The following is a 227,803-nucleotide window of genomic DNA, read 5'->3' as shown; positions in this document are numbered from 1 at the left end:
TGCGCCCAATGCGCTCGCCAATGGCATCATCACGCTGGATTCGCGCGCCGCGAGCGCTTCGGCGGCGACGCGCTGGCGCTCTGCCTCGGCTTCCTGCGCCGCGCGCGCGGCTTCCGCATCGACGTCCTCGGGCGCCAATCCCAGCTCGCGCTGCCGGTCTAGAATCGGCTTCCCAAGGTCGCCAGGAAGCGGCGGCCCCAGTTGCGGCACGTCGGCATAGTCAGCCGGAAGATCGGCCAGCGTATCGGGCGGTGGCGAGAGCACTACGTCTTCTTTTGCATCGAACACGCTCAGCGAAGCCGGTTGCAACGCCATCCAGGCGACGCCGATAATTGCGATCGATCCAAAGGCGGCGATGGCGATTATCGCGCCGCGACGGAACCGCACGATCCGACCGGGACTTGCGCGCAGCACAAGCGTTTCGGGATCGGCCTTGGGCGGCGCGGTCGGTTCGGCGCGATCAGCCAGCGTTTCATCTGCAAGCGGTTTGGCAGGATCGCTCATCGCCGCCTCCGCCGCGCGTCGCGCTTGACGATCCGCACCACCTTCTGATCGCGCCCTCCAAGCCTGAGTTCGGCGGCGGCAAACAGTCGGTCGACGATATAGAAGCGCCCGCGCACGCGGTAATTGACGAGCTCAGCATCGCCTTCGGTCCCGAGCACGAAGAGCGGCGGCGCTTCGCCTGTCGCAATGCTGGCCGGGAATTCGACAAACACTCGCCGCCCATCATCGAAGGCGCGCAGGGGTCGCCAAGAGGGATCATCGCCTTCGATCGTGTAGTCGAAATCGAGCTGATCGATCGCCAGCCCGCTTGCTATCGGAGCGACGCGCTCGGCCTCGGCGGCGGCACGCCGCAAGGTTATCAGCTCATCCTGCGGATAGGTCCAGCGGATGGCCGCCATTGCGGTCGTCTCGGTGCTTTGCAATTGCAGATGATAGGCTCGGCGATCGGTGGTGATGACGAGATTGGTAGCAAGGCCCGGCGCAAACGGCTTGACCAGGATATGGACGCGGCGCGTCTCGCCCGATCCGCTCGCGGTATCGCCGACCGTCCAGCGCACCGTGTCGCCGGCGGCAACCGAGGTGACACGTTCGCCGGGCTGAAGCATGATATCGGTAACGCGCTCGGGGGCGGCGTAGAGCCGATAGAGCGCGCCCTCGGCATAGGGATAGATCTGGACGGAACGGCGATAGCCGTCGCCGGTCGGCTCGCGCAGCGCGTCGCGATTGGCGGCCTCGACCTGAGCACGCGGCGGACCATCAACGGGGCGGGACAGGTCTTCGCGCGGCGGTTCGATCATCGCAACCGGCGTGGGAACCGGAGTTTCGACGAGCTGGATCGGCGATGGTGGTTCAGTTTCACGTATAGCTAGGCGAAACTCTTCCGGCGGTGCGGACACTATGGCGGGTGGCTCAACCTGTCCGGCGCAAGCGCCGAGCGCGAGCGGGCAAAGCGAAGGGAGCATGCGGATCATGGCTGAATCTCCTCGGGCGGATTGTCGGTGGCGAGATTGGGATCGATCGGCGAGCCGCGCGGGATATTGGCGAGCGGCATGGCCTCGCTTGCTGAAGGCAATGAGACTGGCGTCTGCGACGCCGTGGCCGCAGTCTCGAGTTCGCGGCTCCAGTCGATCGCTTCGACATAGAGGCCGAGCGGATTTTTGCGGAGCATCTCTGCATCGCGCGGCGGCTGACGGCGCACGGTCAGTATCGCGGTCCAACGCGATGTGTCGGCGAGGCTACCGCGCTCATAGACTTGCTCGGTCCACTTAACCTGAAAACTCTCGTCGGAAGCCCGCACAACGCTCGTGACCTGGACCGCGACGGTCCGCTCACCGACCTCAGCAAAAGGATCGGCGCGGCGGGCATATTCATCCAGAAAGGTCGATGCGCGCCGCGTCGCAAAATCATAGGCTTCGAGCCAGGCCGCGCGCATCAGCACTGGATCGAGCGAGACCGAGCGGACATTCTTGATGAAATTCGCCAGATGCCAGGCGATCTGCGGATCGGTCGGTTCATATTCGGTTTCGGCGGAAACAACCGCCCTCGCTTCGCCCAGACGATCGACCTCGACCACATAGGGCGTGACGCGGCTTTGCAGCGATAGCCAGACCAGCGTGCTTGCCAGCCCGGCGGTTAGGAACAGCCCGCCAAACGCCATCAGCCGCCAGTTGCGCGCCTGAACACGCGCCGATCCGATACGTTCGTCCCACAGCTGACCGGCCTTCTGATAGGGCGTCTCGGGTTTGGGGGTCTGGCCATAGCGCTGGAGCGCGCGCTTGAATCGCATATTTCAATCCTTCTCGCTGATATCGGGAGCGGCGGAAGCACCACCACGATCGCCGTCGCGCATGGCTTGCACGGCAACCTGCCGGCGATGGCGCGAGGTCTGTTCGGAGCGTAGCTGACGCGCCCAGGCAGGGGGAGCGTTACCCCCGCTCGCACTTGAGGCCGCCGCCGATCCGGCACCTGGTGTGCCGGCGGCCCAAGCCGCATGCCGCCCGCGCGAGGCGGCAGCCTTCAGACCAAGTCTGTTCTCGATCCCCTGCGCCATAGCGCCCTTGGCAACCGTCGCCATGCCGCCGAGGCTCGATCCGCCGGTCTCGCGCCCGAGCTTGGCGGCAGTCGACGCCGCCGAGCCCATCGCGGTCCCAGCGCGCATTGCGCCAAGACCGGCACCCGCCGCCATTCGGGTCGCTGCGACGGCTGCACCACCGCCGACCGCCAAGGCCGCGCCTGCGCCGATCGCGGTGCCAATAGCCGCGCCCGCACCCAGCTGGGGCGCTCCTGCGACAAGGCCGGACGCGATGCCGGGACCGAAGATGCCGAGACCGAAAAGCGCAAGCGAAGCGAGCACCAGCGACATGGCCTGACCGATATCGGGCTCCTGACCCTGGAGCGCTGAGATGAACTCGGCGAAAAAGCCCGAACCGATCCCGACGATCACCGCAAGCACCATGACCTTGATGCCTGAGGCAACGACATTGCCGAGCACGCGCTCGGCGAGAAAGCTGGTGCGGTTCCACAGCGCGAAGGGCACCAGCACGAAGCCGGCGAGCGTCGTGAGCTTGAACTCGATGATCGTGATGAAGAGCTGAACCGCAAGGATGAAGAAAGCGAGGATCACGACCACCCAGGCGATCAGCAGCACCATGATGGTGAGGAAATTGTCGAAGAAGGTGGCAAAGCCGAGCATTTCGCTCGTCTGATCGAGCAAGGGCCAGGCGGCCTCGAAGCCGGTGCCGGCAAGCCGACCGGGCTTGAGCAGATCGCCTGCCGAGAGCGTGCCGCCGCCGGCGACCAGGCCAAGCCCGGCGAAAGAACGGAATATGATATCGGCGAGCGTGCTGAAATTGTTGAGGATCAGCGCGAAGGCGCCGACATAGAGGATTTTCTTGAGGAACCGGCCGAGCACATCCTGCTCGCCGCCCATCGCCCAGAACAGCCCGGCAAGCGTGATATCGATCCCGATCAGGATGGTGGTGAGAAAAGCGACATCGCCGCCCAGCAGCCCGAACCCGCTGTCGATATAGCGAATAAAGGCTTCCATGAAGCGGTCGATGATATTGAGATCGTTCAATGGAATGATCCTTTGCTCTAACCAGAGAAAATGGTGCCGCGAGGCCCGACCGGTTGGGGGCGCGGGGGGACTGCCGAGCCCCGCGGCGAGACTGCGCGCACCTATGGAGAGTGAGGCGCGCGCCACCTCAAAGACGCGGCAGCATCAGTTGCGCGGCGTGTAGGCTCTGCCCTCGCCAAGGAACCTCTTGGTTGCGGCGCGCGCTTCCTGGCTTTCCTGAACGCGCCGCGCGGATTCGACCGCTTCGCTGCGGAACTGCGCGGCCATCAATTGCTGGAGCTGGAATTGCTGTTTGGCGGTCAGCGCCAAGAGCTGGTTGGTGGCCTGTTGCGCCTGCAGACTGCCCTCGGCACCCTGGCTCCTTCGGATGATTGCATCCAAAGCCTGCGCGTCTTCCTGGACATTGGCGACAATCTGCGACTGCACGCCCATTGCCTGGCGGAACCCGTCCATAGACGCATCGAGCCGCTCGCGTGCTTCGACGACTTGTTGATCCTGCGTCATCGCGTTGAATTGCGCGGGAAAGAGCTGGCGGAAGCGCTGGTCGAGCGTATCGAGCCGGAAATCGATGCCCTGGGCCTGGCCCATGAGCCGGTCGATCTCCTGCAGTTTTGCGCGCAGTCTGTCGAGCTCGGGAAAATCGATTTGCGTCAGATTGCGCGCCTGGTTGGCGAGCATCTGAGCTTCGTTCTGCAATTGCTCGATCTGCTGGTTGATCTGCTGAAGTGTGCGCGCTGCGGTGAGAAGGTTCTGCGCGTAATTCTTGGCGTCGAACACCGGGATTGCCCGCGCCGGTGCAGCGGGCAGCAAGAGCGCTGCGCTTCCCGAGCCGAGGACGGCAATGCCGACAAGCGAGGCGATAAGTAGTTTCTTCATGGGGAGGTTCCTTTGTCAGGCGGTGGGGGAACAGAAAAATCGGAGAGCAGATCGGCGGCCCAGTCGAGGCCGGTGGACGCGAGGAAATGGGCTGCGAAATCATCCGCGCCATGCTCGGCGAGGATTGCATCGATCCGCTTCTGGCTTTCGGGATCGGACGCACCGCATAGCGCCAGCGCGACTGGGCCAAGCCCGAGCTCGAACAGCCGATTGCCGCGCGCGGATTGAAGATAGTAATGTTGTTTGGGTGTCGCCTGAGCGACCAAGGCCACCTGCGCCTCATTGAGACCGAAGCGCTCATAGGCGGCGCGCGCCTGTGGCTCGATCGCCCGGTCATTGGGAAGCAGGATCCGCTGCGGGCAGCTTTCGATGATCGCAGGTGCAATCGCGCTCTCGGAGATATCAGCGAGACTCTGCGTCGCGAACACCACCGCGACATTCTTTTTGCGCAGCACTTTGAGCCATTCGCGGATGCGCGCGGCGAACAGCGGATGGTCAAGGAAGATCCAGGCCTCGTCGAGGATCAGCAAGGTCGGCCGTCCAGTGAAGCGCTCTTCCAGCCGGTGGAAGAGATAGGTCAGCACCGGCGCGACGACGCCCGCCTGGCCCATCAAAGCCTCGGTCTCGAAACATTGGACATCAGCAAAGCCAAGATCGTCCTCGGCCGCATCGAGCAGACGGCCATACGGCCCTTCGAGTGTATAGGGCTGGAGCGCTTGCCTTAGCGCGAAGAATTGCAGCAGCAGTGAAAGGCCTGTCAGCGTGCGCTCTTCGATCGGCGCGGTGGCAAGGCTGGAAAGCGCCGACCACAGCGTGTCCTTCACCTCGGGGGTTACAGGCACGTTTTCGTGGGCGAGCAGCGCGCCGACCCATTCGGCGGCCCAGGCGCGGATCTCGGCGCTTTCGATGTCGCGCAAAGGCTGGAAAGCGATTTGAGAGTTTTCGCCCTCGCCGCCCAGGCCGAGCGCATGATGCGCGCCGCCCGTCGCCAAGACCGCCGCGCGTGCCGAAAATCCCTTGTCGAACAGGATGACCTGCGAATTCGTGTAACGCCTGAACTGCAATGCGAGCAGCGCCAGCAGCACCGATTTGCCCGCACCGGTCGGGCCGACCACCAGCATATGGCCGACATCGCCGACATGGGTTGAGAGGCGAAACGGCGTCGAGCCCGAGGTGAGCGCATGAAGCAGCGGCGGAGCTTCGAGGTGTTTGTTCTTGGTAGGCCCAGCCCAGACCGAGGAAAGCGGCATCAGATGCGCAAGGTTCAGCGTATGGACGAGCGGCTGACGGATATTGGCGTAGAGATGGCCGGGGAGCGAGGAGAGCCAGGCTTCGACCGCATTCACGCCTTCACGCAGGCAAGTGAAGCCCAAGCCATTGACGATCCGCTCGACCGCGCGGAGCTTTTCCTCGACCTGCGACCGGTCCTTGTCGGCGACGGTGATCGTGGTGGTGAGGTAGCCGAACCCGACCATGTCGGCACCGAGTTCTTGCAGCGCGAGATCGACATCTTCGGTCTTGTTGTCGGCATCGCTGTCATGCAGCATCACCGGCTGATTGGTGACGACCTCGCGCAGCAGCGCAGTCACCGACTTGCGCTTGTTGAACCATTGACGGCGCAGCTTGGTGAGCGCCTTGTTCGCGTCGGCGCGGTCGAGCGCAATAAAGCGCGTCATCCAGCGATAGGCGAAGCCTTGCGCATTGAGCGCATCCAAGATCGCCGGTCGGCTGACATTGGGAAATCCCAGTATGGTGAGCGTGCGCAAGTGCTCATCGCCGAGCTTGGGTTCGAGCCCGCCGGTCACGGGCGTATCGGCCAGCAGCCCATCGAGATACATCGGGATTTCGGGCACCGCGACGCGGTGGCGCGCGGTCGAAACACAGCCGTGCAGATAGGTCAGCACCTCTTCATCATCGAGTACGGCGAGTTCGGGCATAAAGCCGGCGAAGAGATCGAAGGCGCGGGTCGTCTCGGCCTCGAAGCTTGCAAGCGCCTGCCGCCAATCGCGGCCTTTGGTATCGTCGCTGCGCTCGATCAGCGCGCGGCCCGCGCGGTCCGCCTGGTCGGCGGGCGGCATATAGACGAGCGTCAGATAATAGCGGCTCTCGAAATGCGCATCGGCGGCTTCGAACTCGGCGCGCCGTTCCTCGTCGACCAGCCAGGACGCAGCTTCGGGAAAGCTGGTTTGCGGATAGCCCAGCGCCTCGCGCCGTTCGGCTTCGATAAAGAGCGCCCAACCTGATCCGAAACGCTTCAGGACATTGTTGGCGCGCGCGCAGGTGGCGACAAGTTCGGCCTCGGTCGCGCTTTCCAGATCGGGTCCGCGAAAGCGCGCGCTGCGCTGGAAGCTCCCATCCTTGTTGAGCACCACACCGGGCGCGACCAGCGCCGCCCAGGGCAGGTGATCGGCGAGCCGGTCGGCGCGGCGGCGATATTCGTGGAGTGCTAGCACGACCAGTACCCCTTTTGACGCAGATGGCGCGCGAGGACGGAAGCGAAATCGGGATCGCGCTTGGCCGCGAACACGGCGAGCGTATGACCCACGGCCCAGACCACCAGCCCTGCGATCCATTGCTGCAAGCCAAGCCCCAGCGCGGCAGCGAGCGTGCCATTGAGGATCGCGATCGCGCGCGGCGCGCCGCCCAAGAGGATCGGCTCGACCAGCGCGCGATGGAGCGGCGCTTCGAAGCCTTCGATGTGGGAGCTCGACATCAGACCAGCGCCCCGCCGCCAAAGCTGAAGAAGGACAAGAAAAAGCTCGACGCGGCAAAAGCGATCGACAGGCCGAAGATGATCTGGATCAGTCGGCGAAAGCCGCCTGCGGTCTCGCCGAATGCCAGGGTCAGCCCAGTGACGATGATGATGATCACCGCGACGATCTTGGCGACCGGACCTTGGACGGATTCGAGCACTGCCTGGAGCGGCGCTTCCCACGGCATGCCCGAGCCGGCGGCCTGGGCACTCGCGGCCGCGGTAGTGAGCGCCAGCCCGATCGCGATGGCAGCGAGGGTGGGCTTGTGGTGGGAAAGCGCGCGTGCATGCATGGTCAGTCTCCTTGGGGCTGGGTTTTGTTTTCAGTGATGTCGGTGAGCGCGTAGCTGCCGTCGGGCTGGACGCTCGCGACGCGCGCGATGGTCTCGATCCGGCGCGCGAGGCCGCGTCCCGCGATAAAGACGACCACATCGATCGCTTCGGCGATGAGCCGTTTGGGCACGCTCGCCACCGCTTCTTCGACCAATTGTTCGAGCCGGTAGAGCGCCGAGAGCGCACTGTTGGCGTGGACCGTGGCGATGCCGCCCGGATGGCCGGTGTTCCAAGCCTTGAGCATATCGAGCGCTTCGCGCCCCCGGACTTCGCCGACGATAATCCGGTCCGGCCGCAAGCGCAGCGTCGAGCGGACGAGATCGGCGATGGATACCGCGCCCGGACGGGTGCGCAGCGCTACGGTATCGGGCGCCGCGCATTGGAGCTCGCGCGTATCCTCGATCAGGATCACACGTTCGTCGCGTGTTCCCATTTCGGCGAGCAGCGCGTTAGCAAGCGTCGTCTTGCCCGAGGAAGTGCCGCCCGCGACCAGAATATTCCACCGGTTATGGACGCCCGCGCGCAAGGCTGCAGCGGCAAGCTCGTCCATGATACCCGCCTCGACGTAATCATCGAGCGTATAGATCCTCGCCGCAGGCTTGCGGATCGCGAAACACGGGCCTTCACTCACCGGCGGTAGCACGCCTTCGAACCGCTCGCCCGCTCCCTCGCCATGCGGCGGCAGTTCAGCCGAAACGATTGGCGCTCCAGCATGGACTTCGCCATGCGCGTGAGATGCGACAATCCGGATGATGCGTTCGGTTTGGCCGGAATCGTAGATCGTATCGGTTTCGATCCGACCTTCGCCCAATATGTCGAGCCTGAGCGCGCCGTCGGGATTGACCATGATCTCGATCACCGCCGGATCGGCCAGCGCGCCAGCGATGGTCGGGCCCATTGCGGTGCGGAGCATCGCGCGCCTGCGTGCGTCGGAGAGCTTTTCTTCGGCGCTCACGAGGCGTCTCCGGCATTGCACAGGGTTGGCGGCGCCAGATGACGTTCGCCGCTCGCCAGCGCCTCGCCGACACGCGCGACAAAAGCTTCGAACCGCGCCCGCGCCTGGGCGCGCCCGGCTTTGTCGTTCTCCGCAAGCGGTGGCGTGACCGCGAGTTCGTAGCGAATGAACAGCGCGAGGGATTCCAAGAGCACATGACCATCGCGCTCGATCCGCCCGAGCGCCAGCGTCATGCGGTCGAGCCGGTGTGCGAATTTGGCCTCCAATTCGCTTGCCGCCTGCCGATTGAGCCAAGCGGTCAACGCATCGGCGAGGATCGAGGATTTGGACGCGCCGGGCTTGGCGGCGAGCTTCTCGAGCCGTTCGGAAAGATCGGCGGGCAAAAAGAGTTGATGGCGGACTTTGTTGGTCATGTCCGGCCTCAAAAATTCGGCAGCGGATCGCGCGCCGCCGCCTCGTTGATCGTATGGGCGCGGATGACCGTGCGAGCATGGTTCATGGCGCCCGCATCACTCGCCGGATCGGATTCCTCGTCGAGCCCGAGCGGATCGACCTCTACCGGTTCAACCTCGGGCGCTTTGGTCTCTTCGCCAATGCCAGGATGGCGCTGTTGCTGGAGCCCGCCTTCGTCGGCTTCGCCATCGACATCGCCATCGCGTTTGCCAGCCAGCCGCATATCGGGTGCGGCGCTTATGCCGTCCCACTCGTTCGGTCGCGGGGCGGGCCGATCGAGGTACTCTGCTGGAGTTGTCCTGGAGCAGTCCTGGAGCAGGTCTGGAGGGGAGACGGTTCGGCTCTGGAAGTTATGATCTTCATAATAGCGCAGCTTTTGCGCACGGATCGGCGGCGTCCCGGCGACCATCACCAGCTCCTCATCTGCCGGAAGCTGCATCACTTCGCCCGTGGTCAGCAACTGCCGTGCGGTTTCCTGGCGGCTGACCATGACATGGGCGAGCCAGGGCGCGAGCCGGTGCCCGGCATAATTGCGCATCGCGCGCTGCTCGGTCGCCGTGCCGAGCGCATCCGATATGCGCTTGGCAGTGCGCTCGTCATTGGTCGCGAAAGCCACGCGCACATGACAATTGTCGAGGATGGCGTTGTGCTCGCCGTAAGCCTTCTCGATCTGGTTGAGGCTCTGGGCGATCAGGAATGCGCGGATGCCGTAGCCCGCCATGAAGGCCAGCGCAGTCTCGAAGAAGTCTAGGCGGCCAAGCGCTGGGAATTCATCGAGCATCAACAGCAATTGCTGTTTGCGCCGTTCGTCCTCGAGCTTTTCGGTGAGCCGGCGACCAATTTGATTGAGCACCAGACGTACGAGCGGCTTGGTGCGGCTGATGTCCGAGGGCGGGATCACCAGATAGAGAGAGACCGGAGTTTCGCTTTCGACCAGATCGGCAATCCGCCAATCGCACGCACTTGTGACTGCGGCGACGGTGGGATCGCGATAGAGTGCGAGGAACGACATCGCGGTCGAGAGCACACCCGAGCGCTCGTTCTCCGACTTGTTCAAGAGCTCGCGCGCGGCCGAGGCGACCACCGTATGGGGTGTTGGCGCTTCTTCGCTACCCAGATGGTTGGTGGCTATCATTCGCCTGAGCGTCGCAGCGAAACTGCGCTGCGGATCGGAGAGGATGGTGGCGACGCGCGCAAGCGTCTTTTCTTCCTCGGCATAGAGGACATGCAGGATTGCGCCGACCAGCAGCGCGTGTGCAGTCTTCTCCCAATGGTTTCGCCGTTCAAGAGCGCCTTCGGGATCGACCAGGATATCGGCAATGTTCTGGACGTCGCGCACTTCTTGCGGCCCCCGGCGCACTTCGAGGAGGGGATTGTATTTTGCCGAGCGCGGATCGGTGGGGTTGAACAGCAGGCAATGCGAAAAACGCGCGCGCCAACCGGCGGTCAGCTCCCAGTTTTCGCCTTTGATATCGTGAATGACAGCCGAGCCGGTCCAGCCGAGCAGCGTCGGGACTACCAGCCCGACCCCCTTGCCGCTACGGGTCGGCGCGAACGCCATGACATGTTCGGGGCCATCATGGCACAGATAGCGGCCGTCATGGCGGCCCAGGAACACGCCGGTATCATTGAGCAGGCCCGCTCGGGCAATTTCTCGGTTCGTAGCCCAGCGCGCCGAACCATAGGTGGTGACATTGCTCGATTGACGCGCGCGCCAGATCGACCCGGCAACAGCCGCCGCGCATCCGAGAAAGCCGCTGGCGCCGGCCAGCAGGCCGGCTGTGTTGAATACGGGCCGCGCGTAGGCTTCGTAGTGATACCACCACGGAAAGATGGCCCAAGGCTCATAGAACGGCACATCGAAGGCGATGAACCACGGGCTTCCCAGCTGCGGCTGATAGCCGAGCTGAGCTGCGGCCCATTGGGTCGCTGCCCACACGCCCGCGATCACGATCGCGAAAACGATCAGAATCTGACCGATCAGCAGCTTTGTGGGGGTCATGTCTCGCTCCCGGGAATCCCAGTACCGAGAGGATCGCCGTTGAAGGTGCTCGCGCGTAGCGCGCGTTCACCGAACGCAGCCGCCTAACTGCCGCGGGTCGCGCAGGGAATGCTGACGGTGCCCTTCGAATGCACCATCTATCGGCCATGCCCTACGGTAAACTTGTCTCGAATATGCCAGATATTGCCATTTGGCATGAGATATCCTATATGATGCCATATAGGAGCAAAGAAATGACCGCCATTCAGCCCGTCGACACCGCCGTCCGCGACTTTCGCCCGGTACCAATTACCGATGAGGAGGCGGCTGCTATGTTCCGCGCCGTAGTGAACCTGTTCGGCAAATGGGGCGTGAGCGATGAACAGGCCTCGATCCTGCTCGATGTACCGGTGCGATCCTACCGTCGCTGGAAGGCCGATGGCGAACCGGGACGGATCGATCGCGATACGAAAGCGCGGCTCTCCAATCTCATGGGTATTCATAAGGCGCTGCGCTACATGTTCCGCGAGACCCAGCGCAGCTATGCCTGGGTCCAGGCTCCCAACGACGCGTTTCAGGGACGCCCCGCCCTCGACATCATGCTCGGCGGCGAGCTCACCGATCTTATGCGCGTGCGGCGCTATCTCGATGCCGAGCGTGGTGGGTGGTGACCGATATCGCAGACATCCCTAAATCGTATATCGAATGGCCTGGGGCAGTCCGGATCATTCGCTCGATTCATCCCCCAATCGATCTGTTCGAAGATATCGCCGATCCGGCCGATTGGCCGCTGCTGATCTCGGCTGAGCAGAAAACCAACCCGCGCCTTGTTGAGAACATCGGCAATCTCGATCTTGTGCCGCCGGAGCGGAGGGTCGGTGGCCAGGGCGCGACCTATCTCATGGCGCCCTTCACCCATGTCAGCCTCGATCGCCCGACCCGGTTCAGCGATGGTAGCTTCGGGGTGCTCTATGCTGGGCGTGAATTCGAGACCGCGCTTCTCGAAACCATCCATCACCATGCACGCTTTATGGCGCGCACCGCCGAGGCTCCCGGTTGGACTTCGCAGTTTCGCGAGATCCTGCTCGATATCGATGCGAATGTGCGTGATTTAATGGCAGGCGGTGAAGCCTATGCCGCATTGCTTGCGCCCGACGATTATTCGGCGAGCCAGACCCTGGGACTAGAGCTGCGTGCATCGGGCTCGGAGGGGATCGTCTACCCAAGCGTTCGCCATGATGGTGGAGAGTGCGTGGGCCTGTTCTATCCTGACCTTGCCATGAATGCCCGACAAGGCCGACATCTCGACTACCACTGGAATGGCGAACGCGTCGATCTCTACCGCGATAGCGGGAGTGGAGACGTGTTTCGGATTGTATGAATGTGTGAGGGTCAAAAAACAAACAATGCGCTGCCTTTTGTGGGCCGAAAGTGGACTGTCTGCTTTCCATATAACAGGAGACGAAGCGGACCTTGATCCTGATCGCATTCGCGCTGATCGGCGCATAATGCCCGGTCCGAGCTCAGTATTGGGCGAAGCGAACGTCTCGAACTATCGCACACACATAACCCTCTCGCGCCTCGACAACCATAAACATGGCTGTCGACTATTCCGCAAAACCATATTTCTGCCGCCAAATGTGACTGATCGAAGTGGCCTCAGTCGCAAATCCTGGAGGGTCAGAATGTATTCAAAACACGAACTAGTAATCGTGATTCCATTTCTGGTTTCTGCCTGCGGCGGTGCGGAAAGTGATGCAAACCCGACCGTGCAAGCGCATGCCAGTGTTGCTTGGCCCGGGTGACTACGGCAAGTGGACTGATGGCGACCCTGAGGAAGCCTTGGCGCTGTGCAAGCCTTGGGCAGCAGAGCTGTCGATCGAGCGAACCTCGACGCCTTGGTTCAAGCGCAGGTGATCATAATCGGATGGGGCGCGGTCATCGCCCGCCATCGAGCGAAAACAGTCATGGTTAACTGACTTGCCGCAACAATTTCCATCTTTATACGACTCCTCGCGACCCGAAGGGCTGATGCATCGGCCCTTAACCTAGAGGCTCTGTCTTCGGACAGGGCTTTTTTTTGGCTGCTCACGAGCACTTCCGATCAACAATCTCTTCGATTTAGGGCTGCATTATTTCGTTAGGTCCGGATCGCTCCTGCAATCACGACCAGACCAATGCGCGACCAAATGCAGCAAGCAAAGATGTCTGCTCTAATCTAACGAGGTTAGATGGAGTTAGTCGAAAAGTTAGGAAAAGTACGTAAAATCAGAGTGTTGACTCTGATAGAATTTGAAATATCCATACCGTCTCTTGAGCATGAGCTTATTGAGGGGGTGAGGCTTTGCGGCGACTATTGATCAACTCGGCGTCACGAGAAGAGATCGCGAACTTTCTCAGAATAAGCGACGAGCAGGCAGAGCGGGTCGTCTTTCATCGCGAAACAGTTGGTCCGATCGTTGAGCTCGATATGGTCAATCGTATCGTTCCTGAGGTGCAGGTAGACGACGTGGTCGACCTGATAGACTTGGCAGACGGGGACCCAATGGTGCCACCCTCTGCCCCTATAGGCCATGCCCGACCGGCTCGGGCTGAACTCGATGTCTCCGATGTTGCCGTCACTGAGATGACGATTTCCGCCGAGGGGTTTGGCGAGCTTTACCCTGCATTCGCGACGGTCGTTGCTGCGCGAGACGAGTTGCCGATCTCGATCCCTGCAGCCTTTCGGGACGGCGAATACGTTGTTCCGTTTCCTGAGATTTATTTCGACCGCGACGTCAAGCTCGTCGTCCGCGAACCAGATGGAAAGGTGGCTGTCGAGAAGTCTGCGAAAGGCCGCAATCTCGGTCGGCTAACGGTCAAGCTCCCCAAGCTTCCGAAGCCGCCGGCAACAATCAACGCGGTGATCCGCAACCCAGCCGTGCGGTTTCCGGCTACTTGCATCGGGCAGTTAATCAACGCCACAGGAAGTAAGCTCGATTTATCCGCGCATGAGCTTGTCTTTTTCGGCCTACCTAACGAAGCTGGCGCGGACCACATCGGGATGCGGCCAATTGCGGTCGTTCGTCCAAAGCGCGATGGCCGGTTCGATTTTCCTTTCCCAAAGCAGCTATTCGTGCGCGCCAAGGCGCGCCTCGCCCATCCTGAAGCGGACGAGATGATCGTGGCTCTCGAGAAGGACGGCCGCTTTCCAGAACGTCTAAATCTCGTGCTGACGGTAGCTCCGCCACCTAAGGTCGAAAGCGGCACAGATGTAACTGGCTCGACCCCTTCGACCGACATCCCCTCAGGTGCCACCAAGGAAAAGGACTGCGGGTGCGACGAAGAGACGGACAGTAGCGGGTTTGCCGCAGCAGCCCGCGAGAGCGAAGGCGGCGCGGGCGATAGTCTGGCTGGAACCGACTGCCCGAAATTCCGCGCCAATAACGTCGTTGTAAATGAGCAGGAATACACGCTTGCTGTACGCCTGGATCAGCCTGTCGTGGAGCCACTGATCCTGCGCCAACCTGAGGATCTTGCAGACGAGTTCATTGCTAACATCCGCGAAACGATCGCGCCGCAACAGCAAATGATGATGATGCGGATGATCTCGGAGGAGGGTGGCAGCGAACCCGCTGGCCGCGCATCTATACTTTCAGTCGATCACGAGAAGCTGATAGCCAGCGTCGCAATGGTCGAGAAAAAGGCGATCGCCGCCGTCTACAAGAAGGGTCATTTCTGGTCATACTACGGCAAGAAGGCAGAGAAACAGGGCGACCTTTCCACAAAGGATAAACTCCGGCGCGATCTGTCGATTGCCAGCCGTCCGCCGCTTAGCAAAGACTTCCAGCTCGACTGGGACGATGAGCCGACAACTGCCCAAGCCGTGACAGCAGCACGCGGGCACCTTCTACGCATCAAACAGGAATGGGTAACCGACGGCTACTCGCTTGGCGCTCTCCTGCACACGACTCCGCTTGCACCGGGCCAAGCGAAACGGATTGCAATCGTAGACTGGACCAGATCAGAGGCCGGAGAACGCGACGAGGACGTCGCACAATCCGAACGTCTGTCAGCAGAGTTGGAGCGAAATCGCTCGGTTAGCGAAGCCATCAATGGTGTGGTGACCCAGTTCAATGCAGGAGCATCTGCTGCAGGCACAGCCGGGAAAGGGGTGGCAGGAGGCCTCGCGGGCCCGGTCGGACCGGCTCTCGGCTTCATAGGGGCGGTTTCCGGAATCGGGGTGTCCGGTGCCGGATCAGTTCAATACGGCAATCGAAAGATCGGAGCGAACACACTTCAAAACGTCTCAGACGCTACTCGTCAGTCAGCAGGCTCGGTGCGTCAGCGCAATGCCTCGACCGTCGTCGTTACTGATCAAGACGAAGTCGCCGGCGCGACCACGGAGGTCATTGCCAATTACAATCATTGTCACAGCCTAAATATCCATCATTTCGAGGTGCTGCGCCACTTCCTCGTGCGGACCAGGCTGGCAGATGTGCAGGAATGCGTTTTCGTCCCTTTGAAAATGTCCGACTTCACTCCCGACAAAATCCTGCGCTGGCGCGAGGAAATTCGGCAGATACTGCCGTTCCGCGAACGTCGCGGGCTGGACGCACTGGAGCGGCTCGATGAGTATTGGCCTGACGTCGAGCCGGAAGAGCTGGGTAGGTCGCGAGCCGATGCAGAAGTCGACCGGATCGAGCTGACCCTTTCTATCGAGGCTCGACTTGTTCGACCGCGGACAACGCAAGAGCTGATCCGAACAGCGCTTGAGACAGAACCTCGGCGTGAGAATGAGGACAACGACAACTTCGTCGAGCGCGTTTCTAACGGAGTGAAATCCCTCGGTAAGGCGGCTTGGGACTTTCTGACAGCCGCCCCCGTTCCAAACAAGATCAAGAACACGCTGCTGAACGACGATCTCAATAGTAGGGACGCAGACCGCGCATTCGCGGAAGCTTTTCCATATCTCATCCGTGATGTTCTCAACAATAAATTGGCCGTCACAGCGATGAATGAGGCTGGTCGCCGTGTGGCTTTGGGTACGCCCGACGTCACAATCTTGGGCACACCGCGGAACAATCGCAGCTTCCGCATCAAGGTACGCATCCGCCCGTCCGGCATAACCCGAAGGTCTCTCGCATCTCTCAAGATCGAATGCCCAGATTCCGCGCGATTCTTCCCCGAATATAGTAATCTTCTCTTGCGTTCCGCGACCGTCATGGTCCGCGCCGACGATCGGCGCCGACGCTTGTTCAGCGGCCGGGTCGACGATGACATTTCGGATGCGGGAGGTAATGCCGATTTTGCTCTTATTGATCTGCCGCTCTCACGCTGGGAACTCGAGAATCTGTTCGAACGTGATCTCAAACGGGCGCGTCGGCTGTTCGTTTACCTCAACAGAGAACTTGAACAGTTCCATCGCCAGATCTGGCTACGCATGGATAAGGCCCGGCGCTATATGCTGCTTGATGGCGTTCGAGCGCCCAAGAGCGAAAAGTCTATCGCCCAGGTTACCGACAATGAGTTGATCGGTGTGGTCGGCAATATGCTGGTCCTTCCGGTCGGTCGCGGGAGCAGCCTGTTCCCTGAACTGGAAGGTGAAGACACGAGCGGCGTCGCAGAACCGATCGACCTCCTTGCAGCATACGCTCCGACGACCCCGGTCGATCCCATACGCGTCTCCCTACCGACGGGCGGCGTGCATGCGGAAGCGGTCATGGGTGACTGCAATTCCTGTGAAAAGATCGACAATTCCCGCTACTGGAAGTGGGAACAGCATCCAATTCCACTGATGCCCGACGCGATTTCGGGAGACATGCTTGCGTCTCGTAGCCAGTCTCTCGACTTAAATGCGAGCGGTTTCGATCCGGCTCTAATCGGAATGCAGACGCCAGAGGGCTTGCCCGATCCTACGGGGCTCGGCCCGATGCTCGAGGCCATCGTGAAGAGCGACAGCTTCCGCGATGCGGCAGGCCTTTCACAGACTCAGCAAGCCGCACTGGCCGCTTACACGCAAGGCGTTCAGGGCGCCCAGGCCATGGCCAATAAGGCGCAGGAGCTTCTGCTTCCGGGTGCAGACGGAATCTCACCGGTTCAGCAGCGCTACGTTTCGACGAACATGCAGGCAATTGCCGATCAGATCGATCGCCTCGATCTTCCTGATGACATCAAAAACTCGCTCAAAAAGCGCATGGTCGAGACTGTCGTTGGGAAGGCAGATACGCCTGAGAAAAAGGAAAAGGAGGAAAAGAAGCCCGATCCGACACCCGAGCCGGATCCAAAGAAGAAGGAAGAGCCTTCGCCAAAGAAACCGAAAAAGCGGTCCCCTGATCCCGATGCTGGCATCTACTTTATTGAGCTCGATCCCAGGACATTCCTCTTTCTGAATTTCGCAGTCGGCTCTGATGATCTGCATCCGGACCATATGAGCGGGCTACGGTTCATCGCACAGCGCATGAGCGACCACACGACCCTTGAGAGTATGACTGGGCACGCTAGCCGCAGTGGCACGGATAACGACAATCTCGCCCTGTCCAAGCGCCGTGCAAATGAATTGTTTGATGCGATGACCAAGGTTGGTCCAAAACGACTGGTACGACCGCAGATTGTCGATGCGGTCGGCGAAGGCAAGCCGACGGTGCGCAGCCAATTCGGCGATGATGGCCGAGTGAGCCGCATCACGGGCGAAACCCACCGAAACGACCCGGTCGAACGATCAGTGGTAGTCCGCCTGAAGGACGATTTGCCTCCAAAGCCGCTGCCCGAGAAGATCGATAATGATGGCGATACACTCTGGTATTTCGGACCGTTCCTGTGGCTCGGCGACATGTTCAGTAATAACCGCTTCTTCATTGACGGCGGCGATGTGTTCTACGGCGACGAGAAGATTGAAGGCGACCGGCACATTACCCGGAACGACGGAACGAAGGTTGAAATCAACATAGATGGGCCGCTTTTCGAAATCGGCGACATCACCTTCAACATCTCTGGCGATACCTTCACAGACCCGAAGAAAAAGGACGAAGACGAGGGCCCTTCTGGAGGTTCGGCGGCTAAGACCGGCAATCAATGGGTCATGAAGTTCAGTACACCAGACATCTCGAAAGCCACTTCGGTTTTCGATGTGATCGACAAGATCATTGAGGTTGTCGGTAAGGCGGCGGGCAGCAACGCCGTCTCGAATGTCCTGTTCGAAGAGTTTAAGGAGCTCTTGCAGGATACGGTGCTTCCCGCCATCCGGCAGGTCGGAGACGCGGCGATGGGCGTTATCGAGGTGCCGGCAAAAGTCTGGCTACGCGATCACCCCTCAGACGAAATTTCGGGCCGTTTCTCGGGCCGCGGCTTTGCTATCGTCAGTGGCCAGAACCAGCCCGGCGCCCCAATCCCTGTACTTTCCGCAAGTGGCGGCTTCTCCGTCGATAGTATGGGTCGCCTCGTGTACACGACAGCCGGCGACCCATTCGGAATCGCGGAATGGGAGCGCTTCAGCCAGGTTGAAACGCTAGACCTAGTCGGCTTTTCGGCCATCGATGATTTACAGAACCTGCTGTCGGCCCTCGAGCGCTTGGCATCTCTACTTCCAACGTCATTCGCAACTACGCCAGCAGTGCAGGCGCTGAGCAAAATGATCGATGAGATTCGCAAAGTGATAGGGCTGAGAGATGGCGAGCTGCGCTTCGATGCTCGGGTTTCGCCTGATGATGCGCTTGGCAAGGCGCAGGTTAAATCCGCTGATATTCTCAGTGTGTTTGTTCTCACGAATAAAGGGATCAGCTTCAAGAAATCCTAAGCTTCCGAAAAGCGTGCCGTCATAAACGGTTGGATGCGGTGCTTCATATGCTAGTTGAATTGATGCCTGCAAAGTCCGTGGCTAGCGATCCCTTCAGGAGACCTGACTATCCGCAACCAAGTGGTTTTATGGCGGGCGCAATTTGTCTGTTATAAGTTGAGCAAGCGGGCACTCGCGCAGAGCGACGAGTTTTGGGCCGAAAGCGGTCCGTCCGGTTTTGGGCTCCAGTGTCCGAAAACTGACTATCCTGAACCGAAGGCGACAGCCAACTTGCGAACCAGATACGGACAAGGTCTAGCCGGTTAGTAAGGCAGCCCATGTCAAAATCTTGCGATCGTTGATCGTGACAACAAACGGGGTGGAGCGGCAATGCAACTCCACCCTTTAGTCGTCCAGTTCCTTTGCACGATCTCTTCAAACATCGCTTATTCGGCGGGATCGGAAATCGTCGCTCCCGGTGGCGGAATACTGCGTTTGCGACGCTTGCGCAGTTTTCGGCTTTTCCAGTCCATCTGAAGTCCAAAAATCGCCATGAACACAATGAGCGCGAAGACAAAACCGCCGACAATCAGATTGAGATTTAGCCGACCGACCGGGAACAAGAAGTTCCACTTGTGTATCATGCTGAAGACAAGTCTTTCCGGCTTCTCCCAGTCTGCGACGCGATCCACCAATACACCGGAGGCTGTATCCACAAACACCGTGGCGGCAACCGGGTCCGCGTAATCGACGCGCCAAACGGGCAAGCGTTTGTTGCGAAAATCGTATTCGTGACTAAACCGGGTCACGAGCTCCACGCTAGTAACCGTCCCTTCGCCTGCGCCGATGAAGCGGCCGGCAATGGCCAGCGCGATGTCGCGGTCCCCTTCAGGCATCACATCGCCCGTTTTGGCATCGAGATAGATCGCGGGACCATCGGGTTGGAGTCCCACGAAGCGCGCTTCGCGGATCTCTGCGCCAGTTTGGGGCACAGTAACAGGTTGTGGATCGGCGCTGACTGCGTCCGCTGTATGATCGTCGGTTTTAGCGTCCTCGCCGTCGGAATGGTCGTGCATGCCGCCACCCGTGGCGCCATTGGGTGGGGCCAGACCGACGCGATAAAGCGCTCGGCCATCTGCGCCCTCGACAAGGGAAACCGAGGTAATGTCACGCCCAGCGCTAAGATCGGTCCAGTCTTCTTCGATAGGCCATGCGCCGGTCGCCAAATTGATGGGGGCACCCATTCGCAATTGGCTTTCTGGCGGGACGAGCGCGGACTGCACGAGGTGATAGATGCCGCTCAGAGAGAACATCATGAGCGGAAGCGCAAGAACGTAGCTCATGATCCGGTGCCATCCCTTCGTGCCGGGAACGCGCTTTTTCCGCCGCACCGTAATAAGCATCATGACGCCGGTGGCGGCCAGCGCAAAGAGGCTTCCGACCATAAGCACAATCACTATTACACGAAGCCACTCCATGCCCTCGGGCACCCATTCCCAGGTGTGCAGGACCTGGAATACGGCCTGGAAGGTTGCCTTGGTCGAATTGTTGACGGCTGCGAGAGCTGAGGTTTCGGTATGAACGTAAGCGGTGAGTTCATCATCGCCCTCAAAGTCAAGCTTCCACACGGGAAGGAGACGATTGACCCACGGGTACTCCTCGTCAAACTCGGTCTGCAACGTAGCCGCCGTAATCGCGCGATCAGTTGCGAGAAAGTGCCGCGCCAAAAACTCTGCCTGTGCGCGGTCCCCGCCGGGAACTTCGGTTCCATCGGCAGGTGAGAAGTATCGGCGCGGGGTCATCGCCTCCTCGGTTACTTGCCACAGCGCCTTGCCATCCGGCGCTGCGACCGACTTGACAGCGATTGTCTCGCCAATTCCGGCTTGCGCCAGAGTTTCGGCAATAGGTTTGGCTCCGGATAGCTCTATTTGCGCGGCGGGTGGTCGGAATTGCGCCTGCTGCGGACCGAACAAGACCAGCCCGATATGTGTGAGGCCCGAAAGGCCCCACACAAGAAGGCTGATCCCGCCAATCAACGCCAGCCAGCGGTGTTTTGAATTGGACCAGCGCGCGGTTGCGTTCTTGATGGACATCTTTTGCTCCTGTCTCAGAACCGCGTCCGAAGACCGCCAAAGAAGGCGTGTCCTTGCCCGGGCGTGAAGATCGCCGAGTTGCTGATCGATTGATCAGCGACGGTCGTCAGATTTGAAATGAATACTGTGTCGAACAGGTTCTCGACCGAACCGAAGAGCTGGAAGCGATCGAATATCGTTACGCCGGCAGTGATTTGCACCGTCTCATAGCCAGGCGCTCGCTGTGTGTTGGCAAAATCCGCGAACGGGCCATCGGGAATGAACCGCAGGGTTGTTGAAACGTACCAGTCTTCGATTTGATCGAAGCGCGCCTCCGCAATCAGGACATGGCGCGGCACTCCGGCCAGATCGTTATTCCCGTAGAGTGGATCGTCGACAAAACGGAAATCGTTGAACGTGTAAGCCGCCGAGAGACGAAGCGATTGCCCACGAGATTCAAGCAGCTCTCTTGCAGGGCGTAAGTCAATGCCGGCTTCGATGCCTTGATGAATTGTTCGGTCCCCGTTACCCGTCACCGTTATGAGGCCGAATGCGCCTGGGACGGCGAAATCGAGGAATTCGTTTTCAATCTCGGCCCGGTAGGCGGCAATGTCCCACGAAAACACGCCGGATTGGCCGCGCGTGCCGATCTCGAACACAGTTCCGCGCTGCTCTTCCAAAGGCGCGAAGGGAAACGCGCCGCCCGCTGTCAAATCGGTAAGGCTGGGCGGTTCGAAGGTGCGGTTGATATTGCCGAACAGCTGGACCTCGTCGGTCGCGTCATAAAGAATTCCCACGCGGGGATTGATCTGATCGTATTCGCCCCGGCCTGTCACAGTGTTAAGGATCGCTTCGGCATCGCGGGTGGCGCGGGCGTATTGCCCGCCGGTGACAAGGGTCAGCCGATCGGTGAGGCCCAGATCGAGCTGAGCGTAGGTCATCAAAAGCGATGAGTCCTGATCCGACCTCGACGTCAGCAGCCCGCGCTCACCGGAAATATTCTCGAACACTTCAGCGTCGTTGCTGCCAAAGGCATACATAGCCCCGACCTGCCAGCGGCTTTGCGGCGCCAGGAATGGGATTTCTCCTGTCAGCCGGACCGAGGCGCCGACTTCATCTTCGCCTTGCACAATGATGCCCGCGAAGCGCGTGATCGCGTGGTCCAGCTCGCGCCGGGAATACCACACCCCAACCTCAAGATCGGTGCCAGCACCCAATTCGACCACGATCAGATTGGAGAACCGCAGGACATCGAGGTTGCGATCCCAATCGTCAGCGACGGGCCCCGGATCGAGGACCGTCACAGGTCCGCCGGGAAAGAAGGGGCCAACGGTCACCGGACGTCCCGCTGCGCGCGGATTTTCAAGGGCATCATCGAGCTGGAGCGCTCCGGCAAGCTCAAAGTTATCCGTTAGCGCGGTGACGTAAAAACGCGTTTCGATGTTGTCGGCGACCTGCCACCCCAGATTGGCATGCCCGTAAAGGCTTCGTACGTCGCTATGTTCGCGGAACCCGTCCGTCGTCAGCTCCGTAACGCCAACCCAGAAATCGGTGTCTTCGTTTTTGCCGCTCACAGTTGCGTTGCCTCGAAACGTGCTGAAACTCCCTCCTTCAGCTCGCAACGTGACTGGAGATCGTGCCGTGCGACCGGTGGGGCTAACGACGTTGATGGCACCGCCAAGCGAAGCGGCGCCATATTCGAGACCATTGGCCCCTTTGAAGACCTCCAGATAGCGGAAGGAAAGAGGATCGATTTCCTGAAACTCGGTGGAACCAGCGGCGCGACTGATCGGCACACCGTCGCGCAGAACTGTTAGACCGCGACGCTCGAAGCTCGAGTTGAGACCAGATCCCCGAATTGAAATCCGGCTTTCACGCAAAGCGCTCATATCCGCGAAAACGCCGGGCGTTAGTTCGAGTGTATCCCCGATGCTGAGCGCGAAGATATCGGCAAAGCCTTCGTCCTCGACAACACCAATTGCGCCGGGAATACGTTCAAGTTCGGCGCGCGCCTCCTCGACCGATTTGGATGTGGGCGAGCCGTCAAGGCTCGCGGTGACGATGATCTCATCCTGGCGTTGGCCGATACCTTGCGCATAAAGCGCGTTGAATGGGAATATGAGGCAGGAGGTCGCGACCAGCGACCGGGTAAAAGAGAGTATGTGCATGGATTTGCATTCCTGAGGTGTCGCGCGAGGTCAGCAGCGCTTAAGCGCACTCACGAGCGACGAGCCGACGACGCGTGGCTCGACTGACGAATGTTGCCTGCGCCTTTCATTGGTTTAAGGCGCAAGGCAGCGGTCTTCAGGCAATCAGGAATGGAGGGCCAGTTGAGGGCGGCGGCGGAGCGGCAAGGCCTTGCCCCGGTATGATTTGACTGACCTTCGAGTGTCCTTGATTAATACTCGGAGGTTGGTCCGCAATCTCTAAAACCCTCGGTGGGATCATCGCGGTGCCAAGCGCGGCCTGATCGCACAGCGCTTCAGCCATGCCCGGCGCGCCTTCGTCGTGCGTGTGTCCTAGGGCTTTTTGGTTTGCCTCTTGATCGGCGTTCGCCAAATCATGCTGCTGTGAATGGTGCGCGTGCTGAGCGGCGGTCCCGGCGATTTCGGCCAGCTCGGCGAGCGCTCTAGATGTGCTTGGGCAAGGCGTCAGGAGCAGTGCGCCGCTGGCGTCACGCGACAGCATCCATCCTTGCGGTACAGACCACTGCACCATCGCCGCAAATGCGGCGAGCGTTATAAACAGGCGCGCAATAATCGAGTATCGGTTAGCCATCGCATTCTCTCCCTAGGAGAATAGTGAATGGGCACAAGGGAAATCACGCAATGCAAGGCCGCGCCCCCGCGTGAGTATCTCTGACTCGCTAGAAGCATGTACGCCTCACACCCCAATAATGGTCGAAAGTGCGCATCTCGAATTTCGGCCAAAAACGGTCCGCCCGCTCGTGAGTTGATGAAGCCGCTAAAAGCGGACATTCGAATGGTGAGCGAGCAGTGCGCCCTTTGCTTCTAGAGGTCTTGCCCGAAAAGTGGATAGAAAGGTCAGATGAGCCAAGAACGATAGTTTTTAGCTCACCCGGAAAGGACACATACATGATGCAACTTCTTCGCGTCCTCACTCAGGCGGTTTTCCTTTGGCTGATTTTTGCACCTTCAGCGCAAGCCGGAGAACATTTGTCATGGCCGCAATACGGTCCGAATGAAGGCCTTCTGCGCATCGATAAAGGGATTGATCGAGGCGATGGACTGACAAACAGCGTGCCCGACATCGTCGGGCCGATGGACGGGAGCGCCAAGCTCACCATTTTCACCGAAGGAAACCACTATCCCGTTCTTCTGCCGCTGCTGCTTGAAGCTTTCCCAACGTATTGCGCTGAGACCAACCGCTGCTCGATCACCGCAGCAGACATTTTGGTCGTGACATTGCCGCAAGTGATGATCGTGGATGCACTCGAAGCCGGTGGCTTTCGGATGGGCAATGCTAAGCTTCCGGTGAATTCAGGTGGCCCGGTCTATCCGGATCTCGTGATGCTTGGCGAAGGACCAATGAAGCGCCTGGAGGAGAGGGGAGTGCTTGCGGAACAACCGCGCGTTTTCGCAAAGCATCGCGGAATGGGCCTGCTGATCGAGCGAAGTCGGGCCGAAGAAATTACCGATCTGAAGTCTTTTTCGCGCTCAGGTCTGCCATTCGTCGTAGCGACTACGCGTGAAATGGGGGCGCGGCAGCAATATGTTCGCACACTGGGCGAGCTGCTCGGGCATGATGAGGCAAAAGCTCTTCTCAAGCGCGAGGTGATCGACTTTCCGGGCCGCCTCGCTATCCAGCACCGCGATATTCCCTATGCGGTAATGAGCGATATTGCTCCGGCGGGCCTTGTCTTCGGTCATCTTGCGAAATTCTATGCGGACCATTGGCCGGAACACCTCGCCTATGTTGCCATTCCCGAGACACAAGCGTTCGGCTCAGAGATCGCGGTCGCGAGAATGAAAAAGGCTGACACGGAGCCTACAACTTCGGCTGCTTTTCTCGAATTCTTTTTCACAGCGGCGCCTGAAGCATATCTGGTAGGTGGTTTCATGCCCGCCGATGCTTTCGAGTTTGGAAGAGTGCTTGATGATTAGAGTCTAAACGTTTTCACGCCAGACCGAGCGTCACCGAGCCGTAGCTACGACGGCTGCACACCAAGCGCTGCTCTCATTAGATTTCGATCAACGCACCGCCGAGAGCCAGGCTCGCTCCAAGCCCGATACCCATCCGCTTGAGCGTTTCCGCATTGCTTTGTGTTTTGGACTGCCGAACTTGGGCTTCGGCTTCTCGTTTCTCCATTACTCGAAGCAGCTCCAGCATTTGATGATGCTCAATGTCATCGACAAGCTGCGTGATGTCATTGGCCAACAGCTCGGCGTCTTCGATTAGCATGGAAGCAAGTTCATCGTCGCCATTCTCAACGGCTATGGAAGCGCGCTGCCCGAGTGATACTGCATGCTCCATCAGCTCATCGAAATGACTTTTTGCCGGAAGTCCCTCTGTTCCTCTCATGCGCGTGACATAACAGATGGTGAGCATCTGGCCTATAATGATTTTCGTTCGCAATTATGACGCGTGGCTTAGTTAAGGCTGACGATGTCCGTGGGAAGCGTGGTTGAAGCATAGTCCATTCGCGGCTGTGCCTCGGTCTATGCTATCATGCGGCGATGAACCAGCCCACACCAAGCCCCGCATCGACCGATGCACCGGACGCCAACAGCTCCGATGAGGGCGACCACGCGTCAAAGCTCTTCAAGCTGGTTGAGAGGTTTCTGCTCGTCATAACAATGATCATGACGCTAGCGGCAGTTGGCGTCGAAGTCTGGACGGTTATTGATCGCGGGACAATCGAACTTGCAGACCTGCTGCTCATGTTTCTCTACACAGAAGTGGTCGGGATGATTGCGGTGTTCTACACGGGCAAGGGGCTCTTCTTCGTCTTCCCGATCTTTATCGCAATCACCGCAATCGCTCGCCTGATCGTGTTGCAAGGCAAGGACATGGCCCCCGAGAATGTCCTCTATGAAGCTGCAGCAATCCTGCTCCTTACGATCGCTGCCTTGGTAATGGGGCGTTTTGGTTCTAAATGAACAATGCGCAGAGATTACTCTGGAAGGCTTGCAACGCGACGCCTTCAAGAAGCGAGTATTCTATTGCTTTGTACGCAGACTGGCGGACTTATGAACGACCTCACAGGTCTTCCGCGACCGTGGCACGCTACGGATTGGGCCGATTGCTGACTGTCGGCTTTTGACGAATGCAACAAAGGAGGCTGCCTTTGCTTTTCGATCCGTAAGCGGATGGACGACCATATGAAGCGAGTGACGATTAATGACCATTTATCAGGCGGCCTTTGGCTCTCGTATCCAACTTAGTGTCCGCTGATCGATTGGCTCGAGCCTGAGCCAAAGCATCGCTCAGATTCGAATACCGGTCGGTGCCGACAGCATAACTTGCGACGAGGGTGAGAATGACTCCCAGCTCTTTGAGGTCGGCCATATCTGCGGCCAATTCCTCGCATCTGGCGAGATCGACGTGCCCGTCTTCGCCAAGCATATGTGGATGGCAGCGCGGAAGAAATATATCTTGCGGCATGATCTTTTGTCCTCGTCTCGTAAGCGGGAGCACAAGGTCTCTCAGTCGCAAAAGCCTACCGGTGTTTAGATGCGATATTCTTTATGTGGGACTGAATGGTCAGAATTACGAGAGGCCCTGAATTAGCAAGCGCTCGGATCACGCCCGGTTCACCCGGGCCGGAAATCCCGCCGTCCTCTCGCGATGAAATCCACCAGGTACGGCTTGCCGACGATACGAATAGAGGCGGCCGCATGGCGAATGATCATGGCAATGCTCATCGGCGCTTCCCATATCCTTGGGCAGCGAGGTGTCACATTGCCATACTATAGATTCCTTGAAGCAGACGGCTCGGCCGCGGTCATCACGGATGACATCACCGGCGGCAAGCTTCCGCCATCTACGTCTGGATGAAAAGCCGACCGACTGACTGAGGTCGTCGCAGGTGGGCGACCCAGATTTGGCGTTGAGCCAGTTGAAATAATCGCCGGCATAAAGCGAGATGGATACTTTCATGCGCCACTCTCTCCGCCCGTTCGACGTTGAACAGGATGACTAACTGGTCGAGCATAAATGGCACCCGATGCTTGCTTCGCCTGGCTGATCGAATCGCGCTTATCATGCTTGACAAGAGCGTCCGGCGCATTCAGCTTTCGAATGGGATAAATCGAAAGACGGCATCAAGAGCTTGGCTTGCAGCACTCACGGCCATTCGGATAAATCTTGGCTCGCAAGATCGAGAATGTCTGACCGCAAGGGGTGAGTTCCTGCGAGTGTGGCATCTTGGCATTGCCTGATTTCTGCGGCTAGCGACGCAGCTTATGCATCCCGAACATATAAGGGGAAGCATTTCATGACGCTCCAGCTTGACGACGCCACCATAAAGCCGAGCGACTGGACAACCAGCATAACCTATCAGAGCAAGGTCACGTTCCGGCCGACTGAGGCCGACTTGCGCGAACTCGCTTGGAAGGCAAGAGAACGCAATCATACGCTCGGCCTTACCGGCATGTTGCTTTACGACCGGGGGCGATTTTTCCAGACGCTTGAAGGTTCGCCCGTAGGCCTGAAGACCTTGTGGGATTCGATCAGCAAGGACCCGCGCCATTGCGATATCGAGATCCTGAGTGAGCATATTATCCCTGCCCGGCTCTTCGGCGCCTGGGATATGTTGAGCGTTCACGGAGATGTGGCACGAGATTCAGACATTCGGCGGGCCGAGGCCGGACACGAACTCACCCGGCTCGTACCGGCTCTGATCGATCTGGTCCTCCACGGCGATGACATCGGTATGAACCAGACCATCGCTTCGCTTGCCGAAAAGGGATGGGACGGAGACGCAATCCTCACACATCTGATCGAGCCGACGGCTCGCGCGCTGGGCGATGCGTGGTTGTCAGACGACTGCTCTGAATTTGACCTCACTATCGGGCTCAGCATGTTGCAGCTGGCAGGCCACGCGGTCCGCAGCACTCCTGTGCCTGGGAAGTTGCGACAGAGCCGGTACAGCATTCTCCTGGCCACCGCACCGGGCGAACCCCACACGCTTGGGACCTCGCTGTTGGCCGATCTGTTCACCGATGCGGGCTGGCAGGTCGACATGGTCTTTCCCGACAGCAATCAGGCGCTGGCCAACCAGTTAGCAGCACAACAACCCGACGCAGTGGACATCGGCTTGTCCGAAGCGCTCCCTCGCGAACACACCCTCGCCAAATTGCGCCAGACGGTTGAGCGGAGCCGGTTCGCGGCTCCTGATCATCTGACGGTTGTTTCGGTCGGCGGGAGGCTTTTTGCCGACGCCGCCGCGACAGCGGAGAACGTCGGGGCAGACCACGCCCGCAAGACAGTGGCGGGCACGAGTATTCAACTGGCTGAACTGATAAAGCTGAAGCGGCAGCAGCACGGACCGGGCTAGGCCGCGCGGATCGCGGTAAGAACCGCCCGGTCATTGCAACGCTATTGCGCAGACCCTATTTCATGGATGCTACCAGTCGCAACAGACGGTCCGAGGCATCACAAATCCAGATGCCGTTCCCCTCCTTTTCGCCTCTTAGCCAAAGCAGCGATCATCCAGCTGCGCTGCGCAGAACGCTAATGCATTTTCAATCTGCCAAGATCGACCGTTGATCGCGGCCCCTTGTTTCAGGCGCTGTCATCCCCATGTTAGGGCTAGCTACCAGTCGCAATCGACGGTCTTAGGCTTCCAGTTTCGAGAAGCCCCTTCCTTCAGTTCCGCCTTTTAGTCGCAGCCGGTCCAATTCTGGCGCGCTGCATTCATACTGAAGGACGTGACATGACACATTTTGGCAAGATCAAGAGCTACGACAGTGGCAGGGGTGCGGGCACGATCAGTCCGGAAAAGGGTGGCAACGTGCTCCCATTCGGCAAGGCGGATCTGCAACATGAATCCCAAGTACCCAAGGTTGGAGATCGCTATGGCTACGAGACCAACCAGGTCGACGGCCAGGACATACGCGCTGTGAACCTCCAGCAACAGCAGGGTGACCCGCAGCGTGAGCAGGCACGCGCCCAGCAGGGTTAGAGCCTTAACGATGGTCGGCGTTCGATTGACGCCGACCCTCTCGCTCTCCAGACCCAGAGGAGCCGCCCTGTCATGACCCTCGAGCAGTTAATCCGCAACCACGAGCTGGCGAAGGCTAATGCCGCACGCTCGACCTCGGCGGAAGAGCGCGAAACCTATTTCGATCTTGTCGCCTATTACGCGAAGCGGATCAGGGAGGCGCAGGACGGGGATGGCAGATATGTGGCCGATTGGTCGCCCGACGAATCCTCTTAAGGAAATAACCAATACCATGGACCAGAGCAATGCAAAGCCCCACCCTGAAACACCCGCAACACGACAATGGGAAAATGAAGGCGGCTCCATGAATTCACGTGGAGTATCACTGCCGGAGGGAATCTCGGCTGTAAGCGTGACCCATTACCGGGTCGGCTCGTACACATACACGAGCCTGGACGATGCGCTTGCGGAGCACAAACGTCAGAACAAGAACCACTGATCGAACAAAGGTTGCGGCACGACCTCTCTGCATAAAGCAAGTTCTATAGTTTCCGACCGCACCCATTGTAATTTTTTTGCACGCTGCTATATAGATATTGCCTAACGTCGTTTGCGACGGATTATGATTGCCGCAAAGAGCGCCCAAGCGCGAGATCGGCACCACTTCCATTTCATCCTACATGGCTCCGCAGCGGAATTCGTCCGCGCGGATGATTTTTGTACGCGAGGATGATGTATTGGCGAAGGAAGAGCTCATTACGATGGAGGGCGAGATCAACGAGATCCTGCCCGATGGGCGCTTCGGTGTCACACTCGATAATGAGCATCGTCTGATCTGCTACACCGCAGGAAAGATGCGTCGCTATCGTATCAAATCGGTCGTTGGAGACCGCGTACATGTCGAATTAACGCCCTACGATCTGACCAAAGGCCGGATCGTCTTTCGCGAACGAACGCCCGGGCTCGGACCCGCTGGTGCTCGCAAACGCGGATACAGGCGCTGAGACTTTCAAGAAGGCGGCGGGAAGAACCTGCCGAACATCAGAATAATGAATGCAATGAACCTGCGCGATCCGTCGCGCCCCAGACTTTCGCCGCGCTATGGTGCCATCCATGCACGGCGGACCGACCGGGACCGGACAAATCCCAGTCACATGCCGACCGCGGAGCTGCGACGTCTTGTCGCAACGATGATCGACTAGGCGACAATCATTACCCGTGGCCATGCATCAGCATTCCCGCCAAAGCCGGAGAACTGACATGGATCTGAACCTTCAATATGCCGAGCACCAGCGAGCGCTTATGGGCGCCGACGGTGCCTCAAACGATGACGACCGCTTGGCCCAACTTGCGAAGGCTTCACACATCGCTGGTCGTATCAGCGACTTTCAGCACGGACTCGGCGCCGCCGCAGCCTGTGCCTGGAGCAAGGCCCAGTTTGCCAACTCAGTTCTGACGCAAGCGGGCTCCGGAGCGACCGTCTAGTTCGCAAGAAGACCGCCCGACCAAATCTGCTCACGTTGAATTTCGACGGATATCGACGCGTGGTTATGGAACCGGAAAATTCTGGTTCTCGCGCCTTGAATATGACGAACTCCTTTCAATTGACGACATGACGCACGACCCCGGCCCGCAGTCTCGCGCGCCGGACACGACCGTTTCTTGAAAGGAAGCGAATATGACTACCGGTACAGTAAAATTCTTCAATGGCGACAAGGGCTATGGCTTCATCCAGCCCGATGACGGTTCTGCCGACAGCTTCGTCCACATTTCGGCTGTTCAGGCCGCCGGAATGCAAGCGCTCGATAAGGACCAGCGCCTCAATTACGAGGTCGAAACTGGCCGCAACGGCAAGGCAAGCGCGGTCAACCTGTCTGCTGCCGATTGATTTTCCAACTGGGCGCGACAGCTCGTTCGTCGCGTCCAATTACCTACATACAGAATTGGAGCCCTGAATGGCCGAATCATCCGAAATCTGCTGCGAGCGCGCGGACGCGGCCGCTGCGGCAGCGAAGAGTGCAACGCTTGACTACGTAAGAAAACGCGAAACTACGTAAGAAAACGCGAATTTCGGGCGGAAAAGACTTGGCGCGGTCTTGCCGAACAGGCGCGCAAGGTGAAGCTCGATCAAGAGAAGGCCCAACGGGAGAAGGAAGAGCGAAGGGATCAACAATTCAGTTCAGAATGAAGAGCACTCAGTTGATGACCAAGTCCGTACGGCTCAGGATTTTGTCCTGAACCACAAGAGACGAGGCGCTGATGGTCTGTATTGGGACCGCAACCTTCTAGGACAGTCTCTTTGTGATGGGGGAGGACATGTTTCGAACGCCTTCGCGCATGTTCCCGGTCCACAACTCCCAAATCTTCCCAACGTGTGCCATTTCGGATGTCGCTAGAAAAACGGGATACAAGGCCCAAGGAGTGTGATAGTGGCTGCCCCATCGCAGGGATTTCATTTGAGCAACTGCGACTGAGAGACAGGTGCGTGCTCCCGCTTTAGACGAGGAGTGAATCTTGTTTCTTCCATCTACGTTCACGACCATATTGTTTGCAGGGCACGCATCGTGAGGCGTCCTAAGCCCTGCGCGCGCCTCACCCCGGCAGCTTCGCGACGCCAAGGCGAGACCACACGATTGGCTATCCTGATTCTTGGCCGTGAGACCGCGATTGAGTTCATGAATACCCATGACGTCGGGCTGGGCGGAAGACCCATCGATTTGGCCATTGCGTGCGATGAGGGACGTTCGCGGGTCGAGCTCGCGCTATCTGATCGGTGCGATCCGTCAGGCGAACGTGAATTGCCTCACGATTTATCCAGTTAGCAGCAGCGCTGCACCTAGGCGACCCGAAGGGCGGCATTGCGGGCATTCGCAATGCCAACCTCAACTCAAGGCCTCCGCTCCACTTTAGGGGCGGAGGCCTTCTTTATGGTGGACCAAGGTCCACAGCACGGTCATTAGTCAAATCTCAGTCTTCTCAGCCAGTGTCAGGGCGTCTTCTATATCGACGCCAAGATAACGCACCGTATTTTCGATCTTGGAGTGACCAAGCAAAATCTGGATTGCACGGATGTTGCCTGTGGCTTTGTAGATGATCGAAGCCTTGGTTCGGCGCAGTGAGTGGGTCCCGTACTCCTCGGGCCGCAAGCCGATAGCCGCAACCCACTCATCAACAAGCCGAGCGTATTGTCTTGTGCTCAAGTGACGATCGGGATCAACTCGGCTTGGAAAGACGAAGTCGTCGACGTTACCACCTCTGAGCTCTAGCCAAGCGAACAGACTTGCACGCGCGTCTGCCGCAATTTCGAATTGTACGGGGCGCCCTGTCTTGCGTTGCGTAATCGTTGCCCGCGTCCTGATTTCCGGGCCACTAACCAGATCACCGATCTTCAACTCTACAAGATCACAGCCCCGCAGCTTACTATCGATCGCCAGATCAAACAGCGCACGATCTCGAACGCGCTCTTCTCGATCTAGAAAGAAACGGATCGCCCAGATCTGCTTCTGATTAAATGGACGCTTCGGACCGATCTTAGCGCCGAAGTTCCAAGGCACTCGGTTTTGCGCAGCTGGATCAAAATGTGAGTAGGTCATTGTCATTCTCCGTGGCCGGAATGGCCTCGAAGAATGTCCGCTTTCCGGGGCTAAGATTTTGGATCGCTACGTCTTGGATTGGGGCGCTTAGCGGACCTATGAAATCGTTGGCTCACTGCGCCCGCGTCCAAGTTTCCAACTAGTCCTATCACCTCGCGCAATACCCGAAACCGTCTTGCCGACATGACGGCCAAGCACTGACTTCCAAGGCGCGAGCGTAAACTCCTTTGACTTCGCGACCAGCGCATACCGGCCGCTGGTCATATCGACGCGCTTGTGAAACGTTCCTTCGATCCGTTCGCCTGCTTTCGCCTCAACGAAGCGAAGCTCGAGCTCGTCGGATAGCTTGCTGGCCACACGCATCAGCTCGCGGCGCCGCAGTGTCTCGACCATTCCCTTCCGGTAAATGACTTGATCGTCGCGCTCCTCTGCCAATCCCTGTTCGACGAGCCACTGTGTCCTTGCTGTTGCCGCGGCTTTGACCTCGCGCCCGAACCCCGCGTCGCGAACCGGCACAGGTTTGTCGGCAATCAACTCACGATCGAGCCAGGTTGCGGCGTCAGCTTGTGGCAGATCGCGCAGCGGGACCGGCGACAGCATGTCGACTGCCACCGGCCTGTCGCGCATGCGCCGCGCTTCGTAGGCTGCCGCCTTGTCGAGATGGTTCTCGTCGATTTGCCAGCTCCCGTCAGCCTCCCTCTCAACGCTCCCCATCATCCTTCGCATCGCTTCGAGCCGACGGACATGCGTCTGCGCAAATTCCTCACTGGCAGACGGATCGTGCTTGAGATGCGCATCCACGCTGTATCGTCCGCCATTGGCCGCAGCGACTTCGGCAATGGTGCGGTCAGACTTTCGAACCTTCGCAGCGCGAGCCTCGATCTGCACAATCGATCCTTCGGCTAGCGGCTCAACCGCATCACCCTTCCCGATCCCGACATAGTGCGTGCGGCCATCCACCCCATCGATGATCAGAAAATGCCGGTCATGCAGTTCATCAGCCAGGCCGCGCGTAACGACCCGACCGATGATAGGCCGAGGGTCTTTCGCGGTCGGATCGAAGATCGCCTGATCGCTCGCCGAGCGATCCAATTTCGCGGCTGTCAATTCACGTTGCATGGTGCGAGTGATATCGCCGCGCTCGCCCATCCGGCGCAGCGTCTCGTCAAAACCGTCGGCGAGTTGCCAGTGCCCGCCGCCCACATCCGCGGCCAGCCCAAGCTTGCCGAGCTTTTGCAACCGGCCTGCGCGCAGACTTTGCTGAAACGGATCGCGATCGCTCGCCGAGACGATCCGCTGCTCATTCATCTGCCGGTTCAAGCGGCGGTCGATCGCGGTCAACCGCTCTTCGCCGATATCGTGGCGCAACCGTTCCTCGATTTCGAGGTCGGTGCGCGGTCCTAGATCGAGCGTCGCAATCTCCATCGCGCGTTCACGCATCCCGTGCGCAATGTATTCGCGCGCGATAACGAGGTTTTCGCCACGATCGTCGACACCGCGCAGCATGATGTGGCTGTGCGGATGGCCAGTGTTGAAATGGTCGACCGCCACCCAGTCGAGCTTGGTGCCGAGATCTTCCTCCATTTGCGCCATCCTAAGTTCGCCCGGCCTAACAAATAGGTGCGGCGACAGGCGGAGCGCAAACTGAGTGGTCGCATGGCCCGAATAGCCTTCAATTGCTCGCAGCAGGGTGCCAGCTTCTTCTGCGGTCGTGATCGCAGCAAGATGCTTGACCTGCGGTGTAATGAGTGCGCCGCGAAGGTCAGCTGCAATGTCGCGCTCGGCGCGAGCGGTGGCGATGCCATAACGAAAGACGCGGCTTATCACGCTGCGCATTCGGCGAGCGCTTTCGTAATGGCCCTTCGCTTCAACTTTGCGCAAGACGAGCAAAACCTCTTGCGCCCCGATCTTCGCGATCGGTCTGTGACCAAGCGTTGGGTAAGCCTTGTCGAGAAGCCAGCGGATCTTGCGCAGCGTAACCGATGCCTTGCCTTCCCTTTCGTTCTTGGTGAACCACTCCTCTGCCACAGCCTTGAACGTGTTTTCGGATTGCTCGATAGCGCGCAACCTAGCGAGCCTTGCTTCCTCTGCTGGGTCTAAACCTGCGGCAATGAGATTGCGCGCCTCATCGCGTTTTACGCGCGCCTGTGCCAGGCTGACCTCGGGCCAGACACCAAACGCCAAAGTTTTGTGCTTCGTCAGATAGACGTAATTCATGCGCCACAGCTTCGCCCCGTTGGGTTTCACGAGGAGATAGAGTGCGGCGGCGTCCGCGATTTTGTATGGCTTGGCTCTAGGCTTCGCGTTTTTGATACTGATTGCAGTGAGCGGCATGGCGCTATCGTCCTTTCCCGCAGGCGGATCGATACCCCGTTCGATACCCTGAAATGCGGGGTATCATAGGCAAATCCGCTTGGACAGTTGCGGACACCATATCAAAAATAGTGCTTAAAAACCAGTCACTTGATGGGCGTATATGGACGTCCTCGGACGGGTAAATGGTGCCCAGAAGAGGACTCGAACCTCCACGCCCTTGCGAGCGCCAGCACCTGAAGCTGGTGCGTCTACCAATTCCGCCATCTGGGCACCGGAGAGCAAACCGGTCCGGTATGACCGCTTGCTGGTAGGGGCGCGTCAATAGCGAGCGGGACGGCTTACTGTCAACGATTTGTGTGCGCCGCCCCTCGGAACGCTTGCCCCGGGGCACGCATTGACGCATTGGCAGCCCAGTTTTCGATTCACGACCACGCGGGATCTTTCGATCATGTCCAGACCATCTCCGCTTTCCGAGAAGCTCGTCACCGTCTTCGGGGGCAGCGGCTATATCGGCAATTACGTCGCGCAGAGCCTGCTTGAGCGGGGCGCGCGCCTTCGCATCGCCAGCCGCAATCCCGAACGGGGCTTTTCGCTGCAGCCGCTTGCCGATTTGGGCCAGCTTCAGTTCGCCCGCTGCGACATCACCAAGGAGGAGAGCGTCAAAGCCGCCCTCCACGGCGCGGATTACGTCGTGAACCTCGTCGGCGCGTTCAGCGGCAATCTCGACAAGCTCATGGGCGAAGCGCCCGGCACCATTGCGCGGCTCGCAAGCGAAGCGGGCGCGGCGGCCATGGTCCATGTCAGCGCGATCGGAGCGGACGCGGACTCCAGCACCGCTTATGCGCGCGGTAAGGCGAAGGGCGAGGCGAACGTGCTCGAAGCCTTCCCAAGCGCCTCGATCATGCGGCCCTCGATCGTGTTCGGGAAGGACGACGATTTCCTCAACATGTTCGGCGGCATGATCGAGATGATGCCCGTCCTGCCTGTCTTCGGCCCCGATGCGCGGATGCAGCTGGTGTTCGCCGATGATGTGGCCGAGGCCATTGCGGTCGCGCTTGAAGACCCGGCGACACACGGCGGACACATTTACGAGCTTGGCGGGCCAGAGCGGCTTACAATGATGGAGATCAACGAACGGATCGCCGCGGCGCAGGGGCGCAAGCGGCGCTTCATCGCGATGCCCGATGGCATTTCCGGCCTCTTCGCAAGCCTGCCCGGCACGCCGATGAGCAAGGATCAGTGGACACTGCTGAAGGCGGAAAGCGTCGTATCCGGCGAGCATCGCACCTTCGCCGATCTCGGCATCGAACCGCGCCCGCTCGGCCTGTTCCTCGACAAATGGATGACCCGCTATCGCAAATTCGGCCGCTTTGGCCGGAGCAACGAGCGCAACAAGGAGCGTGAGGCGCGCGGCGTTGACGCCCCCGGTACAGGAGCGGGCGCAGAGGTCTGATTGCGCGAAGCGGCCCGAGACATGGACCGCGCAAACGGGCGCTTCCGAAAAATGCCATTTGCGCGCAACCTTCTGAATTAAAGGGAAAAACCTCCATTCGGCCTGCCTGCCAGTGTCAGCTTTCGGTCTGTGCCTTCGTAGCACCTTATAGACGCCTTGTCCGTTTCTGCGGGCCGCGCACAAAATGCGGCGACCAACTCGGCACTTTACCGAGGCGCTACAAGGTAGGAAAACGTAAGATGCGGGCGAGACGGGGAGCGTTCCCGCGAGGGAGTGCCTACAAGCTCTCTGAATACAGCGTCAGCAGGTTGGCATACGCTTTCTCTGCCGCCGCTTCGTCGTAAGCGGGGCTGTCCGGCACGGTCCAGCCGTGATCCCCTGCATAGACATCGATATTGGCAGGGCGCGCCGCACGTCCAGCGGCCTTTGCGAAAAGGATCTTGTCGTCCGGCGCTTCGGCGTGATCGTCCTGCGCGATCGCTATCAGGAAATTCGCCTCGGTCTGATCGAGCACATTGTGCGGGCTCATGGGGTCGTCTTCGCGCACCAGTCCGCCGCCATGGAAACTGGCCGCCGCCTTGATCCGCTCCGGCACAGCCGCCGCGCTCCAGATCGTGAACGGCCCGCCCATGCAATATCCCTGCGTGCCGATCCCGCGCGACGTATCGACCTGTTGCTGGTCATCCATCCACGCAGTGATCGACGCGGCATCACGCATGATCGCCTCTGCGTTAAGCTTCTCACGCCATGGCCGCACCTTCTGGAAGCCATCGGCCTCGATGAAACTCGCAAAATCGGCGAACTGCTCACCCGCGACATCACGGTAGTAGGGATTGACGACCAGGACGGAATAGCCCTCGCTCGCGAGGCGTGTAGCAATCTCCATTTTGGACTGGCGGATGCCGGCAATGTCGGGCCACAGAATGACCCCGGGATACTGCTCGCCCTGCTCTGGGTAGACAAGAAAGCCATCCATCGTCCCGTCTTCGGTCGCGAAGGAAACAGCATTGCTGAAGACACTCAGCCCGGCGCCGCCCGCAGATTCCTCACCTTCGCTTGTCACCGCTTCCGGAGCGCAAGCCACAACGGCGGCGGCCCCTGTCAGCGCGCCAAACTGCCTCCGGCTGATTGCGCTTTTCGCCCAGTTTTTCAGCTTCGCCTCATCGCACATTTCGCACCGCTCCTTGTGGCAGATCACCCATCTCCGTTTCACCTAGGAGGACGCTCGGATATGGACAAGCGTTCCCGCCCGCGGCAACATGCCGCGCAAGAGGGAGAGGGACTCGCATGACAATCAAGAACTGGGCGCTCGCCGTAACCGCGTGGGGCGCACTGTCGCTCGCATCGTGCGATGCGTTGACCGATGTGATGGGCGATGATGGCATCACGGGAGCGATGCTGGTCGGCGCGGAAGCCGACGACGCGAACTGGATGACGCATGGCCGGACCTATTCGGAGCAGCGCTATTCCCCTCTCGATCAGATCAACGCCGAAAATGTCGGCTCTCTCGGGCTCGCATGGTTCGCCGACATGGACACAGCACGCGGGCAGGAAGCGACGCCGCTGGTCATCGACGGCAAGCTTTACCTCACAACCGCGTGGAGCAAGGTGAAGGCATTCGATGCGGCAACAGGCGAGGCCTTGTGGGATTTCGATCCGCAAGTGCCCGGCGAAACCGCGGTCAAGGCGTGCTGCGATACGGTCAATCGCGGGCTCGCCGCGTGGGGCGACAGCCTGTTTCTCGGCACGCTCGACGGGCGGCTGGTGGCGCTCGACCGCGATACCGGCGAAGTGCAGTGGGAAACGGTCACCGTCGACCAGTCGCAGAGCTATACAGTCACCGGAGCTCCGCGTGTGATCGATGGCAAGGTCATCATCGGCAATGGCGGCGCGGAGTTCGGCGTTCGCGGCTATGTCGCCGCCTACGATGCGGAGAGTGGCGAAGAACTTTGGCGGTTCTACACCGTGCCCGAAGGAACGGAAGACGACCAATCGCCCGAATACCTGCAGGTCGCAGCCGAAACCTGGAACACAGAAGTGTTGGCAGGATCAGACGCGATTGGCGGGGGCGGCACCGTGTGGGATTCGATGGCCTACGATCCCGATCTCGATATGCTCTATATCGGCGTGGGCAACGGCTCCCCGTGGAACCGGGCCTATCGCTCGCCGGGTGAAGACGGGACGGGCGATGGGGATAATCTCTACTTGTCCAGCATCGTCGCGATCCGGCCCGATACCGGCGAGTATGTCTGGCACTACCAGACAACCCCCGGCGAGACGTGGGATTACACCGCCACTCAGCACATCGTTCTCGCCGACATGGAAATCGATGGCGAAGAGCGGCAGGTGCTGATGCAGGCGCCAAAGAACGGCTTCTTCTACGTCATCGACCGGGCAACGGGAGAGTTCATCAGCGGAGAACCCTATACTGGGCTAAACTGGGCGACCGGTATCGATGAGAGCGGAAGGCCGATCGAGAATCCCGAAACGCGCATCGACAAGACCGGGGAGCCCGCGCTGGTGCTGCCCGGCCCGCTCGGCGGGCACAACTGGCATCCGATGGCTTACCATCCTGGCGAAAACCTCGTCTATATCCCGGCTTTCGAAGCGGGGTGGATCTACTCGCCGCAGGCCAATTGGAAGCCGGACACCGCGCGCGGATTCAATATCGGCATGGATATGGCCGCGAACGATCTTCCGCCCGATCTCGGCATTCGCCGTCAGGTCGAAGGAACGATCAAGGGAATGCTGGTCGCGTGGGATCCCATCGCGCAGGAGGCCCGCTGGAGTGTGGACCACTCGGGTCCTTGGAACGGCGGCTTGCTCGCCACCGGTGGCGATCTGGTGTTCCAAGGCAACCAGTCGAGCACGTTCAAGGCGTATAATGCTGCAAGCGGCGAGGAATTGTGGAGCTTCGGCGCGCAAACAGGAATCGTCGCGCCTCCGATCACATATAAAGTGGACGGAGAGCAATATGTTGCGGTTCTGGCAGGATGGGGCGGCGCCTTCTCGACCTCTACCGATGGCGGCCTGATCAACAAGGATGGCGCCGTGCGCAATATCAGCCGCTTGCTGGTCTTCAAGCTGGGCGGAGAAGCAGCGCTCCCCGCAATGCCGGAGCTCGCAGCCATGCCGCTCGATCCGCCAGTGAGCCGTGCCAGCGCCGAGACGATTGCCGCAGGCGGCACCGACTATGCGCGCTATTGCGCGGTGTGCCACGGCCCCGCCGCCGTGGGCGCGACCTACCTGCCCGATCTCAGGCGCTCGGGCGCGCTCGGCAATCGCGGGACATGGGCCTCGATCGTGCATGAGGGCGCACTGAGCGCGAACGGCATGGCGTCGTTCTCGGATTCGCTCAGCACGGAAGAGATCGAAGCGCTCCGCGCCTACGTGATCCACCGCGCAAACGAAGACAAGGCGCTCGAAGGCGCGAGCGATACGGAGCAAGTGGCGCGGCGGTGACGCCGTTCACCGCTTTAGCGGTAGCCGGCAATCTGCCAACCGACCGTGAGCGTCCCGGCGGCGAGCACGAGGATCGCCGCCACTGCGGCCCATTGCCGCCATGGCGAAGCGATTTCGGCTCGCATGGGTTTGGCAGGGTCATAACGAACTGTCACAGCTTCGCCGAGTCGTCCGGGAGCGCTACGAAACTCGTTCTGCGACTGGACCTCGATTTCGTTTCCGCCACCGCGCGGGGTGAAACGGAAAATCGCTCCGTAACTATCGTTCGCTTCATCGTCTCGGATGACGCGGTAACCGATGATGCGCCCGCTAGCTGTTTCTCCGTAGGCCAGCCGGACATTGCGATGCGCCAGCACGGTCGCCAACCCAAGCATCGCAATCGCCGCGATGCCGAAAATGGCCTCGGGCAAACCGCCGAATATGTGTGGGAGAGCGTCTGAGACATCCATTCCGAATTTCTACCAGATGTTCGGTCAATTATTGGTTACCGCATTCATGGTGCTTTCCTCGCCATCCGCGGCGCAAATTCGCTATCGCAGCTCAAAATCTGATTTCTTGAAGTCAAGGCCTGTAACCAATCCAATTAACGCCGCGAACTGGCCAGTGTCGAGCGGGCATACCCTTACCCCTCCCCTGTAATGCCCGCTTGGCCCAGTTTAAACAAACCCCGTATGAATTCGAAAAAGGAAATTATCATGTTCAATCGTAAAGTATTCGCTGCTGTCGCAATTGGTATCGCCGCTCTTAATGCAGTACCTGCTGCAGCAGAAACCAGTATTGAGGTAAACGTCGTTCAATTCGACCTCGCAACTGCAGAAGGTCAGCGCGCACTCGACGCCGAGCTGAACTCGGCAGTCGACAAGATTTGCGGCATCCGCCCCTCGAGCCTCACGCTTCGCGCAGTCAACGCACACCAGAATTGCGTCACCGTCACCAAAGCGAGCTTCATGGAACAGCGAACCGTCGCCATCGCCCGTGCACAGGATGAACGCCGCGTCGCTGTCGGCGCAGAGCGTCCGTCGAACACAGCTGGCTAATCCGGCGCATTTCGAGCCGGAGCTTAATCGTAGTATCGGATCCGTATAGCTCCGGCCGCTTCACCGGCGAGGTCGCGCGCCTCGTCGGTGTTGTCTGCGCTGGCCAAGGCGACGCCCATCCGGCGAAACGGTCGGGTCGACGGTTTGCCGAACAGGCGAATATCGACATCGCCTTCCACCGATAGCGCTTCGGTAAGACCTTGGAACGCGAAACTATCGCTATCCCGGTCCGCCAGTATCACGGCTGAGGCCGCAGGGCAGGTCGCGATCTGATCCGGGACGGGCAGGCCCAATATCGCCCGCGCATGCAGATCAAACTCGCTGAGATCCTGCGAGATCAGGGTAACCATGCCTGTGTCGTGTGGGCGGGGCGACAGCTCGGAGAAGATCACCTCCTCGCGGCCTTCGCCCGAACGCACGAAGAACTCCACTCCATAAAGACCCCAGCCGCGGCCATTCCCGCGCAGCGCCTCGACCACGCTCGCGGCCATGTCCTGCGCTTTTGCGAGCGTTTCGGCAGACATCACGGCGGGCTGCCAGCTTTCCTGATAATCGCCGCGCTCCTGCCGGTGACCGATCGGCGGACAGAAGGTGATGCCGCCACGATGCCGCACGGTCAGCAGCGTGATCTCGTAATCGAAGTCGATGAATTCCTCGACAATCACCCGCGCCCGGTCCCCGCGCATATTGGCGACCGCGTAATCCCATGCGGATGCCAGCTCCGCTTCGGTTTCAACCTTGCTCTGGCCCTTGCCCGAAGACGACATGACCGGCTTTATCACGCAAGGGAGGCCGGTAAATTCCGCTCCTGCACGGACCTCATCGAGCGTCTCGGCGTAGCGATAGCGTGAGGTTACGATGCCCAGTTCATCGGCCGCCAGATCGCGTATCGCGTCGCGGTTCATGGTCAGCTGCGCTGCCTGCGCCGAAGGTACGACGTTGGAGCCTTCCTGTTCCAGTTCGGCCAGAACCTCTGTCCTGATGGCTTCGATCTCGGGAACGATGAAATCGGGGCGGTGTCTGGCGACCGCTGAGCGGAGCGCATCGCCATCGAGCATGGAGAACACCTCGCGCTCATCGGCGAGCTGCATCGCCGGCGCATCATCATAGGCGTCGCAGGCAATCACGCGCGCGCCCAGCCGCTTGGCCGAAATGACAAATTCGCGGCCCAGTTCACCGGAGCCGAGGAGGAGAATCGTTGCGATATGCGCCATAGGCCAAGGCCTAACGCGCGGAGGCAGCAACTCCAACAGTGCTTGCGCCATACAAGGCGTTTACGCCCGCCATGTCATAACCGCAGTTTCCGACCTGCATGCCGCCGCCTGCCCGCGCCATCACCAGCGACAATTCCGCCTGTCGCAGCGTCCAGTCTACAGTGCATTCGACAGTCGCCACTCCCGCGCTCGCCGAAAGCTGCGGTCCGCGCGGCGAAGATGGAAGCGCGAGCGCCGAGAATGTCTTGAGCACATCGCCCGCCCATTCGCGCACCGCGCTGATCGACATGTTCGGCAGGATCACCGCAAACCGCTCGTTGTCGAGCTGTGCGATTTCGTGTCCGGGCAGCGCCATGGTTTCGAGGAATTTGGCAAAGCCCCACATGATCTCGTCGGCAGTGCGCTGGCCATATTGCATGAACATGGCGCGCATTGAATCGACCGCGAGCACCGCGATATGCTGGCCGCCGCCCGCTGCAAGATGCCGCCGAAGGCTCGCGCAGAATGCCTGGCGATTGGCGAGACCGGTCAGCGGATCGGTAACCGCGCGGCTGTGCAATTCCCCTTCGAGCACGCGTTTGTGCTGGACGGACCGCAGGAGACCGAGTGCGCCCTGGGCAACGCCGCTTTCGTCTCTAACAGGGCGCAGGCTGAGCGCGTACCAGCGCCGATAATCCGCAGGATTGAAAACTGCATCCGGGGCGTTCGCAATCACCGGGAATTCGCACCACTCGCTTTCGCTGTCGCCGTTCATCGTTTTCTCCACGAAGGCACTAACGGCATCGCCGTGTTCGCCCTCGGCCAGATCCGAGACGTGCGGCATGACGAGCATGCCGGAAATGTCGTAGCCAAGATCGGAGATGTTATCCGATGCGTGGACCATGAAGCCTTGGGCATCGAGCCTGACGACGATGTCGCCCGATGCCTCTTCGATCAGACCGTGCAGCGCACGGCCTTCCAAATCACTCAAACCCATTTTCATGCCGAATGCCCCCGGCGTTAGCGACGAACCCCTGTCTCCTCGCTTGTCAGTCAAGATGATCCGTAAACTAACAACTCATCGTTATAGAATAAAAATTCCCCAGTTATTCCATAAACGATGAAGTGATTTGTTAGTTTCGTGAACTTACAAGACTAAAAAACGAATCAACGCTGGAATTTGTTTACCATAAGTCAGAGAATTAGGGCGTGCCGAATAAGTCACAGTGACATAAACTCGTCCTAGATCTCGATCATGATACGTATGCTATGGGGGTCAGTTCCAAAAGCAGTGGCAATACGTAGTCGGCATTCCTGAGCTATTGCGTTTCCTTCACTTGTCGGCATCGTGTCGCCCAGTTCTTCGACGGAAACGCCCAGCGCCGCTGCAATTGCATCGATCCTTTCGGGAAGCGGGCGGGCCTTGCCTTTCTCCCAAGCCCATACGGTCGGCTTGCTGACTTCAAGTGCGTCGGCGACCTGCGCGAGCGTGAGGCCGCGTTCGCGGCGCAAGCGGTTCAGCCTGACGCCGAAAGGCTCGGTAAAGCCCGAAGCGGTGCGGGTCGCACTCCCTGCCTCGTCGCTCCCGGCGCCTGAGCGTCCGAGCATGTCCTGTGTTTGCGCAGCGGCAAGCGCGCTGTCGCTGATCGACGTCTTGAATTCGCACCCGAAGAGCTGCCCGCTCTGCCACACGACGCTCGCATCGGTCGGCCCGGCCTCGGGCAATTCAACCGCGATCACCTCGCCCTGCGCTAACGGTAGCTCGGTTTCCAGGAGCAAACCCGATGCGGACAGGTTGTGAACAGTGACGTTAGCGGTGATGCCGCCGGGCAGCGCGCCAAGGGTTGCGAGCTGCATAGTGCGGCGCGCTTCGCGGCGGTCGTCGACGACGCCGGGTGATGGATCAAGGTGAGCTCTGAGGACCATGTATTGCGACTCCCGTGTGGAGAGCAATAAGTCCGGTTAGCACCGTTAAACGCGAGTTACCGAGTATGGTTAACAGCGGCCAAATGCCCGCCCGACACTGCAAGCCGAGTGGCGTTAATCCTCTGCGTCGAGACCGTAGGCTGTATGAAGCACACGAACCGCCAATTCGGTCTCGTCCTCGTCGATCATGACGCTCACCTTGATCTCGGATGTGGAGATCGCCTGAATGTTGATGCCCCGATCCGAAAGCGAACGGAACATGGTGCTGGCAACGCCTGCATGGCTTTTCATGCCCACGCCGACCACGCTGATCTTGGCGATCTGGCTGTCAGTGATGATGCGGTTGAACCCGATGATGTCGCGCTTGTCCTCCAGCATGGCCTGCGCGCGCGCAAGGTCGGCTTGCGGCACGGTAAAAGTCACGTCGGTTTCGCCCTTGTCGCGGCCGACGTTCTGAATGATCATGTCGACATTGATGCTGGCATCGGCAAGCGGTTCGAATATATGCGCCACCGCCCCGGGCTTGTCCGGTACGCGGGTGAGGATGATCTTCGCTTCGTTCTTGTCGTGGGCGATGCCCGTCACATGCCGGCGTTCCATCAGGCCCTTCTCCACCAATTCGTCCATTTCCTCATCGGACACAATCATCGTGCCCGGCAGTTCGTCTGCCGATATCGCATCGTCGCCAACGAAGCTGGAGAGGACCTGCAGTCGCACGCCCTCCTTCATCGCGAGCCCGACCGAGCGGGTCTGGAGCACCTTCGCCCCGACGCTCGCCAGTTCCAGCATTTCCTCGTAGGTCACCGCCTTCAGCTTGCGCGCCTTGGCAACAATCCGCGGATCGGTCGTGTAGACCCCGTCGACGTCCGTGTAGATATCGCAGCGATCCGCGCCGACCGCCGCGGCGACGGCAACCGCCGATGTATCGGAGCCCCCACGCCCGAGCGTCGCCACGCGGCCCTCGTGCGAAAGGCCCTGAAACCCCGGCACCACCGCGATCTCGCCCGCTTCCATGCTCGCAATCATGTCGGGCGCGTCGATGCTCTCGATCCGCGCCTTGGCGTGGGCTTCGACCGTCTTCACCGGAATTTGCCAGCCGAGCCAGCTGCGCGCCTTGCAGCCCAATGATTGCAGCGTCAGCGCCAACAGCCCGCTCGTCACCTGCTCTCCGCTCGATACGACGACATCATATTCGGCCGGATCGTAAAGCGCATTCGCCTCCCGGCAGAAGTTCACCAGCCGATCGGTCTCGCCAGCCATGGCGCTCACGACGACGGCCACCTCATTGCGTTCCCCGTCCTTGGCAGCTGCCTGCGCGCGCACGATATTGGCGACGCGGCGAATCCGTTCAGTCCCGGCCATCGATGTGCCGCCGAATTTCATCACGATCCGTTGCCGTGGGCGTTGTTTGCTCGTTGCCAAAGTGCGTAAGCCCCGCTGGTTAGTGCGTTCGCGCGCTGTTAAGGAGCCTCAATGGGAAACGCAAACGTATCAAATGTAACCATCCGTCCAGAGGAGGCCGCGTTCTTCTCCGATCTTGCGCGCGATTGGTGGAACCCGCAGGGCAAAATGGCATCGCTCCATCAGGTCAATCCGGTGCGGATGGAGTTTATCCGCGACGCGATCGATGCGCATTGGGATGGCGATCCCCGGTCGGTCAAACCGCTCACCGGTAAGACCGCGCTCGATATCGGCTGCGGCGCGGGCCTCGTATGCGAACCGCTGGCGCGGCTAGGGGCGGAAGTGACGGGGGTCGATGCATCCGCCGAAAACGTGTCGGTCGCCGCCACCCATGCCGAGGCAGGAGGGCTCGATATCCGCTACATGGCTGGAGAGGTTGCGGGACTCGATATCGGCACGTTCGATCTGGTGACGAGCGTCGAGGTCATCGAACATGTCGCAGACAAGCGCGCATTTCTTGCCGATGTGGCCGCGCGGCTCGCACCGGGCGGGCTGCTGGTCATGTCGACGCCCAACCGCACGGTCCAATCGCGCCTGCTGCTGGTCGGCGCCGCAGAGGCGGTCGGCTATATGCCCAAGGGCACCCACCACTGGAGCGACTTCATCACTCCGGAAGAATTCGAGGAGCTATTGGGCGAGGTCGGGCTTGAGGTGATCGACCGCCGCGGCATCGCCTATTCCATCGGCAAGGGTCTGCACCTGTCCGATAGCGAGGCGCTCAACTACATCTTGAGCGCGCGGCACAAGGATTAGTCCCCCGCCGCGTCCTTTGCTTGCGCCACTTCGATAAATTCCTTCACGTTGTCAGTGAAGAATCCATCCGCTCCACTCGCAATCGCTGCCGACCATAGCTGGCGATAGGCACCATCGGCGGCAGGCCCGCCAGAGTTTTGCAGCGGCGCGGGTAGGAAACCATTCTCTTTCCGCAGCGTCCATGGATGGACCTGCAGTCCGAGCGCCCGCGCCTCGGCGACCAGGTTCGTCGGTGCCATCGTCGCGGAATCGAGCACATAGCCGAGCCAAGGACCGATCCCGTCGGCATAGGCCGCGATCTCCGCAAGGCCGCTTGGCGTGACCATCTCGGCATACCGCATGTCGGGCTCATCGACCGGGCCGCCCTCCGGGTGGATCAGCTGGACCAGCTTGTAATCGCTGCGCTGGTTGAGGCGCTGCAGCGTGCCGACTTCGAAGCTTTGAATGAAGATCGGATCCTCGGGCCCGATATCGAGGTCGCGCAATTCGCGCAGCAGCAGGTCGACCATGTCGATGCCCGCATCCTCCAGCAGGAATGTCGGGTGCTTCAGCTCCGGATAGAGCCCGATGCTTTTGCCCGTTTCAGCTTCTTTCGCGCGCAGCAGCTGGACGATCTCGGCCAGCGTCGGGACCTGATAGAGACCGTTGTAACGGATGTTGCCGGGCCGTGCGCTCGGCACACGCTCTTTCGCGCGAAGGGTGCGCAGTTCAGCAAGAGTGAAATCCTCCGCGAACCAGCCCGCCACGCGCTGCCCATCGATCGTCTTGTCGCGGCGGCGATTCTCGAATTCCTCGCGGCTGGCGACGTCGGTCGTCCCGGACAATTCATTTTCATGGCGCGAGACCAGCTCCAGATCCTTGGTCACGACCAGATCGGGCTCGATGTAGTCGGCTCCCTGGTCGATCGCGAGTTCATATGCGGCGAGCGTATGTTCGGGCCGGTCTCCGCTAGCACCGCGATGGGCGATGATGAGCGGATCGCTCTGCGCAAAGGCAGGCGCAGCGAGGGAAATCGCGAACCCGAGCGCCAGCGCTCCCGAGACGCTTTTCAGCAAAAGGTTGCGGACCATTCGTCTTCCTTGAAACCGACCAGCGTTCCGCCAGCATGAACCGCCACTGGCCGCTTGATCATGGAGGGGTGCTGAACGAGCAGCGCTACAGCTTTTCGGCTGTCCGCGGCATCTTCCTTCTCGGCATCGGAGAGCTTGCGGTAGGTCGTGCCGCGCTTATTCAGCACAACATCGACGCCGTGCTCGGCAATCCACGCCTCGACCTTGGCCGGATCGGCGCCTTCCTTCTTGTAGTCGTGGAAGGTGTAATCAACGCCGTTCGCATCCAGCCATTTGCGCGCCTTCTTCACAGTGTCGCAATTGGGGATGCCGTATATGTCGATTGCCATTGAGTTGTTGCCGCTCATTGTCGTTGCCGGGATGATGAGCACCTAGCCGCCGGGTGCGCGCGCCTGCAAGACCGCGTTTCTTCGAGCCTAGGAAAAAGGCCGCCGATTGTCTCTCGGCGGCCTCTCGAAAAGCTTACGGCAGAGTTATTGCGCGTACCACGATCCTGTGCCGCGCGCCCCGCTGTCGGAATACCATTCCATCGTCACGCTGCCATTGCGACCGGCCATATCGCCTTCCTTGCCTTGTAGCGCGCCAACGCAGCCAAGCGGCGTTTCCGGCCCTCGCTCACCGATGAAATTGCAACCATAGGCAATGGCGCCAACGCCGCTTTCCTCTCTGGTCGTGCAGGCGAGGTGAATGGCGAAGATGCCGCCATCGGGTTGATCGGTGCCGACGCATTTGACGGTTCCATTGTTCACTGTGCCGTCGTCATAGGTCGCCGTGTACGTCCCCTCGACAACCCCTCCTTGATATTGCGTACCGTCAGGGCCGGCTATGCCGCCGATCTGTTCGACCGGTTGCCAGACCACCTCGTAGGTAAAGCTTTGTGCGTGGGCTGCGCTGCTGGCGAGCAATGCTCCGCCAAGTATTGCAGGAAGTGCAACTTTCTTCATCGGATTCCTCCCGAATCGTTGTTGCGACCACGCTTTAGGTTAACATTTTTGCAAGTTTCAGTCGATCAGGCGGCTTTCAGGTGCGCGGCCGCAATCGCAACCGCCAGCGCATCGCCCGCATCGGCCCCGGCTATGCTGGCCCCCGGAAGCAGCACTTTGAGCATCGCCTGGACCTGCGTCTTGTCCGCGCCGCCTGTCCCGACGACGGCTTTTTTCACGAGCCGCGCCGCCAGTTCCTGAACCGGAAGCCCGTCCGCCCCGCACGCGGCCAGCACACATCCGCGCGCCTGTGCCAGCTTGAGCGTCGATTGCGGGTTCTTGTTCACGAAGACCTCTTCGCACGCGGCACGGTCGGGGCGGTAATCGGCGATGACCTGCCGCACCGCGCGGTGCAGCTGATCGAGGCGCTGCGCCATGGGAGCCTTCGCATCGGTCTTCACCTGACCGTTCGCGATATGCGCAATCCGTGATCCCTCGGCGCGGACCACGCCCCAACCGGTGCAACTGAGCGAAGGGTCGAGACCGAGGACGATCATCGGCCTAGAGCCCGATCCGCAGCCCGAGCCGCCATGCTGCGGCGAGCAGGAAGGCAGCGCCGAGCGCTATCGCAAAAGCCCACTCCTTCCAGCTCACGCTCCGCTTCCTCAGGCGTCGAGCTTCTCCATCACGTCGTCGCTGATTTCGTAATTGCCCCAGACAGTCTGTACATCGTCATCATCATCGAGCGCGTCGATCAGCTTGAGCAGGGTGCCTGCGGCTTTCTCATCCATGTCGACCGTGATGTTCGGCTTCCAGGCAAGCTTTACTTCCTTCGCTTCGCCGAGAGCCTTTTCGAGCGAGGATGCGACCTCGTGCAGATCCTCCGCAGCGGTCCAGATCTCGTGCCCATCATCGCTCGAGGCGATGTCTTCGGCGCCGGCTTCCATCGCCGCCTCGAGAACCTTGTCCTCGCTGCCTGCATCGGCGGGATATTCGATATAACCGAGCCGTTCGAAGCCATGTGCAACCGATCCTTCGGTGCCGAGATTGCCGCCATTCTTGCTGAAGGCGGTGCGCACGGCTGTGGCGGTGCGGTTGCGATTGTCGGTCAGCGCCTCGACGATGATCGCGCTGCCGCCGGGGCCATACCCTTCGTAGCGGACCTCTTCGTAATTCTCATCATCGCCCGCGCTTGCCTTGTCGATGGCGCGCTGGATGTTGTCCTTGGGCATGGACTGGGCCTTCGCCGTGTTCACGGCCAGCCGCAGGCGCGGGTTCATGTCAGGATCCGGGGTGCCCATCTTTGCCGCCACCGTGATTTCGCGGCTGAGCTTGGAAAACAGGTTGGAGCGTTTCTTGTCCTGCGCACCCTTGCGGTGCATGATGTTCTTGAATTTGGAATGGCCTGCCATGAGAACTCTTTTTGCTTGTCTTAAGCGAATAAATAGAGCCATCGCATTAGCCCGATGAGCGATACGACCACAAGCCCCGTAACACCCTCCGAAATCGAGAACGTCTTTGGCGACGGACGCGATGCGCGCGCGATGCTGCCTGCGCCGACGGCGCGCGCCGAATGGAGCAGATATCTGGCCTTTCTCCAACGACCGGTGTTGCCGGAAGTGGTGGGAGCAGGGGCTCAGCCGCTAAAGGTAACCGCGCGGATATTGGGGCTCGATCTGCTCATCATGACCGCGTTCATCAGCGTCCTCATGCTGATCGTGGCGATCGGGTTCGAACTTCCGGACAATCTCAACAGCACGCTTGAGATGAACCTGACCACGGTCGCGCTGGTCGTTGTCGTCGCGCCGATCATGGAGGAGCTGGTTTTTAGAAGCTGGCTTTCGGGCAGACCGGGCTATTTGCTGGCCTTCGCGGTGCTGATCGCAAGCGGGTTGGTCGCGGCGATGATGGGGGCGTCCAACACCGGCGAGGAAGCGCAGCTCGCGGTCGGCATTTCGATGCTGGTCGGCCTGGTGCTCGCCGCGGCAAGCCTGTTCGCGCTGCGCCGCCGCCCGCCGATGCGCTGGTTTCGCAAGCTGTTTCCCGTGTTGTTCTGGCTGAGCACGCTCAGCTTCGCGCTCGTTCACCTGTTCAATTATACGGAGGGCGCGCTGGCGATCCTGCTGCCTCTGGTGCTTCCGCAATTCGTGCTCGGTTCGATGGCGGCCTATCTTAGGGTGCACTACGGCCTCATCTGGGCGATTGTGCTGCACGCGGCGCATAACGGTTTCGCCATCGGTGTAGCCGCGCTCGCGATGACGGCTGAGGGGGGGCAGCGCGGTCTAAGGTTCAATATCGAAATGGTGCGCGACCTCTTCTGACACCGACAGTTTTCTGTAGAGCGCAAGCGGCGGTTCGTCTCCGGCTTCGGCCTGGATGAACATTATCCAGACGCCGCGCTCCCGCGCCAACCGACCTGCTGCGCGGATCAGCTGCGTTGCAATACCCTGCCGCCGAAAATTCTCGGCCACAGCAAGATCATAGATGAACAGCTCGGAGCGGTTCTGCTCGAATTTCGGCAGGACATAGGCTGTGAGCGCGCCGACGGGCCGCTTGCCGTCGAAAGCGACGAGCAAAATCGCATCGTCATTGCCGAGCAGCTCGTTGGCGCGCGCTTCGGTCGGCGGGTCCGCGGCGTATTCGTCGACTTCGGCGAATGCCTCTCCGTACAGGCGGTTAACTTCGGGCAGCAGGCCGGCGTCGGCAACTCCGAGCCGCCGGATCTCGACTATTTCAGACCCTGACCGCGGTCCCGCTCGCAGAGACCATCAGCATCGAACCGGTGTCGCCGATCACCTCGTAATCGAGATCGATCCCGACAACGGCGTTCCCCCCGCGGCTGGCCGCCTCGGCCTGCAATTCCTCGATTGCCTGGTTGCGCGCATCGGAGAGAATGCGCTCATAACTGCCCGAACGCCCGCCGACGATGTCGCGAATGTTGGCGAACAGATCGCGGAACAGGTTCGCGCCGACGATCACCTCGCCAACGACGATGCCGCAGTACTCCTGGATCGGCTGCCCCTCGATGGTGGGCGTGGTGGTCACGATTACACCGCGCGCGTCTTTCCATTCTCTTGCCAATGAATATCTCCCTCTTTCAGTGTGTTAATAAGGTAAGACACGTCGGCGGAAATTCAAGGGTGCGCATCGGCGCCTCAGCCCATGCCGAGCGCCGCCTTGTACGTGTCGAGGATCATTTCCTGTTCGCTGCGATCGTCCGGCTTCATCTTACGCAAGCGGACAATCTGGCGCATGATCTTGGCATCGTAACCTACGGCCTTCGCCTCGGCGTAGACATCGCGAATATCGTCGGCGATGCCTTTCTTTTCTTCTTCGAGGCGTTCGATGCGCTCGATCAGCAGGCGCAGGCGGTCGTCGGTGGCTTCAGCCATGTATCGGTAACTCCAGTGATATGAGAATCGGTCGGCGCTCTGAATAGGCAGGAGCGTGCGCCGGCAAAAGTCCGCTTTCCACAAGACGAGGCTTTTGCGCTGGAAAAGTCAGCGCAGGTCCGGCTTGTTCTTCCTCAGGCTGGCTTCCATCGCCGCAATTTGAGCGTCGGTAGTCGGGATTTGCTTTTCCGCTTTCCATTGTTCCATCGGCATTCCGTGGATCAGCTCGCGCGCAGCTGCCTTGTCGCCTTCGTATCCGGCATCGCGGATCCAGTCGGCGAGGCAATTGCGGCAAAAGCCGGCGAGCCCCATCAGTTCGATGTTCTGGGCATCGTGACGGTTGCGCAGGTGCCGGACGAGGCGGCGAAACGCCGCGGCGGCCACAGCATCGTCAAGCGCATCGAGCGGCTCGGGCGAATTCGTATCTGCGGGGCCTGTAACCATGAGACTATTCCTTGAGTTGAAAAACTTCCGTGCCATAGCTGTCCCTCGCACAAGGATTTTTCAAAGCTATGGCAAAACGCGATCAATCGAGGATCGACCCGCGCGGCCGCAAGGTCAAGATTTTGGCGACGATCGGCCCGGCAAGCCGCTCGCCCGAAATGCTGCGCCGCCTGTTCAAGGCTGGAGCGGATGCGTTTCGCGTGAACATGAGCCACGGCTCACAAAAGGATCATGCCGAAGCGATCACGGCGATCCGCGCGCTCGAAAAGGAGTTTCGCCGCCCGATAGCCATCCTTGCTGACCTGCAAGGTCCGAAATTGCGCGTGGGCACGTTCAAGGACGGACAGGCGGTCATCAAGCATTCGGCCCATTTCACGCTCGACCGCGATGAGACGCCAGGCGACGAGAACCGGGTGTGCCTGCCCCATCCGGAACTCTTCGGCATCATGAAGCGCGGGCAGCGGCTGCTGATCAATGACGGCAAAATCCGGCTCAAGGTCAAAGAAGCCGACGATGAGCGGATATTCTGCACGGCGGAAGTCGGCGGGGTGATTTCAGACCGCAAAGGCGTGAACGTGCCCGACGCCGAGGTCCCCATCCCTGCCCTGACCGAAAAAGACCGCAGCGATCTCGCCTTCGCCGTGCAGCACGGGGCCGACTGGATCGCGTTATCGTTTGTCCAGCGACCAGACGACATGGCCGAAGCGCGCAAGCTCGTGGCCTCGCATGGCGGCAAAGCGGTCGCACTGTGCGCCAAGATCGAGAAACCCCAAGCGGTCAACCGGCTCGGCGAAATCATCGACATGTCCGACGGCATCATGGTTGCGCGCGGAGATCTGGGCGTCGAGCTGGAGCCGCACGAAGTCCCGCCGCTGCAAAAGAAGATCGTCAACGCGGCGCGCCATGCGGGCAAACCGGTGATCGTGGCGACGCAGATGCTCGAATCGATGATCGAAAGCCCGACCCCGACCCGCGCCGAAGTGTCCGATGTCGCCAATGCGGTGTATGACGGCGCCGATGCGGTGATGCTGTCTGCCGAAAGCGCCGCGGGCGACTGGCCGCAGGAATCGGTCGCGATGATGCACTCCATCGCGCACGAAGTGGAACGCGATGAGGACTATATCGAGCGCGTCCGTTTCCTTGAGACACCGCCCGATGCGACGACGTCCGATGCCCTTGCGCATAGCTGCATGACGATTGCCGATACCGTTTCGATCAGCGCGATTACGGTTTTTACCGCAAGCGGATCGACTGCCCGGCGCGTCGCCCGCGAACGCCCCGATACGCCGGTCCTGGTACTCACCCCTTCCATGCGCACCGCCCGCCGCGTGCAATTGCTATGGGGAACCCATGCGGTTGCAACCAAGGATATCGGCAGCTTCGAAGAGATGATTGCCAAGGGCAAGCGGATGGCGCTGCGCCACGGTTTCGGTGAGGCAGGATCTAAGCAGATCGTCCTCGCCGGGGTGCCGTTCGGGACACCGGGATCGACCAATCTGCTCCATATCGTCACGCTGAACGGCGATGAGCTGGAGAAACACGAAGGCTGAACCTCAGGTCGGGGCGATGTCGTTCCGGTAATCCACCCCATAGGCATCGAGCGCCTCGTTCACGGTACGATGAAAACTGCAATGCTGCGAATTGAGGGAACCGAGGCTGTCAGCGACCGGCTGATGGGCGGCAGCGAAGCGGACGTCGATGCCCTTTTCATGGAGGCGCTGCACCAGTCGTTTCAGCATCGCCACACCGCTTGCATCGACCGTATTGATAGCGCGCATATCGAGGACGAGGCACTCGATACCCTCATGCTGGCCGATCCGCGCGAACACTTCGTCCTCGATAAAGGCCGCGTTGGCAAAGAAGATCGATCGGTCGATGCGGACGACCAATGCGGGATCCTCGCTCAGCTCGATTGAATCGCGCTGGACAGAGCGAAAGGATTCGCCGTCATCATTCGTCCCTACCCGGGTCACGCGCGGCAGCGAAGAGAACCACAGGTGATGCGCCGCGGCCGCCAGCGCGCCGACTAGTAGGCCGAGTTCCACACCAAGCGCGAGCGTCGCCGCAAAAGCTATGGCGATGATCGCGCCTTCGTATCGGTCATGCCGCCAGACGTCCCGCATCTCGCGTAGTTTGACGAGGCCGAAGACAGCGCTGATCACCAGCGCAGCGAGCGCGGTTTTCGGGAGGTATCCGAGCAAGGGTGCCAGGAAGAAAATCGCCGCGAGAACAAGCAGTGCGGCGACAACCGAAGCGAGCGGCGATTGTGCCCCACTATCCTCGGCCAGGGCCGAGCGGCTGAGGCTGGCTCCCACCGCATAGCCTCCCGACATCGCCGCACCCACATTGCCGAGGCCGAGCGCCAGCGCCTCCCGGCTGGTGTCGAGTGCACTGCGATCGCTCCCCGCGAGCGACTTGGCGACGGCCGCTGCGGTGACAAAGGTAACGACGGCTACCGCCAATCCGCTCGGCAGCAATTGGAGCCACAGCGCGGGGTCGAGAGGTGGAAGAGCCACCGAAGGGAGACCGCCTGAGGGCGCTTCCACCCGCGCGACGGTATCGCCAAAATTCCCGGCAATCAGAGCGGCACCTGCAATGACCATCAGGGGCAAGGATTTTGCAATCGCCTGACGCCACGGCGGCCTGATGCCGACTTTCCAGGCAGCCGGCGCAGCGTAGCGGTCCAGCGCGAACAAAAGTACGGCCGCGCCGATGCCGATAGCAGCAGTCACCGGCTGCCAATCGGGCAGGACCTTCATGAATTCGCTGATTGCTGCAGGGAGGTTTCCAGCCCGTTCGGGGTCGGTCCCGACCAGCGTCGGCACCTGGCTCGAAACGATCAGGATGGCGACCGCTGCCGTGAAGCCCAGGAGCACTGGCTCGCTTACGAAATTCACGAGACGCCCCAGACCAAACGCCCCCAGCACGGCCAGGATCGTACCGGACTGGATCGCGATAATGGCGGCTGCAACCTGCGGCTCGGCACCCGATCCCGATGCGGCCTCGGCGATGACAAGCGAGATCAGCGCAACCGGCCCGACCGAAACGAAAGGGCTCGTTCCGAAAAGGAGATAGAGCACCGGAGGCAGCAGAGCGGCGTAGAGTCCGGTCTCGGGCGGAAGTCCGGCGAGCTGTGCGTAGGCCATCACTTGGGGAATAAGCAAAATTGCGAGGATGGTGCCCGCAATCCAATCGGCAAGCCCCGCGCGCATCTCGTAATCGCGGGCCCAGCTGAAATCGGGCACGAGACCGCGCAGCTTCATCGAGCTGCACCCTCAGAGGTTCGTGATGTGCGTGCTTGTCGATCGATCACACGCTTACAACGCTAAGCGGCGGCGGCTCGTTCCAATCTCGCCCGCGCCTCGCCCTCGCCGATGAGCGGCAGCAGCTCGCCCATGTCGGGCCCGTGGTTCATGCCTGTGAGCGCCAGGCGCAGCGGCAGGAACAGGGTCTTGCCTTTTCGCCCGGTGCTTTCCTTGAGCGAGGATGTCAGCGTAGCCCACGGATCATCGGTCCATTGGAGGGCGCTCGCTGCCTCGCCAAGATAAGCCCGATCTTCCTCGGAGAATTGAACTTTTTCGATCGGACCGGTGACAAGGCGCCACCATTCCGCCGCTTCGCCAACGGTCAGGATATTCGGCTGGACCGCGTGCCAGCCCGCTTCGTCCATGCCGTCAGGCAGGCGCTCCTTGACCGCATGATAAGGCATCGCGTGAACCAGCGCGGTGTTGATCCGCTCAAGATCGGCATCGTCGAACTTGGCGGGTGCGCGGCCGAATGTCGATAGATCGAACGTTTCGAGCAGCGCCGCGCGATCACCGATCGGCTCCACCGGCAGCGACGTGCCGAGCCGCGCGAGCACGGCAATAATGGCTTCGGGTTCGATACCGCGCTCGCGGAAGCTGTCGCAGCCAAGCGAGCCCAACCGTTTGGACAATTTTCCTTCTTTGCCGACCAGCAGCGCCTCGTGGGCGAAGGCGGGCACCGCTGCATCCATGGCGGTGAACATCTGAATCTGCACCGCGGTGTTCGAAACATGATCCTCGCCGCGCAGCACCTGCGTCACGCCCATGTCGATATCGTCGACAGTGCTCGGCAGCATGTAAAGCCACGATCCGTCCGCGCGGCGGATGACCGGATCGGAGACCAGTTTCGCATCGAACTTCACCGCGCCGCGCACGCCATCTTCCCAGACGATAGGTTCATCGTGATCGAGCTTGAAGCGCCAGTGCGGGGCGATGCCCTCCGCTTCCTTCGCGGCGCGCGCCGCCTCGGTGAGTTCCAGCGCTCCGCGGTCGTAGATCGGCGGAAGGCCCCGGCCGAGCAGGACCTTGCGCTTGAGCTCAAGCTCCTGCTGCGTTTCATAGGCCGGGTAGATGCGCCCGGCCTCGCGCAGGGCTTCGAACGCGGTTTCGTATTTGCCGAGCCGCTCCGACTGGCGCTCTTCGCGATCCGCCTCCAGGCCTAGCCACGCCAGATCGGTGCGGATCGCCTCGACATATTCCTCTTTCGATCGCGCCGCGTCGGTATCGTCGATGCGCAGGATGAAGTCGCCGCCAGCCTTGCGGGTAAGCATCCAGTTGTGGAGCGCGGTGCGGATATTGCCGACATGCAATCGGCCCGTGGGCGACGGTGCGAAACGGGTGGTCGTCATGCGGTGTCCGGTAGACAGCGCAGCGCCCTGCGGCAAGTTCTAGGATGACGGCGCGGCGTTCGCCTCGGCCGCAACAAGGCCAAGCACCGCCTCCCACATACGGTGCACCCGGTCCGGCCTGACAAGCCCTGCGATCGCTCCTTCGAAGCCCGGGCGATCGCACCGCACCGCGCAATCGATCAGCGAGCCGATCGTCATCTCGTCGTGCGATAGCAACTGGCAGCAAAAGCGCGAGACATGCACCGCTTCGGGCCAGCAGGAAGAGATCGCCTGAGACAGCGCGAGCGCCCGCGCGGCCACCTCAACGCTCCCGAGCCTCACCGCCAGTTCCGGCACGGGGTCACGCCACGCACGGTCATGCAGGGCAATCAGCCGCAGCGAGTAGACAAACCGGGCAGCTTGCGGGGAAAGGCCACTGATCTGCGGCGGCTCCGCAAGACGGGCGATCGTGGATCGGCGAGCGGCGGAGGGCGTGGTTTTGTGAGGCATGGGGCTCCATCAAGGTTGCGTTGGGCACCCGGTGCTACTCTTTATGCGAATAGTTCGCAATAGCAATGAGCAATTGTCTCCCAATTTTTAACTCCTCTCAGATTAGACGGCACGCAAAGGGAGTTCATGAATGTTCCGACTGGATACCCAAACCAATTCTATACAACCGATCGAGAAGCGGACGTTCGGAAGTCTGTCTTACGGAGAGCGCACCCACCTTCAGGAGTGGGTTGCAAATAGTCCTGAATGCCTCGGCGAAGAGCTCCTGATCATTCAAAAGGAATTCGCTGGTTTCGATGAAACCAAGGAACGCTTGGACTTGCTCGCGCTCGACAAGTCGGGGCACCTTGTAATCATCGAAAACAAGCTCGATGACAGCGGCCGCGACGTGGTCTGGCAGGCGCTGAAGTATGCCTCGTACTGCTCAACGTTAACACGTGCTCGGGTGGTCGATATATACCGCAGCTACCTGCAGGATTGCGGTATCGAAGAAGACCCCGAAGCCTTGCTGGCAGATTTTCTAGAGGTGGACGATATCTCCGAAACGCCGCTGAACCGCGGCTCGGACCAGCGCATTATTCTAATATCCGCAAATTTCCGACGCGAAGTCACCGCTACGGTCCTGTGGTTGTTACAACGTCAGCTCGATGTAAAATGCATCCGCGCTACTCCATACAAGCTCGGTGACGAAGTGCTTCTCAATTTTGAGCAGATAATTCCCGTGCCAGAAGCCGAGGACTTTATGGTGCACAGCTCTGAAAAGGAAGCCGAGCAAACTGCGACAAGCGATGCTGACTCCGCTCGATACCGCATCCGGCGCGCATTTTGGACTGATTGTCTCGCTGCTCTGCATCGCTCCGACATTTCCCTTTACGACAACATCAGCCCGAGCCGCGACCATTGGCTTAGCGCAGCTACAGGAGTGCGAGCCTGCGCTTACGCACTGATCTTCGCAAAAAAAGAGGTGCGCGTAGAAATTAATCTAGGCCGCGCCGAGCGGGCTGAGAACAAAGCAGTTTTTGATGGTCTTCACGCACGCAAACTGCAGATAGAAGAATCGTTCGGTCAACCATTAGACTGGAAAAGGCTCGATCATCGGAAGTCCTCGCGGATCGAGTTCGCCAAAGAGTTCGACAGCTACAATCGTGACAATTGGCCAAACATCATCGATTGGATGGTGGAAACGCTTGGTCAGTTCCACCAAGCAATAAGCGAGGCCCTGCACGGCGTTGCGGGTGAGGTTCTGGATTAAAAAACCCCGCCGGAGCAGAAACTCCGGCGGGGTTGTTTCGTTTGGCAGTGCGCCACGCGGCTTATTCGGCTGCGGGAGCGTCTCCGCCCTCCGCAGAACCGCCCATGGCCGCTTTCATCGCCTCTTCGCTCGACACCGGATCGGCTTCAGGCTCAGGCTCGGCTGCGTTTTCTGCTGCCAGCTTTTCCTGCTGCTTCTTCCACTGCGCCTTGAGCGCTGCGTCGCGGCTCGATGCCGTTACGCGCATGCGGTTCATGCCGGCACCCGTACCAGCCGGGATCAGACGGCCCACGATCACGTTCTCCTTGAGCCCGATCAGCGTGTCCTTCTTGCCCTCGACCGATGCCTGCGTCAGCACGCGGGTCGTTTCCTGGAAGGAAGCGGCCGAGATGAAGCTGCGGGTTTGCAGCGACGCCTTGGTGATGCCCAGCAGGATCGGAGTGCCTTCCGCAGGCTCCTTACCCTTGCCAAGCTTCGCATTGGCTTCGTCCATCTCCTCGCGATCGACCTGCTCACCCGGAAGCAGCACGGTGTCGCCGCCCTTGGTGATCTCGACCTTCTGCAGCATCTGGCGAACGATCACCTCGATGTGCTTGTCGTTGATCTTCACGCCCTGCAGTCGGTAGACTTCCTGGATCTCGTTCACGAGATATTCGGCCAGCGCCTCGACGCCCATGACTTCGAGGATGTCGTGCGGGTTCGGAGCGCCGGAAATCAGGGTGTCACCCTTCTTCACGAAGTCGCCTTCCTGCACGTCGATCACCTTGGTCTTGGGGATCAGGTATTCGACTGCATCACCTTCTTCCGGGACGATCGCGATCTTCCGCTTCGCCTTATATTCGCGAACGAATTCGATCTTGCCCGAAATCTTGGCGATGACCGACATGTCCTTCGGCAAGCGTGCCTCGAACAATTCGGCCACACGCGGAAGACCACCGGTGATGTCGCGGGTTTTCGCAGCTTCGCGGCTGGCACGGGCAAGGATGTCACCCGCTTCAACCGTCTGGCCGTCTTCGACCGAAAGCGTGGTGCCCGGAGCGAGCATGTAACGCTGCGCTTCGGTTTCATCGGAATCGGCCTGACCTTCACCCTGAAGAATCATGCGCGGACGCAGTTCCTCTTTCTTCTTGCGTCCGGTTGCCCGGTTTTCGGTCACGACACGCTGGGCGATACCGGTGGCATCGTCGGTCTGCTCTTCAAGGGTCGTACCCTCGACGAGGTCCTGATACTTCACGACGCCCGATTGCTCGGTGATGATCGGCAGAGTGAACGGATCCCATTCCGCCAGCCGGTCGCCTTCCTTCACCTTGTCGCCATCCTTGAACATTAGGACAGTTCCGTAAGGCACCTTGTGCATCTCACGCTCACGCCCTTCGGCATCGATCACGGCGATTTCGCCGTTGCGAGCGAGCGAGAGGATGCGGCCCTTCTTGTCGGTGATGGTCGGCATGTCGCGGAGCTCGATCTTACCGTCCGAGATGGATTCGAGATGCGAGGTTTCGTTGAGCTGCGCCGCACCGCCGATGTGGAAGGTACGCATGGTCAGCTGGGTGCCCGGCTCACCGATCGACTGCGCGGCGATCACGCCGACAGCTTCACCGATATTCACCGGCGTACCGCGGGCAAGATCACGGCCATAGCAGGTCGCGCAAACGCCCTGATCGGCTTCGCAAACCAGCGGCGAGCGGATCTTGGCGGACTGCACTTCAGCCGCTTCGATTTCCTTCACCATCGGCTCGTCGATCAGCGTGCCCGCCTTCACGATGACCTCATCGGTTGCCGCGTTGACGATGTCCTCGGCCACGGTGCGGCCAAGGATACGCTCACCGAGCGAAGCGATGACGCTGCCGCCCTGGACGATCGCACGCATTTCCAGCGCGTTCTCGGTCTTGCAGTCCTCGACCACAATCGTGCAGTCCTGCGACACATCGACGAGACGGCGGGTCAGGTAACCCGAGTTTGCCGTCTTGAGCGCGGTATCGGCGAGGCCCTTACGAGCGCCGTGGGTCGAGTTGAAGTATTCAAGAACGGTCAGACCTTCCTTGAAGTTGGAGATGATCGGCGTTTCGATGATCTCGCCCGACGGCTTGGCCATGAGGCCGCGCATACCGGCAAGCTGCTTCATCTGCGCAGGCGAACCACGCGCACCGGAATGGCTCATCATGTAGATGGAGTTGATCTCTGCTTCGCGGCCATCCTTGTCGATCGGCTGCGACTTGATCTCTTCCATCATGGCGTCCGCCACCTGGTCGCCGCAACGGCTCCAGGCATCGATCACCTTGTTGTACTTTTCCTGCTGGGTGATGAGACCGTCCTGATACTGCTGCTCGTAATCGGCAACCAGCTTCTTCGTCTCTTCGACCATGCCTTCCTTGGCGTCGGGGATGATCATGTCATCCTTGCCGAAGGAGATGCCGGCCTTGAACGCGTGGCGGAAGCCGAGCACCATGATGGCGTCGGCGAACAGCACGGTGTCCTTCTGACCAGTGTGACGGTACACTTCGTCGATCACGTCACCGATATCCTTCTTGGTGAGAAGGCGGTTGATGATGTCGTAAGGCACCTTGTGATTGGTCGGCAGACACTCACCGATCAGCATGCGGCCCGGCGTCGTCTCGAAACGCTTCATCACGATGTTGCCATCTTCATCGGCCTGCGGAACGCGAGCGAGAATCTTGGTGTGCAGCGTGACGGCTTTGGTTTCGAGAGCCTGGTGCACTTCGGCCATGTCGGCAAAACGCGGCAGCTTCTCGGTCTTGGTGCCATCTTCGTTTTCGAGGAATTCAGGCGTCTTTTCCTGACGCTCCATCGAAAGGTAGTAGAGACCCAGCACCATGTCCTGCGAAGGCACGATGATCGGCTTGCCGTTGGCGGGCGAGAGGATGTTGTTGGTGGACATCATCAGCACGCGCGCTTCGAGCTGGGCTTCGAGCGAAAGCGGCACGTGGACCGCCATCTGGTCACCGTCGAAGTCGGCGTTGAACGCTGAGCAGACCAGCGGGTGCAGCTGGATAGCCTTACCTTCGATGAGAACCGGCTCGAATGCCTGAATGCCGAGACGGTGAAGCGTCGGTGCGCGGTTCAGCAGAACCGGGTGCTCACGGATCACTTCGTCAAGGATGTCCCAGACTTCCTTGCGCTCCTTCTCGACCCACTTCTTCGCCTGCTTAAGGGTCATCGAGAGACCCTTGGCATCGAGGCGGGCGTAGATGAACGGCTTGAACAGTTCGAGCGCCATCTTCTTCGGCAGGCCGCACTGGTGCAGCTTGAGTTCCGGACCGGTCACGATGACCGAACGGCCCGAATAGTCGACGCGCTTACCAAGGAGGTTCTGACGGAAGCGGCCCTGCTTGCCCTTGAGCATGTCGCTGAGCGATTTCAGCGGACGCTTGTTCGCACCCGTGATGACACGGCCGCGGCGACCATTGTCGAACAGTGCATCGACGGCTTCCTGAAGCATGCGCTTTTCGTTGCGAACGATGATGTCCGGCGCACGCAGCTCGATCAGACGCTTCAGGCGGTTGTTACGGTTGATCACGCGGCGATAGAGATCGTTGAGATCGGACGTCGCGAAACGGCCACCATCGAGCGGCACCAGCGGGCGCAGCTCTGGCGGGATCACCGGAATCACTTCGAGGATCATCCATTCCGGACGGTTGCCAGATTCGATGAAGCTTTCGACAACCTTCAGACGCTTGATGATCTTCTTCGGCTTGAGCGTCGACTTGGTGGTCGCCAGCTCTTCCATCAGGTCATCGCGTTCCTGCTCGAGGTCGAGGTCCATCAGCATGACCTTGACCGCTTCCGCACCGATATCGGCGGAGAAGGCGTCTTCGCCATACTCGTCTTGCGCTTCGAGCAGCTCGTCCTCGGTGAGCAGCTGGAATTTCTCGAGCGGAGTGAGGCCCGGCTCGATAACCACATAGCTTTCGAAGTAGAGAATGCGCTCAAGCTGCTTCAGCTGGATGTCGAGCAGCAGGCCGATACGCGAAGGCAGCGACTTGAGATACCAGATGTGCGCGACCGGAGCGGCCAGTTCGATGTGGCCCATGCGCTCGCGGCGCACCTTGGTGACGGTGACTTCAACGCCGCACTTTTCGCACACGACGCCCTTATACTTCATGCGCTTGTACTTGCCGCACAGGCATTCGTAGTCCTTCACCGGACCGAAAATACGCGCGCAGAACAGGCCGTCACGCTCGGGCTTGAACGTGCGGTAGTTGATGGTTTCCGGCTTCTTGATCTCGCCGAACGACCATGAACGGATGCGTTCTGGCGAGGCGATGCCGATCTGAATCTGGTCGAAGGTTTCCGGCTTGGCCAGCTGGTTCGTGAATTTGGTCAGTTCGTTCATTTTTCAAATTCCCTTACGGGTGAATTTTTGAGGGCGGTGGGAGTGGTGGGGGACGCCTGGTCCCTCACCCCTATTCCGCTGCCTCCGGCCATTCGTCTTCGTCTCCGTCAGAGATCGACTTCAATTCGACGTTCATGCCCAGCGAGCGCATTTCCTTCACGAGAACGTTGAAGCTCTCCGGAATGCCCGCTTCGAAGGTGTCGTCGCCCTTGACGATCGCTTCGTAGACCTTGGTCCGGCCGACGACGTCGTCCGACTTGACGGTGAGCATTTCCTGCAAGGTGTAGGCGGCGCCGTATGCCTGCAGGGCCCAGACCTCCATCTCACCGAAGCGCTGGCCACCGAACTGCGCCTTACCGCCCAGCGGCTGCTGGGTGACGAGCGAGTACGGGCCGATCGAACGGGCGTGGATCTTGTCGTCGACGAGGTGGTGCAGCTTGAGCATGTAGATGATGCCCACGGTCACCTTGCGGTCGAAGGCTTCACCAGTGCGGCCATCGAACAGGGTCGATTGCCCGGAGGAATCGATACCGGCCTTGACCAGCATGTCCGACACGTCCGGCTCGCGCGCACCGTCGAAGACCGGCGTACCCATCGGAACGCCCGCAGCGAGGTTTTGCGCAAGCTCGACGATCTGCGGGGTCGAGCGGCTTTCGAGATCCTCGAAATACTGCTCGCCGTAAACGTCTTTCAGGCGCTCCACGACCGCTTCGGGCGGCTTCGCATCGGCATAGTCTTCGGCTGCGTTCGGGTTGGCCGCTTTCCACTCTTCGAGCTTTTCGGCGATATCCATACCCAGGCCGCGAGCCGCGAAACCGAGGTGGGTTTCGAAGATCTGACCGACATTCATGCGCGAAGGCACGCCGAGTGGGTTCAGCACGAGGTCGACCGCGGTCCCGTCTTCGAGGAACGGCATGTCCTCGACCGGCAGGATGCGCGAAATCACACCCTTGTTACCGTGGCGTCCGGCCATCTTGTCGCCCGGCTGCAGCTTGCGCTTAACCGCGACGAAGACCTTGACCATCTTGAGCACGCCCGGCGCGAGTTCGTCACCACGCTCGAGCTTTTCCTTGCGGTCCTCGAACTTGGCATCGATGCCGGCGACGGCTTCGTCGTACTGTGCCTTGATCGCTTCGATCTGTGCCTGACGGCCGTCTTCGGCGACAGCGAACTTGAACCATTCGTGCCGGTCGACGCCCTCGAGCACCTCCTCGGTGATCTCGGTGCCCTTTTTCACACCCTTCGGAGCAGCCGACGCGGTCTGGCCGAGCAGCATGTCCTTGAGACGGTTGTAAGTCGCACGGTTGAGGATGGCGCGTTCGTCTGCGGCATCCTTGCCCAGACGCTCGATTTCCTCGTTCTGGATCGCACGGGTACGGTCATCGATCTCGATACCGTGACGGTTGAAGACGCGGACTTCGACCACCGTTCCGGCAACGCCGGGCGGCAGGCGCAGCGAGGTGTCGCGAACGTCCGATGCCTTTTCACCGAAGATGGCGCGCAGAAGCTTTTCTTCCGGCGTCATCGGGCTTTCGCCCTTCGGCGTGATCTTGCCGACCAGGATATCGCCCGGATGCACTTCGGCGCCAATATAGACGATGCCCGCCTCGTCCAGGTTGCGCAGCGCTTCCTCGCCGACATTCGGGATGTCGCGGGTGATGTCTTCCGGCCCGAGCTTGGTGTCGCGGGCCATCACTTCGAATTCGTCGATATGGATCGAGGTGAACACGTCGTCTTTCACGATGCGTTCGGAAATCAGGATCGAGTCTTCGTAGTTATAGCCATTCCACGGCATGAACGCGACGAGGCTGTTCTTGCCGAGCGCCAGCTCACCGATATCGGTCGAAGGACCATCGGCGATGATGTCGCCGGCCTCGATCGTCTCACCGACTTTCACCAGCGGACGCTGGTTGATGCAGGTGTTCTGGTTGGAGCGCTGGAATTTCTGCAGCGTGTAGATATCGACGCCGGACTGGCCTTCTTCGACATCGCCGATTGCGCGGATCACGATACGGGTCGCGTCCACCTGGTCGACGATACCGCCGCGCTTGGCAGCAATGGCAGCACCAGAATCGCGCGCCACCGTTTCTTCCATGCCGGTCCCGACCCACGGTGCCTCGGCTTTCACGAGCGGCACCGCCTGGCGCTGCATGTTCGAGCCCATGAGAGCGCGGTTGGCGTCATCGTTCTCCAGGAACGGGATCAGCGAGGCGGCGACCGAAACGAGCTGCTTCGGCGACACGTCCATCAGCGTGACCTGATCGTTCGGAGCCATCAGGTTGTCGCCTGCCTGGCGCGCGCTGATCAGCTCTTCGACGAACGATCCGTCTTCGTTGAGTTCGGCGGATGCCTGCGCAACTGTGTGTTTTTGCTCTTCCATCGCGGAGAGATACACAACGTCGCCGGTGACCTTGTTGTCCTCAACCTGGCGATACGGCGTTTCGATGAAGCCGTACTTGTTCACGCGGCTAAAGGACGCCAGCGAGTTGATCAGGCCGATGTTCGGGCCTTCCGGCGTTTCAATCGGGCAGATGCGACCGTAGTGCGTCGGGTGAACGTCGCGGACTTCGAATCCGGCGCGCTCACGCGTGAGACCGCCCGGGCCAAGCGCCGAGACGCGGCGCTTATGAGTGACTTCGGACAGCGGGTTGGTCTGGTCCATGAACTGCGAGAGCTGCGACGAGCCGAAGAATTCGCGAACCGCAGCGACAGCTGGCTTCGCGTTGATCAGATCGTTCGGCATGACGGTCGAGACATCGACGCTCGACATGCGCTCCTTAACGGCGCGCTCCATGCGGAGCAGGCCGACACGGTACTGGTTTTCGAGCAGTTCGCCGACCGAACGCACACGGCGGTTGCCGAGGTTGTCGATGTCGTCGACATCGCCCTTGCCGTCCTTCAGGCCGACGAGTTCCTTGACCACAGCAAGGATGTCTTCCTTGCGCAAAGTCGTCACGGTGTCTTCGGCGTCGAGTTCAAGGCGCATATTGAGCTTCACGCGGCCCACCGCGGACAGGTCATAGCGCTCCCCATCGAAGAACAAGCCTTCGAACAGAGCCTCGGCGGTTTCCTTGGTCGGCGGTTCGCCCGGACGCATCACCTTGTAGATCGCCTCGAGACCTTCATCGCGGTTTTCAGCCTTGTCGACCTTCAATGTGTTGCGGATCCAGGGGCCGGTGTTGATCTCGTCGATGTCGAGCAACTCGATGCTGTCGATCCCGGCATTGTCGAGCGTTTCGACATGCTCGAGGGTCAGTTCGTCGCCCGCTTCGACATAGATGCGGCCGGTGCTTTCATCGATCATGTCGCGCGCGGCGTAGCGGCTGACGATCTCTTCGGTCGGCAGAAGCAGATCGGTGAGACCGTCCTTGGCAGCCTTGTTCGCAGCGCGCGGGCTGATCTTCTGGTTGGCGGCGAACACTTCTTCGCCGGTCTTGGCGTCGACCAGGGCAAAGGAAGGCTTCTGACCACGCCAGTTTTCGGCGACGAACGGGATCTTCCACCCGTCTTTCGCGCGCTCCCAGACCACGGTGTCGTAGAAGTGGTGCAGGATGCCTTCGCTGTCGAGGCCAAGCGCATAGAGCAGTGCGGTGACCGGCAGCTTCCGCTTACGGTCGATACGGACGTTGACAATGTCCTTGGCGTCGAATTCGAAATCGAGCCACGAACCGCGATACGGGATCACGCGCGCAGCAAAAAGCAGTTTGCCCGACGAGTGGGTTTTGCCGCGGTCATGATCGAACAAGACACCTGGCGAACGGTGCATCTGGCTGACGATGACACGCTCGGTGCCGTTGATGATGAAGGTGCCGTTCTCGGTCATGAGCGGCATATCGCCCATGTAAACGTCCTGCTCCTTGATATCGAGGACGGAGCGGGTTTCGGTTTCCTGGTCGACTTCGAACACGATCAGGCGCAGCGTCACCTTCATCGGGGCTGCGTAGGTGATGCCGCGCTGGCGGCATTCGGTCGTGTCGTATTTCGGCGGCTCAAGTTCGTAATTCACGAAATCGAGTTCGGCAGTTCCGGCGAAATCGCGGATCGGGAAGACGCTGCGCAGTGTCTTTTCGAGCCCCGAAACATAATCGATCGAAGGATCGGAACGCAGGAACTGTTCGTAGCTTTCGCGCTGAACCTCGATCAGGTTCGGCATGTCGATAACTTCGTGAATGTCGCCGAAAATCTTGCGGATGCGCTTTTTCGCGGTGCCCTGCGCCTTGCGGCTGCGGAGCTTGTTCGAGGTTGCTGGAGCTTTCGCCTTGGTCGCCATGGAGGTGATTCGCCTCTTGATATGATGCGCGCGGGAAGGAGACCCGATCGCCTGAGATTGTGTTCACGTCACGCGAAGGAGTGGCCATAACCGACGCAAAAGAGCCGCACTCCTCGGCGCAGACCCTTTCGGGCTGCTGGGGTGCAGCTGATCAATTCGTCGCGAATATGGCTTGCGCCGCCTCTATTCTGGACCGGTTCCCGCGCATGAACCGGACTGTCTCGAAGCTGGCGTGTGAGGACTATCTAAGAAGCCTGTTGGATTTGTAAAGGGGGGGTTTCGTGGTGTGCGCGCCATCCGGCGTGCGACATCCTAGCGCCTCTGGCGCTGCGGGCTTGCGGGTCGCTGCCCGCCCCGTGCTCCGCGACCAAGCCATCGAGCTCACGCAAAACGACGCCACAGGCGTCGCAAGGGCAAGCGGCCGCCCCGCAGCGGGTGCGGCTTACTGCACGCATAGCGAGGACGTGAAGCCGGATGACTTCGCGCAAAACAACAACACTCATATTGTTTTTCAATATTATTGATTGACAATAAATCGAGTCGCTTCTAGATCGAGATTATTGAAAGACGATATCATGCATCAAGGAGTTCAATATGTCACGTATCGCAAATCAATCACTCGCTGTCTGCGCCGCGCTTTTCCTTACGCTCAGCTCGATCGGCACCATCGTCACTGTCCCGCCCGCTCAGGCGCAGGTCTCGCAAAGCTTTCCGGCGATGGTGGAACTTGCCTGAACCCGCACAACCAAGGGGAAATCTTATGAAAGCCGAATTCAACGACCCGCTGCTTCTCGCAGGCAAGGTCCTTACCATCGTGCTGCAGGGCTTGATGGCCCTGGCAGGCGTGGTGGTCACCATCATGATTCCGGTCGTCCTGCTGTTCCGGGATGAAATCAACGCCGAGATCGCCGAAGAGCACGCGGAACTGGTCACTTCGATCCCGACCATGCCACTGGTCGGATTGTTCGTGATCATCGTCGCCGTGGTCGCCCTCACGTTCCTGTTCTTCGGGAAGCTGCGCGCTATCATCGGCACCGTCGGAGAGCGTGATCCATTCGTGCCGGAAAACGCCTCGCGCCTGAATGCTATGGCCTGGCTACTGCTCGCCGTGCAGGTGCTGCTGATCCCTGCGGCTGCGCTCGGATTGTTTATCGCGGAGTGGGCCGATCAGATCGAAGACGCGGAGATTTCCGTCGATGCGGGAGTCGACCTCACCGGCATTCTGATGATCATCACGCTCTTCATCCTCGCCCGCGTGTTCAAACATGGCGCTGAGATGCGCGAAGACCTCGAAGGGACCGTGTGATGCCTGCAGACGATGAAGGAGCAATGATCATGGTCAAACTCGACGACCTGCTGCACGAACGCCGCATGACGCTAACCGAGCTGGCCGAGCGGGTGGGCCTTACCCTCGCCAACCTCTCGATCCTGAAAACCGGCAAGGCGAAGGCAATCCGCTTTTCCACCCTCGCAGCAATCTGCCGCGAACTGGATTGCCAGCCGGGCGATCTGCTCGAATACGAACACAAGCCTCAATAAGGCGCAAGGTCGCCAGTGGAACCATAGCGGGGGCGCTCCGTTTTGAAGGCAACGGAGCGCTTTCGCTCATCAAATCAGAAGGTTTTATGAAATACGCAATCGCAATTGCAGCCCCGCTCGCTCTCTCGCTCGCGGCGTGCAACAATGACGCAGAAGAAGTGAACGAGGCTGCCGATGAGGTCGTCGATGAGCGGGCGGAAATGATGGAAGCACACGCGGACCTCGCAGAGGAACGCGCCGATGCAGCGGTAGATCCGGTGGAGGAGGCCGCTCTCGAACAGCATTCGGATGAACTCAAAGAACGCGCGGATGAAATCGAGGACAGCGCAGACTCGATGTAAGAGCGCAAACGGCGCTTGACAGCGCAAATTGAACGTCTAGAGGTCCGCCGCTGATTGGCGGACCTTTTTTCGTCGATCAACCGTCCGAGACAGTTGCTGAGCGGGATACGCCCGCTCTTAATTTGCAGCCTAGGCGGGGACAGAGATTTTCGCAGTCGCTCTTAAAGGGTCTGCAATTGTGCCGAATGGCACACCCTCCTTCCCCATCGTTGGACTCTGCGGTGTCGACGAACGGCATCGTTAGACATGAGCCGGTCGTGCGCGATGCAAATCTCGCGGGACCATAAGTGAAGGAGTAAGGCATGGATCGTTCGCAAAAAGCCGACGCGGTTGCTCAGCTCAATGCAGTCTTCAACGAGGTTGGCGTGGTCGTTGTTACCCGCAATCTCGGCCTGACGGTGGATCAGTCCACCGAATTGCGCTCGAAGATGCGTGAAGCAGGAGCTTCCTACAAGGTTGCGAAGAACCGTCTCGCCAAGCTCGCCCTGAAAGACACCGATTACACGGGTATCGAAGAGTTTCTCTCCGGCCCGACCGCGCTGGCATGGTCCGAAGACCCTGTCGCAGCCGCCAAGGCTGCTGTCGATTTCGCGAAAGCGAACGACAAGCTGGAAATCGTCGGCGGATCGATGGGTACGCAGGTGCTCGATGAAGCCGGGGTCAAGGCACTCGCCTCGATGCCGAGCCTCGATGAGCTGCGCGGCAAGCTCGTAGGATTGGTCAACGCACCGGCAACGAAGGTTGCCCAGTTGATGAACGCTCCTGCGAACAAGCTTGCCCGCGTGTTCGGCGCATACGGCGCCAAGGACGCTGCATAAGAGCTTTACGAAGAGACGATTTCGCACACGCGATTTTTACATGTGTTTGGGGTGTGACCTCGTGAGGCCGCCCCGATTGAATTGGAGTGAACATCATGGCTGATATTGCCAAGCTTGTTGAAGAACTTTCGAAGCTGACCGTCCTCGAGGCGGCTGAACTGGCTACCGCTCTCGAAGAAGAGTGGGGCGTGAGCGCCGCTGCTGCTGTTGCAGTCGCTGGCCCGGCTGGCGGCGGCGACGCCGGTGCAGCTGCTGAAGAGAAGGACGAATTCGACGTCATTCTCACCGGCGACGGCGGCAAGAAGATCCAGGTCATCAAGGAAGTCCGTGCCATCACCGGCTTGGGCCTCACCGAAGCCAAGGGTCTCGTCGAAGGCGCGCCGAAGCCGCTCAAGGAAGGCGTTGCCAAGGCAGAAGCCGAAGAGATCAAAGGCAAGATCGAAGCAGCCGGCGGTACCGTCGAACTCAAGTAAGCTTACAGCTTACGCTTCGTTCGGATTAACCGACCAGAGAAAGGGCGGTGCCAGCGATGGCGCCGCCCTTTTCTATCAGAAACTAGAGTTTGGGCGGGCAACCTTCCGCAGGTGATACCTCGGGAACCGGCGAGAGGTCGGGTGACGGCCCATCGGTATTGTCCTGTCGCGGATCAACCAGCCGCCCCATGAATAGGATCGCGCCCGACCTCTTGTCGCGCAGCAGGAACATGAAGGGATGGTCGGCGCGGAAGACAAAGGGCGGCGGCGGAGGCGGCCCGCGGCGGCCTGACGTTACAATAGCCGACATCACCACAGCCGTTGCCGCAGCGGCTTCGGAGCCTTTCTCGTCGACGTCGATATTGGCCTGATGGATGACGTTGGAAATCGTCAGACCGCACCAATCGGGCAGCCTAGGCTGCGGCAACCGGGCCATGCGGTCAAAATTCGCGTTCCTCGAAAACGCCAGCGGCGCGCCCATTTCCTCAATCGCCTCGCCGAGATCGGCGCTCCAGTCGAGGCTCATTTTCGGGATGGCGAGGATCGTATCATAGGGCTCTGCCTCGTCGAGATCGCTCAGCCAGCGTTCGAGCCGGCTGGCGGTCAGGCTGCCCTCGAGCCGCGCGAAGCCATCCGGATCGTCGGGCAGGATCGCGACCATGCTCACCTCCTCGCCTGCATAAGGCAATTCGATGAGCTTGACTGAACCGCGCTCGATCCCACGAAAATCGTTGCGCGCGTTCATCAGATTAGCTGTGATCTCGCTGCCATCGGCCATGAAGAACGGCTCTTCCGTTGTCGCCTCCGCCTTGAAGGGTTTGAGCCAATCCGCCTTCCAGTAGATTGCGTTGACAAGGACGGCAGCGGTCTTGGGCCTGATGACTCCCTTGGCGATCAGCTCCTCAATCCGATCCTCTGTCTTGCCCGACACCCAGCGGTTGATAGTGTTGCGCGCCGCTTCGGGATCGGTCGTAAAGTCCACCCGCCTGAATGCACCGGATGCCTTCTGCTCCAGATCGGCCATGTAATCTGGCTCAAGCTCCAAATCCTCGTGAACCCAGAATGCGTTGGCGCTACGTAATTCGCGGCCCTCGCCCGAGAGGTTCATGGACCGGTCCAACTCACCAGCACTTGAGAGGTATGCCTCGGGTCCAGCCGGAAAGCGCATCACCTCGCGCATTTCCTCCGCAGTCTGCCCGTCCGCTCCGCGATAGGCGAACCCCATGGCGAGTGAGATGCTGGCTGGAGAGAAAAACAGGTTGTCGCCTTCATTGGCGACTTCTCGGTAGAGGTCGAGGGCAAAGGCATTCGATCCCTCGGCGGCCTCTTGCACGGTGACATCGCTGGCCTCTGGTGTGGTTGAAGACCACGATGAAACACATGCGGCCAAGACCGGAGCAACAATCACCATCGGCAATAGGCGGCGAATTCTGCGCGATCTGACCATCTTCATAACGTCCTTCCACAATTCGGTGCGGCTTTACTGTGGCACGTTAGCTGCGCGAATCTTAATTTTTCAGCGAACCTGACTCTTGCGCTTTTCCCAAATCGCCATCGCATATATCCGGGCTGGCTCGCTTTGCTGCGGGCAAAGTGAGTCATGCAGGAACAGGAACTTCTCGAAACGCCCGGCTGGGGACAGGAATTGCGCGCGACGACATTGCTCGCCGCGCCGCTTGCGCTCGCCAATTTGCTGCAGGCCTCCATTTACATCATCGACGTGATCTTCATCGCGAGGCTTGGGGAAGAACCGCTCGCCGCATCGGGTCTTGCCGCTGGATTGTTCGGATTGATCGTCTGGACGATGGCGTCGCTGGTGGGCGCGGTTGCGCCGCTGATTGCCGAGGCGATCGGGTCGCGCTCCCCGTCTTTCAGGCCCGTGAGGCGCGCCACCCGCATGGCGTTGTGGCTGGCGGTCATGTCCGGTGTCTGTGGTATGGGCGCGGCATTGCTGCTCGGTCCGGCGATGCGGCTCACTGGGCAGCAGCCCGAGATCATAACGCTCGCGAGCGAATACAATTTCGTGATCATATACTCGCTCATCCCGATGCTGCTTGCGGCGGTGCTGCGCAATTACGTATCGGCGCTCGGTCGGCCGGTCGTCGCAACGGCCATCACCGCCTTGGGCATCCCGGTAAACGCAATCGCCAATTACGCCTTTATCTTCGGCAATTTCGGCGCGCCGGAGCTTGGTTTGACCGGCGCCGCAGTCGCGACGATCATAACCGCGATCATCACGCTGAGCGCGTATATCGCGGTGATCCTTCTCAACCCCGCGCTCGCCCGGTACCGGATATTCTACCGGTTCTGGCGACCGGACTGGCAGCGTTTCTGGACTATCGCGCGAATCGGCGCACCCATTGCCCTGACGGTGACGGCCGAGGCCGGTGTGTTCAGCGCCGCGGCGTTCCTGATGGGACGTATAGGCGCAGCGCAGCTCGCCGGACACATCGTCGCGCTCAACATCGCTGCTCTCGCGTTCCAGGTGCCGTTCGGCGTCGGACAGGCGGCGACAATCCGGGTCGGATATTTCTACGGTGCGCAGGACAACGAAGGCATAAAGCTCGCAGGATGGGTTGCGCTGGCGATTGGCGCGGGCTTCATGGCGTTCACGGCTATGGCCATGATCCTGGTTCCCGAACAACTGCTACGCATCTTCGTCGATATCGGCGATCCAGAGAATGCTGCCCTGGTCGGCTTCGCGCTGCAGTTCCTCGTACTCGCAGCCGCATTTCAACTCGTGGACGGCGTACAAGCGGTCGCGGCGGGGGCTTTGCGAGGACTACAAGACACCCGCGTACCAATGTGGATCGCCATATTCAGCTATTGGGTTCCCGGTTTCGGGCTCGCTTTCGGCCTTGGTTTCTTCACGCCTCTAGAAGGAACGGGTGTCTGGATTGGCCTCGCTACGGGGCTGGCCTTTGCAGCGGCGCTTCTTACATGGCGATGGATGCTGCGCGAACGTTTGCAACTGACTTTGCGGTGCATCTGATGGCGCTTGGAAGCGACCGAAAAAATTTGCTGAACATGTGTTGACTCGGCGCGGACGCGCTCCCATTTGCGCTGCGCTGGCACTCTCGGGAGGAGAGTGCCAATCTTGTTATCAACCTTAATTGAAAGGTCATCCATTATGGCATTTCGTCCGCTGCACGACCGCGTACTGGTCCGTCGCATCGAAGCCGACACGAAAACCGCTGGCGGCATCATCATCCCAGACAGCGCTCAGGAAAAGCCCAGCGAAGGTGAAATCGTTGCCGTCGGTGATGGCGCTCGCGACGATTCCGGCAACCGCGTCGCTCTCGACGTGAAAGCCGGCGACCGCGTCCTGTTCGGCAAATGGGGCGGCACCGAAGTCAAGATCGACGGCGAAGACCTGCTGATCATGAAGGAAAGCGACATCATGGGGATCATCGGCTGATCGGCTGACCCCAACGCTTTTTTCAAACTCAATATTTTCCAGGAGAAACACCAATGGCTGCCAAGGACGTAAAGTTCAGCCGCGATGCCCGCGAAGGCATCCTCAAGGGCGTCGATACGCTCGCAAACGCTGTCAAAGTGACGCTCGGCCCGAAAGGCCGCAACGTCGTTATCGATAAGAGCTTCGGCGCGCCGCGCATCACCAAGGACGGCGTCACCGTCGCCAAGGAAATCGAGCTTAAGGACAAGTTCGAAAACATGGGCGCACAGATGCTGAAAGAAGTGGCATCGAAGACCAACGACCTCGCCGGTGACGGCACCACCACCGCGACCGTTCTGGGCCAGGCCATCATCCGCGAAGGCATGACCGCCGTTGCCGCCGGTATGAACCCGATGGATCTGAAGCGCGGCATCGACGCGGCTACCGCCAAGGTCGTCGAAAACCTCGCCGGTCGTTCGAAGGAAGTTGCCGGTTCGGCTGAAGTCGCACAGGTCGGCGTGATCTCCGCCAACGGCGACAAGGAAGTCGGCGAGAAGATCGCCGAAGCCATGGAAAAGGTCGGCAAGGAAGGCGTCATTACCGTCGAGGAAGCCAAGGGTCTCGAATTCGAGCTCGACGTCGTCGAAGGCATGCAGTTCGACCGCGGCTACCTCTCGCCGTACTTCATCACCAACCCGGACAAGATGACTGTCGAACTCGACAATCCGTACATCCTGATCCACGAAAAGAAGCTTTCGAACCTCCAGCCAATGCTGCCGGTCCTCGAAGCGGCTGTGCAGTCGGGCCGTCCGCTGCTCATCATCGCGGAAGACATCGAAGGCGAAGCGCTCGCGACCCTCGTGGTCAACAAGCTGCGCGGCGGCCTGAAGGTTGCAGCGGTGAAGGCACCGGGCTTCGGCGATCGCCGCAAGGCCATGCTGCAGGACATCTCGATCCTCACCAAGGGCGAAATGGTCAGCGAAGATCTCGGCATCAAGCTCGAGAACGTCACGCTCGGCATGCTGGGTGAAGCGAAGCGCGTCACCATCGACAAGGACAACACGACCATCGTCGATGGCGCAGGTTCGCAGGAAGACATCCAGGCCCGTGTCGGCGAAATCAAGACGCAGATGGAAGCGACCACCAGCGACTACGATCGCGAAAAGCTGCAAGAGCGCCTCGCGAAACTTGCTGGCGGCGTTGCCGTGATCAAGGTCGGCGGTGCTTCGGAAGTCGAAGTGAAGGAACGCAAGGACCGCGTCGACGACGCGCTCCACGCAACCCGCGCCGCTGTCGAAGAAGGCATCGTCCCGGGTGGCGGCACCGCGCTGCTCTACGCCTCGAAGGTTCTCGAAGGCATGAAGGGCGACAATGACGACCAGACCCGCGGCATCGACATCGTCCGCCGCGCGATCCTGGCGCCTGTCCGTCAGATCGCGCAGAACGCGGGCCACGATGGCGCAGTTGTCTCCGGCAACCTCCTGCGTGAAGGCGACGAAACGCAGGGCTTCAATGCGGCAACCGACACGTACGAAAACCTTGTCGAAGCCGGCGTTATCGACCCGACCAAGGTCGTTCGCACCGCGCTGCAGGACGCAGCGTCCGTTGCGGGCCTGCTGATCACGACCGAAGCGGCGATCACCGACGCTCCGGAAGATGACAAGGCTGCTCCTGCAATGCCCGATATGGGCGGCATGGGCGGTATGGGCGGCGGTATGGGCTTCTAAGCCAGCCCGTCAGCTTCAACGCTTACCAAACCAAAGGGCCCCGGGGGACGTTCGTCCCTCGGGGTTTTTTGTTCGTCGAATTCCCGGCTTCCCAAGTGTGCGCCCTTCCCCCATGATCCCCGCATTCTGGACACGAAGGGGACTCACCGTGAAAACCAAATTTGCAGCCCTGTTGCTGGCATCCGTCGCGCTTGCCGGTTGCGAACAGCTCACCGCGTCGACCGTCGCGACCGTCAATTGCGAAACCACTCAGACAGAGTGCCTCAACGAATGGTTCGAGACCAAGTTCGAGGAAGAGCTAAAGTTCAGCCCGATCCGGCAAACCGCTTTGGGCCGGAAGACCGATAACGACAAGATCGATGACCTCTCGCTCGAAGCTCAGCAGGAGCAAATCCAGTGGTGGCAGGGTGCGGTGGCCGAAATGGAGGCCAACTTCGATTACGACGAGCTTTCGGACGAAGCGAAGCTGTCGTGGGACATGTTCCAGTTCCGCGCCGATCAGGCCGCCCGCGCAGCGGAATTCACCGATCAGGAATACATCCTCCACCAGATGAACGGCACGCACACCGCCTTGCCGAGTTTCATCCTTACCCAGCACCGGGTCGAGGACGAGAGCGATATGGAGGCGTTCATCGCGCGCATCGCGGGTATCGGCACTGCCATGGACCAGCTGCTCGAACGCGCCAAAAACAACGCAGAGGCCGGAACGCGCCCTCCCCGATTCTCCTATGACGCAGTGATCGAGGAATCGACCAAGCTGACGAGCGGCGCGCCGTTTGACGACGGCGAGCCATCGGCAATGTGGAATGCCAGCGAAGCGCACCTCGCAAAGCTGGTCGAAGACGGCACCATTACCGAGGAGCGCGCAGCAGAATTGCGCGAAGAAGTGCGCACAGCGCTGACCGAAGAGTTCGCACCAGCCTATCGCCGCGTCATCGACTGGTACACCGAGGACCGTCCGAATTCGGACGAGACAGCGCAAGGCGTCAGCGCCCTCGCAGGAGGCGATGATTTCTACAATTACCGCCTCAACCTGATGACCACCACCGATCTGACAGCCGACGAAATCCACCAGACCGGCCTCGATGAGGTCGCGCGCATCCGCGCCGAAATGGAAGCGATCAAGGATCAGGTCAGCTTCGAAGGCGATCTGCAGGAGTTCTTCACCTTCGTGCGCGAAGACGATCAGTTCTTCTATCCGAACACCGATGCCGGCGCGCAGCAATATATCGATCAGGCCGAAGAGCATCTTGCCTTCATCAATGAGCGCCTGCCTGAATTCTTCGGCACGCTGCCCAAAGCGGATTTGGTAGTGAAGCGCGTCGAGCCATTCCGAGAACAGGATGGCGCGGCGCAGCATTACCGCCCGGGCACGCCGGACGGCTCGCGGCCAGGCGTCTATTATGCGCACCTTTCCGACATGCGCGCGATGCCGATCCCTTCACTCGAAGTGATCGCCTACCATGAAGGCAATCCGGGTCACCACATGCAGTCATCGATCGCGCAGGAATTGACGGGCATCCCGCAGTTCCGTGCACAGGGCGGCTATATTCCCGCCTTCGGCGAGGGGTGGGCGCTGTATTCCGAGAAGCTCGCGAAAGAGATGGGCGCGTACGAAGACCCATATTCGGATTTCGGTCGCCTGACGACCGAGATGTGGCGGGCCATCCGCCTGGTCGTCGATACCGGTATCCACTCGAAAGGGTGGGGCGAGGAGCAGGCGGTGGATTATTTCCTGGAAAACTCACCGATACCGGAAACCGCGGTCCGTTCCGAAGTCCGCCGATATATCGTGCTGCCGGGCCAGGCGACCGCTTACAAGATCGGCATGATCCGTATTCAGGAGCTGCGCGCCAAGGCGGAAGAGGAGCTGGGTGAGGACTTCGATATTCGCGGATTCCACGACACCGTTCTTGGCGGTGGTTCGGTCCCGCTATCAATCCTCGAGAAGCGCGTAGACCAATGGATTGCGAGCGTAAAAGCCGCCTGACGTGCTGGGACGCTCACACAAAAGGGCGGGATGGCACCGAGCCACCCCGCCCTTTTTCGTATCCGGCGAAGAGCTTAGCCGCCGTTACGGCTCGCTGCGGCGGCTTCGATGGTCGCCTCGTCCCAAGTAACCTGGGTCTGGGTTTGCGGATTGAAACGCGTGTTGGCGTAGGACGCTGCTTCTGCAGCAGCGATCTCTTCCTCAGTAAGGTACTCGCTCGGCTCCAGCGCGAACACGTCGATCCCGCGCGTGATCTCGGTGCCGTAGATGCGGCCATTGTACCAGTAGGATGACCAGAACCCGCCGACGACGAGCTGCTCCTTGTCGATGGCGCCGCGATCGAAAAATGCGATCTCTTTCGGATTGGCGCTGTCGGTGAAATCCATCACGCTGATGCCGCCCTGATACCAGGACTGCACGAACAGGTCGCGCCCCGGCACCGGAACTATCGAGCCATTATGCGCGACGCAGTTTTCCTTGTCGCTTTGCGGCCCCGGCATTTTGTAATGGCTGCGGAATTCAAGCTTGCCATCGACGATGTCGTAGATCGCATTCGCGCCCCAGGTCATCGGGTCCGATGCGCGGCAGCGCGGGCGCCCGCCCCCACCCCATTCGTCGGTGAAAATGACCTTCGTGCCATCATTGTTGAAGGTCGCCGAATGCCAATAGGCAAACCCCTTGTCGAACACCGCATCGATCCGCACCGGGTTCATAGGATCGGAAATGTCCATCAGGATGCCGTTGCCGGAACATGCACCCGCAGCGAGGTTCTTCGACGGGAACACCGTGATGTCATGGCACTGATCGGTCCGGCGCGTGTCCTGCGCACCTTCTTCGCTTTCGCCGCCTTTCCACAGGCCAGCGATCTCACCGGTTTCGGTGTCCGCGAAAACGCGGGGGCTGCTGATGATCCTCGCCGCACCTGGATTGGCGACCGGTATCTCGATCACGTCGATACTGAACAGCGCCGTGCGGCTATCAGCGGGATTGTCGATGCAACGCGCCAGTTCTTCCTGCTCGCGAACGCTGGACGTGCCAGAATTGTAAACGATGATCTTTTCATCATCCGCGCTTACGATCGAATGGGTGTGACTGCCCCGGCATGTCTGGACCTGACCGACCTGCCGGACTGCGCTGAGATTGGATATGTCGAAGATGCGCAGCCCGCGGAAACGCTCATCGCTGACGTCTTCTTCCACGCCTTGCAGACCGCAATCGACACGTCCGCGGGTTTGCTCGACGCTCATGACGAGGATGTCGCCGACGACCGAGACATCGCCCTGTCCGCCTGGGCACACGACCGAGCTGAGCAGTGTTGGCACGCCATCATCGCCCAGGCGGTAGATGTTGAAGCCGTGATAATTTCCTGTGACCATGATGTCGTCGAAGAACGCCATGTCGGTGTTGGCGAAATCGAGCAGCGGCGTGCGCTCTGCGAATTCGGTGAGGCTTTCCTCGTCCTCACGCTGAGGCGTGGCGTCGTCATCCGCGGCAGCGGAAGCGTCTGCCAGCGCATCGTCTGTCGCTTCCGCAAGCTCCTCGGCCGGCGCGTTTTTCTTGTCTTCTTCGCGCGGCGGGACCGGAGCTCTCAGATCGGCCGGGTTATCGGGATCGAAAAAGCCGGCCGGCTTTGACAGGCTCACAACTTTGCGCAGGTTCAGGATCGCCTCACCCGCCGTGTCGAAACCCGACGCCAACGTCGCTCGCGGATCGGTGGAAAGCCCGGCGAGGATCGCGTCCATTCGGTCGATCTCGCTCGTCTGATCGTTTTCGATATCTCCAGCGAACCGGAACAGGATCGGATCGGCGGCGCTTCCAGGCTGATCCAGCAGCGCATCAACCATGTCGATAGCCCCTTCGTGATGCGCGATCATCAATGTAAGAAACTGGCGATCGAATTCAGTCGCTTGCGCTGCTGCAAGGGCCGCCAACTGGTCAGGGCTGGCCATACCTGCCATCCCCATATGCGCATGGTGCTCATGCCCGGGCATTCCAGCCATCGCGAGCTCAGTCGGCTCACCGCGCGCCGCCAGCCACTCCTGCATGAACTGGATTTCGTCAGCCTGGCTCGACATGATGCGGCCTGCGATGGTGACCACGTCCTCGTTGTTCGTGCGGTCGGCGACCAGCTCCGACATCACCACGGCCTGCTGATGATGAACGATCATCTGCTGCATGAATTTGACGTCGGCGTCAGTGTATTTGGAGCTCGCGAGCTGGGTCGCTTCCAACGCGCTCAGTGTCTTGCTGTCCTGACCCGGCGCACCAGGCTGCAGGATGGGAGCATTCTGCGCGACGGCCACAGTCGACGTGCCAAGCAGCAATGCCGTTGCAAATGCGCGGCAACCAAATGCGGAGTTATTTTTCGAGGTCATGAGCAATCCTGTTGTCGATATATCGTCGCATCAAAAGAGGTGCATCGCCTCGCAGTCAAGACCAATCGCGGGGACCAATCCTAAAAGCTGAGGGAACCGCAGCCCAAATCACGCTTTGACTTGAAGAGTGCGCGCGGCCGATCCGAACAAAATGACGGAGTTCGCCCCTTCACAGGCGACGAAGCGAAGGTCTGTAGCGACGGATTGATTTACTCGTGATAAGATCGTTAAGTCAGCAGAAACTATATAACAGGTAGCATTCGGTATGAACTCAGCGCCACGTTTCTCTTTCACTGCTGCGATCGCAGCCGGATTAGCACTCCTTGCGGCCCCCACCGCCGCGTCCGCCCAAGCGCAGCAAAACAACGAGCTTCAAGCGAGCTTCGACAGCGCATTCGGCACCGATCTGCGCAATCCCGACACCTTCGAGGCTATCTATGAAACCGGTTTCGAACGCCGGATCGCCGAGCTTGCCGATGGCAGCAAGGGCCGCATCGGCGTTGCGGCCATGGACCTTTCGACCGGCGAAACGCTGACTGTTCTTGGCGATCAGCTGTTCCCGATGGCCTCGACGAGCAAGATCGCGGTTGCGGCGAAATATCTGGAGATGGTCGAGCAGGGTAAATATTCGCTCACTTCCGAATTTCCTCTCCTGATCCCGGTCCGTTCAGCCAAGTTCTCCTCGCGCGCTGCCCCGGTCCGCAAGGGTAAATACATGCAGGCGATCGATCTCATCGAGATCATGATCACCCGCTCGAGCAATCCCGCGACCGATGCTTTACTCAAGGCGGTCGGCGGTCCGGGCGAAGTCAACGACTGGATGATCCGTCAGGGCATCACCGAATTCAGCATCGACCGCGACATCGCTACTCTGGTCCGTGACGACGGCGAATACGATCCGGCCACCTGGATCGATGAGCGCGATGCGGCAACGCCCCGCGCGATGGTGCGGTTGCTTCAGGGACTTTACCGCGGCGATTTCCTGTCCGACCAGAGCCGCCGCGTGCTGCTTGGCGCGATGAGCCGAACAGTTACGGGCAAGCGCCGGATTGTTGCGCACATGCCCGGTGAGGCCCGCGTCAGCCACAAGACCGGTTCGCTCAACAACACTTCGAGCGATATTGGCATCATCGAATATCCCGACGGACGCGCCATCGCCGTTGCAATCTACGTCACGGGTCAAGGCGCGCGACGCGCTCGCGAAGCCCGGATCGCATCAATCGCACGCGCTCTTTACGATGGCTTCGATGCGAAGGCGCGCGCGCAAGAGCGTCGCCAGAACTGGACAAACGCCCCAAACAACGGGGGCTGAGGACACCATTAGAGCTGATAAAGAAAAAGGCGGCTCCAAGCGGAGCCGCCTTTCTTTTATCAGGCAACCTTCGCTGATCGAAGGTCGGCTGAAACCGTCTGCGAATTACTCAGCAGCAGCTTCAGCTTCGCTTTCGCCTTCGACGGCGGCTTCAGCTTCGATCGCAGCTTCTTCAGCAGCGGCGCCAGCAGCGTCTGCACCGGCTTCGACTTCAGCAGCAGCTTCGCCAGCAGCAGCTTCGACAGCTTCAGCGTTTGCTTCGGCGTCTGCAGCCATCGCGTCGCCGACTTCGCCAGCCTGTTCAGCGGTTTCGCCGCATGCAGCGAGACCAAGGGCAGAAACGGCAACAGCGGTTGCGAGTACGAATTTACGCATAATAACAATTCCTTATTCAACTCGTGAATGAGCATGGCCAGCTTTGTCAGCCATGCCGAAACCGGTATCTGACCCCCGGGTTCTGGTGCCCAAATAGTGGCGACAATGTGGCAATGCAAGCCAATTGAGGCGAATTTGCCGTAATTTGGCCCTGCAATCGCCACAATTCAGATGGGTCGTGCTCAATTCGCGGCGGCCATCAAAGCAGCTTACGCAAGCCATTTACCGATGCTAGCAGGTGCGAATGGCCGATCAGAAACAGCACCTCTACCTTGTCGATGGTTCATCCTACATTTTCAGAGCCTATCACCGGCTCCCTCCGCTAACCGATCCGGAGGGGACACCGGTCGGCGCGGTCTACGGCTACACGACCATGCTGTGGAAGCTCGCCGATGATCTCGACGCAGCACACGGGCCGACTCATCTTGCCGTCATCCTCGACAAGGATTCGAAGAGTTTTCGCAACGATATTTACCCGGAATACAAGGCGAATAGGCCCGAACCGCCGGAGGATCTGCGCCCGCAATTCCCGCTGATTCGCGATGCCACACGCGCATTCAGCCTACCCTGTATCGAAGAGGCGGGGCTGGAAGCGGATGACCTTATCGCCTCCTATGCACGCGAAGCGCAGCGGCAGGGCTGGAACGTGACAATCGTGTCCTCCGACAAGGATCTGATGCAGCTGATCGGCGAAGTGGACGGCGCACGGATCGACATGCTCGACACAATGAAGAGCGCGCGCATCTACATTCCCGAAGTGGAGGAGAAATTCGGGGTGGCCCCGGAACTGGTCGGCGACGTGCTGGCGCTGATGGGCGACAGCGTCGACAATATTCCCGGCATCTATGGGGTGGGCCCGAAGACCGCCAGCAAGCTGATCGCGGAGCATGGATCGCTCACAGCAGCGCTCGATTCTGCTGAGGATATGAAGAAATCGAAACTCAAGGAGCGTCTGCTCGAACACCGGGACGATGCCGAAATGAGCCGGGTTCTGGTGACACTGAAGGAAGATTGCGACCTGCCGCAGCCGTTGGAAGAGATGCAGATCGAGAAGATACCCGAAGAGCCACTTGCCGCCTTCCTCGAAAAGCACGGCTTCACTTCGCTACTGAAACGGCTCGGTACGGGATCGGGCAGTCCCGAGCGCGCTAACAATCTGCATCCCGCTGCCGCCGAAAAGGCCGGCGATGCTGGAGATGTCGAAGGCAACAGCCAGCCGCTGCCGGACATGCCCAAGATTGATCGCAGCGCGTATGAAACGGTCCAGACCGAGGACCGGCTTAAGCACTGGGCAGAGCGCGCAATCTCGGCGCGGCTCGTCGCTGTCGACACCGAAACGTCGGCGCTGGATGCGATGCGTGCCGAACTCGTCGGGATCAGTCTTGCATTGGGTCCGAACGATGCCTGCTACATCCCACTCGCTCACGGCGGCAGCGATATGTTCGATGAAAAGCCGGAGCAGGTCGAGCTTGAAAAGGCGCTCGAAATACTCTCCCCGATGCTGTCCGATGCAAGCGTCACGAAGGTTTTCCAGAACGGCAAGTACGATCTCAATGTGCTCGCCCGCTACGGCGTCGAGGTTGCGCCCATCGAAGACACCATGATCCTGAGCTTCGACCTTGATGCGGGGCGCGGGCAGGACGGGATTGGCGGCGGTCACGGAATGGATGAGCTTTCCGAGCGGCATCTCGGGCACCAGCCGCTCGCGTTCAAAGATGTGTGCGGGACCGGAAAGAAAGCGATCCCCTTCGGCCAGGTACCGCTCGACCGCGCGACCGAATATGCAGCCGAGGACGCCGATGTCACGTGGCGGCTGTACCAGCATTTGAAACCACGCCTTGCCATCGAAGGCGGAACGAAGGTCTATGAGAGGGTCGATCGCCCGCTCATCCCTGTCGTCGCCCAAATGGAGCGCGAAGGCATCAAGGTCGACCGCGCACGCCTGGCCAAATTGTCAGAGGAGTTCGCGACGGAAACAGCCAGCCTCGAGAAGGATATTCACGAAATCGCCGGACAGGAATTTGCCGTCGGCAGCCCCAAGCAATTGGGCGAAGTCCTTTTCAACGAGATGGGGTTCAAAGGAGGCAAGAAAGGCAAGAGCGGCCAGTATTCGACCGACCAGTCCGTGCTCGAAAACCTCGCCAAGGACGAAGAGGGCGCACCGATCGCGAAAAAGGTGCTCGAATGGCGGCATCTCTCCAAGCTGAAATCGACCTACACCGATGCCCTCCAGGCGCAGATCAATCCCGATACCGGTCGGGTGCATACGAGCTACAGCCTGGTCGGCGCGCAGACCGGGCGTCTATCTTCGACCGATCCCAACCTGCAGAACATCCCGATCCGCACCGCCATCGGCCGCCAGATCCGCGAAGCCTTCGTGCCGGAAAGCGGCAACGTCCTGCTCGCAGCCGACTATTCGCAGATCGAGCTGCGGCTCGCTGCCCACATGGCAGATGTCGATACGCTCAAGGAAGCGTTCGCCAACGGCGAAGACATTCACTCCCGCACGGCAACCGAGATGTTCGGCGAGGTGACACGCGACACGCGGGCCCGCGCCAAGACGATCAACTTCGCCATTCTTTACGGCATCTCCCGCTGGGGGCTCGCCGGGCGACTGGAGGTTGAGCCGGACGAGGCGCAGGACATGATCGATACGTACTTCAAGCGCTTCCCCGGCATCCAGCGCTACATCATGGAAACGCTCGAAACCGTCCGCGAGCAGGGGTATTCCGAGACGCTGTTCGGTCGCAAAACCTGGTTCCCGCGCATCAAGTCCAAGAACCAGGCCGAACGCCAGGGGTCCGAGCGTGCCGCGATCAATGCGCCGATCCAGGGCACGAGTGCAGACATCATCAAACGGGCCATGGCGCGCATGCTTCCGGCTTTGGAGGATGCGGGCCTGTCCGATGTCCGCATGTTGCTTCAGGTGCACGACGAACTGGTGTTCGAGCTACCCGAAGGCGACGTCGCCGCCGCATCGCCGATCATCGAGCGCGTAATGGCAGAGGCGGCACTACCCGCGGTCGAGCTCGACGTGCCGCTCGCCATCGATATCGGCACGGGAGCTTCTTGGGACGCTGCGCATTGATCCGAAAAATCCACTGCGCATTCGCGCGGAATCTAGACCATTTCGCCTGCAAAAATTAGAGCCACATCTATGCACGACCTGTCTCAACTGACCCTCGCCGCGAGCTTTCGCTTTGCCGAACCGGGCACATGGACATTCGACTGGAATGCGATCGGGGTCGCCGCCCTGTTTGTGGTGGTCGGCGTAACGCTCGCCTACCTTGCTTATCGGATCGTGTTCGCTCTGGTGAATAAGCTCACCAGCATTTCCGAAGCGCCTTCGAACAATATCCTGATCGATCGCATTCGCAGACCGATCAAATGGTCCTTCATCGCAATTGGTGTGACCCTGGCCGCGCAGGCGGACGAGACCCTTCGCACTGTATGGGAACCGCTCGGGCAATTTCTTCGCCCTGCACTGCTCGGATGGATCGCGTACAACATCGTCCGCGGCCTAACCGCAGCGCTCGAGCTGCGGATGGAAGCCCATGAAGACCCGATTTCCATACGCAGCCGAAAGACGCGGATAGCGGTTTTGTCCCGCATCGCGGTCGCTGCGATTGTCATGATCACCATTGGATTGATGTTGTTCGCGATACCATCCGTGCGATCGATCGGTACGACGATGCTTGCCTCGGCCGGTCTCGCCGCACTAGCCATCGGTGCCGCTGCGCAGCCAGCGCTGAAATCGCTGATCGCCGGGCTTCAGGTTGCACTTACCGAACCGATGCGGCTGGGCGATTTGGTGGAAGTCGATGGCGATGTCGGGCGGATCGAGGAGATGCACCTCAGCTTCGTCACCGTGCGAACCTGGGATGAGCGACTGGTGATCATCCCGACCTCACGCTTCCTGGACGAAAGTTTCGAAAATTGGTCGCGCACCGACGAGCAGCTTACCGGCCCCGTTTTTCTTCATCTTGATCCGGCAACTGTAGTCCAGCCGATCCGCGAAGAATTCGAACGCTTCGTCACCGCGCATGAACTGTTCGACGGGCGCAATATCGCGTTCCTCATGACCGAGGCCTATCCGGAAAGCATCGAGTTGCGCCTGTCGATGAGCGCCAAGACGATCAGCGAACTTTTCGTCCTGCGGTGCGAGACGCGCGAACACATGCTCGGCTGGATCCGCGACAATCAGGAAAACGCTCTGATCCGCCACCGGCTCGAAGTGCCCGGCGGGCATCCGAAAGCTGGGGAACCCGCCGGCCCCTGAAAATTCTAGTCGTGTTTCTTCGCGTTTGCCGGCTCGAGGGTGTCCGGCGCGAAGAAACCAATCGGATTGGCTTCCGCCGCACGCTTTTTAAGCTCGCCGCGCATCTTGCGATACTCCGCTTCCATCCGTGATGTGACGGTGGCACGCGAGTCTTCCAATGCTGATGCGAAATCCTCAGCGGCGACCATGTCCACTTCGCCTCCGAGACGACGAAGCGCAGCAAGCCCTGCCCTTCGCACCACATCTTCGAGATCGGCTCCGGTGAATCGCTCGGTTTTCGACGCGACATCTGAAAGGTCGACGTCGCCTGCCAACGGCATATCGGATGTGTGGATCTTCAGGATGTGTTCGCGGCCTTCGGTGTCCGGCGTCCCGACATAGACCAGCTCGTCAAACCGGCCCGGACGCAGCAGCGCGGGATCGACCAGCGTCGGCCTGTTGGTGGCACCAACAACGACGACCGATTGCAATTCTTCAAGGCCGTCCATTTCAGCGAGGATCGTGTTGACCACTCGTCCTGTCACCTGCGGCTCGCCCTGTCCCGATCCGCGCGCCGGCACCAGACTGTCGATCTCATCGATGAAGATAACACACGGTGCCACGGCCCGCGCCCGCGCGAACAGTTTCGCGATCTGTTGTTCGCTTTCGCCATACCATTTCGACAAGAGGTCGGAGCTTTTCATCGAAATGAAATTGGCTTCCGCCTCCTTGGCCGTCGCTTTCGCAAGCAGGGTTTTACCGGTCCCAGGCGGACCGTAAAGCAGGAAGCCTTTGGCGGGTCGGATGCCCAGCCGGCGAAACGCATCAGGATTCTTGAGCGGCAGCTCGATCCCTTCTTTCAGCTTGTCGATCGCGTCGCCGACGCCACCGATATCGTCCCAGCTGGTTTTCGGAACCTGCACCATGACTTCGCGCATGGCGGAGGGTTGAATACGTTTCAGTGCAGAAAAGAAATCGTCACGCGTGACGCAGAGGTCCTCAAGGACATCCTGCGGGATGGTGCGTTCATCGAGATCGAGGCGCGGCATTATCCGACGGACGGCATCGATCGCCGCCTCTCGGGCAAGCGCCGCGATGTCCGCACCGACAAAGCCATGCGTGACGCGGGCCAGCTCATCCAGCTTTACCGCTGCCTCCAGCGGCATGCCGCGGGTGTGGATGGCCAGGATTTCGCGGCGGCCACTCTGGTCAGGAACGCCGATGATAATTTCGCGGTCGAAGCGGCCGGGACGGCGCAGCGCTTCGTCGATTGCGTCCGGCCGATTGGTCGCAGCGATCACGACAAGGTTTGCGCGCGCCTCCAGCCCGTCCATGAGAGTCAGAAGCTGTGCGACAAGCCGCTTTTCGGCCTCGCCAGGGACCTGTGTCCGCTTGGGCGCGATCGAATCGATCTCGTCTATGAACACGATCGCAGGGGCTGCGCGGGTTGCCTCTTCGAACACTTCGCGCAGCCGCTTTTCACTTTCGCCATAGCCTGAGCCCATGATTTCGGGCCCGTTGATCGTGAAGAAGTCGGCGTCGCTTTCGTTCGCGACTGCTTGCGCGAGGCGGGTCTTGCCTGTGCCGGGAGGTCCATGGAGAAGCACTCCCTTGGGCGGGTCGACACCCAGCCGGGTGAACAGCTCGGGATAACGCAGCGGCAGCTCGACCATTTCGCGCAGTTGGCGGATAGTGTCTTCCATGCCGCCGACATCGTCATAATTGACCGCGGCGCGGGCGTCGCGTGGCTCTTCGAATTCGGTCCGTAACTCGACTTCGGTGTTTTCGTCGATGTGGACGATGCCTTTGGGGCTTGTCGAAGCGACCGAAAGGCGGATTTGCGTCAGGGCATAGGCGGGCGCTCGCAGCAATTGCCGCACATCGGATGGCATGTTTTGCACCGGCTGCTGTCCGGTCGTCGCCACCAGGTCACCTGCCACAATCGGCTTTCCGAAAAAGTTGCGTTTGAGCGCCTGCGTCGGTCCTTGCAGGCGCATTTCGCGCTGAGCCGGCGCGAACACCACGCGCGTCGCCGGGCGCGATTCGGCGGCTTTGATTTCAACGTGCTCGCCCGAACCAGCTTCCGCATTTCCGCGTTGCAAGCCATCCAGCCGGACCACGTCGAGCGTTTCGTCTTCAGCATAGGCTGCTGTCGCGATGGCTGCGGTCATCCGCTTACCGGTAATCTCGACCACCTCGCCTTCGGTTATACCTAGTTCCTGGAAAGCCGAGCGCGGCATGCGCGCGATGCCCTGTCCTGATTCCTCCTGCCGTGCTGCAGCGACTTGCAGTCGCGCTGTGCGGGCGGGAGTGGCGGCTTCGGCTTCGGCCATGGGCAAATCCTCTCGATCATTCGATTCGTCGGTCGGGCTGCCTGATAGCTAGGCAGCGGCGCCGCCCTTTGCAAACGGCCATGCTCGTGAACCGTTTCGAAGAATTTTCAGGAATTGTTACAGTCGCAGAGGGCACAGGATGACCGCCTGACACGGTCCTGCAGGCAGAAAAAAGCCCGGCGCGAAGGCCGGGCTGGAAAAGTTTGGGAGAGGATGCCTGAAAGGCATGCCCCGGTATGCTTGACCCGAAGTTATTTCGCAAGTGCGAAAGGCGCATTTTATGTTGCGTTTCGTGCATTATCTATCGTCATATCGCTGACACAATTCCATTTGACGCATATTAATTGATCAAATTTTAGGCAGCCGCGCTCTTTTCGAGCAAAAATGCGGTTTCTTGCGTTGTGCGTCGCAACATGCACGATCTCGTTCCTAGGGCAGAATCAGGAGCGTGACACAGGAACCTGCAGCCACTAATCAGGGGGCAGGCGAAGGCTTAAGCCAAGCCTTTCATCCAACCCAAACGGGCAGGTGTATTCAATGAGTAAGCTTTTCCCAGATGCAGCCAGCGCGCTCGATGGTGTGCTGCGAGACGACATGCTGGTTGCTGCTGGCGGTTTTGGTCTCTGCGGAATTCCCGAGCGATTGCTTGACGCCATTCGAGATAGCGGCGTCAAAGGCCTCACATTTGCGAGCAACAATGCGGGCATCGACAATGAAGGCATCGGCAAACTGCTCCGCACGCGCCAGGTGAAGAAGATGATCTCTTCCTATGTCGGCGAAAACAAGGAGTTCGAGCGGCAGTTTCTCGCAGGCGAGCTTGAGGTCGAATTCTGTCCGCAAGGAACGCTAGCGGAAAGAATGCGCGCTGGCGGTGCAGGGATCCCCGGCTTCTATACCAAGACAGGTGTCGGCACGCAGGTTGCGGAAGGCAAGGAGCACAAGGATTTCGAAGATCCCGATGGCATCATGTCGACCTACATTCTCGAACGCGGTATTTTCGCCGATCTGTCGATCGTGAAAGCATGGAAAGCCGACGAGACCGGCAATCTCATCTTCCGCAAGACCGCGCGCAATTTCAATCAGCCCGCCGCGACCTGCGGCAAGGTATGCGTTGTCGAGGTCGAAGAAGTGGTGCCGGCTGGCGCTCTAGACCCGGATGAAATTCACCTGCCAGGCGTCTTCGTAAATCGCATGATTGTTGGCGCGCCCTATGACAAGAAAATCGAATTCCGCACCACGCGAGAGCGCGAGACGGCGTGACCTGCCATAGCGGCATCGCACTCGCCTCGCCGAGCAACACCAACGAAGAGCATTTTCAATGACACAGGAAACGCCGGGCTGGACCCGCGATCAGATGGCGGCCCGCGCCGCCCAAGAGCTTGAAGATGGCTATTACGTCAATCTCGGCATTGGCATTCCCACGCTCGTCGCCAACCATATTCGCGAAGGCATGCTGGTGACGCTCCAGAGCGAAAACGGCATGCTCGGCATCGGGCCATTCCCTTACGACGACGAGGTCGATCCCGATCTCATCAACGCAGGCAAGCAAACGATCAGCGAATTGCCTCACAGCGCCTATTTCGACAGCGCGACGAGCTTTTCGATGATCCGGGGCGGTCATATCGACCTTACCGTTCTGGGTGCGATGGAAGTGGCCGAAAATGGCGACATCGCGAACTGGATGATCCCCGGCAAGATGATCAAGGGGATGGGCGGCGCGATGGACCTTGTCGCGGGCGTAAAGAAAATCATCGTGGTGATGGATCACAACGCGAAGGATGGCAGCCCGAAATTCATCCCCGAATGCACGCTGCCGCTGACCGGCGCTGGAGTGGTCGACATGATCATCACCAATCTTGGCGTGTTCCACCGACCGGACAAGGATTCGAATTTCAAACTTATCGAACTGGCTCCCGGTGTTACTGCCGAGGAGGTCGCAGAGAAGACGACAGCTCAATACGAAGTGGCCGTGTAATCTTGGGACGCCTGCTTCTGATGATCGGCGGTCTAGCGAGCCTGCTCGCCTCGCTCGCACACCTCGCCTGCATAGCCATGGGCGCAAGCTGGTTTCGTTTTTTCGGAGCGCCCGAACCGCTGGTCGTTGAGTATGAGAATGGTGCGATGGGATTGGTCTGGATGACCATCGGGATCGCAATCGTTCTCGCGATCTGGGCCGCCTATGCTTTCTCCGGCGCGCGCAAGTTGCCTCGCCTTCCGCTTTTGCGAAGCGGGCTGCCCGTGATCGCGTCGATCTATCTTCTGCGCGGGTTGGTGCTCTTCCCGGCTCTGGCAAGCGCGCCCTATCCCGGCCAACCTTTTGACATCTGGTCGTCGGCAATCGTGCTGGCCATCGGCCTTGCCTATGCGATCGGAACCGCGCTCGTCTGGCCGCAAGTTCACCCAACCCGCGCAGCTGCCGCCTGACACCCTATGTGGCTCGATCATCCCCGCAATCCCAAAGCGCCGCTCGCCGGGATAAAGATGCTTGAGCTCGCCCGCGTGCTCGCCGGACCATGGGCGGGGCAGATCCTGGCCGATCTTGGTGCGGACGTGATCAAGGTCGAGAGCCCGGAAGGCGACGGCACGCGCCAATGGGGTCCGCCATGGGTCGAGCGCACCGACAAAACCGGCAAGGTGCACCGCGAGGCCGCTTACTACCACGCTTGCAATCGCGGAAAACGATCGATCATCGCCGATTTCCGCGATGATGCCGATCTTGAGCGGGTGCGGGAACTTGCCGTTTCAGCAGATGTGCTGATCGAGAATTTCAAGACCGGCAGCCTCGACAAGTTCGGCCTTGATTACGCTTCGCTGAAAGCAAGCAATCCTGCACTGGTCTATTGTTCGATCACCGGCTTCGGCCAGACCGGCCCGCGTGCGCATGAGGCCGGCTATGATTTCGTTATCCAGGGGATGAGCGGCTTCATGTCGGTCACCGGAGAGCCGGAGGGTGATCCGGTAAAGATGGGCGTTTCCATCTCGGACCTGTCCACCGGGGTTTACGCGGCCAATGGGATACAGGCAGCCTTGATCCAGCGCGCGCGAACAGGCGCCGGACAGCTGGTCGATATGAGCCTGCTCGATTGCTCGGTTGCGCTGCTCGCCAATCAGGCAACGTATTTCTTGACCACGGGTGAAAACCCGCCGCGCATGGGCAACGCGCACGCGCAGGTCGCGCCGTATGGCGTCTTTCCGGTGCGTGGCGGGCATGTGATCCTCGCGCCTGCCAATGATAGGCTTTTCAGGAAGCTTGCCGAGTTACTCGGATTGCCTGAGCTGGCGGAGGACGTGCGGTTCGTTACCAACGGCGATCGCACCGCCAACGCTGCGGCGCTCGATACCGAAATCGCGAACGCAACGAGGACTTGGTCAAAGGCAGAGCTTCTCGCCGAATGCAAAGCGAAGGGCGTGCCCGCCGGACCAATCAACCGATTGGACGAGGTCTTCGCAGACCCGCAAGTGATCGCGCGGCAGCTCCGGGTGGACCTAGGCGGGATGCCGGGCGTGCGCTCGCCTTTCACCTTCTCCGATGCCGAACTGGCGCTCGACCGACCCTCGCCAATGCAGGGTGAGGACGATTAGGAAAGAAGTCTGACCCCAAGGCGCCAAAACCGCTCGAACGGGCCGTTTCCAAGGTGCTTGAACCAGATTGGCGACCACAGGCAAATCGCGATGATCGGAATAAGACCGAGCGCGAACGCCTGAGAGCGCGAGACTTCGCCGAACAATCCCAGTCCCCAACTCGCAAAGATCGCGGCTAACATGACGCTGCTCATAAGGTAATTGGTAAGAGCCAAGCGGCCTACTGCGGCGAGATGCTTCGTTAGCTTTCCGGGCGCGTTGAAAAAAGCCATCGCCAATGCCGCGTATGATAGAGCCAAAAGCGTGTCGAATGGCGCGGAAAATATGAGCGAGGACGCACCCACAAGTGCGCCCGGAAAGCCGTTATCGGCCACCCACCATGCGAGCAGTAGTAGCATGGGAAGCGAAATAGCGGCGCTGATTGCGGCCAGCCGCTGCATTCGAAAGATACGCCATTCACGCGCGAACATGCGGTCCTTCCAGAGCGCCATGCCCAGTGTCATAGCCGCGAGATTGATCGGAACAGAGCCCGCAACCACCCGCAACTGGCTCGGGATATCCGCCCACCTGCGGGCGATGCGTTCGCCAAAGCCCTCATTTCCCAGTTGCAGCGCATACCGAAGGGCCGGCTCATCGGTCCCGAAATTTCGCTCAACGAAGAGCGAGGCGTCGGTTCCCATTCGCCCAGCATAAAGATCGAGAATGCTGCCACCGAAAAGAACGATGCCGCCGCCGACATGGACCCAGACAAACCCGATGGCGACGGCATAAAGAGCCCGGTGCGAAAGCTGCATTAGGAATGGCAAGACCAGGCCGGCAAACGCATAGCCGCGCAGCACATCGTTATTTGCAAGAAGTATCGAATGCCCAAGACCTATCGCGAAGAGCACCGCCATCCGCGCATAGTGCGTCCTCAGAGGGCGATCCGTTTCCCGCTCCCACAGAATCAGGCATCCCGCACCGAACAGCATCGCAAAAAGCGTACGGAACTTGTCCTCGATAAAGACGAAGCTGACAGCCCAGATCACCCGGTCGGCCGCGCTTTCCGCTCCATACGCGGCGGGTTTGTAATACGCCTGCAAAGGCAGCGCGAACGCATAGACGTTCATCAACACGATCCCGACCACGGCGAGACCGCGCAGCGCATCGAGCTCGACTAGGCGCCTTGTGCTGGGTGTTGGCACTACCATCGGCAGTGCCCCTATCAGATCAGGCGAGAGCTGCCTTCAGATCTTCGACCAAATCCGTTTTCTCCCAGGGGAAGAAATCGCCATCGGCGGTGCGGCCAAAGTGTCCATAGGCTGCGCTCTTGCGATAGATCGGCTTGTTCAGGCCGAGATGCGTGCGGATCGCGCGCGGTGTCAGGCCGCCAAGCTTGGTGATCGATTTGATCGCTTCTTCGATGGCTGCATCGTCGGCGCCTCCGCCGCAGGTGCCGTGAGTATCGACATAAAGCGACAGAGGCTCCGAAACGCCTATGGCATAGGCGATCTGGATCGTGCAGCGGCTCGCAAGTCCGGCCGCCACCACATTCTTGGCGAGGTAGCGAGTGATGTAGGCTGCGCTGCGATCGACCTTCGTCGGGTCCTTCCCGCTGAAGGCGCCGCCACCGTGCGGGCTGGCGCCGCCATAGGTGTCGACGATGATCTTGCGCCCGGTAAGGCCGGCATCTCCGTCTGGACCGCCAATCACGAAGCTGCCGGTAGGGTTGATGTGCCACTGGGTTTCGCCGGAGATGAAACCGTCGGGCAAGACATCGGTCACCACGCCTTTGACGTAGGATTTGAGCTCGGCTTCCTTATCACCCTCATCATAACCTTCGGCATGCTGGGTGCTCACGACAATCGCGGTACAGGCGACAGGCTTTCCATCCTTGTAGCGCAGCGTCACTTGGCTCTTGGCATCGGGCTCGAGAAACGGTGCCGCGCCCGAATGGCGGTCGGCAGCGAGTTTTTCGAGGATCTTGTGGCTGTAATCGATCGGGGCAGGCATGAGGTCGGGCGTTTCGTCGCAGGCGAACCCGAACATGATACCCTGATCGCCCGCGCCCTCATCCTTGTTCGAGCCGTCACCGCCAGCATCCACACCCTGAGCGATGTGGGCAGACTGTCCATGCAAGTGGTTTTCGAAGATCAGTGTCTTCCAGTGAAAGCCATCCTGCTCATAACCGATATCACGAACGGTTCTGCGAACCGCCTGCTCGATCTCTTCCTTCGCGCCGGGAGCCCAGCCGCCATTGACGGCCCAGTCTTCGTTATCCTCGTCATACATAGGCGCACAGCGAATTTCGCCTGACAAGATCACGCGCTGGGTCGTCGTCATCGTTTCACAGGCAACGCGGGATTCCGGGTCCTTCGACAGCATCAGATCGACGATTGCGTCCGAGATTTGGTCGGAAACCTTGTCCGGGTGGCCTTCTGAAACGCTTTCGGAGGTGAAAAGAAAATCGCTGCGCATGGGTACTCCCGGTAAATCTCGATCTCGGTTCGCGGCTCCTTATGCAGATATAAGGAAACCTTTATGTCTCGAGTGATCCCTAGCCTCGCCGCCAGCGCAGCGCAAGCACTCTCGGGCCTGCCAATCCGAGGAAAAGCAGGAAGGCGGCCCATCCAAGCGGAAGCACGTTGCCAAAGCGCGAAAAGAGCGTTGGACTTTTGGCGGCAGGGATCACGCCGCTGACAGCCTCGGCCTCGCCCATCGGGATCGACTGGCGCACGATACCGGTGGCGTCGATTACCGCGCTGATCCCGGTCGTAGTCGAGCGCAGCACCGGGAGGCCTTCTTCGATCGCCCGAAGCCGCGCATGCGCGAGATGCTGCGGTGGCCCCCAGTATCCGAACCAGCCATCATTCGAAGGGTTGAAGATGTAATCTGGCCGGTCCGCCTGATCGACAACCTCTCCTGAGAACACAATCTCATAACAGATCTGGATGCCCGCTTTCCCATGCTCGCCCAGATCGAGCGTTCCGGGCCCGGGACCGGGATCATAATCGATCGACCCCGCCACCAATCGCGAGAAGCCAAGCGGTTCGAGTATCGGGCGCAGCGGCAGATATTCGCCGTAAGGGACGAGATGGGCCTTGGCGTAATGACCGGTTATCTCGCCCTCGGCATCGATCGCGAGCACCGAATTGCGTGCCGTTTCGACGCGCTTGATCCCAAACTCCTCTTTAAAATCGAGATTGACCGCACCGGTAAGCAATGTTGCATCTGCACCTGCGACCGCCGCCATGCGCCTCCGGGCCAGCACCGGATCGCCGCCCGCGGTCATCCGGTCGTAATAGCGCTGCGGATACCCTTCTTCGAGGTAATCGGGGACTGCGCTTTCCGGCCAGAGGACGAGGCGTGATTGCTCGCGACCCGGCAATGTCAGGCGCGTGATCCGCTCGAACTGCTCTTCGAATTTTCTCGGATCGTTGATCTCGTCCTGCAAGAGCAGTGGCTGGACCAGCGTATAATTGACGTCGCTGTCACCCGGATCGCCGATCCCGCCCGGCAGCAGCATGGCCGTCGCAACGATCAGACTGACAGCAGCGCCAATCAGCCAGCGACGGGCAGAGAACGCCCATGCCAAAAGCGCTGCGACTAGTATTGCGAGCCCGGACAGCGCGTATGTGCCCAGCCACGGCAGAACCGCTGCGATCCCCGCGCTCTCCCAATCGCCAAGCAGCACAAGGCCGAGCGGCGGCCACGGATAGCCGGTGAAGACCCAAGCCCGCAACCATTCGGTCACGATCCAAGCGCCAGCGAACACCACTCCGAACGCGCTGGCACTTAGCTTTCGTGTGAGGAGGTGAGTAAAGAGCGCAGCAAGCGCAGGATAGACGGCGAGGTACACGCAAAGGAGCGGCACGGCGATCCAGCCGAGAAACTCGGGCATCTTCGCCTGGTAGGTAAAAGCCGTCGCGATCCAGTTGTTCGCGAGCGTCAGGTGAGCCCAGCCGAACAACCAGCCTAGCCAAGCAGCCGATTTCCAGCTTTTTGCCTCGCGCAGCAGGACTAGGAACGCGGCGAGCGCGGGCAGCGCGATCCACCAAGCGTGCAGCGGCGGATACCCGCAGGCCGCAATCAGTCCGAGCACAATCGAGCTGATGCCGGGTCGCGCTCTCGCGAGCATCGCCAGTTCTTGAAGCCGCGAGCTCATACGAAGCTATCCGCGCCTGCTAGATGCCGCCCCTCAGATTCCGATCAGCCGACCGCCTCTAGGCTATCGTCGCTGTCCTTATCGGGCGCAGAACCCGCGCTGATCGCAGGGGGGAGGACCGAGGAGTCGATCTCGCCCGCGTCCGAACCGTCGCCAGCATCCGCCGTGCGGGGCTTGCGCCGTTTCGGCTTGTCTCCGCCCTCGGCTGCATCGCTCTTCGGCTTGCGCGCACGCCGCTTGGGCTTTTCATCATCCGATGTATCCTCAGAAGCACTGCTTTCGCTGTCCTGATCGGCGTCACTGCCGCGCTGTTCGTTCGCATCGTCGCGGCGGCCGCGCGTTCTGCGGTTCCCGCCACGTCGATTGTCGTTCCGGCGATTGTCGCCGTCATCATCGTCGCTGTCGTCGTTCGCCTGACCGCGCTCTTCATTACGCTTGGCACGGGCTTCTTCCTGACGTGCCTTGTTGTCGGCTATCACACGGAAATAATGATCGGCGAATTGCAGGTAATACTCGGCCTGAACCCGATCGCCATTATGCTGTGCGTCCTGCGCCAGCTTCTTGTACTTGTCGAGCAATTGCGGCGCGTTGCCACGCGCCCGGCTGTCGATCCGGTTAAGCTGATTGCCTCCGCCGCCGCCCTGGTTGCGATTGCCGCGACCGCGGCGACGATTGTTACGATTGTTATTCAAGGAAATTCTTCCCCTTAGCGACCTTGCGCAGCCATGGGCTGCACTCTTGGCCAACAAACTGCTCTTCTGTGCGCGAAAAATGGATGACGCGCGCTCCCTGCTGCCATGACCGCGGGCTTGCCCTGACGGCCTTCTGACATCGAATTTGGAGCTTGGCCGGTGATTTTGCGCAGTTCACAAATCAGTGGCCTGATTCGGAGGTAGCCATCCAAAGCACGTTTGCCAAGCCCTGGGGGTGTTTTCATGTGCGGAAGACCAAAGCCCGTGGCCGATTTGCAAGATCACGTCGCATCTCTACCGAAAAACCGGCAGTTTCGGCAATTTTCGTGACAGTTTCAGCCTGAGTCGCCCCAATCTCGAAGATTGCAGCACCATCCTCATTTAGATGGTTGGCAATTTGCGGGATGAGGAGGCGATAGTCGTCAAGTCCCTCGGGCCCTGCAAATAGAGCGCGACCGGGCTCGAACTCGCGAACATCGCGTTCAAGTTCGGCATCGTCTTCGACGTAGGGCGGATTGCACAGGATCAAGTCGAATTCGCCAAGGTCGCGATGCCAACCATCTCTGCGCCAATCCCGCTTCAGTATTCGAGCTTGCGCGCCGATCAGGCCAAGGCTCTGGGCGTTTTCCCGCGCCGTTTGCACAGCGACTTCCGACGCATCGATCCCGATGCCGCTTGCTCCTTCGAATTCAAGCAATACCGTGATCAATAGCGCGCCCGAACCGGTCCCCAAGTCGAGAACGCGCTTCGCGTTCGGAACGGTCTCCAGCGCCGCGTCGATCAGCGTTTCGCTATCCCCGCGCGGGATCAGAACGCCGGGTCCAACCGCAAAAGAGCGGCCATAAAACTCCTGGGTACCCGTGATGTAGGCGACGGGTTCGTGCGATGCGCGGCGCTTTATCAAGGCTTCGAACCCTGCAGGCGCCTCATTCTGCATTGCCCGCAGGAGCAGGTCCGACCGGTTTATCCCTTTCGCATGCGCCATCAGCAATTCTGCATCCAGGCGCGCCGTATCACTTGTTTTCGACAGAGTTTCAGCCGCAGCGCGGATCGCTTCGGCGATGGTCATTCGGAAAGCGCGGCCAGCCGCTTGCCCTCATCCTCGGAAATCAGCGCATCGACGAGCTCGCTCAAACCTGTCCCGGCGAGCACTTCCTCAAGCTTGTGCAGGGTCAGCCCGATGCGGTGGTCCGTCACGCGGCCTTGCGGGAAATTATAGGTGCGGATGCGTTCGGAGCGGTCGCCGCTGCCCACCATCGCCTTGCGCGCCTCTGCCTCGGCCCCTTGGGCCTCATCGCGCGATTTTTCGAATAATCGCGCGCGCAGCACCTGCATCGCCTTTTCGCGGTTCTTGTGTTGGCTGCGCCCGTCCTGGCAGGTGACGACGATGCCGGTCGGCTCGTGCGTGATCCGAATCGCGCTGTCGGTGGTGTTGACGTGCTGACCGCCCGCTCCGCTCGCGCGGTACGTGTCGATCTTCAGATCACCGGGATCGATATCGATATCCACGTCATCCGGTTCAGGCAAAACCGCGACGGTTGCCGCGCTGGTGTGAATGCGCCCGCCACTTTCGGTGACCGGCACACGCTGGACACGGTGGACGCCGCTTTCGAACTTGAGCTTCGCGAACACTCCGGAGCCAGTCACATTGGCGACGATTTCCTTGAAGCCGCCCACCTCGCTCGCATTCATGCTGACCGGTTCGACCTTCCAGCCCTGCTCGGCAGCGAAGCGTTCATACATGCGATAAAGATCGCCGGCGAACAGCGCGGCTTCATCGCCGCCAGTGCCGGCGCGAATTTCAAGCATGGCTGGCTTGCTGTCAGCAGCATCGCGCGGAAGCAACGCGATTGCGAGTGCGCGCTCTTTTTTAGGCAGCGCTTCGCGAAGCTGTTCTAGCTCCTCCTGCGCCATCGCCTTCATTTCCGGGTCGGCCAACATCTCTTCGAGCCCGGCGAGCTCCGCCCGCATGGCGGTAACGTCAGCAGCGATCTTCGCCACCGGCTCAAGCTCGGCATAGTCACGCGATGCCTGGACGAACTCGTCGCCCTCAAGCGTTCCGCTCGCCATGCGCGCTTCGAGTTCGGCGAAGCGATTGGCGATCTGATCAAGGCGTGCTGCGGGGATTTGCATGGCTCAGCGAAGCAGCGCCTCCAGGCGTGCCGCGTCAGCATCTTCGGCTTTGATGCGGCTAGTGGGTTCGTCACCGCGCATATCGAAAGCCACAATCGAGCGTGCGCCGGATTTGACCGCTTTATCGAACCGCTTGCGCGCGCTCCCAGTCGCAAAAAGATCGGCAGAAAGGCCCGACGCCCGAAGTTTGCCGAGAGCGGAAATCGCATCGCTCATCCGTTCGTCATTCTCGACCACGACGATCACATCGGCAAGTGGCTCGCCCTTCTCGCCCACCAGCATAGCCAGCCGCTCGATCCCCGCGGCCCAGCCGACCGCGGGCGTTGCCGCGCCGCCGAGCGATTCCATCAATCCGTCATAGCGCCCACCGCCGAGGACGGTGCTCTGCGCGCCCAGGGCGTCCGCAGCGGCGGAGCCTTCGTCCGGGATGAATTCGAACGCCGTGTGACGGTAGTAATCGAGCCCGCGCACGAGGCTTTCGGCGCGTTTCCATTTGACGCCAGCTGCATCGAGCCCGCTGGTAACGCTATCGAAAAATGCGAGCGCCTCATCTGTCAGGAAGTCATCGATCTTAGGCGCATCGGCGACAAATTGACGGTCGCGGCGATCCTTGCTGTCGAGAATCCGGAGCGGGTTTTTCTCCAGCCGCTCCTGAGAGTCTTCGGACAATTCACCTTCGACCGCCTTGAAATACTCGATGAGCGCGGCGCGCCAATTCTCGCGGCTGTCCGCATCGCCCAGCGTATTGAGGTGCAGCGTCACCCCTTCGATGCCGAGCTCTTTCAGCAACTGGTCCGCCATGGCGAGCAGCTCGACATCCGCCTGGGGCTCTGCCGCACCGATGATCTCCGCATCGATCTGGTGGAACTGGCGATATCGGCCCTTTTGCGGTCGCTCGTACCGAAACAGTGGGCCGTGTGTCGCAAGCTTGAGCGGCGCGTGCTGCTGCCAGCCATTGAAGAGGTAAGCGCGCGCAATCCCGGCGGTGAATTCCGGGCGAAGCGTGAGCGAATCTCCTCCGCGATCCTCGAACGAATACATCTCTTTCGAGACCACATCGGTTGTCTCACCAATGGCGCGGCTGAAAACTTCGGTCTTTTCGAAAACCGGCATTTCCGCGCGGCGAAATCGATAAAGGCGCCGCACGCGCTCGAACGTCTCGATCACGAAAGCGAACGCTTCCGCTTCGGGGCCGAAAATATCCTGTGTGCCGCGAATGGCCTTAGGTGTGTTCTTGGACATTGTTTCCTACTCTTGAGCGCCGCGCTTAAGACCAAGGGAGGTCTTTCGCAATGGCGCGGCAGCCGCTAGAGGCGCGCTCAGCAAATTCCCTCCCTCTACAAATTCGAGAATACAATGCGCATCGACAAGATCCCGACCGGCAACAATGTCCCCGACGACCTCAACGTCATTATCGAAGTCCCGACCGGAGGCGAACCGGTGAAATACGAATTCGATAAAGAAAGCGGCGCGCTGTTCGTGGACCGGATTCTGCATACACCCATGCGCTATCCGGCGAATTACGGCTTCATCCCGCACACGCTTTCACCCGATGGCGATCCGCTGGATGCGCTTGTGATTGCCCGGTCGCCATTCATGGCCGGCTGTGTCGTGCGCGCCCGCCCTATCGGCGTGCTGCATCTTGAAGACGAACATGGCGGCGACGAGAAGCTGATATGCGTGCCGGTCGATACGACCTTTCCGTATTATTCGGACGTTGGCGAGACCAAGGACCTCCCCTCGATCATCTTCCAGCAGATCGAGCATTTCTTCACCCACTACAAGGATCTCGAAGCTGAAAAGTGGGTGCGCGTCGGCAAGTGGGGCGACCGTGCCGAAGCGCGGCAAATCGTGCTGGAAGCTATCGAGCGCGCGGGCAATTGAACCTATTCGACCGGGCGTGAGGGGTCCAGCAGGTCCTTCGCCTGTTCGGGATCGGACTGGCGTTCATTCTCGACCATTTCGCTGATCTCGCTTTCCGGTCGGACATCCGTCTCACCCGATGTCGCCGATGCGCGCTTTTTCCCGGGAGAAGGCGTTTTGGGACTGTCCTTCGCTGACCGTCCAATAGGCAGCGGATCGGTGCGCCCATCGAAGCGCAGGCGATATATCGGCTCCGGCAACGCGAAGCCTGCCTCTTCCAGCGCTTCCTTGACGGCGGCGATGGCAAGACTGCGCGACTTGAACCAATCGGCCTCGCGCTGGTCGATCCAGCCAAGAAACAGGATGACGATGTTGGAATCGCCGACCTGATTGATACGTGCGGCCGGTTCCGGTTCGCCAAGGACGAAGGGCAGGCCCTGCAAAACTTCGCCGCCAAGCTGCATCGCAGCGCGCGGATCATCGTCAGCATCGATGCCAAGCTCGAAACTGAAGCGGCGTTGCGGATTGCGCGTGAAGTTGACGATTACTGCCTTGAAGACTTGCGAGTTGGGCACGCGCAGATGGTTTCCCTCCAGCGTCATCAGCACCGTCGCGCGGCTGGTCAAGCGAATGACCTTGCCCTCCAGATCGTCGATCAGCACATGATCGTTGGGCCGGAAGGGCTGGCGCAGGCTGAGCATCACCGACGCTACGTAATTTTCGATTGTATCGCGCATCGCAAATCCCAGCGCGATGCCGATAACCCCTGCCCCGCCCAGGACCGCACCCAGCAACGCGCCCGCACCCAGCATGTCCAGCGCGATAACGATGCCGCCAACGACAAATGCAAACCGGATCGCACTGCGGATCAGCTCGCTGAGAAAGGCGTTGGGGGCAATCCGGTCCCATATAAAACCCAGCCCAGCAATCAGATAACCGAGGGCGCCAATCACCAGCGCGACGAGCACCGCGACAGCAAACAGGGGAAGCCCTGATACAAAGCTGTCGAATAGCCCCGTCATTTCGCCAAGAACCGACAGGTTTTGTTCGACAGACAGATCGCGCTCGATAGCGTTTTCGACCGTAACGACGCCCGCAACGCGCGAGGCGATCCCTTCCGCGCGGGCGATAGCTTCGGCATCGGCTAGTGTTCCGGTCAGGCTGACGACGCCTTCACTGGTTTCGACTTCGACTGTGCCGAAATCTGGCAACTCCGCGAATATGCCCTCGATCCGCTCGGTTATTCGCGCATCATCACCTTCACCCTGCCCCTGCGAGATAGTCTGCTCGACGGGCTGCGCGGCTTCGGCCTCGTCCGCACTGGGTTCGAGTGCCGGTAAAACCGCAAGGGAGGGCACGGCCATGAAGGCAGCGAGAAGAACAAAAAGGACTTTGAAAGCTTTCACGCGGCAAACCCCATCAGCGTCCGAAACGGCGTATGCGGGATCAACCGGGGTGTGAAAGGGACGTTCCCGTCCAGCGGCGGTAATGTCTCAAACCAGAGCGAAAATCGCCTTGAAGAATGCGGTCAGCGCGATCGGCAAACCTATTGCGAGAAACCACAGCGCGATGATGTCACGGCGAAAGGCATCGGCGTAGGCAGGGTCTACTGCCTGATCATCGGAAAGGTCAGTCCAGCGGCGTTCGAACCACCGGCAGGCCGGGATGATGGCGGCGACGAGAACGACGAGAGCAAAGTATGGGAGCAGCGATGGGAAGCCCTCCGCCATCGCTTTCACGGTCACGAAAATGTGTAAGCCGGTATAGACGAGCAAAGCGTAAGCAACGTGGTCGCTCATCGATTTGCGCCAATCCTTCGCGCGCGTTTGCGCGGCCGAACCAACTTTTCCATCACTTTCGTGCTGCGAATACTCGCCCATCAGACCGCTCCCCAACGGAATCTCTCTCTCACATCGTCACTATTCCAAACCGAGAGCCAAGTTGCAAGCACGGTAACCAAAATGAAATGATGTTGCGCGCGGCGCATCGAAAACCTCGTAGAGCTTCACGGTTGGATTGTCGGGGAAAGCAAAAATCCTGCCAAAAGCGCCCGCTGGCTCTTTCCTGTTAAGGCAAGGCTGCTAAAGCTGCCTCCATGGATGAGTCTTCAGCTTTAGAACAACTGATTGAATCCGCGCCGGAGACAGCTGACGCAACTGCGCCCATGCCGGAAGGCGGGCTGGAAGTTGTGTCGATCGCGAAGAGCTATGACAAGCGCGCGGTGCTGACAGACATTTCGCTCAGCGTAGCCAAGGGCGAAGTCCTTGGCCTTTTGGGGCCAAACGGCGCGGGCAAGACGACCTGTTTCTATTCGATCATGGGTCTGGTGAAGCCGGATTCGGGCCGGATTCTGATGGACGGCGAAGACGTGACCAAGCTGCCGATGTATCGCCGCGCGATCCTCGGCCTTGGCTATCTGCCTCAGGAAACCAGCATTTTTCGCGGCATGACCGTGGAGCAGAATATCGCCTGCGTGCTCGAAATGGTGGAGCCCGATGTCGAGACGCGCGGCGCTGAATTGGAGCGGCTGCTCAATGAATTCGGGCTCACTCACCTTCGCGAAAGCCCGGCCATGGCGCTTTCCGGCGGTGAAAGACGGCGCTGCGAGATTGCACGTGCGCTTGCGGCCAAACCGTCAATCATGCTGCTTGATGAGCCTTTCGCCGGGATCGACCCGCTGTCGATCAGCGACATTCGCGATCTCGTCGCCGATCTGAAAACACGCGGTATCGGCGTCCTCATAACCGATCATAACGTTCGCGAGACACTCGAGATCGTCGACCGCGCCTGCATTATATATGGGGGACAGGTCCTTTTCGCCGGCACGCCGCAGGAACTGGTCGCCGATGAAAATGTGCGCCGGCTCTACCTTGGAGAGAGCTTCACGTTGTGATTGTCCGGCGAGAAGAAATGTGATGTTTTGTGGTGGGTCCTGGTTCGCCGGGTGCCTTGCCAGCCCACTCCTCCGCCCTTCCGCCCTTGAGGATTGGCTTCCGGGTGGAAGAGCGGGGCAGCGGGCAGGCACAGTGCGCGGTAAGGCCACCGCCGAACGGATCGACGCATAATGGCGCTCGGCCCCAGACTGGACCTTCGCCAATCGCAACAATTGGTGATGACGCCGCAGCTGCAGCAGGCAATCAAGCTGCTGGCGGCCTCCAATCTCGAAATCGAAACCTTCATCGGCGAAGCGCTCGAAAGCAATCCGCTGCTCGAAACGGGCGGCGTCAGGAGCGAGGAACGTGGTTCCTCCGGCGAACCCGACGATATTCCGCGTGAGGAGTTCACGTCCGACCAGTTGATGTCGCAGGCGCAGGGCGAGCGCGAGGCGCCTCTGGATCTGGACGCCGGCGCACTCGACCGGGAACGCGACACTGGCGACGGGGCTGGCGGGTACGGAGCCCAAGGCGACGGCGAATGGGGCTCGAGCGGCGCAACCTATAGCGGCGAGGACAGCGATTTCCCCGGCATCGACGCCAACCGCGCGGATGACATCTCACTCGGCGAGCATTTGAATGAACAGGTCGGAGCGATTGCGGTCAATCCCAAGGAGGCCTTCATCGCGCGCCACCTTATCGGGTTGCTCGATGATGCCGGCTACCTGACCAGCGATCTTCGCACGATTGCCGGCGATCTTGGCGTCAGCAAAGACGAGGTGGAGGATGCACTCACGGTCGTGCAGATGCTCGATCCGACCGGCGTCGGCGCGCGCAGCCTTTCCGAATGTCTTGCCATCCAGGCCCGCGAAGCGGACCGCTACGATCCATGCATGCGCAAGCTGATCGACAATCTCGAACTCGTCGCGCGAGGTGAAGTCGATCGCCTCAAGCGCCTTTGCGAAGTCGATGACGAAGATTTCGCCGATATGCTCAGCGAACTGCGGAGCTACGATCCAAAGCCAGGCCTCGCCTTCTCAGCGAGCGCCGACGGCGCCATCACTCCCGACATATTATTGAGCGCGAACAAACAGGGCGGCTGGGACATCGCTCTCAACGAAGAGACCCTTCCGCGTTTGGTCGTGAACCGAAACTACTATGTCGAGCTCAACGAAGGCTCACCCGATCCGCAGGCGCAATCGTGGCTCAAAGAGAAGCTCGCCGATGCGCACTGGCTGATCCGGGCGCTCGACCAGCGGCAAAAGACGATCCTTAAAACGACCACCGAAATCGTGAAACAACAGGACGGATTTTTCCGCCGCGGCGTGTCGGAGCTGCGTCCACTAACCTTGCGCGAAGTGGCCGAGCAGATCGACATGCATGAAAGCACCGTAAGCCGGGTTACGAGTAACAAGTATCTGCACTGTGATCGCGGCTGCTTCGAGCTGAAATACTTCTTCTCCAGCGGGGTCGCATCAAGCGATGGCGAAGGTGCTTCGTCGGAGGCAATCAAGGCGCGGATCAAGACGCTCACCGATGCAGAGGACCCCAAAAAAGTGCTGTCGGACCAGAAACTGGCCGATATGCTTGGCGAAGAAGGCTTCGATTTAGCACGGCGCACGGTCGCCAAATACCGGGAAGCAATCGGGATCGGATCGAGTGCGCAGAGGCGGCGGGCAAAGAAGCTGGCTAATCTGTAAGCGCAGCTTCGTACGCGTTTGGCGAGCCAAGATGTGCCGGACAGCGCCCGTAATAAACGTGTTACCTCAAAGACTCACAAATTTTTAACGGACCCGTTTACGACGCGTTAACCTTTTCCGTTCAGATCTTGTGTGGTTAATACATGGCAACACCTCTTGACGAGGCGTTACCGACACAGCTTGCCAAAAGGTAAGCCGCCAGGTTCTGGGGCAAATAGGGGACCAGATATGCGAGTGCTGTTGATTGAGGACGAGCCGACAACCGCGAAAGCGATTGAGCTCATGCTCACTACTGAAGGCTTCAATGTCTATTCAACCGATCTGGGCGAGGAAGGCCTCGATCTGGGCAAGCTGTATGATTACGACATCATCCTGCTCGACCTGAACCTTCCGGACATGCACGGCTATGACGTGCTCAAGAAGCTGCGCGTTGCAAAGGTGCAGACGCCGGTCCTGATCCTTTCGGGTATCGCAGAAATGGACAGCAAGATTCGCTCGTTCGGCTTTGGCGCGGACGATTACGTGACCAAGCCGTTCCACCGCGAAGAGCTGGTCGCCCGCATCCACGCCGTTGTGCGCCGTTCGAAGGGCCACAGCCAGTCGATCATCCGCACCGGCAAGCTAGCCGTGAACCTCGATGCAAAAACCGTCGAAGTCGACGGTGCCCGCGTCCACCTGACCGGCAAGGAATATGCGATGCTCGAGCTGCTTTCACTGCGCAAGGGCACCACGCTGACCAAGGAAATGTTCCTCAACCACCTTTACGGCGGAATGGACGAGCCGGAACTCAAGATCATCGACGTCTTCATCTGCAAATTGCGCAAGAAATTGAGCCATGCTTGCGGCGGTGAAAACTACATCGAAACCGTATGGGGCCGTGGCTATGTCCTGCGCGACCCGAACGAAGAAGCCGAAGCCGCTTAAATCGATCGATAACCCAACAATGGACACCCGGTGCGCTTAACGGCGCGCCGGGTGTTTTTATGTCAGGTCGCTGTCGAAGCCAGGGACGCAAAATCGCGCCCACTAGGCTCCTGGAACACGCGCAGGTCGAACTCGTGGACGATTGAAAGCAGGTGATCGAAGATATCCGCCTGGATCGCTTCGTATTCGCCCCATGTCGTCGTATCGGCAAAGCAGTAGATTTCTATCGGAAGACCCTGCGGTCCGGGATCGAGCTGGCGCACCAGCATCGTGAAGCCTTCACCGATACGCGGATGCCAGTCGATATAGGCGGCGATATAGGCGCGAAACGTACCCACATTGGTAAGACGGCGCGCATTGACGGGCTGATCATCGCCAGCAAGCTCCGCTTCGTTCCACTCCGCAATCTCATCACGTTTCGCCGCGAGATAGGATTTCAAAATCCGAAACTTCTTGAGCCCAACGACTTCGTCATCGCTTAGAAAGCGGATGGAATTTTGGTCGAGCACAATCGATCGCTTGATCCGCCGCCCGCCACTTTCGCTCATTCCGCGCCAGTTGCGATAGGCATCCGACACGAGCCTATGGGTCGGGATCGTCGTTATGGTCTTGTCGAAGTTCTGGACCTTCACTGTGTGGAGCGAAATATCGATGACGTCGCCATCGGCCTGCATGCTCGGCATCTCGATCCAGTCGCCGACGCGGAGCATGTCGTTCGACGTCAATTGAACGCTCGCGACCAAAGACAGGATCGTGTCCTTGAAGACCAGCAGCAGCACGGCAGTCACCGCACCTAGACCCGACAAGAGCAGCAGCGGCGATTCGTCGATCAAAACCGAAATCATGATGATCACCGCACCGCACAGCACGATGATCTTCACGACCTGTACGAAACCCTTGATCGGGCGGTTCTTGGAGCGCGGAAGTCGCTCGTAGACTTCGTTGCCATATGCCAGCGCTCTGACAATACTCATCGCGACCGACACCACGATCAGCGCCTGTGCGACGTTGGTGATCACGGTGTAGACATCTTTCGGCAGGTGCGGGACGAGCCGGATGCCGCGCGAAATGATAAGCAGCGGCGCGACTGTCGCCAGCCATGCGGCGGACTTGTCGATCGTCTTAGTCTGGCGATCCAGATACGGGGCCAAAACGCGCAGGATCACGTGCTTTAGCACGTAATTGACCACCAGTGACGCGGCGAAAAGGGCGACCAGCCCGATCAGCGATTGCACCCAGAGCGGCTGTTCTCCGAAGAGATTGATCACATAATCCATGCCCGGCGAGTTAGGGCGAGTGCCCGTGAGGCTCAAGCCCGCTCTGGACAATTGCGCCATGAAGGCCTTAGCGGACCCACCATGACTGCGTTCAAAGAAGGCGACCCCACCACCCTCAACAGGCTGTATGGCCGCAGCATCGGCAAACCGCTGCGCGGCCGCCAGCAGGGTCTGGTCGATAATCTCCTGCCGAAGATCGCGGTGCCCGAAGATGGCGAAGTCACCGCCGAAAAACTCTTTGGAGAAGATTGCCCGCTCCACTTCGAAATCGGGTTCGGCAGCGGCGAGCATCTGGCCTACCGCGCCGACCTGCTGCCCAATCACGGCTTCATTGGCGCCGAACCTTTTCTGAACGGCGTCGCCGCGACTCTTGGTCATGTGGACGACCAGCGCCTCGCCAATGTGAGGCTCCATCACGGCGACGCGATCGAAGTGCTTCAGCGTATTCCCGACGGAGCGTTGACGATGGCTTACCTGCTGCACCCGGATCCCTGGCCGAAGAACAAGCATGCCAAGCGGCGGATGATGAACGATGGCCCGGTTGGTCTGCTTGCCGACAAGCTGAAAGTCGGGGGTGAATTCCGGTTCGGTACGGATCATGCGATCTATCTGCGCCACGCGCTGATGGTGATGCAGCGCTTTACCGACAAATTCGAATGGGTCGCAGAAGGCCCATCGAGCTGGCAGAACCGGCCGAGCGGATGGAGCGAGACGCGCTACGAGCACAAAGCTCGAACGGTCTTCGGTCACGAAGTCTGGTACTTCCGCTTCCGGCGCATCTAGCCCGCTCAGCACACCAATCGGAAACTGCGCGTCACCTCGACCGGGACCAAGCACGGTCGATGAACCGCGCTCGCTGACGCTCGCCAACGCCTCATCTCTCGTCGTTAACGCCTTATCGTATGTTACGGAAATATAACGAGTTTTTTGGAACGAAAGCCCTGCACGTCCATTGGTTAGGTGAAAAGCAAATCAAACGAAGGGACATCATCCAATGACCATCACCACTCTCAAAGACCTCTATATCGACCAGCTGCAGGATATTTACAGCGCGAACAAGCAATCGCTTGAAGCGACCAAGCAGCTGCACGCGAAGGCGACCTCCGATGAACTCCGCAGCGCGCTCGAAGACGGCGTGAAGGGCATTTCGGAAGGCATGGTGCAGGTACGCAACCTGATCGAAAGCCACGACGCAAACCCGAACGGCGAATTCTGCAAGGGCATGGAAGGCCTCGTAAAGGAAGCCAAGGCACACGCCATCAATGCCGACATTGATGACAAGGACGTGCTCGATGCATCGATTATTACGCAGTATCAGCGCATGACCCATTACGGGCTGGCAGGATACGGAACCGCAGTCGCATTCGCGAACCGTCTGGGACTGACAGGCGATGCGGAAACGCTGCAGAACTGTCTGGACAACACCTATGATGGCGATCGCCGGATGACCGATATCGCAACCGGAAAAGTCAACAAGGAAGCGCTCGCCGCGTGAACCCCAAGACTAGTCGTCAATAACTGACACATCGAAGAGGCTCGGCATCTGCCGGGCCTTTTTTCGTCTGCGGCATCCGTTTCTATCAGCCGACGACGCCTGCCCCGGCAAGCACCGCCAAAGTCAGTACGTCGGGCGCAAGCGCTGTCATCGGAACGATCTGCACGGGCTTTTCCATTCCGATCAGCATCGGGCCGATGGTCGCATTTCCGCCAAGCTCGCGCAGAATCTTTGCGGACAGATTCGCCGATTGCAGGCCAGGCATGACGAGAACGTTCGCCGGCGCCGACAATCTGCAGAACGGATAAAGCTCCATGACCTTCGGATTGAGCGCCGCATCGGGTGCCATTTCGCCTTCATATTCGAAGCCCGGATCCTCACTGTCGAGGATCGCCACCGCATCGCGAATATTGTTGAGCCACTGACCCGAAGGATTGCCGAAAGTCGAATAGGACAGGAACGCAACGCGCGGCTCATGACCCATGCGGCGCGCCACCGCCGCGGTTTCGCGGGCGATATGCGCGAGCTCGGCAGCGCTCGGTCGCTCGTTGATCGTCGTGTCGGCGAGGAACGTCGTGTGGTTCTTGCCGATCATCATGTGGATGCCGAACGGGATCGCGCCGGGTTTCGGCTCGAGCACGCGGTTAATCTCCTTGGCCGTTTGGGCAAAGGTTCGCGTGAGGCCCGAGATCACCCCGTCGCCGTGGCCCAACGCAACGAGCAGCGCTGCGAACACGTTACGCTCCTGGTTGACCATGCGGCGCACGTCCCGTTCGGTATAACCGCGGCGCTGCAGACGTTTGTAGAGATAGTCGACCATTGCGGGCACATGCTCGCTATCGGCCGAGTTCTGGATTTCGAAGCTGCCTGGATCAGACACCGAAAGCTGGTGCAGTTTGTTGAGCACCGCCTTGGTCCGGCCAACGAGGATCGGCGTACCGTATCCGAAGTCGCGGAACTGGATCGCGGCGCGCAGGACCACCTCCTCCTCCGCTTCGGCAAAGACCATCCGTTTGGGATTGGACTTCGCTTCATCGTACACGCGCGTGAGAACCGAAGTGGTCGGGTTTAGGCGCGATTTCAGCTCATGGCGGTATTGCTCGAAATCCTCGATCCGTGCCTGCGCAACACCTGAATCCATTGCCGCTTTTGCAACCGCAGACGAAACCACTTCGATCAGCCGGGGATCGAACGGAGCCGGGATGATGTAGTCGGTCCCGAACTTCTGGTTCTTGCCATAGGCGCTCGCCACTTCTTCGGGCACGCGCTCACGGGCGAGTTCGGCGATAGCCTGCGCGGCGGCCACCTTCATTTCTTCATTGATCGTCGTCGCCTGCACATCGAGCGCGCCGCGAAAGATAAAAGGGAAACCTAGGACGTTATTCACCTGGTTTGGAAAATCGCTGCGCCCCGTTGCGATGATCGCATCCGGGCGAACCGCCTTGGCATCGTCGGGCATGATCTCGGGTACCGGGTTGGCCATGGCAAAGATGATCGGCTTGTCAGCCATCTTCTTCACCCATTCTGGCTTCAAGGCCCCGGCCGCCGATAGACCGAGGAAAATATCCGCACCTTCCAGCGCGCTTTCAAGATCGGTCGCGTCGGTTTCGACCGCATGCGCGCTCTTCCACTGGTCGACATTGTCGCGTCCCGGAGTAATCGGGCCGGAGCGATCGCACATGATCACATTTTCGTGCGGAACGCCCATAGCCTTGACCAGAGCGGTGCACGCGATCGCCGCCGCGCCCGCGCCGTTCACGACGACCTTCACATCCTTGATATCCCGGTCCGTTAGATGACAGGCATTGAGCAATCCAGCAGCCGTGATTATCGCCGTACCGTGCTGGTCATCATGCATGATCGGAATGTTCATCCGCTCACGCAGCGCCGCTTCGATAATGAAGCATTCAGGCGCCTTGATATCCTCCAGATTGATCCCGCCGAAGGTCGGCTCCATCAGCGCGACGGCGTTGATGAATGCCTCGGGGTCTTCAGTGGCAAGTTCGATGTCGATCGAGTCCACATCGGCAAAGCGTTTGAAGAGCACTGCCTTGCCCTCCATCACCGGCTTCGAAGCAAGCGCACCGAGATTTCCAAGACCAAGGATTGCCGAACCGTTGGAGATCACCGCGACCAGGTTCGCCTTTGCGGTGTAGCGCGCTGCAAGTGCGGGATCGTCGGCGATAGCTTCAACGGGAGCGGCGACACCGGGCGAATAAGCGAGGCTTAGATCGCGCTGCGATGTCATCGGCTTGGTCGCGACGACTTCAAGCTTACCCGGCCGGATCGTCTCGTGGTAGAAAAGCGCCTCTCGCGTGGTGAAACCGCCTTTACGACCAGCCTGTTGTTCGTCCGACATAAAACCCTTTTCCGTTACGGCAATTATCGCTTTGCAAACCGCGCTTAGCCCGCTCGGCTCGCAAACGATAGGGGAAACACGGGGCATACCCGTTCCGAATCGCTCGCTTGCTGGCTAGGCCAGAGACATGGCGCCGCCCAAACCCTCTCAGCCCACGCCAATGATGCAGCAATACCTTGCCTTGAAGGAGCAGGCCGGTGGGTCGCTGCTGTTTTACCGGATGGGAGATTTCTTCGAACTGTTCTTCGACGACGCGCGCGAAGCCGCCAATATTCTCGATATTGCGCTGACCACGCGCGGAGAACACAGCGGGGAGCCCGTGCCCATGTGCGGCGTCCCGGTCCATTCTGCGGAAGGCTATCTCGCTCGGCTGATCAAGGCCGGTCAGCGGGTTGCGATTGCGGAACAGGTCGAAACGCCGGACGAGGCCAAGGCGCGCGCCAAGGCCGAAGGCAAGCCTTCGTCGAAGGTGCTGGTGCAGCGCGACATCGTACGGTTCGTCACGGCAGGCACGCTGACGGAGGAAGCGCTTCTCAATCCACGCCGAGCGAACCTGCTTGCCTCGCTCGCCGAAGTGCGCGGGCAGGTCGGCGTTGCAAGCTGCGATATTTCGACCGGAGCGATGGTTCTCGAGGAGTGCGCACCCGATATGCTCGGCGCAGCGCTCGCGCGGATTGGAGCGACTGAAATCGTCGTGCCGGAAGACTGGCCTCACGGTCCCGACGAGGTGACATTCCACACCCGCGGTGACTTCGCGAGTGATGCGGGCAGCGACCGGCTGAAGGCCATCCATGGCGTTGCGACACTGGATGGCTTCGGCGACTTTTCCCGCACGATGATGGCCGCAGCAGGCGGATTGATCGCCTATCTCGATCATGTCGGGCGAGGCAGCCTTCCGCTGTTGCTTCCTCCGGTTGTACGGGCGAGCGCATCGGGGATGGAAATGGACGAGGCGACGCGGGCGAGCCTCGAAATCCTCGAAACGCAGCGGGGTGGTCGCTCAGGCAGTCTCATCGCCACGCTTGATCGCTGCACAACCGGTGCAGGTTCCAGGCTGCTGGCCGAAGACCTTGCCGCGCCGCTTCTCCAAGAGAGCGCCATCAACGACCGGCTCGATCTAGTCGAATTCTGGCGCGCCCGCCCGATAGAGCGATCCGATCTGCGTGAAACACTCCGCGCGCTGCCGGATATCGGCAGAGCGCTCGGCCGCATCGTCGCGGGCCGCGGCAGCCCGCGGGACCTTGGTCAGATACGCGATGGACTGGCCGAGGCCGTTCGCATCCATGAGAGCATTTTGTGCGAGACTGATCGGCCCCGTCTGCTCGATGCCTTGCTACCTGCCCTCACCGGCCATGGCGCGCTGATCGATCACCTGGACCGCGCCCTGGTCGAAGCGCCGCCGACTGAACGCGCGAATGGCGGCTTCATCGCCGACGGATACGATGCAAGTCTGGATGAGCTGCGTGAAATCTCCGGCAATGCCCGCCGCGCCATTGCTGCAATGGAAGCAAAGTACCGCGATCAGACCGGCATCGCCTCGCTCAAGATAAAGCACAACGGCGTGCTAGGCTATTTCATAGAAGTACCGAGCAGGCATGCCGATGCGCTGATGGAGGCGGAGAGCGGCTTCACCCATCGGCAGACCATGAAAGGCGCGGTTCGGTTCAACTCGCTCAGTCTGCACGAGGAAGCATCGCGCATTTCTGAAGCCGGTGGCCGCGCTGTGGCGGCAGAGGAAGCGCATTTCGAAGAGCTGATCGGTGAAGTCGCCGCCGTACGCGAAGCCATCGCTCGCACCGCGTCAGCGCTCGCGCGGATCGACGTTGCCACAGGCAATGCCGAGCGAGCAGCAGAGGGCGATTGGACGCGGCCGGAGATCACCGGAGATTCCGCTATTGCGATCAAGGGCGGACGCCATCCGGTGGTCGAGGCAGCCTTGGCCAAGGAAGGCGATCGTTTCGTGGCCAATGACTGCTCGCTAAGCAGCGATGACCGCCTTTGGCTGATCGGTGGTCCGAATATGGGCGGCAAATCGACCTTCCTGCGGCAGAACGCATTGATCGTGCTGATGGCGCAGTCCGGCTGCTTCGTGCCAGCCGATAGCGCGACGATCGGGATCGTGGACCGGCTCTTCAGCCGCGTGGGCGCATCGGACAACCTTGCCCGCGGTCGCTCGACCTTCATGGTCGAAATGGTCGAGACCGCCGCTATCCTCGCGCAAGCTAGCGAGCGCAGCTTTGTCATCCTGGACGAGGTCGGACGCGGCACATCGACCTATGACGGGCTCGCACTGGCGTGGGCCGTGGTCGAGGCGGTCCATTCGCGCATTGCCTGCCGATGCCTCTTCGCAACGCATTATCACGAGCTAGCGCGGCTTGCGGAAAGCTGCGAGGCTCTTTCCCTGCACCATGTGCGCGCCCGCGAGTGGAAAGGCGATCTGGTGCTCCTGCACGAACTCGCGCAGGGCCCCGCCGATCGTTCATATGGTCTCGCGGTCGCGAAGCTGGCCGGTGTTCCGGATGCGGTGGTGAAGCGCGCCTCTCAGGTTCTTGCGAAGCTCGAAGAAGCGCGAACCGAGACAGGCGGAATTGCGGCTGGCCTCGGCGAATTGCCTTTGTTTGCCGCATCCATGCAGCAATCGGACCCGGAAGCAACGCCGGAGCGCAAACTGGCAGACCGCCTATCGCAAACCGATATCGATGCGTTATCGCCGCGCGAAGCGCTTGAGCTGCTGTATGATCTCAAGCGCGAAATAGGTTCCACAGATCATTAACTCTTGGCGCGTATATCGCGCTTTTATGTTCGCCACTTTGTTCAAGAACCCGAAGGCCGCACTTGCTTATGTCGGCATCACGCTGGGCAGCGTATTGCTCTTCGTTGGCACCGAAGACGATCCTGGATCGCTCGGTCAAGTCATGAAGATCGTGGACGGAGAAGGCACTGAAGAAGACGAATTGCGGACCCGGCGCCAGGTAATTGATGGACAATCGGGAAGGAACCGATTGCGCCCCGAAACCGGCTTCCCGGTGGAATTCTCTTCGGACGAGGATTTGATCGATGCCGCGGAAGGCTTCGATCCCGCGCCTTCGGACGATACTTCTGGTTTCGATCCCAACCCCGAACTGCCCCAGCTATCTGCAGATCGAAATAGGCATCCGGAACGAGAGGGCAGTAGGGAGTGGTCGCTATCAGCTTCTGACGACTGAGGCTTCGTCGGTATCCGGCTCGTTTCTAGCCCTTTTCGCTACCTTCATATTTCGATGTGTTGTCGTCATGATTGGGCTCACCGGCAAATGCCCCGTTATCGATGCGGCCGCTGTCTTCCATGTCGCGCATCTGGTCGATCATGTCGGTTTCGGAACCGGCAACACCATCGACGGCGTCGGATGCGACTTTTAGGCTTTCGGTAGCTCTGGCTGTCTGTGTTTGCCCTTGCGCCTGTGACGCGACTTCCTGCGCTTGGCTGCGGTGATCGTCCTGCTCGTCATTGTGCATTTCGGGAGCAAGATCGGCTTGGCGTTCTTCTTGGCTTTTCACGGGTGTGTTGCTGTCGGTCATGCTTATAACTCCTTTGCATAACCAACGGCAGGACGCTGCCAGTGTTCCGAGTTTTACCGCGTGGGAACAGGCGCTTCGCCTGAATAATCGTAAAAGCCGCGGCCGGTCTTGCGCCCAAGCCAACCGGCTTCGACATATTTCACCAGAAGCGGCGCAGGGCGGTATTTCGTATCCCGCGTAGTCCTGTAGAGGACGTTGATGATATCGAGACAGGTGTCGAGACCCACAAAGTCTGCGAGCTGCAATGGGCCCATCGGGTGATTCAGGCCGAGACGGCAGCCCTTGTCGATATCCTCGATACCGGCGGTCGATTGGCCCAGGACGAAGACCGCTTCGTTTATCATCGGCAGCAAGATGCGGTTGACCACGAAGCCCGGTTCATCCTGACTGAGGACCACTTGCTTGCCCAGGCTTTCTGCGAATGCCGTCACGCGCTCGGTCGTATCCTGTGCTGTTGCCAGACCAGGAATGACCTCGATCAATCCCATGACCGGTACCGGGTTGAAGAAGTGCAATCCGATAAACCGTTCGGGATCGGGCGAATGGTTGGCCATACGCGTGATCGGAATCGAACTGGTGTTCGATGCCATGACAGCGCTTTCCGAAAGAACCTTGCCCGCCGCCTCGAAAATGGCCTGCTTGATCTCTTCCCGTTCGGTTGCCGCTTCGATAATCAGTTCGGCTTCGCCCATTGGCTCATAGTCCGCGACCGGCGTGATCTTGGCGAGAAGCGCCTCGGCGGCATCGGCTTCGATCTTTCCGCGGCCAACAAGTTTGGTGACGGCTTTTTCGATCGAGTCCTTACCTGCTTGCGCACGGGCCAAGTCGACGTCGGACAGAAACACTTGCATACCGTGTTGGGCAACCGTCTGCGCGATACCGGTCCCCATTTGCCCGGCCCCTATGACACCAATCTTCCGCATGACAGACTTCCTTCGCAAGTGCAGCATTAACTCTGCCGCGCCTGTTAGCGGCGGGCGAGGTCAATGGCCAGAGGAACCGATCAGCGATTTGCTCCGGGCACCCATTTGACGTCGGACTTGCCATCATCGTTCAGCACACGTGCGAGGACGAACAGCAAATCGGAAAGCCGGTTGATGTAGGCGGCAGCTGCAGGATTTACGGGCGTTTCCGCCGCCATGGCCGTCACCGCACGTTCTGCCGAACGCGTCGCTGCGCGGGCGATGTGAACGCGCGCGGACGCCTCACTCCCGCCCGGCAAGACGAAGCTGGTCAGTGGTTCCAGCCTTTCATTCAGAGCGTCGATCTGCCCTTCGATCCATTCCGACTGCGATGGGACCACCCGAAGGACCATTTCCGATGGCTCGAAATCGCCATCGTCAGCCGGTGTCGCGAGGTCTGCGCCGAGATCGAACAGATCGTTTTGGACCCGCGTGAGCGCCGCGCTCAGTGCGTCATCGGAAATAGCGCAGATCGCATGGCCGATCGCGCAGTTCGCTTCATCGACTTCGCCGATTGCTGCGATGCGCGCGGAATGCTTCGGGCAGCGCGAGCCATCGACGAGTCCAGTGGTGCCATCGTCGCCGGTGCGAGTGTAAATCTTGTTGAGCTTGACCATGCCCCGCGCCTTAGCGCGCTCAGCAAGGCCGCGTCTAGCGCGAGACTGCAAGCATGATGGCGACGACCGCGATAGCCAGCGCCTGGTACTTTATACGAGCGAACATCGCCTTGTTCTGCATCAATTGCATGTCGGTAGCGGTCTCGCCTTCGCCCGTTTCGAGATCGATCTTCGTCGTCTGCAAAAACGCGATTACCCCGCGAATGAGCGATACGACAACCATGACGCAAAGGACAACGAGGATGGCTATGAGGATATAATTCATGGTGATTAAATGGGGGCTGTCTCGCTAAGTTCCAGATAGAGATTGTTGCAACCGCAATTGTTCCGCGAGCATGAGACCGTCCTCCCCGCTTTCCCGCCGCGAAGCCAGGGCAGGCGATCCACGCCTTTTGGCGAGCTTCTGGCCATCGTTGTCCAGCAAGAGATCGTGATGGTGGTAGTGCGGCGTTGGCAGTTCGAACAATTCCTGCAGGATCCGGTGGACGTGGGTGGCAGCAAACAGGTCCGCTCCTCTCGTAACGACCGTCACGCCATCTGCTGCATCGTCAAGGGTCGCTGCAAGGTGATAGCTGGCCGGCAAATCCTTACGCACGATCACGACATCGCCGAATTCACGGGGGTCAGCGATGACAGATCCGGCCTCTTCATCGATCCAGATGAGTTCGCCCAGATCATTCATCGCCTTGTCGACGTCCAGCCTGGTCGCCGCCGGCTCATCGCTCTTTGCACAGCGCCCTTTGCACGTGCCCGGATAGATCACGCCATCGTCGCCTTTGCGAGCGTCGAGCGCTTCGATATCCTTACGGGTGCAGGCGCACTTGTAAGCCAATCCCGTAGCCAGCAGCCTGCCAGCCGCATCTTGATAGCTTTCCAAGCGGTCCGATTGCGGCGCAACCTCTTCCCACTCGAGACCCAGCCATTCGAGATCGCGGCGGAACTCATCCGCATATTCAGGCCGAGAGCGGGGTCCGTCGATGTCTTCGATGCGCAGGAGGAACTGGCCACCCGCCGATTTCGCCAGATCATGGGCGTAAATCGCCGAGAAAGCGTGCCCCATATGCAAGTGCCCATTCGGGCTCGGCGCAAACCGCGTCACGAGTGCGGGTGTCGTGTTCATGCGCGGACAATGGCACAGCCATTATCCAGAGGCTATCCACATGCCATCAACGCGTTGTCGCTGTGGATATGAACGATGTCATGGCTTTGACTCTTTTTGTTGTCACGGCATGTTCCATTCAATCAGGGAGGGACGCTAAGCGTGTTCAAAAGCGAACTGATCGAAACCGCGGCCAAGTTCCGCAGCGCACAGGAAGACCCAACGCGCAACCTGTCGTCCTGCCCCGCTTTGGTGCTGAACGCGGATTACACGCCGCTTTCCTATTATCCGCTCAGTCTCTGGCCGTGGCAGACAGCAATCAAGGCGGTGTTCCTCGACCGGGTCGACATCGTCGCGAGCTACGATCGGGAGGTCCATTCCCCCAGTCTCGACATGAAAATCCCGAGCGTCATTGCGCTGAGGCAATACGTCAAGCAAAGCGAATTTCCGGCTTTCACCCGGTTCAACGTGTTTCTGCGCGACAAGTTTACCTGCCAGTACTGCGGCAATCCCGATCATCTGACGTTCGATCATGTCATCCCCCGTAGGCTTGGCGGCAAAACGACCTGGGAGAACATCATTACCGCCTGTGCGCCGTGCAATATGAAAAAGGGCGGACGCACTCCGAAGCAGGCGAGCATGCCGGTGCAGATGAAACCGATCCGCCCGACAAGCTGGCAGCTGCAGCAATACGGCAAACAATTCCCGCCGAATTACCTGCACGAAACCTGGTGCGACTGGCTGTACTGGGACATCGAACTCGAAGCCTGAGAGCCCATGAGAGCGGTTCCTCGGAAGCCTCGCCAACCCTCCCGGTTTTCATTTAGACAAGATTGCGCTCTCTCGATATAGCCTCGCGATCGATGCGTGATCGCGAGGGGGACCAAGAGTGCAGAATCTGCTTGCGAAATACGGCAAGGTCACGCCGCTGCGGGCCGAAGAAGAGGACGCTTTCAAAGGGCTCGCCAGCGCAAAACGGAGTTATGAGGCTGGCACCAATCTCGTCGCAAGCGAGATCGACGAGCCCGATCAACTTTTTATCGTGGAAGAGGGCCGTCTTTTCGCTTCGCTAGATTTGCCGAGCGGCGAGCGGGCAATAACCCGGCTGTATTTCTCGGGCGATATTGTCGGGACCGCGAACATCCCGTTCGAACATGCCACCCAAACCATTACTGTGAATGCACCGTCGGTGATTTACATATTCCCGCGAGCCAATCTGATTGATGCGTTCACTCGAATGCCTCGCGTTGCAGCGATCTTCTACACTTTCGCCGCCATGGAAAATGCGATCCTGAACGATCGGCTGGTTTCCATTGGTCGCACGCGTGGCCGAGCTCGATTGGCAGCCCTCATCCTTGAAATCGAAACGCGCCGAAATCTCTTGGCCGACACAGCAGACGACCATTTCAGATTGGGGCTCACTCAAGGCCAGATCGGAGACGCTATCGGACTGACGGAGGTGCAGGTCAGCAGATTGTTTCGCCAGTTTATCGGCGAAGGCATCGTCGAGCGAAAAAGCGGAACGGTGAAGATCCTCCAACGGGACCGCTTGGTCGAGCTGGGGCAGTTCACCGATCGGTACAAAGACCTGGATCTCGACTGGTTCGAGGATGACCGCTGATCGAGGAGCATGGAGCATTGGATTGGCCGCCCGATTGGTTTGCCCCGCCGGGCTGTCAGGAACCCGGCGGGGCGAGGAATCGGCCATATCGCTGCGCCGAACGGCGGACCCCTCATCTCGATGCTCACTTATGATTTGGCGAGAGAGCTTTACGCGTCTTCCAAGCTACCCTTGCGCACGGCTTTGCGATGGTTCGACCAGCCACACGCCGGTCTCCTCGACCAGCCGCATTCGGCATACCAATGCGTCCCCCTGATAGAGCTCAGCCCAGTCGCCATCCGCGGAATTCTTGGCGATCTCCAACGCGCCAGCGGTCGAATGCGCATAGAACGATACGGTCTGCTCTCCTGCAGAATTATCGGCCGCAAACTTGAGCGAGTACTGGATCATTCGTTACCCCTCGGTGAGGGCACGGCAATAACGACTGCAGACTTCGCCGCATTAACAAATGTTGGTGCCAGTCTACCTGGGACGCGAATTCTACGGTGGCTCTCGCTTGACCGGTCCACAACAATGAGAGCAATGCCAGATGTATGACCGCCATAGCCTTCGCCGCTCTGTTGATCGCTGCGACGATCCTTATTCACTACGAAATCTTGCGCTTCACATCACGCGGAGCGACCGACCTTCACGTCCACCCCAGAATGCGTCTGTGGATGATGCTGACCGCAGCAGTGATTTCGCACGTTCTGCATGTGGCGCTTTATGCATGCACTTATATCCTGCTTGAAGATGTCTTCGAGGTCGGCGCGATAGCCGGGCCAAAAGCAGGGAAGTTCGATGACGCATTCTACTTTTCGATCACCAGTTACACGACGCTGGGTATCGGCGATCTCTACCCCACCGGTCAGATACGCCTGCTAAGCGGCGTCGAAGCGCTCAACGGGCTGGTCATGGTTACGTGGACGGCCTCAATGACGTATCTGCATATGGAGCGGTTCTGGACAATTCATCTAACCGACAACCGGGGCAGCGACGAGTAACGAGGCGTGATCAGGTTACCGCGGCGCGGCGCCCATATTCCTCGCGCTTCCATTCCTCACTCGAGATAACCTCGGCAAGGTGTCTCGCTGCCTCGAACATGTCTTCGAAGCGCAAATAGGCAGGTGCAAAACCAAGCCTTAGGATATCGGGTGCGCGGAAATCGCCGATGACCCCGCGGGCGATCAGCGCCTGGCAGATAGGGTAGGCATGCGGATGGCGGAAACTCAGCTGGCTGCCACGAGCGGCCGCATCGGCTGGACTCACAAGTTCTACATCCAGACCATGATGGGCCACGCATTCAAGGAAGAATTCCGACAGCGCCTGCGATTTCTGATGCAGGCGGGCGACCCCAATCTCGGCGATCAGATCGACGCCGACTTCGAGCGCGGCAAGGCCAAGCACGGGCGATGTACCGCATTGCAATTGCTCGATACCCGGCGCCTTTTCGTATTCGTCCGAGAAGGCAAAGGGTCGCGCGTGTCCGAACCAGCCGGTCAGGGGCTGCTTGAGATCGCCGTGATGACGCTCAGCAACGAATGCGAAGGCGGGAGCGCCGGGGCCGCCGCACAGATATTTGTAGCCGCAGCCAACAGCGAAATCGGCGTCCATACCGTTCAGATCAACGGGGAGCGCTCCGGTACTGTGCGACAAGTCCCAGAACACCAGCGCGCCTGAGTTATGCGCGGCTTGAGTCAACGCGGCCATGTCGAACACCTCGCCGGTCTTGTAATGCGCATGGGTCAGCATCAGGAGCGCGACATCTTCGTCAAGCGCGGCCATGATCTGCTCACGCGGTGCGAGACGCTGCGCGGCCAGGCCCTGCCTCTCAAGCCCCTCGATCATATAGATGTCGGTCGGGAAATTGCCCGGCTCGGACAGCACAACCTTTCGTCCGGGCCGCATTTCAAGCGCTGCCGCGATTAACTTGAAGATGTTCACGCTAACAGTGTCGCAGGCGATCACTTCATCGGGCCGTGCGCCAATCAGCGGTGCGATCTTACCGCCAATGCGCGCAGCCATGCCGAACCAATCGGCATCGTTCCAGCTGCGGATCAGGCCCTCGCCCCATTCGCTTTTGATCACCCGCTGCATTGCCTCGGGCGCATCCTTCGGAAGCGCGCCGAGCGAATTGCCATCGAGATAGATCACCCCATCTGGCAAAGTGAAACGCGAGCGGTATTCTCCCAGCGGGTCCGCCGCGTCGAGTTCGCGCGCGCGTCCGATCATGGCAGCTCTCTCAATATTGCTCGGACCGGCGAAGCATCGCCGCCGATGATCGGAAGTGGGAGCGCGATCAGTTCGTATCGGCCTTCGGGCACCTCATCGAGCACTAAGCCTTCCAGCACCCGGATATCGTGCTTGAGCACGGCCTTGTGCGCGAGCATGTCTTTCGAATCCTGAGGGTCGATCGATGGCCCGTCTATTCCGATGAGCTTGACGCCTTGGACCGCCAACCATTCGACAGTTTCGGGCGCAATGGCTGTTGTGTCTGAAGCCCAGTCATCGTGTGGGAATGCGTCGAAAGTCCGGAACAGCACCCGGTCCGCGCTATTCAGGTGAGGAAGATCCCCGACCTCGATCTCCTTCTTCGCTGCTCGGGCATCGATCACAAGGCATTCGCCGAGATAGGGATGCAAATCGACCGAAGCGATATCGGCAGCAGTCTCACTGTAATGCAGCGGCGCGTCGGCATGTGCGCCCGAATGGGTGGACATTGTCAGCGCCGATACGTTGACGGGCGACCCCTCGCTCATCTGCCAGGTCTCAGATTGCGCAAAAGCTGTATCGCCCGGCCACACTGGAAGGCCGGGGTGTAGCTTTTGCGAGATGTCCCATATCCGTTGTGCCATCAAATCGCCGTCCGGACGCTGAGGAGTTCTGGGAAGAAAGCCTGCTTAAGGACGCCTGCGAGATACGGAACACCCGGAGTGCCGCCCGTGCCGCGCTTGAAGCCGATGATCCGCTCGACAGTCTTGAGATGCCCAAACCTCCAGCGCTGAAAGTGGTATTCGAGATCGACAAGCTTTTCTGCGAGCTCATAAAGGTCCCAGTGTTTTTCAGGGGCGCGGTATATCTCCGCCCAAGCCCGTTCAACGCTGGCATTATGAACGTAGGGAGCATCGAGATCCCGCTCCAAAACCTCGTCATCGATCGCGAAACCGCGTCTCGCGAGCAGGTGAAGGGCCGCATCGTAAAGACTGTCGCGCGTCACTTCATGACGCAGCCTTTCAGACCAGTTCCCGGTTTTCTCATGCAAGCGAACATGTTTGAGATCACGTCCGCCCAGCATGAATTCCATCATCCGGTATTGCGGCGACTGGAATCCTGAGGACGCGCCCAAGTGCGGCCTGATGCGCGAATAATCGTGCGGGGTCATCGTGCTCAGCACGTCCCAGCTCTGGATCAGTTGCTGCTGCGCGCGGGCGACGCGGGCCAGCATTTTGAAGGCCGGGCGCAGGTCGTCACGCTCGATATGCTCACGCGCGGCAGTAAGCTCGTGCAAGCACAGCTTGAGCCAAAGCTCGCTGGCCTGGTGCACCACAATAAAGAGCATCTCATCATGTGCGCCGGATGCGGGGTGTTGCGCCTCCAACACCTTTGGAAGGTCGAGATAGCTGGAATAAGTGACGTTTTCGGCCATGCCCAAAGCCCTAGCGCGCCCGCTGGTGAAAGGGAATTACCCGTCGATTATCCGTGTCTCGGGATGGTGCTTGTCGAGATGCTTCTTGATAATCCTGAGATTGCGCGAATTCGAACGAAACAGGAAGTCGGCCGCGTCGCCCACGAACGGGACAAGGCCTATCGCAGTATCGAACGCGACATTTGCTCCCATGCGGCTGAGCTGCCATTTCGACATGCCGAGATTGCGGCCTTCCCACACGATATATGCGCCCATCGCAGTGGTGATAAAATCGCCGACGACGGGGATGAGGCCGATTATCGCGTCGAGGCCGACTGACATGTTGACCCCTGGCACTCGGAAACTTCGCTCAAGCAGTTTTTCCATAATCTCCACACGCATCCGGACGGATGCGGGGTCGGTACCGCTCGGCAGTTTCAGGCTGAGAGTTTGCGGGCGATCGGGGCCGTCCATACCGTCTCCTTACCTGCTTTATGTGGTGGGCTGGGAAAGGGGGAACAAGGGGTGAAGACCCCATTGGTTGGCCTGATAGGCGGTGATTGCCCCGCGTACGAGCGACCAGCGCACCGGCGCACCAAGCGGAATGAAGACTTCCTCTTCGACGAGCGCGGTATGCGCTTCTGCCAACAGCCGCTGTTTTGCCGCAAAGTTCCTGACGGTCAGCGACTGAAGCACAAGTTCGTCCGCTTCGGGAGAACAAAGCCCGATTTCGAGCTCACAGTTGAATTGGTTCAAGAACCACCGCGGGGATGAATACCGTGCGAGCCGATCGCGCAATTCGAGTTCGGCGCCCTCCCCCGGCGCGACCCTCTGCAAACTGATCCCTATATCGCCCCAGGTCTCCCGCAGTTGCTCGAAAAGCAAGTCGCTGCCCGGACCATCCGGCAGGGCGATGCGCAGTTCGGTTGTTTCGCCCCCCTCAGGTGACCAAGCGGCAATCCGCTGCCGCGCGATGCTGCGCCGTTCCTCTGTGGAAAGACTGTCCCATCGCGTGTCGGGATAGGCCTGCACTCCGAACAGGTCGGGCGGTACGATCCACGTTTGAGGCTGCCAGCCGCCAAGGCCGAAAGCCTGGATCAACGCATCGCGATCGAGCGCCATAGAGAGGGCCTCCCTGCGCTCTGGTGACCCGAGCACGCCCGTCTCGCTGCGTATGACGAGCCCAAGGATGCCCAATGCCGGATCGACCTGGATCGTACCACGCGAGAGCGGCCCTACTTGCGCAAGCGGAAAACTGGAGAGTCGGCCATTCAACACCAGGTCGACCTCGCCCTCGGTAAATGCGTCAACTGCGTCTGCCGCCGGCAGCGCTCTCACAGTAATGGCGCGCGCGAGGTCTTCCCAATCCTCTCTGGCGGCGAAGCCCCTCGCCTCGGGCGGAAGCGCGCTCAGCCTTGCTATTGGCGCATCCTCGTCGCGCGATGCGATCATCGGACCAACGCCGCCGCCGCTCTTTACAAATCCAAGCTCCGGCTGAGCTAGCAAACGTAGAAATTCGGGCATGGGGCTAGACAGGCGCAATTCGATCACCCGTCCTGTCATCGCTCGCACGTCTGTGATTTTTGCCAGGTCGAGCCCGAGCGAGCTCCCCTCCAGCCGATTGAGTGTGTCTCTGAGCAGCAGGCGGACATCGTCGGCGGTGATCGGTTCGCCATCGGGCCACGCTGTATTGCGGAGCCTGAAAATATAGCTGAGCCCGTCGTCGGTGACGATCCACCGCTCGGCAATTGCCGGCACGATCTGCCCTGCTGGATCAAGCGCAACGAGCCCTTCGAACGAGGCCGCGCGCAAATGCTGAGCGCCCGGCGACAACCGCACACTCTGCTGGAAAAGGCTCTGCGGCTCGCCAATGATCGCGACGTTCACAGGACCGGTGTCGGCCGCCGGTCCGCATCCGGTGAGCGCAAGCAATCCAAACAAAATGGGCCAAAGTCTGTTCACGCTGCGCGGCTTAGCAGCTTGTGCGAGCTTGGTCAGCGCAAAGACTTCGATAGGCCAAGAGAAAGTGGATGAGGGCGGTCGCGCCGCCCATTCAAGCTTCACTCTGGGAAAAGTCCCTCCCGTCGCAGATGTGCAGACAGTTATCCGGACCGTGGCCGTTGACTAGGCCCCGCGAGCTAAATGCGAATCGACTTCCCGATGAAATGATATGCCGAAGCGGTCATCCTGGACCCAGGCGACGCTGCCATCCACCTTGCCGATATTGCGCATCTCGATCTCAAGCCGATTGCCGCGTTTCACGTGGAGGTTGCCTTCGCCCATCATACCGCCATCGGACAGGTTATGAACCCGCACTTCGTGACGTTGATGATCCTGCTCGACCCGAATGCTCGCAAGCAAATGAGAGTCCGTGCGGGGTGTATTCCGGTTGTCCAAACCTGACATAATCGAAACGCCTCCTTTAGGCTTTTCAATGCGACCTCGTTTCCTGCCCGACGCGCTGCCGTTAGAGACAATCGTCCGGAAGGATATGTCGGCGCTAGGAATTCAATGTTTATGAATTGTGAAATTCAGCCTGCGAGAAAGGCCGGATCGAGCCGCCGTCCCAAACTGATACGGGGAGGGCTTGCCGCCTGTTTTGTGACTGTTTGATCGAGGCGCGAAGGACCTGATCAATCGTCGCGCGAGATTTTTTCCCGGCGCTCATGCGCCTCCTGCGCTTCGACAGTCATCGTCGCGACCGGCCGCGCGATCAGGCGCCTGAGGCCAATCGGATCGCCGGTTTTCTCGCAGTAACCGTACTCGCCTTCATCGATGCGCCGAAGCGCCGCGTCGATCTTCGAGACCAGCTTGCGTTGCCGGTCACGGGTGCGAAGCTCAATGCCCCAATCGGTCTCGCTCGATGCGCGATCGTTCAAATCGGCTTCTCGAATGGGGCCGTCTTGTAGGGATTGCAGTGTCTGGTCGGCGGCGTCGCGGATGGAGCGTTTCCATTCGATCAGAAGCATCCGGAAATACGCCTGGTGCTTCTCGTTCATATACTCTTCGCTATCGTTCGGAACGTAATCCGGCGCGAGCATATCTTTCGCGGTTTTCAGAATCTCTGTTTCTTTAGTCGCCGCTGTGGCCATGTGCTTCTCTCGTCCCAACACTTCCCGCGAGACTGTCCCATCATCGCGCCTGAATGAGATTTCAAGACGCGATTCACCCCAGCAAGTCACTGCTTGGTCGGGCCTATAGGGAAGCGTCAAGTCAGGCACAAGCCGTTTGAAGCGGACACCCGGATCATTCCGATGGATTGTCCCAAAAGCGGGCGACATTTTTGCATGTGCGGGCTTAAGCGAAATCAAAAAGGTCGAGGCACGTTAACCAATTGTTGACCATGATCCGCAAGTTCTGTGGCTAACGCGGCTCGCAAGGGGGCTTTGCCGCGGAAAACGGGGAACACAAAATGAAACTTACACCGCTTAATGGGGGCGAGTACGAAACGGCTCATAATCCGGAAGTCGATCTTGTCGTGGCTCAGTGTCTTGCGGCTGCATCCGGCGGAGATACCTCCGCTCTATTCGATCTCGGCGTGGCATTTTCGACCGGGTCGGGCGGCGTTATCAGCGATCTGATCGAGGCGCACAAATGGTTCAACATTGCCGCCTCGCGTGGTCACGACGAAGCCACTTTTTGCCGTGCCGATATTTCCGACGAGATGACAGCTCGCGAAATCGCCGAAGCTCAGCGCCGTGCGCGCCAATGGCTGGCTGAAAACCGCGCCAAGGTTGCCTAACTTTTCTTGAACGGCGTTCGTTCACCGAGAAACAGCTTGTCCGTCGCGACGCCATCGCGTTCGCGCACGAGAAAATCGGCGACGGCCTCGCGGAAGCCGGGATCGGCCAGCCAATGCGCCGAATGGGTCGGCACTGGTTCATATCCGCGGGCAAGTTTATGACCGCCCTGCGCGCCCGCCTCGACCCGCGGCAGACCAAGCTCGATTGCGATATCGATCGCCTGATAATAGCACAGCTCGAAATGGAGAAAGCGCACGTCCTGTGTGCAGCCCCAATACCGCCCATAGAGCGCTTCGGCGCCGACGAAATTGAGTGCGCCGGCAATCGGCAATTCGTCATCGTAAGCGAGAATGAGCACGATCCGCTCACCCATCCGCTCACCCAATAAAGTGAAAGCTTCCCGGGTGAGATACGGCGTTCCCCATTTGCGTGCACCCGTATCTTGATAAAAAACCCAGAATGCATCCCAGTGTTCGGGCTTGATATCGTCACCTGACAAGTGGACGATCTTCAAGCCATCCTGCGCAGCCGCGCGCTCCTTGCGTAGATTCTTGCGTTTGCGTGAAGCTAAAGCATCGAGGAACCCGTCGAAGCTCGTATAGTCGCGGTTAATCCAATGGAACTGAATGTCGTCCCGGATCAGCCAATCGCCAGCCTCGAACAGCGGCACTTGGTCCGCTTCGACAAACGTTGCATGGGCTGAGGAAAGCCCGTTCTGAAGACAAACCGCTTCCGCTCCCTTCAGCAGGTGCGGAGCGAGGCTTTCGTCCGAAAACAGCAACCTCGGCCCGCTGGCCGGAGTGAAGGGCGCAGCAATTTGTAGCTTCGGATAATAATTCCGCCCGGCCCTTTGCAGCGCATCGGCCCACGAATGGTCGAAGACATATTCGCCTTGGCTGTGGCCCTTGGCATAGCTCGGCATGGCAGCCAGCAGGTTATCATGCGCGTCGGTTATGACGACGGGAACGGGGTCCCACCCGGTTCCTTCGCCGACGCTGCCCGAATCTTCCATGGCCGTGAGGAATTCGTGGCTGACGAAAGGATTGCGATGTCCGCCCAGCGCATTCCACGCATCGGCCTCGAATTGTCCGACCGAAGGAGCAAGACGAACGGTAAGTTCGTTGGGCGCAGGATCGCTTTCGCTCACGGGAGGCCTTCGCCCTCCGAAATGAGCGCATCGACGTTCTTCAGGGCTTTTTCGCGGCGATCTGCCGTGCTGATAGTCCAGCTGAGCAACGGGCGGTCTTCGCCGCGCCATTCGCTTGCGAGATTATTGGGAAGGTCGCGAATGTCCACCGCCAGAAAGTCAGGGTCAGCCCGCGCAATCGCACCCTCCGTGCGCCACGCGCTCAGCCAGCCATGGTCGAGGGTGTCTGTGCATACCAATCCGCGTATCCGGTCCGGGTCATGCGCTGCGAACCATTCGCCACAGCGCGGATCGAAGCTCATGACCGCAACATTGCCATCATATCCGCCGAGTGCATTGGAAACAGCGGCGCAAGCCTCTTCGATGGTGAAATCCGGCATGGACTTGATCTCGACGAGCAGCGGCACGCGCTCGTCGATCTGCGCGAGCAAATCCTCCAGGCTCTCCATTCGGTCGCCCGTTTCGGTGAGGTGCATGTGCCGTAGTGCCGCAGCATCGTGAGCAGCGACAAACCCGCTGCCATCAGTTAGCCGTTCCAAAACCCAGTCATGAAAAACCATCGCGACTTTGTCGCGGCTCAATTGGACGTCGCACTCGATGCCCATTCCTGCCTCGATGGCCGCAGCAAATGCGGAGCGGGAGTTTTCGATCCTGAGGCCGTAAGAGGACGTGTCATGCAGCCCGCGATGGGCGTATTCCCATTTCGTCAGCCAGTCGAAGACGCGCCGCTCGCTCATCCGGCCAAAGCGATGATGGCGTCCACTTCGACCGCCGCGCCCAGCGGCAGAGCGGGCACGCCCACAGCAGCGCGTGCGTGGCGGCCGTTTTCGCCGAAAACATCAAACATGAGATCGGACGCGCCGTTGGCGACCTTTGGTTGGTCGGTGAAATCGGGTGTCGAGTTCACAAACGCACCGAGCTTCACGATCCGCTCCACACGGTCGAGCGGGATCAATGCGGCTTTCAACTGTGCGAGGATCATCAAACCGCAAGCGCGTGCCGCGGCCATCCCGTCGTCGAGGCTGACATCTTCGCCCAGCCGACCGGTGACCAGGTTGCCATCCACGAATGGCAGCTGTCCGGAGACGTGGGCGAAACCGCCCTGCACCACCACCGGCACATAGCTTGCGACCGGCGCGGCCGCTTCGGGAAGGACGATGCCCAGTTTTTCGAGGCGTGCTTCAACAGTCATGCGGGTTCTCCGTCCAGTCTTTCCATCAACCAAGGTAACGCTTCAGCCCAGCGGTCGATCCTTGCATCTGCGTGCCCAGCCTTGTGCGCGCAATCGATCGAGCCAGCGATCATCGGTTCGCCGCACATATGCAGGCGCACCACATGAGGCGTAGTTTCAAGAACGGAAAGGTGGTGCTGAGGCAGGTCGTCGATGAAGACCGCTCGGGTGGGCGCGTGCTCCTCTATAATCCGCCGTAATGCAGGTCCTTTCGGCCCTTGGTTCGTGTAAACAGGCGCGTCGATGCCATGCGATGCGAGCTGCTCTGCCCGCATGTCGCGGCGTTTGTCGACCAGGTTGGTTAGGATCACGACATCGGCATGCTCGCCAAGCGCATTGATGGACTCGACTGCCCCTGCGATTGGCAGCTGACGCTCCATCTCGGTGTCGAAAAAGCCGCCAAGCATACGCCATACTTCGTTTGCCTCCAGCAACTCGCCGCTCTTTTGCCAGCGCAAAGCTTCGCCAAAATTCGCGCCATCGAGATTGAAATCGACCCCTTGGCTCTCCTCAAGCCAATCCTTGAAATGCGACACCATGTGGAGCAGCACCTCGTCGCAATCGCTGATGATTAAGGGACGGCTCATTGGGAAAGCTCCTGACGGGCGGCGACAAGCTCTTCGGGTGTGACGGCCAGCGCTTCAGCCGCGCGGATCAAATCCGGTTCGTGATTGGCAAGAAAATCGAGCGGCGCAGCTAGAATGGACGGATCATCCAATCCTGCCCGCAAAGCATCGGGATCGAGCCCGGTCAAACTCAGGAAGCGCTCGGCCCGCTCACCGTCCTCCAGCACCCAGCCGAGCGCGCCGAGCGCAAGCGTAAGCGCCGAAAGCCTGTCGGTCGGTGCGGTATTTGCCATATGGTCATTTGCGTGCGGGATTGTGGCGGCCTCTTGGTCGGGTTAGTTAGTCGGGAGCAACGGATCGGGGCGTGCAGTGGCAAAGCGAATAATGGTTGTCGAGGACAACGATCTCAACCGGAAATTGTTCTGCGACGTGCTCAAGGCAAACGGTTTCGAGGTTGAACCCGTGGCCGATGGGGAAAGCGTGCTGGAAACTGCGCGTGCGACCGTGCCTGACCTGATCATCATGGATATTCAGTTGCCTGGCATTTCAGGCGTCGATCTGATTCAGGCGGCGCAGCGCGATACAGCACTTCGCAACATCCCCGTGCTTGCTGTTACCGCCTTCGCGGCGAAGGGCGACGAAGAGCGTATCCGCTCGGCAGGGGCGTCAGGCTATTTATCGAAGCCCGTCTCGATCATGCCCTTTATGTCGGCCGTGAAGCAATTGCTGCCGGCTTCGAGCGACCACCCGGCAAAGTCGTAACAGCCGTCTCACCGCGTTGCATTGTTCCTTGAGAAGAGCTTCAAACGCGCTGCACCGAAAGCCTCAAAACTTGACAATCGGCGTCCGCAGCCGCTTTGCACCCGTAAGTGAACAGGCAAATTCCAACAGCCCCCCGCGAAGAGAGTAGTTCCGCCCTATGACCGAAGCCGAAGTCGACACGCGCATCCGCGCTTTGATCGAACCCTTCAACAAGAAGGGTGTCGAGATCACGGACAGCACGACATTCCAGAACGATCTGGAATTCGACAGCCTGACCGTGATGGATTTCGTCGCCGAAATCGAAGACGAATTCGACATCATCATCAGCATGAACCAGCAGGCCGAAATCGAGAATTACGGTCAGTTGGTCAGCGCGGTGCACAAATTGCAGGCGGCCTCATGAGCGAAGGCATCGCGCAGCAGGACCAGCTGGTCGAACACGAAGGCGGCACGAAAGACCTCTTTTCCAAGTTCGACGATATCATCCAGACCCGTGAGACCTTGCTCGCCAGCGGGGTTGAAGACCCATACAATTTGGTGATGGAGAAGGTCCTGTCGCCGACCCGCGCGATCTGCAACGGGCGCGACACGATCCTGCTGGGCACCTACAACTACATGGGCATGACCTTCGATCCGGACGTGCTCGATGCCGGCAAGCAAGCTTTGGCCGATTACGGGTCGGGCACAACCGGCAGCCGCGTTCTCAATGGGACCTATCAAGGTCACAAGGAGTGTGAGGACGCGCTCAAGGAATTTTACGGCATGGATAGCGCCATGGTCTTTTCGACCGGGTACCAGGCTAATCTTGGCATCATCTCGACAATCGCGGGCAAGGGCGATTACGTCGTGCTCGACATCGACAGCCATGCCTCCATCTACGATGGGTGCGCGATGGGGAACGCAGAGATCGTGCCGTTCCGCCACAACGATATCGAGGCGATGGAAAAACGCCTGAAGCGCATTCCAGAAGACGCCGGGAAGCTGGTCATCCTGGAAGGCGTCTATTCCATGTTGGGCGATGTCGCGCCGCTGAAGGAGATGGTCGCCATCGCCAAAAAGTACGGTGCGATGGTTCTGGTCGATGAAGCGCATTCCATGGGATTCATCGGCGAAAACGGCCGCGGCGTCTGCGAGGAGCAAGGCGTAATCGACGATGTCGATTTCATCATTGGAACCTTTTCGAAGAGCGTCGGCACGGTCGGCGGATTCTGCGTTTCCAACCATCCGAAATTCGACATCATGCGGCTGGTGTGCCGCCCATACGTCTTCACGGCCAGCCTTCCGCCAAGCGTGGTTGCCACCGCTGCGACATCCATTCGGAAGCTGATGCACGGTTCCAACAAGCGCGCGCATTTGTGGGAAAATTCCAAGACCCTGCACAAGGGGCTCGTCGATCTCGGCTTCGAGATCGGCACAGACGAGCCGCAAAGCGCGATCATCGCGGTGATCATGCCGGATCTGCAGCGCGGCGCGATAATGTGGGAAGCGCTCCTGAAAGAGGGGCTCTACGTCAATCTCGCCCGCCCCCCGGCGACACCTGCGAACATGACCTTGCTCCGCTGCTCGCTTTGCGCAGAGCATTCGGCGGAAGAGGTCCAGACGATCCTGCAGATGTTCGAACGAGCCGGTAAGGCTGTCGGGATCTTGGAAAGCTGATGCAGCCAGCAAGCCGGAGTTGTGAGCTTGTTTAGAGCTCTTCCATGCTCGTTACGCTGTCGCAGGGATTGTCCGAACCCGCGTCATCACCGCCGCCCAACTGGGTGATCGCTACGAAACCGGCGACCACAAGGACGACGAAGATCGTCGTAACCGTCCCGAGATACTGATCGATGATGCGCTTGATCGGGGCGCCGAAGATCTGGAACAGCACGCCAACGACCATGAAGATCAGGGCCCGCCCGGCGATCGCCGCGCCCAGAAAGGTCAGCAGGTCCATTTCGATGAAGCCTGCCGTAATGGTCATCAGCTTGAACGGTATGGGAGTGCCAGCGGCCAGAAAAACCGCCGCTGCGCCCTGCTCGCGAATATAACAAGCGGCGACGGGGAAGCTCTCCGTTAGGCCAAGGATGCCCAGCATCCATTCGCCGAGTGTTTCGTAAAGAAAGAAACCGATGGCATATCCCAGCAACCCGCCCAGCACCGATGCGACCGTAGCGATGGTGGCAAACTTCAGAGCTTTGCGAGGCTCCGCGAGGCACATCAGTCCCAGCAACGGATGAGGCGGGATCGGAAAGAAGCTCGATTCGATGAAGCAGAAAAAGCCCAGCCAGTACGGCGCTTGCCTGTGCGCCGCCTTGTCCATCGTCCAATTGTACAGCGATTGCAGCCAAGCCAAGATTGTGTGGGCCTTGTTTCCAGTTCGAGCGGGGGGCTTAAGTGACCTACCTGCCCCGCGCAAGCTGCAATTAACGAACCTATTTGGTTTTTTATATTGACATCGTGACGCTCTTTGGTTAGTAAGGGGCATAGTCGAAAAATAGCGATTCGCCGCTGGGCAGCCATCGAAGCCGATGCGCTGCCTTTTTTATTGGGACGGGAGATCACGATAATGACTGCTCACGACCGCCAGACGTCCCAGCCTCAAAACCGACCGCATTGGCGCAGGGCCTTCCTCGCCAATCTCGCTGAAAGCTCGAACGTTTCGGAATCCGCACGCAAGGCCAAAGCCGGAATAAGCGCCGTCTACAAATTGCGGCGAGACAATCCGGAGTTTGCCCGCGAATGGCTTGCTGCCTTGTGGGAAGGTTACGTCCATCTCGAAATGGAGGTGCTCCGGCGCCTGCGCGAAGGAGATCAACAGACGTCCGCTGCCGACAAATACGATTTCGCCAATGCTATTCGCCTGCTCAATGCCCACCGTGAGAACGCAGCCCGCGCGCAGGCCGAGCAGCGCAACGTCAGCGCTGCAGAGGTCCGCGCTTCAATTGATCGCAAGGTCGAAGATATTCGGATCAGAGTTCGCGAGGAGGCTCGCCGCGAGAAATCCAGTTCGTGAGGGAAAAGCTCGATTGGCTTGCGAAGGCTTCTCCCGAAGCACATGCAAGTCTTGCCCGATCCTTTGACGATGATGAACGCGCGGAGTTCAAATATCACTGGGAATTCTTCGCCAGGGAGGCGCAATTACCCCCCGAAGGAGCGTGGCGGGTATGGCTGATCATGGCGGGCCGCGGCTTCGGCAAGACCAGGGCAGGAGCAGAGTGGGTCCGCCGAGTCGCGGAAAGTAGCCCTTTTGCCCGGATCGCGCTCGTGTCTGCTTCTCTGGCTGAGGCCCGCGCGGTGATGGTGGAAGGGGAGAGCGGCATTCTAGCCTGCTCGCCGCCGGACAGAATGCCGGTGTTCGAAGCGTCCCTGCGGCGCATTGTTTTTCCGAACGGAGCGCTCGCGCAGCTGTTCTCCGCCGCGGACCCCGAATCGCTTCGGGGTCCGCAGCATAGCCACGCGTGCCGGCCAAGCCCAAAAGGAGTTCTTTCTTAATCAATCGATGTCGCTGATCGACTGCACGACGCAAACCGTGGTCGAGGGGGCGATCAATGAACCACCCGCCGAACCGGCAGACGGACAATGCTTCCTCGTCACCGACTTGGCGAGCGGCGACTGGACCGGGAAGGAGGGGAAGATCGCAATCAGGATTGCCGGCGCCTGGCATTATATCGAGCCTTTCAATGGCATGGCGATCTATGACCGAGTCTCAGACCGTTCCATATTCTACAACTCAGGTTGGGCTTCTGCTGCGGAACCGGCCCAGCCATCCGGAGGAAATATAGTGGATCTAGAGGCCCGCCAAGCAATCAGCGCGCTAATTCAAGCGCTTCGAATAGCAGGGATTTTTCCTCGTCCAGAGCAATGATTCGATCCATTCGAGGCGAAGAGTGCTCATAAGTCTTATTCGAGCCTCTCTTTTTTTTGCGCCAGACGCAAGATAGCGGCATTCTTGCAACACTTTAGAGTGATTGATCGCTTGCCACTTTTTTGTCGAGAAGTTAGAGACGCGATGTGCCTCAATCCGATAAAAAGGGGATTATTAATATGCGCAAATTCGTCATTGGTATGGCGATGGCTTCGACAGCGCTCACTGCACCTGCCACTGCCCGCGACGGTCAGTGGTACATCCAGGTTGATGGTGGCGCGATGCTCGTCGAAGACATTGAATTTGATGTTAACGGCGCCGAAGATGATTCGCGCGCTGACTACGATGTCGGCTATGATTTCGGCGGTCTTGTCGGTTATGACTTCGGTCCATTCCGCCTTGAAGCGGAAGCTAGTTATCGCGCGGCGGACCTTGATGAGATAGAGCTCGGGCTCATTGGCCTTCAGGCCGGTCCGATCGGCATTCCAGGCGGCGGCGTCCCGACTAGTCTGCTCGCCCCAGCCACAGGTGATTTCGATGCTCTGAGCTTCATGCTTAATGGCCTTTTAGATTTTGGTCCAGATGACGGGGTGCAGGGCTTCGTCGGTGGCGGTGTTGGCATTGCACGCGTGGATTTTGACGCGACTTTGGATGCATCTGGCCCCGGCGCGTTTGACGATTCCGACACCGGTCTTGCGTGGCAGGCTCTTGCCGGCATTCGCGCTCCGATCAGCGACAATTGGGATATTGGTCTGAAGTACCGTTACTTCAACGCAACCAACGTCGACATCATCGACACCCGGGGTCTTGCGCTCGAAACCGACGTGAGCACTCACTCGCTGCTGGGTTCGATCACCTATAACTTCGGTGGTGAGGCACCGCCTCCACCGCCGCCACCGCCACCGCCGCCACCACCGCCACCGCCACCACCGCCACCGCCACCGCCGCCGCCGCCGCCGCCACCGTGCAACACGGGCCCATACATCGTCTTCTTTGATTTCGATGAATCGGCGATCACGGCTGAGGCTGCGACGATCCTTAACAACGCTGTCACCGCCTATGCGAATTGTGGAACTGCGAATGTTATGCTGGCCGGTCACACCGACCGTTCGGGTAGCGTGACCTACAACATGGGTCTGGCAGAACGTCGGAACGCATCGGTGCGTGATTATCTCACCGGCCGCGGGATCCCCGACGGACGTATCAGCAGCGAAGCATTCGGCGAATCCCAGCCGCGTGTTCCGACCGCAGATGGCGTACGCGAGCTGCAGAACCGTCGTGTTGAAGTGACTTATGGCCCAGGTTCGGGCAACTAAGTCAGAATTCGACTTAAAAGAGAAGGGGCCGGAGCAATCCGGCCCCTTTTTTGTGGACTGTTAAGCTCGAGCAAAGCGGCGAACTATACGACCGCGAATTGAGAGATGGGAGCACTCAATCTTTGGTTTCTGGAAACGAGCGGTAAGCCTCCCACCTCACCTCAGCAGGCGTCAGTTGAACCCTCAAGGCTGGAACGCACGGCGAGCTGTGCGAAGGAGACAAACTCTCGGTAGACTTCGATAGGGATTGCTCGGCCCGCACAGGGTAAACCCGTGGCGATGGCTGTCTGAGCTGGTCTCAGTCACCTTTGAAAGCCGACCGCCGCCATGGCTGGTCGACCCTTGCGATCATTTCTTAGTCACTGCCGGACCAACCGAGCTGCGCGTTGCCGGCAATGATCTACCCTTGGTCACCCCCACGGGGACGCGCACCTCGATCAAGTCTGCTCACCAGCGGCCTTTGCACGGTCAACCACCGTAGCATTCGCCTGAGGAACCAGCCGAAGTGCGCCTATCAACAAGACCAGACCTATCGGCGTGATCCAAAGGGTCGACAAAACACCAGCACTCAAATCGCCATCGTTTTGCGCCGATACATATCCCGCCATATAAGGCCCAAGTGCCAAGCCGACCAAAGTGGTTGCGAGAAAGAAGGTCGCCGTCGCAGTCCCCCTCATCCGTGGGAGCACAAGAGCCTGACTGCTTGCCGCCGCTGCGCCCAGAGCGGAAGCCGCGAGCGCGCCCACAACTACATTGAGCGCCAAGAACAATGGCCAAATGTCAGTCGTATATTGAACTATCGCGAACGGTATCGGGCTAAGCAGTCCGAAAAGCACCACCCAAATGCGACCGCTTGGCGTCCGCGTGAACAGGAAATCGGCCATGCGTCCGCCAAGGATGACCCCCAAGAAACCGCCCGCAGCTCCTCCACCGCCCAGCCAGAAACCGAGTTCAGCTTTCGATACGTCAAAGACACGTTCGGCGTACGGTGCGCCCCAATACGATGCAGAGTAGGCCATGAACGCCACTGTGCCATACCCCAAGATGGTGCACAGGAATGCCGGCGAGCCCCACGTCAAGGCAAAAGTCGGATAATCGCGTTGCCGAAGAGCACTGGCCCAGCAGAACACGGCATAATATCCGATTGCGAGAAGTAACCACTGATCCGTAATCGCCGGCAGCTCAACGCCAAGCACGCTTCCAAGGGCTCCCCAGATGAGACCCTCGCCGGATTGGAGAACGGTGGTAACCAAATGAGCGGCCACCAATGCACCCAAGAACACTGCTACATTGATAGCGAACGCGCTGGCACCACGCGCAGCCGCTCCAACGAATGTGAATGGCGGGATGACAGTATAGAGCTCACGCATAAATCCACGGAATGGGTGCGGGTCTTCTGGCGTCGGCAGACCATCGATCGCGCCCCGGACGGGCTCACGCAGTGTGAATACCCAAATTGCTAGCAACAATCCGGGTACGCCGACCGCAATAAAGGCTGCCTGCCACCCCGCCAGGCCAAGGTAAGGATCGCCTTGCGGGAATGCTCTGTTCCAATTGTCGACGATGACCCCGCCGATGGCTAGCGAAACGCCGCCACCGATATACAAGCCCGACGAATAGATCGCGAGTGCGGTGGCGCGTAGGCGAGCAGGAAACCAATCTGAAATAAGCGAATATGCCGAAGGGCTCGCAGTCGCTTCACCGACGCCGACGCCAATCCTGGCGACGGTAAGCGTGGCTGCGTCTCGCGCGAAACCGGAAACCGCCGTCATGGCTGACCATAAGGTCAAGCCAATCGTCATCAGCCGCACGCGTTTCCAGCTATCCGCCAGCTTACCTAACGGAATGCCGAAGAGCGCGTAGAAAATCGCGAAAGCGGTTCCATAGAGAAAGCCGAGATAGGCGTCATCGACGCCCAGATCTGCCTTGATGTCATTGGCCAGGATCGAAAGGATTTGCCGATCGATGAAATTGAGGACGTAAATTAGAACCAGAACGCTCAGCGCGTACCAACTATAGGCAGGGACCGGCTGGTCTGCTTGGCCAGCCTGGTCTTTTGTGTCGTCGCTCAAAGATCGATCCCCCAAGGCACATTCAGTTGAATTGCTATGCGTCGCCGTGGCCGTGCTAAGCCGCGTACACTGTGCTATCGGTAATTCCAGCTTCGGCAAATCCCTTTTTGCGCAGACGGCAAGAATCGCATAGCCCGCACGCGATGTCCCCCGGGACGGGATCGTAACATGACCAACTCCATGCGGGGTCCAAACCCAGCCGGTCGCATTCTCTCGCAATATCGGCCTTAGTCATATGCTGCAGCGGCGTATGAACCACAAACGCGCTGCCTTCGACCCCAGCTTTCGTGCCCAGCCTCGCTGTTTCCGTAAAGCTCGCGATAAATTCAGGTCGGCAATCAGGGTAGCCGGAATAATCGAGTGCATTCACGCCGATGAAGACATCCGAGGCGCCAGCTGCTTCCGCGCATGCTGTAGTAAGAGCGAGAAAGACGAGATTGCGTGCGGGGACATAAGTTACTGGTATCGTATCATCGACACCGGACTTCGGAACCGCAATCGAATCTGTCAGCGCGGAACCGCCAAACGCGCGCAAATCCAATTCGATCTCGACATGATCCGCCAGATCCAGCTTCTCCGCGATACGTTTGGCAGAAGCGAGCTCGAGGCGATGCCGCTGCCCATAGTCGATCGACAGGGCACGAACATTGAATCCCCGCTCCTTCGCAATTGCCGCGGTGACCATCGAGTCGAGCCCGCCGGACAGCAAAACGACTGCAGCATGTTTTGGAGTCATCATTTCGGCTTCGCTCATTAAGGGACGATTACCCTCAATGGAGAGATACGCAATCCCGGATCGATTGCCCGTCTAGCAGGTCCCCGTCCGACGAGCCTCACCCGCGAGCTGAAAAGGCAATCCATTCGAAATGCCCTGGCTTTCGATCTGTACCAGCGTCTCCGTTTCTCGACGGATATAAGTGCGCCCGTATCCATTACCGGGGCAAGTGTACTGCACCGTTACTTTGAAGGGCGCGTCCTCAACAACAAAGCGGCTGCAACCGCGCTCACTATGCTGGAGCTGAATCAGTTCCTGCCCTGTTCGCACACATATCTTGCGCTCCGGCGCGCCATCTCTCGGCTTCACCGTCCATTCGCCTTTCGTAAGTTTTCCCAGCATGGACAAACCATCCGACTGTGCGAGTACCGGAACGGCGAACGCAATCACGGCTGCGGCGAAAGCCGTGCGGGTTGCAATCTTGCTATTCGAAAATCGTTGCATCATCGGATCATCATCGCCTGTTTGCCGGAAATCTCGCGGTCGAAGTGCATTATGCACGATGAGTCGTTTCTGAACAGCGACAAATTGTTAAATCGCGAGTTCGAATTCTTTCGCGCAAAACGCGCAATCAACGACGATCTGACCATTTTCGTTCCGCATGTCAGCGCGTTCGTCATCAGGGAAGCGCGCAATGACCGCCTCGTAATACTCCGCGCTGCACCGGCACCCTCGGGACAGTTTGGGCCCTGGCTGGACCCGGACCTCATCTTCCTCATGAAACAAGCGCCATGCGATCGCTTCCATCGATAGGTCGGGGTCGACCAGTTCTTCATGGCTGATTGTCGATCCCAAGGTCGCCACGTGTTCCCAATCGGGATGGTCGAGACGCACGTGAAGCCGCTCGCGCCCTTCTTCGCCGTCGGCGAGATGTTGGATAAGCAACCCCGCGGCAACGCGATCCCCCGCTCCCGCGCGACTGGCAATCCGGATCATAGTCGGGATTTGCTCGGACTGGCTGAAATACATCTCGCAGGCTTCCGCCAGCGTCTCACCTTCGAGCGGCACGATACCTTGATACCGTTCCCCGCCGCCTGTCTCGAAGGTGATTGCAAGATACCCTTCATCGAAAAGCGCTGACAGAGAAGGGTTGGCGCCTAGCGCCTCCAGACGCTCAGCGTCGAAATCGACATAGCCCCGCATTTCGCCCGCGCGAAAGTCGCACACAAGCAGGGAGACTACGCCGCCTTGCGTCTGCGCCTGCATTGTCAGCTGGGCGTTCTCACCCTTTAGCAATCCTCCCATAAGCGCGCTGAGCACGAGCGCTTCACCAAGAAGGTGCGTGATCGGCGGCGGATAGTCGTGCGCGGAGAGCACGTCATTGACCACGCGGTCCAAGCGGACGGCGCGTGCGCGGGCATTGCGAGCCGGCAAAGTGAAGCCCAAAAGCTTGTCGGCGAAGGTCTCGGCCTGATTTTCCATCGCAGCGATATGGTGCCTCAGGTCGCCTGCGTTAACCCCAGCAGGCGCAATTCGGCAAATCAGCCCAGCAGCCCAAGCGACCAGAGCAACACCGACTTCTGAGCATGGATGCGGTTTTCCGCCTCATCGAAGACAACGGATTGCGGACCTTCGAAAACGTCTTCGCTGACCTCTTCGCCGACGTGAGCGGGGAGGCAGTGAAGAAAAAGCGCGTCTTCCTTAGCCTCCGCCATGATGTCGGCGTTGATCTGAAATGGCTCCATCGCCGCGCGCTTTTCCTCCGCGTCGGCCTGGCCCATGGAAATCCAGGTATCGGTGACCAGCACATCGGCATTGCGTGCCGCCTCGTGCGCATTCTGCGTCAACATCACAGTACAGCCGGCACTCTGCGCCATATCGATGAATTCACCTTCAGGCTCGAAGCCGGCGGGCGTGGCTATACGCATATTGAACTTCATCAGGCTCGCCGCTTCGAGGAACGAGTGCAGCACATTATTACCATCGCCGAACCATGCCACTTCCAGGCCAGGTAGCGCTTTGCCATGCTCGATCACTGTCAGCAGATCAGCAACGATCTGGCAGGGATGCGAGCGATCGGTCAGGCCGTTGATGACCGGCACGCTGGCATAGCGGGCCATTTCTTCGATCTTGGCGTGATCGTCGGTGCGCAGCATGATGGCATCGACCATTCTGCTGAGCACACGCGCCGTATCGGCTATGCTTTCGCCGCGGCCGAGCTGACTTGATCCCGCATCCAATATCAGGACGCTGCCGCCAAGCTGGCGCATCGCAATATCGAAACTCACGCGCGTGCGGGTGGAGTTTTTCTCGAACACCAGCGCGAGCACGCGCCCGGCGAGCGGCGCATCTGCGTCAGGCTTTCCCTTGGGCCAGCCTTGGCGCGCCTGCTTGCGGTCGATCGCATCCCCGATCATCGCCGCAATCGCATTGGCACCGGCATCGCTCAGATCGAGGAAATGCTGATTGGCGTTCGAGCCCGGCATCACGCTGCTTCCGTAACCTGAAAACTTGCGGCACCAGCCGAAAGCTTCTCGAAGAACTCGTCGATCTCCTCGTCACCAATCACGAGCGGTGGGATTACACGTAATGTCTGATCACCCGCGGCTACGGTCAGCAATTGGTGATTATCGCGCAGGTGTACGAAGAAAGGCCTGCTCTCGACCTTCATCTTGATCCCGAGCATCAAGCCCTTGCCGCGAACGAGTTCAAACAGTTCTGGGTAATTCCCGATGAATTGTTCGAGACGGGTGCGGATGCGTTCGCCCTTTTCGCGTACGGACGCGAGGAATTCCTCGTTAGCCACTGCGTCCATGACCGCGCTTCCCGCCGCCATCGCGAGCGGATTGCCGCCATAGGTTGAGCCGTGCGTGCCGAAAGTCATGCCGCGGGCGGCATCTTCGGTGGCGAGGCATGCGCCAAGCGGAAATCCTCCACCAAGCCCTTTTGCTGTCGCCACGATGTCGGGCGTGATGCCGTATTGTTCGTAAGCGTAAAGCGTGCCGGTCCGAGCGACGCCGCACTGCACCTCGTCGAGCGCCAGCATAAGACCGTGCTCATCGGCCAGTGCGCGAAGACCTCGCATGAACTCCATAGAGGCCGGACGGATACCGCCTTCACCCTGAATAGGCTCGACTAGGAAACCCGCGGTCTTGGGACCGATCAGGGATTTGGCCGCTTCGAGATCATCGAACTCCGCGTATTTGAAACCATCAAGAAGCGGAGAGAAGCCGTGATGCATTTTCGTCTGGTTGGATGCGCTGATCGTGGCCATCGTTCGACCGTGAAACGCATTGGCGAAAGTGATGATCTCGAAACGATCGGCGTCACCAGCATCGCCCGCGTTCTGGTAATACGCGCGCACGCATTTGATCGCGGTTTCGACTGCCTCAGCGCCTGAATTCGTGAAGAAGACTGTATCAGCGAAGGTGTTGTCGACCAGCTGCTGCGCCAGCTTTTCGCCTTGCGGACTGCCATACAGGTTGGAGACATGCATCAGCGTCTCGGCCTGCTTCTGGATCGCCTCGATCAAGCCCGGATGCGAATGGCCGAGCAGGTTCACCGCGATACCACTCGCAAAATCCAGGTAGCGCGTGCCATCCTCGTCGATCAGGTGGCAATGCTCGCCGCGGACAGGCCGGACACCGCAGCGGGGGTATACGGGCATGAGCGGAGTAATCGACATAATCGGAATCCTAGCTTTGGAATCGAGTTGAAAAGCAAATGGCGGCTCAATTACGAGCCGCCATTCGAAGTGAGATAGGGCCGCTCGCTTGGTTGGTCAAACGGCCGGATAGGTTTGGAAAGACTACTCCTGAACCGGCACGAGGTTGACCGCAGAATACTTTCCGCGTCGGTCAACTTCGAGATCGAATTCGAAGCGTTCGCCTTCGTTGATTGCATTGAGGCCGGAGCGCTCCACGGCGCTGATATGGACGAACGCATCGGGCTGACCGTCGTCGCGCACCAGGAATCCGAAGCCCTTCATGGAATTGAAGAACTTCACCGTGCCTGTGGCCTTGTCGCCTGTCAGCTCGCGCTTCGGGGGACCATCGTTCTTTTCGACGGCAATCACGTCACCGACCACCTGAAGGTCCTGAGCGGAAATCTTCCCGCCGCGATCGACCAGGTTAAACTCGAGTTCCTGGCCTTCTGCCAATCCTTCAAGCCCGGCGCGTTCCACTGCGCTGATATGCACGAAGACGTCTTCTCCGCCAGTTTCCTGCTGGATGAAGCCGAAGCCCTTTTGTCCATTAAAGAATTTGACGGTGCCTTTTCCGGTGCCGACCACCTGAGCGGGCATGCGGTTGAAACCGCCACCTCCGCCGCCGCCGCGCGGACCACCACCGCCACGAGGGCCTCCGCCACCGCCGCCAAACCGGTCGCCGCCGCGGTCACCACCACCGCCGCCGAACCTGTCATTGCCGCCGCGGTCGTTGCCATAGTCGCTGGGCGGGGGAAATCCGTCCATACCGCCGCCAAAAGGATCGAAACTGTCCTCGCCGAAACCGTCGCGCTTATCCCGGCCGCGCCGACGTCCCCTATCGTAACCCATAACTCTTCACGTACCTTGTCACACTGCCCACCTCCAATGCGTCGGTAGCGGGGCAGCAGTCCGTACCGAACGCAAGCGAACCTTCGACGGATCGAATATCGCTCTCTATCGCGGGTCATAGCGCACAAAGAACTGCTTTGCGAATGATTTAACCCGTAACCGGACTATCGCGCAAAATTATGACAAATTCGCACCGACCAAGAGCGCCGCGAGACTTGGCCGCTGCGATTGAATAACACACCGGACGATCCTAGGACCGGAGAACACTTGGAGGATAGGAGCATCGTGAGCGAATTTCGACAATTGACCGATTCGGTATTGGCCAGCCCGCAAATCAGCGTCGAGGATGTGGGAGCAGCAAAGGATGCAGGCGTGACTCTCATCGTCAACAATCGCCCCGATGGCGAGGAGCCCTCGGCGCCGCAAAGCGACGAAATAGAGGCTGCAGCGCGCGCAGCGGGCATCGATTATGCGGCGATCCCGATCGGACATGCCGGTTTCAGCGAACCGCAAATCGATCAAATGATCGACGCGCTGTCCAATGGTGACGGCAAAGTGCTCGCCTATTGCCGCTCGGGTACCCGGTCGACGCTACTGTGGGCGCTCGCTCAGGCGAAGTCGGGCGGCGAACCGGACGAGATCGCAGAAACGGCCATGGCGGCCGGTTATGACGTTACCCCGATTCGCCCGATGATCGACATGCTGGCCGCCCGATAGAGCTATTTACGGTAATCGAGCGGCGGCTCGCGGTCGCCCAATAGCGAGCGATACTCATAATCGGCACCGCGCGAGCTTTCGAATTCGGCGCGCGCCGCTTCGCGGAGCTCGGGATTCGTGAACAGCTCGGCAGCCATCAGAGAAATGACTTCGGCCGCTTTCTGAGTGCCCTTGAACCCGATTGAATGGCCGCTTGCCGCGACTGCCTGCCAGCTATGCGCGCTGGTGCCCGGCACCCAGGTCGCAGTTCGCAATCCGACAGTCGGCGTCGCCCAGGACACATCCCCGACATCGGTCGAACCATACCCCAGCGTGACTTCGTAAGGCTGGACCCTACCCGCCTCGGACAGCGGTTCGGCTGCATCCCCCAGCGAAGCCTGCAGTTGCTCCGCCCACTCGGTCTCCTCGGCCGAATATTCGATGCCGCCTGCGCTGCGCAGCTTCTCATCCATTACCTTGGCGAGGGTTTCATTCACCAGCAGCGGGTTGTTGCCATGGATCACTTCCCAATCGACTTCGGTCCCCGTGCCTAACGCCGCACCGCGCGCAGCGTTCTCGAGTCGGGTCCAGATTTCTTCGACGCCGTCAGGATCGGGGTGGCGGACATAGTAGAACACCTCGGCAAAATCGGGAACGACGTTCGGCGCGTTGCCTCCGCTGGTGATGACGTAATGCATACGGGCATCCTGCGGCATGTGTTCGTGCAGCATGTTCGCCATCATGTTCATCGCCTCTGCACCGTCGAGCGCGGACCGGCCGCGTTCCGGAGCACCTGCGGCATGAGCCGAAATTCCTGTAAAACGGAACTTGGCCGAGCGGTTCGCCAGACTTGTCCGGGCAGCCGCGCTGTTTTCGTCACCCGGATGCCAGTGGATTGCGACATCGACATCGTCGAACATTCCTGCGCGGGTCATGTAGACCTTGCCGGATCCGCCCTCTTCTGCTGGCGTGCCGTAAAAGCGAATGCGGCCGGACGTGCCGGTTTCTTCAAGCCATTTCTTGACCGCGATTGCCGCCGTAAGCGAACCTGCGCCGAAAAGGTTGTGACCGCAGGCGTGGCCCGCATGCTTGCCCGCGACTTGGTCGCGAAGCGCCGACGCCGACTGGTTGATGCCAGGCAGAGCATCCATTTCAGCAAAGATTGCGATCACCGGGCCGCCTTCGCCCCACTCGGCGACGAAAGCTGTCGGGATGTCAGCGATCCCGCTCTCGATCTCAAACCCCTCGGCCGAAAGCTCGCTTTGCAGCAGGTTCGTCGACTGCGTTTCAAGATAACCGAGCTCGGCATAGTCCCACAGCTGCTTCGCGACGCGCGCGGTCCTTTCGGAATCGGCAGCCACAAATGCGGCTGGGTCGACGCTGAGCTGGGTGTGGTTATCGGCGGTCAGAGGTGCTGAGGCGAAAGCCAGCGTCACAAATGCAGCGGCTGCGAGCGGCGTTGTCGGCAATTTCATCGTATTCTCCCTTGGCTCCTGCTTGCCGCAAAGCGGGCCGCATGCCAATCCGTCTTGGCATGGAAATTCACCCGCAAATCCTCATTTTCGCTGTCTCGCTCGCTGCGATCGTGGCGCTGAGCGGGCTGGCCGTGCTCCTGAGATTGGGCGGTGAAGCCAGCCTCGCAGATGAGGGCGACGCCATACAGGCCGCAAGCGAGGTTCAGGACGGATTCGACGCCGTCGATCTTGCGATCAGCGAAGATGGGGCCGGCGCGGTGCTGAGCGATGCACAAGGTCAGATCATGATCATAAAACGCCATGGCAACCGTTTCGCTGGCAGGCTCCTTGGTCCAGGTGCCGATGCGGTGGCCGAGGGTACGCTTTTGACGGTCAATTCGGGTGAAAGGCGTTTTGGCAGCATCACCCTTCATCACCCGAACGCAGCATCTTGGGCTGATGCGATCAATCGGCTAAAGAACCGCGGCAATGCCTGATTTCTCGCCCACCGAATATGCCGTACCGCTGTTTGTCGTGGCGGTCCTGGCCGAGATGATCTGGGCCAGATTTCGCGCGCCCGAAGCGTATGAGCCCAAGGACACTCTTGTCAGCCTCGCCTTCGGCCTCGGTTCCACCGTCGCTGGCGGATTGCTTGGCGGTTTCGCGCTTTACGTGTTCATTGCTGCCTACGAATACCGCCTCTTCGATTTTGGGGAGCAATGGTGGGCAGTCTGGTGGGCATGGCCGCTTTGCTTCGTGCTCGATGATCTCAAATATTACTGGGTTCACCGCGCCGGGCACCGCATTCGCTGGATGTGGGCGAGCCATGTGAACCACCATTCGAGCCAGCATTACAACCTGTCGACGGCACTCAGGCAAAGCTGGACCGGTGCATTTACCTTTGGCTTCCTGTTCGCGGTCCCACTCGTGCTGCTCGGTTTCCATCCGATCATGATCGCGATCTGCGGCGGGTTCAATCTGATCTACCAGTTCTGGATCCACACCGAAGCGATCGGGCGTATGCCGCGCTGGTTCGAGGCGGTGATGAACACGCCAAGCCACCACCGTGTCCATCACGCGACCAACCCCCGCTACCTCGATCGCAATTACGCAGGCGTCTTTATCGTGTGGGACAAGATGTTCGGCACTTTCGAGCCTGAGCGGGATGACGAACCGATCCGCTATGGCATTATCAAGCAGTTGGGCAGCTTCAATCTGCTGTGGGCGGTGTTCCATGAATGGATTGGAATGCTGAGCGATATCTGGCGCGCGCCCTGGAGGCACAAGCTGTCCTATCTGCTGCGCGAGCCGGGCTGGAGCCATGACGGCAGCCGCGATACGTCCGACATGATCCGCGATCGCTGGCGAATGCGGACCGGCCAGCAGCCGCCGACAAAATCGGTTGCTGTGCGAAACCCGATTGAAAGGCCTGGCGAAGCCGCTTAACCCTGTCTCTCAAGAGGAGAGAGCATGGAAAGCTTCGATTATATCGTGATTGGCGGTGGTAGCGGAGGCAGCGCCGCCGCAGGGCGTCTGGCTGTCGATGGAACGCGCCGGGTGTGTCTGATCGAGGCGGGCGGACGCAACAACGATATCTTCATCAAGACGCCGGGCTTCATGCCCTTCATCCGCAATTCGTCGAACTACAAATACGATACGGTTCCGCAAAAAGGGCTGAACGGTCGCATTGGCTACCAACCGCGCGGCAAGGGGCTTGGCGGCTCGTCGGCCATCAACGCCATGGTCTATATCCGCGGCAACAGGTGGGATTACGACAATTGGGCGGAAATGGGCTGCACCGGCTGGTCGTACGACGATGTGCTCCCATACTTCCGGAAGGCCGAAGCGAATGAACGCGGGGCCGACGATTATCACGGCGAAGGCGGCCCACTGTTCGTTTCCGACCAGGTCGAACCCAACCCAACGAGCCATGCTTTCATCGAAAGCGCTGCCGCGCTGCAATTGCGCACCAATGATGATTTTAACGGCGAGCGCCAGGACGGTTTTGGCCTTTACCAGGTCACCCAGCGCAAGGGTGAGCGTTGGTCGGCATCTCGCGCTTATGTCGAGCCGATCCGCGAACAAGGCAATTTCGCGGTGCGCACCAAGACACTCGTCGAAAAGCTGGTAATCGAAGGCGGCCGCGTGACCGGCGTACGCGTGCGGCGGGGTAAGCGCAGCGAAATGATCTACGCACGGCGCGGCGTGATCTTGTCCGCGGGCGCTTTCAATTCTCCGCAAATCCTCATGCTCTCAGGCATCGGCCCGGCCGAACATCTCAAGGAGCATGGGATCGACGTTTTTATCGATAAGCCCGCGGTCGGATCCAATTTGCAGGACCATATCGATTACGTATCTGGCTGGTCGACGGAATCCGACGTACCGATCGGTGGAACGATCAAGGGCACGCTGAAGATGGCGGGCGCAATCGTGCAGCACCGCCGCAGCCGAACCGGTGCTATGACGACACCTTATGCCGAAGCTGGCGGTTTTTGGACGGTGATGGACGATGCATCCGCGCCCGATGTTCAGTGGCATTTCGTACCCGCCGTGCTCGAGGACCATGGACGCGAGAATGTGAAAGGCTACGGCTTCTCGCTGCATGCCTGCGTCCTGCGTCCGGAAAGCCGCGGTACCGTTCGCCTGGGATCGGGCAATGCAGAGGCACCCCCGGTAATCGATCCCAATTTCCTGGACGATGACCGCGATATCGCCGTGCTTCGGGCGGGTGTGCGCCTATCGCACCGCATCGCCGATGCACCGCCGCTTCAAGCCTACGGCCCTACGGATCGCCATCCGGTCGATCTGCATGACGATGCCGCGCTCGACAGTCTCATCCGCGAACGCGCGGACACCGTTTACCACCCGGTCGGTACGTGCCACATGGGCGCAGACGATGACGCGGTGGTCGATCCGACGCTGAAAGTGAACGGCGTCGACGGATTGTGGGTCGCCGATGCGAGCATCATGCCGAAGATCGTGAGCGGAAACACCAATGCTCCAAGCATCATGATCGGTGAACGCTGCGCCGACTTCATCAAAGCTGCTGAGTGACGATCGGCGGGCAAGTCGCGGCGAACAATAAAGGGGCCGCAGTGTACGCTGCGGCCCTTTTCCGTTTCTAGCTTCGTCTGCGCGTTGACGCCGGCCGTTCAGAACCCTTTGCGCAGCGTCACACCTAGCGTTCGCGGTTGACCGACCCGGAAGCCTGTCCGTGCCCTGCCCCCGCGTTCGCGGTCGAAAGACAGCAGCGGATTCACATCGAAGACATTGCGCAGGTAGACCGTGATGCTGAGCTCGTTTTCCAGATCGATCCCCGCGCTCAGGTTCACCAATTCATAGGAATCGAGCGCCGGATCGGTGTTCAGCGGCTCAAGCCCGGTTGCACCGGCAAAAGGCAATCCGGACGTCGCAGGCAGTGTCAATTCGGGGAATTGGTCGCCCGGCTGCGTGATGCGATCGCCGACATGCTGGAACGTCCCGTTTAGGAACGCTTCGCCGAACGCGACATCCCACCGATAGGTTGCATCGGCTGAAACCTGGAATTCGGGCACCGAAGGCAGGCGATCGCCCGGCTGCAGGCCTGGAAACGGCGTGCCCGCCCCGTCGAGCACTGCCGAGTCGATTTCTGCTTCGAGTACAGACCCCGAAATTCCGATATCGAGACCGGGCGCAACCTGTCCCGCAAACTCCCATTCAAAACCGAGAGTATGCGCTTCCGGGACGTTAAACGATATGCGCGAGGAACAGCTTCCCGCGTCCAGAGTCACCTGCAGATCGTCGATCTCGGTGTAGAAACCGGCCGCGTTGAAGGTGAACGCCCCGAATTGCGATTTCAGACCGAGTTCGTAGTTCCACAGCGTTTCATCATCGAAATCCTGGAACCCTCCGAAGATTGCGAAATCGGCAGCATCGCACAAGCCGGTGTTGAGCGGATCGTTAACCCCGCCCAATCGAAAGCCCTGCGCGGCTTGCGCGTTGATCGTCACATTCTCCGAAACATCAAAACTCGCAAGGAAACGCGGCGTGAAACCGTCCGACGCGGTGACATCTTCCTGAAGCGGACCGCCAGCGGCGAACAGGCCGCCCGTAATGATCGTACGATCCTCTTCGAAGTCGTAATAGCGTCCGCCTGCTGTCAGAGTCAGGCGATCGGTGACTTCGTAGCTTGCCTCGCCAAACACGGCATATTGCTCGATGTTGAAGTCGAGGTCCGAGTTGAAGGGCGAGTCCGCCGGAAAGCCATTCGCAACGGCAGCGGCAGTGCCCGCACCGAGAACTGCATCAGTGAATCCATCGTATCCAGGTGTCGGAAGGCGCTGCGTGTAATCGCGCTCGATATCGGAATAGAACCCGCCGAACACCCACTGGAAGCGGCTGTCATTGTTCGAGGCAAGCCGCAATTCCTGCGTGAATGTGCTGAGGTCTGTCGTGTCCTGCAAATTCGATGGCAGCAGCACGCCTGCATCCGGAAAACCGAGATCGACCGAGACAGAGCCGGTGAGCGCGCTCGCATCGCGGCTTACCAGGATCTCGCGATCGCTGTAGCTCGTGACAGACGTCAGGATCGTTCCGCCGAGCTCCACATCCACTACCAGATCTGCAATCAGCGTTTCGTCGCGAAATTCTTCGCGCAGGCGCAGGAATTGCTCGCGCTCGCCCAGCTGGATGGGTGGGCGTGTCGTGGTGAAGGGATTGGCGAAGAGATTGAACGTCTCCTGCCTGTTGAAACCGTCGGATATGATTTCCTGATAGACGATACGCGGGGTGATGGTGACGGTCTCGACAGGCTTGACGGTAAGCGCCAACCGCCCGCCATACCGCTCACCCGAATTGACATCCTCAATGATGCCGTCATCGGTCAGCGCATTGATGAACCCGCCAAACTGCGTGTAATATCCAACCGCCCGAATGGCGGCGACATCCTCGACCAGCGGGACATTGACGGCTCCTTTCAGACTGTAACCGATGTCGTCCACATCTACTAGGTTGAGGTCCGCCTCGATCATGCCTTCGACGGTGTCGAGATTAGGCTGGTTCGTAATATAGCGGATGGTACCGCCGATCGAGCCGGAACCGAACAGCGTCCCCTGCGGGCCTCTCAGGGTCTCGACACGGTTCAGGTCGAACAGGTCGAGGTCGGGCGTAAATAGCGAGAGCGAAATCACCGATTCATCAAGGTAGACGCCGACCTGCTCCTTGACGCCGGGCTGGTCGCGGACGATTTGGCCCGCGGAAACGCCGCGGATCGCGACCTGGCTTTGACCCGGTCCGAGATTTTGAATGCTAAGACCAGCTACGAGGCGCGATACGTCTTCGAGATTGACCGCGCCGCTGCGCTGGATGTCTTCGGCGGTCTGCGCGTTGATCGAAAAAGGGATGTCCTGAAGATCTTCATCGCGCTTTGTAGCAGTAACAATGATGACATTGCCGCTGACCTCGGCTTCCGCAACGCTCTCGGAATCTTGCGCCGCAACCGGTGCGGCGCTGAGGACCGCGGCGCAACCGGCCAGGAGACCCGCCCGGCGTAACATTTTGTTTTTTTGGATGATGCTTGGGGATTTCATCGATTCTCTCCTCCAGATCGGGAAAGGCGCAGCCTTCCCGCGCAAGCAAATGACTGCAGTGTGTAATTTTGCGCAATAGAGGGCCTGTCGAGGTCATGATTTTTCTTACAATTGTGTTACACGCCAGCCACAGCGTCTTCCCAACAAAAAGTGGCCGAAGCGGGTTTGCCGCTCCGGCCATCGTCAGTCTGTTCGTTCGCAGGAGGAACGTGTTGAGGCGGGGGAAGAGGGAGAGGAGAGAGTTCTTCCCCCGCCAAACTGGTGTCGCTCAGGTCGTCCGAGCGAATTCGGGATAGGCTTCGACGCCGATCTCCGCGTGGTCGAGACCGCCGACCTCTGCCTCTTCGGATGGGCGGACCCCGATGGTGAGTTTGAGGGCGTACCAGACCACTGCCGATGCAAGGCTGACCCAGACGGCCGTCAGCGCAACGCCGACGAACTGGCCGCCATAGGAGGCATCGCTATTGGTCAGCGGAACGATCATCGTGCCCCAGATACCTGCGAACAGGTGAACCGGGATCGCGCCGACGACGTCATCGATCTTGAACTTGTCGAGCATCGGGACCGCAAAGACCACGATCGCACCGCCAATGCCGCCGATTAGGATGGACTGGCCCACTGTGGGTGCAAGCGGCTCTGCGGTGATCGACACGAGGCCTGCCAGCGCGCCGTTCAGCGCCATGGTGACGTCGACTTTCCTGTAGAGGATCTGCGTCAGGATGATCGCAACCACCACACCGCCGGCAGCAGCCATGTTGGTGTTCACGAAGATCTTGGACACATCCGATACGTCGCCGACAGTGCCCATCGCCAGCTGCGAAGCGCCGTTGAAACCGAACCAGCCAAGCCAGAGGATGAACGTTCCGAGCGTAGCGAGCGGGATGTTTGCACCCGGGAAGACGTTGACCTTGCCGTCTGCGCCATAGCGACCGGCGCGCGGTCCGATTATGATCGCGCCCATGAGGGCCGCCCAGCCGCCGGTCGAATGAACCAGAGTAGACCCGGCAAAGTCGCTGAAGCCGTGCACACTATCGAGATAGCCTGCACCCCATTCCCAGCTGACAACCACTGGATAGATGATACCGGTGAGCACCGTCACGAAGATGAAGAACGGTACGATCTTCACGCGCTCGGCCACGGTGCCCGAAACGATTGACGCAGTGGTGGCGCAGAACACCATCTGGAAGAACCAATCCGACGCGACCGAATAGCCGGTGTCGAGGTCAGCCTCGCCCACGCCCTGCATCGCATAGGGAAAACCGGCAATGCCGAACAGGCCGAGCGACCCCTCGGCAAACCCGGGATAAGCGATCGAATAACCGATCACCCAGAACATCAGACCGGCGATCGAATAGAGGCCGATATTCTTGAGGCACTGGGTCGATGTGTTTTTCGACCGGACCAGTCCAGCCTCCAGCATGGCAAAGCCCGCCGCCATCCACATGACCAGGAAACCGCCGATCAGGAAAAGCAGCGTGTTGAGAATGTAGGCGGTTCCGCCGCCGACTGCGTCGGCAGCTGCGGCGGGTGCGGCCGCAAGCGCGGGCTGCGCGAACAGTGCAGTGCCGGTGGCAAGGGCGGAAAGTTTCAGGAAAGTACGCTTCATGATGCTTGTCCCCCTATTAAAGTGCGGTTTCGCCGGCTTCGCCGGTGCGGATGCGCGTCGCCGATGCGAGATCGAGGACGAAAATCTTTCCGTCGCCAATGGCTTCGGTGTTCGCGGTCTGCTGGATGGTCTCGACTACTTGCGCGGCGATATCGTCGCTTGCCGCGATTTCGAGTTTAACCTTGGGCAGCATGTTGGTGGAGTATTCCGCACCGCGGTAGATTTCGGTCTGACCTTTCTGGCGGCCAAATCCTTTGACCTCCGAAACGGTCATTCCGGCAACGCCAATGGCTCCCAGCGCTTCGCGGACTTCATCGAGCTTGAATGGTTTAATAATGGCGATGATGAATTTCATGCCTGGCCCCCTTTGGCTCACCGGAACCGTTCCGGCAGCCAAGTAGTCAGCAAGAGGCGTGCCATTTTTCAGTGAGAAGGGTTACGTTGCGGAATCAGCAGCTTTCTTCGCAGCTGCACAATTCGTGCTGCCCAAATTTTAATCTTTTGGTCATAATTTAGGCAGTGCGCACAGAATTGATGCGCATTGAGGGCTGCTTGCGCACGTTTGCTGCGTTATTGCTCGCCGGAGATATAACGATCGGTTGCGCGGGTCGGCAGGCCGTCAATGCTGCTGGTCCGCTTGGCCATCTTCGATTCCCACTCTACCGGATCGCTCTGGCGGTGGGCTTTCTTAAGCGTCTCCCGCTCGCTCTCAAGGCTCATGAACGGCACGCCCCAGCCACAGGAGGTTTGCACGCTTTCGACCGCAATATCGAATATCTGCCGCGTGCCCGGCATCAGGGTGAAGTGTTCGGCCAAGCCTTCCCAGCCCTCGTCCTGCGGGAGAACCGGTTTACCGGTGCCATATAGGCGCAAGATCAGCGCGGGCCGGTCGAAATTGCAGAACATCAGGGTGATCCGTCCATCCGCTGCGAGGTGGGCATGGGTTTCGTTGCCCGACCCTCCGAGATCGAGATAGGCGACCCGCGTGGGCGACAGGACGCGGAAGGCGTCATATCCCTTCGGGCTGAGATTGATGCGCGCATCTGGGGCGGCAGTGGCGACGAAAAAGATCGGCTGCTTTTCGATCATCGCGATGTGCTTCGGATCAAGCGCGTCGAAAAAGTCAGCCATATCGTATCTCCGGCCGCGTCAGAGGAAGTCGCGCAGCACCCTGATGAACCTATCAAATTGGTCGTGGTGGAGCCAGTGCCCCGCTTTTTCGAATTCGATGACCCGCGCTGTGCTGAAATGCTCGATGCGCCCATCCTTTTCGGGATTGGAAGCCCAGCTGTCCTGACCGTATAGCAGCAGCGTAGGGCAGGAGATCGCGCCCCAGGTCGCTTCCATGAATTCGTCGGCGACATCCTCGACGCCCCAGACATTGAGGTGCGGATCGAACTTCCAGCTATAGGTCCCGTCTTCATTGCGGTTGACGCCGTGGACGGTGAGGTGCCGCGCTTGATCCTCGGTGAGGTAGGAGTTCTCCTCGATCATCCGGGCGAAAGCGGCCTCGATGCTTTCATATTTGCGCGGTGTTCGCCCGGCGGCCTTGCGCTTTTTCTCAATCCATTCGGCCATTCGCTGCGGATAGGGGGTCTTGCGTTGCTCCTCCTTCCATTCGGGAGACGGACCCAGCCCCTCGATCGCAACGAGTTTCGTTACCATGTCGGGGAACATCCCGGCATAGCGCAGCGCCACATTTCCGCCCATCGAATGCGCCACCATGCGCACCGGCCCTGCGCCGAGCTGGTGGATCAGCTGCGCAAGGTCGTAGACCATATCGCCGGCGGAATAATTGCCGTCCGACACCCAATCACTGTCTCCATGGCCGCGGTGATCCATGGCAATCACGTGATATTCATCGCGAAGGGCCTCGGCCGTCCAGTCCCAGCTGCGCGCATGATCGCGCCCGCCATGGACGAGGATGAGCGGCGGCTTCCCCCGTCCGCCCCAATCTTCGTAATTGAGGCGCAGACGCTGCGAAATGAATGTCTGCGAAGTGGGGCCGAAGCGCGAGGGTTGATAGCCGTTCATGCGCGCTCACATGCCGCGATGCGGCGCCATCGGCAAGCCTAGCGTTCCTTCGTCGCGGAGAAGGTCAGTTCGGGGTTCTTCTCGATCTGGTAGTTCACGTCCCAGGGACTCTTCGCCATGAACACTAGGTCGCCATCGCGGTCGCGGGCGAGGTTGGCGCGGTTGAAGCTTTCGAATTCGTCTAGCGCCTTGCGCTCGCCTTTGAGCCAGCGCGCCGTCGCAAACGGAGACGCCTCGAGCACAGCCTCCACCTTGTATTCGGCAGAAAGCCGCGAAATCAGCACGTCGAGCTGAAGCTGGCCGACGACGCCGACAATGTGCTGCGCGCCGATCTCAGGATAGAAAACCTGGATCACGCCCTCTTCCGAAAGATCATCCAGAGCCTTGCGCAGCTGCTTGGTCTTGGTCGGGTCTTTCAGCTGTACCCGGCGCAGGATTTCGGGTGCGAAGTTCGGAAGGCCGGTGAAGCGCACCGCGTCCTTTTCAGAAAGCGTGTCACCGACCCGCAGAGTGCCGTGGTTCGGGATGCCGATAATGTCGCCCGCCTCGGCAGTGTCGGCGATCTCGCGGTCCTGCGCGAAAAAAAGGATCGGCGAATGGATCGCAATCGGTTTGCCAAGACCGCTGGGCGTCAGCTTCATACCGCGTTTGAACGTGCCCGAAACCTGCCGCATAAAGGCGATCCGGTCGCGGTGGTTCGGGTCCATATTGGCCTGCACCTTGAAGATGAAGCCGGTCACCTCGTCATGCCCCGGTGCAATCTGCTCATCGCCGGCCGGCTGGGGGCGCGGAGGAGGGGCGTGTTTGGCAATCGCATCGATCAGTTCGGTCACGCCGAAACTCTTGAGCGCGGACCCGAAATAGACCGGCGTCAGGTCGCCGCTGCGGTAGGCGTCGAGATCGAATTCGGGATAGCCGACCTTGGCAAGCTCGGCTTCCTCCGCCCATTCCTCCGGGATTTCAGGATCGCTGTCGCGCTTTCCCAAAAACTCCTTCGACGGGCCTTCAGGGCGGCTGACTTCGCCGCTTTCGAAATCCAGCAGCCCTTCGAACTGACCGCCCATTCCGATAGGCCACATCTGCGGCGACACGTCCAGCGCGAGCATATCGGCCACTTCGTCCAGCGTTTCGAAAGGGTCACGCCCCTCGCGGTCGACCTTGTTCACGAAGGTGATGATGGGCACGTTGCGCAGGCGGCACACCTCGAACAGCTTACGCGTCTGCGGCTCGATGCCCTTGGCCGCGTCGATCACCATAACTGCGCTGTCGACCGCTGTCAGCGTGCGGTAAGTGTCCTCAGAGAAATCCTCGTGCCCCGGCGTGTCGAGCAGGTTGAAAGTGATTGTCTCACCGTCATAATCCTTTTCGAACGTCATGACGCTGGATGTGACCGAGATGCCGCGCTGCTGCTCGATCTTCATCCAGTCCGAGCGGGCGCGGCGCGCTTGGCCGCGGGCTTTCACCTCGCCGGCAAGATGGATCGCGCCGCCCTGCAGCAGCAGCTTCTCTGTCAGCGTCGTCTTACCCGCATCGGGGTGTGAAATGATCGCAAAGGTGCGTCTGTTCGACATGGAGCTTCGGCACGCGCTTTAACCGCGCAGTTCCGCCCCCTGCTTGGCCGCCGCAGCGACAATCGCGTCCGAAATCGCTTTCAGATCGGCGTCCTTGTACGATTTCTCAGCGGGTTGAAGTGTCACCTCCACGGCGACCGACTTGCGACCCTCGGGCACGCCTTGCCCTGCGAAAACATCGAACACGCCCACATCGGTGATATTCGCCTTGTCCGCGCCCTTGACTGCGCGCACCAGCTCGGCGGCAGGGAGAGCTTCGGGCACCAGAAAGGCGAAATCGCGCGTCACCGATTGCAGCGCGGGCGGCGTGAAGCTTGGCCGGGCGAAGCTCTTCGCGCCCTTCCATGCTTTCTTTTGCGGAATGGCATCTAGGAAGATTTCGACCGCGGCAATTGGGCCATCGACATCGAGCGCCTTCAGCGTCGCCGGATGGACCATGCCGAAGCGTGCCAGCACCTTTTTCGGCCCCAATCGCAAAGTGCCGGATTGACCGGGATGAAACTGCGAGCCCGCCTCGCCCATGACCATGAGATTGCCGGCCGGAGCACCCGCCGCTTCGAGCAGCTGGGTAGCAGCCGCCTTCGCATCATAGGCATCGAACATCTGCGCTTTTCCAGTGGCCCAGCTGCGCGCAGTCTTTTCGCCTGCAAGCACCACGCCAAGTGTCGAGCGCTCATCGCTGAGCCCGTCGGAGCCGCGGAAATACCGGCGCCCGATTTCGAACAGACGAGTGGAGGCGCTTCCGCGTGTTGCTGCCCGCTTGGCCGCGTTGAGGAGGCCCGGAAGGAGCGAGGGCCGCATGACCTTCATGTCCTCGCTGATAGGGTTGGCAAGCGCCCAAAGAGCGGCGCTATCGGCGAAATGCGCAGCTTCATCCTCTGGCAGGAATGACCACGTGATCGCCTCGTTCAAGCCGCTGGCCGCAGCGGCGCGGCGCAGTTTGCGCTCGACAACCTGATCCGCCGTCGCTGTCGGACGGGCGACGCCCTCGACCCGCGGCAGGGCGACGCTTTCGACCTTGTCTAGGCCGTGAATGCGTACAACTTCCTCGACCAGATCGGCTGGCCCTTCGATATCGTGCCGACGCAGCGGACAGGTCACCTGCCAGTCGTCGCCAACCGCGAAATCAAGGCTCTCGAGGATGCGGCGCTGCTCGTCTGCCGAAACCTCGACCCCGCCTAGCCTGACTGTGCGAGCGGTGTCGAAGCTGAGCACTTTCGGCTCGCTCGGCGGCGATCCAGCCTGAACGGCTTCGCTCGCTTGCCCGCCAGCGAGCTCGACGATCAGTCCTGTCAAAAGGTCGAGTCCTTCCTGCAGAAACGCCGGGTCAACTCCTCGTTCGAACCGCGTGCGCGCATCAGAGGCGAGGCCCAGCTTGCGCCCGGTCACGCCGATGCGCGGCGGATCGAAATAGGCGATTTCGAGCAACACGTCGGTCGTGTCGTCCTGCACGCCCGAATTCTCACCGCCCATGATTCCGGCAATGTCGTGCACTTCCTTGTCGTCGGCGATCACCACCATGCTCTCATCGAGCGTGTAGGTCTTTTCGTTTAGCGCCAGGACCTGCTCGCCTTTCGTCGCGCGCCGGGCGACCACGGCTCCGTGAAGCTTGGCGACGTCGTAGGCATGCGCTGGGCGACCAAAGGCCAGCATCAGGTAATTGGTGAGGTCGACCAGCAGCGAAATCGGTCGCTGGCCCGCGCTCTTCAATCGCTGCACAAGCCAATCAGGCGACGGGCCGTTCTTCACGCCCTTGATCACGCGGCCATAGAATGCAGGACAGCCTTCCGGATCGTCTGTGCGGATTTCGACCGGGCACGCGCCCTCGGCAGTGAATTCCGGGAAAGCAATCGGCTTGAGCGTGCCTAGACCCGCTGCCGCCAAATCGCGCGCTATGCCGTACACGCCCATGCAATCGGGGCGGTTGGGGGTGATCGCAACGTCGATGATCGGCGAGGAGCCATGATAATCGGCAAAGCTGTACCCGACCGGCGCATCCTCGGGCAGTTCGATGATCCCGTCATGATCTTCGCCCAGCTCAAGTTCACGCACCGAGCACATCATACCGTTGGATTCGACTCCGCGGATCGCGCTCTTGCGCAGTTCCATGCCATTCGACGGGACGACCGCGCCGGGCTGACCGAGCACGCCCATCATGCCCGCACGCGCATTGGGCGCGCCGCAAACGACCTGCAATGGATCGCCCTCACCGGTGTCGACTGTCAGCACCTGCAGCTTGTCGGCATCCGGGTGCTTCTTTGCGGTCAAAACCTTGGCCACGGTGAAGCCCGCGAGCTTCTCTGCCGGGTCCTCAACACCTTCGACTTCAAGCCCAATCGCGTTCAGCGTATCGACGATTTCCTGAAGCGACGCATCGGTTTCGAGATGGTCTTTCAGCCATGTGGTCGAGAATTTCATGCGCCCGCTCCCACACCAGCCGAAAGCGTCGGCTGATCGAACGGGGAGAACCCGTAATGCGACAGCCAGCGCGGATCGCCATCGAAGAAAGCGCGCAGATCGTTCATGCCGTATTTGAGCATCGCGAGCCGGTCGACGCCGAGTCCCCAGGCAAAGCCCTGCCAGACCTGAGGATCGAACCCGCCCATTTCGAGCACGCGCGCATTGACCATGCCGCTGCCGAGAAGTTCCATCCAGTCATGTCCGGCATCGTCGCCCGATCCGCCGACAACGCGGCGGCCGCCTTCGTGAGAATAGCCGACATCGACTTCCACGCTCGGCTCGGTGAAAGGGAAGTAAGAGGGGCGGAGGCGAAGAACGATGTCGTCGCGCTCGAAGAAAGCTTTCAAGAAGGTTTCCAGCGTCCATTTGAGGTGGCCGAGATGGATATTCCGGTCGATCACCAGCCCTTCGACCTGATGAAACATCGGCGTATGAGTTGCGTCGCTATCGGAGCGATAGACGCGCCCCGGCGCGATCAGGCGCATTGGCGCGCCGCCAGAATTCTCCTTGGCGACCTGCTGCATCGAGCGGATCTGCACCGGAGAAGTGTGGGTGCGCAGGAGGATCTCGCCGCCATCGGCGGTCTTGTCCGGGAAATAGAACGTGTCGTGCATCGCGCGCGCAGGATGACTCTCATCCATGTTCAGCGCGGTGAAGTTGTGCCAATCGTCCTCGATCTCCGGCCCGGTCGCAACTTCGAAGCCGAGATCGGCGAAGATCTCCGCCAGCTCGTCCATGACCTGACTAACCGGATGGACCGAACCCTTCGCCTGCGCGGGCGCCGGCAGAGTAAGGTCGATTGTTTCGCTCGCGAGCTTTGCTTCGAGCTCGGCCGTTTCCAATTGCGCTTTCTTCAGCTCGATCGCCTCGGCTATCTCGGCGCGCACAGCCTGGATCGCGGGTGCGGCCTGCTGCCGCTCTTCCGGGCTCATGCCGCCAAGCGTCTTCAGCGCTAGGCTTACCCAGCCCTTTTTCCCGAGCGCCGCCACGCGCTCTTCATCGAGAGCGTCGAGCGAGGCTGCCCCGGCAATCGCTGTCAGCGCCTCATTTTTCTGTTGTGTCAAATCGGTCATGTCATGGCTCATTCAAATGAGCGCGTCCGCTAGCGAGAAATGGCGGACAAGGCAAAGATGCAATGCGCGCTGAGGCAGGTTTTTCGAGCGAACAACCGGGCCGAACCGGCGCTCAGTTGGTCGGAACGTCGAGAGCCTGCGCTGCGCTCCCCCACACCCGCGCCCGGGCCTCCATGAAGGATGAGAGGATCGGATGATCGAGCGCTGCGTATTCACTCGGGTTCATCGTCATGAATTCGTGGAACTCACGGGTAAACTGCGCCTGGTCGTGATATTCGGCATCCATCGCCTCGGTCCAGCGCGTGCCGTGGTGCAACATGAATGTCGTGAGGCTGCGAATGAACCTCTGGCGGCGCATCAGCCGTTTCGGAGTGAAGCCGAAGTAACGTCGGCAGACTCGCTCTAAAGTGCGAATGCTCATCCCGCATGCATCGGCCAGATCCTTGACCGCGAGATAGGCCCCGTCGACCAGAGCCTTGTGAACGCGCAGGATTTTCGGTTCATCACGATTGTGTCGCATCAATTGGTTCATGGTCTCGACGATGTGTGCGACCTGTTCCTCAGGCGTCGCCTCGACATCGCACAGCACCTTCGAAAGGCTGTCGAACTTCGCGAATGCGGAATGCTGCGATCCGTCCCACAGCGTGTTTGCCAGACCGTGCGCATCGGCGTCGATAAAGCGTGACCAACCGAGCGGGAGAAGACCAATGCCCCACATCTCAGACGTGCCAAGCTCAAAACGACATGGCAACGAACTTGGTCCCGTCGCATTGAAACAAGCCCCGGTAACGCGCGATCCGGCTATTTCCGCTCTGGGCTGATCGCCGCTAAAGAACCGGATGTTGCTCCATTCCGGCTGGAGGTAGTCTTGTACCGTTTTGCCGTCTTCGACCTGCAACGTCATATGATAGAAGGTCGTGAAGCAGCCGTCGAACTCGCTTGGCGGGGTGTAGAAGTGGCTGCGGACCTTGTAGTCCGGCTCATCGACCCCTCCCTTTCGGTTCCCAGCCACCATAGCAGTTGCATGTGCAGCAATTGGCGAGTCTGTACAAGGAAATTGGCAGATTCTTACAAATCGACTTCGCCTGCTTGGTAAGCAAGAAAAGGGGCAGTCGCCGACGCGCCGCCCCTTTATCTCATTAGCCGCTCATGCCCTTCGGCAATGGCGGTTATAGCCGTTCAGTTCGGCAGAGCACTCTTCGCTTGTGCGATGATCGTCTTGAATGCCGCTTCTTCGTTCATCGCGAGATCGGCCATCACCTTACGGTCGAGCTCGATACCGGCGAGCTTCACGCCGTGCATGAACTGCGAATAGGTCAGGCCTTCGGCGCGAACGGCTGCGTTGATACGCTGAATCCAGAGAGCGCGGAAGTTGCGCTTCTTGATGCGGCGATCGCGATAGGCGTACTGGCCGGCTTTCTCGACGGCCTGACGCGCGACGCGGATGGTGTTCTTGCGGCGACCACGATAGCCCTTGGCCTGTTCGAGGAGACGCTTGTGCTTCTGGCGGGTGGTAACGCCGCGTTTGATGCGAGGCATATCTGTATATCCTTGTGTCTAAGTGAGGGAGCAGGCGTCCGCCCGCTCAGCCATCAATCGAGCCCGTAGGGCGCCCATTTCTTGATCGTCTTGGCATCGGCATCCGAGATGACGGTGGTGCCGCGATTCTGGCGGATATACTTCGCATTGTGGTGGGTCAGACGGTGACGCTTACCAGCGACGCCATGCTTGACCTTACCCGAAGCGGTGATCTTGAAGCGCTTCTTCACGCCGCTTTTGGTCTTAAGCTTGGGCATTTCTATCTCCTTAAGTCAGAGACACATTGGACCAGCCCTGGCAGCCCTTGTCGCCAGGCCGGACTCGCAATCTGTGTCGTTGAAGGACGCGCACATAGCGGTTTTGCGCCGCGATGCAAGCGATTCGCGCATGTCGCACGCCGCTCCGAGGCCACCACGCGGCTGAGACATGGACCGCATGTTACACGGTCCTGAGGCGAAAAGCTGTCCGCACGTGCGGTGCCGTTGGTCATGCACAAGGCAGCATCGGGTCCGAGGTCAAGATGGGTCGCAATCATCCCCCGACAATGCCTCTTCGGCGTATCTGTAGGAAAGCGTCTAAACCTCGAAGCTTTCTCCCACCAATTCCTCGCTGACCTCCCACAGACGCCGCGCCACGTCTTCATCCAGGGCGCGCGGCTCAACATCGGCATCGCCGACCGGCCCACGCGCGTCGAAGAACCCGGTGGGGCCGTAATACCCGCCGCTCACCGCATCGGGATCCGCAGCAGCGAGCACGGTCGGGTACGCCCCGAGCTTTGCCGGCTGGGCGATGATAGAATTGGTGATCTTGTAAATCGCCTTGAGCACCGCCGTCGGACCGCTGAACTGCAATTCGGTGTCCGAATAGCCCGGATGGCAGGCGATCGACTTGATGCGCGAGTCTGCTTTATCCAGGCGCCGGTGCAGCTCCATCGCGAACAGCAGGTTGGCTAGCTTCGATCGAAAGTAAGCGCGGCTGGCGTCATATCCGCGCTCCATCATCAGATTGTCGAAGTCGATGCGGCCGAACTTGTGCGCAATGCTCGACACCGTAACGACCCGGCCGCCGCGCCCATCGACCTGATCAAACATCAGCGCGCACCACAAGAAATGCCCGAGATGGTTGGTACCCAGCTGCATCTCATACCCATCGGCAGTTTTCTGCTTGGGAGTCTGCATTACGCCCGCATTGTTGATCAGCGCGGCAATCGCTCCGAAACGGTCCTGGGCTTCTTTCGCGGCATCCCGGATCGATGAGGAATCGGCGAGATCGATTTTAAGCAGCTCGCACCGGCCCTCTCCCAGATTGACGATCTTGGCGAGCGCCTGTTTGCCTTTCATCTCGTTTCGTGCGGCAATCACCACATCAGCATTCTGGCGCGCGAGGAGCTTTGCCGCCTCGAAACCGATGCCCGAGTTTCCCCCGGTAATGATGCACAGTTTGCCGGAGAGATCCGGCAGGTTTTCAGGCGTCCAATTCTCTATTCCGCTTGTTTCCATATGAGGCATGAAAAGTCCTTTTCTTGCGTCGGGGTATCATCCCATCGCTTCAAGAACGTCTTCAAGTCGCGCTGGGTCCCCTAGAGCGATGACGCGGCCATCGCTTTGCGCATCGATTGGGTTGCCCTGCCAGTCGCTCATCATCCCGCCTGCTCCTTCGACCACGGGAACAAGCGCCGCATAATCATGCAGTTTCAGGCCGGCTTCGACCACGAGATCGACATGACCGCTGGCGACGAGACCGTAATTGTAGCAATCGCCTCCGTAGATGATCTTGCGCTCGGCCACCGACTTCGCGACGCCCATAAAAGCATCGACATCGTCGCCGGTGAATTGATGCGGGGTCGTGGTGCCGAGCACCGCTTCAGACAATTCCTTGCACGGGCTCACTCGCGCAGGCTTGCCGTTGAAAGTGGTGCCCTCGCCAAGGCGCCCAATCCAGCGTTCACCCGCAATCGGTTGATCGATCACACCAAGAACGGGCCAGCCGTCCTGCATAAGCGCGATCAGCGTGCCGAAAATGGGACGGCCCGCGATGAAACTGGTCGTGCCATCGATCGGATCGAGCACCCATTGGCGACCGGCGCTTTCGTTTGTCGCACCGTATTCTTCACCGATAATGCCATCCTCGGGGCACTGGTCTTCGACGAGCTTGCGCATCGCTGCTTCGGCAGCCCGATCCGCCTCGGTCACATAGGATCGATCGGCCTTACGCTTCTCGCTCCACTTACCGCGGAACAGCGGGCGGATCGCTGCACGCGCGGCATCGGCTAGGGCATTAGCAAGATCAAGATCGGAACGGGTCATGCAAGGTATTCCAGTCAAGGCACTGTGGGCAGCGATGCCTAAGCACTGGAAATATCGCTTGGTCAAATATTTGTAGTCGAACTTAACATACGAGTTTGCCGCCTTCGCCGAAGACCTGTAAAAGCACTCCAATTGAAAAATCCGAACTTAGTTTTTCTCTCGGGGTCGCATCCAAGGCAAAAAAGAAGTCAGGGTCGAAAATGGGCTCCATGGGGGCGAACAATTCAGGGCAACCGACGCCCGTCGAACACCATTTCAGTGGAGCAGGTCCCGAACTACGCTCTGCCCACGGCTATTCGAAGGCCGGCGAGCCGCTTTCGATCAACCGCGCACCGGCTAAGGAAATTGCCCCGTGGGCCGCGCGGGTTTACTCGACAAGGGTCGATCTCGATCCGGGCGTGGAAATCAAATGCGGCCTGATCTCCGATGCACCAGTTCTGCGAGTCTTGTTCAGCGGTTCATGGACGGCGCAGACCCGCGATGGTGTGGGACGGTATGGCCCCAGCGCCCTGCTTTTCGGTCCCAATACGAAGCGCATGGCCGTAACCGTTCGCGATTCCTTCGCCACTATGGGCGTCTGGTTAAAGCCAGGCGCTATGGCCGCGCTGCAGGGCCCGGAGGTTTCGAGCACGCTCGACCGGATCATCCTCTACGACCACATTTACGGCGACACCGAATGGGGCACCAGCGCGCAATTGCTGGAATGGTTCGATCCCGCAGCATCTCCTGAACGGTGGATGCGCGTTGCCGAAAAACTGATCGAAAGCCTGATCGAGCGCACCGGGCGGGTCAAACCCGATCCGATCATCGAGGAATTCGATAAAGAGGTTTTTCGGGATCCCAATATGCAGATCTCGGACTTTGCCGATGAGCATGCAATCGAGCGACGGCGGCTGGAGCGCATGATCAAGGCGGCCTACGGACAGACCGCGACGCAAGTGCTGCGCCGGGCCCGCGCACTCGATATCGCCGCCCATCTGCGCGGTGTTGCCGATGACCGCGAGGCCGAAGAGGCTGCGCTCAGGTTCTTCGACCAGTCGCATATGATCCGCGAGTTCAAGGCGTTCTTCGGGATCACTCCGCGCAAATTTGCGACGACGCCGCAGCCATTCATGACGATAACGTTAGAAGCGCGTCAGGCGCGGCGGCTGGAAGCGCTGGGCCGCATCGATCCGGACACCCCGCCGCCTTGGCGAGATCCGTCGATCGCGAGTTTCAAATAGGCGAGGCCGCGTCAGTCGAAGAGTGAGCTGACGCTGCTTTCATCGGCGATGCGGCGGATTGCCTCTCCAACCAGCGGGGCGATCGTCATGATTCGGATACGATCGGACTTCTCTGCCGCTTCGGTCGGGCGGATCGAATCCGAGATGACCAGTTCTTTGAGCTGCGAACCGTCGATCCGCGCCACCGCTCCGCCTGACAAAACGCCGTGCGTGATATAGGCAGCGACCGACTTCGCACCGTTTTCCAGCAGGGCATCGGCCGCATTGCAGAGCGTGCCGCCCGAGTCGACTATGTCGTCGATCAGGATGCAGTGGCGCCCTTCGACCTCACCGATGATGTTCATCACTTCGCTTTCGCCGGGGCGATCGCGGCGCTTATCGACGATGGCGAGAGGCGCGTTGTCGAGCCGCTTTGCCAATGCGCGGGCGCGCACCACACCGCCGACATCGGGCGAGACCACCATCAGATCCTGATCGCCGTAGCGTGCCTGGATATCCGCGGCCATCACCGGTGCGGCGTACAAATTGTCGGTCGGAATGTCGAAGAAGCCCTGGATCTGGCCGGCGTGAAGATCGACCGCGAGGACACGGTCCGCCCCTGCTTCGGTCACGAGATTGGCCACCAGCTTCGCCGAAATAGGCGTGCGGGGGCCGGGTTTGCGATCCTGCCGGGCATAACCGAAATACGGGATCACCGCCGTGATACGGCGCGCCGAGGCCCGCCGCAGCGCGTCGATCCCGATGAGCAGTTCCATCAGGTTGTCGTTTGCGGGATAGCTGGTCGACTGGACGATGAAGACGTCCTCGCCGCGCACGTTCTCGTGAATTTCGACGAACACTTCCTCATCGGCAAACCGCCGGACACTCGCATCGGTGAGCGGCATTTCGAGATAGCCTGCGATGGCACGGGCGAGCGGCAGGTTCGAATTGCCGGACATGATCTTCATGGGTCGCGAATCCCCGAGGTGCTGAACTGGTACGTCTCGCCTAACGATGAGTCATGGGATTGCAACAGATGCGCCGCGCTTGTCGTCAGCTGGGTGGCTCGCGCTGGCCGGTATGCAGCACTTATTCCTCGTAAACGAAAATGACCTGATCGGCATCGGTCACGCGGACCCAGGTCTGGTAGTATCCGAGCTCATTCTCGCCGCGCTTGTTGGCGACCGGGCTGGGCCTGCCGGTGCGCGCATCGATCCATTGCAGCTGCACTTCGCCATCGACCACCACCCGCCGATTGCCCAGCCGCTGCATCATCGTGAACATATTGAGGTCGAAATTCGCATCCGCGTGGCAGCCGCGCACTTCGATCACGCCGTTCTCAAGGCTGCCCGCGCACGTACGCGCCCGCCTCAACAGAGCCCAGAGCGCATCGGGCTCGAACGCGATGGTGAGCGTGCCGAGCTGCGCATATCCAGCCTGCGAGTTGACGAAGAAGAGGTCGGTCAGCTCTCCGGTAAGACTGCGCCCGCCGCCGCGAATGTCGAGCAGGAAGCGCCCTGGGCGCGGGGCGTTTTCGCCTGCCGCATAGGCGAGCGCGACGGCTTCGTGCGGGGTCAGGCATCCGGCGGCGCATTCAGGCAGTGTCGGGCGGACAGACCGCAAGGCCGCATCAGCCGCCCGGTCCAAGGTGATCTGCTGCGGCGCATCTTGCTCCGTCTCCCCGCCCTGCGCGGCAAGCGCAGCGGTGGAGCATAACAGCAGGAGTGCCGAGATCGGGCGGAGCACGCGGGGTTCCCTTACATGAGCGCAAAGCACAGCGGAAACTGCACATCACACTCAATATGATGAACCGGCGCTGATCGGCAATATTGCAGCGCGTGGCTGCGCTACGAAGCTATACGGTGCTCCCCGCGAACCCAGCGCACCGTGCCGCTTGATGCGCGCATCACGACGCTGTCGGTGCTCATGATCGTTTCGCCGGTATGCTTGCGGCGCTTTTTTACACCATCGAGCAGCGATCCCGCCGTAACGCCGGTCGCGGCGAAGATACAGTCGCCCTTGGCGAGATCTTCTAGTTTGTAGATGCGGTCGAGATCGTCGATGCCCCACTTGCCCGCCCGCGCGCGCTCATCGTCGTTGCGGAACACCAGCCGGCCATTGAATTGACCGCCGACGCAGCGCAGGGCAGCCGCGGCAAGCACGCCTTCGGGTGCGCCGCCCTGCCCCATATACATGTCGATCGTGGTGTCCTCGTCCGTCACGGCGATCACGCCCGCCACATCGCCATCGCCGATCAGCACGACGCCGCATCCGAGGGAGCGCAGCTCGGCGATCAGATCGGCATGGCGCGGCCGGTCGAGCACGCACACGATGATCTGCGAGGGCTCCACACCCTTTGCCGCTGCGACCGATTTCACATTCTCGCTCGGGCTTTTGGCAAGGTCGATAACGCCTTCGGGATAACCGGGCCCGACGGCCAGCTTGTCCATGTAAACGTCGGGCGCGTTGAGCAGGCAGCCTTCTTCGGCTGCGGCCAGAACGGCAAGCGCGTTTGGCCCGGCCTTGGCCGTGATCGTCGTGCCTTCCAGCGGATCAAGCGCGATGTCGATCTTCGGTCCCTTGCCCGGCGCGCCGCCGACCTTCTCCCCTATATAAAGCATCGGCGCTTCGTCGCGCTCACCCTCTCCGATGACCACGGTGCCATCCATGTAGAGCGTATCAAAAGCGCGGCGCATTGCCTCGACAGCAGCAGCATCGGCTGCCTTCTCATCTCCGCGGCCCACCAGCTGCGCTGCAGCCACCGCGGCCGCCTCCGTCACGCGCACCATTTCGAGCACCAGCACACGGTCCAGCGCGCTCCCGGATTTTGGTTCTTTATCAGCGAGAACGTCTGTCTTATCGGGGGTGTTCATGACAAATTCAGTCCCTGTCCTCTTTCCATCGCGCAGCCGAACGTGCACGGTGACCTACCAATCGCTTAAGCCGAAGGAGACGGGCTTGTCGAGCAATGCTGAGCCCGTTTTGCGCTTTTCTGCACTGCCTGTGATCCTCGCCGCATCGCTTGCTATGCCCGCTGCGCTATCGGCCCAGGATGACGGCGGCGTGACGCCCGCGGCAGAAGAATCCACAGAAGCCGACGAAGCGCAGGTCGCACCGCGGCGTCGCCCTCAGCGGCTGGACCTTTCGGTCACCGTTCCGCGCGAGGAATCGGACCAGCTACTCGAAGAAGACTGCGAAGAAGAGGCCGATGCCGGGCGCATTGCGGGCGAAATCGTCGTCTGCCGTCAGCTCGGCGAAGCAAGCGATGGTTCGTGGAACAAGGAAGATTGGGAGCGCCGCTATGCCGAGCGGACACAGGGTATCAGCACGCCCAACACGTTCGGCATCGCCAATCACGGCAATGCCATCGGATTTGGATCGGTGCCGCCGCCGGCGCTTCTGATCGATGTCGAAGCCTTGCCCGAAGCGCCCGAGGGATCGGATGCTGACAGGATTGCGCGCGGATTGCCGCCGCTTGGCGAAGATCCCGAACCGACGCCCGAGGAAATAGCCGAACGTCGGCGCAAGCTCGGACTCGAGGCACCGCCGACAGACAGCCAGCCCGAATGATCCGCGCAAGACGCCTTCGGTTCGCTGGCGTTTTGCTGGCCGGGCTCACCGGGCTCAACGCCGCCGGAGCGCTCGCGCAGGAGGATGACGAGCCCGAGAACGAGGCGCGGGACACTGTTCGGATCGATATCCTAGCGCCTCCACCGGAAGCGCGCCCGCCGAGCGAGGCCGATATCCGTGAGTGCGAAGAGGATGTGGATGCCGCGACGGTTACCGGCGAAATTATCGTTTGCCGGCAGATCGGCGATGATCCGGGCAATTACTACAGCGGGAGCCGCGCCGAAGCGCAGCGGCGCTACGCCGAGGAGACGGCCTTTGCAGGAGACATCCTCGCCCCCGACGTGGCGGGCGCAGGCATATTTCGCGGCGCGCCGACGGTTGGCGGCCTCTGCCTGATCCCGTCATGCCCGAAAGACCCCGCTCTCATCATAGATGTTGAAGCACTGCCCGATGCCCCGGAAGGCTCGGATGCGGACCGGATCGCGCGGGGCCTCCCGCCTCTGGAAGATGCCGACGGGCTGAACGAGGATGATGTGAACCGGGCGCGCAAGGCACTTGGCCTTCCGCCGGCTCGCAGCCGGACGGAAGACGAATAGGTCAGTTCGGCAAGATCGGCATGACGAGCGGATCGCCGGTCAGGCTGTCGGATCCTTCGAGCAGGTCGAGCGCCTTGCGAACGCACCGTTCGGGCCCTTCATGCGTCACCATCGCCACGAGCACTTCCTCGCCATAATTCGCGCGGCCCTGCTGGATCAGGCTTTCGATAGATACGTCCGCATCGCGCATGGCAGCGGTGATTTCCGCAAGCACGCCCGGCCGGTCATTGACGGTGAAACGGATATAGGTCCGCTCCATCCGGTGCCCCGGCTCGGCTGGCGGCAGCGCGGCAAGCTGGCCGACCGGCATCGAGAACGGTGCGCCGATTTCGCTGCGGCAGATATCGATCAGATCCGCGACCACAGCGCTCGCGGTCGGGCCGTCGCCCGCTCCTGCGCCCTGGAACAGCAGTCTGCCCGAGAAATTCCCTTCGGCGACGACCGCGTTGGTCGGGCCATCGACCGGGGCCAGCGGGTGCTCTTTCGTGACGAGGCACGGGCGGACGCGCTGAAGCAGCCGGGCATTGTCGCCGTCCCCCTCGACGTCGGCCTGTGCGATCAGTCGAATGACGAAGCCGAGCGCGTCGGCCTGCGCAATGTCGGCAGCGCGCACCTGCACGATGCCGGTGGTGTGGACGGCAGCGAAATCGACCCGCGCGCCGAACCCGATGGCGGCGAGGATGGCCAGCTTGTGCGCTGCATCCACGCCTTCGATGTCGAAGGTCGGATCGGCCTCGGCATATCCCAGCTTCTGTGCTTCGGCGAGCGTTTCGGCGAAGTCCGCCCCAGTCTCTTCCATCTCGGACAGGATGTAATTGCAGGTGCCGTTTAGGATACCGTAGACATTGGTGAGCGCATTGGCCGATGTGCCCTCGCGCAGCCCTTTGACCACCGGAATGCCGCCTGCGACGGCAGCTTCGAATTTCAGCGGGACGTTGGCGGTTTCGGCAAGCTCTGCCAGATCGAGTCCATGATGCGCGATCATCGCCTTGTTGGCGGTGACAAGACCTTTGCCCGCTTTGAGCGCGGAGCGCGATGCCGCAAGCGCCGGCCCGTCGGAGCCTCCGACCAGCTCCACCAGTACGTCGACATCTTCACGCTCGGCGAGCGCGGTCATGTCGTCTTCCCAGGCATATCCAGAGATGTCGACGCCGCGATCGAGCGTGCGATCGCGCGCGCTCACCGCCACAACCTCGATCTCGCGCCCGGCGCGCGCCGCGATGAGATCGCGGTTTGTGCCCAGCAGCCGGATGACCCCTGCACCGACCGTGCCGAGACCGGCGATCGCTATGCGTAATGGCGATGAGGAGTTCGTGTCAGACAAGAAAGCGCTCCGATGCTGCAATGCAATAGATCGCGCTTAAACCAAGTGGGCATACGGTCAAGCCGGAGCGCCCAATCCGGGCACCGCCTGCTCAGGCGGTCATCCGGTGATCGCGCGATCGCACTTGCCGAGTTCGTCAATCACGAAAGCATAATCCTCCGCCGCCAGTCTGCGCGCTGCGGGATCGCGGGCGAGGTTAGCGCTGCTCGGAAGCTCCGCTGGAAGCGAGCAGGCGAGGCGATACCAGCGCAGCGTCTGCGGATCAGGCGAACGCGCGGCGGAATCGATGATCTCGCCCCATGACACGCCCCAAACCGGGTTCTGTCCCGGACGGCGCAGCACCGTCAGCGAAACCGGCGAATTGTCCTGCGTATCGAGGAAAATCTGCGTCTCCGATTCTCCCGACAACGTGCCCTGCACCGCCAACGCATCTGCGATACCCTCGATCCGGGGAGGCTTGCCCGCCCGGGCCAAGGAAGCAAGGACGGGCCTCAGCTTCGCTTCGAAGGCGGGCGAATAATCAAGCTGCGCATTCTCGGCGGTGAGCTGGATTTCGCGGCCACGCTTGGTCGCCGGGCGGCCCGGCAGCGCGTCGGCAAAGAGGATGACTTCCCGTTTCTTGAGCTTGGGCGCCTTGCCCCTTTCGTTGAGCGGGACATCGACGAGGTAGACCAGCGATTCGCCGATGGCGGTGTCGCCAGCGATCAGCGCGAGTGTTTCCGCCTCTATATACAAGCGCGTATATCCAGGCTCCAGGCCCGGTGCGCGTTCGCGGCTGACTTCGCTCTGCCGGCGAATCTCTGCGCGGATTACAAGGTCGCTGCGTTCGGCCAGATCGACCAGGTCGGCATAGGTCGCCATTTCGGCAAGGCTGGCCGCCGAGGCCGCTCGATCTTGCGCGGCAACCGTGCCGCCGCCGCCCAACGCAAACAGCGCGGCGGCGGCAAGCGCGCCTAGCCCCTTGAATTCAGTCCTTAAATTTCGGTTAATGATGGTCATGGTCCAGAAATCCTACGCGAGCCCAGCGGCATTATTCGCACACTTTGGCATCGGAGGGGAAGCGCCGTGAATCGGCCCTCAACCGATAAAGCGTTTGATTGCCTAGGGGTTGACCGTTAAAGCCTTCCCCGCTCGCACGGCAATCGGGGACATCGTCCATGCGAGCAGATACGCCGTTCATATGCTATATGTGGGCGTCTCGCAGGGCGGAGACTGGCCAATGATTGGGAACCAGCGACGTTCCGGTGAGGTTAAATATTCTGGGATTCGCGTCTTCGCGGTCCGATTCGGAAGCATCTGATTCGGGCCTGACGTGAGAATTGCGCCGGTATGTCTGCCGGCCTGAGTGATGGAGAGAAAGCGACTGGATGGCCTACGCTGACCAACAAATGAGTGGGAACAAGGTTGTTTCCATTGTCATCGTGGCGGTGATCCATGTGCTGATCGGGTATCTGCTCATTTCCGGCCTGGCCATTTCGGCCGTTAAAGAGGTCGTAGAGCGCGTTACCACGGTCGACATTGAGGAGCCCCCACCCCCTGAAGAGCCGGACGAACCGCCACCCCCGCCTGAGGAAGTGACGGCACCACCGCCACCTGTGGCACCTCCGCCTCCGATTAGCATCGCACCGGCTCCGCCGCAGATTCAGACCCAGTCTGAAATTCCGCCGCCCGCACCGCCTGCCCTGCTTATTCCGCCGCCCGCACCGGTTGCGCCTCCGGCGCCGCCGCCGCCGTCTCTGGCGCGTGGTCCCACGACCCGCGGAGAGCGTCGCTGGGCAGCCCGTATTCAGGAAAACTATCCCTCGCGTGCACTGCGCGAAGAGATCGAAGGCACGGTTGGCGTTCGCGTCACCGTGACCGCTGATGGGCGTGCGACCGGCTGTTCTGTAACCTCTTCCAGCGGCTCGAGCATCCTTGACGATGCAGCCTGCCGCGGGATGGAACGTTATGCCCGGTTCAATCCAGCTCTCAACGACGCTGGCGATCCTACGACCGGCAGCTATTCGACGCGGATTACTTATCGTTTGAACTGATGACGCTTTTCGGGTGTGCCCAAATCAAGAAGGCACATGGAATGAGACGAAATTTTCAAGAGGAATACTCGCAATGAACCTTTACACTCTTACGGCCGCAGCCACCGATGCGCCGGTAAACGAATTCGGTTTCTGGAAGGCCATGGAAGAAGGCGGCCCTGTCGCCTGGTCGATCCTCGGCGTGATGGTCATCATGTCGGTCGGATCGTTCTACATCCTGTTCACCAAGCTGTTCGAACAGAACAAGGTGATGAAGCAGTACAAGGCCGTCAAAAGCTCGTACTGGCGCGCTCCTTCGCTGAAAGAAGGCGCAACCAAGCTCGAAAAGAACAGCGCATGGCGTCAGCTCGCCGATGACGCGGTTACCGCTCAGGAGCACCACTCCAAGATGGAAGGTGCCGGCAACGAGATCCACTTCGTCGAAGAAGAACTCGCGCACTCGCAGGACACCATCAACCAGTCGCTTTCGGGCGGTCTGTCGTTCCTCGCATCGGTCGGCGCTACCGCGCCGTTCATCGGTCTGCTCGGTACGGTGATCGGTATTTACCGCGCTCTGATCAACATCGGCATTGAAGGTTCGGCGTCTATCGACAAGGTCGCAGGGCCTGTTGGTGAAGCACTCATCATGACCGCAATCGGTCTGCTCGTGGCTGTGCCTGCCGTGCTTGCCTTTAACTGGCTGCAGTCGCGCAATCGCCGCATCAACGCGCTGATGACCGACTTCTCGAACGACATCGTCGCTTACATCGGTTCGAACGGCGCGGTTAAGCCGACCGTCGCTGCCAGCGCTGCAAGCAAGCCGAAAGTGGCTCCGAAGCCTGCAACCACCTCGGGCGGTGTCCGCACCCCGCCGACCAAGTCGTAAATTCCGGATGAGCGGCGGGAGCGAGGCGAACCTTCGCTTCCGCCCGGTCCACACGACGACTGAAATTTTAAGGGATAGGAAATAGGCAATGGCGATTTCGATGGGAGGCGGGGAGACCCCGATGTCCGACATCAACACCACCCCATTGGTGGATGTGATGCTCGTGCTTCTGATCATCTTCCTTATCGCGGTCCCGGTCGCGATTCAGACGATCGAGAAACTCGAAATTCCGGTCTTCGAATCGGTGGAATCGAAGAACAAGGTCGAAAACCTCCTGCTTACGGTCAGCACGACCGACGCCGCTGGCCGCAGCGCTGGTGAGCCGGGCTTCGAAGGCGCATCGCGCGGCGGTGAATGCCGGGTCTACTTCAACAACATCACTCCGGTGACATCTGAAGAATTGTACGACCGCGCGTTCACGCGTCTCGATAACATTGTGCAGGCTGCGGGCGGACCCGAGGCGATCATGGAAGACCCTGAGCGTATCCCGCAGGTTCATATCCGCGGTGATACCAACGCACCGTGGCGCTGCGTGGCAGGCGCGATCTACAACGTGCAGGCTGCCGGATATCCGATCGTCGGCTTCATTTCGAACCCGGTCGAACCTGGCATCTGATTGCAAAATTCATCCGGCGAGAGCGGGATAGAGAGTTAAGGAGTAACAACCATGGGTATGTCAGGAGGCCAGCTCGACGGTGAGCCGATGCTCGACATGAACATGACGCCGCTGATCGACGTCTTGCTCGTGCTGCTCATCATGTTCATCATCACCATTCCGGTCGCGACGCACTCGGTCGATATCGATTTGCCGCAGGACAATGCGAACAATCCGCCACCGGATATCGATCCCATCAAGAACAAGCTGGTTCTTTCGGCGAACGACCAGATCCTGTGGAATGGCGAAACCATCACACAGGGCACGCTCGTGACCTTGCTGCGGGATACGACAACGATGGCGACCGAGCCTGAGCTGCAGTTCGAACCGGAAGCGCTCGCCAGCTACGATCTGTCGGCCAAGGTGCTGCAGATCATCAAGGCATCCGGCGTTACCAAGTTCGGCTTCGTCGGCAACGAGAAGTACCGGAGCTTCGGAACCGGCGGCCCGGGAGCTGGCGGCCAGCAGTAAGCGCTGACAGGCTTGCAAGAATATGTGGCGGCCCGGCTGGGACCGCCCCTTTTCTTTGCGCTCCCGGTTTCTGGGAAAGGTAATTCCTGCCCTCGCACTCTAAACGCGCAGCATAATTCCCAAGTCAGCCAGCTTCTTCTGCGGGCATGTCTTCTGGCCCGATGCGCATTGCTTCTCCGACAAGGGTCTCTGCCTCGATCAGCAATTCGTCATCGACTGCACCTTGAGGGACGGCTTCGCGGCCGATCATCGTCATCACCGGCACCGCAAGCGGAGAAACGCGCTCGAGTTCGACGTGGACCAGTTCGTGCTGCGACCTCTCGAGCAGATTGGCGAGCCTGCCGACATCGGTCATCCGCGCCCGTGCATCGGCCCAGGCTGCTTCGAGCAGGATGTGGTCGGGCTCGTATTTCTTCAGAACGTCATAGATCAGGTCGGTTGAGAAGGTGACCTGCTTGCCCGTCTTGCGCTTACCCGGATGTTGCCGCTCGATCAGCCCGCTGATTACGGCAACCTCGCGGAAGGCGCGGCGCAGCAAGTGGCTTTCGGTGACCCAGTCGGTGAATTCGTGGGTGAGGATGTCGGGCGACAGCAGCGGCTTCGGGTCTTCGACCGGTTTCAATCCCCACACGGCGAGGCAATAATCGTTCGCGACGAAGCCGCCCGGCATCAAGCCGCGATCATCCATCCGCCGAGTGATCAGCATGCCAAGGCTCTGGTTCGCGTTCCAGCCTTCAAACGTGTAATATACGGTGTAATGCTTGCCGCCGTGGAGGAAGCTTTCGACCAGCAGCTCGCCCGGTGCCGGTAGCTGGCTGCGATAGTCCTGCACCTCCAGCCATTCGCGCACGTCGTCGGGGAAGCGGCCCCAGCCCGCGCGGTCGTTCAGCATTTCCTGCACCCGCGTCGCGAGATGCGTGGTGAGCGGCAGGCGAAGGCCGCCATAGGAGGGGATCGCCGCAGATTTCTTCGCCGCGCGCACGATTACATCCATGTCCTTCACGCTTTCGACCTCAAGACTCATGCCTGAAAAGAAGAAGGTGTCGCCCGCCGAAAGCTGGGCCGCGAAGCGCTCCTCGACCTTGCCCAGCTTGCGCCCGTTCTTGAACCGCACGGTCAGCATCTCGCTGTCGACGATGATCCCGGCATTCATGCGGTGGCGCTGGGCCTGGTTGGGATGGGCGAGCCGCCAGACGCCGTCTTTCGATCGCACGATCCGCTTGAACTTGTCATAGGCCCGCAGCGCGTAGCCGCCATTTTCGACGAAGCCGAGGACGCGTTGAAAGACCTCCTTATCCAGCCACACATAGGCAACCGACGACCTGATCTCGGCCAGCAAGTCGTCTTCGTGAAAGGGCGCCGCGCAGGCGCATGCCATCACGTGCTGCGCGAGGACATCGAGCCCGCCTGCGCGAAAATCCTCGCCGTCGCGCTGGCCTTCATCGACCGCGTCTTTCGCCGCCATCGCTTCGAGAAATTCGAAACGGTTGCCGGGCACCAGCACCGCGCGGCTGCGAGTGTCGAGCCGGTGGCCCGCCCGCCCGATCCGCTGCAACAACCGCGAAGAACCCTTGGGCGCGCCCATCTGCACGACGAGATCAATATCGCCCCAATCGACGCCAAGGTCGAGGCTGGCAGTGCACACGAGCGCACGCAATTCACCTGCCGCCATGGCGTCTTCGACCTTGCGCCGCGCCTCCTTGGAAAGGCTGCCGTGATGAACGCCGATCGGCAGGTGGTCTTCGTTCTCCTCCCACAGGCATTGGAAGATGAATTCAGCAAGAAAGCGCGTGTTGGTGAAGACCAATGTCGTCCGGTTCGCCTTGATCGCTTCGTACAGCTGGCCAACCGCCCATCGCCCGGCATGGCCGCCCCACGGTACGCGCTCTTCGATCGGCAGGAGGATCTCGACATCCGGCTCCGCGCCTGGTTCGCCTAGCACGAGGTCGGCGGCGTGAATCTCTCCGGTGCCGTCGACAGGCTGGGGGGCGAGCCATTCCTGAAAGCTCAGCGGGCTCGCAAGCGTTGCAGACAGTGCGACGCGCTGAATATCGGGCGCAAGCCGTTCAAGCCGGGACAGCGCGAGCGCAAGCAGGTCCCCGCGCTTTCCGGTGGCAAAGGCGTGAACCTCATCGATCACCACCCGCTTCAGGCTCGCGAACAGATCCAGGCTCTCGGGATAGGAGAGCAGGAGCGACAGGCTCTCCGGGGTGGTCAGCAGGACATTAGGCGGCTTTTCGCGCTGGCGTTTCTTGCGATCCGATGAGGTATCGCCGCTGCGTGTCTCGACCGTGATCGGCAGACCAATTTCCTCGATCGGCGTCAGAAGGTTGCGCTTCACATCGTGCGCAAGCGCCTTGAGCGGCGAGACGTAGAGCGTGTGCAGACCCTCGGGGTGAGGTTCGCTCGAAGACAGCGCGAAATCGCACAGCGTCGGCAAGAAACCCGCAAGGGTTTTGCCTGCACCGGTATCGGCAACGAGCAGGGCGTGCCGCCCCTCGCGAGCTTTGGACAGCATATCGAGCTGGTGTCGACGCACACGCCATCCGCGCGCGTCGAACCATTGCTGAATTTCGGGAGGAAGCTTCGGCTGCGTCACGCTCCCTGATGTGGCGGCTATGCTTGCCTCCCGCAAGCGCTGCCAGAGTTATTCGAAGTCCGCGTTTGCCAGTTCGGCCTCGATCTCTTCAGTGGTGACACCCAGCAACTCGGCAACGCGCGCCTGCTCCGCGGAAGACAGCTCATAGAAGCCTCGCTTGGCCGGAAGATCGGCCCCGACCGCTTTCCTTCGCTCTTCCATGTCGCTGATCAAGCCCATCATCGCGGGCATCATCTCCATGGATGCGGCGATAATGCGCGGGTCGCTTGACATCGTAAAGCTCTTGCGGGCGAAGCTCGCTCCAGCGTCAGTTTGGAAGAACGCTTCGATTTCGTTCAGCTCGGTCTGGCTGAAGTTGATCGCGTAGAGCTCCGACATTGCCGTGCGCATGGACGGCTCCATCAATGTCATCATTTCAGTCATCATCGCGGGTAGGATGGCCATTTGCGCGTCCTGCCGCTCCTTCCACGCGGGATCGAAAATCCCAGCGATTTCTTCCGATTCCTCATCGGTCAGGTCATCTGCAAGGCCGGAAATTTCGGGAACGGCAGTTTTGGCCGCACTGACGCCCACCTGAATCATCGGCCCCATGATCTGGTCGAAGGTGCTGCCCATCATTTCGGCTAGCGTTCCCTCTGGAATCATCAGCGCGACAATACGTGAGGCTTGGGGCAAACGTCCCTCCTGCTCTGCGCTGAGCGGCTCAACAGCGAACATGGTGCCGGCGGCAGCCATTGCCTGCTCGAACTCATTGAGTTCGCTCGCCGTGTTGTCTTCAGACGCATCCTGAGCACTGGTCGAGGTTGCGGTGAACACCAGAGCAAGCGCCGAGCCTGCGCAGAAAAAAGCACGTTTCATGAATTCGATTCCTTTAAAGTCTACCGGCTCAATGCCCCACGCTCTCGCCGCGTTCGAGGCCAGACAGTGAAAGCTGTTCGTCTATCTGGGCGATAAGCCGTTCAAGCCCGTCCTCGCTGTCGCTTTCCGCGCGCGCGACCAGCACGTCCTGCGTATTCGATGCGCGCAGCAGCCACCAGCCGTCTTTCGTATTCACGCGAACGCCGTCGGTTGCATTGACCTCTTCGACCTGCGGACCCGGATCGGTCGTCAGACGCTCGGTCACCTCTGCGATGGCGGGGAATTTGCGGGCCTCGTCCACCTGAAAGCGCATTTCCGGCGTGTTCAGCATGTCGGGCATCGCCGATTTCAGCTCGGTCACCGATTTGCCCAGCCGCGCCGAGGCGGCGAGCAGCCGAATGCCCGCATAAAGCGCGTCGTCAAATCCGTAATAGGTGTCCGCAAAAAACACGTGACCGCTCATTTCGCCTGCCAGCGGGGAACCAGTTTCCTTCATTTTGGACTTAATCAGCGAGTGTCCGGTCTTCCACATGAGGGGTTTGCCGCCATGCGCAGCGACATTATCGAACAGCGCCCTACTTGCCTTCACGTCGGCGATAACGGTCGCGCCTTTGTGGGTTTTGAGCACATCTTCGGCATAAATCATCAGCAGCTGGTCGCCCCAGATCACCCGGCCCTCGCCATCGATCGCGCCGATCCGGTCGCCATCTCCATCGAAAGCCACTCCGAAATCGAGCTTCTTCTCCGCGACCAAGGCGCGAAGATCGGCCAGATTGGCTTCGACAGTCGGATCGGGATGGTGATTGGGAAAATGTCCATCGACATCAGTGAACAGCAAATGATGCTCGCCAGGAAGTTTGGCAGCGAGAGCTTCGAGAGCGGGCCCGGCGGCGCCGTTTCCGGCGTCCCATCCGACCTTGATGCCGGAGAGGGCCTCGACATCGATACCGCTCAGACCTTCGAGCATCCGGTCGACATATTCATCCATGATTTGGACGGTCTCGACCTCTCCGGCGCCGTCGGTCCAATCCCCGGCAGCGGCGAGTTTCCCGAGCTCCTGGATGTCGGCGCCGAAGAACGGACGCCCCTGAAATACCATTTTGAAGCCGTTATAATTGGGGGGATTGTGGCTGCCAGTTATCTGAATGCCGCCATGCACCTCTTCGCTTGAGGCTTCCGCATAATACAGCATCGGGGTCGCACCCATGCCGATGCGCCGGACATTGCAACCACTCGCGGTCAGCCCTTCGACCAATGCATGTTCGAGCATCGGCGAACTTACCCGGCCATCATAACCGACAGCGATAGTGGGGCTCGCCGGTCCTTCACCGCTGGCGCGGATCAGGAGCGTCCCGAAACTGCGCCCGATCGCGCGTGCATCGTCCGGACCGAGCGTCTCACCGATAATGCCGCGAATGTCGTATTCGCGAAGGACGGTCGGATCGAATGTGTGCTTCATGGGAAGGGACGTCCTGTAAATTCTTCAGAAAGCGATAGCCGCAAATGCACCGTAAATGTGCGATTCTTGCAATAGCGTAACTCTTAAGAGTGCTCGTCGCGGCCGATCTCTGCATCGCGCTCGGGCAATTCGGAAAGCAGCAGGTCGCGCGCATCGTTGGCGTCGTGCACCTGCCCGTTGCTGCCGCCTTTGTCCGGATGCACCGTCGCCATCAGCCGCTTGTGCGCCGCAAGGATTTCTTCGCGGCTCGCCCCAGCCTCGATTTTCAGCAAGGTGCGCGCGCGCCGGATTTCCTGCTGCCTGCTCGGTTTGGTGCTGAGCGTCTGCCACGGCCACTTACCGAAAGCCCATCTGAAAAGGATGGTCAGGATGATCAGGATTACAGCGATCCGAAGCATGGATTTACGCTAGCTCCAAACGCGGCTGATCGCGAGTGAATTCGGGCAAATTCAGCGCCTTGAGCAACGCGCGTAGCTCCTGCCGCGCGATCAGGTGGCTGGTGCCGAGCTCGCCGAGGTGCCCCTTGTCCAGCAGCGTGAGGCCGGAGGGAAACAGTTCGCGGTAGATAACCCGTTCGGAAAGGCCGTGCGCGACCCGGAAGCCGACGCGTTTGGACATCTCGGTCAGCGCCTGTTCGATACGCGCCATATTGCGCGCCTCGACATGACCGGTGCGGTTGCGCACGACGATCCAGTCCATTTCGGGCCGCCTGCCATCGATAGTCGCGCGGCTGCGCTTCATCCGCGCTTCCCAGATGAGCTCGGCAAAAAACGACAGCTTCTTTACCTTGAAAGTTTCGGCATCGACCTGGCCGATAAGGTCGAAATCGACGAAGCTGTCATTCATCGGCGTCACCAGCGTGTCGGCGTTCTCCGCTGCGGTGCGTGCGATCGGATCATCGCGCCCCGGATTGTCGATGATGAGAAAATCGCACAGCTTCTCCAGCCGGTCGATCGTGACCAGCAGCGCTTCGGGTCCACGCCCGCGAAACACTTCGCAGCCCGGCGTCGGAAGGGTGATGCGGCGCTTTTCCAGCGTGCTCAGCCGGTTTTCGATATAGCGATGCGTGGTACGCTGCCGAGCATCGAGATCCAGCGCCATCACCCGCGCGCCGAGATAGGACAGCGCAACCGCGATGTGCACGGCCGTGGTGGATTTGCCCGTCCCGCCCTTCTCGTTCGCGAACACGATCCTGTGCGCGGTTTTGGGCGGGGCTGCTGCCGGGGTCGGGAAAGTTGGGTCGTTCATCGAGGTACAAGGCATCCTGCAAGAGGCGAAGACAGTGCGGACTTCCATTTGCCAAACGCCCGGAGCGACCAAGGCTTGAGAGTGGACTGCGACCGTCTAGTGTGACCTTCACAACTTATCCGGGGAGACGAACGGGTGCAAATTGCAAAGACGCTCGATGTGTTGAGAACGCAGGTCGAAAAGCTTCGGCCGGGCGGGGAGAGCATCGCCCTCGTGCCGACGATGGGCGCTTTGCACGAAGGGCATCTGACGCTGTTGCGCCGGGCGCGCGAGACCTGCGATCATGTGATCGCTTCGATCTTCGTCAATCCCACACAGTTCGGCCCGAACGAGGATCTCGACGCCTATCCGCGCCAGCTGGTAGAAGATGCGGCGATGTTGCAGCGTGAGGGGTGCGCGCTGCTCTGGGCGCCCGGGGTCGAGGTGATGTACCCGGATGGCTTCGTCACCAATATCTCGGTGAGCGGGGTGAGCGAAGGGCTTTGCGGCGCTTCACGGCCAGGGCATTTCGACGGGGTAGCGACAGTCGTTTGCAAGCTTTTCAATCAGGTCCGCCCAAGCCATGCATTCTTCGGCGAGAAGGATTTTCAGCAGCTTGCCGTGATTCGCGCGATGGCGCGCGATCTCGATCTCACCATGCCGCACGTTCATTCGATTATCGGAGTGCCCACCGTGCGAGAGGCCGATGGTCTCGCGATGTCGAGCCGCAACCGCTATCTGTCGCAGGAGCACCGGGCCGCCGCGGCGACCTTGCCGCGCGAGATGCAGGAAGCGATCGCCCGGATCGAAGATGGTCAGGACACCGCACCGACGCTCGCCGCGCTCGAAGATGCGCTGCTCGGTGCGGGGTTTTCGCAGGTCGATTATGCGGTCCTCGCCGATGCTGGGTCGCTCGCGCCGCTCGAAAGGCTGGCCGGCTCGCCCGCTCGTCTGCTGGTCGCTGCGCGGATCGGAGGCACGCGGCTCATCGACAACATGGCGGTTGAGCAGAACCGTTGACGCGGGACCGGCAAGCGTGGCAAAGGGCCTGCGCCCGATGCGAGAAGCATCCTGAGCGGGTATAGCATAGTGGTAATGCTCCAGCCTTCCAAGCTGGCTAGAGGGGTTCGATTCCCCTTACCCGCTCCAATCGCTGCGCTGCGAGTGCAGGCCAAGCTTGCTGGCACCCAAAGATTTCTTTGCTTGTTTTGAAGCCAGAGGGGGCTAGCTCCACTGCCATGCACACGCTTACCCATCTCGAGCGGCTCGAAGCAGAGAGCATCCATATTTTCCGCGAAGTGGTGGCCGAGGCTGAAAAGCCGGTCATGCTGTATTCGGTCGGCAAAGACAGCTCGGTGATGCTGCATCTGGCGCGCAAGGCATTCTATCCCGCGCCGCCACCCTTCCCAATGCTGCATGTCGCGAGCGGATGGGATTTCCAGGCGCTGCTCGATCACCGCGACAAGACGGTGAAGGAATACGGGCTCGATCTGATCGTCGCGCAGAACGAGCAAGCCGAGGACCAAGGCATCAACCCGTTCGACACCGGCAGCGCGCTCTACAGCCAGGCGCAGTTGACAGACCCGCTCAAGAAAGCACTGACCGAGCATGGCTTCGACGCGGCTTTCGGCGGCGGGAGGCGTGACGAAGAGAAGGCGCGCGCGAAGGAACGCGTATTCAGCTTCCGCACAGCCTCGCATCGCTGGGACCCGAAGAACCAGCGGCCCGAGCTGTGGAACCTCTACAATGCGAAAAAGAACAAGGGTGAGAGCATCCGTGTCTTCCCGATCTCCAATTGGACCGAGCTCGATATCTGGCAGTATATCGCGCTGGAGAAGATCGATATCGTGCCGCTCTATCTTTCGCAGAAACGCCCCACGGTAATCCGCGACGGCATGCTGCTGGTGGTCGATGACGACCGCTTTCGCCTGGAGGAGGGCGAAGAGCCGGTCGAACGATCCGTCCGCTTCCGGACGCTCGGTTGCTACCCGCTTACCGGCGCGACCGAAAGCGAGGCGACCGACATGAATGCGATCATCCAGGAAATGCTGCTCGCCACCGGCTCCGAAAGGCAGGGGCGCGCCATCGACAAGGGACAATCGGCAAGCATGGAAGACAAGAAAGCGGAAGGGTACTTCTGATGGCCGACCGCGACCCTTCCTTCCAGACCGATGCGCTGATCGCCGAGGATATCGACGCATACCTAGAACAGCACCAGCAGAAGAGTCTGCTGCGCTTCATCACATGCGGCAGTGTCGATGACGGCAAGTCCACCCTCATCGGGCGGCTTCTGTACGATTCGAAGATGATTTTCGAAGATCAGCTCTCCGCGCTGGAATCCGACAGCAAGAAAGTCGGCACGCAAGGCGAAGAGATCGATTTCGCGCTGCTCGTCGATGGCCTCGCTGCGGAGCGCGAACAGGGCATCACCATCGACGTCGCCTACAGGTTCTTCACGACCGAGAAACGCAAGTTCATCGTCGCCGATACGCCGGGGCATGAACAATATACCCGCAACATGGTCACAGGCGCTTCGACCGCCGATCTCGCCGTGATCCTGGTCGATGCGCGCAAGGGCGTGCTCCAGCAGACCCGTCGGCACAGCTATCTGGTGCATCTCCTCGGCATCAAGCATCTAGTTCTGGCGGTGAACAAAATGGACCTCGTTGATTACGATCAGACGGTGTTCGACGAGATCGTGGCTGACTACGCTGCCTTCGCAGAGGAAGTCGGTATCGAGACTTTCACCCCGATCCCGATCTCGGGCTTCAAGGGCGACAACATCACGGCCTCCCCCTCGATCAACACGCCCTGGTACAAAGGGCTGTCGCTGATCGATCATCTTGAAACGGTCGAGGTCGCCGCCACCGCCGCGCAGGAACGCTCTTTCCGTATGCCGGTGCAATGGGTGAACAGGCCGAACCTCGATTTCCGCGGATTTGCAGGGCTCATCACCGATGGGTCGGTGAAGCCCGGCGATGCGGTGCGGATCGTGCCTGCAGGCAAGGCCTCCCGTATCAAGTCCATCGCGACCTTCGATGGCGATCTCGATGAAGCGGTCGCCGGCCAATCGGTAACGCTTACGCTGGAAGACGAGGTCGATTGCAGCCGCGGCGACGTGATTGCCGCTGCCGACGATCCGCCCGAGGCCTCAGACCAGTTCTGCGCGACCTTCGTCTGGATGGATGAGGAGGCGCTGAAACCGGGACGCGGATACTGGCTGAAACTCGGCAGCCAGATGGTCACGGCGACCGTCCAGCCGCCCAAATACGAGATTGACGTGAATTCACTCGAGCACCTCGCGGCAAAGACGCTCGAGCTAAACGCGATTGGGGTCGCCGAGTTTTCAACCGACCGTCCGATCACCTTCGAAAGCTACGGCAAGAGCCGCCAGCTGGGCGGTTTCATTCTGATCGACAAATTCACCAACGCCACGGTCGGCGCGGGGATGATCGAATTCAGCCTGCGCCGGGCGCAGAACGTCCACTGGCAACCGACCACAGTCACGCGCGACGATCACGCCGCGATGAAGAACCAGAAACCGCGCGTCCTGTGGTTCACCGGATTGTCGGGATCGGGCAAATCGACCATCGCGAACGAGGTGGAAAAGCAGCTCGCGCTGATGAACCGGCACACATTCCTGCTCGATGGCGACAATGTGCGTCATGGGCTCAACAAGGACCTTGGCTTCACCGAAACCGACCGGATCGAGAATATTCGCCGTATTGGCGAGGTGGCGAAGCTGATGGCGGATGCGGGGCTGATCGTGCTGACGGCTTTCATCAGCCCCTTCCGCGCCGAGCGCCGGATGGTGCGCGAAATGCTGCCCGAGGGCGAGTTTATCGAGGTCTTCGTCGACACCCCGCTCGAAGTCGCCGAAAAGCGCGACGTGAAAGGGCTTTACAAGAAAGCGCGCTCGGGCGAGCTCAAGAACTTCACCGGGATCGATAGCCCGTATGAAGCTCCGGAAAATGCCGAAATCCGCGTGAACACCGTCGATATGACACCGGCGGAAGCCGCCGAATATATCATCAAACAGATCCTCCCACTCAAATGACGGGCGAGATGTCAGACGCCCGATTGGCCGCGCACCTCGCCGAAATTGCAGGGCGCATCCTCCTCGATGTGCGGGACAGCGCGGTCTTCGAAGGCAAGGCGCTGGGCAATGCCGGCGATTCCACTGCGAACGAATTCCTGTGCCATGCGCTGCGCTCCGCCCGGCCTGATGACGGTCTGCTCTCCGAGGAGGAGAAAGACGACACGGCGCGCTGTTCACTGAGCCGCGTCTGGATTGTCGATCCGGTCGATGGGACGCGCGAATATGGCGAGCAGCGCGGCGACTGGGCGGTCCATGTCGGCCTCGCGATAGACGGCGTGGCCACGGTGGGTGCAGTTGCGCTTCCTGGGCTTGATGGCGGAGTGGTTCTGTCTTCCGATAAGATCGCAGCACTGCCCGCCCCCGCCCCGAAGCCGCGCTTCCTCGTCAGCCGGTCACGCCCGGCCAAAGAAGCGGTCGCCGTCGCGAAAGCTATGGACGGCGAGTTGGTCAGCATGGGCAGTGCCGGTGCAAAGGCCATGGCCGTCGTGCGCGGCGAGGCAGAGATCTATCTGCATTCTGGCGGCCAGTATGAATGGGATAGCTGCGCCCCCGTCGCCGTCGCGGCTGCGCACGGCCTGCATTGTTCGCGGATCGACGGATCGCCGATCCGCTACAATATGGCGGACCCTTATCTTCCCGACCTGCTGATCTGCCGCCCGGCATATGCCGACCGCGTTCTCGAGCTGGTGGCTGATTTGGATTAATCTTCGGCGGCTGGAGGCTCGCCCGCGTCGGATTGGGCTTCGTCCAGCGAAACCTCGATATCGACCCGCCGGTTGGCCGCGCGGCCCGCTTCGTTCGGTTCTCCATCAGGCAGCGCGTTCGGCTCAACGGGGTTCTGTTCGCCGAACGCAATCAGGGTGATACGATCGGCGCTCACGCCGTTTTCGACCAGCCAGTCGCGCACCGCCTCCCCGCGCGCTTCGGATGCACGCGCATTGGCCGCATCGCTTCCGCTCGCATCGCTATGTGCTCGCAAGATGATCGTGCTGTCTTCTGCAATCTGCGCCGAACCGGCAAGCTCCTCCAGCGCGAGCAGGGCCGCTGCGTCCAGATCGCTCCCGCCTTCCGGAAACCCGACAGTCGTCTCGAGTGGCTCTAGCTGGACTTCGCGTGCCTCGGGTTGTTCGATATCGGCGCGAATGATCGAAACAGGCGCATCGGGGCTCGGAGTGGCGAGCTGACCTGCTGCATCCTCCTCGGCCCTGTCAGCGTCAGGGGTGTCGGATGTATCGCCATTGCAGCCTGCGAGCGTGATGGTCGCGGCGAGGATCAGTGCTGTCGGCAAGTTCTGCATCGGGGCCTCTTTGTCGAAGTCTTCTCTGTCCGGTTCGTTTCAGCTCGGCTGCGGCTTTTGCGGTGTCTGTCCGCCCTTGTCGCGGCCGCTTTCCCGCGAAGCACGGCGGGCAGCCTTTTCCTCCAGCGTCTTCAGCTGAGGAGGTGAAAAGCTCAGGATTGTATCGCCAGCGCGCGGTTCCGGGCGTGCCGCATGGGTGAAGAAGCGCAGCCTGCCGCTACTCCGTAGCAGCAGCAGCATGTTCGCGCTGTCGGGCAGCTTTTCCTGCGCGTCTTCGAAATCGAACTCATCGGAAAGCTTGGTCTTGCGGAAAACCCAGCCCTGCTGCTGACGTTCGTTCACATCGGTTACGCCGAATCCGCTTTCGAACAGCGCGCGCCCGCGCAGAGTGGGCGGCAGCGCATGCTTGTCGTCATCGCCATCGGCGCTCTCACCAAGCTGGTAGACGCTGTCTCTGCCAACCTCGTGGGCGAATTCGTTGCAAACTAGCGTGTTGTACGCCTCGTTATCGGTCGCCGCCACGAGCACTTGGTACGGTGTCAGGTCGAGATTGTGTTCGGTCGCTTCGTTCAGGATCTCACCGTGATAAAACGGGAGCCCTTCGCGCCGGGCAGGACCAAGGCTCTGCCAGCTGGGATCGACGATCATCACCGGCGTCTTCAAGGCCTGCATCTCTTTCGCGAGCGCGATGGTCCACGGGGTAGAACCGACGATGAGCAGGCCGGGGCGCGAGGTTCCCTTCACGCCGAGCCATTTTGCAACAATATCAACGGTGAAGCCGTGGGCGACCACCGTGGCTACTACGACGGCGAAACTGAGCGCGGTTAGCACTTGCCCATCGCTGTATCCGAGATCGGCAAGCCGCAGCGCGAACAGGCCGCTGATCGCGACGAGCACGATCCCTCGCGGAGCGATCCAGGCAATGAACAGCCGCTCGTTCCAGGGCACCGAGGAGCCGAGAAGGCTGACGATGACCGTCAGTGGGCGAACGATGAAGAGCAGGGCGAGCAGGAACAGAATGAATCGCAGGCCGACTTCGGTCGTCGGATCGAGATAGACAAGGTCGCTCCAGCTGAGGCTCGATGAGAGCAGGATGAAAATGCCCGAAACCAGCAGGACCGCGATATTTTCCTTGAACGGGTGAATCGACCGGATGCTGGAGAAACCTGTATTGGCGAGCGTAATCCCCATCACTGTCACCGCGACGAGCCCGGCTTCATGCTCGATCTTGTTGGTGAGAACGAACACGAAGATCACGGCGATGAAGAGCACCGGGACTTTCAGATACTCAGGTATCGCCCCGCGCGGGAAAAGATAGGCGATCATGCGCGCGGCGGCGTATCCGATGAGTCCTGCGAGAATAGCCGCGATGATTAGCGGCGGCACCACTTCGATCACGGATGCATTGGGGCTTTCGGCGACGCGGCGGAAATACTCGTAAGCGATCACGGCGCACAAAGCGCCGGTTGGATCGTTGACGATGCCTTCCCATTTAAGGATCGAATTGGGCCGCGTCTGCACATTCGCCTGACGAAGCAGCGGGATCACGACGGTCGGCCCGGTGACAATCAAGATGCCGCCGAACAGGATAGCGACCGGCCAGGCAAGGCCTGCAATCTGGCTGGCAGCAACTGCGCCGAGCGCCCAGCCCACCACCACACCGACAGTGGCAAGCCGCCAGACGGCGCTGCCCGAATGCCTGAGCTCGCGCAGGTCGAGGCTGAGACCGCCTTCGAAAAGGATGAGAGCGACGCCGATGCCGATAGCGGGATCGAGCAGGTCGCCAAAAGCTGCCTCGGGGTCGAGCAAGCGGAAGCCAAGCTCTCCCGCAACAGGTCCGGCGAGGAACCCGGCGGCCAGCATCAGCACGATCGCCGGCCAGCCCGTGCGCCAGGCAAGCCACTGCGCCCCGATACCGAGGACGCCGATGGTGGCTATTACGAGCGCTTGCGATTCCATCTGATTTCCTGGGCTTCCCTCATGCGAACAATGAACCGTTGGCGCACTCGTTCCATTTCCGAGCCTGCGGAATAGGGTTCGCCGGTCGCTATTCGCCTTCGAATTGCATCAGGGTCTGCACTGCGACACCGGCCTGCTGCAGTTTTGCTGCGCCGCCAAGGTCGGGCAAGTCGATAACGAACAAGGCGTCTTCCACCGTGCCTCCCGCCTGCCGAAGCAACTGCGCTGTCGCGAGCGCAGTCCCGCCTGTGGCGATCAGATCATCGACGATGATGATGGATTCGCCGCCTGTAATCGAACCGGGATCGACTTCGAGCCGGTCGGTTCCGTATTCGAGGGCATAGTCCACGCCGATGGTCGATACCGGCAGCTTGCCCGGCTTGCGGACGAGGACGAAGCCGATACCCAATTGCACCGCGACCGCCGCGCCGAAAATGAAGCCGCGCGCTTCCATTCCGGCGATCTTCTGCGCGCCTTTCGCTCTCGCAATCTCGGCGAGGTGATGGACACTGGCCGACAGTCCCTCGGAATGCCCGATCAGGGTTGTTATGTCGCGAAACTGGATGCCGGGTTCCGGAAAGTCCGGCACGGTCCGCACCAGCGCCTTGAGTTCGCCGGTAGAAAGCTTCGGAGTGGTCATGTTCGCTCCACAAATGCAAAGCGCCCCATCATCCGCAAGAGGAGATGGAGCGCTTTATGTGTCGTAACGCCCGATGAGACGCTTACTTCTTCTTCGCTTTCTTGCCGGCCCAGATCTGCTTGTAGGACAGGAAGGCGAGACCGGTCGCGAAAATCAGGAACGCGATCACGAACCAGCCGGTCTGCTTGCGCTGAACCAGCGACGGTTCGGCCGTCCAGGTCAGGAACGCGGCAATATCTGCCGACATCTGCGGAACGGTCGCTTCGGTCCCGTCATCATAGGTGATGAGGTCGGGATAAAGCTGCGGCGGCATGGCGAGGTTCACGTTGGAGAACCACGGGTTGAAATAGAGGCCCGGCGGGGTCTCAAAACCATTTTCCTGAGCCTTCGCCAGCTTTTCGGGATCTGGATCGACATATCCATTCAGGAGCGAATAGACGTAATTCGTGCCGTCCTTGCGCGCCTTCGTCATCAGCGAAAGGTCAGGCGGGATCGCGTTGTTGTTGGCCGCTGCGGCAGCAACATCGTTCGGATACGGGTTCGGGAAGTAATCGGTCGGCTCACCGGGACGAGTGGTGGCCTCACCAGTGTTCGGATCGATGCCGGGAACGTTCCAGGTCGCCGCTTCGGCGCGAACCTGTGCCTCGGTATAGCCCAGCTCCTCAAGATTGCGGAACGCGACATACTTCAGGCCGTGACATGCCGAGCAGACCTGCTTGTAAACGGCGTAACCGCGCTGCAGCTGCGCGTAATCCCATTTGCCCAAGGGGCCGTCGAACGAGAAACCACCTTCGGGCGCGACCGGCTTTTCCTTGAACACATAATATGCGGGTTTTTCTGCCGGCGGGCCAAAGGCATAATTGTACGCGCCGGGGATCAGCGACCACAGCACCAGCACGGCAGTGATGCCGAGACCGATGAGGATGCCTGCAAGACGGATTGTCATGACCGAACTCTTTCTCGTTATCGGGTCAGTAAAAGGAGCGATAATCTAGCGATTATTCGGCTGGCTGAAGCGAACCGTCGGGATCACTGCCCGGCAGCGGCTTGACCACGGCCTGCGGGTTGTCACCGCCGCCGTCCGTGCCGCCCGGCTTATCGTCGGATCCGAGTACCGCTTCGGTAATCGAATATGGCAGCGGTTTCGGCACCTCGATCTGGCTGACGATCGGCAGGATCACCAGGAAGTGCAGGAAGTAATAGGCCGTCGCGATCTGGCTGAGCAGAACATAGGGCTCTTCTGCCGGTGCACCGCCGACATAGGTGAGCAGCGCCATGCACGGGATCAGGCCGAACCAGAAGAACTTCTTGAACATCGGGCGGTAATGGCCGGAACGCACCGGGCTCTTGTCGAGCCACGGGAGGAAGAACCAAACCAGGATCGAACCGAACATCGCGATCACGCCCAGCAGCTTCGCCTCGATCAGAACGATGCCCGTGAACGGGATCGTCAGATCGGCGGTGAAGGCGCGCAGGATCGCGTAGAACGGCAGGAAGTACCATTCCGGAACGATCAGCGCCGGGGTCGAGAGCGGGTTCGCCTCGATGTAGTTGTCCGGGTGGCCGAGCATGTTCGGCAGGAAGAACACCATGAAGGTGAAGAGGATCAGGAAAACGCCCAGCCCGAAGCCGTCCTTAGACGTGTAATACGGGTGGAACGGAACCGTGTCGCTTTCCTTCTTCACTTCGACGCCGGTCGGGTTCGAAGAGCCCGGGATGTGAAGCGCCCAGATGTGGAGGATAACCACACCGGCAATCACGAACGGCAGCAGGAAGTGCAGCGAGAAGAAACGGTTGAGCGCTGCATTATCCGGGGCAAAACCACCCAGCAGCCAGATCTGCAGCGGCTCACCGATGAACGGGATTGCGCCAAACAGGCCGGTGATAACCTTCGCGCCCCAGAAGCTCATCTGGCCCCATGGCAGCACATAACCCATGAACGCGGTCGCCATCATCAGCAGGAAGATGACCACGCCGAGCAGCCAGATCATCTCGCGCGGAGCCTTGTACGACGAGTAATAGAGGCCGCGGAAGATATGCAGATAGATGACGATGAAGAAGAAGCTCGCCCCGTTTGCGTGGGCGTAGCGCATCATCCAGCCGTAATTGACGTTGCGCATGATGTGCTCGACCGTACCGAAGGCTACTTCGGTGTTGGCGGCATAATGCATGGCCAGAATGACCCCGGTAACGATCTGCAAAACCAAGCAGAATCCGGCAAGAACGCCGAAATTCCACATGTAGTTGAGATTGCGCGGAACCGGATAACCCGCACCCACTGCGTTGTAGACAAGGCGCGGCAAGGGCAGTTTTTCATCGACCCACTTGGTAAAGGCGGATTTCGGTTCGTACTGCTTGGCCCAGGCAAAACTCATAACGGTCTCTCGGTTCTCAGCGTGTAATTACGGTTTCAGGTACAGATACGCAGCATCAGCCGACGCGGATGGTGCTTTCCGACGTGAAGGAATATTCAGGCACTTCAAGATTGGTTGGCGCCGGACCTTTGCGGATCCGCCCGGCGACGTCGTAGTGCGAGCCGTGGCATGGGCAGAAATATCCGCCGAACTCGCCCTTGTTCTCGCCTTCGGCCGCGCCCAGCGGCACACAGCCGAGGTGGGTGCAGACGCCCATGGTGACGAGGATGTCTTCGTTGCCTTCGCTCGTGCGCTCGGCCAGCGTCTGCGGGTCGCGCATATTGGCCGCGTCGTCCGCTTTTGCCTCGGCGACTTCTTCAGGCGTCAGACGCTTTACGAACAGGGGCTGCTTGCGGAACACCGCCTTGATGCTCTGGCCCGGCTGAATAGCGCCCACATCGACATCGGTCGTGCTTTCAGCGAGCACGTCTTTCGATGGAGCCATCTGACTGATCGCCGGAAGCAACACAGCCGCGCCGCCGACACCGGCGGTTCCCAGCGCTGCAACATGGATCCAGTCGCGGCGACGAACGCCGTCTTCGCTGTCCGCCGCTTCGGGGGGCGTAGCTCCAGCAGAAGCACCAGTAGAAGCCATCGTGTCTTACCTTGCTCATAGACCCGCGCCGACAATGTGCCCGCGCGGGAGATTGTTAAACCTGTTTGCTCTCAGGCGCGATCCCGATCAATCACCCCTTAAAGCCGTGCCGAAAGCGCATGACGCTCCCATAAAGTTCCGGCTCGCCGCGCAGATAGACGCAATGCGCGCGAAAACCAACCGTGTTTTGAGCACATCCTGTTCGCTTCGATGCAATCAATTGCGGACCCGATTTCAGCGCATGCCGATCATGCTGATCTGGCGTCCATAATTTGGCTCATCGCGCTGAAAGGCTCTTCGGTAAGAATGGTAACGCTCGATATCCGCAAAAGTATCCCGGGCGGTGTCTTCTATTTTCGCCAGTCCCAATTGGCGCAGTTTCGATACGGCGTATCCGGGCAGGTCGAAATGCCAGCGATCGCGCCCTTCGCGCCTTGGTGCCGGGGCAAAATGCTGCTCGTCTTCGCCTGTGAAATTGGCGCGGAATGGTTCGTCGACTTCATAGTTTGCCGGGGCAATCGTCGGCCCGATCGCGGCGGCGATGTTTGCGCGCACTGCACCGAGCGCTTCCATCGCGGACACGGTTCGCCTGAGCACACCGCCATGCGCCCCGCGCCACCCGGCATGCGCAGCGCCGATAACCCCGGCCTGTTTGTCGGCGAAGAGCACCGGAGCGCAGTCGGCGGTTACGATGCCCAACACGATGCGGGGCAGCGCGGTGACCAGTGCATCGGCCACGGGTCGCCCTTCAGCCGCGTCTTCCCACGGGGTCTCGACCGTGATGACATCGGGCGAGTGCACCTGATGCGGTGTGACAAAATCTGCGCCGCCGACGATTTGATGCGCCGCCGCCAAGCGCAACCGGCGGATCTCGTTCTCGTCGCCCGGACCGCCAAAGCCGAACTGGTGTACACCGCCGCTGCTCCCGAAAAAGCCATGCGGAGTGCCGTCCAACGCGGGCGCCGTAACGATATCGAATGGCGCCATGTCAGCCATCGAGGCTGCGCGAAACCTGCTCGAATGTGTCGCGCGAGAGACCCTCCGTCACAGCGATCCGCTCCAGCTCGGCTTTCATCAGCCCGGCTTTCACCGACTCGATCCGCCGCCATTTCCCGAGCGGAGAAACGAAACGCGCCGCCGTCTGCGGGTTAATCGGATCGAGCGCCAGGATCACATCGGCGATCATGCGATAGCCCGATCCATCCTGCGCGTGGAATCCCTGCGGATTGCCAGCAAAAGCCATGTAAAGCGAGCGCACCCGATTGGGGTTCTTCATCGTGAAGTCGGCATGCTCGGCGAGCGTTTTCACGTGCGAGAGTACCTCTGGATGCAGCGACAGAGCCTGCAAGGTGAACCACTTGTCGATGACGAGAGCGTTGCCTTGATAGCGGTCGTAGAACGCCTGCAGGCGCTCCTCGCGCGCCGGGTGTTGAAGGCCGCAGAGCACCATCAATGCGCCCTGCCGGTCGGTCATGTTGTCCGCCTGATCGAACTGGCGCGAGGCCATGACCGCCGCACGCTCGGGATCGCTTGCTGCAAACAGCGCGGCGATCTGCGTCTTGACCTTGCGCGCACCCCGACCCGCCGGATCATCGTAGGGAATGTCGGCGACCTGGGCGTAAAGCGATTCGAGCTCGCGCTTCAATGTGACGCCGATGGCAGTCTTGAGCTGCTCGCGCTCTTTGTGGATTTCGAGCGGTTCGGCTTTGCGAATACCGGCAGGGTCGCTGCCCGCCATCGCTTCGAAGAGATAGGTTTCGCTCGGTAACATCATCAATTCGCCGCGCATGGAATGGTCGAGCGCCGGATCGGACAGGATCGATCGGAACGCGTCGCATACGAGGCGCTTGCCCTCGGCGCGCCCGGCTTGATCGAGCTCGCGGCTGGCCGCCGCCACCAGATGGCGAACGGCGAGGTCCTGCAATGCCTCGTAGCGGGCGAAGGGATCATCGTCTTTCGCGGCTAGGAAAACGAGGTCTTCGCTTTCAAGCTCACGCTCGATGATGACGGGCGCCGTAAATCCGCGATTTATCGACAGCACCGGAACCGGACCGGCCAGCGGAAGGCTGATAGTTTGCTCATCGTGCCGGAGCTCGATCAGTTGCTCTTCGCCCAATGCGCCGGTTTCGCGGCAATGGACTGCGACGCGCAGCGGAATATGCATCGCGCCTTTGTTCTTCTGACCCGGCGTATCCGGGACGGTTTGCCTGAAGGTCACATCCAGCCCGTCGCCATCGCCGAGCTTCTGGCTGACTTCGATCCGCGGCGTGCCTGCTTGCCGGTACCACCGGCGGAACTGCGCCAGCTCGAGCCCCGCGCCGTCCTCGATCGCCGTGATGAAGTCTTCGCAAGTGGCCGCTTCGCCATCGTGGCGGTCGAAATAGAGATCGGTGCCCGCGCGGAAGTCCTCGGCCCCGGCCATCGTGCGCATCATGCGGATGACTTCAGCACCTTTATTGTAGACAGTCGCGGTGTAGAAATTGCTGATCTCGCGGTAACTATCCGGGCGGATCGGATGCGCGAGAGGGCCGGCATCTTCGGGGAACTGCGCCGCGCGAAGGATGCGCACATCCTCTATCCGCTTGACCGCCTCGCCCTGCATGTCCTGGCTGAAAAGCTGGTCGCGCAGCACGGTGAAGCCCTCCTTGAGCGAGAGCTGGAACCAGTCGCGGCAGGTCACCCGGTTGCCAGACCAATTGTGAAAATATTCGTGCGCAATCACGCCTTCGACGGCGTCGAAATCCGCATCGGTCGCGGTGTCGGGATCGGCGAGCACGTATTTGGTGTTGAAGACGTTGAGCCCCTTGTTCTCCATCGCGCCCATATTGAAGTCCGAGACCGCCACGATGTTGTAGAGGTCGAGATCATATTCGCGGCCGAAGGTTTCCTCATCCCACTTCATCGAGCGGTGAAGCGATTGAAGAGCATGGTCGGTGCGGGCCAAATCCTCCTCACGCACCCAGACATTGCATTCGACCTCGCGGCCGGACTGCGTAGTGAACGGAGCCGAATTGGCTACGAGATCCCCCGCGACAAGCGCGAACAGGTAGGATGGCTTCGGCCATGGGTCGTGCCACTCCGCCCAGTGCGTGCCGTCATTTCCGTCGCCTTCGGCAACCTTGTTGCCGTTGCACAAGAGGATCGGGAAGAGGTCTTTCGGCCCGCTCATCTTTACGCGGTAGGTGGATAGGACGTCCGGACGGTCTGGGAAGAACGTGATGCGGCGAAAGCCTTCTGCCTCGCACTGGGTGCACAGCATTCCGTTCGATGCGAACAGCCCCATCAGCGCGGTATTAGCGCTCGGATCGATATGGGTGACGATTTCGACCGTGTGGCTTTCTCCGGGCAGGTTCACGAGCAGGTCACCCTCGTCCATCGACCAGTCGCCGAAGCGCGCGCCATCGATCATGACCATGTCGGTTTTAATCCCGTCGCCGTTCAGCCTGAGCTCTGGCGAGATCGATTCCGTTTCCGGATTGCGCTTGATGGTCAGCCGCGAAGTGACCCGCGTGCTGTCGATGCCGAGGACGAATTCAAGCTCTGTCTGAGGGACGATCCATGGAAAGGGCTGGTAATCCTCCCGGCGGATGACAGGCGGATCGTGAGGTGTAGGCGCCGCATCGGCGAGTTCGGGATTGCCTTCGGGGCTGGTCGGGGTGGTTGCGATATCCATGGGAACTCGATTTCAGTTGATTTGTGCGGGCGTCAAGCGATTAGAACACTTCTATGGCGCGATTGTTCATATTTGGCCTGGGCTATACGGCGAAAAGAATTGCCGAAGAGATGACCGCAAGCGGCTGGCAGGTCGATGCGACCGGCAGCGCAGGCAATGTGGATTTCGGCGACGAGGATGCTGTCGCGCAAGCGCTCGAAGGCGCCGGGCACATCCTTTCATCCGTCCCGCCAGACCGCAAAGAGAACACCGACCCGGTGCTCGCGCGCTATGGCGATAGGCTTCGCGGGCGCTCGCTGTTCTACCTCTCCTCGACCGGGGTTTACGGTGACAAGCAGGGTGCGTGGGTCGATGAAAGCTCGCCCACCGGCACCGGCAGGCGCAATGCCCGATCGGAAGCCGACGCCGCGTGGATGGAGATGAATGCGCGGGTGTTCCGCCTGCCAGGCATTTACGGGCCCGGCCGCTCGGCGCTCGACCGGGTGCGCGAAGGCAAGGCCCGCCGGATCGATCTGCCGGGGCAGGTCTTTAGCCGGGTGCATGTCGATGACATAGTCAGCGGGGTCACCGCCGCGCTTACGCAAGATGCACCGCCGGGCGTGTATAATCTGGGTGACGATCTTCCAGCCAGCGGCAACGCGGTGACAGAATATGCCTGCCGCCTGCTTGGGGTCGAACCGCCGCCGATGCAGACGCTCGAAGAAGCGAACCTGAGTGAAATGGCGCTCGGCTTCTATTCGGAGAACCGCCGGGTGGCGAATGGCAAGGCAAAACGCGTTCTCGACTGGCGGCCCCGATACCCCACCTATGTCGAGGGATTATCGGCTCTGCTTAGCTCTTAGCGCGATCCCCATGCCGACCACCGCAAGCACCATTCCGCCGGCGGTCAGCGCGGTCCAGCGGTAGTCTTCGAACAGGGTCGAAATCAGCATCGCGACAGAGATCGTCAGAATCGAATTGTACGCTGTGCGCCCCGCCCCGATCTCGCGGACGAGATTGTAGTGCAGCGGGAACGTGACGACGGACCCGATCAGCGCGAGATATACGATGCCCGCCCAATATCCGGGACTGCTCGGCAGCGGTGGCGGTCCGGCTGTAAGCGCTGCAAATCCCAGATCGAACACGGTTCCGTACAGCATCGCCCAGGCCAGCAGGCTCACCATCGGCACCGCGCGGCCCGTGGGGTTGGCCTGAATGACGTTGGCGATCGACGCGGCGAGGATGCCGAGCATCGCCAGCACAATGCCAAGCGCGACATTTCCGCCGATCACTCCGGCATCCGGATTGGCGCGCCATTCATGGACGAGCAGGAACGAAACCCCGATGATCGCGATCATGCTGCCCACGAAGAACCGGCCCTGAGCACGCTCTCCAAGAAATATCCGCGCGAAAATCGCGTTGGGTACCATCAACAGGCCGAACATCATCGCGACGATGCCTGAGGTCACGTAGAGCTCGGCATGATACACGAATAGGAAATTGCCGCTGAACTGGAAGATGCCGACAAACGCCGCAAGCAGATGCTCCGGCCTCGTCAGCGTCAGCCTCCGTTTCATCAGGTACGCGACCAGAAACAGCGCGGGGGTCGCCAACGCAAAGCGGTAGAACACCGACCACGCGGCGGGCACTCCGTCGATCTGCCCGGTGATGACAAACCAGGTCGAACCCCAGATCGCGCCGGTCAGGATAAATGGCAGGATGACGCGCCATTGCAGCATAGAGGACTGCGGCGCGCTCAAAGTGTGACGCTCATAAAGACGCGATCACTTTTCCGAGAGCGCTCGCATCCTCCGCACGGGTATTCCACGCGGTGACGAAGCGGGCGGCATCCGCGCCCCAGTCGTAGAATTCGAAGCCTTGCGCGCGCAGCGCCTCGCGCTCGGCTGCGGACAAGCGCACGAACAATTCATTCGCTTCGACCGGATGCATCAACCGCTCAGCGCATCCGCTGGCGATATCCTGCGCCGCGGCATTGGCGTGGCGCGCATTGGCGAGCCACAGATCGTCATCGAGCATCGCGAGTATCTGAGCGGCAAGATAGCGCCCCTTGCATTGCAGATGGCCTGCGCGCTTACGGCGATATTTGACGAGGTCGGCCTGCTGCGGATCGAACAGGACAACCGCTTCGGCGCTCATGGCGCCATTCTTGATGAAACCGAATGCGAGACTGTCCACGGGGCCCGCAGCGCCCTTTGCCGAGCCTCCGAGAAAAGCCGCCGCATTGGCGAAACGCGCGCCGTCCATGTGGAGGCCAAGTCCGCGCGATTTGGCAAAGTCGGAGAGCGCTTCAAGTTCGTCCGCCGAATAGGTCCGCCCATATTCGCTCGCCTGCGTAATCGCGATTGCGTGCGGCTGGACCTGGTGGACATCATCGCGGATCGGATCGATCAGAGCTGTGATCCCATCGGGAGTGAGTTTTGCCCCTTCACCCGAACACAGCATCAGCTTGGCACCGTGCAGATAGAAGCCTGGCGCTCCGCCCTCATCGACTTCGATATGCGCCTCTTCATGGCAGACCACACCGCCGTGCGGTTGGCACATCGTCGCCAGCGCCAGGCAATTGGCTGCCGTTCCCGTCGCCACCCACATCGCCGCGCAATCGCGCCCGAACAGATCGGTGACGCGCGCATCGAGCTCGCTGGAAAGCGCGTCCCCGTCATAGGGGTTATCTGCTTCGTCGGCCGCGCGCATCGCTTCCCATACCTTGGGATGCACCGGCGCTGCATTGTCGGACAGAAACTTGCTCATATCGGAACGCCTCTAACCGGAACGGCGTTGATGGCAAGAAGGAGCATTACAAATGACGGACGAGGCACAGGTCACGATCACACATCACGCGCAGGGCCAGGGCGGCAAGTACCTCGCCGATGTCGCCGGTGAGAGCCATCAGGGATATCTCGAATGGGAGCCAAAGACCGGCTTGCCTCAAGAAACTGTGACTAGCGATGTGAGAGTGGCCACCCATACGGTCGTGCCCGATGCGATCGGCGGCCGCGGGATCGCCGCGCAGCTGGTCGAACGGCTGGTAGCGGACGCGCGCAAGCAGGGCTTCAAGATCGATCCGCGCTGCTCCTATGTCGCTGCAAAGTTCGACCAGAACCCCGGCTGGGCGGACTTGCGCGCCTAGGACGTTTCGATATCGGAGAAATCGGTCGCGGCGATGGTCTTCAGCACTTCCCGGCGCACCTCCCTTGCGCGGTCAAGCGGCACGCCGGGGATCGCGAACTCGCCGCCCGCAAGCCCCAGATGCACGGTGCCATAACCCCGCAGCCGCGCAATCGGACCCTGCGCAATCTCCGCCGAATGCAGCTTGAGGCGTGTCGCGATCTGGCTGCGCGGCGAAAGCACACCCTTGGTCGAGACGATCTGCGAGGCATCGAGTGCGTGCCTCTGGAATCGCCATGCCAGCAGGTTTGCGCCCGCCGCGATCAGTGCCAGCACCAGCGGAATGGACACTACGAAGAGAAACCATTCGGGCGCGTAGAGCAGCGTCGCCGTGCCCGTGACGATTGCCGTGATGATGAAGACCAGCGAATCGACGATAGCGCTGTCGGTGCGGTAGCGTTTGCTGGCGCGGTGCCATTCGGCATTGTCGCTCGGCAAATCGAACCCGGCCGCCGCTATGATCGGCCGGATCTCCTCCATCTTCGCAAATGGCGCGACCACGTGGCTCGAAGATCCTGCATCCTGGGCGAGGCTGACGAAGCGCAGATTGTGCCAGCCGAAGCGGTAGCGGAGCGCGCGTGTTCCGATCGTCACCCCCTGCACGCGGTGGATAGGCATGACGACATCGGTCCGGGTAAACAGGCCGCGCCGCCTGCGAAAACCGCGCGCTGTGCGTTCGAGCAGGAACCCCCACTCACGGGTGAAAACGCGGATCATTCCGGTGGCCGATCCGACGATGAACACGATGAACAATCCGGCGAGCGCGCTCAAGATCTGGAGCGTCGCGCCCAGCGCCGCCACCTCTTCGCCGCGATCGGAGAACCATGCGCCTGCGAGATCGATCGCGTCGCCGATCTCTATGAAGCCGTCCGCATATTGGGCAAGACCTGCGAGCACCGCGAACACAGCAAGCGAGAATTCGAACAGGCCGAAGGTGAAAAGCCGGTCGGGGCCCATGGTGAATAGCGCCTCGGCTGCTGGCTCCTCGGAGAGCGACGGCGCATCGCTCTCGGTCCCGCTATCCGCCCCCGCTTGCGCATCGCGGCGCTCACGGATCAACTGGCGCAGCTCTTCGCCTGCATCCTCCGTCAGATAGGCAAGGCTGAGATCGTCGCCCCCGCCCGCCCCGGTCTCGAACTTTACGGCGACCAGGCCGAATAGCCGCGGAAGCAGTTTTTGCTCGAGGCTGACATCCTGGATGCGCTCATACGGCACCGAGCGCGCCGCGCGGCTGAGCACGCCGCTTTCGACCCTGATGTCCTGCGCGCCGATCGTATAGGTCAGGCGGCGCCAGCGCAGATATGAAAAAAAGCCGCCAATGACGATGATCGCCAAGCCGACGCCTAAAGCGGCGAGAATGCCGTAACCGCGCCCGCTGCTGCTGAACGCGACAAAGGCGATGGGCACGATCGCGTTCTGGATCGCGCCAAGCAGTCCAATCCCGACACTGAGCGGAGCCGTTCGCTGCGGCTCCGGCTGCGGCTGGGCATCGGGCGCTTTGGCCGTGATCGGCACGGAGACCGAATGCGATGCGGGCGCTGACACGCTCACATGCTCTCCCGCTTGATATGCGCGCGGATTTCCTCACGCATCTCCGTCGCCAGTGCGTGTCCAAGGCCGGGGAGATTGACCGACGCATTGTGATTGCCCGCCGTGTGCAAAGTCAGCGTTGCGATATCGAAGAAGCGTTCGAGCGGTCCCTGATCGACATCGATATGCTGCACCCGTCCGAAGGGAACGACCGTGTCGGAGCGCCAGAGAATGCCGCGCACGACGCGCAGCCGGTCGCTCGAAATCTGATAGCCGCGCGCGTGATAACGGCGCGATGGCAGGCGGACGATGAAGAGCACCGCCAGAAAGACGACGAGGCCGATGATTACCCCGAATGGCAGGGGAGACTGCCCTCGCAGCGATCCTTCCAGCATCATCGCGCCAAAGATGACCGGCAACGCGGTAAGCGCCGCGCGAACGCGCAGGGCGGTCTTGTAATTGGGATGAAGCTTTGTGAACTCGCCATCATCGTCGACGAGATTGCCAAGCTGGACGGCCTGCGGATCGATGGGCGAGGCAGGCGGCGCTGGCTGCGCGGTGGTTTCCATGCTGTCCTATTTGGACAACACAGCCTGCTATCGCAAGCGCTAAGCTTACCGCCGCTGGTTAAATCGGCGACCGATCATCGCGCTCGCAATGTTCGTTTTCTGCACGTCGATCGCGCCGCCCGCGATCCCCCACGCATAGGCATCGCGCAGGCGCTGCTCCATGCCGTAATCCTTGTGATAGCCATACCCGCCCATGACTTGCATCCCAAGCGCCGTGACCTCGCGAACGATCTCGTTGGCATAGCACTTGGCGAGGCTGCTTTCATACACGCTGGGTAGCCCGCCTTCATTGCTCGCGGCGTTGACGGCGGCGCGGTGGATGAGGAGCCTTGCGGCATCGACCTTCATCGCCATTTCGGCGAGCTTGAGCTGCACCGCCTGAAAATCGACGATCGGCTTGCCGAAAGCCTCGCGCTCCTGCGTGTATTCGAGCGCCTGGTCGAGCGCCGCCGCCGCCAGCCCCAGCGCCTGCGTCGCATTGCCACAGCGCTCCAGCCCGAATGCGCTCATCAGTCTGCCAAAACCGCCAGCGCCGATGATGACGTTCTCGCCCGGCACTTTCACATCCTCGATAGCGAAATCGGCAGTGGGGATGCCGCGAAAGCCCATCAGCTCTTCCCGCTTGCCGAACTGCATGCCTTCCATGTCTTTTTCCAGCAGGATCGCGCCGATGCCTTTCGCGCCGTCGTCATCGGAGAAGCGGCAATAGGTAACGTAATAATCCGAATGCCCGCCCCCGCTTGTCCAGCGTTTGTAGCCGTTGACGACATAGCCGTTGCCATCGGCGACCGCCTTCGTCTTTAGGTCGGTCAGCGCAGTCCCGGCATCGGGTTCCGACATGGAAACGGCGACGATCTTTTCGCCCTTTATGACCTCGGGCAAGACTTTCGCTTTCATTGCGTCCGACCCGAACCGCTCGACCGTGCGCACCGGCCCGGTGAGCGCCTCGAACACCGGAAAGGCGACTGCGTTGGAGACCTGGGCGAACTCCTCGAGCACCAGCAGGGCCTCGATATGGCCGAGCCCAAGTCCGCCATATTCTTCCGGCAGGTTCACGCCCATAAACCCCATCTCGCCGTAGGTCCGCAGCATGTCGTGAGGGACCGGATAGTCCTTTTCCTCCATGTCGCGCGCCAGTGCCGGCAATTCCGCTCGGGCGAACTTGCGCGCCGTTTCCTTCAGCTCGCGCTGCTCATCGGTCAGGTTGAAATCCATTGCAGTGCTTAAGTCCTCTTAGATGGCGCATGTCCCCTAGCGCATTTGTGAGGGCGACGCGCAAGCCCGCGCAGCTTAGGATCGCGAAAAACAGATCAGGAGAGAAAGACGATGACCAAACTCCATTCCAGCCTCGGCCCCAACCCCCGGCTTGTCCGCATGTTCATGATCGAAAAGGGTCTGGAAGAGGGCAAGGATTTCCAGCGGGTGCATTACGATATCATCACCGGTGAGAACCGGCAGGATGCCGATTACATGGCCAAGAACCCGCTCGGCACAATCCCGACGCTGGAGCTGGACGACGGCACGTGCCTTACCGAAAGCTGGCCGATCTGCGAATTCATCGAGGAAGAGCATCCGGCGCCGAACCTGTTCGGCGAGACCTCGCGCGAGCGCGCCGAAGTGCGCAAATGGGCGCGTCTGTTCGATCAAGAGGTCGTCGTACCGATGACGATGGGTTTCCGCGCAACCGGCGGTCGTCCGATGTTCGAACCGCGCATGTCGGTCGTCAGCCAAGAGGCAGGAGCCGAGCTTTCGGCCATGTCGGACGAGAAATGGCGGTGGTTCGACGGGGCGCTCGGAAGCGAAAATCACTTTGCGCTTGGGCGCTTCACCTTCGCCGATCTGCTCGTATTCGCATTCGCAAATTTCGGCTTTACGGTCGGGTGGAAGCTGCCCGAAGGCACGGACAATCTCGCCCGCTTCGTCGAAACCCATAATCAGCGCGAATGCGCAGGCGTCTGGCAACAACCCGAATAATGCCAAACCTTTCCGGTAAAGTCGCCATTGTGACCGGCTGCGCGAGCGGGATCGGCGCGGCCACGGTCAAGCGCCTGAAAGCGGACGGCGCCGCCGTCCTCGGCACGGACCTCAACGCCGCCGAGGGATCTGCTCTGTGCCAGCAGGTCGGCGCAGAGTTCGCCGAGCAGGATGTCGCCGACACAGTCCTGTGGCCTACGATCGTTGATCAAGCGGTGCAAGCGTTCGGACGGATCGACATCCTGGTGAACAATGCCGGCGCGGTCTCGCAGAACTCGATCGAGGACGTGTCGGACGAGATTTGGGACCGCACCTTCGCGGTTAACGTGACCGGGACGATGGCCGGATGCCGCGCTGCAATTGCCGCAATGAAAGCCAATCCCGACGGGCCTTTTGGCGCGATCATCAACATCGCCTCGACCTCGGCCATGGCGGCCTTGCCCGGCGATGTCGCCTATTGTTCAAGCAAGGGCGCGGTCCGGGTGCTGACGAAGTCGGTCGCAGTCCACTGCGCCCAGCAAGGCTACAACATCCGGTGCAACACCGTGATACCGGGCGCGACCGAAACTGGCATTCTTAACGCGGCGGAAGAGCACATTCCGGGCCTTAAGGCGGCGGTCGCAGCGACATCGCCGCTTAATCGGCTGGGCGATCCCGCGGAAACCGCCGCGGCGATCGCATTTCTGGCGAGCGATGAGTGCCCCTTCATGACCGGCGCGGAAATGCTGGTCGATGGCGGCGCGCTTTCCATTCATCCCGGATTTTAATCCGCCACCATCCTTTCAAGATAACCGCTCGATTTCATCTGAGCCGCGGTCCATGCGAACACCGCCATCGCCAGCAGACCCGAGACAAGGCAGACCGCGAACACCGCGATAGTCAGCGACAGCGAGCCCTGCGTCGGGGCAAGCCAGTCGCTCACCCAGCCGATCACCGCGAGGCCCAATGCCTGCCCGACGAGGTTGTTGAAGAACAGCGCGATCGCAACGGCAAAGCCTCTCTGGCTCGGTTCGACAGCAGCCTGAATGCCTGACAGGATCGGTGCTTGGCTCGCCACGTACACGGCGTAGGCGAACGAGAAATAGATAAGGAACGGCCAGAAACTGCCGGATGACAGGCTAAGCCCCAAAGGCAGCACGCAGCCGAGGCTGACGATACCCGGGAGCCATGCTCGCCAGCGCTCGTCGCGGCGCGTGAGCCAGCCGGCGAGTGTGCCTCCAAGGATCGGCCCCGGAATGCCGCCGATCAGAAATGCAAGGCCGAGATAGATGCCGACATCGCCGCTCGAAATGCCGAAATTGCGGATCATCACGGCTGCCATCCAGAACGCGAGTGCATATCCGATCATGATCTGCACCGCCCATCCAGCGGCAAGTCCCATGAAGACTCGGTTGCTGGTGAGCTCGCGCGCGGTTTCCATCAATGGCTGCTGCTCCATGCGCGCATTCCGGGGTGCGTACTGCCCACGGCGCGGTTCCCGCATCGTGAAATAGACAACCGCGCCAATAGCCATGCCGGGCAGGCCCATCAGGATGAACGCCCAGCGCCATCCGAACGCCTCGTTGAGCTGCCCGCCCACCAGCAGCCCGCCCGCTGTTCCCATGGTTGCGCCAAGCGTGAGAATGCCCATCGCCTTTGCCAGCTCTTCGCGCCGGAAATAGTCCGCGACAAGGCTCTGCGAGGCGGGGCCTGAACAACCCTCACCCACCCCGACCCCGGTGCGCGCGAGGAACAGCGTCCAGAACCCGGTGGCGAGACCGCAGAGCGCAGTCATTCCGCTCCAGAAGGTGATGGCGGCGGACACGATATTCTTGCGCACGGATCGATCGGCCAGCCGCGCGGCGGGGAAGCCGACAAGCACATAGGTCGCGGCGAAGGCGAGCCCGCCGAGCAGGCCGATCTGCCCGTCGCTGAACGAAAACTCCGCCTTGATGTCTTCGAGCAGGATCGAGAAGACGAGCCGGTCGGCAATCGAAAACATACTGACGAGCGTGAGCAAGCCGAGCACGTACCAGCGGTAGGCGCCCTCACTGCGCTCATCCTTTCGAACATCATGGTTAGGCTGTGTCGCCATTCAGATCAGGGCGAGCCGAGGGGGCTGGTTTGCGTGATCCGGCTCGCGGCGACCATTCTGGTAGTAAGCACCGGACGCGCGCAAAGCTGCGCTTGGCAGGCCGTCAAGGCTGGATGGCGGCGCAACCTAGTGATGGGGACGGGCGTCGAGGCCATTATCCACCGGCAGTGTCACGCCATTGATAAAACGCGCCTCGTCCGAAGCAAGAAAGAGAACGCAAGCCGCGATATCGCGCGGTGCGCCCAGCGCGTCGGTCGCCAGCGGACCTTCGGGAATGTCCATCAGTTCTTCACCGGCGCGGCCGGAAATGTCGCGCACCATCGGCGTCTCGATCCCTCCCGGCGCGAGAGCATTGCAGCGAATGCCATATCCTTCGTCTTGGCAATGCACCGCGATGGAGCGCGTCATCGCGCTGATCCCGCCCTTTGCCGCCGTGTATGCCGGGATCATAGGATAGCCCATCAGCGCCGCGGTCGAGGCCATGTTGACGATCGAAGACCCATTGCCGCCGACCTTTTCGTGGCGGTTCTTCATCAGCGGCAACGCGTATTTGCAGCCCAAAAAGGTGCCGACGACATGGATGTCGAGATGCAGTTTGAAGTGATCGAGTGGGCAGTCCTCGATATTTTCGAAGATCACGTTGCCTGCATTGTTCACGAGAATGTCGAGCCCGCCGTGCCGCTCTTCCACGGCGTGCATCACATCCTTCCATTGCTGTTCATCGGTGACGTCCAGAGCCATCGCGTCGCCGCCGATGCTGTCGGCAACCTGGTGCGCCTGTTCGACCTCCCGATCGGTCACGATGACCTTTGCCCCTTCGCGCGCGAGAGCTTCGCAATCGGCCTTGCCCAGACCCATCGCGCCGCCTGTCACCAGCGCCACGCGTCCCTCTACACGCCCGTTTCCTTGGCCGACCATTCCGCTCTCCCCGCTATTTATTATGGCCGCAAACGTATCGGCAGAGCGGGCGCGCACCACTGGCTAAACAAATGGGTTTTGCATCAAAGTGGGAGGTGCGCAGGGCTGCACCGCGGGGCAATCTGACTTGCGGGAGAACGGCCATGATGACCGAAGAAGAAATCGCTCGGCTTCGCGCTCTGATGGAATGGGAGGGCGAGCGCAGCGCTCCGCCCGAAGGGTTCCCCCGCCTGCCCGACATGCCCGCTGCGCGCTATACCTCGCCCGAATATTTCGCGCTCGAGCAGGAGCATATCTTCCGCAAGAGCTGGCTTTTCGCGGGCCATATCGACGAGATCCCGGAGCGCGGTTGCTACATGCGCTGGAACAATGCCGGCGATCCCATCGTGATCGTGCACGGGATGGATGGCGAAGTCCGCGCTTTCTACAACACCTGTCGTCATCGCGGCGCTCCTGTCGTGACCGAGGATCGCGGTAAGTCTGCGCGGCTGATGTGCGGTTATCACAACTGGACGTACAAGACCGACGGCACTCTGGTCGGCGTGCCCGAGCGGCAGGACTTCCCGCCCGATTTCGACATGTCGTGCAGAGGGCTGATCCCGGTGCGCTGCGAGATGCTGGGCAATGTCATCTTCGTCAATTTCGATGACGGGGCCATGCCGCTGACCGATTGGCTCGGCCCGCTGGTGGAAGAGTGGGAAGAATTTGCCTTCGACAAAGTGCGGCTCGCTGCGCGGTATTCCTTCGATCTCAATTGCAACTGGAAGGTTGCAATGGAAGCCAACATGGAAGTGTACCATGTGCCGTTCATCCACCCGGAAACGGTCGCGCCGCTGGTAGATCCAAAGCGCAACCTCAACACGATGTATCCTAATGGACACGCACGGATGCTGGCCCCTCCGCCGCGCACGACCGACCGCGAACATGTGCGCGCCGTCGATAGCCCGCCGGAATGGCAACCCATCGAAAGCGTGGGGGAGATCGGACGGACCTGCACGCAGAGCTACACGCTGTTTCCCAATTGGGTGTCTCCACTCTCGAACTATTTCGTGCCCCCGCTCGTATTCTGGCCAACTTCGCTCACGACGACCCGGCTCGAGCTGGTCACAATGGCGCTCGATTGGGGAGACGGGCCCACCCCGGACCTCTGGACAGTTCCAGACGAAAACGCGCCGAATGGGCGGCAGATGAGCCCCATTATCCTGGAGGATACGCAATTCGGGGAAGCCATTCAGCAATCGATGCAGAGCGCCGCGTTCCGGAGTGTGCCGCTTTCCTACCAAGAGGCTCGGATCTATTCGTTTCATCAGTCGTGTGACCGCATGATTGGAATCGAGAACGTGCCGGAGCAATTCCGCGTGGCGCAAGTGATCGGCGATGAGTGGGTCTGGCCTCACGATCCGCGTGTCCGGCAGATGGAAGCCGCCGCTCAGCAAGGCCGCGAAGCCGCCGAATGACGCCTTCCGCTTACGTAAGATGACGCTACGGCAACGGCGAATTATAGGGTTATGTTGCCAAATTAACGCACTTTGCGACACTTCCTAGCGCTTTTGCTAGATGAGCGCGGAAACCCTCCTCCATACAGTCCGATGCATATTGGAAGGTGCGCAAAACGCATCTCCGGTTTGGGGATTTGAGAACGGGCTTGCCCCGCATCTCGAAAAAGGGAGAGAGCAACATGACCAGACTTCACACCCGCATTGCCTCCGGCAAAGGCGCAAACGCACTTCGCCGCACCTTGCTGGGCGGCGCTGCCATCGCGGCCTTCGCTGCCATGCCGCAGGCTGCATTTGCGCAGGATGAAGAGGTCATCGAAGAAGAGCAGGGTGATGGCGGCCTGACAGACACCAACAACGATACGGTCATTCTGGTTCAGGCACGGCGTCAAACCGAAACGCTGCAGGAAGTGCCGGTTACGGTGACCGTGATCGGCGGCGAAACCCTTCAGAAGTTCAACGTGGACAACGTAGCCGACGTAACGAGCCGCGTACCGACATTGAATGTGCAGGTGGGCGGATCGGGTTCGGGCGGCCAGATCAGCTTACGCGGTATCGGCTCTTCCAACATTTCCTCCGCGTTCGACTCAGCCGTCGCCTTCGATTTCGACGGCGTAGTCGTCTCCAGTTCGCGCCTCGTGCAGGCAGGCTTCTTCGACACGGCGCAGATCGACGTGCTCAAGGGCCCGCAGTCGCTCTTCTTCGGTAAGTCGGCATCGGCCGGCGTGCTCTCGATCCGGTCGGCAAACCCGACATCCACCTGGGAAGTCGGCGCGACCGCAAACTACGAATTCGAAGAGGAAGGGTACCTCATCAACGGGTACATTTCCGGTCCGATCACCGATACCTTGGGCATTCGCCTCGCGGCCCAGTACAACGATGTCGATGAATTCACCGTGCAGGCGCCCGGAACACCGGCGGTCAATCAGGAGCGCGGGCTGACCGACTTCATCGGCCGTTTGACACTCGATTGGGAACCGCTGGACCGGTTCCGTGCCAACCTCAAACTGCAATATGTCCGCAACGAGAATGACGGTGCTCTCGGCACCTCCCAGATCGGTTGCGGGGCAAATGGCCGGGCGGATGAAATCGTGGTCCTCGGTGTAATCGCGATCCCTGCCGGATACGATTGCAACAGCTTCGACGATCAGTTTTTCCAGCCTGACGTTGCGCCGCCACTCGCACAATCGGTCCCCACACCGTCCGAGGCCGAGGGTTTCGGCGGCGTGCCTTTCGGCCGCACCGACCTTTTCTTCGGGCGCCTGCGGTTCGATCTCGACCTGTCCGACACTCTCACACTGACAAGCGTGTCGGGTTACGTCGATCTCGATGCGACCGATGTCGACAGCTATTCCTACGGCGGCATCGGCCCGGCCTTTACCTTTGGTATTCCGATCGACGCGACCAACCCGGCGCTCGGCTTCCTGCCACCGGGCGCGGTGCCAGTGGGGGCAATCGCTCCGGCGCTCGGCGCAGTCAACGCCCCTGGCATCCCGCTGGGCGTCGGCTCAAGCGATCCGACCAACACGCTTGAGCAATTCAGCCAGGAACTGCGACTCGCAAGCAACTATGACGGTCCGTTCAACTTCATGATCGGCGCATTCTACGAAAGCCGCGAATTCGGGTTCGACACGGCTGAGCAGGCGGTCAACATCTCGCTGATCGCTCCCGACCCGATAACCGGATTTACCTTCGATTATGACCGTCAGCTCGAAACGAAGACCGAGGCGGCATCCGTATTCGGCAGCATCACTTTCGATCTGACCGACCAGCTCCAATTGTCGGGCGGTCTGCGCTACACCGATGAAAGCAAGACGCAGACGATCTCGATCCCCTACGTCCACTCGTTCCTGTCCGCAGGCGGTGCCTTTGTTTCATCAGGGTTCTTCTCGGGACCGATCGATTTCGACGACGACAATTTCTCGCCGGAAGTCACGCTGCGGTATCAGGCGACCGACGATATCAACCTGTTTGCATCTTACAAGACGGGCTTCAAATCGGGCGGTATCGACAACTCGGCGCTGCCATCGTTTGGCCTACTCGGTTTTGCGAGCGATGATCCGGCAGTGCAGCAGGCCACCGCGGACTCTCTCATCTTCGAATCCGAAACCACCGAAGGCGGGGAAATCGGCGCGAAGATGCAGTTCGCCGACCGCACGGTCACGCTGAATGCGACGGCATATTACTACGTGTTCGACGATCTGCAGGTGCAGAACTTCAATGCGACCACGATCCAGTTCGTGACCAGCAATGCCGGTGAAGTGACCACCCAGGGTATTGATCTCGAATTCGGCTGGCGTACACCCATCGAAGGTTTGAATATTTCGGGCACGCTCGCATGGCTCGATGCGGAATACACCGACTCGTTCGTCCAGCCGGGGCCCGATGGAGTGGATGGCACGCCCGACGACATCGACCTCGATGGTCGCAGGGCCAGCCAGGCTCCTGAATTCGCCGGCAACTTCGCGGTCGACTGGTCCATTCCGGTTGGCGACAGTTTCGAGCTCAACCTTGCCGGTAACGCCGCGTACAATGACGGCTACTTCACCGATGAGCTGACCTTTGATGACTTGTTCCAGGACAGCTTCTGGACGCTCGATGCGAATATCGGGTTCGGCGATGCCGATGGAAAATGGCGGCTGTCGCTGATCGGGGTCAACCTGACCGACGAGATCATCGCCATCACCTCAGGTGGTCGTCCGTTCCTTGCACCAGCGGGGCTCAACATCCCGCAAGGCGATGACATCGTCATCACGCAGAACCGAGGCCGTCAGGTCTTCGTCCAGGCGCAGGTCCGCTTCTAGAGCATACGACAGTTCGTCACGATGAGGCGGGCCACGGGTAACCGGGTCCGCCTTTTTCGTGGCTCCGAGCAGGCATTCCCGTCTCGGAGCTCCCACCAAAAACGAGCATTGCGCAGCGCCTGAGCGAGCGCGCATCATGCTGCTCTTTCAAAGCCAAAGGAACATCCCGATGTCGCGCGAAGAACTGGTCGCCATGACCCGCAGCCTGGTTGAACATGGCGCCGCCGATACGATGGAATATGCCGACGAGATCGTGCGCGTGCCGGCGGCGTCCTATACCGATCCGGAATTGTACGAGCGCGAGAAGCGCAACATTTTCCGGCGGCTTCCGCTGATGGTTGCGCCCTCCTGCGAGCTTCCCGAACCTGGCGATTACAAGGCGATGGATATTTGCGGGGTGCCGCTGCTGCTGACCCGCCAGCGCGACGGGAGCGTGGCGGCGTTCCTGAACATGTGCACGCACCGCGGAAATCCGGTCGTTTCCGGCACGGGCAATGCCACGCGCTTCATGTGCGGCTATCACGGCTGGACGTTCAAGAACGACGGCGATCTGGTCGGAGTTGCCAGTCCGAAGGATTTCGGCGCGGTCGACAAGGCTGCCCTGTGCCTCAAACGCTTCCCGTCATTCGAAAGCGCCGGACTGATCTGGGCGACGCTGGACCTCGATTCCAAGCTGCCGATCGAGAATTACCTGAGCGGATATGACGCTCTGCTCGATGCGTTCGGGTTCAAGGACTGGACACTGTTCAGCCAGCGCACGCTCGATGGACCGAACTGGAAGACGGCCTATGACGGCTATCTCGATTTCTACCATCTGCCCGTGCTGCACAAGGAAACTTTCGGGGCGGACTTCTTCAACCGCGCAAACTATTTCTTCTGGGGACCGCACCAGCGGCTTTCGAGCCCGTCCAAATTCGTCCAGAAAACCGGCAGCGATGAGCAGCTCGACCTGACCCAAATGAGCGACGAGGACCTTCCGCCCGATGCCTTGACCCAAGGGGTTTGGACCATCTTCCCGCACATCTCGATCGCCAGCTTTTATGGCGGCGGACAGCGCGGCGCGATGATCAGTCAGCTGTTTCCGGGCGAGACCGTGGGCACCAGCACCACCACTCAATATTACGTCATGGAAAACCAGCCGGAGACAGACGAGCAGGTCAAATCGGCGCACGAGCAGTTCGACTTCCTCGAAGTGGTCGTGCGCGATGAGGATTACGCCACGGGCAAACGCCAACACGAAGCGCTGCAATCGGGCATGATGAAAGAGGTGCTGTTCGGCAAGAACGAACGTGGCGGCCAGGTCTTTCACCAATGGGTTGACAAGCTGACCAATGCGAGCGACGAGGAATTGCTCGAGATATTCAGCGCCGAGCAAAAGCAGGCAGCGGAGTAGAGGCGTTCTTGTTTGCGCACAGCGTCCGCGGTGCGATGTCCTTGCGACGCCTTCAGCGTCGTTTGAGCGCTACCTAGCTACCGTGTCGCGGAACACGGTCGCGCCAGCGACCGCAAGCCCGACCGGGCGCCCGCAGCGGCGCAGCTATGCTGCGCGTCTAGCGAGGACGAAGGCGCGGATGCGCCTTCGCAATCAACCAAACGCAGGCCTGAAGTTGCTCTCGCCCCAGTCCTGCCGCTTGGTCCATTCGCCGAGCGTTTCCAGATCGCCTTCGAGCTCGGGGAAGCGTTCATAGACGTGATCCATGTCCACTTCGAACGGGCGTGTGGGGGCTTCGTTGTTGTACTCGTAAAACGCCTGAATGCCCTTGGCGAAATCCTCGCGCATGTCCGCAGGCATGGAATCCCCGGCTGCCTCAACGAGATAGCGGCCGAACTCCTCCGGCGTGCAGGGATCGTAGGTGATGTCCTTGTCGAGCGCCTCCGACAGGTACTTCGTCACTTGCTTGCCGACGAGCCGTTCGGGACCGCCAATGTTAAGCCACGCGCCCTCCATGTCGGGTCGATCGAGACTGGCGAGCATGAACTTGGCCACGTCGTCGAGGCTGATCCAGTTCGCCTCCAGCTCCGGGTTGTGCGGATAAACATACCGGTCTTCATTCACGATAAAGGGCCGCGCCCAGTTGGTCAGCAGGTTGTCCATGAACAGCACGCTGCCGAACACGGTGCCCGGCGCGCCTGAACGCCACAGCGCATTGATGCCCTTGGTGTTTTCGCCATAGGTGAAAGGATCGCCCGGACGGTCCGGTATCCAGCTTGACGTGTTCCATACGACCCGCTTCACGCCCAGCTCCGCGGCAACCTTGCCCAGATCGCCGATCAGCACCGCGCGGTCGGCCCGCGCCTGCAGCGGGTGCGTGTAGAACACGTAATCCGACCCTTCGAGCGCGGGTTTAAACGTCGCGGTGTCGTAGAGGTCCATCGGACGCACTTCGACGCGTTCGACGCCATCGATCTTCGATCCGCCGAACGGGTCTTCCTGACGGGAAATGGCACGCACGTCGTACCCTGCTTTCAGCGCCTGCCTGACCTGCGCCATACCCTGCCTGCCCGATGCGCCGATCACCGTGATGAGTGCCATGATCTCTCTCCTGATTGATTGCTCTGGAGACTAGGTTTGGCCGCGCGCCTGCGCACCGCGCCAAAGTGATAGCAGACTAGCAAAAGCGAGGGCTTGCCGGGGTGCGAGCAGGCAGAGAGAACACGCGCCATGGACAATCAATTCTGGCGCATCGAGCGCCGCCCGGAAGGCACGGATTTCGCCAGCGCTCTGGCCCTCGTGGACGAACCGCTGGCCGATCTGGAGGACGGCGAAATCCGCATTCGCAACGCGATGCTATCGATGGATGCAGGAACGCGGCTCTGGCTGACCGACCGCGAAGATGGGTATCAGCCGCCGCTTCCGGTCGGAGCGCCCATGACGGGCCTCGTGGTGGGCGAAGTCGTGGCGTCGCGCGCCGACGGCTTTGCACAGGGCGACCTCGTTCGTGCATTCGGGGTTTGGGGCGCTTTCAGCCAGGTCGATGCGGCGATGAGCGGGGCGATCGTGCTCGATCCGTCGGTCCAAGACAGGCGAGCGTGGTTCGGACCGCTGGGCATGAACGGCTGGACCGCGCTGTGGGGCATCGAGGAGACCGGAGCCGCGAAGGAAGGCGAGCGCGTGCTGGTGTCCGCCGCGGCCGGGTCGACCGGCATTCTCGCAGTGCAGGTCGCAAAGCTGCTTGGCTGCGAGGCGTGGGGGATTGCCGGCGGCGCGGAAAAATGCCGCTTCCTCACCGAGGACATGGAGATTGCAGGCGCGATCGATTACAAGGCCGGTAATGTCGGCGCTCAGCTCGATGCAGCGGGCGGTTTCGACGTCTATTTCGACAATGTCGGCGGCCCGCTGCTGGATGAGGTGCTCACCCGCATGAACCATTACGGACGAGTAGCGGTGTGCGGCCTCCTGTCCGATTACGGATCCGGCCAGCGGACCACACCAAAAGAATTCGACCAGATCCTGATGCGCCGCCTGCGGGTCGAGGGGTTCTTCAGCCCCGACTTCATGGATCAGGGTGAGCGGCTGACGGCGCGGCTCAAATCGTGGCTCGACGAAGGCAAGCTGCACATGCCCTACGATGTGACCCGCGGGCTTGAAAACACGCTCACCGCCTACGAAAAGCTCTTCAAGGGCGGCAATATCGGCAAGGTCATCGTGGAGCTGGATACATGAGCATGAGGCTGGAAGATCGCGCGGCTATCACCGATATCCTAACGGCCTACGCGCACGCCATCGACCGGCGGCGCTGGGAGATGATGGACCGCGTCTTCCATGAGGATGCGCAATTGCAGTTCGGCACTGTGCTGGGCGATTGGCGGGGTTTCGTGGAGCAGGCACGCGCGATCATCGATCCGTGCCTAGCCACACAGCATCAGCTCGGCCAGATCCAGTTCGGATTCGAGGGCGATAGCGTCTGCCACACCGAAACCTACATGACCGCCATGCACACCATTCCCGCAGGCTATGCGCTGGCGGAGGTGTTTCCCGACAAGGGTGCGACCTATTCGGCGGTCATCGCGGGGCGGTATGTCGACCGCTTCGAAAAACGCGCCGTCAGCGGCACCGCGCAATGGCGGATTTCCAAGCGCACTGGCCTTTACGACTGGCGCGAGTTTCGCGAAGTCGAAGGCGTCGATCTTTCTAAAATGCCCGAAGGCTCTTGCGGCTACCACGATGAGCGCGATCCCTCGACGCCGGTGGTCGCCCGCTTCCTCGGCTAACGCCGGATCGCGAACACGCCGGACATCGTTGCAATGCGCTCACCACCTCGCACGATCTCGCCCGATGTGTAGGCCGTGCGTCCGCCCAGTCTGTCGATCCGCGCATGCGCTTCGAGCCAATCGCCGAGCATTGCAGCCGCCAGGTAATTCACGTTGAGCGTAACGGTCGAGGGCGCAAGGCGCGGCCGCTCCGCGTCATAGACTGCATGGCTCAACGCGACATCGGCAAACGTCGATATCACCCCGCCATGGGCCGCGTTCTTATAATTGATATGGTGCGGCATGATCCGCAGACCGACGATCTTTGGCCCTTCGCCATGCGCCCTCAGGAAATAAGGTCCGCCATGATCGAGGAAGCCGGGCGTGAATTCGGCGCGGGCGAAATCAGGAGGCACATCGTCTGCGTTCATGCCGCGATGGTAGCGCAGCCTGCTCCATGCTCCGCTATGAAATATGCCAATGCCACCTTCCCGCCCGCACGCTTACGCTCAGGCGGATGGGACAGGAACAGATGATGCAAGCAGTTTTGGAAGCCGAGTCGTTTTGCGACATCGTGCGCGAACACGCCCGGCTGCAGGGCAGCACCACCGCTTTCACCTATGGCGACGAGACCATCAGCTTTGCGGAGCTGAACGAAGGCAGCAACCGGGTCGCTCACGGTCTGGAGGCGCTGGGCGTAAAGAAAGGCGAACGCGTTTCTTTCCTCGGCAAGAACCACCCGCTTTACTTCGAAGCTCTGCTCGGCGCGGCCAAGATCGGCGCGGTGATGACGCCGGTGAACTGGCGCCTCGCCGCCCCGGAAGTCGCTTATATCCTTGCCGATTGCGAAGCGCGGGTGGTGTTCGTGGGGGAAGGCTTCGCGGATGTCCTGACGAAGGTTCGCCCTGACACTCCGCTGGTCGAGCAGGTCATCGGAATCGACGCGCCGGATCACGCGGGGACCGATTACCGCACGTGGCGCGATGGCTTCCCGGCAATTCCCGTCAGCGCCAATGTCGGCCTCGATGACGATGCCCTGCAGCTCTACACCTCCGGCACGACAGGCCGGCCGAAAGGCGCGGTGATGACCAATCGGTCGATCCTTTCCAGCCGGAACGCCGCGGATCAGGACGAAATGCGCAAGTGGCAGGAGCCCAAGGAAGGCGACGTCACTCTGCTCGCAATGCCGTGCTTTCACATCAGCGGAACGGGCACCGGGATCGGCACGATGGTCGCCGGCACCAATTCGATCGTCCTGCCCGAATACGATCCGACCAAAGCGCTCGATCTGATCGAGAATTACAACATTTCGAAGATCTTCCTGGTCCCCGCCGCGATCCAGATCCTGCTCAACCACCCCCGGATATCCGAGGTCGATTTCAGCCGCCTTCAATACATCACTTACGGCGCATCGCCGATCCCGCTTGAGCTGATGAAGCAGGCGATGGAGGTGCTCGGCTGCGGGTTCGTGCAGATGTACGGCATGACAGAGACCTCGGGTACGATCGTCGCGCTCGATCCGGAGGACCACAAGCCTGAAGGCTCGCCGAAAATGCGCAGCGTCGGCACGCCGATGCCGGGGGTCGAGCTGAAAATCATCGATCAGGACGGAAATGAGCTTCCGGTCGGAACAGTCGGTGAAATTGCAACGCGATCGTCCAAGAACATGAGCCGGTACTGGAACAAGCCGGAAGCCACGACCGAAACGATCGATGAAGATGGCTGGCTACGCACAGGGGATGCGGGGTATCTCGATGACGACGGATACCTCTATATCCACGACCGCGTGAAGGACATGATCATCTCGGGCGGCGAGAACGTCTACCCGGCGGAGGTCGAAAACGCGCTCTATGCGCACCCCAAGATCGCCGACGTTGCGGTGATCGGCATCCCGTCCGAAAAATGGGGCGAAGAGGTGAAAGCCTGCGTTGTACTGAAAGCGGGCGAAGCGCTAAGCGAAGCGGAAATCATCGCCCATGCGCGCGAGCATATCGCGGGCTACAAATGTCCGAAATCGGTCGATTTCATCGAAGCGCTCCCGCGCAATCCCTCCGGCAAAATCCTGAGGAGAGAATTGCGCGCACCCTATTGGGAAGGGAAAGATCGCGCCGTAAACTAGCGGCTATCTGAGCACGCCTTTTGCCGAAGCGGGGGGATGCAGGGCATCGCCCTGAACCGGTTCGAGCGCCATCACCATCCGCACGCGGCACATCGCATCGAACAGGCTGCCTGCGACCGAAAACGCGACATAGCCCGCCTCGCCCAGCGCGTCCTTTACCGCCTCGGCCTCGGCATCGGTGATCGCCGTATGCTCGAACGGAATGCGTTCTGCATAGGCGAGGCACACACGCTCGCTATCGCTGAAGAGATCGCTCGAGCGCCAATTCGCAAGCGCCGCGCGCTTTGCATCCGACAGCCCGCTCGCCTCATGCCGTATGGCGAGTTCGGCATCGCATCGGTGTACGCGCGCAACCGCGAGGCGGATCATTTCGAGCAGCGCTGGATCGAGCACGGCCTCGTCCCATAGCGTCCCGTAAAAGGCCTTGAACTCCTCCATCAAATCCGCGCGGTGACCGAAAAATTCTTCGGCGGGCGACCGCGCTCCGGGGGCTTTTTCAAGCCAGCTCACGATGGTGCCTGGGCTGGGGCGGGCGTCGGCAATTCGGTTCGGCCCATATGCTCGGGCTCAAGACCCATAGTGATCAACGCTTTGGCGAGCGCAAGGAACAACGTCACGCCAAGGCCGAGCTCGGCAATCTGGGCAGGCGAAAGATGTCGCGTGAGCGCCGCGCGCGCATCGCCGGTGAGCAGCTCCGGATCATGGATCAGCGCATCGGTGAACTTCAGCACGGCTTTTTCGGTATCGGTGAGATTGTCCGAAGTCTCGTAGCCCTCGGTAATGTCGTCGACGATCGTTTCGTTCAGACCTTCGCCGATCGCCTTGTCGAAACGGACATTGCGGCAAAACCCGCATTCTGTGACGCGCGCATTGCGCATCCGCGCAACCTCTTTCAGCCGCGCGGACAGCACATCGCTGTCCCAGAACTTGCCGTATAGATGCGTGAAGCGCTCGGCGAGCTGGGGATGATGCGCGAGCACCGATCCGAAATGCGCCGGCTCTCCGGCGATAGCGGACGAAACTCTGGGCGTGGTCGACATGGCCTGTCTCCTGTGCGCTGCACCATACACCCATTTGCCCTCGCGGCGGCCCTCGCCATTTTCGCAGGGGTGGCCCTCCCATTGGGCGTGGCATAGTTCCTTTGTCGAGCAAGGAGGACGTGATGGCAGGCGAAGCGCAGCGGGTAATCGAGCAATTCTGGAAGATTCAGGACGATGGCGACTACACGAAACTGGCACCTCTATTTGCCGAGGACGCACTGCTCGAGGACCCGGTCTGGGGCCGGTACGAAGGGCGCGATGCGATCCTGGAATTCATGACGACGATGGTGAAGGAGATGGGGACGCGCAAAATCCATTTCACGGTCGATGAAATCTGCGGCGACGATCACGCGGTGTGGGCGCGCTGGACGATGCACTCGCCCGAAGGATCGCGTGGCGGCGTCGGCATCTACAAGGTCGCGAATGGGCAGCTGACCTATTACCGCGACTACATGGACCCACCGGTCGAGGAGTGATTGCCCCTTACAATCGGCGATAGAGCGGGTGGCCGCTCTGGTCGATCTGCGCAGTCGGCAAGGGGAAATCGGGGTCGGGCGTGAAACCAGGCTGATCCGTCAGGTCGCTTTGCCAATCCAGCAGATAGATGCGCGCCGAGATACGCCACTCCTCGCCGTTGCCTTCGCTCCGTTTCTCCCACTCATCGAGATAGCGTCCGCCGAACAGATTGCCGGCAAGCGTCCCGTCGTCCTGCCGCTTCGCGCCCGCAAATATGCCGTAACACTCGCTGCTCGCGCTCTTCGCCGAATGAAACCGGATGAGCGGCTGCGAGAGCATGTGCCAGCGCCGGTCCGATCCGCGCTCCACCTCCATGACTATCGGCAGGAACTGGTCCGCACGGCCTTTGTAAAAGCCGTAATCGACCTCGGCATCGGGCCAATAGCATGTCCCCTGCCCTTCATCATCGAGCCAGTCGAGGGTACGGGCGTAGCGCTGAATAACGTCATTTATCGCGTGCCTGTCGATCAAGTCCTGCAGCGCGGGTTCCATGTCTCATCCTCTCCAATCCGCCAATTGTATGCGCGCATTATCGCGGCGACGGTGCGGGGAGCGCCATAGGCAGTTTCGGGAGGGATGGATGGCCAGCGCCGCCAACGATGATCTGAATATCGACCTGTTCGATCCTGCCACGCAGCAGTGCCCCTACGACGCGTACAAGGCGCTGCGCGACGAAGCGCCGGTCTATCACATTCCCGGCACCGACATGTATGTTGTCAGCCGGTACGAGCATGTGCGCGAGGTGCTGATGGACCCACAACGCTTTCCAAGCTCCGCCGCGGACAGCCAGTTCCGCGCCAGCGCGGGAGACTTGGACCGGGCGCACAAGGTGATGGAGCGCTTCGACGAGAAGGGCTGGATCCCGGCCCCGACACTCAATGGCCGCGACGATCCCAATCACAAGCAGATGCGCGCAATGTTCAATCAGGCATTCAAACCATCGAAGATCAAGGAGATCGACCCGCAAGTCGAAGGGCTAGCCTATGAGCTGATCGATGGCTTCATCGGCGACGGACATTGTGAGTGGGTGAAGCAGTTCTGCGTCCCGCTGCCGCTGTTCATCATCGGCGAGCAGATGGGCGCGAAGCGGGAGGACATGTGGCGGATCAAGCGCTGGACCGACGCCTTCTTCCAGCGCATCTCGCTGATGCTTCCGGAAGACCGGCACATGGAAATGGTCGACCGCGAGATCGAAGCGCAGCACTATTTCCAGCCAATCTTCGAAAAGCTCCGGGTGAACCCAGACGACAGCCTGATCAGCGTTCTGGTCAACACCGTGATCGAGGAATGGGGACGCCCGCTGAACGATAACGAACTGCATGCCGAAATGATGGCCGATACTTTCGTTGGCGGCAGCGAAACCACGACCAATGCCCTGGCTGCGGGCATGAAGCTGCTGATCGAGAACAAGGACGTCTGGCACAAGCTCAAGAGCGATCCCGACCAGTACATGAAGACCTTCGTCGAGGAGGTCGTGCGACTCGAAAGTCCGGTGCAATCGCTGATGCGCTTCGTGAACGAGGACACCGAGCTTGCCGGTGTGACTATCCCGGCTGGCGCGATGATCAATATCCGCTTTGCCGCCGCCAACCGCGATGAGCGGGCATTCGAGTGTCCCGAGAAGCTAGACCTCGACCGGGCGAAAGCAGGATCGCATATTGGGTTCGGTTCGGGCACGCATCATTGTCTGGGCGCACCATTGGCCCGCCGCGAGCTAACCTGGGGCTTCACTGCCGTGGTCGACCGGTTCGAGGATATGTGGTTCGCCGACGGGAAGAACGACTTCGAATATCACCCGCACTTCCTGCTGCGCAGTCTGAAAGAGCTGCACATCGAATTCGAGCCGAAGAAGCGTTAGCTCAGATGTTCGCCCGCGCCGCGCTGCGTCCCGCAATATAGCCGAAGGTCAGCGCCGGGCCGAGCGTGCCGCCTGCGCCCGCATAAATTCCGCCGGTCGGGCACGCGATCGCATTGCCTGCGCCATATAACCCGGCAATCGGCGCTCCATCGTGACCCAGGATACGTGCCTTGCCATCGGTGCGGGCGCCGCCATTCGTGCCGAGCAGACCCATGCGGATCTCCACCGCATAGAACGGCCCGCGCTCGACCTTCCCGAGAGTGACCGCCGCCCCCTCCCGGCTCCGATCGCCATAGAAATGGTCGTAGACCCTGGTCCCGCGCTCGAAATCGGGATCGTGGCCAGCGTCTGCATGATCGTTGAACCGACCGACGGTCTTGGCGAGTTCTTCAGGCGGAACGCCGATTGTACCGGCCAGCTGCTCCAGCGTGTCGGCGCGCGTGACCCAGTCCGGCATCGGCTGGCCCGGCAGACGCGGTCCGATGGGATAACGCTCGGCATAGTTCTCATCGAAGATAAGCCACGCAGGCAGGTTCGGATAATCGTAGGTTTGCGGATCGAACTGGTGAAAGGCCCCTGCAAGCGACGAATAATTTGCCGCTTCGTTGCAGAAACGCTGCCCCTTGCGATTGACCATCAGCGAATGCGGCACTGTCCGCTCGATCAGGACCGGCGCAGCCCGCTGCTGTCCGTTCGGCCACGGATTATCGGGAATGACCAGTGTGGGCGCCCACCAGCCCTGCGTCATGTTGCCAAGTTTCGCACCGCTTTCCATCGCCAGCGCCAATCCCTCGCCGCGCGCGGTCGGCGGGCTGGCAGGCGCATCCATAGGTCCGCGCAGGAACGTCTGCCGCTTGTCTTCGTCCCATTCGAAGCCACCAGTGGCGATGATGACACCGCTTCTTGCAGCAAGCTGAAAAGGCTCGCCGTCGCGCGAACCCTCGATCCCGGTGACCCTGCCATCGCCGTCACGCAGCAATCGCCGGGTCTCCACATTCAGGATCGGTTCGATCCCGCGATCGAGACACGCCTTGAGCAGCCGGCCGATCATCGCCTGGCCGAAGCCGCGCTCATTGTTCGCCATGCGCCGCTGGAGTTCCTCTGGAGGAACCACACCGCTGCCGCCTCCTAGTGGCGTTTCGCGCAGCATCATCGGCTTGGGCTCTTCGATAGCGGTGATCCAGTCGGCCCATTCGCCAAGCTTCCCGAGCGCAAACAGATCGTGATCGAGCGCGCGTCCGCCGTCGGGTTTGGCGCCGGGTCGGTCGAGATAATAGTCTGGATAGCCTTCGAGCAGCGCGACTTTCAATGCGCCGGCCTCTTCCAAGAAGGCGAGCGCTTCCGGACCTGCATCGACGAAAGCCTCCAGCGTCTCATCGACCAGATCGCCGTGGTCGAGACTGCGAAAATAGGCGAGCGCGTTTTCGCGGCTGTCTTCCAACCCGGCAGCGCGCTGGCGCGGATTGTCCGCCACCCAGATGACCCCGCCCGAAACCGCCCCGGTGCCGCCGATACGGTCGAACCGTTCGATCAGGGCGACTGCCGCGCCCGCCTCATGCGCGGCAAGCGCCGCCGTCATACCCGCCGGACCGCAGCCCAGGACGATCACATCTGTCTCGCTCATGCACGACATAGAGGCGCGCAGGCCCGGCCCCGGCAATCCCTCATTTTGGCAAGGTGCGCGGGCGGCTTCCACCCGCTACGCAGCTCAAAAAGGGAGAGAAGCGATGAAACTCGAAGGCAAAGTGGCAGCGATAACGGGCGGCACGGCGGGATTGGGGCGCGGGATTGCCGAAGCGTTCCTAGCCGAAGGCGCCAAGGTCGCGCTGTTCGCCCGCAACCCTGACAAGGGTGCGAAGGTCATCGAGGAACTTGGCGCGAAATATCCCGGTGAGGACCGCGCAATCTTCGTCTCCGGCGATGTCATGAACCAGTCCGATGTCGAAGGCTTTATCGACAAGGCGAACGATCATTTCGGCGCGCTCGACATCCTCGTCAACAATGCGGGCGGCGCGGGCGATCTGCAACCGATGGTGAACCTATCGGACGAGGCCTTCGACGAAGCGATGAAGTGGAACGTCTATTCCACCTTCTGGGCCACTCGCCGCGCCCTAAAGCCGATGCTGGAAAAGGGCGGCGGGCGCATCATCAATATGTCATCGATGGAGTGCAAGCACGGCAAGCCTGTCTTCACCGCCTACACCGCCGCGAAGCACGCTGTGAACGGCATGACCAAATCGCTCGCGCGCGAGGTTGGTGAAGCCGGTGTCACGGTGAACGCGATCTGCCCCGGCCTCGTCGTTACCGATATCATCAAGAATAACGGGCCCGCCACTGCCAAGGCGATGGGCATGGAATTCGACGAAATGATCACGATGTTCGCCCAGGAATCCGCGATCAAGCGTCCGAACACCGTCGAGGAGATCGCCGCCGTCGCCGTGCTGCTCGCCAGCAAGGAAGGCGCAGGGATTACCGGCGCGATGATCAGCGTCGATGGCGGAACCGCTCAGTTCTGATCGGCTTCAGCCTTCGTTCTGCTTCGCCATCGCGGCGCCGACCGAAGCCTCGATATCCTTGGCCTGCGGATTGCCGCGCAGGGTCAGGCCGCCATTGGGCTGGATGTGTTGGCCGGTCAGAAACGCCTTGTCGCTGCACAGCCATGCACAGGCCTGCGCCACGTCATCAGCGGTGTTTAGGCGCCCAAGCGGATATTTCGAAAGAAACGCATCGACCAGCCCCGGCACATGAAAGCTGTCGGCAGTCATCGGGCTCTCGGTGAAAGCAGGTGAGACCGTGTTCGCCTTGATCCCGAAATGTCCAAAATCATTCGCGACACACTCGATCAACGCCTCGGTCCCGCGCTTGGTCCCGATATAAGCGGCGTGATTGTTGATCAGCGCCTTGGTCGTGGCGGACGACAGCGTGATCAGCGAACCACCAGTCGGCTCCTGCTCGCTCATGACTTTGACGAAGGCCTGCAGGAAATGGTGCGTGCCTTTGAAGTGAAGGTCGGTGATCTTGTCGAGATCCTCCTCGGTTGTTTCGAGCAGGTTGGCGAGTAACGCCCAGCCTGTGCAGTTTATGGCTGCGTCGACGCGGACCATGTCGTTCACCGCCTTCGCGGCAAGCTGATGGACCTGCCCGTGGTCGGTGATATCGCACAGCCCGTAATGCCCGCCGATCTCCTCGGCGAGCTGGGAAAGCGGGCCTTCGTGACGCCCAGCGACCAATACGGTGGCGCCTTCGGCAGCGAACAATCGCGCAATGGTCTGCCCGATATTATCCTTCGATGCGGCGCCCAGCACCACTGCTGTCTTGCCTTCAAGCTGGCCCATATCCTGTCCTCCCGGTGATTTCGCGATGTCACCTTACGCAAGGTCATGGACCTCCACCCTTCCCAAAAGTGTCCATTGTCGCCGGGTGGATTGCAGCGGCAAAGGATTATCGAGGCTCACAGGAGAAGCGCGCATGTTCACAGGTCCGATGGAGGATCGCCTCGCGATCCGCGAATTGCACGAGGTTTACGGCGACGGTGTCGTTCGCTTCGATGCGGAAACATGGGGATCGGTCTGGGCAGACGATGCCGACTGGGACTTCATGGGCATGACCTTGAAAGGGCGCGAAGCGATTGTCGAAACTTGGCTCGGTGCGATGAGCAATTTCGATGCTGTCAGCTTCAGCTGCGTTCCTGCATCGATCGAGGTGAATGGCGACACCGCGACATCGCGGGTCCAAACGCAGGAAGTGCTGAAAGGCAAGGACGGCTCCACCCGGATGATCGGCGGGCTTTACACCGACGAGCTCGAAAAACGCGGTGGCCAGTGGGTCTACACCAAACGCGCCTTCCAGATCGTCGCCGAATACAACCCTGCAGAGGAGCCAGCCTGATGGCAAAGATTGTGATTGCCGCGCAGATCGATCTCGACCCGGAACAACGCGCCGAGGCGCTGGCGAGTGCAAAGCCCCATATCGAAGCGGCGCTCGCGCAGGATGGATGCATCGCCTATGACTGGAGCGCATGCGGCCAGAACCCCGGACGCGTCAACGTGTTCGAGGAATGGGAAAGCGAAGAGGCACTGGCGAACCATTTTGCCAACAGCGCCTATGCCGGAATGCGTGACCACATCGGAACGTTCGGCTTGATCGGCGCGGCCAGCAAGAAGTACCGCGTGAACGCAGAAGGGCCGGTTTACAACGCCGAAGGGCAAGCGACCGAGGCGTTCGACTGACGAACCGGAAAGCGATTCTTGGCGCGATCCTAGCCGGAGGACGGGCGCAGCGATTTGGCAGCGACAAGGCGCATGCCCTCTACCAAGGCAGGCGGCTGATCGACCACGTCGCGGAGAGCCTTGGCGCACAGTGCGGTGCAGTAACCGTATGCGGGCGCGAAGAGCTGGGTTTCGACTGCCTAGCTGACAGGCCCGAGGCCGAGCTCGGGCCGCTCGGCGGGCTCAACGCAGCGCTGCATCATGCGCAATCTCGAGGGTTCGACCACGTGCTGAGCGCCGGTGTCGATGTGCCCAATCTGCCGAACAACCTGGTTGAGGCGCTCGCTGGCGAAGGCGCTGCTATCGCTCAGAGCCAGCCTGTGGTCGGGCTTTGGCCAGTTTCGCTTTCGGGCGCGCTCGAGGCCTTCCTCGCAAAAGGTGGCCGCGCGCTTTACGGCTTTGCCGATCATGTGTCGGCGCGCCAGATCACGCTCGCCCCGCCGCTGCTCAATGTGAACAGGCCGGACGATTTGCCCGGTTAGAGCTTCAGCATCTGCTTGCCGCGGTTTTTGCCGACAAACAGGCGCTGCAGCGTCTCGGGCGCGTTCTCGAAGCCCTGCTGAATATCCTCTTGGTATTTGAGGCGGCCATCCTTCACGAATCCTTCGAGGCGTTTGCGGATGGCGGGGAATTCGCTTGCCCAATCGAGGACGATAAAACCGGCCATGCTGGCGCGGCGGAAGATCAGGTTGAAGTAATTGCCCGGCCCGGTCGGCAGTCCGCCGGATTCGTAGCGGCTGATGCCGCCGCAGATCACGACGCGCGCACCGGTCGCGATATTGGCGAGCATGTCATCCAGAATGGTCCCGCCCACATTGTCGTAAATCACATCGACCCCGCGCGGACAGTGCTCCTTGATCTGGCCTTTGACATCGTCCGCCTTGTAATCGATCGCCGCGTCGTAGCCCGCTTCCTTCACCAGCCACTCGCATTTCTCCCGGCCGCCTGCGATCCCGACCGCGCGACATCCGGCAATCTTGGCAAGCTGCCCGACGACGCTGCCCGTCGCCCCGGCGGCGCCCGACACCAGGACCGTGTCGCCCGCGACCGGCTTTCCGATCTTGAACAGCCCGCAATAGGCGGTGAGGCCGGTGGTCCCGAGCACCGAGAGGACGGCAGTAGGCGAAAGCGCGGTGTCGACCTTGGTCAGCCCTTCACCATTGTGAACGAGATATTCGGTCCAGCCGGTCGTTCCAAAAACGAGATCACCGACGGCGAATTTGCCGCCATTGCTTTCAACGACTTCGCAGATGCCGCTGCCCCGCATGACATCGCCGATGCTCATCGGCGCAACGTAATCGGCGATGTTCTCCATCCAGCCCTTTTGCGCGGGATCGAAGCCGAGATAATGCGTCTTCAGCACCATTTCGCCCTCGCCCGGCGCGGGAAGCTGCGTCTCGACCAGCTTGAAATCGCCGTCCTCGATGCCCCTGCCCCGTGGATGTCCGTTGAGAAGCCATTGGCGCGTGGTCGTGGTCATGGGAGCTCTCCTGATAGTGCCCCGCCCTAATGCGGCCCGCAGCCCCCGCGCTCCACGGACAAAAGTGTCAGTCGCTGCACGCCCCCGGTATGGTAGTTTACCGGCCAAGGAGACTTGCGATGGGTGCCCAGACTCACAAGACGTTTTGCCGGTTCTGCCATGCGAATTGCGCGATGGAGGTCGATGTTGAAGACGGGAAGGTTCTCGCCGTCAGGGGCGATCCCGCGGACCCGGCCTATCATGGCTACACCTGCATGAAAGGCCGCGAATTGCCGGATTCGCACAATGCCGAGCACCGCCTGCATCACAGCCTCGTACGCGATGAGAACGGCGAGTTTCAGGAAACGCCGATGCCGCAGGCGCTGGAGCATGTCGCGAGCGAATTGCGCCGGATCATCGATGAACACGGCCCGCATTCGGTCGCGGTGTTCATGGGATCGGGAGGTTTCCAGAACAGCGCCGCCATGGCCGCCTCGCTCAGCTTCGCGCAGGCAGTGGGTACGCGCAATTTCTACACTTCGGTCACGCTCGACCAGCCGGCCAAGGTCTTCACCACAATGCGCTACGGCAAATGGATGGGAGGACCGAACACGTTCTCGGAAAGCGATGTCGCAATGTTCATCGGCAACAATCCGATCGTCTCGCATTATGCGCCTGTGGGCGGTGTCCCGCCGTTCAGCCCGTCGCGCCGCATCAGGGACCGTCAGGCCGAGGGGATGAAGCTGATCGTCGCCGATCCGCGCGAAAGCGATGTTGCCCGGCTCGCCGATCTGTACTTGCCGGTAAAGCCGGGCGAGGACCCTGCCTTGCTCGCAGGTATGCTCAACGTGATCATCGAAGAGGGCCTGTACGATCGCAATTTCGTCTCTGCCCATGTCGATGGCTTCGATGAACTGGCCGCCGCGGTAAAAGTGATGACGCCGGAGATCGCAGCGGAGCGCGCGGGAGTTGATAAGGACAAGCTTGTCGCTGCGGCGCGGATGTTCGCGGGCGGCTCCAAAGGCTGCGCGGTCACCGGGACCGGACCGGAAATGGCGGGTAACGGAACGCTCACCGAATATCTGGTGACATGCCTGAATACGATCTGCGCCCGTTTCAAGCAGGAAGGTGAGAAAGCCGCGATCCCCGGCGTCTTCACCACCCCGCAGGGCCCGCGCCGCGCGCAGGTTGCGCCGCCCATGCCGATGTTCGGCGCCGAAGGTATGCCCAAGTCGCGCTTCCGCGATCTCGGCCATCTCGGCTGGGAAATGCCGTGCAACGTGCTCGCCGATGAAATTCTTACGCCCGGCGAAGGACAGGTGCGCGCTTTCATTTCGGTCGGCGGCAATCCGGTCGTCGGCTTTCCCGATCAGGCGAAGATGGTCCGCGCGCTCGATGACCTTGAACTGTTCGTCCAGATCGACCCGTGGATGAGCGCGAGCGCCAAGCGCGCCGATGTCGTGCTCGCGCCTTCGCAATGCCTCGAACGCGAGGACATCACCAACCTCTCCGAATGGTGGCACGAGGAACCGTATGCCCGCTATGTCGAAGCGGTCGCGACCCCGCCGGGCGATGTGATCGACGAATACGAGATGTTCTGGACGCTCGCCAAGCATCTTGGGATCACGATGCAGCTTGCAGGTGGGCCGCTGCCGATGGACCGAAAGCCGACCAAGGAGGAATTCCTCGACCTGATGGTCGCCGGCTGCCTCGTCCCGCCGAGCCAGGTTCGCAAGGATGCCCAGGCAAATGGCGGTGCAGCGGTGGTCTATTCGGACAAGCATCCCGACGTCGAACCGCTGGAGGAAAGCGAATTCCACCGCTTCGATCTTGCCGTGGGCGACATGCCGCGGGAAATCCTGCGTTACGCCGACAATCCGGCCCAGCGAGAAGGCTTCGACTTCAAGCTCATCAGCCGCCGGTCGAAAACGCGGTTCAACTCGATCGGTCATCCGCTCAAGAAGCTTCAGGAAAAGACGACCACCAACCCCGCCTATATCCATCCTGACGACATCGTCGATCTGGGGCTTGAAGAGGGGGGCATCGTCGAAATCAGCAGCCCGCATGCGACCATTCACGGCGTCGTCAAGGCGAGCGACAAGGTTCGCCGCGGCCTCGTTTCGATGGCACATGCCTATGGCGACGCCGATGCTTCGAAAGAAGACGTGCGGGAACGCGGCTCGTCAACCAATCGCCTTACCAGCGAAGTGGTCGATTACGATCCGATCACCGGCCAAAGCCTGCAAAGCGCGATACCTGTCAAACTGGTCGCGGCCTGAATTCAAAACCCGAACAACAAAGGAATTTCCATGCCCAATAATCGGCGCTTCCTCCTTCAGCGTCGCCCCGATGGCGAGCCTGTCCGCGACGATTTTGAATTGGTCACCGAGCCGGCCCAGGAGCTGGCGGAAGGGCAATTCCTCATTCGCAATCACTATGCGTCGCTTGATCCGGCGATGCGCGGCTGGATGGATCCAAGCGGGAATTACATGCCGCCGATCCCGCTCGGCGATCCGGTTCGCGCCAGCACGATCGGCGTGGTCGAGGAAAGCCGCGCAGAGGGGTTTGACAAAGGCCAGTGGGTCATGGGCCTCAATGCGCTGGAAGACTATTCCATCGGCGTCGCTGGCGGCTTTACCCAGCCTATCGATCCAGACCTGGTGCCCAACGTCACCAATTACCTCTCGATCTTCGGCGCCGTCGGCATGACCGCCTATTTCGGCTTTCTCGAAGTGTGCGAGCCGAAGGAAGGCGAAACCGTGCTTGTATCCGGCGCTGCGGGAGCGGTGGGTTCGCTCGTCGGGCAATTGGCGAAGATCAAAGGATGCCGCGCCGTCGGCATCGCAGGCGGCCCGGACAAGTGCGCGAAGCTGACAGAGAAATACGGCTTCGATGCCGCGATCGATTACAAAGGCAAGGACGAAACCGCGCTGACCAAGGCCATAGCCGAGGCGGCACCAGACGGGGTCGATGTCATCTTCGAAAATGTCGGCGGCGAAATCCTCGATGCGGGGCTGATGAACCTCAACCTCTATGCCCGCGTCGGGCTGTGCGGCCTCATCAGCGAATACAACACCGAGCCGCGCGGTGCGCGCAATCTGTGGCGCCTGATCGTCAATCGAGCTTCGATCAGAGGGCTGCTCGTGTCCGACTATGTCGAGCGGTTCGGCGAAGGTGCTGCCAAAATGGGCGAGTGGGCCGCCGCCGGAAAGCTCTACAGCGAAGAGCACATCGATGAAGGTCTCGAAAACGCCTATGACAGCTTCATGCGGCTGTTCGCGGGATCGAACCAAGGCAAGATGATCCTGAAGATCGCCTGAGGCTGTGCGCGACCTGCTCGTCCTGTCCGGTGGCCACCCCTATGAGCGCGAACCCTTCGCGCAATTGCTGGCAAGTCTGGGCGACTGGAATGTTACCCACCTCATGCATCCAGAGGCCGAGCAGGCGGTGGCAGGCGGCCAGGCGCAGGATGCCGATGCGGTGCTGTTCTACGATATGGGCGGATACACTTTCGCCGATAACTGGGTCACTTCGCGCCCGCCATCGGAGGCGTATCGCCGCGCCATAGTCGATCGCTTCAAGGCCGGTCGGGGCGCAGTCGCGATGCACCACGCGCTCGCCGGATGGGCGGATTGGCCGGAGTGGCACGAAATGCTGGGCGGC

General features: G+C 60.4%; 214 protein-coding genes, 2 tRNA genes and 1 pseudogene (1 of these 217 running past the window's edge). 89 read left to right on the top strand and 128 right to left on the bottom strand.

Going from position 1 to position 227,803, the window contains the following annotated elements:
• The 11 genes from IB285_RS14800 to IB285_RS14750 form a co-directional block, all read right to left on the bottom strand.
• Window positions 1-504: the beginning of a TrbI/VirB10 family protein gene (locus tag IB285_RS14800; RefSeq protein ID WP_190788882.1), read on the bottom strand. The gene continues 732 nt to the left of window position 1, outside the view; only the first 504 of its 1,236 coding nucleotides appear in the window; the start codon lies at window positions 502-504; its stop codon lies off the left edge, out of view.
• On the bottom strand, window positions 501-1,475 hold the full coding sequence (gene trbG / locus IB285_RS14795; protein ID WP_190788881.1) for a P-type conjugative transfer protein TrbG: 975 nt from the start codon (window positions 1,473-1,475) through the stop codon (window positions 501-503). The genes IB285_RS14800 and trbG overlap by 4 nt, the downstream gene beginning before the upstream one ends.
• The gene (gene trbF / locus IB285_RS14790; protein WP_190788880.1) at window positions 1,472-2,290 is read right to left on the bottom strand and encodes a conjugal transfer protein TrbF; all 819 of its coding nucleotides are present in this window, start codon (window positions 2,288-2,290) and stop codon (window positions 1,472-1,474) included. The genes trbG and trbF overlap by 4 nt, the downstream gene beginning before the upstream one ends.
• 3 nt (window positions 2,291-2,293) lie before the next feature.
• Entirely contained in the window at window positions 2,294-3,580 is a 1,287-nt protein-coding gene (gene trbL, locus IB285_RS14785) for a P-type conjugative transfer protein TrbL (protein WP_190788879.1), read from the bottom strand.
• Between the two features lie 144 nt (window positions 3,581-3,724).
• On the bottom strand, window positions 3,725-4,456 hold the full coding sequence (trbJ, locus tag IB285_RS14780; RefSeq protein WP_190788878.1) for a P-type conjugative transfer protein TrbJ: 732 nt from the start codon (window positions 4,454-4,456) through the stop codon (window positions 3,725-3,727).
• Complete coding sequence (gene trbE, locus IB285_RS14775) at window positions 4,453-6,909, bottom strand: conjugal transfer protein TrbE (RefSeq protein WP_190788877.1); 2,457 nt, start codon at window positions 6,907-6,909, stop codon at window positions 4,453-4,455. Before trbE ends, trbJ begins: the two co-directional genes overlap by 4 nt.
• Window positions 6,903-7,169, bottom strand: a complete 267-nt coding sequence (locus IB285_RS14770) for a VirB3 family type IV secretion system protein (RefSeq protein WP_190788876.1) — start codon at window positions 7,167-7,169, stop codon at window positions 6,903-6,905. The genes trbE and IB285_RS14770 overlap by 7 nt, the downstream gene beginning before the upstream one ends.
• Window positions 7,169-7,501: a TrbC/VirB2 family protein gene (locus tag IB285_RS14765; protein ID WP_190788875.1), complete on the bottom strand. Its 333-nt coding sequence runs from the start codon at window positions 7,499-7,501 to the stop codon at window positions 7,169-7,171. The genes IB285_RS14770 and IB285_RS14765 overlap by 1 nt, the downstream gene beginning before the upstream one ends.
• Window positions 7,502-7,503: 2 nt before the next feature.
• Window positions 7,504-8,454 (bottom strand): P-type conjugative transfer ATPase TrbB, encoded by a 951-nt coding sequence (trbB, locus tag IB285_RS14760; RefSeq protein WP_190789158.1) that lies wholly within the window; start codon window positions 8,452-8,454, stop codon window positions 7,504-7,506.
• Between the two features lie 38 nt (window positions 8,455-8,492).
• Window positions 8,493-8,909, bottom strand: coding sequence for a ribbon-helix-helix domain-containing protein (locus IB285_RS14755; protein ID WP_190788874.1), 417 nt, complete (start codon window positions 8,907-8,909; stop codon window positions 8,493-8,495).
• 8 nt (window positions 8,910-8,917) lie between these two features.
• Complete coding sequence (locus IB285_RS14750; RefSeq protein WP_190788873.1) at window positions 8,918-10,951, bottom strand: conjugal transfer protein TraG; 2,034 nt, start codon at window positions 10,949-10,951, stop codon at window positions 8,918-8,920.
• A 233-nt stretch (window positions 10,952-11,184) separates the two neighbouring features.
• Here IB285_RS14750 and IB285_RS14745 point away from each other — a divergent pair, with 233 nt between their 5' ends.
• From IB285_RS14745 to IB285_RS14735, 3 genes are all read left to right on the top strand, one after another.
• Entirely contained in the window at window positions 11,185-11,601 is a 417-nt protein-coding gene (locus IB285_RS14745) for an MbcA/ParS/Xre antitoxin family protein (protein ID WP_190788872.1), read from the top strand.
• Window positions 11,598-12,311 carry an RES family NAD+ phosphorylase gene (locus IB285_RS14740; RefSeq protein ID WP_190788871.1) on the top strand — a complete coding sequence of 238 codons (714 nt, stop codon included), beginning with the start codon at window positions 11,598-11,600 and terminating at the stop codon, window positions 12,309-12,311. The genes IB285_RS14745 and IB285_RS14740 overlap by 4 nt, the downstream gene beginning before the upstream one ends.
• A 975-nt stretch (window positions 12,312-13,286) precedes the next feature.
• On the top strand, window positions 13,287-18,704 hold the full coding sequence (locus IB285_RS14735) for an OmpA family protein (protein WP_190788870.1): 5,418 nt from the start codon (window positions 13,287-13,289) through the stop codon (window positions 18,702-18,704).
• A 425-nt stretch (window positions 18,705-19,129) separates the two neighbouring features.
• Here the strand turns inward: IB285_RS14735 and IB285_RS14730 are convergent, their stop codons facing one another.
• The 3 genes from IB285_RS14730 to IB285_RS14720 all read right to left on the bottom strand — a co-directional run bounded on the left by IB285_RS14730 (window position 19,130) and on the right by IB285_RS14720 (window position 23,443).
• A complete protein-coding gene (locus IB285_RS14730; RefSeq protein WP_190788869.1) occupies window positions 19,130-20,776 on the bottom strand; it encodes a PepSY domain-containing protein in 1,647 nt (548 codons plus the stop codon).
• A 14-nt stretch (window positions 20,777-20,790) separates the two neighbouring features.
• Complete coding sequence (locus IB285_RS14725; protein WP_190788868.1) at window positions 20,791-22,923, bottom strand: TonB-dependent receptor family protein; 2,133 nt, start codon at window positions 22,921-22,923, stop codon at window positions 20,791-20,793.
• Window positions 22,924-23,059: 136 nt separating this feature from the next.
• Complete coding sequence (locus IB285_RS14720; RefSeq protein ID WP_190788867.1) at window positions 23,060-23,443, bottom strand: hypothetical protein; 384 nt, start codon at window positions 23,441-23,443, stop codon at window positions 23,060-23,062.
• 407 nt (window positions 23,444-23,850) lie between these two features.
• Between IB285_RS14720 and IB285_RS14715 the strand changes: the two genes are divergently transcribed.
• Window positions 23,851-24,879, top strand: a complete 1,029-nt coding sequence (locus IB285_RS14715) for a substrate-binding domain-containing protein (RefSeq protein ID WP_190788866.1) — start codon at window positions 23,851-23,853, stop codon at window positions 24,877-24,879.
• 76 nt (window positions 24,880-24,955) lie between these two features.
• On the opposite strand, the gene IB285_RS14710 is transcribed toward IB285_RS14715, so the two are convergent.
• Entirely contained in the window at window positions 24,956-25,324 is a 369-nt protein-coding gene (locus IB285_RS14710) for a hypothetical protein (RefSeq protein WP_190788865.1), read from the bottom strand.
• Window positions 25,325-25,452: 128 nt separating this feature from the next.
• On the opposite strand from IB285_RS14710, the gene IB285_RS14705 reads away from it, so the two are divergent.
• The gene (locus IB285_RS14705; RefSeq protein WP_190788864.1) at window positions 25,453-25,875 is read left to right on the top strand and encodes a phosphate-starvation-inducible protein PsiE; all 423 of its coding nucleotides are present in this window, start codon (window positions 25,453-25,455) and stop codon (window positions 25,873-25,875) included.
• 238 nt (window positions 25,876-26,113) lie between these two features.
• Here IB285_RS14705 and IB285_RS14700 read toward each other — a convergent pair whose 3' ends face one another.
• Together IB285_RS14700 and IB285_RS14695 are read right to left on the bottom strand one after the other, a co-directional pair.
• Window positions 26,114-26,380: a hypothetical protein gene (locus tag IB285_RS14700; RefSeq protein WP_190788863.1), complete on the bottom strand. Its 267-nt coding sequence runs from the start codon at window positions 26,378-26,380 to the stop codon at window positions 26,114-26,116.
• A 138-nt stretch (window positions 26,381-26,518) separates the two neighbouring features.
• Window positions 26,519-26,875 carry a hypothetical protein gene (locus IB285_RS14695; protein ID WP_190788862.1) on the bottom strand — a complete coding sequence of 119 codons (357 nt, stop codon included), beginning with the start codon at window positions 26,873-26,875 and terminating at the stop codon, window positions 26,519-26,521.
• Window positions 26,876-27,212: 337 nt separating this feature from the next.
• Here IB285_RS14695 and IB285_RS14690 point away from each other — a divergent pair, with 337 nt between their 5' ends.
• The 6 genes from IB285_RS14690 to IB285_RS14670 all read left to right on the top strand — a co-directional run bounded on the left by IB285_RS14690 (window position 27,213) and on the right by IB285_RS14670 (window position 30,768).
• The gene (locus IB285_RS14690; RefSeq protein ID WP_190788861.1) at window positions 27,213-28,274 is read left to right on the top strand and encodes a BLUF domain-containing protein; all 1,062 of its coding nucleotides are present in this window, start codon (window positions 27,213-27,215) and stop codon (window positions 28,272-28,274) included.
• Between the two features lie 378 nt (window positions 28,275-28,652).
• Window positions 28,653-28,901: a cold-shock protein gene (locus IB285_RS14685; protein ID WP_190788860.1), complete on the top strand. Its 249-nt coding sequence runs from the start codon at window positions 28,653-28,655 to the stop codon at window positions 28,899-28,901.
• Window positions 28,902-28,973: 72 nt separating this feature from the next.
• Window positions 28,974-29,156 (top strand): hypothetical protein, encoded by a 183-nt coding sequence (locus IB285_RS14680; RefSeq protein ID WP_190788859.1) that lies wholly within the window; start codon window positions 28,974-28,976, stop codon window positions 29,154-29,156.
• 88 nt (window positions 29,157-29,244) lie between these two features.
• Complete coding sequence (locus IB285_RS15110; protein ID WP_268888711.1) at window positions 29,245-29,379, top strand: hypothetical protein; 135 nt, start codon at window positions 29,245-29,247, stop codon at window positions 29,377-29,379.
• Between the two features lie 238 nt (window positions 29,380-29,617).
• The gene (infA, locus tag IB285_RS14675) at window positions 29,618-29,884 is read left to right on the top strand and encodes a translation initiation factor IF-1 (protein WP_190789157.1); all 267 of its coding nucleotides are present in this window, start codon (window positions 29,618-29,620) and stop codon (window positions 29,882-29,884) included.
• A 674-nt stretch (window positions 29,885-30,558) separates the two neighbouring features.
• Window positions 30,559-30,768 carry a cold-shock protein gene (locus IB285_RS14670; protein WP_190788858.1) on the top strand — a complete coding sequence of 70 codons (210 nt, stop codon included), beginning with the start codon at window positions 30,559-30,561 and terminating at the stop codon, window positions 30,766-30,768.
• Between the two features lie 1,072 nt (window positions 30,769-31,840).
• Here the strand turns inward: IB285_RS14670 and IB285_RS14665 are convergent.
• The 3 genes from IB285_RS14665 to IB285_RS14655 form a co-directional block, all read right to left on the bottom strand.
• Window positions 31,841-32,473 carry a tyrosine-type recombinase/integrase gene (locus IB285_RS14665; protein WP_190788857.1) on the bottom strand — a complete coding sequence of 211 codons (633 nt, stop codon included), beginning with the start codon at window positions 32,471-32,473 and terminating at the stop codon, window positions 31,841-31,843.
• 96 nt (window positions 32,474-32,569) lie between these two features.
• Complete coding sequence (locus IB285_RS15160; RefSeq protein WP_190788856.1) at window positions 32,570-34,807, bottom strand: DUF3363 domain-containing protein; 2,238 nt, start codon at window positions 34,805-34,807, stop codon at window positions 32,570-32,572.
• A gap of 165 nt (window positions 34,808-34,972) precedes the next feature.
• Window positions 34,973-35,059, bottom strand: a tRNA-Leu gene (locus tag IB285_RS14655).
• A 178-nt stretch (window positions 35,060-35,237) separates the two neighbouring features.
• On the opposite strand from IB285_RS14655, the gene IB285_RS14650 reads away from it, so the two are divergent.
• Window positions 35,238-36,242, top strand: a complete 1,005-nt coding sequence (locus IB285_RS14650; protein WP_190788855.1) for a complex I NDUFA9 subunit family protein — start codon at window positions 35,238-35,240, stop codon at window positions 36,240-36,242.
• Between the two features lie 277 nt (window positions 36,243-36,519).
• On the opposite strand, the gene IB285_RS14645 is transcribed toward IB285_RS14650, so the two are convergent.
• Window positions 36,520-37,413: a dienelactone hydrolase family protein gene (locus IB285_RS14645; RefSeq protein WP_190788854.1), complete on the bottom strand. Its 894-nt coding sequence runs from the start codon at window positions 37,411-37,413 to the stop codon at window positions 36,520-36,522.
• Window positions 37,414-37,529: 116 nt separating this feature from the next.
• Here IB285_RS14645 and IB285_RS14640 point away from each other — a divergent pair, with 116 nt between their 5' ends.
• Window positions 37,530-39,704, top strand: coding sequence for a PQQ-dependent dehydrogenase, methanol/ethanol family (locus IB285_RS14640; protein ID WP_190788853.1), 2,175 nt, complete (start codon window positions 37,530-37,532; stop codon window positions 39,702-39,704).
• A 14-nt stretch (window positions 39,705-39,718) separates the two neighbouring features.
• On the opposite strand, the gene IB285_RS14635 is transcribed toward IB285_RS14640, so the two are convergent.
• Window positions 39,719-40,153, bottom strand: coding sequence for a DUF3592 domain-containing protein (locus IB285_RS14635; protein ID WP_190788852.1), 435 nt, complete (start codon window positions 40,151-40,153; stop codon window positions 39,719-39,721).
• A 246-nt stretch (window positions 40,154-40,399) separates the two neighbouring features.
• Here IB285_RS14635 and IB285_RS14630 point away from each other — a divergent pair, with 246 nt between their 5' ends.
• On the top strand, window positions 40,400-40,741 hold the full coding sequence (locus IB285_RS14630) for a UrcA family protein (RefSeq protein ID WP_190788851.1): 342 nt from the start codon (window positions 40,400-40,402) through the stop codon (window positions 40,739-40,741).
• 23 nt (window positions 40,742-40,764) lie between these two features.
• Here IB285_RS14630 and purT read toward each other — a convergent pair whose 3' ends face one another.
• The 4 genes from purT to IB285_RS14610 all read right to left on the bottom strand — a co-directional run bounded on the left by purT (window position 40,765) and on the right by IB285_RS14610 (window position 45,243).
• Window positions 40,765-41,955, bottom strand: a complete 1,191-nt coding sequence (purT, locus tag IB285_RS14625; RefSeq protein WP_190788850.1) for a formate-dependent phosphoribosylglycinamide formyltransferase — start codon at window positions 41,953-41,955, stop codon at window positions 40,765-40,767.
• Between the two features lie 10 nt (window positions 41,956-41,965).
• Window positions 41,966-42,937, bottom strand: a complete 972-nt coding sequence (locus IB285_RS14620) for a sensor domain-containing diguanylate cyclase (protein WP_190788849.1) — start codon at window positions 42,935-42,937, stop codon at window positions 41,966-41,968.
• A gap of 239 nt (window positions 42,938-43,176) precedes the next feature.
• On the bottom strand, window positions 43,177-43,860 hold the full coding sequence (locus tag IB285_RS14615; RefSeq protein WP_190788848.1) for a helix-turn-helix domain-containing protein: 684 nt from the start codon (window positions 43,858-43,860) through the stop codon (window positions 43,177-43,179).
• Between the two features lie 114 nt (window positions 43,861-43,974).
• Entirely contained in the window at window positions 43,975-45,243 is a 1,269-nt protein-coding gene (locus IB285_RS14610; RefSeq protein ID WP_190789156.1) for an aspartate kinase, read from the bottom strand.
• Between the two features lie 90 nt (window positions 45,244-45,333).
• On the opposite strand from IB285_RS14610, the gene ubiG reads away from it, so the two are divergent.
• Window positions 45,334-46,074, top strand: coding sequence for a bifunctional 2-polyprenyl-6-hydroxyphenol methylase/3-demethylubiquinol 3-O-methyltransferase UbiG (gene ubiG / locus IB285_RS14605; protein ID WP_190788847.1), 741 nt, complete (start codon window positions 45,334-45,336; stop codon window positions 46,072-46,074).
• Here the strand turns inward: ubiG and IB285_RS14600 are convergent.
• The 5 genes from IB285_RS14600 to IB285_RS14580 form a co-directional block, all read right to left on the bottom strand.
• Entirely contained in the window at window positions 46,071-47,144 is a 1,074-nt protein-coding gene (locus tag IB285_RS14600) for a glycerophosphodiester phosphodiesterase family protein (protein WP_190788846.1), read from the bottom strand. The genes ubiG and IB285_RS14600 overlap by 4 nt on opposite strands.
• Window positions 47,123-47,473, bottom strand: a complete 351-nt coding sequence (locus IB285_RS14595) for an ArsC family reductase (protein ID WP_190788845.1) — start codon at window positions 47,471-47,473, stop codon at window positions 47,123-47,125. Before IB285_RS14595 ends, IB285_RS14600 begins: the two co-directional genes overlap by 22 nt.
• 144 nt (window positions 47,474-47,617) lie before the next feature.
• Window positions 47,618-48,088: a hypothetical protein gene (locus IB285_RS14590; RefSeq protein ID WP_190788844.1), complete on the bottom strand. Its 471-nt coding sequence runs from the start codon at window positions 48,086-48,088 to the stop codon at window positions 47,618-47,620.
• Between the two features lie 65 nt (window positions 48,089-48,153).
• Window positions 48,154-48,624 (bottom strand): crossover junction endodeoxyribonuclease RuvC, encoded by a 471-nt coding sequence (ruvC, locus tag IB285_RS14585; protein WP_190788843.1) that lies wholly within the window; start codon window positions 48,622-48,624, stop codon window positions 48,154-48,156.
• 108 nt (window positions 48,625-48,732) lie between these two features.
• A complete protein-coding gene (locus IB285_RS14580; RefSeq protein ID WP_190788842.1) occupies window positions 48,733-49,479 on the bottom strand; it encodes a YebC/PmpR family DNA-binding transcriptional regulator in 747 nt (248 codons plus the stop codon).
• A 54-nt stretch (window positions 49,480-49,533) separates the two neighbouring features.
• On the opposite strand from IB285_RS14580, the gene IB285_RS14575 reads away from it, so the two are divergent.
• Window positions 49,534-50,388 (top strand): CPBP family glutamic-type intramembrane protease, encoded by an 855-nt coding sequence (locus IB285_RS14575; RefSeq protein ID WP_190788841.1) that lies wholly within the window; start codon window positions 49,534-49,536, stop codon window positions 50,386-50,388.
• On the opposite strand, the gene IB285_RS14570 is transcribed toward IB285_RS14575, so the two are convergent.
• From IB285_RS14570 to IB285_RS14555, 4 genes are all read right to left on the bottom strand, one after another.
• Window positions 50,350-50,739, bottom strand: coding sequence for a GNAT family N-acetyltransferase (locus IB285_RS14570; RefSeq protein WP_407925624.1), 390 nt, complete (start codon window positions 50,737-50,739; stop codon window positions 50,350-50,352). The genes IB285_RS14575 and IB285_RS14570 overlap by 39 nt on opposite strands.
• A 61-nt stretch (window positions 50,740-50,800) precedes the next feature.
• Window positions 50,801-51,148, bottom strand: a complete 348-nt coding sequence (locus IB285_RS14565) for a heavy metal-binding domain-containing protein (RefSeq protein WP_190788840.1) — start codon at window positions 51,146-51,148, stop codon at window positions 50,801-50,803.
• A 74-nt stretch (window positions 51,149-51,222) separates the two neighbouring features.
• Window positions 51,223-51,459 (bottom strand): DUF2312 domain-containing protein, encoded by a 237-nt coding sequence (locus IB285_RS14560; RefSeq protein ID WP_190788839.1) that lies wholly within the window; start codon window positions 51,457-51,459, stop codon window positions 51,223-51,225.
• A gap of 108 nt (window positions 51,460-51,567) precedes the next feature.
• Complete coding sequence (locus IB285_RS14555; protein ID WP_190788838.1) at window positions 51,568-51,903, bottom strand: DUF1244 domain-containing protein; 336 nt, start codon at window positions 51,901-51,903, stop codon at window positions 51,568-51,570.
• Window positions 51,904-51,971: 68 nt separating this feature from the next.
• On the opposite strand from IB285_RS14555, the gene pyk reads away from it, so the two are divergent.
• A complete protein-coding gene (gene pyk, locus IB285_RS14550) occupies window positions 51,972-53,453 on the top strand; it encodes a pyruvate kinase (protein WP_190788837.1) in 1,482 nt (493 codons plus the stop codon).
• 3 nt (window positions 53,454-53,456) lie between these two features.
• On the opposite strand, the gene IB285_RS14545 is transcribed toward pyk, so the two are convergent.
• From IB285_RS14545 to IB285_RS14535, 3 genes are all read right to left on the bottom strand, one after another.
• Entirely contained in the window at window positions 53,457-55,166 is a 1,710-nt protein-coding gene (locus tag IB285_RS14545) for a SulP family inorganic anion transporter (protein ID WP_190788836.1), read from the bottom strand.
• A 62-nt stretch (window positions 55,167-55,228) separates the two neighbouring features.
• Window positions 55,229-56,557, bottom strand: coding sequence for a glutamate--tRNA ligase (gene gltX / locus IB285_RS14540; protein ID WP_190788835.1), 1,329 nt, complete (start codon window positions 56,555-56,557; stop codon window positions 55,229-55,231).
• A gap of 39 nt (window positions 56,558-56,596) precedes the next feature.
• Entirely contained in the window at window positions 56,597-57,046 is a 450-nt protein-coding gene (locus tag IB285_RS14535) for a DNA-directed RNA polymerase subunit beta' (protein ID WP_190788834.1), read from the bottom strand.
• 130 nt (window positions 57,047-57,176) lie between these two features.
• Here IB285_RS14535 and IB285_RS14530 point away from each other — a divergent pair, with 130 nt between their 5' ends.
• Complete coding sequence (locus IB285_RS14530) at window positions 57,177-58,298, top strand: DUF4268 domain-containing protein (protein ID WP_190788833.1); 1,122 nt, start codon at window positions 57,177-57,179, stop codon at window positions 58,296-58,298.
• A gap of 61 nt (window positions 58,299-58,359) precedes the next feature.
• On the opposite strand, the gene rpoC is transcribed toward IB285_RS14530, so the two are convergent.
• Together rpoC and rpoB are read right to left on the bottom strand one after the other, a co-directional pair.
• Window positions 58,360-62,652, bottom strand: coding sequence for a DNA-directed RNA polymerase subunit beta' (rpoC, locus tag IB285_RS14525; protein WP_190788832.1), 4,293 nt, complete (start codon window positions 62,650-62,652; stop codon window positions 58,360-58,362).
• 70 nt (window positions 62,653-62,722) lie between these two features.
• Complete coding sequence (gene rpoB, locus IB285_RS14520) at window positions 62,723-66,922, bottom strand: DNA-directed RNA polymerase subunit beta (protein WP_190788831.1); 4,200 nt, start codon at window positions 66,920-66,922, stop codon at window positions 62,723-62,725.
• Window positions 66,923-67,516: 594 nt separating this feature from the next.
• On the opposite strand from rpoB, the gene IB285_RS14515 reads away from it, so the two are divergent.
• The 6 genes from IB285_RS14515 to rplL all read left to right on the top strand — a co-directional run bounded on the left by IB285_RS14515 (window position 67,517) and on the right by rplL (window position 70,093).
• A complete protein-coding gene (locus IB285_RS14515) occupies window positions 67,517-67,657 on the top strand; it encodes a hypothetical protein (RefSeq protein ID WP_190788830.1) in 141 nt (46 codons plus the stop codon).
• A gap of 25 nt (window positions 67,658-67,682) precedes the next feature.
• A complete protein-coding gene (locus IB285_RS14510; protein WP_190788829.1) occupies window positions 67,683-68,228 on the top strand; it encodes a DUF2975 domain-containing protein in 546 nt (181 codons plus the stop codon).
• Entirely contained in the window at window positions 68,228-68,461 is a 234-nt protein-coding gene (locus IB285_RS14505) for a helix-turn-helix domain-containing protein (RefSeq protein ID WP_190788828.1), read from the top strand. The genes IB285_RS14510 and IB285_RS14505 overlap by 1 nt, the downstream gene beginning before the upstream one ends.
• A gap of 86 nt (window positions 68,462-68,547) precedes the next feature.
• Window positions 68,548-68,802: a hypothetical protein gene (locus IB285_RS14500; RefSeq protein WP_190788827.1), complete on the top strand. Its 255-nt coding sequence runs from the start codon at window positions 68,548-68,550 to the stop codon at window positions 68,800-68,802.
• Between the two features lie 302 nt (window positions 68,803-69,104).
• Window positions 69,105-69,620 (top strand): 50S ribosomal protein L10, encoded by a 516-nt coding sequence (gene rplJ, locus IB285_RS14495; RefSeq protein WP_190788826.1) that lies wholly within the window; start codon window positions 69,105-69,107, stop codon window positions 69,618-69,620.
• Between the two features lie 95 nt (window positions 69,621-69,715).
• Window positions 69,716-70,093 carry a 50S ribosomal protein L7/L12 gene (gene rplL / locus IB285_RS14490; RefSeq protein ID WP_190788825.1) on the top strand — a complete coding sequence of 126 codons (378 nt, stop codon included), beginning with the start codon at window positions 69,716-69,718 and terminating at the stop codon, window positions 70,091-70,093.
• Between the two features lie 82 nt (window positions 70,094-70,175).
• Here rplL and IB285_RS14485 read toward each other — a convergent pair whose 3' ends face one another.
• Window positions 70,176-71,540 (bottom strand): serpin family protein, encoded by a 1,365-nt coding sequence (locus IB285_RS14485; protein ID WP_190788824.1) that lies wholly within the window; start codon window positions 71,538-71,540, stop codon window positions 70,176-70,178.
• Window positions 71,541-71,693: 153 nt separating this feature from the next.
• Between IB285_RS14485 and IB285_RS14480 the strand changes: the two genes are divergently transcribed.
• The 4 genes from IB285_RS14480 to IB285_RS14465 all read left to right on the top strand — a co-directional run bounded on the left by IB285_RS14480 (window position 71,694) and on the right by IB285_RS14465 (window position 77,207).
• Window positions 71,694-73,085 (top strand): MATE family efflux transporter, encoded by a 1,392-nt coding sequence (locus IB285_RS14480; RefSeq protein WP_190788823.1) that lies wholly within the window; start codon window positions 71,694-71,696, stop codon window positions 73,083-73,085.
• 138 nt (window positions 73,086-73,223) lie between these two features.
• Window positions 73,224-73,511 carry a co-chaperone GroES gene (gene groES / locus IB285_RS14475; RefSeq protein WP_190788822.1) on the top strand — a complete coding sequence of 96 codons (288 nt, stop codon included), beginning with the start codon at window positions 73,224-73,226 and terminating at the stop codon, window positions 73,509-73,511.
• Between the two features lie 53 nt (window positions 73,512-73,564).
• Entirely contained in the window at window positions 73,565-75,217 is a 1,653-nt protein-coding gene (groL, locus tag IB285_RS14470; protein WP_190788821.1) for a chaperonin GroEL, read from the top strand.
• 148 nt (window positions 75,218-75,365) lie between these two features.
• Entirely contained in the window at window positions 75,366-77,207 is a 1,842-nt protein-coding gene (locus tag IB285_RS14465) for a DUF885 domain-containing protein (RefSeq protein ID WP_328705902.1), read from the top strand.
• Window positions 77,208-77,281: 74 nt separating this feature from the next.
• Here the strand turns inward: IB285_RS14465 and IB285_RS14460 are convergent, their stop codons facing one another.
• A complete protein-coding gene (locus IB285_RS14460; RefSeq protein WP_190788819.1) occupies window positions 77,282-79,582 on the bottom strand; it encodes a DUF305 domain-containing protein in 2,301 nt (766 codons plus the stop codon).
• 265 nt (window positions 79,583-79,847) lie between these two features.
• Here IB285_RS14460 and IB285_RS14455 point away from each other — a divergent pair, with 265 nt between their 5' ends.
• A complete protein-coding gene (locus IB285_RS14455) occupies window positions 79,848-80,894 on the top strand; it encodes a serine hydrolase (RefSeq protein ID WP_190788818.1) in 1,047 nt (348 codons plus the stop codon).
• A gap of 59 nt (window positions 80,895-80,953) precedes the next feature.
• On the opposite strand, the gene IB285_RS14450 is transcribed toward IB285_RS14455, so the two are convergent.
• Window positions 80,954-81,433 (bottom strand): hypothetical protein, encoded by a 480-nt coding sequence (locus tag IB285_RS14450; protein ID WP_190788817.1) that lies wholly within the window; start codon window positions 81,431-81,433, stop codon window positions 80,954-80,956.
• A gap of 80 nt (window positions 81,434-81,513) precedes the next feature.
• Here IB285_RS14450 and polA point away from each other — a divergent pair, with 80 nt between their 5' ends.
• On the top strand, window positions 81,514-84,357 hold the full coding sequence (gene polA / locus IB285_RS14445) for a DNA polymerase I (protein WP_190788816.1): 2,844 nt from the start codon (window positions 81,514-81,516) through the stop codon (window positions 84,355-84,357).
• A gap of 69 nt (window positions 84,358-84,426) precedes the next feature.
• Window positions 84,427-85,548 (top strand): mechanosensitive ion channel family protein, encoded by a 1,122-nt coding sequence (locus IB285_RS14440; RefSeq protein WP_190788815.1) that lies wholly within the window; start codon window positions 84,427-84,429, stop codon window positions 85,546-85,548.
• A 5-nt stretch (window positions 85,549-85,553) separates the two neighbouring features.
• Here the strand turns inward: IB285_RS14440 and IB285_RS14435 are convergent, their stop codons facing one another.
• Window positions 85,554-87,860, bottom strand: coding sequence for a CDC48 family AAA ATPase (locus IB285_RS14435; protein ID WP_190788814.1), 2,307 nt, complete (start codon window positions 87,858-87,860; stop codon window positions 85,554-85,556).
• Between the two features lie 537 nt (window positions 87,861-88,397).
• Here IB285_RS14435 and IB285_RS14430 point away from each other — a divergent pair.
• Genes IB285_RS14430 through IB285_RS14415 form a run of 4 tightly spaced genes read left to right on the top strand, consistent with a single transcriptional unit; the run spans window position 88,398 to window position 91,442 of the window.
• Window positions 88,398-89,120, top strand: a complete 723-nt coding sequence (locus IB285_RS14430; RefSeq protein WP_190788813.1) for a CoA transferase subunit A — start codon at window positions 88,398-88,400, stop codon at window positions 89,118-89,120.
• A 58-nt stretch (window positions 89,121-89,178) separates the two neighbouring features.
• The gene (locus tag IB285_RS14425) at window positions 89,179-89,835 is read left to right on the top strand and encodes a CoA transferase subunit B (protein ID WP_190788812.1); all 657 of its coding nucleotides are present in this window, start codon (window positions 89,179-89,181) and stop codon (window positions 89,833-89,835) included.
• 20 nt (window positions 89,836-89,855) lie between these two features.
• Window positions 89,856-90,284 carry a hypothetical protein gene (locus tag IB285_RS14420; protein WP_190788811.1) on the top strand — a complete coding sequence of 143 codons (429 nt, stop codon included), beginning with the start codon at window positions 89,856-89,858 and terminating at the stop codon, window positions 90,282-90,284.
• Between the two features lie 6 nt (window positions 90,285-90,290).
• Window positions 90,291-91,442, top strand: coding sequence for a CaiB/BaiF CoA transferase family protein (locus IB285_RS14415; RefSeq protein ID WP_190788810.1), 1,152 nt, complete (start codon window positions 90,291-90,293; stop codon window positions 91,440-91,442).
• Here the strand turns inward: IB285_RS14415 and IB285_RS14410 are convergent.
• The 7 genes from IB285_RS14410 to hisS form a co-directional block, all read right to left on the bottom strand.
• Window positions 91,439-92,632 (bottom strand): DUF418 domain-containing protein, encoded by a 1,194-nt coding sequence (locus tag IB285_RS14410; RefSeq protein WP_190788809.1) that lies wholly within the window; start codon window positions 92,630-92,632, stop codon window positions 91,439-91,441. The genes IB285_RS14415 and IB285_RS14410 overlap by 4 nt on opposite strands.
• A gap of 19 nt (window positions 92,633-92,651) precedes the next feature.
• Entirely contained in the window at window positions 92,652-93,899 is a 1,248-nt protein-coding gene (gene metK, locus IB285_RS14405) for a methionine adenosyltransferase (RefSeq protein ID WP_190788808.1), read from the bottom strand.
• A 79-nt stretch (window positions 93,900-93,978) separates the two neighbouring features.
• Window positions 93,979-95,586 (bottom strand): apolipoprotein N-acyltransferase, encoded by a 1,608-nt coding sequence (gene lnt / locus IB285_RS14400; protein ID WP_234033250.1) that lies wholly within the window; start codon window positions 95,584-95,586, stop codon window positions 93,979-93,981.
• Between the two features lie 44 nt (window positions 95,587-95,630).
• Entirely contained in the window at window positions 95,631-96,278 is a 648-nt protein-coding gene (locus IB285_RS14395; protein ID WP_190788807.1) for a DUF4167 domain-containing protein, read from the bottom strand.
• A gap of 241 nt (window positions 96,279-96,519) precedes the next feature.
• Window positions 96,520-97,347, bottom strand: coding sequence for a peptide chain release factor N(5)-glutamine methyltransferase (prmC, locus tag IB285_RS14390; RefSeq protein WP_190788806.1), 828 nt, complete (start codon window positions 97,345-97,347; stop codon window positions 96,520-96,522).
• Entirely contained in the window at window positions 97,344-98,411 is a 1,068-nt protein-coding gene (gene prfA, locus IB285_RS14385; RefSeq protein ID WP_190788805.1) for a peptide chain release factor 1, read from the bottom strand. Before prfA ends, prmC begins: the two co-directional genes overlap by 4 nt.
• A 3-nt stretch (window positions 98,412-98,414) precedes the next feature.
• Window positions 98,415-99,653 carry a histidine--tRNA ligase gene (hisS, locus tag IB285_RS14380; RefSeq protein WP_190788804.1) on the bottom strand — a complete coding sequence of 413 codons (1,239 nt, stop codon included), beginning with the start codon at window positions 99,651-99,653 and terminating at the stop codon, window positions 98,415-98,417.
• A 114-nt stretch (window positions 99,654-99,767) separates the two neighbouring features.
• Between hisS and ppa the strand changes: the two genes are divergently transcribed.
• Window positions 99,768-100,295, top strand: a complete 528-nt coding sequence (gene ppa / locus IB285_RS14375) for an inorganic diphosphatase (protein WP_190788803.1) — start codon at window positions 99,768-99,770, stop codon at window positions 100,293-100,295.
• A 2-nt stretch (window positions 100,296-100,297) separates the two neighbouring features.
• On the opposite strand, the gene IB285_RS14370 is transcribed toward ppa, so the two are convergent.
• A complete protein-coding gene (locus IB285_RS14370; RefSeq protein WP_190788802.1) occupies window positions 100,298-101,638 on the bottom strand; it encodes a mechanosensitive ion channel family protein in 1,341 nt (446 codons plus the stop codon).
• A 129-nt stretch (window positions 101,639-101,767) separates the two neighbouring features.
• Window positions 101,768-102,154: a hypothetical protein gene (locus IB285_RS14365; RefSeq protein WP_190788801.1), complete on the bottom strand. Its 387-nt coding sequence runs from the start codon at window positions 102,152-102,154 to the stop codon at window positions 101,768-101,770.
• Between the two features lie 284 nt (window positions 102,155-102,438).
• Here IB285_RS14365 and lptB point away from each other — a divergent pair, with 284 nt between their 5' ends.
• From lptB to ctrA, 3 genes are all read left to right on the top strand, one after another.
• The gene (gene lptB / locus IB285_RS14360; RefSeq protein WP_234033243.1) at window positions 102,439-103,167 is read left to right on the top strand and encodes an LPS export ABC transporter ATP-binding protein; all 729 of its coding nucleotides are present in this window, start codon (window positions 102,439-102,441) and stop codon (window positions 103,165-103,167) included.
• A 171-nt stretch (window positions 103,168-103,338) separates the two neighbouring features.
• Complete coding sequence (gene rpoN, locus IB285_RS14355) at window positions 103,339-104,847, top strand: RNA polymerase factor sigma-54 (RefSeq protein WP_190788799.1); 1,509 nt, start codon at window positions 103,339-103,341, stop codon at window positions 104,845-104,847.
• A gap of 228 nt (window positions 104,848-105,075) precedes the next feature.
• Complete coding sequence (gene ctrA / locus IB285_RS14350) at window positions 105,076-105,771, top strand: response regulator transcription factor CtrA (protein ID WP_142787809.1); 696 nt, start codon at window positions 105,076-105,078, stop codon at window positions 105,769-105,771.
• 62 nt (window positions 105,772-105,833) lie between these two features.
• On the opposite strand, the gene IB285_RS14345 is transcribed toward ctrA, so the two are convergent.
• On the bottom strand, window positions 105,834-107,048 hold the full coding sequence (locus IB285_RS14345; protein ID WP_190788798.1) for a mechanosensitive ion channel family protein: 1,215 nt from the start codon (window positions 107,046-107,048) through the stop codon (window positions 105,834-105,836).
• An 81-nt stretch (window positions 107,049-107,129) separates the two neighbouring features.
• Between IB285_RS14345 and trmB the strand changes: the two genes are divergently transcribed.
• Together trmB and IB285_RS14335 are read left to right on the top strand one after the other, a co-directional pair.
• Complete coding sequence (trmB, locus tag IB285_RS14340) at window positions 107,130-107,831, top strand: tRNA (guanine(46)-N(7))-methyltransferase TrmB (protein WP_190788797.1); 702 nt, start codon at window positions 107,130-107,132, stop codon at window positions 107,829-107,831.
• 211 nt (window positions 107,832-108,042) lie between these two features.
• The gene (locus IB285_RS14335; RefSeq protein ID WP_190788796.1) at window positions 108,043-108,543 is read left to right on the top strand and encodes a ferritin-like domain-containing protein; all 501 of its coding nucleotides are present in this window, start codon (window positions 108,043-108,045) and stop codon (window positions 108,541-108,543) included.
• Window positions 108,544-108,628: 85 nt separating this feature from the next.
• Here IB285_RS14335 and IB285_RS14330 read toward each other — a convergent pair whose 3' ends face one another.
• Window positions 108,629-110,902: an NADP-dependent malic enzyme gene (locus IB285_RS14330; RefSeq protein WP_190788795.1), complete on the bottom strand. Its 2,274-nt coding sequence runs from the start codon at window positions 110,900-110,902 to the stop codon at window positions 108,629-108,631.
• Window positions 110,903-111,029: 127 nt separating this feature from the next.
• On the opposite strand from IB285_RS14330, the gene mutS reads away from it, so the two are divergent.
• Together mutS and IB285_RS14320 are read left to right on the top strand one after the other, a co-directional pair.
• Window positions 111,030-113,675, top strand: coding sequence for a DNA mismatch repair protein MutS (mutS, locus tag IB285_RS14325; protein WP_456237369.1), 2,646 nt, complete (start codon window positions 111,030-111,032; stop codon window positions 113,673-113,675).
• A 25-nt stretch (window positions 113,676-113,700) separates the two neighbouring features.
• Window positions 113,701-114,108 carry a hypothetical protein gene (locus tag IB285_RS14320; RefSeq protein WP_190788793.1) on the top strand — a complete coding sequence of 136 codons (408 nt, stop codon included), beginning with the start codon at window positions 113,701-113,703 and terminating at the stop codon, window positions 114,106-114,108.
• Window positions 114,109-114,133: 25 nt separating this feature from the next.
• Here IB285_RS14320 and IB285_RS14315 read toward each other — a convergent pair whose 3' ends face one another.
• The 5 genes from IB285_RS14315 to gluQRS form a co-directional block, all read right to left on the bottom strand.
• Entirely contained in the window at window positions 114,134-114,460 is a 327-nt protein-coding gene (locus IB285_RS14315; protein WP_190788792.1) for a hypothetical protein, read from the bottom strand.
• A 53-nt stretch (window positions 114,461-114,513) separates the two neighbouring features.
• Window positions 114,514-115,383 carry a 3-hydroxyacyl-CoA dehydrogenase NAD-binding domain-containing protein gene (locus IB285_RS14310; RefSeq protein ID WP_190788791.1) on the bottom strand — a complete coding sequence of 290 codons (870 nt, stop codon included), beginning with the start codon at window positions 115,381-115,383 and terminating at the stop codon, window positions 114,514-114,516.
• An 80-nt stretch (window positions 115,384-115,463) separates the two neighbouring features.
• On the bottom strand, window positions 115,464-116,039 hold the full coding sequence (locus IB285_RS14305; protein WP_190788790.1) for a cob(I)yrinic acid a,c-diamide adenosyltransferase: 576 nt from the start codon (window positions 116,037-116,039) through the stop codon (window positions 115,464-115,466).
• A gap of 34 nt (window positions 116,040-116,073) precedes the next feature.
• Entirely contained in the window at window positions 116,074-116,304 is a 231-nt protein-coding gene (locus tag IB285_RS14300) for an HIG1 domain-containing protein (protein ID WP_190788789.1), read from the bottom strand.
• 24 nt (window positions 116,305-116,328) lie between these two features.
• Window positions 116,329-117,159 (bottom strand): tRNA glutamyl-Q(34) synthetase GluQRS, encoded by an 831-nt coding sequence (gluQRS, locus tag IB285_RS14295; RefSeq protein WP_190788788.1) that lies wholly within the window; start codon window positions 117,157-117,159, stop codon window positions 116,329-116,331.
• A gap of 141 nt (window positions 117,160-117,300) precedes the next feature.
• Between gluQRS and IB285_RS14290 the strand changes: the two genes are divergently transcribed.
• Together IB285_RS14290 and IB285_RS14285 are read left to right on the top strand one after the other, a co-directional pair.
• Complete coding sequence (locus IB285_RS14290; RefSeq protein ID WP_190788787.1) at window positions 117,301-117,909, top strand: HNH endonuclease; 609 nt, start codon at window positions 117,301-117,303, stop codon at window positions 117,907-117,909.
• A gap of 118 nt (window positions 117,910-118,027) precedes the next feature.
• The gene (locus IB285_RS14285) at window positions 118,028-118,759 is read left to right on the top strand and encodes a Crp/Fnr family transcriptional regulator (RefSeq protein ID WP_190788786.1); all 732 of its coding nucleotides are present in this window, start codon (window positions 118,028-118,030) and stop codon (window positions 118,757-118,759) included.
• 165 nt (window positions 118,760-118,924) lie between these two features.
• On the opposite strand, the gene IB285_RS14280 is transcribed toward IB285_RS14285, so the two are convergent.
• On the bottom strand, window positions 118,925-119,149 hold the full coding sequence (locus IB285_RS14280; protein ID WP_190788785.1) for a hypothetical protein: 225 nt from the start codon (window positions 119,147-119,149) through the stop codon (window positions 118,925-118,927).
• 143 nt (window positions 119,150-119,292) lie between these two features.
• Between IB285_RS14280 and IB285_RS14275 the strand changes: the two genes are divergently transcribed.
• Window positions 119,293-119,742 carry a potassium channel family protein gene (locus IB285_RS14275; RefSeq protein WP_190788784.1) on the top strand — a complete coding sequence of 150 codons (450 nt, stop codon included), beginning with the start codon at window positions 119,293-119,295 and terminating at the stop codon, window positions 119,740-119,742.
• Between the two features lie 10 nt (window positions 119,743-119,752).
• Here IB285_RS14275 and kynU read toward each other — a convergent pair whose 3' ends face one another.
• From kynU to dksA, 7 genes are all read right to left on the bottom strand, one after another.
• Window positions 119,753-120,970: a kynureninase gene (gene kynU, locus IB285_RS14270; protein ID WP_190788783.1), complete on the bottom strand. Its 1,218-nt coding sequence runs from the start codon at window positions 120,968-120,970 to the stop codon at window positions 119,753-119,755.
• Window positions 120,967-121,593: an arylformamidase gene (gene kynB / locus IB285_RS14265; protein ID WP_190788782.1), complete on the bottom strand. Its 627-nt coding sequence runs from the start codon at window positions 121,591-121,593 to the stop codon at window positions 120,967-120,969. Before kynB ends, kynU begins: the two co-directional genes overlap by 4 nt.
• A complete protein-coding gene (locus IB285_RS14260) occupies window positions 121,593-122,384 on the bottom strand; it encodes a tryptophan 2,3-dioxygenase (protein WP_190788781.1) in 792 nt (263 codons plus the stop codon). Before IB285_RS14260 ends, kynB begins: the two co-directional genes overlap by 1 nt.
• Before the next feature lie 36 nt (window positions 122,385-122,420).
• A complete protein-coding gene (locus tag IB285_RS14255) occupies window positions 122,421-122,837 on the bottom strand; it encodes a DUF4112 domain-containing protein (protein ID WP_190788780.1) in 417 nt (138 codons plus the stop codon).
• Between the two features lie 18 nt (window positions 122,838-122,855).
• Complete coding sequence (locus IB285_RS14250; protein WP_328705901.1) at window positions 122,856-124,325, bottom strand: ABC transporter substrate-binding protein; 1,470 nt, start codon at window positions 124,323-124,325, stop codon at window positions 122,856-122,858.
• A gap of 162 nt (window positions 124,326-124,487) precedes the next feature.
• On the bottom strand, window positions 124,488-124,769 hold the full coding sequence (locus IB285_RS14245) for a PilZ domain-containing protein (protein WP_190788779.1): 282 nt from the start codon (window positions 124,767-124,769) through the stop codon (window positions 124,488-124,490).
• Between the two features lie 227 nt (window positions 124,770-124,996).
• The gene (gene dksA / locus IB285_RS14240) at window positions 124,997-125,455 is read right to left on the bottom strand and encodes an RNA polymerase-binding protein DksA (protein ID WP_190788778.1); all 459 of its coding nucleotides are present in this window, start codon (window positions 125,453-125,455) and stop codon (window positions 124,997-124,999) included.
• Window positions 125,456-125,775: 320 nt separating this feature from the next.
• On the opposite strand from dksA, the gene IB285_RS14235 reads away from it, so the two are divergent.
• Entirely contained in the window at window positions 125,776-126,105 is a 330-nt protein-coding gene (locus IB285_RS14235; protein WP_190788777.1) for a sel1 repeat family protein, read from the top strand.
• On the opposite strand, the gene IB285_RS14230 is transcribed toward IB285_RS14235, so the two are convergent.
• Genes IB285_RS14230 through IB285_RS14210 form a run of 5 tightly spaced genes read right to left on the bottom strand, consistent with a single transcriptional unit; the run spans window position 126,102 to window position 129,343 of the window.
• Complete coding sequence (locus tag IB285_RS14230) at window positions 126,102-127,253, bottom strand: GNAT family N-acetyltransferase (RefSeq protein ID WP_328705900.1); 1,152 nt, start codon at window positions 127,251-127,253, stop codon at window positions 126,102-126,104. The genes IB285_RS14235 and IB285_RS14230 overlap by 4 nt on opposite strands.
• On the bottom strand, window positions 127,250-127,990 hold the full coding sequence (locus IB285_RS14225) for a glycerophosphodiester phosphodiesterase family protein (protein WP_190788775.1): 741 nt from the start codon (window positions 127,988-127,990) through the stop codon (window positions 127,250-127,252). Before IB285_RS14225 ends, IB285_RS14230 begins: the two co-directional genes overlap by 4 nt.
• Window positions 127,987-128,445, bottom strand: a complete 459-nt coding sequence (locus IB285_RS14220) for a RidA family protein (protein ID WP_190788774.1) — start codon at window positions 128,443-128,445, stop codon at window positions 127,987-127,989. The genes IB285_RS14225 and IB285_RS14220 overlap by 4 nt, the downstream gene beginning before the upstream one ends.
• Complete coding sequence (locus IB285_RS14215) at window positions 128,442-129,071, bottom strand: HAD family hydrolase (RefSeq protein ID WP_190788773.1); 630 nt, start codon at window positions 129,069-129,071, stop codon at window positions 128,442-128,444. The genes IB285_RS14220 and IB285_RS14215 overlap by 4 nt, the downstream gene beginning before the upstream one ends.
• Window positions 129,068-129,343 carry a DUF3572 domain-containing protein gene (locus tag IB285_RS14210; protein WP_190788772.1) on the bottom strand — a complete coding sequence of 92 codons (276 nt, stop codon included), beginning with the start codon at window positions 129,341-129,343 and terminating at the stop codon, window positions 129,068-129,070. The genes IB285_RS14215 and IB285_RS14210 overlap by 4 nt, the downstream gene beginning before the upstream one ends.
• A 76-nt stretch (window positions 129,344-129,419) precedes the next feature.
• On the opposite strand from IB285_RS14210, the gene IB285_RS14205 reads away from it, so the two are divergent.
• From IB285_RS14205 to spt, 3 genes are all read left to right on the top strand, one after another.
• Window positions 129,420-129,812, top strand: a complete 393-nt coding sequence (locus IB285_RS14205) for a response regulator (protein ID WP_190788771.1) — start codon at window positions 129,420-129,422, stop codon at window positions 129,810-129,812.
• Between the two features lie 157 nt (window positions 129,813-129,969).
• Window positions 129,970-130,215, top strand: coding sequence for an acyl carrier protein (locus tag IB285_RS14200; protein ID WP_190788770.1), 246 nt, complete (start codon window positions 129,970-129,972; stop codon window positions 130,213-130,215).
• A complete protein-coding gene (spt, locus tag IB285_RS14195; protein ID WP_190788769.1) occupies window positions 130,212-131,468 on the top strand; it encodes a serine palmitoyltransferase in 1,257 nt (418 codons plus the stop codon). Before IB285_RS14200 ends, spt begins: the two co-directional genes overlap by 4 nt.
• A gap of 31 nt (window positions 131,469-131,499) precedes the next feature.
• Here spt and IB285_RS14190 read toward each other — a convergent pair whose 3' ends face one another.
• Complete coding sequence (locus tag IB285_RS14190) at window positions 131,500-132,114, bottom strand: YqaA family protein (protein WP_190789152.1); 615 nt, start codon at window positions 132,112-132,114, stop codon at window positions 131,500-131,502.
• 246 nt (window positions 132,115-132,360) lie between these two features.
• Between IB285_RS14190 and IB285_RS14185 the strand changes: the two genes are divergently transcribed.
• The 4 genes from IB285_RS14185 (at window position 132,361) to IB285_RS14170 (ending at window position 134,975) form a co-directional block, all read left to right on the top strand.
• Entirely contained in the window at window positions 132,361-132,807 is a 447-nt protein-coding gene (locus tag IB285_RS14185) for a hypothetical protein (RefSeq protein ID WP_190788768.1), read from the top strand.
• Window positions 132,804-133,286: a terminase large subunit domain-containing protein gene (locus IB285_RS14180; protein WP_190788767.1), complete on the top strand. Its 483-nt coding sequence runs from the start codon at window positions 132,804-132,806 to the stop codon at window positions 133,284-133,286. The genes IB285_RS14185 and IB285_RS14180 overlap by 4 nt, the downstream gene beginning before the upstream one ends.
• A 7-nt stretch (window positions 133,287-133,293) precedes the next feature.
• The gene (locus IB285_RS14175; protein WP_190788766.1) at window positions 133,294-133,659 is read left to right on the top strand and encodes a DUF2793 domain-containing protein; all 366 of its coding nucleotides are present in this window, start codon (window positions 133,294-133,296) and stop codon (window positions 133,657-133,659) included.
• Between the two features lie 179 nt (window positions 133,660-133,838).
• Window positions 133,839-134,975 (top strand): OmpA family protein, encoded by a 1,137-nt coding sequence (locus tag IB285_RS14170; protein WP_190789151.1) that lies wholly within the window; start codon window positions 133,839-133,841, stop codon window positions 134,973-134,975.
• 437 nt (window positions 134,976-135,412) lie between these two features.
• Here the strand turns inward: IB285_RS14170 and IB285_RS14165 are convergent, their stop codons facing one another.
• The 7 genes from IB285_RS14165 to IB285_RS15155 form a co-directional block, all read right to left on the bottom strand.
• On the bottom strand, window positions 135,413-137,047 hold the full coding sequence (locus IB285_RS14165) for an MFS transporter (protein ID WP_190788765.1): 1,635 nt from the start codon (window positions 137,045-137,047) through the stop codon (window positions 135,413-135,415).
• Between the two features lie 55 nt (window positions 137,048-137,102).
• Window positions 137,103-137,801 carry a 7-cyano-7-deazaguanine synthase QueC gene (gene queC / locus IB285_RS14160; protein ID WP_234033229.1) on the bottom strand — a complete coding sequence of 233 codons (699 nt, stop codon included), beginning with the start codon at window positions 137,799-137,801 and terminating at the stop codon, window positions 137,103-137,105.
• 54 nt (window positions 137,802-137,855) lie between these two features.
• The gene (locus tag IB285_RS14155; RefSeq protein ID WP_328705899.1) at window positions 137,856-138,323 is read right to left on the bottom strand and encodes a hypothetical protein; all 468 of its coding nucleotides are present in this window, start codon (window positions 138,321-138,323) and stop codon (window positions 137,856-137,858) included.
• Between the two features lie 30 nt (window positions 138,324-138,353).
• On the bottom strand, window positions 138,354-139,244 hold the full coding sequence (gene hslO, locus IB285_RS14150) for an Hsp33 family molecular chaperone HslO (protein WP_190788764.1): 891 nt from the start codon (window positions 139,242-139,244) through the stop codon (window positions 138,354-138,356).
• Window positions 139,245-139,303: 59 nt separating this feature from the next.
• Window positions 139,304-140,248, bottom strand: coding sequence for an ornithine carbamoyltransferase (gene argF, locus IB285_RS14145; protein ID WP_190788763.1), 945 nt, complete (start codon window positions 140,246-140,248; stop codon window positions 139,304-139,306).
• Entirely contained in the window at window positions 140,248-141,447 is a 1,200-nt protein-coding gene (locus tag IB285_RS14140; protein WP_190788762.1) for an aspartate aminotransferase family protein, read from the bottom strand. The genes argF and IB285_RS14140 overlap by 1 nt, the downstream gene beginning before the upstream one ends.
• Window positions 141,448-141,570: 123 nt before the next feature.
• Window positions 141,571-142,317 carry a cold-shock protein gene (locus IB285_RS15155; RefSeq protein WP_190788761.1) on the bottom strand — a complete coding sequence of 249 codons (747 nt, stop codon included), beginning with the start codon at window positions 142,315-142,317 and terminating at the stop codon, window positions 141,571-141,573.
• A gap of 285 nt (window positions 142,318-142,602) precedes the next feature.
• On the opposite strand from IB285_RS15155, the gene IB285_RS14130 reads away from it, so the two are divergent.
• Window positions 142,603-143,034, top strand: a complete 432-nt coding sequence (locus IB285_RS14130; RefSeq protein ID WP_190788760.1) for a TIGR01244 family sulfur transferase — start codon at window positions 142,603-142,605, stop codon at window positions 143,032-143,034.
• A gap of 2 nt (window positions 143,035-143,036) precedes the next feature.
• On the opposite strand, the gene IB285_RS14125 is transcribed toward IB285_RS14130, so the two are convergent.
• Window positions 143,037-144,488, bottom strand: a complete 1,452-nt coding sequence (locus IB285_RS14125) for an amidohydrolase (protein ID WP_190788759.1) — start codon at window positions 144,486-144,488, stop codon at window positions 143,037-143,039.
• Window positions 144,489-144,529: 41 nt separating this feature from the next.
• Between IB285_RS14125 and IB285_RS14120 the strand changes: the two genes are divergently transcribed.
• The 3 genes from IB285_RS14120 to IB285_RS14110 are packed head-to-tail and all read left to right on the top strand — an operon-like array spanning window position 144,530 to window position 147,521.
• A complete protein-coding gene (locus tag IB285_RS14120) occupies window positions 144,530-144,964 on the top strand; it encodes a hypothetical protein (protein ID WP_234033221.1) in 435 nt (144 codons plus the stop codon).
• A complete protein-coding gene (locus IB285_RS14115) occupies window positions 144,957-145,913 on the top strand; it encodes a sterol desaturase family protein (RefSeq protein WP_190788758.1) in 957 nt (318 codons plus the stop codon). The genes IB285_RS14120 and IB285_RS14115 overlap by 8 nt, the downstream gene beginning before the upstream one ends.
• Before the next feature lie 24 nt (window positions 145,914-145,937).
• Window positions 145,938-147,521 (top strand): GMC family oxidoreductase, encoded by a 1,584-nt coding sequence (locus IB285_RS14110; RefSeq protein ID WP_190788757.1) that lies wholly within the window; start codon window positions 145,938-145,940, stop codon window positions 147,519-147,521.
• A 98-nt stretch (window positions 147,522-147,619) separates the two neighbouring features.
• Here the strand turns inward: IB285_RS14110 and IB285_RS14105 are convergent, their stop codons facing one another.
• The 13 genes from IB285_RS14105 to hisN form a co-directional block, all read right to left on the bottom strand.
• Complete coding sequence (locus tag IB285_RS14105) at window positions 147,620-150,001, bottom strand: TonB-dependent receptor (RefSeq protein WP_190788756.1); 2,382 nt, start codon at window positions 149,999-150,001, stop codon at window positions 147,620-147,622.
• 301 nt (window positions 150,002-150,302) lie between these two features.
• Window positions 150,303-151,640, bottom strand: a complete 1,338-nt coding sequence (locus tag IB285_RS14100) for an ammonium transporter family protein (protein ID WP_190788755.1) — start codon at window positions 151,638-151,640, stop codon at window positions 150,303-150,305.
• Window positions 151,641-151,656: 16 nt separating this feature from the next.
• The gene (locus IB285_RS14095) at window positions 151,657-151,995 is read right to left on the bottom strand and encodes a P-II family nitrogen regulator (protein WP_190788754.1); all 339 of its coding nucleotides are present in this window, start codon (window positions 151,993-151,995) and stop codon (window positions 151,657-151,659) included.
• 215 nt (window positions 151,996-152,210) lie between these two features.
• Window positions 152,211-152,771 carry a pyridoxamine 5'-phosphate oxidase family protein gene (locus IB285_RS14090; protein WP_190788753.1) on the bottom strand — a complete coding sequence of 187 codons (561 nt, stop codon included), beginning with the start codon at window positions 152,769-152,771 and terminating at the stop codon, window positions 152,211-152,213.
• A gap of 18 nt (window positions 152,772-152,789) precedes the next feature.
• The gene (locus tag IB285_RS14085) at window positions 152,790-153,674 is read right to left on the bottom strand and encodes an alpha/beta fold hydrolase (protein WP_190788752.1); all 885 of its coding nucleotides are present in this window, start codon (window positions 153,672-153,674) and stop codon (window positions 152,790-152,792) included.
• A 38-nt stretch (window positions 153,675-153,712) separates the two neighbouring features.
• A complete protein-coding gene (locus tag IB285_RS14080; RefSeq protein ID WP_190788751.1) occupies window positions 153,713-155,245 on the bottom strand; it encodes a peptide chain release factor 3 in 1,533 nt (510 codons plus the stop codon).
• Window positions 155,246-155,263: 18 nt separating this feature from the next.
• On the bottom strand, window positions 155,264-157,663 hold the full coding sequence (gene pheT / locus IB285_RS14075; protein WP_190788750.1) for a phenylalanine--tRNA ligase subunit beta: 2,400 nt from the start codon (window positions 157,661-157,663) through the stop codon (window positions 155,264-155,266).
• Window positions 157,660-158,778, bottom strand: a complete 1,119-nt coding sequence (pheS, locus tag IB285_RS14070) for a phenylalanine--tRNA ligase subunit alpha (protein ID WP_190788749.1) — start codon at window positions 158,776-158,778, stop codon at window positions 157,660-157,662. The genes pheT and pheS overlap by 4 nt, the downstream gene beginning before the upstream one ends.
• A 112-nt stretch (window positions 158,779-158,890) precedes the next feature.
• Window positions 158,891-159,790, bottom strand: coding sequence for a helix-turn-helix domain-containing protein (locus IB285_RS15150; RefSeq protein WP_328705898.1), 900 nt, complete (start codon window positions 159,788-159,790; stop codon window positions 158,891-158,893).
• A gap of 167 nt (window positions 159,791-159,957) precedes the next feature.
• On the bottom strand, window positions 159,958-160,317 hold the full coding sequence (gene rplT, locus IB285_RS14060; protein WP_190788747.1) for a 50S ribosomal protein L20: 360 nt from the start codon (window positions 160,315-160,317) through the stop codon (window positions 159,958-159,960).
• A gap of 53 nt (window positions 160,318-160,370) precedes the next feature.
• Window positions 160,371-160,574 (bottom strand): 50S ribosomal protein L35, encoded by a 204-nt coding sequence (gene rpmI / locus IB285_RS14055; RefSeq protein ID WP_190788746.1) that lies wholly within the window; start codon window positions 160,572-160,574, stop codon window positions 160,371-160,373.
• Window positions 160,575-160,892: 318 nt separating this feature from the next.
• Complete coding sequence (locus tag IB285_RS14050) at window positions 160,893-161,825, bottom strand: oxidoreductase (RefSeq protein ID WP_190788745.1); 933 nt, start codon at window positions 161,823-161,825, stop codon at window positions 160,893-160,895.
• 27 nt (window positions 161,826-161,852) lie between these two features.
• On the bottom strand, window positions 161,853-162,623 hold the full coding sequence (gene hisN, locus IB285_RS14045) for a histidinol-phosphatase (RefSeq protein ID WP_190788744.1): 771 nt from the start codon (window positions 162,621-162,623) through the stop codon (window positions 161,853-161,855).
• A gap of 200 nt (window positions 162,624-162,823) precedes the next feature.
• On the opposite strand from hisN, the gene IB285_RS14040 reads away from it, so the two are divergent.
• The gene (locus tag IB285_RS14040; protein ID WP_190788743.1) at window positions 162,824-163,846 is read left to right on the top strand and encodes a helix-turn-helix domain-containing protein; all 1,023 of its coding nucleotides are present in this window, start codon (window positions 162,824-162,826) and stop codon (window positions 163,844-163,846) included.
• An 11-nt stretch (window positions 163,847-163,857) separates the two neighbouring features.
• On the opposite strand, the gene IB285_RS14035 is transcribed toward IB285_RS14040, so the two are convergent.
• The 3 genes from IB285_RS14035 to glpX all read right to left on the bottom strand — a co-directional run bounded on the left by IB285_RS14035 (window position 163,858) and on the right by glpX (window position 166,698).
• The gene (locus tag IB285_RS14035; protein WP_190788742.1) at window positions 163,858-164,793 is read right to left on the bottom strand and encodes a ribose-phosphate pyrophosphokinase; all 936 of its coding nucleotides are present in this window, start codon (window positions 164,791-164,793) and stop codon (window positions 163,858-163,860) included.
• A gap of 121 nt (window positions 164,794-164,914) precedes the next feature.
• Window positions 164,915-165,571 (bottom strand): hypothetical protein, encoded by a 657-nt coding sequence (locus tag IB285_RS14030; protein ID WP_190788741.1) that lies wholly within the window; start codon window positions 165,569-165,571, stop codon window positions 164,915-164,917.
• A 101-nt stretch (window positions 165,572-165,672) separates the two neighbouring features.
• A complete protein-coding gene (gene glpX, locus IB285_RS14025) occupies window positions 165,673-166,698 on the bottom strand; it encodes a class II fructose-bisphosphatase (protein ID WP_190788740.1) in 1,026 nt (341 codons plus the stop codon).
• Window positions 166,699-166,783: 85 nt separating this feature from the next.
• On the opposite strand from glpX, the gene IB285_RS14020 reads away from it, so the two are divergent.
• Both IB285_RS14020 and IB285_RS14015 read left to right on the top strand, forming a co-directional pair.
• Window positions 166,784-167,395: a hypothetical protein gene (locus tag IB285_RS14020; protein WP_190788739.1), complete on the top strand. Its 612-nt coding sequence runs from the start codon at window positions 166,784-166,786 to the stop codon at window positions 167,393-167,395.
• A complete protein-coding gene (locus IB285_RS14015; protein WP_190788738.1) occupies window positions 167,392-167,991 on the top strand; it encodes a hypothetical protein in 600 nt (199 codons plus the stop codon). The genes IB285_RS14020 and IB285_RS14015 overlap by 4 nt, the downstream gene beginning before the upstream one ends.
• A gap of 1 nt (window position 167,992) precedes the next feature.
• Here IB285_RS14015 and IB285_RS14010 read toward each other — a convergent pair whose 3' ends face one another.
• Together IB285_RS14010 and IB285_RS14005 are read right to left on the bottom strand one after the other, a co-directional pair.
• Window positions 167,993-169,315: a homoserine dehydrogenase gene (locus IB285_RS14010; protein ID WP_190788737.1), complete on the bottom strand. Its 1,323-nt coding sequence runs from the start codon at window positions 169,313-169,315 to the stop codon at window positions 167,993-167,995.
• Between the two features lie 99 nt (window positions 169,316-169,414).
• On the bottom strand, window positions 169,415-170,314 hold the full coding sequence (locus tag IB285_RS14005; RefSeq protein WP_234033215.1) for a hypothetical protein: 900 nt from the start codon (window positions 170,312-170,314) through the stop codon (window positions 169,415-169,417).
• A gap of 389 nt (window positions 170,315-170,703) precedes the next feature.
• Here IB285_RS14005 and IB285_RS14000 point away from each other — a divergent pair, with 389 nt between their 5' ends.
• The 4 genes from IB285_RS14000 (at window position 170,704) to IB285_RS13985 (ending at window position 173,339) form a co-directional block, all read left to right on the top strand.
• Window positions 170,704-171,348, top strand: coding sequence for an energy transducer TonB (locus IB285_RS14000; RefSeq protein ID WP_234033207.1), 645 nt, complete (start codon window positions 170,704-170,706; stop codon window positions 171,346-171,348).
• A gap of 73 nt (window positions 171,349-171,421) precedes the next feature.
• A complete protein-coding gene (locus IB285_RS13995) occupies window positions 171,422-172,213 on the top strand; it encodes a MotA/TolQ/ExbB proton channel family protein (protein WP_190788735.1) in 792 nt (263 codons plus the stop codon).
• An 88-nt stretch (window positions 172,214-172,301) separates the two neighbouring features.
• Window positions 172,302-172,829: an ExbD/TolR family protein gene (locus IB285_RS13990; protein ID WP_190788734.1), complete on the top strand. Its 528-nt coding sequence runs from the start codon at window positions 172,302-172,304 to the stop codon at window positions 172,827-172,829.
• Window positions 172,830-172,880: 51 nt separating this feature from the next.
• Window positions 172,881-173,339 carry an ExbD/TolR family protein gene (locus tag IB285_RS13985; protein WP_190788733.1) on the top strand — a complete coding sequence of 153 codons (459 nt, stop codon included), beginning with the start codon at window positions 172,881-172,883 and terminating at the stop codon, window positions 173,337-173,339.
• A 124-nt stretch (window positions 173,340-173,463) separates the two neighbouring features.
• Here the strand turns inward: IB285_RS13985 and IB285_RS13980 are convergent, their stop codons facing one another.
• From IB285_RS13980 to IB285_RS13960, 5 genes are all read right to left on the bottom strand, one after another.
• Window positions 173,464-175,938: a ligase-associated DNA damage response DEXH box helicase gene (locus tag IB285_RS13980; RefSeq protein ID WP_190788732.1), complete on the bottom strand. Its 2,475-nt coding sequence runs from the start codon at window positions 175,936-175,938 to the stop codon at window positions 173,464-173,466.
• Window positions 175,939-175,986: 48 nt separating this feature from the next.
• Window positions 175,987-176,796: a DUF2059 domain-containing protein gene (locus tag IB285_RS13975; protein WP_190788731.1), complete on the bottom strand. Its 810-nt coding sequence runs from the start codon at window positions 176,794-176,796 to the stop codon at window positions 175,987-175,989.
• A 28-nt stretch (window positions 176,797-176,824) separates the two neighbouring features.
• Window positions 176,825-178,255 carry a phosphoglucomutase/phosphomannomutase PgmG gene (gene pgmG, locus IB285_RS13970; protein WP_190788730.1) on the bottom strand — a complete coding sequence of 477 codons (1,431 nt, stop codon included), beginning with the start codon at window positions 178,253-178,255 and terminating at the stop codon, window positions 176,825-176,827.
• A gap of 83 nt (window positions 178,256-178,338) precedes the next feature.
• Window positions 178,339-178,653, bottom strand: a complete 315-nt coding sequence (locus IB285_RS13965) for a J domain-containing protein (protein WP_190788729.1) — start codon at window positions 178,651-178,653, stop codon at window positions 178,339-178,341.
• 4 nt (window positions 178,654-178,657) lie between these two features.
• Window positions 178,658-179,503 carry a division plane positioning ATPase MipZ gene (locus IB285_RS13960; protein WP_190788728.1) on the bottom strand — a complete coding sequence of 282 codons (846 nt, stop codon included), beginning with the start codon at window positions 179,501-179,503 and terminating at the stop codon, window positions 178,658-178,660.
• A gap of 135 nt (window positions 179,504-179,638) precedes the next feature.
• Here IB285_RS13960 and panC point away from each other — a divergent pair, with 135 nt between their 5' ends.
• The 5 genes from panC (at window position 179,639) to IB285_RS13935 (ending at window position 184,285) form a co-directional block, all read left to right on the top strand.
• Complete coding sequence (gene panC, locus IB285_RS13955) at window positions 179,639-180,502, top strand: pantoate--beta-alanine ligase (RefSeq protein WP_190788727.1); 864 nt, start codon at window positions 179,639-179,641, stop codon at window positions 180,500-180,502.
• Window positions 180,503-180,557: 55 nt separating this feature from the next.
• Window positions 180,558-180,631 (top strand) — tRNA-Gly (locus IB285_RS13950).
• A gap of 59 nt (window positions 180,632-180,690) precedes the next feature.
• A complete protein-coding gene (gene cysD, locus IB285_RS13945; RefSeq protein ID WP_407925613.1) occupies window positions 180,691-181,623 on the top strand; it encodes a sulfate adenylyltransferase subunit CysD in 933 nt (310 codons plus the stop codon).
• Window positions 181,623-183,539 carry a sulfate adenylyltransferase subunit CysN gene (cysN, locus tag IB285_RS13940; RefSeq protein WP_190788726.1) on the top strand — a complete coding sequence of 639 codons (1,917 nt, stop codon included), beginning with the start codon at window positions 181,623-181,625 and terminating at the stop codon, window positions 183,537-183,539. The genes cysD and cysN overlap by 1 nt, the downstream gene beginning before the upstream one ends.
• Before the next feature lie 8 nt (window positions 183,540-183,547).
• Window positions 183,548-184,285, top strand: coding sequence for a 3'(2'),5'-bisphosphate nucleotidase CysQ (locus IB285_RS13935; protein WP_328705897.1), 738 nt, complete (start codon window positions 183,548-183,550; stop codon window positions 184,283-184,285).
• Here the strand turns inward: IB285_RS13935 and IB285_RS13930 are convergent.
• From IB285_RS13930 to pepN, 8 genes are all read right to left on the bottom strand, one after another.
• Window positions 184,282-184,878 (bottom strand): OmpA family protein, encoded by a 597-nt coding sequence (locus IB285_RS13930; RefSeq protein ID WP_190788724.1) that lies wholly within the window; start codon window positions 184,876-184,878, stop codon window positions 184,282-184,284. The two genes, IB285_RS13935 and IB285_RS13930, sit on opposite strands and share 4 nt — an antisense overlap.
• Before the next feature lie 39 nt (window positions 184,879-184,917).
• Window positions 184,918-186,837: a cation:proton antiporter gene (locus tag IB285_RS13925; protein ID WP_190788723.1), complete on the bottom strand. Its 1,920-nt coding sequence runs from the start codon at window positions 186,835-186,837 to the stop codon at window positions 184,918-184,920.
• 88 nt (window positions 186,838-186,925) lie between these two features.
• A complete protein-coding gene (locus IB285_RS13920; RefSeq protein WP_190788722.1) occupies window positions 186,926-187,477 on the bottom strand; it encodes an adenine phosphoribosyltransferase in 552 nt (183 codons plus the stop codon).
• Between the two features lie 82 nt (window positions 187,478-187,559).
• Window positions 187,560-188,423: a cytochrome c1 gene (locus IB285_RS13915; protein ID WP_190788721.1), complete on the bottom strand. Its 864-nt coding sequence runs from the start codon at window positions 188,421-188,423 to the stop codon at window positions 187,560-187,562.
• Window positions 188,424-188,475: 52 nt separating this feature from the next.
• Window positions 188,476-189,852 carry a cytochrome b gene (locus IB285_RS13910; RefSeq protein ID WP_190788720.1) on the bottom strand — a complete coding sequence of 459 codons (1,377 nt, stop codon included), beginning with the start codon at window positions 189,850-189,852 and terminating at the stop codon, window positions 188,476-188,478.
• Window positions 189,853-189,907: 55 nt separating this feature from the next.
• Window positions 189,908-190,486 carry a ubiquinol-cytochrome c reductase iron-sulfur subunit gene (petA, locus tag IB285_RS13905; protein WP_190788719.1) on the bottom strand — a complete coding sequence of 193 codons (579 nt, stop codon included), beginning with the start codon at window positions 190,484-190,486 and terminating at the stop codon, window positions 189,908-189,910.
• Window positions 190,487-190,720: 234 nt separating this feature from the next.
• Window positions 190,721-191,482: a peptidoglycan editing factor PgeF gene (gene pgeF, locus IB285_RS13900; protein ID WP_234033205.1), complete on the bottom strand. Its 762-nt coding sequence runs from the start codon at window positions 191,480-191,482 to the stop codon at window positions 190,721-190,723.
• Window positions 191,475-194,159 carry an aminopeptidase N gene (pepN, locus tag IB285_RS13895; RefSeq protein ID WP_190788718.1) on the bottom strand — a complete coding sequence of 895 codons (2,685 nt, stop codon included), beginning with the start codon at window positions 194,157-194,159 and terminating at the stop codon, window positions 191,475-191,477. The genes pgeF and pepN overlap by 8 nt, the downstream gene beginning before the upstream one ends.
• A gap of 53 nt (window positions 194,160-194,212) precedes the next feature.
• Here pepN and IB285_RS13890 point away from each other — a divergent pair, with 53 nt between their 5' ends.
• The gene (locus IB285_RS13890; RefSeq protein WP_190788717.1) at window positions 194,213-195,001 is read left to right on the top strand and encodes an NAD-dependent epimerase/dehydratase family protein; all 789 of its coding nucleotides are present in this window, start codon (window positions 194,213-194,215) and stop codon (window positions 194,999-195,001) included.
• Here IB285_RS13890 and IB285_RS13885 read toward each other — a convergent pair.
• Both IB285_RS13885 and IB285_RS13880 read right to left on the bottom strand, forming a co-directional pair.
• Window positions 194,978-195,877: a DMT family transporter gene (locus IB285_RS13885; protein ID WP_190788716.1), complete on the bottom strand. Its 900-nt coding sequence runs from the start codon at window positions 195,875-195,877 to the stop codon at window positions 194,978-194,980. The two genes, IB285_RS13890 and IB285_RS13885, sit on opposite strands and share 24 nt — an antisense overlap.
• A gap of 31 nt (window positions 195,878-195,908) precedes the next feature.
• The gene (locus IB285_RS13880; protein WP_190788715.1) at window positions 195,909-196,907 is read right to left on the bottom strand and encodes a threonine aldolase family protein; all 999 of its coding nucleotides are present in this window, start codon (window positions 196,905-196,907) and stop codon (window positions 195,909-195,911) included.
• A 52-nt stretch (window positions 196,908-196,959) separates the two neighbouring features.
• Here IB285_RS13880 and IB285_RS13875 point away from each other — a divergent pair, with 52 nt between their 5' ends.
• Window positions 196,960-197,286, top strand: coding sequence for a GNAT family N-acetyltransferase (locus tag IB285_RS13875; protein WP_190788714.1), 327 nt, complete (start codon window positions 196,960-196,962; stop codon window positions 197,284-197,286).
• Here the strand turns inward: IB285_RS13875 and IB285_RS13870 are convergent.
• The 3 genes from IB285_RS13870 to IB285_RS13860 are packed head-to-tail and all read right to left on the bottom strand — an operon-like array spanning window position 197,283 to window position 200,638.
• Entirely contained in the window at window positions 197,283-198,875 is a 1,593-nt protein-coding gene (locus IB285_RS13870; protein WP_328705896.1) for a PH domain-containing protein, read from the bottom strand. The two genes, IB285_RS13875 and IB285_RS13870, sit on opposite strands and share 4 nt — an antisense overlap.
• The gene (locus IB285_RS13865) at window positions 198,872-199,423 is read right to left on the bottom strand and encodes a PH domain-containing protein (protein ID WP_190788713.1); all 552 of its coding nucleotides are present in this window, start codon (window positions 199,421-199,423) and stop codon (window positions 198,872-198,874) included. The genes IB285_RS13870 and IB285_RS13865 overlap by 4 nt, the downstream gene beginning before the upstream one ends.
• A gap of 45 nt (window positions 199,424-199,468) precedes the next feature.
• Entirely contained in the window at window positions 199,469-200,638 is a 1,170-nt protein-coding gene (locus IB285_RS13860) for an acyl-CoA dehydrogenase family protein (protein ID WP_190788712.1), read from the bottom strand.
• 111 nt (window positions 200,639-200,749) lie between these two features.
• On the opposite strand from IB285_RS13860, the gene IB285_RS13855 reads away from it, so the two are divergent.
• A complete protein-coding gene (locus tag IB285_RS13855; RefSeq protein WP_190788711.1) occupies window positions 200,750-201,397 on the top strand; it encodes a glutathione S-transferase family protein in 648 nt (215 codons plus the stop codon).
• Window positions 201,397-202,164 carry an SDR family NAD(P)-dependent oxidoreductase gene (locus tag IB285_RS13850; protein ID WP_190788710.1) on the top strand — a complete coding sequence of 256 codons (768 nt, stop codon included), beginning with the start codon at window positions 201,397-201,399 and terminating at the stop codon, window positions 202,162-202,164. Before IB285_RS13855 ends, IB285_RS13850 begins: the two co-directional genes overlap by 1 nt.
• Here IB285_RS13850 and IB285_RS13845 read toward each other — a convergent pair.
• Together IB285_RS13845 and IB285_RS13840 are read right to left on the bottom strand one after the other, a co-directional pair.
• Window positions 202,161-203,471 (bottom strand): spinster family MFS transporter, encoded by a 1,311-nt coding sequence (locus IB285_RS13845; RefSeq protein ID WP_190788709.1) that lies wholly within the window; start codon window positions 203,469-203,471, stop codon window positions 202,161-202,163. The genes IB285_RS13850 and IB285_RS13845 overlap by 4 nt on opposite strands.
• A gap of 126 nt (window positions 203,472-203,597) precedes the next feature.
• Window positions 203,598-204,389, bottom strand: a complete 792-nt coding sequence (locus IB285_RS13840; RefSeq protein WP_190788708.1) for an SDR family oxidoreductase — start codon at window positions 204,387-204,389, stop codon at window positions 203,598-203,600.
• 143 nt (window positions 204,390-204,532) lie between these two features.
• On the opposite strand from IB285_RS13840, the gene IB285_RS13835 reads away from it, so the two are divergent.
• The 3 genes from IB285_RS13835 to IB285_RS13825 all read left to right on the top strand — a co-directional run bounded on the left by IB285_RS13835 (window position 204,533) and on the right by IB285_RS13825 (window position 210,082).
• A complete protein-coding gene (locus IB285_RS13835) occupies window positions 204,533-205,846 on the top strand; it encodes an aromatic ring-hydroxylating oxygenase subunit alpha (RefSeq protein ID WP_190788707.1) in 1,314 nt (437 codons plus the stop codon).
• 221 nt (window positions 205,847-206,067) lie between these two features.
• Window positions 206,068-208,689 carry a TonB-dependent receptor gene (locus IB285_RS13830; RefSeq protein ID WP_190788706.1) on the top strand — a complete coding sequence of 874 codons (2,622 nt, stop codon included), beginning with the start codon at window positions 206,068-206,070 and terminating at the stop codon, window positions 208,687-208,689.
• Between the two features lie 169 nt (window positions 208,690-208,858).
• The gene (locus IB285_RS13825; RefSeq protein WP_190788705.1) at window positions 208,859-210,082 is read left to right on the top strand and encodes an aromatic ring-hydroxylating oxygenase subunit alpha; all 1,224 of its coding nucleotides are present in this window, start codon (window positions 208,859-208,861) and stop codon (window positions 210,080-210,082) included.
• A gap of 192 nt (window positions 210,083-210,274) precedes the next feature.
• Here the strand turns inward: IB285_RS13825 and IB285_RS13820 are convergent, their stop codons facing one another.
• Window positions 210,275-211,222, bottom strand: coding sequence for an SDR family oxidoreductase (locus IB285_RS13820; protein WP_190788704.1), 948 nt, complete (start codon window positions 211,220-211,222; stop codon window positions 210,275-210,277).
• Window positions 211,223-211,351: 129 nt separating this feature from the next.
• On the opposite strand from IB285_RS13820, the gene IB285_RS13815 reads away from it, so the two are divergent.
• Together IB285_RS13815 and IB285_RS13810 are read left to right on the top strand one after the other, a co-directional pair.
• The gene (locus IB285_RS13815) at window positions 211,352-212,353 is read left to right on the top strand and encodes an NADP-dependent oxidoreductase (protein WP_190788703.1); all 1,002 of its coding nucleotides are present in this window, start codon (window positions 211,352-211,354) and stop codon (window positions 212,351-212,353) included.
• Window positions 212,350-212,901, top strand: a complete 552-nt coding sequence (locus IB285_RS13810; protein WP_190788702.1) for a nuclear transport factor 2 family protein — start codon at window positions 212,350-212,352, stop codon at window positions 212,899-212,901. The genes IB285_RS13815 and IB285_RS13810 overlap by 4 nt, the downstream gene beginning before the upstream one ends.
• Here the strand turns inward: IB285_RS13810 and IB285_RS13805 are convergent.
• Window positions 212,898-213,311: a PaaI family thioesterase gene (locus IB285_RS13805; RefSeq protein WP_190788701.1), complete on the bottom strand. Its 414-nt coding sequence runs from the start codon at window positions 213,309-213,311 to the stop codon at window positions 212,898-212,900. The two genes, IB285_RS13810 and IB285_RS13805, sit on opposite strands and share 4 nt — an antisense overlap.
• A gap of 104 nt (window positions 213,312-213,415) precedes the next feature.
• On the opposite strand from IB285_RS13805, the gene IB285_RS13800 reads away from it, so the two are divergent.
• The gene (locus IB285_RS13800) at window positions 213,416-214,999 is read left to right on the top strand and encodes a fatty acid--CoA ligase (protein WP_190788700.1); all 1,584 of its coding nucleotides are present in this window, start codon (window positions 213,416-213,418) and stop codon (window positions 214,997-214,999) included.
• A gap of 3 nt (window positions 215,000-215,002) precedes the next feature.
• Here the strand turns inward: IB285_RS13800 and IB285_RS13795 are convergent, their stop codons facing one another.
• Window positions 215,003-215,509, bottom strand: coding sequence for a carboxymuconolactone decarboxylase family protein (locus IB285_RS13795; RefSeq protein ID WP_190788699.1), 507 nt, complete (start codon window positions 215,507-215,509; stop codon window positions 215,003-215,005).
• Window positions 215,506-216,039, bottom strand: a complete 534-nt coding sequence (locus tag IB285_RS13790) for a carboxymuconolactone decarboxylase family protein (protein WP_190788698.1) — start codon at window positions 216,037-216,039, stop codon at window positions 215,506-215,508. The genes IB285_RS13795 and IB285_RS13790 overlap by 4 nt, the downstream gene beginning before the upstream one ends.
• Before the next feature lie 122 nt (window positions 216,040-216,161).
• Here IB285_RS13790 and IB285_RS13785 point away from each other — a divergent pair, with 122 nt between their 5' ends.
• Entirely contained in the window at window positions 216,162-216,515 is a 354-nt protein-coding gene (locus IB285_RS13785; protein ID WP_190788697.1) for a nuclear transport factor 2 family protein, read from the top strand.
• Window positions 216,516-216,522: 7 nt separating this feature from the next.
• Here IB285_RS13785 and IB285_RS13780 read toward each other — a convergent pair whose 3' ends face one another.
• Window positions 216,523-217,047, bottom strand: a complete 525-nt coding sequence (locus IB285_RS13780) for a nuclear transport factor 2 family protein (protein ID WP_190788696.1) — start codon at window positions 217,045-217,047, stop codon at window positions 216,523-216,525.
• An 88-nt stretch (window positions 217,048-217,135) separates the two neighbouring features.
• On the opposite strand from IB285_RS13780, the gene IB285_RS13775 reads away from it, so the two are divergent.
• Window positions 217,136-218,413 (top strand): cytochrome P450, encoded by a 1,278-nt coding sequence (locus tag IB285_RS13775; RefSeq protein WP_190788695.1) that lies wholly within the window; start codon window positions 217,136-217,138, stop codon window positions 218,411-218,413.
• Window position 218,414: 1 nt separating this feature from the next.
• Here the strand turns inward: IB285_RS13775 and IB285_RS13770 are convergent, their stop codons facing one another.
• On the bottom strand, window positions 218,415-220,037 hold the full coding sequence (locus IB285_RS13770) for an FAD-dependent oxidoreductase (protein ID WP_199803374.1): 1,623 nt from the start codon (window positions 220,035-220,037) through the stop codon (window positions 218,415-218,417).
• A 103-nt stretch (window positions 220,038-220,140) separates the two neighbouring features.
• Here IB285_RS13770 and IB285_RS13765 point away from each other — a divergent pair, with 103 nt between their 5' ends.
• Window positions 220,141-220,929 carry an SDR family NAD(P)-dependent oxidoreductase gene (locus IB285_RS13765; protein ID WP_190788693.1) on the top strand — a complete coding sequence of 263 codons (789 nt, stop codon included), beginning with the start codon at window positions 220,141-220,143 and terminating at the stop codon, window positions 220,927-220,929.
• A gap of 6 nt (window positions 220,930-220,935) precedes the next feature.
• Here IB285_RS13765 and IB285_RS13760 read toward each other — a convergent pair whose 3' ends face one another.
• Window positions 220,936-221,748, bottom strand: coding sequence for an SDR family NAD(P)-dependent oxidoreductase (locus IB285_RS13760; RefSeq protein ID WP_190788692.1), 813 nt, complete (start codon window positions 221,746-221,748; stop codon window positions 220,936-220,938).
• A 133-nt stretch (window positions 221,749-221,881) separates the two neighbouring features.
• Here IB285_RS13760 and IB285_RS13755 point away from each other — a divergent pair, with 133 nt between their 5' ends.
• From IB285_RS13755 to mobA, 3 genes are read left to right on the top strand one after another with little or no spacing between them, the layout of a single operon-like run.
• On the top strand, window positions 221,882-222,301 hold the full coding sequence (locus IB285_RS13755) for a nuclear transport factor 2 family protein (protein WP_190788691.1): 420 nt from the start codon (window positions 221,882-221,884) through the stop codon (window positions 222,299-222,301).
• A complete protein-coding gene (locus tag IB285_RS13750) occupies window positions 222,301-222,642 on the top strand; it encodes a putative quinol monooxygenase (protein WP_190788690.1) in 342 nt (113 codons plus the stop codon). Before IB285_RS13755 ends, IB285_RS13750 begins: the two co-directional genes overlap by 1 nt.
• The gene (gene mobA, locus IB285_RS13745) at window positions 222,639-223,163 is read left to right on the top strand and encodes a molybdenum cofactor guanylyltransferase (RefSeq protein WP_199803493.1); all 525 of its coding nucleotides are present in this window, start codon (window positions 222,639-222,641) and stop codon (window positions 223,161-223,163) included. Before IB285_RS13750 ends, mobA begins: the two co-directional genes overlap by 4 nt.
• On the opposite strand, the gene IB285_RS13740 is transcribed toward mobA, so the two are convergent.
• Window positions 223,160-224,161 (bottom strand): NADP-dependent oxidoreductase, encoded by a 1,002-nt coding sequence (locus IB285_RS13740; protein ID WP_190788689.1) that lies wholly within the window; start codon window positions 224,159-224,161, stop codon window positions 223,160-223,162. The two genes, mobA and IB285_RS13740, sit on opposite strands and share 4 nt — an antisense overlap.
• A 119-nt stretch (window positions 224,162-224,280) precedes the next feature.
• Here IB285_RS13740 and IB285_RS13735 point away from each other — a divergent pair, with 119 nt between their 5' ends.
• The 3 genes and pseudogenes from IB285_RS13735 to IB285_RS13725 all read left to right on the top strand — a co-directional run.
• Window positions 224,281-226,419 carry a molybdopterin-containing oxidoreductase family protein gene (locus tag IB285_RS13735; RefSeq protein ID WP_190788688.1) on the top strand — a complete coding sequence of 713 codons (2,139 nt, stop codon included), beginning with the start codon at window positions 224,281-224,283 and terminating at the stop codon, window positions 226,417-226,419.
• A gap of 30 nt (window positions 226,420-226,449) precedes the next feature.
• Window positions 226,450-227,460: an NADP-dependent oxidoreductase gene (locus IB285_RS13730; RefSeq protein WP_190788687.1), complete on the top strand. Its 1,011-nt coding sequence runs from the start codon at window positions 226,450-226,452 to the stop codon at window positions 227,458-227,460.
• A 4-nt stretch (window positions 227,461-227,464) separates the two neighbouring features.
• Window positions 227,465-227,803 (top strand): annotated as a pseudogene (locus IB285_RS13725) (hypothetical protein); the annotation flags it as partial.

Origin of the sequence: Erythrobacter rubeus (assembly GCF_014705715.1) — a bacterium.
GTDB classification, from domain to species: Bacteria; Pseudomonadota; Alphaproteobacteria; order Sphingomonadales; family Sphingomonadaceae; genus Erythrobacter; species Erythrobacter rubeus.
Note: the sequence above shows the minus strand (reverse complement) of the source record. Positions and strands in the feature narration are given on the sequence as shown.

Coding starts and splice junctions, on each gene's coding strand:
- IB285_RS14170 (WP_190789151.1), top strand. CDS start 133,839: ATGCGCAAATTCGTCATTGGTATGGCGATGGCTTCGACAGCGCTCACT.
- IB285_RS14110 (WP_190788757.1), top strand. CDS start 145,938: ATGGAAAGCTTCGATTATATCGTGATTGGCGGTGGTAGCGGAGGCAGC.
- IB285_RS13975 (WP_190788731.1), bottom strand. CDS start 176,796: ATGAAACGTGCTTTTTTCTGCGCAGGCTCGGCGCTTGCTCTGGTGTTC.
- trbJ (WP_190788878.1), bottom strand. CDS start 4,456: ATGAAGAAACTACTTATCGCCTCGCTTGTCGGCATTGCCGTCCTCGGC.
- pgmG (WP_190788730.1), bottom strand. CDS start 178,255: ATGAAGCACACATTCGATCCGACCGTCCTTCGCGAATACGACATTCGC.
- IB285_RS14305 (WP_190788790.1), bottom strand. CDS start 116,039: ATGGTCAAGCTCAACAAGATTTACACTCGCACCGGCGACGATGGCACC.
- IB285_RS14515 (WP_190788830.1), top strand. CDS start 67,517: ATGTCACGTATCGCAAATCAATCACTCGCTGTCTGCGCCGCGCTTTTC.
- rplL (WP_190788825.1), top strand. CDS start 69,716: ATGGCTGATATTGCCAAGCTTGTTGAAGAACTTTCGAAGCTGACCGTC.
- IB285_RS14040 (WP_190788743.1), top strand. CDS start 162,824: ATGGGCTCCATGGGGGCGAACAATTCAGGGCAACCGACGCCCGTCGAA.
- IB285_RS14105 (WP_190788756.1), bottom strand. CDS start 150,001: ATGTTACGCCGGGCGGGTCTCCTGGCCGGTTGCGCCGCGGTCCTCAGC.
- IB285_RS13840 (WP_190788708.1), bottom strand. CDS start 204,389: ATGGTCGGCCAAGGAAACGGGCGTGTAGAGGGACGCGTGGCGCTGGTG.
- IB285_RS14345 (WP_190788798.1), bottom strand. CDS start 107,048: ATGGATTATGTGATCAATCTCTTCGGAGAACAGCCGCTCTGGGTGCAA.
- IB285_RS14430 (WP_190788813.1), top strand. CDS start 88,398: ATGAGTAAGCTTTTCCCAGATGCAGCCAGCGCGCTCGATGGTGTGCTG.
- IB285_RS14670 (WP_190788858.1), top strand. CDS start 30,559: ATGACTACCGGTACAGTAAAATTCTTCAATGGCGACAAGGGCTATGGC.
- IB285_RS14610 (WP_190789156.1), bottom strand. CDS start 45,243: ATGAAATTCGGCGGCACATCGATGGCCGGGACTGAACGGATTCGCCGC.
- IB285_RS14095 (WP_190788754.1), bottom strand. CDS start 151,995: ATGAAATTCATCATCGCCATTATTAAACCATTCAAGCTCGATGAAGTC.
- IB285_RS14425 (WP_190788812.1), top strand. CDS start 89,179: ATGACACAGGAAACGCCGGGCTGGACCCGCGATCAGATGGCGGCCCGC.
- IB285_RS14015 (WP_190788738.1), top strand. CDS start 167,392: ATGATCCGCGCAAGACGCCTTCGGTTCGCTGGCGTTTTGCTGGCCGGG.
- cysN (WP_190788726.1), top strand. CDS start 181,623: ATGGCCGACCGCGACCCTTCCTTCCAGACCGATGCGCTGATCGCCGAG.
- IB285_RS14320 (WP_190788793.1), top strand. CDS start 113,701: ATGTTCGCCACTTTGTTCAAGAACCCGAAGGCCGCACTTGCTTATGTC.
- IB285_RS14370 (WP_190788802.1), bottom strand. CDS start 101,638: ATGGCCGTGCCCTCCCTTGCGGTTTTACCGGCACTCGAACCCAGTGCG.
- IB285_RS14365 (WP_190788801.1), bottom strand. CDS start 102,154: ATGGGCGAGTATTCGCAGCACGAAAGTGATGGAAAAGTTGGTTCGGCC.
- IB285_RS13910 (WP_190788720.1), bottom strand. CDS start 189,852: ATGAGTTTTGCCTGGGCCAAGCAGTACGAACCGAAATCCGCCTTTACC.
- pheS (WP_190788749.1), bottom strand. CDS start 158,778: ATGACCGATTTGACACAACAGAAAAATGAGGCGCTGACAGCGATTGCC.
- IB285_RS13770 (WP_199803374.1), bottom strand. CDS start 220,037: ATGAGCGAGACAGATGTGATCGTCCTGGGCTGCGGTCCGGCGGGTATG.
- IB285_RS14720 (WP_190788867.1), bottom strand. CDS start 23,443: ATGCTGTCGCGTGACGCCAGCGGCGCACTGCTCCTGACGCCTTGCCCA.
- IB285_RS14715 (WP_190788866.1), top strand. CDS start 23,851: ATGATGCAACTTCTTCGCGTCCTCACTCAGGCGGTTTTCCTTTGGCTG.
- IB285_RS14080 (WP_190788751.1), bottom strand. CDS start 155,245: ATGTCGAACAGACGCACCTTTGCGATCATTTCACACCCCGATGCGGGT.
- IB285_RS14435 (WP_190788814.1), bottom strand. CDS start 87,860: ATGGCCGAAGCCGAAGCCGCCACTCCCGCCCGCACAGCGCGACTGCAA.
- IB285_RS13785 (WP_190788697.1), top strand. CDS start 216,162: ATGGCAGGCGAAGCGCAGCGGGTAATCGAGCAATTCTGGAAGATTCAG.
- IB285_RS14755 (WP_190788874.1), bottom strand. CDS start 8,909: ATGACCAACAAAGTCCGCCATCAACTCTTTTTGCCCGCCGATCTTTCC.
- IB285_RS13820 (WP_190788704.1), bottom strand. CDS start 211,222: ATGGCACTCATCACGGTGATCGGCGCATCGGGCAGGCAGGGTATGGCG.
- IB285_RS14545 (WP_190788836.1), bottom strand. CDS start 55,166: ATGAAGCTGCGCGGTCTCGTGCCCGATTTCAGCTGGGCCCGCGATTAC.
- IB285_RS13750 (WP_190788690.1), top strand. CDS start 222,301: ATGGCAAAGATTGTGATTGCCGCGCAGATCGATCTCGACCCGGAACAA.
- IB285_RS14275 (WP_190788784.1), top strand. CDS start 119,293: ATGACCGCCATAGCCTTCGCCGCTCTGTTGATCGCTGCGACGATCCTT.
- IB285_RS14580 (WP_190788842.1), bottom strand. CDS start 49,479: ATGGCAGGCCATTCCAAATTCAAGAACATCATGCACCGCAAGGGTGCG.
- kynU (WP_190788783.1), bottom strand. CDS start 120,970: ATGATCGGACGCGCGCGCGAACTCGACGCGGCGGACCCGCTGGGAGAA.
- IB285_RS14115 (WP_190788758.1), top strand. CDS start 144,957: ATGCCTGATTTCTCGCCCACCGAATATGCCGTACCGCTGTTTGTCGTG.
- IB285_RS13995 (WP_190788735.1), top strand. CDS start 171,422: ATGAACCTTTACACTCTTACGGCCGCAGCCACCGATGCGCCGGTAAAC.
- IB285_RS13825 (WP_190788705.1), top strand. CDS start 208,859: ATGTCGCGCGAAGAACTGGTCGCCATGACCCGCAGCCTGGTTGAACAT.
- IB285_RS13855 (WP_190788711.1), top strand. CDS start 200,750: ATGACCAAACTCCATTCCAGCCTCGGCCCCAACCCCCGGCTTGTCCGC.
- IB285_RS14050 (WP_190788745.1), bottom strand. CDS start 161,825: ATGCCTCATATGGAAACAAGCGGAATAGAGAATTGGACGCCTGAAAAC.
- IB285_RS14725 (WP_190788868.1), bottom strand. CDS start 22,923: ATGCACATACTCTCTTTTACCCGGTCGCTGGTCGCGACCTCCTGCCTC.
- gluQRS (WP_190788788.1), bottom strand. CDS start 117,159: ATGAACACGACACCCGCACTCGTGACGCGGTTTGCGCCGAGCCCGAAT.
- IB285_RS13800 (WP_190788700.1), top strand. CDS start 213,416: ATGCAAGCAGTTTTGGAAGCCGAGTCGTTTTGCGACATCGTGCGCGAA.
- IB285_RS13915 (WP_190788721.1), bottom strand. CDS start 188,423: ATGACAATCCGTCTTGCAGGCATCCTCATCGGTCTCGGCATCACTGCC.
- IB285_RS14620 (WP_190788849.1), bottom strand. CDS start 42,937: ATGAAAATGGGTTTGAGTGATTTGGAAGGCCGTGCGCTGCACGGTCTG.
- IB285_RS14300 (WP_190788789.1), bottom strand. CDS start 116,304: ATGAATTATATCCTCATAGCCATCCTCGTTGTCCTTTGCGTCATGGTT.
- glpX (WP_190788740.1), bottom strand. CDS start 166,698: ATGAACACCCCCGATAAGACAGACGTTCTCGCTGATAAAGAACCAAAA.
- IB285_RS13790 (WP_190788698.1), bottom strand. CDS start 216,039: ATGTCGACCACGCCCAGAGTTTCGTCCGCTATCGCCGGAGAGCCGGCG.
- IB285_RS14700 (WP_190788863.1), bottom strand. CDS start 26,380: ATGCCGCAAGATATATTTCTTCCGCGCTGCCATCCACATATGCTTGGC.
- IB285_RS13880 (WP_190788715.1), bottom strand. CDS start 196,907: ATGAGCAAGTTTCTGTCCGACAATGCAGCGCCGGTGCATCCCAAGGTA.
- IB285_RS14310 (WP_190788791.1), bottom strand. CDS start 115,383: ATGCGGAAGATTGGTGTCATAGGGGCCGGGCAAATGGGGACCGGTATC.
- IB285_RS14235 (WP_190788777.1), top strand. CDS start 125,776: ATGAAACTTACACCGCTTAATGGGGGCGAGTACGAAACGGCTCATAAT.
- IB285_RS13765 (WP_190788693.1), top strand. CDS start 220,141: ATGAAACTCGAAGGCAAAGTGGCAGCGATAACGGGCGGCACGGCGGGA.
- gltX (WP_190788835.1), bottom strand. CDS start 56,557: ATGACGACCACCCGTTTCGCACCGTCGCCCACGGGCCGATTGCATGTC.
- rpoN (WP_190788799.1), top strand. CDS start 103,339: ATGGCGCTCGGCCCCAGACTGGACCTTCGCCAATCGCAACAATTGGTG.
- IB285_RS14185 (WP_190788768.1), top strand. CDS start 132,361: ATGACTGCTCACGACCGCCAGACGTCCCAGCCTCAAAACCGACCGCAT.
- ctrA (WP_142787809.1), top strand. CDS start 105,076: ATGCGAGTGCTGTTGATTGAGGACGAGCCGACAACCGCGAAAGCGATT.
- IB285_RS14710 (WP_190788865.1), bottom strand. CDS start 25,324: ATGCTCACCATCTGTTATGTCACGCGCATGAGAGGAACAGAGGGACTT.
- IB285_RS14770 (WP_190788876.1), bottom strand. CDS start 7,169: ATGTCGAGCTCCCACATCGAAGGCTTCGAAGCGCCGCTCCATCGCGCG.
- IB285_RS14690 (WP_190788861.1), top strand. CDS start 27,213: ATGACGCTCCAGCTTGACGACGCCACCATAAAGCCGAGCGACTGGACA.
- IB285_RS15160 (WP_190788856.1), bottom strand. CDS start 34,807: ATGCCGCTCACTGCAATCAGTATCAAAAACGCGAAGCCTAGAGCCAAG.
- IB285_RS15155 (WP_190788761.1), bottom strand. CDS start 142,317: ATGGGTTACGATAGGGGACGTCGGCGCGGCCGGGATAAGCGCGACGGT.
- IB285_RS13875 (WP_190788714.1), top strand. CDS start 196,960: ATGACGGACGAGGCACAGGTCACGATCACACATCACGCGCAGGGCCAG.
- IB285_RS14500 (WP_190788827.1), top strand. CDS start 68,548: ATGAAATACGCAATCGCAATTGCAGCCCCGCTCGCTCTCTCGCTCGCG.
- pgeF (WP_234033205.1), bottom strand. CDS start 191,482: ATGGCTGACATGGCGCCATTCGATATCGTTACGGCGCCCGCGTTGGAC.
- IB285_RS14460 (WP_190788819.1), bottom strand. CDS start 79,582: ATGACCTCGAAAAATAACTCCGCATTTGGTTGCCGCGCATTTGCAACG.
- IB285_RS14190 (WP_190789152.1), bottom strand. CDS start 132,114: ATGGACAAGGCGGCGCACAGGCAAGCGCCGTACTGGCTGGGCTTTTTC.
- ubiG (WP_190788847.1), top strand. CDS start 45,334: ATGGGAAACGCAAACGTATCAAATGTAACCATCCGTCCAGAGGAGGCC.
- IB285_RS14210 (WP_190788772.1), bottom strand. CDS start 129,343: ATGGCAAATACCGCACCGACCGACAGGCTTTCGGCGCTTACGCTTGCG.
- IB285_RS14645 (WP_190788854.1), bottom strand. CDS start 37,413: ATGTGCGATGAGGCGAAGCTGAAAAACTGGGCGAAAAGCGCAATCAGC.
- IB285_RS14120 (WP_234033221.1), top strand. CDS start 144,530: ATGCCAATCCGTCTTGGCATGGAAATTCACCCGCAAATCCTCATTTTC.
- IB285_RS13985 (WP_190788733.1), top strand. CDS start 172,881: ATGGGTATGTCAGGAGGCCAGCTCGACGGTGAGCCGATGCTCGACATG.
- IB285_RS14535 (WP_190788834.1), bottom strand. CDS start 57,046: ATGCCTCACAAAACCACGCCCTCCGCCGCTCGCCGATCCACGATCGCC.
- IB285_RS13735 (WP_190788688.1), top strand. CDS start 224,281: ATGGGTGCCCAGACTCACAAGACGTTTTGCCGGTTCTGCCATGCGAAT.
- IB285_RS14635 (WP_190788852.1), bottom strand. CDS start 40,153: ATGGATGTCTCAGACGCTCTCCCACACATATTCGGCGGTTTGCCCGAG.
- IB285_RS13815 (WP_190788703.1), top strand. CDS start 211,352: ATGGACAATCAATTCTGGCGCATCGAGCGCCGCCCGGAAGGCACGGAT.
- IB285_RS14505 (WP_190788828.1), top strand. CDS start 68,228: ATGCCTGCAGACGATGAAGGAGCAATGATCATGGTCAAACTCGACGAC.
- IB285_RS14630 (WP_190788851.1), top strand. CDS start 40,400: ATGTTCAATCGTAAAGTATTCGCTGCTGTCGCAATTGGTATCGCCGCT.
- IB285_RS14600 (WP_190788846.1), bottom strand. CDS start 47,144: ATGGTCCGCAACCTTTTGCTGAAAAGCGTCTCGGGAGCGCTGGCGCTC.
- IB285_RS14005 (WP_234033215.1), bottom strand. CDS start 170,314: ATGACCATCATTAACCGAAATTTAAGGACTGAATTCAAGGGGCTAGGC.
- groL (WP_190788821.1), top strand. CDS start 73,565: ATGGCTGCCAAGGACGTAAAGTTCAGCCGCGATGCCCGCGAAGGCATC.
- IB285_RS14480 (WP_190788823.1), top strand. CDS start 71,694: ATGCAGGAACAGGAACTTCTCGAAACGCCCGGCTGGGGACAGGAATTG.
- IB285_RS13740 (WP_190788689.1), bottom strand. CDS start 224,161: ATGACCACGACCACGCGCCAATGGCTTCTCAACGGACATCCACGGGGC.
- IB285_RS14200 (WP_190788770.1), top strand. CDS start 129,970: ATGACCGAAGCCGAAGTCGACACGCGCATCCGCGCTTTGATCGAACCC.
- petA (WP_190788719.1), bottom strand. CDS start 190,486: ATGGCTTCTACTGGTGCTTCTGCTGGAGCTACGCCCCCCGAAGCGGCG.
- rpmI (WP_190788746.1), bottom strand. CDS start 160,574: ATGCCCAAGCTTAAGACCAAAAGCGGCGTGAAGAAGCGCTTCAAGATC.
- IB285_RS14035 (WP_190788742.1), bottom strand. CDS start 164,793: ATGAAGATCATGTCCGGCAATTCGAACCTGCCGCTCGCCCGTGCCATC.
- IB285_RS14415 (WP_190788810.1), top strand. CDS start 90,291: ATGTGGCTCGATCATCCCCGCAATCCCAAAGCGCCGCTCGCCGGGATA.
- IB285_RS14225 (WP_190788775.1), bottom strand. CDS start 127,990: ATGAGCGAGCGGCGCGTCTTCGACTGGCTGACGAAATGGGAATACGCC.
- IB285_RS14175 (WP_190788766.1), top strand. CDS start 133,294: ATGTCGCTGATCGACTGCACGACGCAAACCGTGGTCGAGGGGGCGATC.
- IB285_RS13810 (WP_190788702.1), top strand. CDS start 212,350: ATGAGCATGAGGCTGGAAGATCGCGCGGCTATCACCGATATCCTAACG.
- IB285_RS13930 (WP_190788724.1), bottom strand. CDS start 184,878: ATGCAGAACTTGCCGACAGCACTGATCCTCGCCGCGACCATCACGCTC.
- IB285_RS13730 (WP_190788687.1), top strand. CDS start 226,450: ATGCCCAATAATCGGCGCTTCCTCCTTCAGCGTCGCCCCGATGGCGAG.
- pyk (WP_190788837.1), top strand. CDS start 51,972: ATGGCAAAACGCGATCAATCGAGGATCGACCCGCGCGGCCGCAAGGTC.
- IB285_RS13885 (WP_190788716.1), bottom strand. CDS start 195,877: ATGCTGCAATGGCGCGTCATCCTGCCATTTATCCTGACCGGCGCGATC.
- rpoC (WP_190788832.1), bottom strand. CDS start 62,652: ATGAACGAACTGACCAAATTCACGAACCAGCTGGCCAAGCCGGAAACC.
- trbF (WP_190788880.1), bottom strand. CDS start 2,290: ATGCGATTCAAGCGCGCGCTCCAGCGCTATGGCCAGACCCCCAAACCC.
- IB285_RS14100 (WP_190788755.1), bottom strand. CDS start 151,640: ATGAAGCGTACTTTCCTGAAACTTTCCGCCCTTGCCACCGGCACTGCA.
- IB285_RS14750 (WP_190788873.1), bottom strand. CDS start 10,951: ATGACCCCCACAAAGCTGCTGATCGGTCAGATTCTGATCGTTTTCGCG.
- IB285_RS14485 (WP_190788824.1), bottom strand. CDS start 71,540: ATGGTCAGATCGCGCAGAATTCGCCGCCTATTGCCGATGGTGATTGTT.
- IB285_RS14705 (WP_190788864.1), top strand. CDS start 25,453: ATGAACCAGCCCACACCAAGCCCCGCATCGACCGATGCACCGGACGCC.
- IB285_RS14000 (WP_234033207.1), top strand. CDS start 170,704: ATGAGTGGGAACAAGGTTGTTTCCATTGTCATCGTGGCGGTGATCCAT.
- IB285_RS14420 (WP_190788811.1), top strand. CDS start 89,856: ATGATCGGCGGTCTAGCGAGCCTGCTCGCCTCGCTCGCACACCTCGCC.
- IB285_RS14575 (WP_190788841.1), top strand. CDS start 49,534: ATGAGCGATACGACCACAAGCCCCGTAACACCCTCCGAAATCGAGAAC.
- hisS (WP_190788804.1), bottom strand. CDS start 99,653: ATGTCCAAGAACACACCTAAGGCCATTCGCGGCACACAGGATATTTTC.
- IB285_RS14695 (WP_190788862.1), bottom strand. CDS start 26,875: ATGAAAGTATCCATCTCGCTTTATGCCGGCGATTATTTCAACTGGCTC.
- trbG (WP_190788881.1), bottom strand. CDS start 1,475: ATGATCCGCATGCTCCCTTCGCTTTGCCCGCTCGCGCTCGGCGCTTGC.
- IB285_RS14215 (WP_190788773.1), bottom strand. CDS start 129,071: ATGAGCCGTCCCTTAATCATCAGCGATTGCGACGAGGTGCTGCTCCAC.
- metK (WP_190788808.1), bottom strand. CDS start 93,899: ATGCGCAGCGATTTTCTTTTCACCTCCGAAAGCGTTTCAGAAGGCCAC.
- IB285_RS13780 (WP_190788696.1), bottom strand. CDS start 217,047: ATGGAACCCGCGCTGCAGGACTTGATCGACAGGCACGCGATAAATGAC.
- lnt (WP_234033250.1), bottom strand. CDS start 95,586: ATGAGCTCGCGGCTTCAAGAACTGGCGATGCTCGCGAGAGCGCGACCC.
- IB285_RS13755 (WP_190788691.1), top strand. CDS start 221,882: ATGTTCACAGGTCCGATGGAGGATCGCCTCGCGATCCGCGAATTGCAC.
- IB285_RS14090 (WP_190788753.1), bottom strand. CDS start 152,771: ATGGCTGACTTTTTCGACGCGCTTGATCCGAAGCACATCGCGATGATC.
- ruvC (WP_190788843.1), bottom strand. CDS start 48,624: ATGATCGTCCTCGGTCTCGACCCTTCGCTCAGTTGCACCGGTTGGGGC.
- prmC (WP_190788806.1), bottom strand. CDS start 97,347: ATGACCATCGCCGAAGCGATCCGCGCTGCGGCTGAAACTCTGTCGAAA.
- IB285_RS14640 (WP_190788853.1), top strand. CDS start 37,530: ATGACAATCAAGAACTGGGCGCTCGCCGTAACCGCGTGGGGCGCACTG.
- dksA (WP_190788778.1), bottom strand. CDS start 125,455: ATGGCCACAGCGGCGACTAAAGAAACAGAGATTCTGAAAACCGCGAAA.
- IB285_RS14125 (WP_190788759.1), bottom strand. CDS start 144,488: ATGAAATTGCCGACAACGCCGCTCGCAGCCGCTGCATTTGTGACGCTG.
- lptB (WP_234033243.1), top strand. CDS start 102,439: ATGCCGGAAGGCGGGCTGGAAGTTGTGTCGATCGCGAAGAGCTATGAC.
- spt (WP_190788769.1), top strand. CDS start 130,212: ATGAGCGAAGGCATCGCGCAGCAGGACCAGCTGGTCGAACACGAAGGC.
- rplT (WP_190788747.1), bottom strand. CDS start 160,317: ATGCCTCGCATCAAACGCGGCGTTACCACCCGCCAGAAGCACAAGCGT.
- IB285_RS14260 (WP_190788781.1), bottom strand. CDS start 122,384: ATGGCCGAAAACGTCACTTATTCCAGCTATCTCGACCTTCCAAAGGTG.
- IB285_RS14530 (WP_190788833.1), top strand. CDS start 57,177: ATGTTCCGACTGGATACCCAAACCAATTCTATACAACCGATCGAGAAG.
- IB285_RS14255 (WP_190788780.1), bottom strand. CDS start 122,837: ATGGACGGCCCCGATCGCCCGCAAACTCTCAGCCTGAAACTGCCGAGC.
- IB285_RS13760 (WP_190788692.1), bottom strand. CDS start 221,748: ATGGGCCAGCTTGAAGGCAAGACAGCAGTGGTGCTGGGCGCCGCATCG.
- argF (WP_190788763.1), bottom strand. CDS start 140,248: ATGCCGGGCTCGAACGCCAATCAGCATTTCCTCGATCTGAGCGATGCC.
- IB285_RS13860 (WP_190788712.1), bottom strand. CDS start 200,638: ATGGATTTCAACCTGACCGATGAGCAGCGCGAGCTGAAGGAAACGGCG.
- prfA (WP_190788805.1), bottom strand. CDS start 98,411: ATGCAAATCCCCGCAGCACGCCTTGATCAGATCGCCAATCGCTTCGCC.
- IB285_RS14730 (WP_190788869.1), bottom strand. CDS start 20,776: ATGTCCATCAAGAACGCAACCGCGCGCTGGTCCAATTCAAAACACCGC.
- IB285_RS14410 (WP_190788809.1), bottom strand. CDS start 92,632: ATGGTAGTGCCAACACCCAGCACAAGGCGCCTAGTCGAGCTCGATGCG.
- ppa (WP_190788803.1), top strand. CDS start 99,768: ATGCGCATCGACAAGATCCCGACCGGCAACAATGTCCCCGACGACCTC.
- IB285_RS14745 (WP_190788872.1), top strand. CDS start 11,185: ATGACCGCCATTCAGCCCGTCGACACCGCCGTCCGCGACTTTCGCCCG.
- IB285_RS15110 (WP_268888711.1), top strand. CDS start 29,245: ATGAATTCACGTGGAGTATCACTGCCGGAGGGAATCTCGGCTGTAAGC.
- IB285_RS13805 (WP_190788701.1), bottom strand. CDS start 213,311: ATGAACGCAGACGATGTGCCTCCTGATTTCGCCCGCGCCGAATTCACG.
- IB285_RS14280 (WP_190788785.1), bottom strand. CDS start 119,149: ATGATCCAGTACTCGCTCAAGTTTGCGGCCGATAATTCTGCAGGAGAG.
- IB285_RS13890 (WP_190788717.1), top strand. CDS start 194,213: ATGGCGCGATTGTTCATATTTGGCCTGGGCTATACGGCGAAAAGAATT.
- rpoB (WP_190788831.1), bottom strand. CDS start 66,922: ATGGCGACCAAGGCGAAAGCTCCAGCAACCTCGAACAAGCTCCGCAGC.
- IB285_RS13965 (WP_190788729.1), bottom strand. CDS start 178,653: ATGCTTCGGATCGCTGTAATCCTGATCATCCTGACCATCCTTTTCAGA.
- IB285_RS14455 (WP_190788818.1), top strand. CDS start 79,848: ATGAACTCAGCGCCACGTTTCTCTTTCACTGCTGCGATCGCAGCCGGA.
- queC (WP_234033229.1), bottom strand. CDS start 137,801: ATGAGCGAAGCCGAAATGATGACTCCAAAACATGCTGCAGTCGTTTTG.
- IB285_RS14680 (WP_190788859.1), top strand. CDS start 28,974: ATGACCCTCGAGCAGTTAATCCGCAACCACGAGCTGGCGAAGGCTAAT.
- IB285_RS13775 (WP_190788695.1), top strand. CDS start 217,136: ATGGCCAGCGCCGCCAACGATGATCTGAATATCGACCTGTTCGATCCT.
- IB285_RS13960 (WP_190788728.1), bottom strand. CDS start 179,503: ATGAACGACCCAACTTTCCCGACCCCGGCAGCAGCCCCGCCCAAAACC.
- IB285_RS14615 (WP_190788848.1), bottom strand. CDS start 43,860: ATGGTCCTCAGAGCTCACCTTGATCCATCACCCGGCGTCGTCGACGAC.
- groES (WP_190788822.1), top strand. CDS start 73,224: ATGGCATTTCGTCCGCTGCACGACCGCGTACTGGTCCGTCGCATCGAA.
- IB285_RS14315 (WP_190788792.1), bottom strand. CDS start 114,460: ATGACCGACAGCAACACACCCGTGAAAAGCCAAGAAGAACGCCAAGCC.
- pepN (WP_190788718.1), bottom strand. CDS start 194,159: ATGGATATCGCAACCACCCCGACCAGCCCCGAAGGCAATCCCGAACTC.
- IB285_RS13850 (WP_190788710.1), top strand. CDS start 201,397: ATGCCAAACCTTTCCGGTAAAGTCGCCATTGTGACCGGCTGCGCGAGC.
- IB285_RS14335 (WP_190788796.1), top strand. CDS start 108,043: ATGACCATCACCACTCTCAAAGACCTCTATATCGACCAGCTGCAGGAT.
- IB285_RS14650 (WP_190788855.1), top strand. CDS start 35,238: ATGTCCAGACCATCTCCGCTTTCCGAGAAGCTCGTCACCGTCTTCGGG.
- IB285_RS13835 (WP_190788707.1), top strand. CDS start 204,533: ATGATGACCGAAGAAGAAATCGCTCGGCTTCGCGCTCTGATGGAATGG.
- hslO (WP_190788764.1), bottom strand. CDS start 139,244: ATGGAAAATCAGGCCGAGACCTTCGCCGACAAGCTTTTGGGCTTCACT.
- IB285_RS14555 (WP_190788838.1), bottom strand. CDS start 51,903: ATGGTTACAGGCCCCGCAGATACGAATTCGCCCGAGCCGCTCGATGCG.
- IB285_RS13990 (WP_190788734.1), top strand. CDS start 172,302: ATGGCGATTTCGATGGGAGGCGGGGAGACCCCGATGTCCGACATCAAC.
- IB285_RS14140 (WP_190788762.1), bottom strand. CDS start 141,447: ATGTCGATTACTCCGCTCATGCCCGTATACCCCCGCTGCGGTGTCCGG.
- IB285_RS13920 (WP_190788722.1), bottom strand. CDS start 187,477: ATGACCACTCCGAAGCTTTCTACCGGCGAACTCAAGGCGCTGGTGCGG.
- IB285_RS14085 (WP_190788752.1), bottom strand. CDS start 153,674: ATGAACGGCTATCAACCCTCGCGCTTCGGCCCCACTTCGCAGACATTC.
- IB285_RS14595 (WP_190788845.1), bottom strand. CDS start 47,473: ATGGCAATCGACATATACGGCATCCCCAATTGCGACACTGTGAAGAAG.
- hisN (WP_190788744.1), bottom strand. CDS start 162,623: ATGACCCGTTCCGATCTTGATCTTGCTAATGCCCTAGCCGATGCCGCG.
- IB285_RS14665 (WP_190788857.1), bottom strand. CDS start 32,473: ATGACCTACTCACATTTTGATCCAGCTGCGCAAAACCGAGTGCCTTGG.
- IB285_RS13925 (WP_190788723.1), bottom strand. CDS start 186,837: ATGGAATCGCAAGCGCTCGTAATAGCCACCATCGGCGTCCTCGGTATC.
- IB285_RS13830 (WP_190788706.1), top strand. CDS start 206,068: ATGACCAGACTTCACACCCGCATTGCCTCCGGCAAAGGCGCAAACGCA.
- kynB (WP_190788782.1), bottom strand. CDS start 121,593: ATGGCACAACGGATATGGGACATCTCGCAAAAGCTACACCCCGGCCTT.
- IB285_RS13845 (WP_190788709.1), bottom strand. CDS start 203,471: ATGGCGACACAGCCTAACCATGATGTTCGAAAGGATGAGCGCAGTGAG.
- IB285_RS14590 (WP_190788844.1), bottom strand. CDS start 48,088: ATGAAGAAAGTTGCACTTCCTGCAATACTTGGCGGAGCATTGCTCGCC.
- IB285_RS14245 (WP_190788779.1), bottom strand. CDS start 124,769: ATGTCAGGTTTGGACAACCGGAATACACCCCGCACGGACTCTCATTTG.
- pheT (WP_190788750.1), bottom strand. CDS start 157,663: ATGAAATTCTCGACCACATGGCTGAAAGACCATCTCGAAACCGATGCG.
- trbB (WP_190789158.1), bottom strand. CDS start 8,454: ATGCTCCGCACCGCAATGGGCCCGACCATCGCTGGCGCGCTGGCCGAT.
- IB285_RS14560 (WP_190788839.1), bottom strand. CDS start 51,459: ATGGCTGAAGCCACCGACGACCGCCTGCGCCTGCTGATCGAGCGCATC.
- rplJ (WP_190788826.1), top strand. CDS start 69,105: ATGGATCGTTCGCAAAAAGCCGACGCGGTTGCTCAGCTCAATGCAGTC.
- IB285_RS14220 (WP_190788774.1), bottom strand. CDS start 128,445: ATGACTGTTGAAGCACGCCTCGAAAAACTGGGCATCGTCCTTCCCGAA.
- IB285_RS14440 (WP_190788815.1), top strand. CDS start 84,427: ATGCACGACCTGTCTCAACTGACCCTCGCCGCGAGCTTTCGCTTTGCC.
- mutS (WP_456237369.1), top strand. CDS start 111,030: ATGGCGCCGCCCAAACCCTCTCAGCCCACGCCAATGATGCAGCAATAC.
- IB285_RS14765 (WP_190788875.1), bottom strand. CDS start 7,501: ATGCATGCACGCGCGCTTTCCCACCACAAGCCCACCCTCGCTGCCATC.
- purT (WP_190788850.1), bottom strand. CDS start 41,955: ATGGCGCATATCGCAACGATTCTCCTCCTCGGCTCCGGTGAACTGGGC.
- IB285_RS13935 (WP_328705897.1), top strand. CDS start 183,548: ATGTCAGACGCCCGATTGGCCGCGCACCTCGCCGAAATTGCAGGGCGC.
- trmB (WP_190788797.1), top strand. CDS start 107,130: ATGACTGCGTTCAAAGAAGGCGACCCCACCACCCTCAACAGGCTGTAT.
- IB285_RS14510 (WP_190788829.1), top strand. CDS start 67,683: ATGAAAGCCGAATTCAACGACCCGCTGCTTCTCGCAGGCAAGGTCCTT.
- IB285_RS13865 (WP_190788713.1), bottom strand. CDS start 199,423: ATGGAAACCACCGCGCAGCCAGCGCCGCCTGCCTCGCCCATCGATCCG.
- IB285_RS14685 (WP_190788860.1), top strand. CDS start 28,653: ATGACACATTTTGGCAAGATCAAGAGCTACGACAGTGGCAGGGGTGCG.
- IB285_RS14330 (WP_190788795.1), bottom strand. CDS start 110,902: ATGTCGGACGAACAACAGGCTGGTCGTAAAGGCGGTTTCACCACGCGA.
- polA (WP_190788816.1), top strand. CDS start 81,514: ATGGCCGATCAGAAACAGCACCTCTACCTTGTCGATGGTTCATCCTAC.